The 230,686-nt window shown below is 42.6% G+C and carries 193 protein-coding genes, 7 tRNA genes, 2 pseudogenes and 2 riboswitches (2 of these 204 only partly in view); of the genes and pseudogenes, 143 read left to right on the forward strand and 59 right to left on the reverse strand.

Annotated elements, in window-relative coordinates; genetic code table 11:
- From QR42_RS00965 to QR42_RS00980, 4 genes are all read left to right on the forward strand, one after another.
- A tRNA-Asn gene (locus tag QR42_RS00965) sits at positions 1-47 on the forward strand; it begins 28 nt to the left of the window's first position.
- Position 48: 1 nt separating this feature from the next.
- A tRNA-Thr gene (locus QR42_RS00970) sits at positions 49-121 on the forward strand.
- 346 nt (positions 122-467) lie between these two features.
- A complete protein-coding gene (locus tag QR42_RS00975) occupies positions 468-1,907 on the forward strand; it encodes a SulP family inorganic anion transporter (RefSeq protein WP_039176024.1) in 1,440 nt (479 codons plus the stop codon).
- A 61-nt stretch (positions 1,908-1,968) separates the two neighbouring features.
- Positions 1,969-2,934 carry a bile acid:sodium symporter family protein gene (locus QR42_RS00980; RefSeq protein WP_039176026.1) on the forward strand — a complete coding sequence of 322 codons (966 nt, stop codon included), beginning with the start codon at positions 1,969-1,971 and terminating at the stop codon, positions 2,932-2,934.
- A gap of 41 nt (positions 2,935-2,975) precedes the next feature.
- Here the strand turns inward: QR42_RS00980 and QR42_RS00985 are convergent, their stop codons facing one another.
- Genes QR42_RS00985 through murQ form a run of 6 tightly spaced genes read right to left on the reverse strand, consistent with a single transcriptional unit; the run spans position 2,976 to position 10,708 of the window.
- Complete coding sequence (locus tag QR42_RS00985; RefSeq protein WP_395942425.1) at positions 2,976-4,184, reverse strand: exo-beta-N-acetylmuramidase NamZ family protein; 1,209 nt, start codon at positions 4,182-4,184, stop codon at positions 2,976-2,978.
- A 50-nt stretch (positions 4,185-4,234) separates the two neighbouring features.
- A complete protein-coding gene (locus QR42_RS00990; protein WP_039176032.1) occupies positions 4,235-6,154 on the reverse strand; it encodes a glycoside hydrolase family 3 protein in 1,920 nt (639 codons plus the stop codon).
- A gap of 13 nt (positions 6,155-6,167) precedes the next feature.
- Complete coding sequence (gene pbp4b / locus QR42_RS00995) at positions 6,168-7,523, reverse strand: penicillin binding protein PBP4B (RefSeq protein ID WP_039176034.1); 1,356 nt, start codon at positions 7,521-7,523, stop codon at positions 6,168-6,170.
- Positions 7,524-7,536: 13 nt separating this feature from the next.
- On the reverse strand, positions 7,537-8,916 hold the full coding sequence (locus QR42_RS01000; RefSeq protein ID WP_039176036.1) for a PTS transporter subunit EIIC: 1,380 nt from the start codon (positions 8,914-8,916) through the stop codon (positions 7,537-7,539).
- Positions 8,913-9,782 carry a MurR/RpiR family transcriptional regulator gene (locus QR42_RS01005; protein WP_039176038.1) on the reverse strand — a complete coding sequence of 290 codons (870 nt, stop codon included), beginning with the start codon at positions 9,780-9,782 and terminating at the stop codon, positions 8,913-8,915. The genes QR42_RS01000 and QR42_RS01005 overlap by 4 nt, the downstream gene beginning before the upstream one ends.
- Before the next feature lie 14 nt (positions 9,783-9,796).
- Entirely contained in the window at positions 9,797-10,708 is a 912-nt protein-coding gene (gene murQ, locus QR42_RS01010) for an N-acetylmuramic acid 6-phosphate etherase (protein ID WP_039176040.1), read from the reverse strand.
- A gap of 220 nt (positions 10,709-10,928) precedes the next feature.
- Between murQ and QR42_RS01015 the strand changes: the two genes are divergently transcribed.
- The 12 genes from QR42_RS01015 (at position 10,929) to glmS (ending at position 19,985) form a co-directional block, all read left to right on the forward strand.
- Positions 10,929-11,003 (forward strand) — tRNA-Glu (locus QR42_RS01015).
- Positions 11,004-11,009: 6 nt separating this feature from the next.
- Positions 11,010-11,085 (forward strand) — tRNA-Val (locus tag QR42_RS01020).
- 3 nt (positions 11,086-11,088) lie between these two features.
- Positions 11,089-11,161 (forward strand) — tRNA-Thr (locus QR42_RS01025).
- A 28-nt stretch (positions 11,162-11,189) separates the two neighbouring features.
- A tRNA-Tyr gene (locus QR42_RS01030) sits at positions 11,190-11,274 on the forward strand.
- Positions 11,275-11,278: 4 nt separating this feature from the next.
- A tRNA-Gln gene (locus tag QR42_RS01035) sits at positions 11,279-11,350 on the forward strand.
- A 136-nt stretch (positions 11,351-11,486) separates the two neighbouring features.
- Positions 11,487-12,398: an arginase gene (gene rocF / locus QR42_RS01040; protein WP_039176043.1), complete on the forward strand. Its 912-nt coding sequence runs from the start codon at positions 11,487-11,489 to the stop codon at positions 12,396-12,398.
- Between the two features lie 183 nt (positions 12,399-12,581).
- Complete coding sequence (gene sigW / locus QR42_RS01045; protein ID WP_024424449.1) at positions 12,582-13,145, forward strand: RNA polymerase sigma factor SigW; 564 nt, start codon at positions 12,582-12,584, stop codon at positions 13,143-13,145.
- A 14-nt stretch (positions 13,146-13,159) separates the two neighbouring features.
- Complete coding sequence (gene rsiW / locus QR42_RS01050) at positions 13,160-13,786, forward strand: anti-sigma-W factor RsiW (RefSeq protein WP_024424448.1); 627 nt, start codon at positions 13,160-13,162, stop codon at positions 13,784-13,786.
- A gap of 216 nt (positions 13,787-14,002) precedes the next feature.
- Positions 14,003-14,824, forward strand: coding sequence for a diadenylate cyclase CdaA (cdaA, locus tag QR42_RS01055; protein ID WP_008344027.1), 822 nt, complete (start codon positions 14,003-14,005; stop codon positions 14,822-14,824).
- Positions 14,817-16,235: a CdaR family protein gene (locus QR42_RS01060; RefSeq protein ID WP_039176048.1), complete on the forward strand. Its 1,419-nt coding sequence runs from the start codon at positions 14,817-14,819 to the stop codon at positions 16,233-16,235. Before cdaA ends, QR42_RS01060 begins: the two co-directional genes overlap by 8 nt.
- A 23-nt stretch (positions 16,236-16,258) precedes the next feature.
- Positions 16,259-17,605, forward strand: coding sequence for a phosphoglucosamine mutase (gene glmM, locus QR42_RS01065; protein ID WP_039176051.1), 1,347 nt, complete (start codon positions 16,259-16,261; stop codon positions 17,603-17,605).
- 577 nt (positions 17,606-18,182) lie between these two features.
- On the forward strand, positions 18,183-19,985 hold the full coding sequence (glmS, locus tag QR42_RS01070; protein WP_007498541.1) for a glutamine--fructose-6-phosphate transaminase (isomerizing): 1,803 nt from the start codon (positions 18,183-18,185) through the stop codon (positions 19,983-19,985).
- A gap of 57 nt (positions 19,986-20,042) precedes the next feature.
- On the opposite strand, the gene QR42_RS01075 is transcribed toward glmS, so the two are convergent.
- Positions 20,043-23,474, reverse strand: a complete 3,432-nt coding sequence (locus QR42_RS01075; protein ID WP_039176054.1) for an nSTAND3 domain-containing NTPase — start codon at positions 23,472-23,474, stop codon at positions 20,043-20,045.
- Positions 23,475-23,645: 171 nt separating this feature from the next.
- On the opposite strand from QR42_RS01075, the gene QR42_RS01080 reads away from it, so the two are divergent.
- The 20 genes and pseudogenes from QR42_RS01080 to QR42_RS01180 all read left to right on the forward strand — a co-directional run bounded on the left by QR42_RS01080 (position 23,646) and on the right by QR42_RS01180 (position 38,944).
- Positions 23,646-24,002, forward strand: a complete 357-nt coding sequence (locus QR42_RS01080; RefSeq protein WP_039176057.1) for a DUF2200 domain-containing protein — start codon at positions 23,646-23,648, stop codon at positions 24,000-24,002.
- Between the two features lie 153 nt (positions 24,003-24,155).
- On the forward strand, positions 24,156-24,347 hold the full coding sequence (locus QR42_RS01085; protein WP_039176060.1) for a PLD nuclease N-terminal domain-containing protein: 192 nt from the start codon (positions 24,156-24,158) through the stop codon (positions 24,345-24,347).
- A gap of 14 nt (positions 24,348-24,361) precedes the next feature.
- The gene (locus QR42_RS01090; RefSeq protein ID WP_039176063.1) at positions 24,362-25,279 is read left to right on the forward strand and encodes an ABC transporter ATP-binding protein; all 918 of its coding nucleotides are present in this window, start codon (positions 24,362-24,364) and stop codon (positions 25,277-25,279) included.
- Positions 25,276-26,040, forward strand: a complete 765-nt coding sequence (locus tag QR42_RS01095; protein ID WP_084096334.1) for an ABC transporter permease — start codon at positions 25,276-25,278, stop codon at positions 26,038-26,040. The genes QR42_RS01090 and QR42_RS01095 overlap by 4 nt, the downstream gene beginning before the upstream one ends.
- Before the next feature lie 114 nt (positions 26,041-26,154).
- Positions 26,155-26,556 carry a RidA family protein gene (locus QR42_RS01100; protein ID WP_039176067.1) on the forward strand — a complete coding sequence of 134 codons (402 nt, stop codon included), beginning with the start codon at positions 26,155-26,157 and terminating at the stop codon, positions 26,554-26,556.
- A 215-nt stretch (positions 26,557-26,771) separates the two neighbouring features.
- The gene (locus tag QR42_RS01105) at positions 26,772-27,494 is read left to right on the forward strand and encodes an ABC transporter ATP-binding protein (protein ID WP_039176069.1); all 723 of its coding nucleotides are present in this window, start codon (positions 26,772-26,774) and stop codon (positions 27,492-27,494) included.
- On the forward strand, positions 27,487-28,908 hold the full coding sequence (skfF, locus tag QR42_RS01110; protein WP_039176071.1) for a sporulation killing factor system integral membrane protein: 1,422 nt from the start codon (positions 27,487-27,489) through the stop codon (positions 28,906-28,908). Before QR42_RS01105 ends, skfF begins: the two co-directional genes overlap by 8 nt.
- Before the next feature lie 19 nt (positions 28,909-28,927).
- Positions 28,928-29,437, forward strand: coding sequence for a HEAT repeat domain-containing protein (locus QR42_RS01115; RefSeq protein WP_039176074.1), 510 nt, complete (start codon positions 28,928-28,930; stop codon positions 29,435-29,437).
- 10 nt (positions 29,438-29,447) lie between these two features.
- A pseudogene (locus QR42_RS19530) lies at positions 29,448-29,996 on the forward strand (TlpA family protein disulfide reductase); the annotation flags it as partial.
- 153 nt (positions 29,997-30,149) lie between these two features.
- Positions 30,150-31,277, forward strand: coding sequence for a DUF418 domain-containing protein (locus QR42_RS01130; protein WP_039176076.1), 1,128 nt, complete (start codon positions 30,150-30,152; stop codon positions 31,275-31,277).
- A 169-nt stretch (positions 31,278-31,446) separates the two neighbouring features.
- Positions 31,447-31,818 carry a GntR family transcriptional regulator gene (locus tag QR42_RS01135; protein ID WP_039176077.1) on the forward strand — a complete coding sequence of 124 codons (372 nt, stop codon included), beginning with the start codon at positions 31,447-31,449 and terminating at the stop codon, positions 31,816-31,818.
- Between the two features lie 5 nt (positions 31,819-31,823).
- Positions 31,824-32,699 carry an ABC transporter ATP-binding protein gene (locus QR42_RS01140; RefSeq protein ID WP_039176080.1) on the forward strand — a complete coding sequence of 292 codons (876 nt, stop codon included), beginning with the start codon at positions 31,824-31,826 and terminating at the stop codon, positions 32,697-32,699.
- Positions 32,683-33,288: an ABC-2 transporter permease gene (locus QR42_RS01145; RefSeq protein ID WP_039176083.1), complete on the forward strand. Its 606-nt coding sequence runs from the start codon at positions 32,683-32,685 to the stop codon at positions 33,286-33,288. The genes QR42_RS01140 and QR42_RS01145 overlap by 17 nt, the downstream gene beginning before the upstream one ends.
- 187 nt (positions 33,289-33,475) lie before the next feature.
- Positions 33,476-33,691: a helix-turn-helix transcriptional regulator gene (locus QR42_RS01150; RefSeq protein ID WP_039176085.1), complete on the forward strand. Its 216-nt coding sequence runs from the start codon at positions 33,476-33,478 to the stop codon at positions 33,689-33,691.
- On the forward strand, positions 33,688-33,987 hold the full coding sequence (locus tag QR42_RS01155) for a hypothetical protein (RefSeq protein ID WP_039176087.1): 300 nt from the start codon (positions 33,688-33,690) through the stop codon (positions 33,985-33,987). Before QR42_RS01150 ends, QR42_RS01155 begins: the two co-directional genes overlap by 4 nt.
- Positions 33,988-34,041: 54 nt before the next feature.
- Positions 34,042-34,989, forward strand: coding sequence for an alpha/beta fold hydrolase (locus QR42_RS01160; RefSeq protein ID WP_039182952.1), 948 nt, complete (start codon positions 34,042-34,044; stop codon positions 34,987-34,989).
- Between the two features lie 196 nt (positions 34,990-35,185).
- Positions 35,186-35,818, forward strand: coding sequence for a TetR/AcrR family transcriptional regulator (locus QR42_RS01165; protein WP_084096460.1), 633 nt, complete (start codon positions 35,186-35,188; stop codon positions 35,816-35,818).
- 50 nt (positions 35,819-35,868) lie between these two features.
- Positions 35,869-36,552 (forward strand): hypothetical protein, encoded by a 684-nt coding sequence (locus QR42_RS01170; RefSeq protein ID WP_039176091.1) that lies wholly within the window; start codon positions 35,869-35,871, stop codon positions 36,550-36,552.
- A 26-nt stretch (positions 36,553-36,578) separates the two neighbouring features.
- Positions 36,579-37,337, forward strand: coding sequence for a DUF4097 family beta strand repeat-containing protein (locus QR42_RS01175; RefSeq protein ID WP_039176094.1), 759 nt, complete (start codon positions 36,579-36,581; stop codon positions 37,335-37,337).
- A 218-nt stretch (positions 37,338-37,555) separates the two neighbouring features.
- Positions 37,556-38,944, forward strand: a complete 1,389-nt coding sequence (locus tag QR42_RS01180; RefSeq protein WP_039176097.1) for an amino acid permease — start codon at positions 37,556-37,558, stop codon at positions 38,942-38,944.
- A 39-nt stretch (positions 38,945-38,983) separates the two neighbouring features.
- On the opposite strand, the gene QR42_RS01185 is transcribed toward QR42_RS01180, so the two are convergent.
- From QR42_RS01185 to fabF, 5 genes are all read right to left on the reverse strand, one after another.
- Positions 38,984-39,865 (reverse strand): glycerophosphodiester phosphodiesterase, encoded by an 882-nt coding sequence (locus QR42_RS01185; RefSeq protein WP_039176100.1) that lies wholly within the window; start codon positions 39,863-39,865, stop codon positions 38,984-38,986.
- Between the two features lie 92 nt (positions 39,866-39,957).
- The gene (gene glpT, locus QR42_RS01190; RefSeq protein ID WP_039176103.1) at positions 39,958-41,292 is read right to left on the reverse strand and encodes a glycerol-3-phosphate transporter; all 1,335 of its coding nucleotides are present in this window, start codon (positions 41,290-41,292) and stop codon (positions 39,958-39,960) included.
- Positions 41,293-41,516: 224 nt separating this feature from the next.
- Positions 41,517-42,287, reverse strand: a complete 771-nt coding sequence (locus tag QR42_RS01195; protein ID WP_039176104.1) for a SurA N-terminal domain-containing protein — start codon at positions 42,285-42,287, stop codon at positions 41,517-41,519.
- A gap of 152 nt (positions 42,288-42,439) precedes the next feature.
- A complete protein-coding gene (locus tag QR42_RS19750) occupies positions 42,440-44,503 on the reverse strand; it encodes a thioredoxin domain-containing protein (RefSeq protein ID WP_039176107.1) in 2,064 nt (687 codons plus the stop codon).
- A gap of 135 nt (positions 44,504-44,638) precedes the next feature.
- Positions 44,639-45,871, reverse strand: coding sequence for a beta-ketoacyl-ACP synthase II (gene fabF / locus QR42_RS01205; RefSeq protein ID WP_039176109.1), 1,233 nt, complete (start codon positions 45,869-45,871; stop codon positions 44,639-44,641).
- 103 nt (positions 45,872-45,974) lie between these two features.
- On the opposite strand from fabF, the gene QR42_RS01210 reads away from it, so the two are divergent.
- Complete coding sequence (locus tag QR42_RS01210; RefSeq protein ID WP_039176112.1) at positions 45,975-46,811, forward strand: helix-turn-helix transcriptional regulator; 837 nt, start codon at positions 45,975-45,977, stop codon at positions 46,809-46,811.
- A gap of 156 nt (positions 46,812-46,967) precedes the next feature.
- On the opposite strand, the gene QR42_RS01215 is transcribed toward QR42_RS01210, so the two are convergent.
- Together QR42_RS01215 and QR42_RS01220 are read right to left on the reverse strand one after the other, a co-directional pair.
- Positions 46,968-47,561: a transglutaminase-like domain-containing protein gene (locus QR42_RS01215; protein WP_039176114.1), complete on the reverse strand. Its 594-nt coding sequence runs from the start codon at positions 47,559-47,561 to the stop codon at positions 46,968-46,970.
- 40 nt (positions 47,562-47,601) lie between these two features.
- Positions 47,602-48,108 carry a hypothetical protein gene (locus QR42_RS01220; RefSeq protein WP_039176116.1) on the reverse strand — a complete coding sequence of 169 codons (507 nt, stop codon included), beginning with the start codon at positions 48,106-48,108 and terminating at the stop codon, positions 47,602-47,604.
- 186 nt (positions 48,109-48,294) lie between these two features.
- Between QR42_RS01220 and QR42_RS01225 the strand changes: the two genes are divergently transcribed.
- The 7 genes from QR42_RS01225 (at position 48,295) to QR42_RS01255 (ending at position 52,379) form a co-directional block, all read left to right on the forward strand.
- A complete protein-coding gene (locus QR42_RS01225; protein ID WP_039176119.1) occupies positions 48,295-48,555 on the forward strand; it encodes a metal-sensitive transcriptional regulator in 261 nt (86 codons plus the stop codon).
- A gap of 124 nt (positions 48,556-48,679) precedes the next feature.
- Complete coding sequence (locus QR42_RS01230) at positions 48,680-49,162, forward strand: DsrE/DsrF/DrsH-like family protein (protein ID WP_039176122.1); 483 nt, start codon at positions 48,680-48,682, stop codon at positions 49,160-49,162.
- A 14-nt stretch (positions 49,163-49,176) separates the two neighbouring features.
- Complete coding sequence (locus QR42_RS01235; RefSeq protein ID WP_039176124.1) at positions 49,177-49,530, forward strand: rhodanese-like domain-containing protein; 354 nt, start codon at positions 49,177-49,179, stop codon at positions 49,528-49,530.
- Positions 49,531-49,576: 46 nt separating this feature from the next.
- Complete coding sequence (locus QR42_RS01240; protein WP_039176126.1) at positions 49,577-50,137, forward strand: sulfurtransferase TusA family protein; 561 nt, start codon at positions 49,577-49,579, stop codon at positions 50,135-50,137.
- Between the two features lie 15 nt (positions 50,138-50,152).
- The gene (locus QR42_RS01245; protein ID WP_039176127.1) at positions 50,153-51,280 is read left to right on the forward strand and encodes an MBL fold metallo-hydrolase; all 1,128 of its coding nucleotides are present in this window, start codon (positions 50,153-50,155) and stop codon (positions 51,278-51,280) included.
- A 33-nt stretch (positions 51,281-51,313) separates the two neighbouring features.
- Positions 51,314-51,544: a sulfurtransferase TusA family protein gene (locus QR42_RS01250; RefSeq protein WP_039176128.1), complete on the forward strand. Its 231-nt coding sequence runs from the start codon at positions 51,314-51,316 to the stop codon at positions 51,542-51,544.
- 58 nt (positions 51,545-51,602) lie between these two features.
- On the forward strand, positions 51,603-52,379 hold the full coding sequence (locus QR42_RS01255; RefSeq protein ID WP_039176129.1) for a sulfite exporter TauE/SafE family protein: 777 nt from the start codon (positions 51,603-51,605) through the stop codon (positions 52,377-52,379).
- A 35-nt stretch (positions 52,380-52,414) separates the two neighbouring features.
- Here QR42_RS01255 and QR42_RS19375 read toward each other — a convergent pair whose 3' ends face one another.
- Both QR42_RS19375 and proS read right to left on the reverse strand, forming a co-directional pair.
- Complete coding sequence (locus QR42_RS19375) at positions 52,415-52,591, reverse strand: hypothetical protein (RefSeq protein WP_200885524.1); 177 nt, start codon at positions 52,589-52,591, stop codon at positions 52,415-52,417.
- A gap of 133 nt (positions 52,592-52,724) precedes the next feature.
- Positions 52,725-54,158, reverse strand: coding sequence for a proline--tRNA ligase (gene proS / locus QR42_RS01260; RefSeq protein ID WP_039176131.1), 1,434 nt, complete (start codon positions 54,156-54,158; stop codon positions 52,725-52,727).
- Between the two features lie 388 nt (positions 54,159-54,546).
- A riboswitch (purine riboswitch) is annotated at positions 54,547-54,646 on the forward strand.
- 77 nt (positions 54,647-54,723) lie between these two features.
- On the opposite strand from proS, the gene QR42_RS01265 reads away from it, so the two are divergent.
- Positions 54,724-55,896, forward strand: a complete 1,173-nt coding sequence (locus QR42_RS01265) for an MFS transporter (RefSeq protein ID WP_039176133.1) — start codon at positions 54,724-54,726, stop codon at positions 55,894-55,896.
- 106 nt (positions 55,897-56,002) lie between these two features.
- Here QR42_RS01265 and QR42_RS01270 read toward each other — a convergent pair whose 3' ends face one another.
- On the reverse strand, positions 56,003-56,770 hold the full coding sequence (locus QR42_RS01270; protein WP_039176134.1) for a GNAT family N-acetyltransferase: 768 nt from the start codon (positions 56,768-56,770) through the stop codon (positions 56,003-56,005).
- Between the two features lie 201 nt (positions 56,771-56,971).
- On the opposite strand from QR42_RS01270, the gene QR42_RS01275 reads away from it, so the two are divergent.
- The 5 genes and pseudogenes from QR42_RS01275 to QR42_RS01295 all read left to right on the forward strand — a co-directional run bounded on the left by QR42_RS01275 (position 56,972) and on the right by QR42_RS01295 (position 60,406).
- The gene (locus QR42_RS01275) at positions 56,972-57,430 is read left to right on the forward strand and encodes a MarR family transcriptional regulator (RefSeq protein WP_039176136.1); all 459 of its coding nucleotides are present in this window, start codon (positions 56,972-56,974) and stop codon (positions 57,428-57,430) included.
- Between the two features lie 57 nt (positions 57,431-57,487).
- Positions 57,488-57,718: a hypothetical protein gene (locus QR42_RS01280; RefSeq protein WP_052196509.1), complete on the forward strand. Its 231-nt coding sequence runs from the start codon at positions 57,488-57,490 to the stop codon at positions 57,716-57,718.
- Positions 57,715-58,176, forward strand: coding sequence for a 2-thiouracil desulfurase family protein (locus tag QR42_RS01285; protein ID WP_039176138.1), 462 nt, complete (start codon positions 57,715-57,717; stop codon positions 58,174-58,176). Before QR42_RS01280 ends, QR42_RS01285 begins: the two co-directional genes overlap by 4 nt.
- 135 nt (positions 58,177-58,311) lie before the next feature.
- Complete coding sequence (locus tag QR42_RS01290) at positions 58,312-58,938, forward strand: protein rep (RefSeq protein ID WP_231730798.1); 627 nt, start codon at positions 58,312-58,314, stop codon at positions 58,936-58,938.
- Positions 58,939-59,050: 112 nt separating this feature from the next.
- Positions 59,051-60,406 (forward strand): annotated as a pseudogene (locus QR42_RS01295) (IS1182 family transposase).
- Between the two features lie 104 nt (positions 60,407-60,510).
- Here QR42_RS01295 and QR42_RS01300 read toward each other — a convergent pair.
- On the reverse strand, positions 60,511-60,831 hold the full coding sequence (locus QR42_RS01300) for a hypothetical protein (RefSeq protein ID WP_039176139.1): 321 nt from the start codon (positions 60,829-60,831) through the stop codon (positions 60,511-60,513).
- Between the two features lie 102 nt (positions 60,832-60,933).
- On the opposite strand from QR42_RS01300, the gene QR42_RS01305 reads away from it, so the two are divergent.
- On the forward strand, positions 60,934-62,043 hold the full coding sequence (locus QR42_RS01305) for an amidase domain-containing protein (RefSeq protein ID WP_039176142.1): 1,110 nt from the start codon (positions 60,934-60,936) through the stop codon (positions 62,041-62,043).
- Between the two features lie 180 nt (positions 62,044-62,223).
- On the opposite strand, the gene QR42_RS01310 is transcribed toward QR42_RS01305, so the two are convergent.
- Positions 62,224-62,508: a hypothetical protein gene (locus QR42_RS01310; protein ID WP_039176144.1), complete on the reverse strand. Its 285-nt coding sequence runs from the start codon at positions 62,506-62,508 to the stop codon at positions 62,224-62,226.
- A 373-nt stretch (positions 62,509-62,881) separates the two neighbouring features.
- Between QR42_RS01310 and QR42_RS01315 the strand changes: the two genes are divergently transcribed.
- On the forward strand, positions 62,882-63,709 hold the full coding sequence (locus QR42_RS01315) for an aldo/keto reductase (RefSeq protein ID WP_039176146.1): 828 nt from the start codon (positions 62,882-62,884) through the stop codon (positions 63,707-63,709).
- A gap of 37 nt (positions 63,710-63,746) precedes the next feature.
- Here QR42_RS01315 and QR42_RS01320 read toward each other — a convergent pair whose 3' ends face one another.
- On the reverse strand, positions 63,747-64,844 hold the full coding sequence (locus QR42_RS01320; protein ID WP_084096336.1) for an iron-containing alcohol dehydrogenase family protein: 1,098 nt from the start codon (positions 64,842-64,844) through the stop codon (positions 63,747-63,749).
- A gap of 195 nt (positions 64,845-65,039) precedes the next feature.
- Between QR42_RS01320 and trhO the strand changes: the two genes are divergently transcribed.
- On the forward strand, positions 65,040-66,008 hold the full coding sequence (gene trhO / locus QR42_RS01325) for an oxygen-dependent tRNA uridine(34) hydroxylase TrhO (RefSeq protein WP_039176148.1): 969 nt from the start codon (positions 65,040-65,042) through the stop codon (positions 66,006-66,008).
- 342 nt (positions 66,009-66,350) lie between these two features.
- Positions 66,351-67,970, forward strand: a complete 1,620-nt coding sequence (locus tag QR42_RS01330; protein WP_039176149.1) for a glutamate/serine transporter AimA — start codon at positions 66,351-66,353, stop codon at positions 67,968-67,970.
- A 35-nt stretch (positions 67,971-68,005) separates the two neighbouring features.
- Here QR42_RS01330 and QR42_RS01335 read toward each other — a convergent pair whose 3' ends face one another.
- On the reverse strand, positions 68,006-68,206 hold the full coding sequence (locus QR42_RS01335) for a hypothetical protein (RefSeq protein ID WP_039176151.1): 201 nt from the start codon (positions 68,204-68,206) through the stop codon (positions 68,006-68,008).
- A gap of 185 nt (positions 68,207-68,391) precedes the next feature.
- Here QR42_RS01335 and licT point away from each other — a divergent pair, with 185 nt between their 5' ends.
- The 5 genes from licT (at position 68,392) to arr (ending at position 73,657) form a co-directional block, all read left to right on the forward strand.
- Positions 68,392-69,228, forward strand: a complete 837-nt coding sequence (gene licT / locus QR42_RS01340) for a BglG family transcription antiterminator LicT (RefSeq protein ID WP_039176153.1) — start codon at positions 68,392-68,394, stop codon at positions 69,226-69,228.
- A gap of 235 nt (positions 69,229-69,463) precedes the next feature.
- Entirely contained in the window at positions 69,464-71,323 is a 1,860-nt protein-coding gene (locus QR42_RS01345) for a beta-glucoside-specific PTS transporter subunit IIABC (protein WP_039176155.1), read from the forward strand.
- Between the two features lie 19 nt (positions 71,324-71,342).
- Positions 71,343-72,764 carry a glycoside hydrolase family 1 protein gene (locus tag QR42_RS01350; protein ID WP_039176157.1) on the forward strand — a complete coding sequence of 474 codons (1,422 nt, stop codon included), beginning with the start codon at positions 71,343-71,345 and terminating at the stop codon, positions 72,762-72,764.
- A 152-nt stretch (positions 72,765-72,916) separates the two neighbouring features.
- Positions 72,917-73,129 carry a hypothetical protein gene (locus QR42_RS01355; protein ID WP_039176159.1) on the forward strand — a complete coding sequence of 71 codons (213 nt, stop codon included), beginning with the start codon at positions 72,917-72,919 and terminating at the stop codon, positions 73,127-73,129.
- A 111-nt stretch (positions 73,130-73,240) separates the two neighbouring features.
- Positions 73,241-73,657, forward strand: coding sequence for an NAD(+)--rifampin ADP-ribosyltransferase (gene arr, locus QR42_RS01360; protein WP_024424404.1), 417 nt, complete (start codon positions 73,241-73,243; stop codon positions 73,655-73,657).
- Between the two features lie 62 nt (positions 73,658-73,719).
- On the opposite strand, the gene QR42_RS01365 is transcribed toward arr, so the two are convergent.
- Genes QR42_RS01365 through QR42_RS01390 form a run of 6 tightly spaced genes read right to left on the reverse strand, consistent with a single transcriptional unit; the run spans position 73,720 to position 81,270 of the window.
- Positions 73,720-75,639: a BglG family transcription antiterminator gene (locus QR42_RS01365; protein ID WP_039176161.1), complete on the reverse strand. Its 1,920-nt coding sequence runs from the start codon at positions 75,637-75,639 to the stop codon at positions 73,720-73,722.
- The gene (locus QR42_RS01370) at positions 75,636-76,520 is read right to left on the reverse strand and encodes an ROK family protein (RefSeq protein WP_039176162.1); all 885 of its coding nucleotides are present in this window, start codon (positions 76,518-76,520) and stop codon (positions 75,636-75,638) included. Before QR42_RS01370 ends, QR42_RS01365 begins: the two co-directional genes overlap by 4 nt.
- Positions 76,521-76,576: 56 nt before the next feature.
- Complete coding sequence (mngB, locus tag QR42_RS01375) at positions 76,577-79,240, reverse strand: mannosylglycerate hydrolase (RefSeq protein ID WP_039176164.1); 2,664 nt, start codon at positions 79,238-79,240, stop codon at positions 76,577-76,579.
- A 28-nt stretch (positions 79,241-79,268) separates the two neighbouring features.
- Positions 79,269-80,387 (reverse strand): PTS fructose transporter subunit IIC, encoded by a 1,119-nt coding sequence (locus QR42_RS01380; RefSeq protein ID WP_024424401.1) that lies wholly within the window; start codon positions 80,385-80,387, stop codon positions 79,269-79,271.
- A 35-nt stretch (positions 80,388-80,422) separates the two neighbouring features.
- A complete protein-coding gene (locus QR42_RS01385; protein WP_024424400.1) occupies positions 80,423-80,752 on the reverse strand; it encodes a PTS fructose transporter subunit IIB in 330 nt (109 codons plus the stop codon).
- A complete protein-coding gene (locus QR42_RS01390) occupies positions 80,749-81,270 on the reverse strand; it encodes a PTS sugar transporter subunit IIA (RefSeq protein WP_224930105.1) in 522 nt (173 codons plus the stop codon). The genes QR42_RS01385 and QR42_RS01390 overlap by 4 nt, the downstream gene beginning before the upstream one ends.
- Before the next feature lie 179 nt (positions 81,271-81,449).
- Between QR42_RS01390 and QR42_RS01395 the strand changes: the two genes are divergently transcribed.
- Complete coding sequence (locus tag QR42_RS01395; RefSeq protein ID WP_039176168.1) at positions 81,450-84,116, forward strand: S8 family peptidase; 2,667 nt, start codon at positions 81,450-81,452, stop codon at positions 84,114-84,116.
- 107 nt (positions 84,117-84,223) lie between these two features.
- Positions 84,224-84,706, forward strand: coding sequence for an Ig-like domain-containing protein (locus tag QR42_RS01400; RefSeq protein WP_039176170.1), 483 nt, complete (start codon positions 84,224-84,226; stop codon positions 84,704-84,706).
- A 308-nt stretch (positions 84,707-85,014) separates the two neighbouring features.
- Here the strand turns inward: QR42_RS01400 and QR42_RS01405 are convergent, their stop codons facing one another.
- The 3 genes from QR42_RS01405 to mmuM form a co-directional block, all read right to left on the reverse strand.
- Complete coding sequence (locus QR42_RS01405) at positions 85,015-85,635, reverse strand: hypothetical protein (protein WP_039176173.1); 621 nt, start codon at positions 85,633-85,635, stop codon at positions 85,015-85,017.
- A 122-nt stretch (positions 85,636-85,757) separates the two neighbouring features.
- Positions 85,758-87,161 (reverse strand): S-methylmethionine permease, encoded by a 1,404-nt coding sequence (gene mmuP / locus QR42_RS01410; protein WP_039176176.1) that lies wholly within the window; start codon positions 87,159-87,161, stop codon positions 85,758-85,760.
- A gap of 38 nt (positions 87,162-87,199) precedes the next feature.
- Complete coding sequence (gene mmuM, locus QR42_RS01415) at positions 87,200-88,138, reverse strand: homocysteine S-methyltransferase (protein ID WP_039182957.1); 939 nt, start codon at positions 88,136-88,138, stop codon at positions 87,200-87,202.
- A gap of 335 nt (positions 88,139-88,473) precedes the next feature.
- On the opposite strand from mmuM, the gene QR42_RS01420 reads away from it, so the two are divergent.
- The 4 genes from QR42_RS01420 (at position 88,474) to QR42_RS19380 (ending at position 90,466) form a co-directional block, all read left to right on the forward strand.
- On the forward strand, positions 88,474-89,304 hold the full coding sequence (locus tag QR42_RS01420) for a YitT family protein (protein WP_039176179.1): 831 nt from the start codon (positions 88,474-88,476) through the stop codon (positions 89,302-89,304).
- 97 nt (positions 89,305-89,401) lie between these two features.
- The gene (locus QR42_RS01425; protein ID WP_039176181.1) at positions 89,402-89,719 is read left to right on the forward strand and encodes a PadR family transcriptional regulator; all 318 of its coding nucleotides are present in this window, start codon (positions 89,402-89,404) and stop codon (positions 89,717-89,719) included.
- Complete coding sequence (locus QR42_RS01430; RefSeq protein WP_039176183.1) at positions 89,712-90,299, forward strand: DUF1700 domain-containing protein; 588 nt, start codon at positions 89,712-89,714, stop codon at positions 90,297-90,299. Before QR42_RS01425 ends, QR42_RS01430 begins: the two co-directional genes overlap by 8 nt.
- Entirely contained in the window at positions 90,296-90,466 is a 171-nt protein-coding gene (locus tag QR42_RS19380) for a hypothetical protein (RefSeq protein WP_165585035.1), read from the forward strand. Before QR42_RS01430 ends, QR42_RS19380 begins: the two co-directional genes overlap by 4 nt.
- 68 nt (positions 90,467-90,534) lie before the next feature.
- Here the strand turns inward: QR42_RS19380 and QR42_RS01435 are convergent, their stop codons facing one another.
- Complete coding sequence (locus QR42_RS01435) at positions 90,535-91,752, reverse strand: multidrug effflux MFS transporter (RefSeq protein WP_039176184.1); 1,218 nt, start codon at positions 91,750-91,752, stop codon at positions 90,535-90,537.
- A gap of 213 nt (positions 91,753-91,965) precedes the next feature.
- Here QR42_RS01435 and QR42_RS01440 point away from each other — a divergent pair, with 213 nt between their 5' ends.
- On the forward strand, positions 91,966-92,502 hold the full coding sequence (locus QR42_RS01440; RefSeq protein WP_039176187.1) for a GNAT family N-acetyltransferase: 537 nt from the start codon (positions 91,966-91,968) through the stop codon (positions 92,500-92,502).
- Between the two features lie 58 nt (positions 92,503-92,560).
- Here the strand turns inward: QR42_RS01440 and QR42_RS01445 are convergent, their stop codons facing one another.
- Positions 92,561-92,764 carry a hypothetical protein gene (locus QR42_RS01445; protein WP_039176190.1) on the reverse strand — a complete coding sequence of 68 codons (204 nt, stop codon included), beginning with the start codon at positions 92,762-92,764 and terminating at the stop codon, positions 92,561-92,563.
- 111 nt (positions 92,765-92,875) lie between these two features.
- Between QR42_RS01445 and QR42_RS01450 the strand changes: the two genes are divergently transcribed.
- Complete coding sequence (locus QR42_RS01450) at positions 92,876-93,412, forward strand: ribonuclease FAU-1 family protein (RefSeq protein WP_039176191.1); 537 nt, start codon at positions 92,876-92,878, stop codon at positions 93,410-93,412.
- Positions 93,413-93,450: 38 nt separating this feature from the next.
- Here the strand turns inward: QR42_RS01450 and QR42_RS01455 are convergent, their stop codons facing one another.
- Positions 93,451-95,064 (reverse strand): S8 family peptidase, encoded by a 1,614-nt coding sequence (locus tag QR42_RS01455; protein WP_039176194.1) that lies wholly within the window; start codon positions 95,062-95,064, stop codon positions 93,451-93,453.
- 187 nt (positions 95,065-95,251) lie between these two features.
- Between QR42_RS01455 and QR42_RS01460 the strand changes: the two genes are divergently transcribed.
- From QR42_RS01460 to QR42_RS01475, 4 genes are all read left to right on the forward strand, one after another.
- Positions 95,252-96,733 carry an amidase gene (locus QR42_RS01460; RefSeq protein ID WP_039182959.1) on the forward strand — a complete coding sequence of 494 codons (1,482 nt, stop codon included), beginning with the start codon at positions 95,252-95,254 and terminating at the stop codon, positions 96,731-96,733.
- Positions 96,734-96,770: 37 nt separating this feature from the next.
- Positions 96,771-97,343 carry a TetR/AcrR family transcriptional regulator gene (locus tag QR42_RS01465; protein ID WP_224930128.1) on the forward strand — a complete coding sequence of 191 codons (573 nt, stop codon included), beginning with the start codon at positions 96,771-96,773 and terminating at the stop codon, positions 97,341-97,343.
- An 80-nt stretch (positions 97,344-97,423) separates the two neighbouring features.
- Positions 97,424-98,446 carry a quercetin 2,3-dioxygenase gene (locus QR42_RS01470; RefSeq protein WP_039176197.1) on the forward strand — a complete coding sequence of 341 codons (1,023 nt, stop codon included), beginning with the start codon at positions 97,424-97,426 and terminating at the stop codon, positions 98,444-98,446.
- A gap of 158 nt (positions 98,447-98,604) precedes the next feature.
- Complete coding sequence (locus QR42_RS01475) at positions 98,605-99,738, forward strand: zinc-dependent alcohol dehydrogenase (RefSeq protein WP_039176200.1); 1,134 nt, start codon at positions 98,605-98,607, stop codon at positions 99,736-99,738.
- A gap of 21 nt (positions 99,739-99,759) precedes the next feature.
- Here the strand turns inward: QR42_RS01475 and QR42_RS01480 are convergent, their stop codons facing one another.
- Positions 99,760-100,197, reverse strand: coding sequence for a MarR family winged helix-turn-helix transcriptional regulator (locus QR42_RS01480; RefSeq protein ID WP_039176203.1), 438 nt, complete (start codon positions 100,195-100,197; stop codon positions 99,760-99,762).
- Between the two features lie 262 nt (positions 100,198-100,459).
- Between QR42_RS01480 and QR42_RS01485 the strand changes: the two genes are divergently transcribed.
- From QR42_RS01485 to QR42_RS01500, 4 genes are all read left to right on the forward strand, one after another.
- Complete coding sequence (locus QR42_RS01485) at positions 100,460-101,968, forward strand: class I adenylate-forming enzyme family protein (protein WP_039176205.1); 1,509 nt, start codon at positions 100,460-100,462, stop codon at positions 101,966-101,968.
- Positions 101,969-102,034: 66 nt separating this feature from the next.
- Complete coding sequence (locus tag QR42_RS01490) at positions 102,035-103,417, forward strand: amino acid permease (protein ID WP_039176209.1); 1,383 nt, start codon at positions 102,035-102,037, stop codon at positions 103,415-103,417.
- Between the two features lie 100 nt (positions 103,418-103,517).
- Positions 103,518-103,883 carry a VOC family protein gene (locus tag QR42_RS01495; protein WP_039176211.1) on the forward strand — a complete coding sequence of 122 codons (366 nt, stop codon included), beginning with the start codon at positions 103,518-103,520 and terminating at the stop codon, positions 103,881-103,883.
- Between the two features lie 112 nt (positions 103,884-103,995).
- Positions 103,996-104,856, forward strand: coding sequence for an alpha/beta fold hydrolase (locus tag QR42_RS01500; protein WP_039176215.1), 861 nt, complete (start codon positions 103,996-103,998; stop codon positions 104,854-104,856).
- Between the two features lie 39 nt (positions 104,857-104,895).
- Here the strand turns inward: QR42_RS01500 and QR42_RS01505 are convergent, their stop codons facing one another.
- Positions 104,896-106,323 (reverse strand): alanine/glycine:cation symporter family protein, encoded by a 1,428-nt coding sequence (locus QR42_RS01505; RefSeq protein ID WP_024427211.1) that lies wholly within the window; start codon positions 106,321-106,323, stop codon positions 104,896-104,898.
- A gap of 33 nt (positions 106,324-106,356) precedes the next feature.
- Positions 106,357-107,337, reverse strand: a complete 981-nt coding sequence (locus QR42_RS01510) for a glutaminase (protein WP_008342152.1) — start codon at positions 107,335-107,337, stop codon at positions 106,357-106,359.
- A 517-nt stretch (positions 107,338-107,854) separates the two neighbouring features.
- On the opposite strand from QR42_RS01510, the gene QR42_RS01515 reads away from it, so the two are divergent.
- The 3 genes from QR42_RS01515 (at position 107,855) to QR42_RS01525 (ending at position 111,361) form a co-directional block, all read left to right on the forward strand.
- Complete coding sequence (locus QR42_RS01515; RefSeq protein WP_039176219.1) at positions 107,855-109,141, forward strand: ATP-binding protein; 1,287 nt, start codon at positions 107,855-107,857, stop codon at positions 109,139-109,141.
- Positions 109,142-109,145: 4 nt separating this feature from the next.
- On the forward strand, positions 109,146-110,084 hold the full coding sequence (locus tag QR42_RS01520) for a response regulator (protein ID WP_039176221.1): 939 nt from the start codon (positions 109,146-109,148) through the stop codon (positions 110,082-110,084).
- Positions 110,085-110,275: 191 nt separating this feature from the next.
- Positions 110,276-111,361: an SEC-C metal-binding domain-containing protein gene (locus tag QR42_RS01525; RefSeq protein WP_039176224.1), complete on the forward strand. Its 1,086-nt coding sequence runs from the start codon at positions 110,276-110,278 to the stop codon at positions 111,359-111,361.
- A 47-nt stretch (positions 111,362-111,408) separates the two neighbouring features.
- On the opposite strand, the gene QR42_RS01530 is transcribed toward QR42_RS01525, so the two are convergent.
- The 4 genes from QR42_RS01530 to QR42_RS01545 form a co-directional block, all read right to left on the reverse strand.
- A complete protein-coding gene (locus QR42_RS01530) occupies positions 111,409-112,449 on the reverse strand; it encodes a DUF4352 domain-containing protein (protein ID WP_039176226.1) in 1,041 nt (346 codons plus the stop codon).
- A 314-nt stretch (positions 112,450-112,763) separates the two neighbouring features.
- Positions 112,764-113,420 (reverse strand): response regulator, encoded by a 657-nt coding sequence (locus QR42_RS01535; RefSeq protein ID WP_039176227.1) that lies wholly within the window; start codon positions 113,418-113,420, stop codon positions 112,764-112,766.
- Positions 113,417-114,631 carry a sensor histidine kinase gene (locus QR42_RS01540; RefSeq protein ID WP_039176229.1) on the reverse strand — a complete coding sequence of 405 codons (1,215 nt, stop codon included), beginning with the start codon at positions 114,629-114,631 and terminating at the stop codon, positions 113,417-113,419. Before QR42_RS01540 ends, QR42_RS01535 begins: the two co-directional genes overlap by 4 nt.
- 22 nt (positions 114,632-114,653) lie before the next feature.
- On the reverse strand, positions 114,654-115,115 hold the full coding sequence (locus QR42_RS01545) for a DUF1453 domain-containing protein (protein WP_235354783.1): 462 nt from the start codon (positions 115,113-115,115) through the stop codon (positions 114,654-114,656).
- 159 nt (positions 115,116-115,274) lie between these two features.
- On the opposite strand from QR42_RS01545, the gene QR42_RS01550 reads away from it, so the two are divergent.
- Positions 115,275-116,204, forward strand: a complete 930-nt coding sequence (locus tag QR42_RS01550) for an aldo/keto reductase (RefSeq protein ID WP_039182964.1) — start codon at positions 115,275-115,277, stop codon at positions 116,202-116,204.
- A 33-nt stretch (positions 116,205-116,237) separates the two neighbouring features.
- Here the strand turns inward: QR42_RS01550 and QR42_RS01555 are convergent, their stop codons facing one another.
- Together QR42_RS01555 and QR42_RS01560 are read right to left on the reverse strand one after the other, a co-directional pair.
- Positions 116,238-117,203, reverse strand: coding sequence for a sensor histidine kinase (locus tag QR42_RS01555; RefSeq protein ID WP_039176233.1), 966 nt, complete (start codon positions 117,201-117,203; stop codon positions 116,238-116,240).
- 11 nt (positions 117,204-117,214) lie between these two features.
- Positions 117,215-117,916 (reverse strand): LytR/AlgR family response regulator transcription factor, encoded by a 702-nt coding sequence (locus tag QR42_RS01560; protein WP_039176235.1) that lies wholly within the window; start codon positions 117,914-117,916, stop codon positions 117,215-117,217.
- 167 nt (positions 117,917-118,083) lie between these two features.
- On the opposite strand from QR42_RS01560, the gene QR42_RS01565 reads away from it, so the two are divergent.
- The 3 genes from QR42_RS01565 (at position 118,084) to QR42_RS01575 (ending at position 120,480) form a co-directional block, all read left to right on the forward strand.
- Positions 118,084-118,824 carry an ATP-binding cassette domain-containing protein gene (locus QR42_RS01565; protein ID WP_039176238.1) on the forward strand — a complete coding sequence of 247 codons (741 nt, stop codon included), beginning with the start codon at positions 118,084-118,086 and terminating at the stop codon, positions 118,822-118,824.
- A complete protein-coding gene (locus tag QR42_RS01570; protein ID WP_039176241.1) occupies positions 118,824-119,999 on the forward strand; it encodes an ABC transporter permease in 1,176 nt (391 codons plus the stop codon). Before QR42_RS01565 ends, QR42_RS01570 begins: the two co-directional genes overlap by 1 nt.
- 145 nt (positions 120,000-120,144) lie before the next feature.
- Positions 120,145-120,480, forward strand: a complete 336-nt coding sequence (locus QR42_RS01575) for a hypothetical protein (protein ID WP_039176243.1) — start codon at positions 120,145-120,147, stop codon at positions 120,478-120,480.
- Between the two features lie 45 nt (positions 120,481-120,525).
- Here the strand turns inward: QR42_RS01575 and QR42_RS01580 are convergent, their stop codons facing one another.
- Both QR42_RS01580 and QR42_RS01585 read right to left on the reverse strand, forming a co-directional pair.
- Entirely contained in the window at positions 120,526-120,861 is a 336-nt protein-coding gene (locus tag QR42_RS01580) for a hypothetical protein (RefSeq protein ID WP_039176245.1), read from the reverse strand.
- Positions 120,862-121,156: 295 nt separating this feature from the next.
- A complete protein-coding gene (locus tag QR42_RS01585; protein WP_039176247.1) occupies positions 121,157-122,218 on the reverse strand; it encodes a DUF4352 domain-containing protein in 1,062 nt (353 codons plus the stop codon).
- 528 nt (positions 122,219-122,746) lie between these two features.
- On the opposite strand from QR42_RS01585, the gene QR42_RS01590 reads away from it, so the two are divergent.
- Together QR42_RS01590 and QR42_RS01595 are read left to right on the forward strand one after the other, a co-directional pair.
- Complete coding sequence (locus QR42_RS01590; RefSeq protein ID WP_039176249.1) at positions 122,747-123,175, forward strand: cell wall hydrolase; 429 nt, start codon at positions 122,747-122,749, stop codon at positions 123,173-123,175.
- Positions 123,176-123,294: 119 nt separating this feature from the next.
- The gene (locus QR42_RS01595; RefSeq protein ID WP_039176252.1) at positions 123,295-124,074 is read left to right on the forward strand and encodes a glucose 1-dehydrogenase; all 780 of its coding nucleotides are present in this window, start codon (positions 123,295-123,297) and stop codon (positions 124,072-124,074) included.
- Positions 124,075-124,094: 20 nt separating this feature from the next.
- Here the strand turns inward: QR42_RS01595 and QR42_RS01600 are convergent, their stop codons facing one another.
- On the reverse strand, positions 124,095-125,135 hold the full coding sequence (locus QR42_RS01600; protein ID WP_039176257.1) for an acyltransferase family protein: 1,041 nt from the start codon (positions 125,133-125,135) through the stop codon (positions 124,095-124,097).
- Between the two features lie 211 nt (positions 125,136-125,346).
- On the reverse strand, positions 125,347-126,339 hold the full coding sequence (locus QR42_RS01605; protein WP_039176261.1) for an LLM class flavin-dependent oxidoreductase: 993 nt from the start codon (positions 126,337-126,339) through the stop codon (positions 125,347-125,349).
- Between the two features lie 413 nt (positions 126,340-126,752).
- Here QR42_RS01605 and QR42_RS01610 point away from each other — a divergent pair, with 413 nt between their 5' ends.
- The 15 genes from QR42_RS01610 (at position 126,753) to QR42_RS01680 (ending at position 141,911) form a co-directional block, all read left to right on the forward strand.
- Positions 126,753-127,355 carry a TerD family protein gene (locus tag QR42_RS01610; protein ID WP_039176264.1) on the forward strand — a complete coding sequence of 201 codons (603 nt, stop codon included), beginning with the start codon at positions 126,753-126,755 and terminating at the stop codon, positions 127,353-127,355.
- 20 nt (positions 127,356-127,375) lie between these two features.
- On the forward strand, positions 127,376-127,957 hold the full coding sequence (locus QR42_RS01615; RefSeq protein ID WP_039176267.1) for a TerD family protein: 582 nt from the start codon (positions 127,376-127,378) through the stop codon (positions 127,955-127,957).
- Between the two features lie 39 nt (positions 127,958-127,996).
- Positions 127,997-128,575 (forward strand): TerD family protein, encoded by a 579-nt coding sequence (locus tag QR42_RS01620; RefSeq protein WP_034664245.1) that lies wholly within the window; start codon positions 127,997-127,999, stop codon positions 128,573-128,575.
- A 140-nt stretch (positions 128,576-128,715) separates the two neighbouring features.
- The gene (locus QR42_RS01625; RefSeq protein WP_039176272.1) at positions 128,716-129,495 is read left to right on the forward strand and encodes a TerC family protein; all 780 of its coding nucleotides are present in this window, start codon (positions 128,716-128,718) and stop codon (positions 129,493-129,495) included.
- Positions 129,496-129,594: 99 nt separating this feature from the next.
- Positions 129,595-130,782: an HpcH/HpaI aldolase/citrate lyase family protein gene (locus tag QR42_RS01630; RefSeq protein ID WP_039176275.1), complete on the forward strand. Its 1,188-nt coding sequence runs from the start codon at positions 129,595-129,597 to the stop codon at positions 130,780-130,782.
- On the forward strand, positions 130,772-132,103 hold the full coding sequence (locus tag QR42_RS01635; RefSeq protein ID WP_039176279.1) for a phosphoribosyltransferase family protein: 1,332 nt from the start codon (positions 130,772-130,774) through the stop codon (positions 132,101-132,103). The genes QR42_RS01630 and QR42_RS01635 overlap by 11 nt, the downstream gene beginning before the upstream one ends.
- Positions 132,096-133,205, forward strand: coding sequence for a cysteine protease StiP family protein (locus QR42_RS01640; RefSeq protein ID WP_039176282.1), 1,110 nt, complete (start codon positions 132,096-132,098; stop codon positions 133,203-133,205). The genes QR42_RS01635 and QR42_RS01640 overlap by 8 nt, the downstream gene beginning before the upstream one ends.
- Positions 133,202-134,017, forward strand: a complete 816-nt coding sequence (locus QR42_RS01645) for an HAD family hydrolase (RefSeq protein WP_039176284.1) — start codon at positions 133,202-133,204, stop codon at positions 134,015-134,017. Before QR42_RS01640 ends, QR42_RS01645 begins: the two co-directional genes overlap by 4 nt.
- A 70-nt stretch (positions 134,018-134,087) precedes the next feature.
- Positions 134,088-135,704 (forward strand): YceG family protein, encoded by a 1,617-nt coding sequence (locus tag QR42_RS01650; RefSeq protein WP_039176287.1) that lies wholly within the window; start codon positions 134,088-134,090, stop codon positions 135,702-135,704.
- A 14-nt stretch (positions 135,705-135,718) separates the two neighbouring features.
- Positions 135,719-136,813 carry a toxic anion resistance protein gene (locus QR42_RS01655; RefSeq protein WP_034283225.1) on the forward strand — a complete coding sequence of 365 codons (1,095 nt, stop codon included), beginning with the start codon at positions 135,719-135,721 and terminating at the stop codon, positions 136,811-136,813.
- A gap of 400 nt (positions 136,814-137,213) precedes the next feature.
- A complete protein-coding gene (opuAA, locus tag QR42_RS01660; protein WP_039176292.1) occupies positions 137,214-138,479 on the forward strand; it encodes a glycine/proline betaine ABC transporter ATP-binding protein OpuAA in 1,266 nt (421 codons plus the stop codon).
- A 10-nt stretch (positions 138,480-138,489) separates the two neighbouring features.
- Positions 138,490-139,335: a glycine/proline betaine ABC transporter permease subunit OpuAB gene (opuAB, locus tag QR42_RS01665; RefSeq protein WP_039182966.1), complete on the forward strand. Its 846-nt coding sequence runs from the start codon at positions 138,490-138,492 to the stop codon at positions 139,333-139,335.
- A complete protein-coding gene (locus QR42_RS01670) occupies positions 139,335-140,216 on the forward strand; it encodes a glycine betaine ABC transporter substrate-binding protein (RefSeq protein ID WP_039176296.1) in 882 nt (293 codons plus the stop codon). The genes opuAB and QR42_RS01670 overlap by 1 nt, the downstream gene beginning before the upstream one ends.
- Before the next feature lie 106 nt (positions 140,217-140,322).
- Positions 140,323-141,078, forward strand: coding sequence for an alpha/beta fold hydrolase (locus tag QR42_RS01675; RefSeq protein ID WP_235354784.1), 756 nt, complete (start codon positions 140,323-140,325; stop codon positions 141,076-141,078).
- 110 nt (positions 141,079-141,188) lie between these two features.
- Positions 141,189-141,911, forward strand: a complete 723-nt coding sequence (locus tag QR42_RS01680) for an SDR family NAD(P)-dependent oxidoreductase (protein ID WP_039176299.1) — start codon at positions 141,189-141,191, stop codon at positions 141,909-141,911.
- Positions 141,912-141,959: 48 nt separating this feature from the next.
- Here QR42_RS01680 and QR42_RS01685 read toward each other — a convergent pair whose 3' ends face one another.
- Positions 141,960-143,087, reverse strand: coding sequence for a M20 peptidase aminoacylase family protein (locus tag QR42_RS01685; RefSeq protein ID WP_039176301.1), 1,128 nt, complete (start codon positions 143,085-143,087; stop codon positions 141,960-141,962).
- A gap of 153 nt (positions 143,088-143,240) precedes the next feature.
- Between QR42_RS01685 and QR42_RS01690 the strand changes: the two genes are divergently transcribed.
- The 3 genes from QR42_RS01690 (at position 143,241) to QR42_RS01700 (ending at position 147,502) form a co-directional block, all read left to right on the forward strand.
- Positions 143,241-144,671: a YfcC family protein gene (locus tag QR42_RS01690; protein ID WP_039176304.1), complete on the forward strand. Its 1,431-nt coding sequence runs from the start codon at positions 143,241-143,243 to the stop codon at positions 144,669-144,671.
- Positions 144,672-144,888: 217 nt separating this feature from the next.
- On the forward strand, positions 144,889-145,836 hold the full coding sequence (locus QR42_RS01695; protein ID WP_039176305.1) for an L-lactate dehydrogenase: 948 nt from the start codon (positions 144,889-144,891) through the stop codon (positions 145,834-145,836).
- 43 nt (positions 145,837-145,879) lie between these two features.
- A complete protein-coding gene (locus QR42_RS01700; protein WP_039176308.1) occupies positions 145,880-147,502 on the forward strand; it encodes an L-lactate permease in 1,623 nt (540 codons plus the stop codon).
- 45 nt (positions 147,503-147,547) lie between these two features.
- Here QR42_RS01700 and QR42_RS01705 read toward each other — a convergent pair whose 3' ends face one another.
- The gene (locus tag QR42_RS01705; RefSeq protein ID WP_039176311.1) at positions 147,548-148,537 is read right to left on the reverse strand and encodes a LacI family DNA-binding transcriptional regulator; all 990 of its coding nucleotides are present in this window, start codon (positions 148,535-148,537) and stop codon (positions 147,548-147,550) included.
- Between the two features lie 109 nt (positions 148,538-148,646).
- Here QR42_RS01705 and QR42_RS01710 point away from each other — a divergent pair, with 109 nt between their 5' ends.
- The 7 genes from QR42_RS01710 (at position 148,647) to QR42_RS01740 (ending at position 155,278) form a co-directional block, all read left to right on the forward strand.
- A complete protein-coding gene (locus QR42_RS01710; protein WP_039176314.1) occupies positions 148,647-149,972 on the forward strand; it encodes a DegT/DnrJ/EryC1/StrS family aminotransferase in 1,326 nt (441 codons plus the stop codon).
- A complete protein-coding gene (locus QR42_RS01715) occupies positions 149,947-150,813 on the forward strand; it encodes an HAD-IIB family hydrolase (protein ID WP_039176316.1) in 867 nt (288 codons plus the stop codon). Before QR42_RS01710 ends, QR42_RS01715 begins: the two co-directional genes overlap by 26 nt.
- Positions 150,810-151,856, forward strand: coding sequence for a Gfo/Idh/MocA family protein (locus QR42_RS01720; RefSeq protein ID WP_039176319.1), 1,047 nt, complete (start codon positions 150,810-150,812; stop codon positions 151,854-151,856). Before QR42_RS01715 ends, QR42_RS01720 begins: the two co-directional genes overlap by 4 nt.
- Positions 151,857-151,910: 54 nt before the next feature.
- A complete protein-coding gene (locus QR42_RS01725) occupies positions 151,911-153,101 on the forward strand; it encodes an MFS transporter (protein ID WP_039176322.1) in 1,191 nt (396 codons plus the stop codon).
- A gap of 109 nt (positions 153,102-153,210) precedes the next feature.
- Positions 153,211-153,840 carry a LysE family translocator gene (locus tag QR42_RS01730; RefSeq protein WP_039176324.1) on the forward strand — a complete coding sequence of 210 codons (630 nt, stop codon included), beginning with the start codon at positions 153,211-153,213 and terminating at the stop codon, positions 153,838-153,840.
- Positions 153,841-153,944: 104 nt separating this feature from the next.
- Positions 153,945-154,328, forward strand: coding sequence for a UPF0715 family protein (locus QR42_RS01735; protein WP_039176326.1), 384 nt, complete (start codon positions 153,945-153,947; stop codon positions 154,326-154,328).
- Between the two features lie 191 nt (positions 154,329-154,519).
- Positions 154,520-155,278 carry a YqcI/YcgG family protein gene (locus tag QR42_RS01740; protein WP_039176329.1) on the forward strand — a complete coding sequence of 253 codons (759 nt, stop codon included), beginning with the start codon at positions 154,520-154,522 and terminating at the stop codon, positions 155,276-155,278.
- Here the strand turns inward: QR42_RS01740 and QR42_RS01745 are convergent.
- Entirely contained in the window at positions 155,273-156,589 is a 1,317-nt protein-coding gene (locus tag QR42_RS01745; protein WP_039176332.1) for an amino acid permease, read from the reverse strand. The two genes, QR42_RS01740 and QR42_RS01745, sit on opposite strands and share 6 nt — an antisense overlap.
- 112 nt (positions 156,590-156,701) lie before the next feature.
- Between QR42_RS01745 and QR42_RS01750 the strand changes: the two genes are divergently transcribed.
- From QR42_RS01750 to QR42_RS01790, 9 genes are all read left to right on the forward strand, one after another.
- The gene (locus QR42_RS01750; protein ID WP_039176335.1) at positions 156,702-157,298 is read left to right on the forward strand and encodes a DUF1989 domain-containing protein; all 597 of its coding nucleotides are present in this window, start codon (positions 156,702-156,704) and stop codon (positions 157,296-157,298) included.
- Positions 157,299-157,496: 198 nt separating this feature from the next.
- Positions 157,497-158,318, forward strand: a complete 822-nt coding sequence (gene nadE, locus QR42_RS01755; protein ID WP_024424335.1) for an ammonia-dependent NAD(+) synthetase — start codon at positions 157,497-157,499, stop codon at positions 158,316-158,318.
- Between the two features lie 315 nt (positions 158,319-158,633).
- Positions 158,634-159,491 carry a citryl-CoA lyase gene (locus QR42_RS01760; protein WP_084096338.1) on the forward strand — a complete coding sequence of 286 codons (858 nt, stop codon included), beginning with the start codon at positions 158,634-158,636 and terminating at the stop codon, positions 159,489-159,491.
- The gene (locus QR42_RS01765) at positions 159,488-160,921 is read left to right on the forward strand and encodes an aldehyde dehydrogenase family protein (RefSeq protein ID WP_039176338.1); all 1,434 of its coding nucleotides are present in this window, start codon (positions 159,488-159,490) and stop codon (positions 160,919-160,921) included. Before QR42_RS01760 ends, QR42_RS01765 begins: the two co-directional genes overlap by 4 nt.
- A gap of 66 nt (positions 160,922-160,987) precedes the next feature.
- On the forward strand, positions 160,988-161,704 hold the full coding sequence (gene aroD / locus QR42_RS01770) for a type I 3-dehydroquinate dehydratase (protein ID WP_052196545.1): 717 nt from the start codon (positions 160,988-160,990) through the stop codon (positions 161,702-161,704).
- Positions 161,705-161,742: 38 nt separating this feature from the next.
- Positions 161,743-163,503: a thiamine pyrophosphate-binding protein gene (locus QR42_RS01775; protein ID WP_039176343.1), complete on the forward strand. Its 1,761-nt coding sequence runs from the start codon at positions 161,743-161,745 to the stop codon at positions 163,501-163,503.
- A 23-nt stretch (positions 163,504-163,526) separates the two neighbouring features.
- Entirely contained in the window at positions 163,527-163,907 is a 381-nt protein-coding gene (locus QR42_RS01780) for a cupin domain-containing protein (protein WP_039176346.1), read from the forward strand.
- A 124-nt stretch (positions 163,908-164,031) separates the two neighbouring features.
- Positions 164,032-165,234 carry a CaiB/BaiF CoA transferase family protein gene (locus QR42_RS01785; RefSeq protein WP_081378194.1) on the forward strand — a complete coding sequence of 401 codons (1,203 nt, stop codon included), beginning with the start codon at positions 164,032-164,034 and terminating at the stop codon, positions 165,232-165,234.
- A gap of 45 nt (positions 165,235-165,279) precedes the next feature.
- Positions 165,280-166,593: an MFS transporter gene (locus QR42_RS01790; RefSeq protein ID WP_039176349.1), complete on the forward strand. Its 1,314-nt coding sequence runs from the start codon at positions 165,280-165,282 to the stop codon at positions 166,591-166,593.
- Positions 166,594-166,637: 44 nt separating this feature from the next.
- On the opposite strand, the gene QR42_RS01795 is transcribed toward QR42_RS01790, so the two are convergent.
- Positions 166,638-167,996 (reverse strand): hypothetical protein, encoded by a 1,359-nt coding sequence (locus QR42_RS01795; protein WP_039176352.1) that lies wholly within the window; start codon positions 167,994-167,996, stop codon positions 166,638-166,640.
- Between the two features lie 148 nt (positions 167,997-168,144).
- Between QR42_RS01795 and QR42_RS01800 the strand changes: the two genes are divergently transcribed.
- The 5 genes from QR42_RS01800 to QR42_RS01820 all read left to right on the forward strand — a co-directional run bounded on the left by QR42_RS01800 (position 168,145) and on the right by QR42_RS01820 (position 173,436).
- Complete coding sequence (locus QR42_RS01800) at positions 168,145-168,918, forward strand: IclR family transcriptional regulator (protein WP_039176354.1); 774 nt, start codon at positions 168,145-168,147, stop codon at positions 168,916-168,918.
- Positions 168,919-169,003: 85 nt separating this feature from the next.
- Complete coding sequence (locus QR42_RS01805) at positions 169,004-169,561, forward strand: shikimate kinase (protein ID WP_003214270.1); 558 nt, start codon at positions 169,004-169,006, stop codon at positions 169,559-169,561.
- A gap of 345 nt (positions 169,562-169,906) precedes the next feature.
- Positions 169,907-170,854 (forward strand): dihydrodipicolinate synthase family protein, encoded by a 948-nt coding sequence (locus QR42_RS01810; RefSeq protein WP_039176357.1) that lies wholly within the window; start codon positions 169,907-169,909, stop codon positions 170,852-170,854.
- 77 nt (positions 170,855-170,931) lie between these two features.
- On the forward strand, positions 170,932-171,939 hold the full coding sequence (locus tag QR42_RS01815; RefSeq protein WP_039176360.1) for a LacI family DNA-binding transcriptional regulator: 1,008 nt from the start codon (positions 170,932-170,934) through the stop codon (positions 171,937-171,939).
- Positions 171,940-172,059: 120 nt separating this feature from the next.
- Positions 172,060-173,436 carry an MFS transporter gene (locus tag QR42_RS01820; protein ID WP_039176363.1) on the forward strand — a complete coding sequence of 459 codons (1,377 nt, stop codon included), beginning with the start codon at positions 172,060-172,062 and terminating at the stop codon, positions 173,434-173,436.
- A 224-nt stretch (positions 173,437-173,660) separates the two neighbouring features.
- On the opposite strand, the gene QR42_RS01825 is transcribed toward QR42_RS01820, so the two are convergent.
- Positions 173,661-174,434, reverse strand: a complete 774-nt coding sequence (locus tag QR42_RS01825) for a class I SAM-dependent methyltransferase (protein WP_039176365.1) — start codon at positions 174,432-174,434, stop codon at positions 173,661-173,663.
- Between the two features lie 117 nt (positions 174,435-174,551).
- On the opposite strand from QR42_RS01825, the gene QR42_RS01830 reads away from it, so the two are divergent.
- Positions 174,552-175,469, forward strand: coding sequence for a LysR family transcriptional regulator (locus tag QR42_RS01830; protein ID WP_039176368.1), 918 nt, complete (start codon positions 174,552-174,554; stop codon positions 175,467-175,469).
- Between the two features lie 45 nt (positions 175,470-175,514).
- Here the strand turns inward: QR42_RS01830 and QR42_RS01835 are convergent, their stop codons facing one another.
- Positions 175,515-176,300, reverse strand: coding sequence for a carbon-nitrogen family hydrolase (locus QR42_RS01835; protein ID WP_039176371.1), 786 nt, complete (start codon positions 176,298-176,300; stop codon positions 175,515-175,517).
- Positions 176,301-176,547: 247 nt separating this feature from the next.
- Between QR42_RS01835 and QR42_RS01840 the strand changes: the two genes are divergently transcribed.
- Positions 176,548-177,504 carry an acetylxylan esterase gene (locus QR42_RS01840; protein ID WP_039176373.1) on the forward strand — a complete coding sequence of 319 codons (957 nt, stop codon included), beginning with the start codon at positions 176,548-176,550 and terminating at the stop codon, positions 177,502-177,504.
- A 35-nt stretch (positions 177,505-177,539) separates the two neighbouring features.
- Here QR42_RS01840 and QR42_RS01845 read toward each other — a convergent pair whose 3' ends face one another.
- Positions 177,540-177,854 (reverse strand): hypothetical protein, encoded by a 315-nt coding sequence (locus tag QR42_RS01845; protein ID WP_039176377.1) that lies wholly within the window; start codon positions 177,852-177,854, stop codon positions 177,540-177,542.
- A gap of 92 nt (positions 177,855-177,946) precedes the next feature.
- Here QR42_RS01845 and QR42_RS01850 point away from each other — a divergent pair, with 92 nt between their 5' ends.
- From QR42_RS01850 to QR42_RS01870, 5 genes are all read left to right on the forward strand, one after another.
- Positions 177,947-178,717, forward strand: coding sequence for a nucleotidyltransferase domain-containing protein (locus QR42_RS01850; protein ID WP_039176379.1), 771 nt, complete (start codon positions 177,947-177,949; stop codon positions 178,715-178,717).
- A gap of 161 nt (positions 178,718-178,878) precedes the next feature.
- Complete coding sequence (locus tag QR42_RS01855; RefSeq protein ID WP_039176382.1) at positions 178,879-179,796, forward strand: proline dehydrogenase family protein; 918 nt, start codon at positions 178,879-178,881, stop codon at positions 179,794-179,796.
- Between the two features lie 23 nt (positions 179,797-179,819).
- Complete coding sequence (pruA, locus tag QR42_RS01860; RefSeq protein WP_039176385.1) at positions 179,820-181,367, forward strand: L-glutamate gamma-semialdehyde dehydrogenase; 1,548 nt, start codon at positions 179,820-179,822, stop codon at positions 181,365-181,367.
- Between the two features lie 126 nt (positions 181,368-181,493).
- Positions 181,494-182,726, forward strand: coding sequence for a PucR family transcriptional regulator (locus QR42_RS01865; protein WP_039176388.1), 1,233 nt, complete (start codon positions 181,494-181,496; stop codon positions 182,724-182,726).
- 132 nt (positions 182,727-182,858) lie between these two features.
- Positions 182,859-184,157, forward strand: a complete 1,299-nt coding sequence (locus QR42_RS01870) for an arsenic transporter (RefSeq protein WP_039176390.1) — start codon at positions 182,859-182,861, stop codon at positions 184,155-184,157.
- 117 nt (positions 184,158-184,274) lie between these two features.
- Here QR42_RS01870 and QR42_RS01875 read toward each other — a convergent pair whose 3' ends face one another.
- Both QR42_RS01875 and QR42_RS01880 read right to left on the reverse strand, forming a co-directional pair.
- Entirely contained in the window at positions 184,275-184,952 is a 678-nt protein-coding gene (locus tag QR42_RS01875) for an amino acid ABC transporter permease (protein WP_039176393.1), read from the reverse strand.
- Positions 184,953-184,964: 12 nt separating this feature from the next.
- Positions 184,965-185,837 carry a transporter substrate-binding domain-containing protein gene (locus QR42_RS01880; protein WP_039176396.1) on the reverse strand — a complete coding sequence of 291 codons (873 nt, stop codon included), beginning with the start codon at positions 185,835-185,837 and terminating at the stop codon, positions 184,965-184,967.
- A 181-nt stretch (positions 185,838-186,018) separates the two neighbouring features.
- On the opposite strand from QR42_RS01880, the gene QR42_RS01885 reads away from it, so the two are divergent.
- Positions 186,019-186,348, forward strand: coding sequence for a YckD family protein (locus tag QR42_RS01885; RefSeq protein WP_039182972.1), 330 nt, complete (start codon positions 186,019-186,021; stop codon positions 186,346-186,348).
- Positions 186,349-186,389: 41 nt separating this feature from the next.
- Here QR42_RS01885 and QR42_RS01890 read toward each other — a convergent pair whose 3' ends face one another.
- Positions 186,390-187,154, reverse strand: a complete 765-nt coding sequence (locus QR42_RS01890; protein WP_039176398.1) for an MBL fold metallo-hydrolase — start codon at positions 187,152-187,154, stop codon at positions 186,390-186,392.
- 115 nt (positions 187,155-187,269) lie between these two features.
- Between QR42_RS01890 and QR42_RS01895 the strand changes: the two genes are divergently transcribed.
- Entirely contained in the window at positions 187,270-187,686 is a 417-nt protein-coding gene (locus QR42_RS01895; RefSeq protein ID WP_039176401.1) for an Lrp/AsnC family transcriptional regulator, read from the forward strand.
- Positions 187,687-187,714: 28 nt separating this feature from the next.
- Entirely contained in the window at positions 187,715-188,521 is an 807-nt protein-coding gene (locus tag QR42_RS01900; RefSeq protein WP_039176402.1) for an AAC(3) family N-acetyltransferase, read from the forward strand.
- 1 nt (position 188,522) lies between these two features.
- Here the strand turns inward: QR42_RS01900 and QR42_RS01905 are convergent, their stop codons facing one another.
- From QR42_RS01905 to QR42_RS01915, 3 genes are all read right to left on the reverse strand, one after another.
- Positions 188,523-188,909 (reverse strand): competence protein ComJ, encoded by a 387-nt coding sequence (locus QR42_RS01905; protein ID WP_039176405.1) that lies wholly within the window; start codon positions 188,907-188,909, stop codon positions 188,523-188,525.
- 120 nt (positions 188,910-189,029) lie between these two features.
- On the reverse strand, positions 189,030-190,727 hold the full coding sequence (locus tag QR42_RS01910; RefSeq protein WP_039176408.1) for a methyl-accepting chemotaxis protein: 1,698 nt from the start codon (positions 190,725-190,727) through the stop codon (positions 189,030-189,032).
- Between the two features lie 127 nt (positions 190,728-190,854).
- Positions 190,855-191,283, reverse strand: coding sequence for a NucA/NucB deoxyribonuclease domain-containing protein (locus tag QR42_RS01915; protein WP_039176411.1), 429 nt, complete (start codon positions 191,281-191,283; stop codon positions 190,855-190,857).
- 367 nt (positions 191,284-191,650) lie between these two features.
- On the opposite strand from QR42_RS01915, the gene QR42_RS01925 reads away from it, so the two are divergent.
- From QR42_RS01925 to QR42_RS01970, 10 genes are all read left to right on the forward strand, one after another.
- Positions 191,651-193,720 carry a hydantoinase/oxoprolinase family protein gene (locus QR42_RS01925; protein ID WP_039176415.1) on the forward strand — a complete coding sequence of 690 codons (2,070 nt, stop codon included), beginning with the start codon at positions 191,651-191,653 and terminating at the stop codon, positions 193,718-193,720.
- On the forward strand, positions 193,710-195,698 hold the full coding sequence (locus QR42_RS01930; RefSeq protein ID WP_039176418.1) for a hydantoinase B/oxoprolinase family protein: 1,989 nt from the start codon (positions 193,710-193,712) through the stop codon (positions 195,696-195,698). The genes QR42_RS01925 and QR42_RS01930 overlap by 11 nt, the downstream gene beginning before the upstream one ends.
- The gene (locus QR42_RS01935; protein WP_039176421.1) at positions 195,695-196,780 is read left to right on the forward strand and encodes an ABC transporter substrate-binding protein; all 1,086 of its coding nucleotides are present in this window, start codon (positions 195,695-195,697) and stop codon (positions 196,778-196,780) included. The genes QR42_RS01930 and QR42_RS01935 overlap by 4 nt, the downstream gene beginning before the upstream one ends.
- Before the next feature lie 8 nt (positions 196,781-196,788).
- Positions 196,789-197,880 carry an ABC transporter ATP-binding protein gene (locus QR42_RS01940; RefSeq protein ID WP_039176424.1) on the forward strand — a complete coding sequence of 364 codons (1,092 nt, stop codon included), beginning with the start codon at positions 196,789-196,791 and terminating at the stop codon, positions 197,878-197,880.
- Entirely contained in the window at positions 197,880-198,749 is an 870-nt protein-coding gene (locus tag QR42_RS01945) for an ABC transporter permease (protein WP_039176427.1), read from the forward strand. The genes QR42_RS01940 and QR42_RS01945 overlap by 1 nt, the downstream gene beginning before the upstream one ends.
- Positions 198,742-199,545 (forward strand): ABC transporter permease, encoded by an 804-nt coding sequence (locus tag QR42_RS01950; protein WP_024424298.1) that lies wholly within the window; start codon positions 198,742-198,744, stop codon positions 199,543-199,545. The genes QR42_RS01945 and QR42_RS01950 overlap by 8 nt, the downstream gene beginning before the upstream one ends.
- A gap of 368 nt (positions 199,546-199,913) precedes the next feature.
- Positions 199,914-200,007, forward strand: a riboswitch (cyclic di-GMP riboswitch).
- Between the two features lie 145 nt (positions 200,008-200,152).
- Positions 200,153-210,865 carry a non-ribosomal peptide synthetase gene (locus QR42_RS01955; protein WP_039182973.1) on the forward strand — a complete coding sequence of 3,571 codons (10,713 nt, stop codon included), beginning with the start codon at positions 200,153-200,155 and terminating at the stop codon, positions 210,863-210,865.
- Between the two features lie 21 nt (positions 210,866-210,886).
- Positions 210,887-221,587: a non-ribosomal peptide synthetase gene (locus QR42_RS01960; protein ID WP_039176436.1), complete on the forward strand. Its 10,701-nt coding sequence runs from the start codon at positions 210,887-210,889 to the stop codon at positions 221,585-221,587.
- Positions 221,588-221,633: 46 nt separating this feature from the next.
- The gene (locus QR42_RS01965) at positions 221,634-225,467 is read left to right on the forward strand and encodes a non-ribosomal peptide synthetase (protein ID WP_039176438.1); all 3,834 of its coding nucleotides are present in this window, start codon (positions 221,634-221,636) and stop codon (positions 225,465-225,467) included.
- Between the two features lie 63 nt (positions 225,468-225,530).
- A protein-coding gene (locus QR42_RS01970) for a non-ribosomal peptide synthetase (RefSeq protein WP_039176440.1) crosses the window boundary here: on the forward strand, positions 225,531-230,686 show its 5' portion. Its footprint extends 4,978 nt past the window's final position; the window shows 5,156 of its 10,134 coding nt (coding positions 1-5,156); the start codon lies at positions 225,531-225,533; its stop codon lies off the right edge, out of view.

Consider the following 230,686-nt stretch of genomic DNA (forward strand, 5'->3'; position numbering starts at 1 on the left):
GGCTGTTAACCGATCGGTCGTAGGTTCGAGTCCTACCTGCGGAGCCATGCTTCCATAGCTCAGTAGGTAGAGCACTTCCATGGTAAGGAAGAGGTCAGCGGTTCGAGCCCGCTTGGAAGCTTTCCTCTATATGTTGATATGACAAGGTTTCTCGATGATGAGAAGGCTTTTTTTGTTTGTTTACATATATACTGAATTGCTCAATGATCAGTAGACTGATGACATTAGGAAAGCGAATAAAACGGCTTGCACAGTATTGTTGCATCGCCTTTTCCTTCTTTTTGTTCTTGATTCTTTATTCTCTTTCTTTTATTCTTACTAAAGTGATATCCTCTATATCAAAAGACTCTGTACGTTCCTCTTTTCCCCCGAAAGTGAAGTATCGTTTGTTTTCCCTTTCTTTATCTCCAGGTATAGTTGATCTTCTTTTTCCATGTACGGTATGTATATAAAAAGGAGTAGATGGTTTGAAAGATTTATTTGTAAAGCAAGAATGGTTTGGACATGTACGTCAGGACGTGCTTGCGGGTATATTAGTAGCACTGGCTTTAATTCCTGAGGCAATTGCGTTTTCGATTATTGCGGGCGTTGATCCGAAGGTCGGCTTGTATGCATCATTTTGTATCGCGATTGTGATTTCGTTTGTTGGTGGACGCCCAGGCATGATTTCGGCTGCAACAGGGGCTATGGCTCTCGTCATGGTTAACTTGGTCGCTGATCATGGGTTGCAATATTTGTTTGCAGCTACGATTTTGACGGGTTTGATTCAAATTGTGTTTGGATTGTGCCGAGTGTCTCGTTTGATGAAATTTATTCCGAGGTCCGTCATGGTTGGTTTTGTCAATGCGTTGGCTATTATGATTTTCATGGCTCAGCTTCCACATTTCGTTGGGGAATCAATGGCCATGTATATGATGACAGGTGGCGCCTTGCTGATCATTTATTTATTGCCTATGGTGATAAAGGTGATACCTTCCCCACTCATAGCCATTATTGTAATGACGATAATTGCTGTATTTGGACATATTGATGTTAGAACCGTTGGAGATATGGGAGAGCTTCCTAGTTCTTTGCCTGTTTTTCTGATACCTCAAGTTCCGTTTAACTGGGAAACACTTGCTATCATTTTTCCTTATTCTTTAGCACTTGCGATGGTTGGTTTACTTGAGTCTCTTTTAACCGCACAGATTGTCGATGATATGACAGAGACGTCTAGTAATAAGAACAAGGAAGCGAGAGGTCAAGGGATTGCCAATGTGGTTGCGGGATTCTTTGGTGGTATGGCTGGCTGTGCGATGATTGGCCAATCTGTGATTAATACGAAGGCAGGAGGACGAGGCCGGCTTTCTACCTTTGTAGCGGGTGCTTTTTTAATGGTGTTGATTTTTGTACTAGGTGATGTCGTGGTTCAAATTCCGATGGCTGCTCTAGTGGCTGTGATGTTCATGGTTTCCATTGGCACATTTGATTGGAGTTCCTTTCAGCAGCTAAAAAAGAATCCGAAAACAGATTCTATTGTGATGGTTGTCACGGTCATGACGGTGGTGTTGACTCATGATTTATCAAAAGGTGTTTTTGCAGGTGTACTGCTTAGTGCGATATTCTTTGTCGCAAAGATATCGAAGCTCCATATTACGTCTAAAGAAAGCCAGGCAGGTACTTGGGTATATCGAGTTAAAGGGCAAATTTTCTTTGCTTCTGTCACTGACTTGATCCAAGCTTTCCATCAGGGGAAAGAACTCCAATCTGTTGTAATTGATTTGTCTGAAGCACGTATATGGGATGAATCAGGCGTAGCAGCGATAGAACGTATAAAGGAAAGGTATCAAGCAAATGGCGTCCAGGTGGACGTAGTTGGAATGGATACATCAAGTCAAAAGCTTGTGAAACAAGTGAATGGTTCTTAAAAAGGCCTTTCTGTCTGTTACAATAGAAAAGGTAAGAAAGTGAAGGATGGAGGTGGCCGGCATGCTTTTGCGTTTGAATCAAGTGCTCGGCCGGATGATGCCGCTCATTACACCTTTTAGTGTGTTACTCGGTGTTTTATTGGCGGCTTACTTAAAGGATTATACGTTTTTAGTGCCATGGGTATTTGCTGTGATGACCTTTGCAGGGAGTTTGTCTTCTACTTTTTCGGCTTTAAAGCATACGGTGATGCACCCATTGCCTTTGATTTTATCGTTTATGATTTTGCATGTGTTGATGCCTCTTTATGCTTGGTCAGCGGGACATCTCATATTTGCGGGAGATGCCATGACGATCACTGGTTTGACACTTGCAATGGTGATTCCCACAGGAGTCTCTAGTTTAATATGGGCGGCAATGTATAAAGGGAATGTTGGATTAACGTTATCCATTATTTTAATTGATACAATGCTTTCGCCATTAATTGTGCCAGCTAGTTTGTCACTTTTGGCCGGTACACAAGTTCATATGGACATGGTGGCGATCATGAAAGGGCTGTTTGGGATGGTGGTGCTTCCATCTATTTTAGGTATGCTTGTTCGTCACTATGCAAAGCCTGATGTGACGAAAAAGATCAGTCAGACACTGTCACCTTTTTCAAAAATAGGCTTGTTTGTAGTGGTGTCGATCAACAGTTCTGTTGTTGCGCCTTACTTACGTGAACTGGATGCCGCATTTTTTAGCAAAGCAGCAACGGTGTTTCTCATTGCGATGAGCGGATATGTGTTTGCATGGTTGATTGGGAAGGCGATGAAATGTACTCAAGGAGAGATTGTGGCCATCGTGTATACGGGCGGTATGAGAAACATTAGTGCGGGGGCTGTGCTTGCCATTAGCTTTTTCCCGCCTGCTGTCGCTGTTCCGGTGGTGATTGGCATGCTGTTTCAGCAAGTGCTTGCTGCCTTGTTTGGCTTCTTACTCAATCGTTTTGAGCTGAAAGCACCTGCTGTGACCAAATCTTTCTCATGAAAAACCCTTCATCTATCAAAGGATGGAGGGTTTTTTGTGATTTAATAGATGAGATATTTTTTTCGCTTCTTTTCGAATGTTTTGAGGTCATGATGATAACGTTTCATAATGTGTTTGACGGAAGTTCCTTTTTTGATTTCTTCTTTCATCCAGCCATTCCCGACGAGTTTGTCAAAGCTGCCTGTTTGAAGGAACTGAAAGTCGTTAGGATATAAATCATGTATTGCTTTAATGATGGATAACCCCGTTTTCACCGCTTCAAAAGATGAGCGGTCTGTGACGTATAACTGCACACCGTGAGATAGTGTACCGGCATGTTTAGAAAATGTGGGGGTGAATGACACAGGTCTAAATTGAACGCCTTTTAGTTTTAGCTGATTTAAATGATCTGCCAGCTCGCTGCTATTGATATATGGTGCACCAATGAGCTCGAATGGTTTTGTCGTTCCTCTGCCTTCAGAGACATTTGTGCCTTCAATTAATCCTGTGGCAGGATATACAAAGGTACTATCCACTGTTGGCATGTTAGGGGAAGGAAGGACGAACGGCAGCTTCGTGTCATCAAATGTCATGGACCGCTTCCAATTTTTCATTTTGATGACTGTTACATCAGCATTGATATGAAACTCTTTGTTAAACAGTTTTGCAAGCTCACCAGTAGTCATTCCATGTCTTAGCGGTATTGGATAGAGCCCTACAAATGAGGCGTGTTCAGGCTCTAAAACAGGTCCTTCTACTTTTAGTCCGCCAATGGGATTTGGGCGGTCTAGTACAACAAAGGGAATGTTGTTTTCTTTAGCGGCTTCCATCGCATAGGCCATTGTGTAAATATAGGTGTAATAACGAGTACCAACGTCTTGAATATCAAACAGCAGGACATCTACATTTTTTAGCATTTCAGGAGTTGGTTTTCTTGTTTTTCCATAAAGAGAGTAAACAGGAAGACCTGTTTTTTCATCGGTATAGGATTCGACACCTTCTCCTGCTTGTGCATCGCCGCGCACGCCGTGTTCAGGCCCATATAAAGCAGTGAGCTTGATATTTGGATGTTCAAATAGGAGGTCGACACTGCTTTTCATATTTGCATCAATGCCAGTCGGGTTGGTAATGAGACCAACCCTTTTCCCTTTTAGCCATGAAAGATTGCTTGAGAGTAGTGTTTCGATCCCTGTTTTGACTGCTGCTTTTTTTCCTTTTGTGTCTGATCGTTCTTGATCTGCGGGAGAGGCGGCGGTCAATGTGCTTATCATGAGAATGCTTGCGAGTATGAAACTTGCTGTTTTCTTCAAGAGAATCCCTCCTATTTGATCTGTTTCCCTTTCAAATTGAGTCCATAGCCGAATGGGTAAAGGGTTTGATTTGGATGAGTGACAGATGGGATATCAACTGGCAGTTTCCCTTTAGGTGATGCAGCTCCAAATATCACTTCTAGTCCAGCAGGAATATTTGGCTGATTGAATTGTCCGTTTGAGTAGCCTTTAAAACCGTACACAGCTAATAAGGCATCGGCTTCTTCAAAATTTGCCGCATCATAAGGGTTCCTAAGACTCATGATGACCATTTTTTTGTTTTGTGCTGCTACTTCTTTCATGACAGCACGAGGGAAGGCAGTTGCCCATTTTTTTGGGTCCTGGACATTGTCATCAATTACGCCATCATTCACAGCTGGATCATTTTGGACAACGTAAGAGCCAGTGATGACATAGTCAGCTTCTTGAATTAGTTTGGCCGAGTCTTTGGTGAACGTTTTATCCGCAAAAGCATATGACTGGATGCGTACAGGCTTGATCTTTTTTTGTTTTATGAGAGATTCGACTGTGACAGACATTGCTTTTGTCTGATCTTCGTAAGGTGCCATGACCACGATTTTGTCATTCTTTTTAGGCTTGAAAGGTAAGGTTTTTTTGTTGTTTTTAAGCAGGGTGATTCCTTCACGTGCCATTTTTTGTTCTGCTTGACGGTGCGATTTTTTCCCGACGACTTGAGTGGCTTTTTTGATTTTTTTCTCAAGACTGATTGGTTTTTTGGAGGAAATAATGCCGCGTTTGATTTTCAATTGAAGAATTTTTTCGACGGATTCGTTAATCTGCGACATCGGAATTTCTTTCTTTAAAATCGCTTGTTTGACCGCATTAAATACATTCTCCAGGTTTTTCTCTGTTTTTAATGAGGTAACTGGTGCTGGCATGAGAGCGATGTCGACGCCTGCTTTAATGGCCATCACTACGGCTTCTTCCTGTCCAAAATTATCTGCAATCGCTTTCATGTTTAAGGCGTCTGTCACAACAACACCTTGAAAGCCCATCTCTTCTTTTAATAAGTGTGTGATGACTTTTTTTGATAAGGTTGCTGGAACCATGATGTCCTCGCCATCTTTCTTGCTTCGATACGTTGTGTCATCAATGGCAGGAAATTGCACATGAGCGGTCATGACCATATCTGCACCAGCATTGATCGCTTGTTGGAACGGATACAGCTCAACCTTTTTTAAACGATCTAGGTCATGCTCTACGAGCGGCAAGCCATAGTGACTGTCGACCGCTGTATCACCATGTCCCGGGAAATGTTTTAGTGTGGAAATGGTCTTTTCCTTTTGAAGTCCTTTCATGGTTTGAAGGCCAAGTCTAGAGACAAGAGCAGGATCAGAGCTAAAGGAACGGACACCAATGACGGGGTTGTTTGGGTTGTTATTCACATCAAGCACAGGAGAGAAGTTTGTATTAATCCCCAAGGCGTTTAATTCTTTTCCGATGATTTTTCCTGTGTCATATGCATTTTTTTTGCTTCTAGAGGCACCAATCGACATATTTCCTGGGAAATGTGTTCCCTTTTGTAACCTTGTGACGATTCCGCCTTCTTGATCAATAGAAATGAGTAAAGGAATGTTTGGTGATGCTTTTTGAAATTCGTGGGTGAGTTTCACGGTTTGTTCCGTATCAACGACATTCTCCGCAAATAAGATGACACCACCTAGATGATATTTTTCTACAAGGTGAGATACTTCGTTATTCATCTTTGTGAAGCCTGTAGGTGCGGATTCATCTTTTGTTTGCCAATTGCGAAAGTCCGGCATGAGCATTTGACCTATCTTTTCATCCAGTGACATGTGTTGAACCATTTGTTTAGCGGTTGGCAGAGAGGCAGAGCTAACCTTTTCCGTTGGAATGGAAGAGGTTAGCAGGGCTAAAACTAGTGCAGCGGGAAAGAGAGCTTTCAACATCGAATTCCTCCTTTTACTTAAAAGATTCGTAGATTGCGGTCATGATGCTTCCATAAGTACCAGTCGGGAACAGGTCACCTTCAAATTGATTAGGATTGGTTTCTGGTGAAACAACGGGTGAATGTTTCTTATTCGTCAGCAAGACGACACCTAAATTGTGTTTAGGATCAATCAACGTCATTGTGCCGGTCCAGCCAGTATGTCCATAGGCTTCGTTACTTGCATATTTTCCAAACATCCATTCCATGTCAGTATGACCGTTTTTTCGCCAGCCTAGCCCGTAAGTTGGGTTCGTATCAGAGGAGGCTGTAAAGAGATCGATGGAAGCTTGATCAAAGATGGTTGTTTTTCCATAGCCTCCTTTGTTAAGCATCAGCTGAAGCAGCACGGCCATATCTGAGGTATTCGAGAAAAGTCCAGCGTGGCCGGAGATGCCTGCCATTGAGTAATATGCTTTCTCGTCGTGTACTTCACCTAGCAGGGTGTACCGTCGGATGTTTTCAAAATCGATTACACCGTCTCGTGAATTGCCTAAACGTTCTGTTGCTGCAAAATGCTTCGGCTTGAAGCCTTTTTGCAGCGGATTGAACATTGTGTGTTTGAGACCTAACGGCCGATAAATGGTTGACTCGACATATTGATCAAGAGGCATGCCTGTTTTCTTCTCGATGATCATGCCTAGCAGCATGTAATCAATGTCACTATAAATGTGCTGGGTGCCTGGCTTGTATTGCAGCGGTACTTTTGGCAGCCATTTCATCGTTGTTTTTCTATCTTGAGAATAAAAAGAGCCAGCTGATTCTTTGCTATAAAATAAGACACTGGAAGGGAGACCGGCCGAATGGGTGAGAAGATCCTTTATCCGAAGCTGGTCTTTACCAGTTACCTTTGCACCAGGTTCATCCTGAAAATCTGGAAGGATGGTCTGTATTCTTTCGTTGACATCAAGTTTTTTCTCGTAGACAAGCTTTTGCAGGGCATAGTTGGTCGCATACATTTTTGTATTGGATGCCAAATCGAATAGTGTATCCTTTTTCATTTTTTTATATGATTTGAGCTCTGTTGTGCCATCGTATTTTTGCCGGTAGCCATAGGCTTTTTGATGGACGATCTTTCCGTCCTTGATAATGATGAGAGCGGCTCCTGGAAATCCTGCTTTGATGTCATTTTGAATCATTTGATCAACCTTCCTCAGCTGCCTGGAAGAAAAACCTACTTGTTCCGGTCGTTTTGCTTTTTTTAAGACGGGATATTCTTCAGGTGCTGTTTTAGACAAAGACGATACAGGATGGGAGCTAGTTGCAAATGTTTGTACTGGAAACCCAAGGAGCATGAGCAGACATGTGATCAAGAGAAAACATTTCTTCAAGGTCTAGACCTCCTTATTGATTGTGATCCTCGAATTCAACAGCCATATCATCATGAAATCCAAATAAGTATGTGAAGAAAAATCCAGCAACATATGCGATAAATAGTCCAATTAAGTAAAGAAGCATTTGATGTGTGTGAACAATAAAGGTTAATGGAAGACCGGATACACCGATGGCTTTTGTCGCGATTTGGAAGTAGGCTTGAAATGCGCCGCCGATTCCTGCACCAAGACAAGCGGTGAGAAATGGTCGTCCTAGCGGGAGTGTGACACCGAAAATGAGTGGTTCACCAATGCCCAGCATCCCAGAAGGAAGTCCACCAGCAATGGCTCTTTTGAGCTTTTTCTTTTTTGTTTTCATATAAATGGCGAATGCAGCGCCTACCTGTCCTGCACCGCCCATAGCGAGAATTGGCAGAAGCGGGTCATCTCCAATTGAATTGATGAGTTCCATATGAATCGGTGTCAGCCCTTGATGAAGTCCTGTTACAACAAGTGGAAGGAAGGTCGCACCAAGAACAAATCCTGCGAAGATTCCGCCCATATTTAATAAGTAAGTCAGTCCTGAGGTGATGGCATCAGATATAAATCCGCCGACTGGCATGAAGACAACATACGTGAAAATGCCTGTAATGAGTAGTGTGATGGTAGGTGTGACGATGATATCAAGAGATTGCGGGACGAAGCGTCTAATTCGGGTTTCCACAAGTGCCATAAAGATGGCGGCTAGAAGAACACCGATGAGTCCGCCTCTGCCTGGTAGAATATTTGTGCCAAATAACATAATGTCTGCGGAGGCTGGGTTAATAATGAGAATACCAGCTAATGCGCCTAATGCAGGAGAGCCTCCAAATTCCTTTGCGGCGTTTGTTCCGACTAATATCCCTAGGTAGGCGAAAAGGCCAGAACCTATAACTGTTAAAATAACTGCGGCTTGAGATTTTTCGTCAAGCCAGCCTGCTTGCACGATCGCTTTTGTAATCCCAGTAATAAGCCCTGAAGCAACAAGTGCCGGAATGATTGGAATGAAAATGCTGGCAATCCGCCGTAAGAACAGCTTGAACGGTGTGCGGTTTTTTTGTGAAATGGCTTGCTTGTTTTTTTGTGCTTCGTTGTTTAAATCATAAGAGTCAGACGCATTTAGAAGCTGTTCAAACGCACTTGATACTTGGTTGACAACACCGGTGCCTAAAATGATTTGAAGCGTTTCTGCTTCGACGACGCCAATGACGCCATCGAGTTCTTTGATTGCTGTGATGTGAACTTTTTCATTATCGATCGGTGTAATTCGAAGACGTGTCATACAATGTGTATGGGAAGAGATATTTTCAGAACCACCACAGAGTGAAAGAATGTCTTTCGCCAACTGCTGATATTTCTTTTGATGACTCATGTTGAATCCCCCTTTGTTTTTCGTTTCATGGAGCGGATGGCATGCCTTGTCTTGTCAATATATTGCGCTGTCTCTTCATATTGACGAGAAGCTAAACTGAGGAACAAGACATCAATTAAGTAGAGCTGTGCCATTCTAGAGGAAGTGGCAGCACTGCGAAAAGGTGCTTCATTGGAACCGGACGTCGATAGGTGAACATCACATAAAGCAGAAACGCTTGTATGACCTGGATGTGTTAAAGCAATGGTTTTCACTTGATTGTCTTTTGCGAGCTGAAGGGTTTGAATGATGTCTAACGTTTCTCCTGAAAAGGAGATACCAAACACAATGTCATTCTCTCCTGCATTTGCGATGACCGTAGATGCAATGTGCATGTCAGTGAAGGCTGTCGCTGCATAGTTAATTCTGAGAAATTTCTGCTGGGCATCAGCTGCGACGATGCCAGATGCACCAACACCGATAAAATGAATTTGGTTTGCATTCAGCAGTAATTGAACAGCCTTTTCTAAAGCATCTGCATTTAAAATAGAAGCGGTGTCCTTAATCGATTGAATCGAGTTTCCTGCTGTTTTTTGAATAATGGATTGAAGTGGTTCATCTTGTTCGATATCTCTGTAGCCTTGTTTATCGTCATGCATCAAGTCTCCAGCGATCCGCATTTTTAAATCTTGATAGCCATCCAGCCCGAGAGATTTACAAAGACGGATGACTGCAGAGCTGCTTGCGCCGGCTGCCTGACTGATTTCGTGTACTGTACTTTTAATGACTTTGTCAGGATGGGCAAGGATATAGTCTGCAATGATTTTTTCAGATTGGGGAAGCTTTGATTTGATTGTGTGTAGTAGGGTAAGTCCGCCTGCTGACATGAGCTCTGCCTCCTTTAGGATTGATAACGTGAGATAGCTTTGTCGATATGACCATTCGTTTTGCTCAGTAAATCTTTGGCTGTTTTCTTGTCTGTGTTTGTTTGGAGCATGACGATGGCGGTTTTGACTTCTAAGTCTGCTGCTTCGAGAGTCTTCACGGCTTGTTCGTAGGAAGCATTTGTCACATGTTGAATGATGGTGATGGCGCGTTCTTTTAATTTATGATTGCTGACTTTTACATCAACCATCAAGTTTTCATATACTTTGCCTTGTCTGATCATGACTGAGGTGGAAAGCATATTTAAAATCATTTTATGAGCGGATGCTGCTTTCATTCTTGTTGACCCAGTGATGGCTTCTGGTCCTACAATGACCTCAATGGCGCAATCTGCAAGCTCGCTAATTTCTGCTTGTTCATTGCAGCTGAGTGCTACTGTTTTAGCTCCAATTGACTTTGCATAGTTTAAAGCGCCGATGATATAAGGTGTCCTGCCGCTTGCGGCAATTCCGACGACTGTATCTTTTGATGTCAGGTGGATGTGTACTAAATCCTGTTTGCCGGCTTCTTCACTATCTTCCACATCTTCGGCAGCTTGAGAAAAAGCTGAGTCTCCGCCTGCCATGATGCCTACAATGACATCAGGTGAGACGCTATAGGTTGGGGGACATTCGACAGCATCCATTACGCCAATTCGGCCGCTTGTTCCGGCGCCTAAATAAACGAGTCTGCCTCCATTTGAGATGGATTCATAGGCAAAGTCACTTGCTGTTTTGACATGGGGAAGTACAAGGTTGACTGCTTGAGCGACCTTCCTATCTTCTTCATTAATCATCTGGAGTATTTCAAGCGGATTTGCTTGAGAAATTCCCATTGTGTTGGGGTTTCTTGATTCTGTTGTCAAAGAACGCAGTTGAGATGGCTGCATGTGACATACCTCCTTATTTCTTCATTTTCAGTATATTGAGTATGATATGAAATTTCAATATTATATTTGAATATTGAAATTATATTTCAGCCGAAATGTTGAATAAATAGGGAGTAAATAGTTAGAAAATAAAAAAAATAAAAATCCCCTTTACAAAAGGGGGACAACCTGTATATAATAACTTTTGTCAGCTTCACGGAAACAACAAACTTGACAAACTGGCCCGTTGGTCAAGCGGTTAAGACACCGCCCTTTCACGGCGGTAACACGGGTTCGAATCCCGTACGGGTCACCATGATGTGGAGGATTAGCTCAGCTGGGAGAGCATCTGCCTTACAAGCAGAGGGTCGGCGGTTCGAGCCCGTCATCCTCCACCATATGCCGGTGTAGCTCAACTGGTAGAGCAACTGACTTGTAATCAGTAGGTTGGGGGTTCAAGTCCTCTTGCCGGCACTGTTTTATCTTTATCAATTCCATATGTGGAGGGGTAGCGAAGTGGCTAAACGCGGCGGACTGTAAATCCGCTCCCTCCGGGTTCGGCGGTTCGAATCCGTCCCCCTCCACCATTTTTGGGCTATAGCCAAGCGGTAAGGCAACGGACTTTGACTCCGTCATGCGTTGGTTCGAATCCAGCTAGCCCAGTTAAGACACCTTTTTCAAAAAGGTGTCTTTTTTTATGTTAGCAGAGAGAATGTATAACTATTCAAAATGTTGTTGAGTTGAGTCAGAAGGGATCAAGAAAGTAAAATATAAGCATGAACGGAAAGGGGATGTACATATGGGAGAGCAAAAGAAGGTCACGATTGTTGGAGTTCCGATGGACTTGGGGCAAACGAGAAGGGGCGTCGATATGGGGCCGAGTGCGATTCGTTGTGCAGGCGTAAAAGAAAAATTGGAAACGCTCTCATTTGATGTGGAGGATCTAGGAGATATTCCAGTTGAACAAAGAGATGATGAGAAAGGTTTATATACAAGTGAAAAGCTAAAAAATTTAACGGAGAATGCTGGTGCGAATCAGCTGCTTGCTGAGAAGGTTGACAGTATTGTGCAATCAGGTTCGTTTCCACTCATTTTAGGTGGTGATCACAGCATTGCGATTGGCACACTTGCTGGGGTAGCTAAGCATTATGAAAACTTAGGAGTCATTTGGTATGATGCACACGGGGATTTGAATACGGAGGAAACCTCTCCTTCTGGAAATATTCATGGCATGCCGCTTGCTGTCAGTCTCGGTTTTGGGCATGCTGATTTAACAAACATTGGCGGTTATTCTCCTAAATTGAAGCCTGAAAATGTCGTTATAATTGGTGCTCGATCTTTAGATGAAGGAGAGCGGGCATTGATTCGAGAGAAAGGCATTAAAGTCTATACGATGCATGAAATTGATCGTTTAGGGATGACAAGGGTGATGGAGGAAGCTATTGCGTATCTAAAGGAAAGAACAGATGGTGTCCATCTCTCGCTTGATTTAGACGGGCTAGACCCAGCGGAATGCCCTGGTGTAGGCACTCCGGTAGCAGGCGGCATTAGTTACCGGGAGAGTCATCTTGCAATGGAGCTTTTAGAGGAGGCGGGTATTTTAACGTCTGCTGAATTTGTTGAAGTAAATCCGGTTTTAGATGAGAAAAACAAAACAGCAGAAGCGGCTGTGGCATTAATTGGATCGTTAATGGGTGAAAAGCTATTGTAGAGCGGGACTTGTTCCCGTTCTTTTTTGTTTTGGGAAAATTTAAGGATATGTTAAGGTTTTTACCGGTTGATAAGCGTAACACACTGTCAAAAATTTGTTACACTATTTTTTAGAGGAGAATGAAACCTTTTGGAAAGAGGTTCGTATACATAAAGACCGGTGAAGGCAGAGGTTGAATATACTATGGACACAATGATTAAAAAGAGAATTAAGCAAGTGAAAAAAGGCGACCAGAACGCATTTGCAGACATCGTAGACCTGTATAAAGACAAAATTTATCAGCTGTGCTACCGTATGCTTGGGAATGCACATGAAGCGGAGGATATTGCGCAGGAGGCGTTTATTCGTGCTTATGTGAATATCGAAAGCTTTGATGTGAATCGTAAGTTTTCCACGTGGCTGTACCGCATTGCAACCAACCTGACCATCGACCGTATTCGCAAAAAAAAGCCGGATTACTATTTAGATGCAGAGGTGGCAGGGACAGAAGGATTAAATATGTATTCTCAAATTGCTGCTGATGGCATTTTGCCAGAGGATGAGGTGGTGTCTCTTGAATTATCGAGCACCATTCAGCAAAAAATTCTAAGATTACCCGACAAATATCGTTCGGTCATCGTATTAAAGTATATTGATGAACTCTCGTTAAAAGAGATTAGTGAGATTCTGAATATACCAGTTGGTACGGTGAAAACGAGAATACACAGGGGTAGAGAGGCTCTCCGGAAACAGTTGAGAGACCTTTGAGTGAGGTGATTTTGATGAGCTGTCAGGATAGAATCGTCCAGCTTATGCATCAGTATTTAGACGGGGACATTGAGCCCCAAGACGAAAAAGAATTAAAAAGCCATCTGCAATCGTGTGAGGAGTGCCGTACTCATTTTCAACAAATTGAGAAATCCATCGCGCTAGTGCAGAGTACATCTCATATAGAAGCACCATCTGATTTCACTGCAAAGGTGATGGCAGGGCTTCCAAAGGAGAAAAAGCGTGTGTCGGTTCAAAGATGGATCAAAGCTCACCCGCTGATGGTAGCCGCTGCCCTCTTTCTCATTTTAATGGGAGGCAGTCTGTTCACGAGCTGGAATACCGATCATAATTTCAGTGTGTCAAAGCAGCCGAACCTCGTCGTTGAAAATGATACAGTGACCGTACCTAAAGGGGAAACCGTAAAGGGTGATGTCACTGTCAAAAATGGCAAGCTGATTGTAGAAGGCAAGGTTGATGGAAATGTCACCGTCGTCAATGGGGAACAGTTGACTGCTTCTGCCGGACAAGTCACTGGTCAAATTAATGAAATTAATGAAGTGTTTGATTGGATCTGGTACAAAATGAAATCAACAGCACAAAACGTAATGCGGGTCATTGGGCCAGAGGAGCAAAAGTAACTCTATTGGCTTAAGAGCAGTCTCTAAGGGGGCTGCTCTTTTTCTATACATTTGTGAGATTCACGCAAACTAGCAAGTCAGCCAGATATGGCAACTATTTTCCTTGCTGAAACAAAATGTGGTATAATAGCCACGCTATGTATTGATACATAGGCTCTTTTTATATTAAAAAATGCATCAAACGAAGAATAACTGAAAATTCTGGAGGACGAGGAAATGGCTTTAGGGGATATTCCTTTTTTGCAGTACCTCGGTAATGCTGTTGATATTCTCGTTGTTTGGTATGTGATATATAAATTAATGATGGTCATCCGCGGAACAAAAGCGGTTCAGCTTTTAAAGGGAATTGTGGTCATTGTTCTCGTCAGGATGGGAAGTGCGTATCTCGGTCTTAATACACTTCAATGGCTGATGGATCAAGCGATTACGTGGGGATTCCTTGCGATCATTATTATTTTTCAGCCAGAGCTAAGGAGAGCGCTTGAGCAGCTTGGGCGCGGCCGTTTCTTCTCAAGAAGCGGGACACCTGTAGAGGAACAGCAGCAGAAAACGATCGAGGCAATTACAAAAGCAATTAACTATATGGCGAAACGCAGAATCGGCGCGCTGCTGACAATTGAGCGCGATACCGGGATGAATGATTACATAGAGACAGGAATTCCTTTGAATGCAAAGGTGAGTTCAGAGCTGCTCATTAATATTTTCATTCCGAATACACCGCTTCATGACGGTGCTGTCATTATGAAGCGGGATGAGATTGCAGCTGCAGCTTGCTATTTACCGCTGTCAGAAAGCCCTTTTATCTCTAAGGAGCTTGGGACGCGTCATAGGGCGGCAGTTGGAATAAGTGAAGTGACAGACAGCTTAACTGTCATCGTTTCTGAGGAAACTGGCGGTATTTCTGTCGCAAGGAATGGTGATCTCCACCGAGAATTGACAGAAGAAGCGCTTGAAGAAATGCTGATTGCTGAATTTAGTAAGAACAGCAAAGATGCTTCCTCGACCAAATGGTATTGGAGGGGCAAGAAAAATGGATAAGATTTTGAATAATCGCTGGGCCGTTAAGCTTCTTGCATTGGTCTTCGCTTTATTGCTGTATGGTGCAGTCAATTCAGCGCAAGCGCCCACGCCGAAAAAAATCGGTGAATCCTTTTTCCCAACATCGACGACAGATGAAGCAACTTTAACTGACATTCCTGTTAAAGCGTATTATGATGACGAGAAATACGTTGTCACTGGTGTGCCGCAGACAGTCAATGTCACGATTAAAGGGTCAACAAGTGCTGTGAAAACAGCAAGGCAAACAAAGAATTTTGAAATTTACGCAGACATGCAGAACTTATCGACAGGTACACATAAAGTGGAGCTGAAGGCAAGAGATGTATCGAAGGGACTCACACTATCGATTAATCCATCTGTGACGACTGTGACGATACAAGAAAAAACGACAGCTGAATTTCCTGTTGAAACCGAATTTTATAATCAAAATAAAATCAAAGACGGCTATTCACCTGAACAGCCCATTGTGAATCCGAAAAAGGTCACAGTTACTGGATCAAAGGACGTCATCGACAAAATTTCTGTCATTAAAGCTTTTGTGAATTTAGAGGATGTCGATCAGCAAATTGAAAAAGAAGCGAAGCTCACTGTGTATGATAGCAGCGGGAATGAGCTGCCAGTCGAAGTAAGTCCGTCCGTGGTGGATATTACGGTTCCAATCTCGAGTCCGAGCAAAAAGGTTCCGTTTAAACTTGAGCGGACGGGCAGCTTGCCAGAAGGGATCAGCATCTCAAGCATTGAGACAAGCCCGAGTGAGGTCACAGTGTACGGCTCTCAAAAGGCACTGGATGCACTTGATTTTATTGATGGCGTCAAGCTGGACCTAAGTAAGATCAAAGATGATACGGAGATTGATGCCGATATTCCGCTGCCAGATGGTGTGAAAAAGGTATCGCCCGAAACTGTTAAGATCAAAGTGAAGGTTGCAACAGCTGAAGAAAAAAAGATCGATAATGTACCGATTTCTGTCGTGGGTTTGAGTAAGGATCTCACATCTGATTTTGTGAGCCCATCTTCTGGACGGATCACGTTAACAGCAAAGGGATCGAAGAGTGCGATTGATAAACTAAAGGCTTCAGATGTTGAAGCCTATATCAATGCAGGGGACTTGAACGAAGGAACCCATGAGGTCAAAGTTCAAGTGAACGGTCCTCAAAATGTGACATGGACATTATCAAGATCAAAGGTCAAAGTGAAACTCACTTCTACTGATACAGAGGATCAGCCGGCGTCTAAGAATGATCGAAAGGATCAAAAAGATCAATCAACTGATGATGATGATCAGGATGAGAAGAGTAAAGAAGAATCCACACAAGATAAAGCAAAGAAAGAATCAAGTCAAAGACAGCCGGTCAAAGAAGATAAAAAAGAGGACGAAGCGTCCTCTTGAATGGAAAAAGGAGCGATTGAAACATGGGCAAGTACTTTGGAACTGATGGTGTAAGGGGTGTAGCAAATAGCGAATTAACACCAGAGCTCGCATTTAAAGTTGGGAGATTTGGCGGCTATGTGCTCACAAAGGATAAAGAACGTCCAAAGGTACTCGTTGGACGAGACACACGTTTATCCGGTCATATGCTGGAAGGAGCACTCGTTGCCGGCTTACTTTCAATTGGAGCTGAAGTGATGCGTCTAGGTGTGATCTCAACACCTGGTGTGTCTTATTTAACGAAGGCAATGGATGCTGAAGCGGGTGTCATGATTTCTGCTTCACACAATCCAGTTCAAGACAACGGCATTAAATTCTTCGGCGGTGACGGCTTTAAGCTGTCAGATGAACAGGAGAATGAAATTGAGCAGCTGATGGATCAGCCAGTCGATCAATTGCCACGCCCGGTTGGAGCCGATCTTGGAACGGTCAATGACTATTTTGAAGGCGGTCAGAAATACTTGCAATTCTTGAAGCAGACAGCGGATGAGGATTTCACAGGTATTCACGTGGCGCTTGACTGTGCACACGGTGCTACCTCTTCTCTAGCGACACATTTATTTGCGGATTTAGATGCTGATGTGTCTACAATGGGAACATCACCAAATGGACTGAATATCAATGATGGTGTTGGCTCAACTCATCCAGAGGCACTTTCTGCTTTTGTGAAGGAGAAAGGTGCAGATATTGGTCTTGCGTTTGATGGTGACGGTGACCGTTTAATTGCAGTCGATGAAAAAGGTGATATCGTAGACGGCGATCAAATTATGTACATATGTGCACGTTATTTGAAGGATGAAGGCCGATTAAAGGATGATACCGTCGTGTCAACGGTCATGAGCAACCTTGGTTTTTATAAAGCGCTTGAGAAGCAAGGTATTAAGAGCATTCAAACTGCTGTTGGTGACCGCTATGTCGTCGAAGCGATGAAAAATGATGGCTATAATGTCGGCGGTGAGCAGTCAGGCCATTTGATTTTCCTTGATTATAATACGACAGGTGATGGTATGCTTTCTGCGATCATGCTTGTGAATACGCTCAAAGCGACAGGGAAAACATTATCAGAGCTTGCAGCGGAAATGGAAAAGTTCCCGCAGCTTTTAGTGAATGTGAAAGTGTCTGATAAATATAAAGTAGAAGAAAATGAAAAAGTAAAAGCGGTTATCCAAGAGGTCGAAAAAGAGATGAATGGTGACGGCCGTATCCTTGTTCGTCCATCTGGAACAGAACCGCTTGTACGTGTTATGGCAGAGGCAAAAACAAAAGAGCTGTGTGATGAATATGTTGCTCGAATTACGGCTGTTGTGAAAGAAGAAATGGGTATTGAGTAATAGATGAAAGCAAATCGCTAGCAGCGGTTTGCTTTTTTTTTCGAATAAACGACATAATTGGATGGATCTGTACGAATCATATAAGTGAGGGCAACTTGAAGCTGCCTTCATACATAGGAGAGCACATCAAAGGTAGAACGTGACAAGCCTCATCGCATATAGTGTAGGGAGGTCTCACTTTCTCAAATGAAGGCAATTACCTGCTAAATTGTGATTGACGGAGGTCAGACCTTATAGTACAATCATCCTTGTGTTACTGGATTTTTATTCTATCAGGAAAGGCAGGGTAGATGTTCAGGAACTCTCTTATAATTATAGCGCCCGAACTAAGCGATCGGACGAAAGATGCTTAGTTGACGAGGATGGAGGTTATCGAATTTTCGGCGGATGCCTCCCGGCTGATCAAAAAAAGAGATCACAGCCGTAAGTGTTTCTTTAAACCAAAGAGGTGACTCTTTGTACAAAGGGAATACACATGATCTCCCAAAATAAACATGTAGAGAGGGACGAAGAAATGTCCCTTCTATTTTAGTAGGCTTTCTTTGTCCCTTTCACATGATCGGGAGGAAGAATATTTATGTGTGGAATCGTAGGTTATATTGGTCAGAATGATGCGAAGGAAATCTTATTAAAAGGTTTAGAGAAGCTTGAGTACCGCGGGTATGATTCAGCAGGTATCGCTGTGGCAAACGAAGATGGCGTACATGTGTTCAAAGAAAAAGGACGTATCGCTGAGCTTCGTGAAGTTGTTGATGCAAACGTGGCATCTTCAGCAGGAATTGGACATACACGCTGGGCAACACACGGTGTACCAAGCCATCTAAATGCGCATCCGCATCAAAGTGCTTCTGGCCGTTTTACGCTTGTTCATAACGGTGTCATCGAGAACTATGTACAATTGACACGCGAATATTTACAAGACGTCACACTAAAAAGCGACACAGATACAGAGGTTGTTGTTCAAGTCATCGAACAATTTGTGAATAGAGGTCTTGATACAGAGGAAGCTTTCCGTCAAACGCTTCTTCAACTAAAAGGCTCTTACGCAATTGCCCTTTTCGATAACGAAAACAAAGAAACAATCTATGTGGCGAAAAACAAAAGCCCATTATTGGTTGGTTTCGGCGAAGATTTCAACGTTGTGGCTTCTGACGCAATGGCGATGCTTCAAGTAACAAACGAATATGCGGAATTAATGGATAAAGAAATGGTCATTGTTACTAAAGACGAGGTTATTATTAAAAACCTTGACGGTGATATCATGACACGTCCTTCTTATATCGCTGAGCTTGATGCAAGCGACATTGAGAAAGGCACATATCCTCACTACATGTTAAAAGAAACGGATGAACAGCCGCTTGTTATGCGCAAAATCATCCAAGAATATCAAGACGAAAACGGCAAGCTGTCAGTCGCTGGCGATATCGCAAGCGCAGTAGCAGAAGCAGACCGCATCTACATTGTGGCTTGCGGAACAAGCTACCATGCTGGACTTGTCGGTAAACAATACATTGAAGACTGGGCAAAAGTACCTGTAGAAGTCCATGTAGCGAGTGAATTCTCTTACAACATGCCGCTTCTATCGAAAAAACCGTTGTTCATCTTCCTTTCTCAATCTGGGGAGACTGCGGACAGCCGCGCTGTACTTGTTCAAGTTAAAGAGCTTGGTCATAAAGCATTAACGATCACAAACGTACCAGGATCTACGCTTTCTCGTGAAGCGGACTTCACATTGCTTCTTCATGCAGGACCAGAAATTGCAGTGGCTTCAACAAAAGCCTACACAGCACAAATCGCTGTACTTGCAATCCTTGCTTCAGTTGCAGCTGAATTAAACGGTCAATCTCTTGACTTTGATCTTGTGAAAGAGCTTGGTATTGTAGCAAACGCAATGGAAGCCCTTGTCGATCAAAAGGATGAAATGGAACAAATCGCTCGTGACTTCTTCACAGTGACACGTAACGCATTCTTTATCGGAAGAGGACTTGACTACTATGTGTGCCTTGAAGGTTCACTGAAGCTAAAAGAGATCTCTTACATCCAAGCAGAAGGCTTTGCTGGCGGAGAACTCAAACACGGCACAATTGCTTTAATTGAAGAAGGCACACCGGTCATTGCCCTTGCAACACAAGAGCACGTGAACCTCAGCATTCGCGGTAACGTCAAAGAAGTCGTCGCACGCGGAGCAAACCCATGTGTCATCTCACTAAAAGGCCTAGAAGACGAAGGCGACCGTTTCGTCCTTCCAGCTGTACACCCAGCACTTGCACCACTTGCATCTGTTGTCCCATTACAGCTGATCGCTTACTACGCAGCACTTCACCGCGGGTGCGATGTGGATAAACCACGTAACCTTGCGAAGAGTGTGACGGTGGAGTAGGGTTAATTTTTATAATGAAACACCCCTTTGAGAATTTGTCAAAGGGGTGTTTTTTGTTTAGGTTACTATTATTTGCGAATAATCACCATTTTCAAAGCGTTTAAGGAGATTTTCAATCTTTTTTATGGATGTTAATGAGTGATTATAAACTCCAAGCTCTTTTAATAAACAGATGTTCTCTATTTTGTAAACTGGCATTTGCCAATTATGTACTTTCCGTTTTATTAAATCACCTTTTAATAAATGAGTAAATGTATTTTGGGGAATCAAAGGTAAATCCCAAAAATCAAAATCAGCTATTCCTAATTTCTCGATAAGATTTTGCTCGTCACTAATACTATATTGTTGCCCGATATGATTAATCTCATCATGCTGATCATATTCCAATAACAATTCCATAGTTGATATAAGTTGTAATACCTTTGATGATTCATCGCCATCCCCTAAGTGCTTCATAAATCGCTTAATGGCAGGTTCAACGTAGAATTGATTAAAATGATATGGTTTTAACTCTTCGAAAAGCCGATATAATATGCTTTCCCACTCACTGTTATAGATGTAGTATTCTCCAAATTCAGGATAAAATAGTTCGGATAATTCTTTTCCATTCTCTAGCTGTATTCGTTTGATTTTTTTTGAATTATCACCCCATATTTCTGGGTAGATTTCTAGTAATTCATCATCATCTACGCTAAAACATATACTCATCGAAAAGCAAGCGACGAATAATGGAATATGAATAAATCGTAACCACTGTTCATCCTCTAATATTAAATGTTCATACACAATATTTTTGAGTGAAGGGTTATCTGCTAAATGGTCACTATAAATATTACTTTTTAAAAATTCTCCTTTTCGGAATAAAGGTTTTTTCCTATACATGAATGAATAAAATGAATCAATACAGAAGTTAATTAAATTTATTAATAATGTGGAATCTCCTTGAGTTAAATGGGTTAACATCTTCATATATAAGTCGCTTTCTCTCTCAGGCATCATTGAACCGTCTTTTTCTAAAATTGAAATTAACAAATTCAAGGATTCTTTCGTATTTAGTAATTGGTAGATGTAAACTGGTGAATAATTGTCTAATGTGAGAATTAGTTTATCTTTGACTCCATTCGAAAGTTTGCTATTTGATATAAGTTCGATAACTTCATCATTTTCTATTAATGCTTCTTCCTTTCCATACATCCAATCATATGCGTTATATTTTACTGTACTTATGTCATGTTCACTTGAATTATATTCATTCGACAAATGCCTGTTCATTATTGAATGATCATTATTTATTTTTGTAGGTGAGCGCCCATATAGAAGCTCAATTTCTTTATCCATTTCTATTGAGTATTGAACGCCAAAAAAATCACATAAATCAGGAATGCTATCAATTAATATATCTAATTCTACATCCATGCAGTATTCATCTAAAAAATCTAACTCTGAAAAAATTAATTGTTTTATATTTTTTCTAATTTTTGAGTTAAAAGATTCGTAAAATATTTCGTACTCCTTAGGAAATATTTCTCGAAAACGCTCCATCGCTTTATAATGAAACACACTAAAGGCGTTTTTGTAGTATTTATCTATTAATTTATATCCGTTAAAAGTCATTCCAATATTTGTACAACTTGCGATATAACCAGGTAAATTGTGTAAATCATTATATTGATATTCTTTAGGATCATTACTCCCCATATCAATACAGTACTGACTGATTTTATACTCTAAAAATTTATAAAGTCTCGGTTGTTTTTGATTTTGTGTTAGATAAATTCTAAGTAAATCAAAGAATCTATCTAAGCTTCCCTTTTCTTGTTCTAAAATATCAACATTCCATATATTATCGTTTTCTGAAAAACTAGTTGTATAATCATCATAATGTTCTATACAACTTTGTATGATTTGTTCACTAACGTTTGAACTACAAAAAGGTGATATATTCTTAAATAGAAATAATAATTGATTATAGAAGGAGCAGCAAGGCAGTAGTTTTAGAATCCATTGTTCACAATTCTCTTTCAAGAAGTCAAGCAGAAAATCTTGTGCTGATGGGTTAATAAAATATAAAAAGATATCATCATACTCATCATCATAAACTGTCTTGATCATGGTTTCTTCAAGTTCTCTGAGACTCTCACTTAAATTCTTCGTGTGCGTTTCAGTGAAATAATAGTGTAAGGAATTTTTGTAGCAGATTTCAATATCCTCTTGTAATGAGGGGGGCGAAGTAATTAGTAGTAGCAAAGCTACAAACTTTGCTTCATTAGATAAATTATCAAAAATATCTCTCCAAAAATCACTTGGACAATCTAAATAATTTAACAATCGATTTAAGTAATCTTCTGGTGTTTCATAACTTTGAGGTTGTTGATCTAAAAATAGTGATAGTACCCTTGGATTATAATTGTCGTGATATACAATTTCATCTGTATGAAGATGCAAATAGTTAACATGCTCATAATTCAGTTTTGAGTAATAGAGACGACTAAATAAAATACTTGTTTTTTCACTCTCGGTGTATGCTTCCAAGTTGCAAATTAAGGTATAGTTATCAAATATTTTTTTAAGTAAAGGACTTTTATGAATGAGTTGTTGAAGAATATATTCTCTTGTTGTAATAATTAATCTTGTATCATTAGGAAAATTTTCGATATCCTTTATTAACTTAGCTAAGCGTTCTTCTTCTTTTTTATTCTTTTCTTTTTCGATGATACTTCCCCAGTAATCATCTAAAATAAAAACTTGTATTTGGTCTTCATCTAACATACTGTATATATCATCGATTGAGTATACCCATCTAAATCCGTTTAATTGATCTTGATACAAATGGGCTAAAGCTAGAATTTGAGCGATTGTTGTCTTTCCAACACCTGGTTCTCCGGAAAGTATGATAGTTCTGTTAATGTCCCAATTTGTAACTGCTGACCTATAGACTTTTGAAGGTATAAAAGTTTTTGCTGTTTTACAAGCATCTTTTAATCTATAGGCAGACTCTTTATAAATACGACTATGTAAGTATTTTTTTAACAAATGCTCTAGGACATTTGAGTTTGGGATTAAAAGCTTTGGTTGGTTAATTATCACTTTTCTGTAAGTCGGCTGTGAAAGGAGTCTGTTCAATTCAACTCTATCTAATATATCGTGTTCAGTAACGTTGAATTCTTTAAATAAATCAACAATATCTTTTGTTTGTTGTCGTGTTAACTCCATTGATACTCCTAAGATATATCGATCTGGTTTTAATTTACGGATTTTTTGGAGATCCTGCTTTAAAGTTTTCATTAATGGTTTAAAAAATTGCTGACCATAACGTTTAACTTGTATGATGGTTTTGGTTTTACTGTCTGTATAAAATCCATCAATACCTTGATCTCGCCCCTCTTTAAAGGTTCTAAAGGGGACCCTTTCTCTTTGAGACACTACATCACATACCAGCATCTCAAACTCTAATGGTTGAAGTAATGCGTGAAAATCGAAATTAGACAATTTTCTTCTTCCTTTCACATATGATAACGAGTAATTATATCATAATGTATACACATGTGGTTATTATTGTAATATATCTGATGATAAAAGAATGGGTAGAATATAAACGAGAGGTTAACTATCTTCTAATGCATCGAAAAAATACTTAAACAAAGAAAGAGAGAAGAGCACATGACCAAACATAAAGTTTACACAATGAGCTTTGCAAAAGTCTATCCTCTCTATATCGCAAAGGCAGAGAGAAAGGGACGAACGAAGTCTGAAGTTGATACGATTATTTGTTGGTTAACAGGGTACATTCCAGAAGAGCTACAGGAACAGATAGATAAGCAGATAGACATTGAAACCTTCTTTGCTGAGGCTCCTGAGCTTCATCCTTCCCGCAGTTTAATCAAAGGCGTCATTTGTGGTGTTCGGGTAGAGGACATTGAGGAAGAAACCATGAAAAACATTCGTTATCTAGATAAGCTGATTGATGAGTTAGCGAAAGGAAAGAAGATGGAAAAGATTTTGCGAGGTTCATCATGAGCAAGCCCAGTGAACTAACCTTCACTGGGCTTTTTTCTATCTTATAGATCAATCGATCGATAAAAATAAAATCCGTTTGAACGAATCCTCTCTTCATGTCGTCAAAAGAAGTGATATTAAAACAAATTGGCGTTTGAAAAGGGAGTGGCGTGGATGGATATGAAGATGATTTTACCTCTTATTTTGCTGCAAGCGATTTTGATGGTGATTGGTTTGTTTGATTTGTTGAAAAGAGACCCATCGAGAATCAGAGGAGAGGTGAAATGGGTTTGGGCTTTGGTGATTGTGTTTGTGGCGAGTGCCGGTCCTATTGTGTATTTCATTTTTGGTCGTAAACAATCTTAATAGGGGGGATTTGCTTGAATATGCTGGAGTGTCATGGGTTGACGAAATCGTATGGCCCGAATGAAGTGTTAAAAGATGTCTCGTTTTCTGTTGGGGAGATTGGATGTGTTGGCTTTTTAGGTGCCAATGGGGCGGGGAAGACAACAACGATCCGGATTCTCACAGGGCTTGCTCGTCCAACTTCTGGGGTCGTGAAGGTGGCAGGTTTGGATGTCACAAAGGAGATGGATCAAATCAGTCATGTGATAGGGTATTGTCCGCAGCATCCTGCATTTTATCAGGATATGACGGGGCAGGAGTGGATGAATTGGGTTGCCGGGTTATTTCATTTAGAGAAAAACATCATTCGTTCCAAAACAGAGGAGCTGTTGAAGCTTTGTGGTGTGTATGAGGCGAAGGATCGTGCCATTGGCAGCTATAGCGGAGGCATGAAGCAGAGGCTTGCCATTGCGCAAGCGCTTATCAACAGCCCGAAGGTTCTTATTCTAGATGAACCTGTGTCGGCACTTGATCCCATGGGGAGAAAAGACGTCCTGACTTTGATTGAGCGTCTAAAGCATGAGATGCTGATCTTTATGTCGACCCATATTTTAGATGACATTGAACGTGTGGCAGATCATATTATCATGATCAACAGCGGCAAAATTGAAATGTCCTCTTCGATGAAACAGATTAAAGAAGACTATATCCAGCCAGTGATTGAATTTCAATTAGAACAACAGAATACGAAATTAGTGACTTTGCTAAAAGAGCGGCATTGGGTGGAGGAATGCATTGAGACAGAAAACGCTTATCAGGTGCGAGTCAAAGATCAACAAACGTCATTGAAGGAGCTGCCTCGTCTGATCACTGAAGCTGGCGGTGTTCTCCTCCATTATCGACTATCTAAGCTGACGCTTGAAGATATTTTCATGAAGGTTGTGAATGCATAATGATGTTGAAAAAGGAATTTAGGGAGTTATTCACTAGCTATAAAATTTTATTTGTTCCTATTATTTTTACGATTTTAATGATCACACAGCCTATTACGCTTAAAATGCTGCCGGATCTTCTATCGAAATCAGCTAATTTACCTGAAGGGTCTACATTTTATATACCAGAGCCTAGTGCTGGAGAGGCTTTGGCGAGTGCATTGAGTAAATTTGATTCGCTAGGTGTGTTTATCCTGATTATGATCGTGATGGGGACGATCGCTGGAGAGCGAGCCTCTGGAGTGACCGCGATGATTATGGTGAAACCGATCAGTCGAACGAGTTACTATGTCTCGAAAATATGCGCCTATGCCTGTTTGACTTTGTTTAGTTTGGTGGTGGCAGTGCTTGCCTCTGTTTATTATGTGGACATTCAATTTGGGCATGTGGATTGGATGAATGTGTTAAAAGGAACACTTCTTTATTATCCAAATTTATTGCTGATTGTGGTATCGACCATTTGTGCTTCGGCGTTCTTTCAACGTTCTGTCACAGCTGGCGGTGTTTCGCTTTTGATCAACCTTATTCTGTTTACCGTACCTTCATTTTATGAAGAGACATTAGGGAAGTTTGCGCCTAAAGGCGTGACAAATGCAGCCGAAGAGATGATTTATAAGGGGACTTATTCGGATCAGGCACTTACAAGTTTTCTAGGTGTATCGGTATTGATTGTTTTCTTTTTTCTTATCGGATGGTTTCTTTTTAGAAGACAAGAATTATAGCAGGCTGTTGCGATTGTTGCTTAAGTTTACTCTGAGCATAAAAATCTGAATACGGTTGAAAATTTGATATGATGATAAAAATTGACTGTATTTTCAGAAAAGGGGTTTTTATCAATGAGAACATTACGTAATCCTGAGACCATTCACCCGCCAGTTGCCCCATATACCCATCAAATAGAAACAACAGGACCACAGCGATGGTTAACCTTATCAGGTCAAGTGGGGATGGAGGCGGATGGAACAATTCCCGAGAGCCCGTTGGAGCAGCTAGAGCTAGCGTTAGAGAATGTGAAACGAAACGTAGAAGCGGCAGATATGGCCGTGGAAGATATAACGAAACTAGTATTTTATCTCGTAGGAGAGTTCGATGCTGAGAGCAGGAAACAAATCATGGGGCAGTTTTTGGGCACGCACCTGCCTTGTATGACGATGATTTATGTAGTGGCATTGGCTTCCCCTGCTTTAAAGGTAGAGGTGGATGCTTGGGCGTGTCAGGAGATGGTTGTGGGTGAATAGATAAAAGATTGGGATGCTGCAACCCAATCTTTTTTTGTACATAATCTATTTTATTTTCCCGTTGTATATAGAATAGATTACCTCAATCCTATTACCTTGTTATTCTCTATATGGTAATATTAGGGTTAATGATTAGTGGGTCTAATGACATTCGTTTTTGATTTTTAACACACCATAGATAAGCATACATCACTCTAATAAAAGGGAGAGATTTGATGCCATTCATGGAGGTTCAGAATGTAAGCAAACGATATAGAAATGGTGATGGGATAGAGGATCTGTCATTTTCCATCGAACCAGGGGAGGTTGTGGCGCTGCTTGGGCCTAATGGTGCCGGGAAGACGACAACGATTCGATGTTTAACGGGTCTATATAAACCAGATGGAGGGGAAATTCTCATAGAGGGTTTCCCGCCTGGTCATGCCCATGTCCAAAAACAAGTAGCTCTTATTCCTGATCAGCCGTATTTGTATCCAGATTTAACGGCTGCTGAACATGTTCAATTCCGTGCTCGTGGATATCATAAAAGCTTAAAACAGATCAGGGAAAAGGTATATGAAGCGTTGAAAGAAGTACATATGGAAAAGAAGATGAATGAACTGTGTGGAAGGCTTTCAAGAGGCCAAAAGCAGCGTGTCGTCTTAGCAGGAGCCATTGTTCAAGATGCCTCCCTTTTTATATTAGATGAACCGACTGTCGGGTTAGATATTCCATCAAAACAGTGGCTGTCGGATTGGCTGAGACAAAAAAGTAGTCAAGGTGGGTCGATTTTTGTGTCGACTCATAGTCTGGAGTTCGTTCTCGATACAGCCAGTAGGGTGGTATTGATTCGAGACGGTGCCATCATGAAGAGTATGGATGTTCCTCAATTAAAGGAAGAACAGGTTGAGTGGAGGGCAGAAGTTATTCAACTTTTGGGGGAGTGGTCAAGTGAATAATACACTCTCCCTTTTATGGATGAAATCTCAAAGGCGCTTGATCAGTAAAAATCAAGAAAAGAAAATGCCTTTTCTGATCTTACTTCTTTTCATAGCGGCAATTGGTTTTCAGCTAAGCGCAGTTTCAAGTATGGGTGATTGGGATACAAGTGCAGCAGGGTGGATCATTGTCTGTTTGTTTGTTCTTTATATGGGGGTTGGTTTGTTTACGAACCGGCTGCCTAGCCAAATGAACGATATCATTTGGTTATATGGAAATGGCGTTTCTTTATGGACGGTTGTTATCAGTGTGTGGATGTATCACATTTTCTGGAGAGGGGCTCTTCTCATTTTCTCTGCTGTAGCTGCCGATCTACTCCTGTTTTTTATGACGCAGCAGTACCCGTTTCTGCTTGGAAAATCACTCATTCTGACAGGGCTGTTATGTTTGGTCGAAACTTGGATGATTGCGGTTTCTTGTGCTAGAACCATTCGAGTATACAAGCGTTTGCTCTTACTCGGTTTTGTCTTGATGTATTTCAGCTTTTCACTGCTTGTTTTGAATCAATTGGTGATGAAACAGCCTTCATTGATGAACATTGCTGATTCTTTGATGTTTCAAGCTGGACGTATGATCGAAGAGTTCTCCATTCTTTCTGTCTTCATTTTTATTGGAGTGATGTTTCTATCTTTCATGATGATGTACAGTGCTAGTCATCGTTTAGAGATGAAGGAGTCTTTAGTCAAGGAGGCAGTATTTTGGGAGGAATTTGAGGGGAAACATATTCAATCAAGTCCAATCGTTCAAAAAAAGAGCAGGACATGGTGGGGACTTCCGGCATTAACGGGGAGCTGGGCTTTTCTTTGGATTGAATTATTGCTGATAAAAAAGTATATGATTTTCCATGTACTATCTACTATGCTGTTAATTGGTACTTACTATGTTGTCTTTACTTATTTTTCAGATTGGCTGAATCTATTCTTGATCGTCATGGCGGTATCCGTTCTTTTTAGTTCATATTATGCAGGGATTGTAAGACACGCACAAACAGGAGTGCTCTACCTTTTTCCAGGTGCTTTATATCAAAAAATCATTCTGTTAGAAGTGTTTCAAACCTTTTGGCTGTATGCTTTCTACTTGATTTCTCTTTATTTGGTTGAGATTCAGGATGTTTTGTATTGGACCTTATTTGGTGGAGGAGTTTATATATGGTTTTTGGCCATACGGCTCTTTGCCTTTATGCAGCCTCTGAGAAGAGAAAGGAGTTTTGCTTTGACCGCCTATTATCGCTCATTGCTATTTGCGTTTGTGATCAGTGCTATGGTCATGATTAGCATTTATCTCATCACTGATGGCTTGCTGACTACAATTGTATCCCTAGCGGCTGGGGCTGGATTTTATATGCTTTGTTATCGATACCGTACGGTTCATTAAAAAGAGGAGTTGATTGTAAATGAAACCAGAAAATAAGCTGTCTCAATCCGTTCAACAATTGGCCAATACAAATGAAGTAACGATCGTTCAAGCAATGGGGGAATTGAGAAAATCAGGAAAAGATGCAGTGCCCGTCCTTGTTGAGGCTTTAAAAGAAAAAGGCTCTCTGCGGAACATTGCAGCAGCTGTACTTGGTGAATTTGGAGCAGATGCGGGGGACGCAGCAGAACCGCTAGCTCGGCTATTAGAAAGTGACGAAGAAGATACAAGAATGGCCGCTGCAATGTCACTCATGAGGATTGGTCAGCCCAGTTTGCCCTTCCTTCTGCAACTGGCTAAACGTTATGAGGGACCTACTTGTTTCTGGGCATCATGGTGTATCTCTTGGATTGATCCATCAAAAATTGAAAAAAACATGTACGAGTGCTTAAAACAAGAACAAGAAAATCCAACAGGCAGCGTTACTCCTTTTGCTGCAGAGGAAGCTTTAGGGAAAATTATCGCTTTTCAGCTAAAGGAGTGTACCTAAGGGACAGCATCAGCTTCTTTATTTTTGGTCAGTCAGCTGTCCTCATTGTGAAGAATTAACCAATCATATTCTACAACGTGTGAATGAGCTGGGTATTCATTTAACCTGTGTCCATGTTCCATATACAGAAGAGGAAAAATCGGAAGATGTTGTTTCAGAGTATGTAGAGGAAAAGAATATAACCGCTCCTATTGTATTGGATCAAGATTATGAGATTGTTGCAAAGTATAAGATTCAAGGATTACCTAGCTTTTGCCTCTTTGATCAAGATGGGCAGTTAATAGATCGGAAAATGGGAGATACCGGCTGGGAAAGAATTTTGAAAAAGTTAGAAAAACATTCAATTGGGGAGGAGAGAGTGTTGTTGAAATCAAACAAAGAATTAAAAAGAAACGTCATTTTTTCCGCAGGTGTTGGAGCGGTTTTGCTGATTTTAATGATGCTGAAATGGTTGCCGATTTCTGCAGACTGGGAACTGGCGTTAATTTTGTTTGGTTTGGGAATTTTGTTTTATTTGAAGCGTGTGCTGCGGAAAGAAGAAGAAAGTCATAAGTCATAATTATTCAGTATGATACCTAGAATGTATATTCTAGGTTTTTTTATTAAATTTACCTTAAAACACACCTTTTCACATGGGGATATGAACCAATTTTTTAAAAGTGTGGTAGGATAAATATGCTTTATCTTTATATTGTCCGAAGGAGCTGTCGAGTTGAAGGGATCTAGGGTTGAGTTTATTGATAGTTTACGTGGTTTTAGTTTATTAGGTATTTTGATCGTGAATATGCTTAATTTTCAATATGATTATGATTTTGAGAAAATGTTTGATTCGAGTTTTTGGGGGCAGGAATTCGGTGTATATGTGACGGAAATTTTGTTCCAAGGGTCTTTTTATCCGATTTTTTCCTTTTTGTTTGGGTATTCTTTTATCAAGCTGATTGAATCGACGAAGGCCAAGGGGTTAAATACGAATGCCATTGTCGTTCGCCGTGGTTTTGGTCTGATTGTGCTTGGGATGCTGCATTACATCTTTATTTGGAATGGTGACATCCTTCTTTATTATGGAGCTTGTATGTTTTTCTTGATGATGTTTATAAACAGCCGAATCAAAACAGTGTTTATATGGTCGGGTATTTTAGGTGCCTTATCTTTAGTGATTTATCCATCTCTAATGAATTTTATTTACGGAAATCCTGATTTATTAACGAATGTATATGGGACTGGTACATATGGCGATATTGTATTGAGCCGGATTACAATTGAAGATGATATGGTAATCGTCTCCATCATTATGGCAATTGTAACACTTACTATGACACCAATTTTAAGTCTTCTCTATGCTCCTATCATGATCGGTCCATTTGCACTGCTTGGCATGGCGATCGGGAAAAAAGGTCATTTGACAGAAGAAGATCGAGGCATGGCTTATCGTAAAGGCTGGATTTGGATGATTATCATCGGGCTTGCTTTAAAATGTGCGACGTTTATTGATGCTCCTTGGAGTGAAATGGTGTTGACGTTAGGAGCCTATGTCCTGACGATCGGTTATATTCAAGCCTTTATTGTTTTTTACTATTCAAAGGCTGCACAAGGGTTGAAACGTCTGTTTGCAGGGCTTGGCCGTTTGTCTCTATCAAACTATTTGGCGCAGTCGATTATTTGTACAACGATTTTCTATTCTTATGGACTTGGTCTATTTGGACAATTGGGGTCAATATTTGGGCTGCTTCTTGCTGTCGGACTGTACACAGCACAGCTGTTCATCAGCTATCTCTATTTGAAAAAATGGAGAAGAGGTCCTGTGGAGTGGCTTATGGGAAAATGGGTATATTGGAAATAAAGCATTTTGTTAAAGAACCGTATGGCTTTTGGGCTGTGCGGTTTTTTATTTTAAAAAAATGAGGAGAACATTTTTTAAAATGGTTGAATATTCTTTTAGTGTGTATATAATGTATATATAGTATATATACAATATTTTGTTCTAACTATGTGAAAAAAGAGGTTTTTATATGCAAATTACGATTTCAAACCATTCTAAGGAGCCCATCTATGAGCAAATTACGAATCAAATCAAATCGATGATTTTAACGGGTGAGCTTGCAGAAGGCGCAGCACTGCCGTCTATTCGAAAGCTGGCGAAGGATCTACAAATTAGCGTGATTACAACAAAGCGAGCGTATGAAGAGTTAGAGAAGGCAGGATTTATTTATTCAATTGTAGGCAAGGGATCTTTTGTTGCGGAACAAAACGTAGAAGTGATGAGAGAGAAGAAATTGAAGGTGATCGAGGAACAGCTCGGAGCGGTTGTCACAAACGGGAAAGAATTAGGATTATCTTTTGATGAATTGCAGCAGTTATTAAAGTTCTTATATGAGGAGTGAGATGAGTGGAGCATGTGATTGAATTCAAAGGAGTTTCGAAACGATTCAAGGATTTTTCAGTTCAGAATCTCGATTTACAAGTTAAGAAAGGATTTGTTACAGGGTTTATTGGAGAGAATGGAGCGGGTAAGTCGACCACCATTAAAATGATCATGAATTTGTTAAAACCCGATTCAGGTGACATCAAGGTTTTTGGATTGGATTATCATACTCATGAAAAAGAGATTAAGGAACGAATCGGCTTTGTTTACGATGCTAACGTTTTTTTCCCAGGATTGAATTTAAAGGACATCAAACGAATTGTAGCACCTGCCTATAAACGCTGGGATGACCGGCTTTTTGAGCAATATATTGAGCAGTTTGGTCTGCCGCTGAATAAAGCGATCAAAACATTCTCAAAAGGGATGCAGATGAAGGCGTCGCTTGCGATTGCGCTGTCGCATCATGCAGAGCTGATTATCATGGATGAACCAACTGCTGGTTTAGATCCGGTTTTTAGAAGAGAGCTGCTCAGCACGTTACAAGAATTGATGATTGATGGAAATCGGACGATCTTTTTCTCGACGCATGTGACGACTGATTTAGACCGGATTGCGGATTATATTGCGTTTATACAAAATGGAAGATTGGTGTTTCAACAGTCGATTCATGAAGTGGCAGAAAGTTATGCGCTTGTGAAAGGAAGCCTAGAGTTATTGGATCGAGACACAGAAAAGGCCTTTGTCCATATCCAGCGTACAGCAGCCGGGTTTGAAGCATTAACGGATCGGATTGATGAAGTAAAACTTATTTTTGGGGATGCTGTTGTGATTGAACCGGCGTCGCTTGAGGATATCATGTTTTATTTGAAAGGCGGGGTTGCGCATGTTTCATTTAATTAAGCGTGATGTGATTTTGCAAAAGAAGCAGTTACTTATTTTTATTCCGTTTATCTTATTTTTTATTTTCATGGATGTCCATCCAGTATTGACGTTTCTAGTCGCTAGTGTCTTCATTCCATTTAACACATATGCGTATGATGAAAAGTCAGAAACGAATATTCTATTAAACTCCTTGCCCTATACACGTAAAGAAATTATCGCATCACGTTATCTTGGCGCCATTTTCTATATGAGTATTGCGATCGTGCTGACAAGTGCTGCATTATTTGTTTTTGGGAAGCTGTTTTCGCTGTCAGATATTGCGATTGGCAGCGGGTTGTTTTTATTGTTCGCGGCGTGTACGTTTCCATTGTTTTATATCTTAAAGCCCGGTTATATCACAACGGCAGTGATCATTGGCTTTATCGTATTATCTGCTATGGGACCGCCTGTTGTTCTCTATTTAGCAGAGCAATTCAGTGGGATCACTGATTTTATTATGAATTTGTCGATCCCTATGTTATATACGGGGTCAGCTGTGCTGATTATGCTTTTCTACCTGCTGTCTTGGGGGCTTTCTACTGCGATTTACCAGAGGAAAGTGTTTTAATTCAGATGATCATATCATTTATCGAGAATCATTCATTTTGAGGCAGGACTTTCAAAATGGATGATTCTTCTTTTTTGAATCAAGGGAAATTGACATACATTAGAAAAGAGGTTATGATTACTTAACATAATGTTAATTATTTTTAACATTATGTTAAGTAAAGTATCCTTCAAGAAAGGAATTTGAAATGGAGATTAAAAATAGAATCAAGGTGTTACGAGCTGAAAAAGACTGGACACAAAAGGATTTGGCAGAGAAGTTAGGTGTGACTCGTCAAACAGTGGCAGCGATTGAAAATGGTAAATATTCTTTGTCTTTAAAACTAGCATTTCAAATTGCTAGAACATTTGAAGTTGATTTGTATGATGTTTTTCAAGAGGTCGACAAGGAGGAACAACAATGATGACGACGATCATTCTTTATTCTTTGATTATCCTTTCTGTTATAAGCACGGCCTTTCAATTTAAGAAAAGTCGTGAATATAAACATGATGAACGAGGTCAATTTATTTTAGCGAAAGCAGGAAGTTTTTCTATTATAGGTATTGCCATAGCCTATATATTGGTTGCTGTTATCCAAGCTTCGGTCCATCAATTCTCATCTCCAAGAGAATGGTTTTATATAGCGATTACGTTTATGTATGTATCAAGTGTTTGCGCAAATACAATCGGTATCATCTATTGTGAAAGGAAATATTAATTCATCGCTGGATGTAAGCTAGAGTTCTTCATCATGAAGGGAAGAGAAAAACCAATGAAAAAAATATTGAGAATCATGTTGATATCTATATGTACTCTTATCACGGTCATGGTTGTTTTTCTAGCTACTGTTTATTTTGTAAACCTCATTAGTAATGAAAGGGAGAAGGGGAAAATAGAAGATTATGGGCAAAAGGTTTTGGTGGACGGGAAGCAGATGAATGTGCTCATTCAAGGCGATGGGAAAGAAACGATTGTACTTCTCCCGGGCTATGGAACTGCTTCACCCGTGCTGGATTTTATGCCGCTAGTAAATGAATTATCACCATATTATAGAGTCGTAGTGATTGAACCATTTGGATATGGTTTAAGTGACGATACAGATAAAGTACGCACAAGTCAAAACATTGTAGATGAGATTCATGAATGTTTGCAGAAGCTCAACATTAAAAAGTATACGTTGATGGGGCATTCGATTTTTGGCATTTATGGATTAGAATATGTAAATCAATATGAAAAAGAAGTGAAAGCATTTGTTGGAATTGATAATAGTGTTCCGAAGCAGGAGGATTCAGATGAATTGCCAGTCTCCAGCTTGCAGCTGCTTCATCAATCCGGTTTTTACAGATTGATAGTGAAAATGAATCCAGATCAACTCGTGATGCCTAACGTGGATGATCAAACGAAAGATCAGATTAAAATGCTGACCTTCCGAAATTTCTTGGATGAAAGCCAAGCTAGCGAGGCAGAAAACATCACGAATAATTTTAATAACGCTCAACGCTTACATTTCCCTAAGAATCTCCCTGTTGTTTTCTACCTAGCGGATGAAACGGAGGAAGAAACACCAAGCTGGAAACCGATGCATGAAGATCTTCTGAAAAATGTAGATCACGGAAAAGTTGTTACTTTCGAAGGCGGCCATTATTTGCATCATACGAAATCTAAGGAAATAGCAGCTGATTTTAGAGAATTTCTATCTATCAACGAGAGTCACCGATAGTGAGGGATTCTGGTGGGGCTTCGGCATTGCCGATGTTCAGTTTGAACTCGAGAAGACCGTGTGAGCGGTCTTTTTTTATTTTATATAAAGAACCGATATTGACAGTTTATCATGTAGTGGATTAAAATACATACCAACGGTCGGTATGTAAAGGGAGGCGTTTTAATTGGCCAGAAATAAATATCCAGAAAAGACGATCCAGCAAATTTTAGATGTGTCGACGAAACTGTTTCAGGAAAAAGGATTCGAAAAGACAAGTTTGCAGGATATCATACATGAATTGAATATGTCTAAAGGGGCTATTTATCATCATTTCAAATCAAAGGAAGAAATATTACGTGCCGTGATGGAGAGGCAATTTCGCCATGCGACTAAGAAACTTGAAGATTTGATTGAGCATACAGAGGCAGCGCATGCGAAAGAGAAGCTGCAGCGTATTTTAGAGCAGCTTGTGGCAGATCCACAATCTCATTCGATAGATGGGATCTTGGTTGACCAGATCAAAAACCCGCAATTTGTGGTGGAGGGAATGAAGGCAGGCGTAAATCAGGATGCGCTTAAAATCAAACAGCTGATTCTTGAAGGGATTGAGGATGGTTCGATAACGACTGCTTTTCCTGGTGAAGTGGCAGAAGTGTTTATGCTTCTCGTGAATATATGGCTGAACCCAACGCTATTTGCTCGTGATCAGCAGGAAACTAGTCAGCGTTTGCTGTTTTTACAACAGATGATGAAAGGGCTTGGAGTGGATGTGGTGAGTGATCTATTCATTCAAAAGGTCACAGCGCATTATGCTGGGATTGGTGGATATGATCAGTCTGAAATCTAACTGGTCAAATAAGAGACAAAAGGAGAATTCATTTCATAGGAGGATGCCTTATGCTTCACTTCATAAAACTAGAGCTGAGAAAAAGTCATATGAAAAATTACATTCAAGCTAGTATGATCGCAAGCATTGTACTGCTGGTGTTTATCTATTTTGCAGCGTTTGCTGCACGGGTTGAACAGGAAATAGGTTTTCAGCAATATCCGAATATCTATTTGTTGACCAGTATAGTATGGATGATCTTTTTTTCGATCGTCACAGCATGGATGTATTGTCGAGTAGTGGTGAATACATTGAAAGAACATGAAGCTTATTCACCAAGTTTGAAAGCATCACTCCTTCCGAGAATGGTCTGGATGCTGTGTTTTTCTACGATTGCTATGCTGTGTAGCATCATTCCTTCATTTATTGTGTTTAGTGTTACTGAAACGTTCTTCCCTATCGTTCAGGATGCGCTGACTGCTGATGTGATGTTCAATGTGATCAAAACGTACCTAGTGTTTACTTGCTGTATTAATGGTATTGGCATGATTGCGATGAGAGTGGGATTAATGAAGAAATCTACCTTCATGACGATCATGACTGCGATTGTTCTATGTGCTGTTTTAGGAAACGTATGTATCGCAGTTGATGGAAATGATCAAATGAATGTCATTTTGTCAGGAGTCATGGTCGTAGCTGTTCTGATTGTAATGTTGGAATTGTGGGCCAGTATCACCCGGCTTCAAGCGAGATAAGCCACGATGAAAAAGGAGGGAGACATGTGGAGCATACGGTTCAAATTGAAGAATTGGTCGTAGAATTATCGCTTGATTGGCTGCTCGGAGAGGTGCGTATCCATCACCATGATCATCCTTATCTCATCATTCGTCAAACGACCGATCAAGTCTTTCCAAAGCGCTATTTGCTGCATCATCAGGTAAAAGATGGGCGGCTGGTCATTCAAGATAGACGAAAAAGAATATTCAGCTTAGGACTGCACCTTTATCAAACAGATCTCACTATTTATCTTCCGAAAAATCAAATACAGACTATGTCCATTCGTTGTAAAGGAGCAAATCTTCAGGCAGAAGGGTTGGGGGTGGAAAATGTCTATGGTCATTTAACTTCTGGAAAGACGATGCTGTCAGGTGAAATCAAGCATCTTCTTTTAGAGACAGTTGGTGGACTTATTTCTAGCCGGCAGCTGGCCGCGCAGACATTGTCATTGCACGCCACATCGTCAAAAGGTGAGTTGACGGGTGCTTTCTCAGAAGTTGATCTGCATGTAACAGGTAGAAGGATACAAATTCATTCTACAAGCATGCTACATTCACTTAAGTCTATTTCAACTGGAGCATATGTCAAAGTGGCGATTCCAGAAAATGATGGGTTTACTTGTTATGTAAAGAAAAGATCTGGCACTTTTCAGAATGACTTTCTTTGTTATCGAGAGCAGAAAAACTTGGTGCATAAGAATGGACAAAGATCCTTTGAGGTTGATATAAGAGGTGGTCATTTTCTATTAAGTCATCAGCATTGAAGTAACTTTCTTCCCTTGATTCAATATATCAATATAAAACAATTTGAAACTCTTTTTATGTCAGAATATTTTGTTAATAGTGTTTTCCTGAAAAAAACAATTGTTTTTTAAGGGTAGATTTATTATGATAATATACATCGAAAGATTGATGTTTCTCAATCAGAATGAAAATTCTGATTTTTATTTTTTATGTTGTTTGTTGATGAGGGGGAAGAAAAGTGGCTCAAAAGGAATTAAAGAGAGGGTTAAGTGCCCGCCATATTCAAATGATCGCTCTTGGCGGCACAATCGGTGTTGGCTTATTTATGGGGTCAGCGAAGGCCATTCAATGGACAGGTCCATCGGTTCTTCTAGCATACGCAGTGTGTGGTATTTTTATCTTTTTTATTATGCGAGCGATGGGAGAAATGTTATATCTTGAGCCGAGTACAGGGTCGTTTGCTACATTCGGGCATCAATATATTCATCCGCTTGCAGGGTATATGACGGCTTGGAGTAACTGGTTCCAGTGGGTCATTGTCGGAATGTCTGAAATTATTGCTGTTGGGGCTTATATGAAATATTGGTTCCCAGAGCTGCCTGCGTGGATTCCAGGGTTAATTGCGATGATCATTTTAGGAGCGGCCAACTTGATTTCGGTTAAGTCGTTCGGTGAATTTGAATTTTGGTTTGCGATGATCAAAATTGTGACGATTATCTTGATGATTGTTGCAGGTCTAGGCATTATTTTCTTCGGATTTGGAAATGGCGGGACGCCTATCGGCTTGTCTAATCTGTGGGCTCACGGCGGGTTCTTTACAGGTGGATTTACCGGGTTCTTGTTTGCATTGTCGCTCGTCATTGCTGCCTACCAGGGTGTTGAGCTGATTGGGATTACAGCAGGTGAAGCACAAAATCCAGAAAAGACGCTGACCAATGCCATCAAAAGTATCATCTGGCGTATTTTGATTTTCTATATTGGTGCGATCTTTGTCATTGTGACTGTGTATCCATGGGATCAGCTGAATACGCTTGGCAGTCCATTTGTGGCGACGTTTGCGAAGATCGGAATTACAGCAGCGGCTGGTATTATTAACTTTGTTGTGATTACAGCAGCGATGTCAGGCTGTAATAGTGGTATTTTCAGTGCGGGCCGTATGCTTTATACATTAGGTGTAAATGGTCAGGCGCCTGCTTTCTTTACAAAAATTTCGAAAAATGGTGTACCGTATTTTGGGACATTCGCTGTGCTGATTGGTCTAGCGATAGGAGTTGTTCTGAATTATGTTTCTCCGCCAAACATTTTCGTCTATGTGTATAGTGCGAGTGTTCTTCCTGGGATGGTGCCTTGGTTTGTCATTTTGATTAGTCATATTGGCTTCAGAAAGGCGAAGGGAGCAGCGCTTGATCAGCATCCGTTCAAGATGCCGCTAGCACCGTTTTCTAACTATCTTACAATCGGATTCTTAGTAATGGTACTTGTGTTTATGCTCATTAATCAGGATACGCGTATTTCTCTTATTGTAGCAATTGGGTTCTTGATTTTAGTGGCGCTTAGCTTTTTTGTATTTGGAATTGGGAAACGGAAACCGATTGAAACAGCTTCTTCTGATCAAACGGTGAAATAATCAAAAGCCTTGCGGAGTGGACCGCGAGGCTTTTGTCGTTTACAGAGAAGATTTGACACGCTGAAAGACATCTGGATAGTTGGTGAAAAGACCGGTGACGCCGTATTGCAGAAGACGTGTCATGTCTGCTTCGCTGTTGACCGTATATGGATGAAGGAGCAGTCCGTGGCTTCTGACCTGCTGGACGTTTTCAGGTGTTAAAGCTCTAAAATTCGGTCCGACTCCCACGGCGTACGTTTTAATAAAGTCGAGCTGATCGTCTGTGATGGATGTCATTTGGGCTCTGTCTAATAGCTGTACTTTTGGAAGGCGCGGAGCTAATTTCTGCAGCTTTAGCAGGCTGTCTTGACTAAAGGATTGTATGATAACCTGCCCTTTTCTTGTGTGTTTCCCAAGAAGATGATGTTTCTTTAAGGCGGCCAATAGTTTTTCTTCCATTTGCGGATAAAGGTCTGGTTTTTTTGTTTCAATATAATAATTCTCTCGTTTTCCGAAATAGCGCAGCACCTCATCTAATGTAAGGACTCTCTGTCCGATATAGTTGGCATTTTGTCTGTCGGGATTGGCTTCGTTAAACCATGTGCCCGCATCAAGCTGTTTGATTTCGGCAAGTGTGAGGTCTTTGACCCACCCTGTTCCGTTTGTGGTCCGGTCAACGGTTTCGTCGTGCATCACGATGAGATGTCCATCCTTTGTCATTTGAAGATCGAGTTCGAGGTAATCTGCATTCATCTTTGTGGCGAGTTTATAGGAAGCCAGGGTATGCTCTGGTGCATACCCTGATGCTCCGCGGTGTGCAACGGTTAAGATGCGATCTGGAGATAAAAGATGTTCATGAGCCGATATGGTGGCCGGCACCCACGCAAAAGACAGTAAAGCAAAAGAGAGCAACACGAAAGCAAGTAATCTACTTTTCTTCATATTTTAACCTCCTTTTACGGTAACTGCCTCCATCATAAGAAATAGATGTAAAGAGCATGTTGGGTGGATATGAATCTTTTATGTGATTTTCATTAAGCTTGCTCTACGCGTTTTCCTGTATTCCATGTCATCGCGAGGAAAACAATCGCAAGCACACAAGAACCAACCAGTAAAATGAAGCCTCCTGTCCAGTCATAGTGATCGACGACGACACCCATCAAGGCATTGGCAAAGGCAGAGCCGCCAATGTAGCCGAAGAAGCCTGTCAGTCCGGCAGCAGTGCCAGCTGCTTTTTTCGGAGCGAGATCAATGGCTTGAAGTCCAATGAGCATGACCGGTCCGTAAATCAAAAAGCCGATGCTGATGAGGGCAATGTTATCGACCATTGGATTGCCAGCAGGATTTAGCCAGTAAACGAGAACAGCAATTAACACCCCGACCATAAAGATGACGCCAGCTGGTGCGCGGCGGCTTCTAAAGAAGCGGTCACTGATCCATCCGCACAATAATGTACCGGGAATGCCTGCATATTCATAAAGAAAATAAGACCAGCGTGAATGCTCTGGTGAAAAGCCCTTCGCTTCTGTTAAGTAGGTCGGCGCCCAGTCAACGACACCGTAACGGACGAAGTACACAAACACGTTGGCAATGGCGATATACCATAGGAATTTATTGTTGAGTACATATTTAAATAAAATCTCTTTCACTGTTAATTCTTTTTCTTGATCCTCATATTTTTGTGCCGGATAGTCATTTCGATATTCCTCGATTGGCGGAAGACCAGTGGATTGCGGGGTATCCCGTACGAGAAGAATGATCACGAAGGAGACGATAATGGCAATGATGGCAGGGAAGAAAAAGATACTTTTCCACGTCGCAAACAGCACAATTCCTAATGTGATAAGCGGTGCAAGAATCCCCCCGCCGATATTGTGAGCGACGTTCCAAATGGACATTTTCGTACCACGTTCACTAACCGAAAACCAGTGCGCCATCGTACGTCCGCATGGCGGCCACCCCATACCTTGAAACCAGCCATTTAAGAACATGAACAAAAACATGATCCATACACTGGATGTGACCCACGGAAATGAGACAAATAGGATATTGATAAGAGCTGATAAAAAGAGTCCGGCAGCTAAAAAGTATCTGGGGTTACAGCGGTCTGAGATCATCCCCATGATGAATTTACTAAAGCCATAAGCAATGGATACGGCTGCGAGTACAAAGCCTAATTCACTTTTCGTGAACCCCTCTTCCTGTAGATATGGAATGGCAAAAGCGAAATTTTTGCGCAGCAAATAGTAGCCCGCATACCCGATAAAGATGCCTAGAAAGACTTGCAGCCGCAGCCGCTTATAGGTCTCGTCTGTTTTGGCATCATCAAGCCTGTCGATATGCGGAGCAGGTTTAAACCATTTGAACATAAAGATCCTCCTTTTGTAGATGTCCGATTGACTGAAGCAAAAGTACGAGAACTGCTTTTGATCCTGTACCTTTTCAGAGACAAAAGAATTGTTAGCGCTTTCTTTTGTACTCCCATCATATCGGATGGAAGAGACGTTTATGATGAGGCTTTTGTCATAAATTTGGAAAAATGGTTCGTGAAGTAACAAAAAAATCCGCACAATGGCGGATTTTTTCTTAGCTGTTACAGAGACACATTAATTTTCGCAGATTTCTTTAGTTTTTCAATTTCTTTTTGTACTTCTTTCTGCTTTTCTTGAGATTCTAGCTGTTTTTTAATTTGTGATTTAACCTCTTTGTATTCTGGTGCTTTTTGCTTTTGTTTTTTCATTTGGTCTGCGTATTGGTCATAGTACGCTTTGACGTCTTTCTCAGAGACGGAGGCTGATTTGATTTCTTTGTCGACATATTGGCTGTACTTGATGCTGTCGGCAATGTCACTTTTCAGCTGATCCAATGTAAGTCCGCTCTTTTTCAGTGCTTCTTCGAATTGAGCGTTGTCTTTAAACTGTTTCTTTTCTTCCTTTAGCTGCTTATCTACTTCTTTGTCAGAGGCTTTGAAGCCCTTCTTCTCAGCATCTTGCAGGATGAGCTCTTGTCCTACGAGCGCATCAATGGTTTGTTTCTTGACTGCTTTCTCGCCTTCTTTAGAAGTTGGGTCTTGCCCGGACTGCTGAAGCTGGCCTTGGATGGTAGATAAGGCGCTATTGTATTCACTGCCTGTGATTTTGTCTTTGTTGACGGTCGCAACGACCTTTTGATCATCGATTTTTTGTGCATCTAATTTCTTTTGCATTTCTTCCATTTGCTTTTGCTGCTCTTTTTGATCAGCCTGTGTTGTTTCCTTGTTTTTGGCTGCATCGTTTTGCTTATCTTGTTTGGCATCGTTTGACGAGCAGGCTGCAAGTCCAACAGATAACAAACAAGCGATGAGTGTGTATGAAACCTTTTTCATCATTTTCTCTCCCTTCGGTATGAGAACATCTAGTGCGCATTCTAACCGTTTTTTAGGAAAAATAAAACCGTACAGACGATTTGTTAGCGGATTGACATGTTTTTTATCTGTTTGTCCTCATTTTGTCTTCTCATAGTCATCATATGACAAACTTAATCGTGGAATAACTGTTCCATCACTTCATCGATTTGGGTGATCGGCTGGCGGCAGCTATAGTTTTCACAAATATACACGGTGGTGCTGCCGTCGATTGTTTTGTAATCTTTTGCAAATGGTGCGAGCTTGGCTAAGTCATTTCCTGTTTCGGCGGTCAAAATGATATCAAATGGCATAAATCGTTTCCGAAGCGCCTGTAAAAGCCGTTCTTTTTCCGGATCTCCGTTTTTCCCAAGAATGATGATTTCTCTTTTTGCCGCATATTGACTCAAGAGCCCTTGCAGAAACGCTGTGTGTCCGCTTGGGTAGGAAGAGACATCGACATAAAAGGCTTTGAACATCTGTTCTAATGTTTTCAGCCAGTCTTGACGTCCAGTCATTCTGCTTAGTTTAAGAAGCTGGTGAAGTGCGGTGCTGTTACCAGAAGGCATGGCACCGTCGTACACTTCTTTTTCTCGAACGAGGAGCGCTTCCGCATCTGAACCTGAGAAGAAAAAGCCCCCTTTTTCCTTGTCCCAAAACAGCTCAAACATGTTCTCCGCAATGGCTGTGGCTTTTTCCAGCCAATCTAATTCAAAGGTCGCTTCATATAAAGACATATACGCTTTTAGCATATGCGCATAATCCTCGATAAAGCCGAGATGCTTCACGTCACCTTCTCTGTAGCGGACCATGAGCCGCTCATGTTGAACAAGATGTGTTTCTAGAAAAGACATCGCCTGCTGCGCCATAAGAATCGCTTCCTCTGAATCAAAGACCCTTCCTGCTTTGGCAAGGGCTGCGATCATCAGCGCATTCCAGGATGTGAGCACTTTGTCATCTACAAGCGGCGCAGGTCGCTGCTGTCTGACTGATTGTAAAATATGCCGGGCTTCTTGCAGCTTGGATTGAAGGGTTTTATCGTCGATCGAAAAAGAGGCTTTGATGTCCTCAAATGAGGTGGAAATCGTATGGGGAATGTTCGCCCCTTCAAAGTTCCCCTCTTCTGTGATGTGATAGACTTCGCAAAATAAAGCGCCGAGCTCCTCCCCTAAATGGGTGATGATCTCATCTTTTGACCAGACGTAATATTGTCCTTCTTTCCCTTCAGAATCTGCATCTATCGCTGAATGAAAGGAGCCATCCGGATTCATCATCTCCTGTTTGATAAATTGAATCAGACGTTGGACAAGCTTTTCATATTCTGGTTTTGGAGTGAGCTGATATGCTTCTGTGTAAGCTTCCATCAGCAAGGCGTTATCATACAGCATTTTTTCAAAATGCGGCACAAGCCATTTTTCATCCGTCGAATAACGAGAAAAACCGGAACCAATATGGTCATATATACCGCCATTTGCCATCCCATCTAACGTTTTCGTGACTGCATACAGCGTATTCTCCTGCCCCGTCCATTCATAATAGCGCATCAGAAATGAGAGCATATGAGGTGCAGGAAATTTTGGTGCGGAGCCGAATCCGCCATACAGCGTATCAAAGCTGCTCATGAGCTGATAATAGGCTTTGTGAATTGCCTCTTGAGACAGCGTATTTTCTGTCTGCCCTGCTGCTTTAATCCGCAGATTATTTGTCGCTTTCTCTGCCAATGATTCAATATGATCCCGGTCTTTATGGTACGCATCCAGCAATTGTGTCAGTGCCTCGATAAAGCCAGGGCGCCCGTATGCACTTCTCTTTGGAAAGTACGTTCCCGCATAAAAAGGCTTTTGATCCGGCGTGACAAACACGTTGAGCGGCCAGCCGCCTTGCCCCGTCATCATCTGACAAACAGACATATACATCGAGTCGATGTCTGGACGCTCCTCACGATCGACTTTGATCGAAATGAAATGCTCGTTTAAGATGTCAGCGACTTGTTGATCTTCAAAGCTTTCGTGTGCCATGACGTGGCACCAGTGGCAAGTGGCGTAACCGATGCTGACAAGCACAGGTTTATTTTCACGTTTGGCTTTATCGAATGCTTCTTGCCCCCACGGGTACCAGTGTACTGGGTTGTGGGCGTGCTGAAGGAGATATGGTGATTTTTCATGGATGAGCGGGTTGGGTGTTTGGTTGTTTGGCATGGGATCACCTTCCTTTCTAAATGTTTTTTAGTATTCTCTTTTCTCTATTTAATATATCAGATTGCTGTTGCCCGTCATCATTTGTCTCTGAGGTATTCCCAAAATGAAAAAAAATCAAGGGCTATACACCCTTGATCAATCGTAATGCTTTAACAAGATGGCTGAATTATGTCCTCCAAAACCAAAAGAATTGGATAGCCCATATTTCAATGGAAGCTCCCTCGCTTCTAATACAACATCTAAATTGCAGTCTGGATCTTGATTCTCTACATTAATAGTTGGCGGAATCATTCCTCGTCTCAAACTTTCCACTAAAGCAATGGCTTCTACTCCGCCGGCAGCACCAAACATGTGCCCAGTCATTGACTTGTTTGCCGTTGTTGGAATTTCACTTGAACGATCACCAAATAATTTCTTAATTGCTAGAACTTCTGAACGATCACCTACTTGTGTACTTGTTGCATGAGCACTAATAACGTCAATTTCATCTGTTGATATGTTTGCACTTCTCAATGCTTTTTTCATGGCTAAGTAGGCACCTTTACCTTCTGGGTGTGATGCTACCATATGATGAGCATCTGAACTAGCTCCGTATCCCACTACTTCACATAATATCGGTGCATCCCTAAGAATTGCGTTTTCTAATGATTCTAATACTAAGATACCTGCGCCTTCACTCATCACAAAACCATCTCTATCTGTATCGAATGGACGGCTGGCTAGGCTTGGCTCTTGGTTTCTAGTAGATAGTGCATGTGCGTTTCCAAAACTGGCCAAAGATATCTGTGAGATGGCAGCTTCTGCTCCACCGGCAAATATAATATCTGCATCATCGTTTCGGATCGCATTGAAAGCTTCACCAATAGAGGTGTTCCCAATAGAACAAGCTGTGACTGGTGACAATGATGGCCCTTGTGCCCTTAATCTTATGCTGATTTGGGCCGCAGCTGCATTTGAAATCATCATGGGGACAAGGCTGGGGCTTACTCTTGAGGGACCTCGTTTATCTAATACATTTACATTTTCGACAAGCGATTGGATGCCCCCGATTCCTGAACCAACATATACGCCTAAACGTTCAAGATCAACTTGATCTAACTGTAATTGTGAATTTTCTAATGCTTGTTCGGCTGCTGCTAAGGCAAACTGACTAAAGCGATCTAAACGTTTTGCTTCTTTTCTTCCCAATATTTTATCTGCATCGAAATCACGAACGATTCCAGCTATTTTTGTTTTATAATCAGTTGTATCAAAAGAATCAATGAAAGATATTCCCGATTGTCCTTTGATTAGTTGATTCCAAAAGCTATTTACATCATTTCCAAGTGGAGAAATAATTCCCATTCCAGTAATGACAACTCTTTTCATGATCATTCCCTCCTTGTTTTTATTAACTTTAGCCATTGTGTTATCCTATTACAAGTTGTTGTTTATCCTAGTATAATTAATAATATTTTAAAGGGAGATCTTCATGAAACCTGAAACAAGACTTCAAGCATTATCAGAATTTCTAAAAAACCAACGTTCGAAAATTACGCCCCAAATGGTTGGTTTACCTGTAGGAACCCGTAGAAGAACACCAGGATTAAGAAGAGAAGAAGTGGCTCAACTAGCCGGTGTGAGTCTTACTTGGTATACATGGTTAGAGCAAGGCAGAGATATAAAAGTATCTACTTCGGTATTAGATGCGATTTCTCGTGCATTACAATTAAATAACGATGAAAGGAGATATTTGTACGCTTTAGCGTTAGAGGAAGGAGTGAAACAATCCTTTATCATTGAGAATGAGAAGGAAATCAGTCCGGCCTTAGTGAAAATTTTGCAGGAGCTTCGTTATTGCCCAACGATTATATCTGATAGAAGAAGTCAAATTGTTGGGTGGAATCAAGCAGCAGCTAATGTATTTCTGGACTTTGAACAAATCATCCCGGCAGAAAGGAATATCATACGCTTACTATTCGCAAGAAAGGAATTTAAAAGTCTAGCCGTGAATTGGGAGCATTTTGTTAGAGGATATATTGCCATATTTAGAACGTATTATGGACAGTATGTGGCTGATGACTGGTATGAGCAATTTATAGAAGAAATGGAGCAGGCATATCCTGAGTTTCGTAAAATTTGGAATGAAAATGAGATCAGCTATGCGCCTGAAGTATTAATTGAATTTCGTCATGCTAAGGCAGGTAAAATGTTGTTTAACCTCACTTCATTACAAGTGTATGGGGATACTGATTTAAGATGCAGTGTCTATACTCCAGTTGAGGATACTGATACGGAGCTTAAGTTGAAACGTTTAATTGAAGGCTAGCTATTGTTTGGATGAAGTTATTATGGCTATTAAATATAAAATAGATCCTATGCCGTCAGTGATAAGTGGGCATAACCGATGCTGATAAGCACCGGTTTATTTTCACGTTTGGCTTTGTCGAGGTCTATTTGCCCCCCAAGCCTATAACGTTTCTGGTTAATGGTGTTTATACATCTCAATAGCATCTGTATGTTCTTTTAAAACGCTCATTGTTTTTGGATGTGGTTTATCATATATCAAAGGATAGTCGACTTCATCTAATTCTTGTTGGGTATGAAAAGCTAATCTTTCATGATCAAGTGAGAATTGAGCATCAATTCCTGTTTTGTTGCCGCGAGAGTCTAATCGAATCCATTTATTAAGTGATTGCAGAAATACTGCATTTAATGCGTGAATACAATATCCTTTATCTGGCGTATCGAACAACATTAACCGCTGATAGCAAAAACCTGTGGGTATTCCTTGTGAGCGCAACAGGGCAGCCAATAGGTTCGATTTTGCGTAGCAAATTCCCTCTTTATAAGTTAATACCTCTGATGCATGACAAGTCACTCGTTTGGATTGGATATCCCATGTATGGGGAATTTCATCTCGAACAAACTCAAAGGCTGCTTTTGCTTTTTCTATTTCTGTCTGCAAAGGGTTGAAAAGTTCATTTGATTTTGCTCGAATAAGAGGATGAGAATAATCAACTTCAGCTAGTTCACATAAATAATCATCAAAATTTTTAGATTCACATGTCAAGTTCATGATAGTGTCTCCTTTTCTCTATACTTTTACCGCAGGGGGTCTATTTCTTCACCAACACATATTGTAAGTTTTCTAACTCAAACATATCAATCAGTTCATCGATCCCTTTAAAATCAATATGTTTTCCAAACCGTTTTTTGCTTAGGTCAATTTCTACATCCAATCGATCATCCTTTTCTTCCGTTTCGAGTTCATTTAGACAAGAATAGATTTCGATGGTTTCTCCTTTTGAAAGCTCTTTTTCAATGAATTTAAAAAGTGCACGAAGAGAATGAATGATGTCTAATTCATAAACAAAAGGATGCGTGAATTTGTTTCTTACCGCTTCATAGACGGGATCTAGATCATCAATGTGAATGCCTTCGAAATCCTCTTCTGTTTCAAATACTTCTATCAAAAGTTCTTCTTTTTGATAGGTTTTTGGCTTTTTTTGTTTTTTATCAAAGATGTTGATATTGAGTTCAGAGAATGGTTTATAGGTTGGATTTTGACCAATGGTACCAAGCGGCAGTTCTTTGTTTGATCCAATATAATGCTGTAAAGTCATGGGCTGTCCTCTTTTCTTTCAATGATTTCTCGTTCGTTGATTATTTTCTTTTTATCAATAAATGGTGGAATGTGCAATTATTTTCACATACGTTCTCTACAAAAGAGAAGGACAAGTCGTTTGACTAAATACCTCTTAGGGTATACTATCTGTTCATAGGAATTCAATAGAAAGGGGTACTTGTGAATGGAATATAATCAGCAGATGAAGAATCGTCTTCGCCGGATTGAGGGGCAGATTAAAGGGGTTCTTGCGATGATGGATCAAGGAAAGGATTGCCGCGAGGTGGTGACGCAGCTGTCTGCATCACGCAATGCCATTGATCGTGCAATGGGTGTGATTGTGAGTACAAATCTTGAGCAATGTGTCCGTGAAAGTCTTGAACAAGGCAAGGATACGGAGGGTCTTGTGAAAGAAGCGGTTGAGCTATTGGTGAAAAGCCGGTAAGAAATTCTTCAGCCTTTGGAGGTTGACGGATTTTTTTACTTGTTATAATATACCCTTACCGGTATATGTATATATTTTTTATTTTATATATACCCCCAAGGGTAATTGAAAAAGGAGGAGCAGAATGGAAGAACAGAAAAAACGAACGACGATTGTGCTATTTAGTGGAGATTATGATAAAGCGATGGCGGCTTACATTATTGCCAATGGTGCAGCAGCCTATGATCATGAGGTAACAATTTTTCATACGTTTTGGGGGCTGAATGCCTTGCGCAAGGATGAATTGGTGCCAATGAAAAAAGGTTTTTTAGAAAAAATGTTTGGCAAGATGATGCCGCGCGGGGCTGATCGAATGGGCATTTCAAAGATGAATTTTGCTGGAATGGGCCCAAAGATGATTAAGCACGTCATCAAAAAGCACAATGCCATGACTTTGCCGCAGCTTATTGATATGGCGAAGGAACAGGAGATTAACCTCGTGGCATGTACAATGACGATGGACCTTTTAGGGCTGCAGGAGAAAGAATTATTAGATGATATTCAATATGCTGGTGTGGCGGCGTATTTAGCTGAGGCTGAAATTGGGAATGTGAATTTATTTATCTAGTGAGGTGTTAACACATGATTCAAACACTTTTGATCATCATCGTCATTGGTTTGCTGGTGAGCCGTTTTCTTCCTGTAAAGGGTATAAAACAAATTGATGCAGCCGATATGAAACCTCAATTGCGTAGGCAGCATCAACAACTGATTGACGTTCGGTCTCCTGTAGAATTTCAAACAAACCATATTAAAGGATTTCGCAACATCCCCTTACCTCAGCTAAAAGAACGAGCAAATCAGCTTGCGAAAGACAAAGAGGTTTATGTGATATGCCAAAGCGGGATGAGAAGTATGCAGGCAGCTAAAATATTGAAGAAGCAAGGATTTACACAAATTACGAATATCAAGGGTGGCATGAATGCTTGGCATTAAGTAAGTATAAAATATACCCCCACCCCTATATAAAGGAGGACATCACGTGCAGCAACCAACTGTCATTTTAGATGCAAAAGGATTGGCATGTCCGATGCCGATTGTGAAAACAAAAAAACAAATGAATGAGCTATTACCAGGAGACGTGCTTGAGGTGCAAGCTACCGATAAAGGATCAGCAGCAGATCTAGCGGCATGGTCAAAGAGTGCCGGCCACGAATTTTTAGGAACAAAAGTAGAAGGACAGGTGCTTCATCATTTGATACGTAAGGGTGGAGTGCAAGAGAAAGAAGGGGAGTCAATGATTTCAGAAATGCCTTTGAATACGTTCCAACAGAAGGTAAAAGAAGATCAATCTTTGTTTATTTTAGATGTACGGGAGCTAGATGAATACGAGGCAGGGCATATTCCAGGAGCTGTTCACATCCCTCTTGGAGAAGTCGAACACCGTGCAGAAGAATTGAGCCAGGATACGCTTATTTACCTCATCTGTCATTCAGGCAGAAGAAGTGAATTAGCCGCGCAAAAGTTAAAAGAAAAAGGATTTCATCAATTGATCAACGTAGTGCCAGGCATGAACAGCTGGACAGGAGAGATTGAAAAATAGGAGTTGAATAAAACGATGTCTGTAAAAGCAATGACAGCAGAACAGTTAACAAAAAAGATTATCAACAAACAGCCCATCTTTTTGTTAGATGTACGAAACGAATCAGATGTACAGGACTGGAAGATTGAAGGAAAAGCCGTTGATTATATCAATGTGCCTTACTTTGAGCTTCTTGATGGCGTAGAGGATATGGTCGAGAAAGTACCAACAGACCGAGAAGTGCTCGTTGTGTGTGCCAAAGAGGGCTCCTCTATTATGGTGGCGGAGATGCTGTCAGAGGCGGGCAGAACGGTCAGTTATTTACAAGGTGGTATGAAGGCATGGAGTGAGCATGTCGAGCCAGTGAAGATTGGTGATTTAAGCGGCGGTGGAGAGCTGTATCAATTTGTACGGATGGGCAAAGGGTGTCTGTCCTATATGATCATGTCCAATGGAGAAGCTGCGGTTGTGGATGCTGCTCGAATGACGGAGGTCTATATCGATTTTGCGAAAAAGCATGATGTTTCGGTGGCGCATGTGCTGGATACTCACCTTCATGCGGACCATATTTCTGGTGGGAAAAAACTAGCTGATCAGACAGGAGCTGCTTACTGGCTGCCACCAAAAGATGCAGAAGAGGTAACCTTTGAGTACAAACATCTTGAAGAAGGACAGCGGATAACGATTGGAACAGCTTCCATCGACATTCAACCCATTTATTCCCCGGGACATACGATCGGCTCAACATCTTTTATCGTAGACAATCAATTTCTTCTTTCAGGTGATATTTTGTTCGTTGATTCCATCGGAAGACCTGATCTCGCTGGACTGGCGGAGGACTGGGTAGGTGATTTGAGAGAAACACTTTATGACCGATATATGGCGCTTTCGAAAGAATTAATTGTTTTACCTGCGCATTTCATGATCATGGAAGAAGTGAATGAAGACGGAAGCGTTTGGAAGGAACTTGGCGTTCTATTTGAAGAAAATCATGGACTGAACATTGAAGACGAAGATGCATTTAGACAAATGGTCACGAAGAATCTTCCTGCACAGCCAAATGCCTATCAAGACATCCGGTATACCAATATGGGGAAATTGACTCCAGACGATGAAGAGCAGCGGGAAATGGAAATTGGTCCAAACCGTTGTGCGATTCGGTAATGTCCAATAAAATAAGAAAAGAGGAACGATCAAATGACATCTGATCAACTATTAGACGTAACAGGGCTTGCATGCCCAATGCCGATTATTCGAACGAAGAAAAAAATGAACGACTTGGTGGAAGGTCAAGTTTTAGAAATACATGCAACAGATAAAGGGGCTAAAGCTGACTTGGCTGCATGGGCGAAGTCAAGCGGACATGAATTGATCACACAGATAGAAGAAGGTCACGTGCTAAAGTTCTGGATGAGAAAAGGGTCCTAAAGGATGTAGGGGTATCTGCTGAAGATCCCCTTTTCCTTTTGCAAAGGAGGAGACCAGCGTGGATTTTGCGTTTTTGATTACACTTTTTATCATTGGATGTATTGGTTCCTTCTTATCAGGAATGGTAGGGATCGGCGGATCTGTGATCAACTATCCCATGCTGCTTTATATCCCGCCTCTTCTCGGTGTGATGGCATTATCAGCACACGAGGTTTCAGGGATTGGCGCCATTCAAGTGCTTTTTTCGACGCTGGGTGGTGTACTGGCGTATCGGAAAAGCGGATATTTACATCGCTCGCTGATTTTATATATGGGAAGCAGTATATTGGCGGGCAGCTTATTAGGCAGTTATGTATCACATTTTATGCCAGAGAAAGGGATGAACCTCGTCTATGGATTACTTGCCATTGTGGCGGTTATTCTCATGCTGATTCCGAAAAAAGGACAGCGTGCAGACGCAGAGGGTGAAGTCACTTTTCATAAAGGACTGGCATCAGGTATTGCCTTTGTAATTGGCAGTGTTTCCGGGGTATTAGGCGCAGGCGGTGCATTTATTTTAGTGCCTGTCATGCTGTCTATTTTAAAAATTCCTGTACGGATGACGATTGCGTCGTCACTTGCGATTACGTTTCTTTCTGCGATAGGCGCATCGACTGGAAAGGTATTGACGGGTCAAGTCATGCTTCTTCCTGCGATTGTGTTGATGGCGGCAAGTTTGGCAGCCGCTCCGCTTGGTGCTAAGGTCGGTCAGAAAATCAATGCCGTCTATTTGCAATGGGCCCTTGCTGCGATGATTACGGCGACAGCGGTTAAAATTTGGCTTGATATTTTATAAAGAAAAGACCAACAAAGCAAACATGTTGGTCTTTTTTATTTGACGTCATCGTGCTCGATATATGTTTCTAGTGCGGGGTGGTACTCTTTTTGATAATGAAGGTTAGGACATGTTTTCACGACTTTGCCTTGCAGGGCATTGGACTTTGAGACTTCTAATGCTGTGCTACATTTAGGGCAGCGTTCGGCAAAGAATGAGGGCCAGCGTTTCATATATCACCACTCCAATTAAAGTCTTAAAAACCGATTATATTAATATGAATTATAGGGGATCGTGGAGGTGAGGTCAATGGGTGTTTGGGTCTTTTTAACAAAAAAAGAAGCATCCTGAGATGCTTCTTTATTCTTAATAGGCTTTCGCCCAGAACACCATATCAGATGCAGGTTTTCCGCAGCAGACACATGTGTCGGAAATGGTTTCCTGTTCGAATGGGATACAGCGTGAGGTCGCACCTGTTCTTTCTTTTATGTCGTTTTCACAGGCTTCGTCACCGCACCACATGGCTTTAATCAATCTGTTTTCTTCCGCAAGAATTTGCTCGATGTCTTCGATCGTGTGGGCTTGTGATGTTTTTTCATGTAATCGTTCTTTTGCCTTTTCGTACATGGTCTGCTGGATGTCTTCAAGCGTTGCTGTGATGGTTTGTTCAAGTGCATCTAACGTGACAGCTTGCTTTTCACCAGTGTCTCGTCTTGCGAGCATCACCTGTCCTTTTTCGATGTCCTTTGGTCCTACTTCTACACGAAGCGGAATACCCTGCATTTCACATTCGTTGAATTTCCAGCCAGGCTGTTTATCGCTTGCATCGATGTCAGCACGTGCGATGCGGGCGAGGCGATCCTTCAATTCGTAGGCATGATCCAGCACACCTTCTTTATGAGAAGCGATTGGCACGATACGCACTTGGGTTGGCGCAATATTTGGCGGGAGGACAAGCCCTCTGTCGTCACCATGCACCATAATCATGGCGCCGATGATTCTTGTTGTGAAGCCCCATGAAGTCTGCTGGACATGCTCTAGTTTTCCTTCACGGTTTAAGAATTCGATGCCAAATGCTTTGGCAAATCCGTTCCCGAAGAAATGAGAAGTGGCAGTTTGGAGTGCTTTTCCATCATGCATCAAGCTTTCGACTGTATAGGTGAAGCGGGCGCCGGCGAATTTTTCCTTCTCTGTTTTTCTCCCTTTAATGACAGGAATGGCAAGGAGATTTTCGCAAAGAGAAGCGTAAGTGTGAAGCATTCTTTCTGTTTCTTCAATCGCTTCTTGCTCAGTCTCATGGCACGTGTGTCCTTCCTGCCATAGGAATTCAAGGGTTCTAAGGAAGGGACGTGTTGTCTTTTCCCAGCGGACGACATTGGCCCATTGGTTATATAGCTTTGGTAAATCGCGGTAGGAATGAATAATGTTTTTGTAATGCTCAGCGAACAGCACTTCAGAGGTTGGTCTGACGCAGAGCCTTTCTTGTAATTCGGATTCACCGCCATGTGTGACCCACGCCACTTCAGGAGCAAAGCCTTCGATGTGATCTTTTTCCTGCTGCAGCAGGCTCTCTGGGATAAAGAGCGGCATATAGACATTCTCATGACCCGTTTTTTTAATCTGGCGGTCAAGTTCGTCGCGAATATTCTCCCAAATTTTAAAGCCGTACGGCTGAATGATCATACTGCCTCTCACGCTTGAATAATCGACGAGCCTCGCCTTTGTCACAACATCTGTATACCATTGGGCAAAGTCGTCTTCCATGCTTGTAATTTTCTCAACAAATTGTTTCTTTGACATTGCAGGTTCCTCCTTTTTAAAAAATAAAAAAGCTGTACTTTAAGTTAGGGACCATTCCTGGTGGTACCACCCTAATTTAAAGCACAGCTTTACACTCAATCATGATAACGGTATGAACCGCTGTATGAAACAGAACTAAATCGGCAGGTTCACTTGAAGATGTCAGTAGGAACTTCTCAGCACCGTTCCTTCTCTGTTAAAGATCGATTCAAGCTACTATTCCAGATCTACGTTGATCCTTGTTCGTTGATTTTTCATCAGTTTACCTGTAAATGAAGGAGAAAGCAAGTTGTTCTGATTGCCTTTTTGGCGCCTTTTGCTTAAGGATTGGAATGGCAGTATTTTTCTATTTTTACAGCTTGCGAGTTATGAAAGGCTATGCTAATATATTTGAAGAAAAAAATAGACTTGTATAACCTCAATAATATGGTTTGAGGGTTTCTACCAGGATCCGATAAATCCTGATTACAAAAGCGCGCTTTCCTTTTTTGTAATCAGGGTTTTTTTGTTTGTCTGCACCCTGTATCAAAAGTGAAAGCGATGATATAGAGAAGGGATGTTAGACATGAACTGGAGAGTATATTTATTAGCCGTTTCTACTTTTGCGGTTGGATTAGTTGAGCTTGTGGTCGGGGGCATTCTGCCAAGTCTTGCAGAGGATTTGAATGTGTCTCTGGCAACAGCGGGGCAGCTCATTACGGTATTTGCGATTGTGTATGCCATTTCCGCACCCGTGCTACTGACTGCAACAGCCAAAATCGAACGAAAGCGTCTTTATTTAATCGCGTTATTGGTGTTTACATTAGGAAATGTGTTCACTTATTTTAGTTCGACCTTTGCCCTTGTGATGATCTCACGGGTATTGATCGCAATGAGCACAGCGCTTGTGGTGGTGTTATCTTTGACGATCACTGCCAAATTAGTGGAACCAGCGCATCGTGCGAAGGCTTTAGGGCTGATTTTTATAGGAATTAGTTCTTCACTTGTTCTCGGTGTACCGATCGGTATTTTTATTACTGAGAGCTTTGGCTGGAGAGTGATGTTTTTAGGAATCAGTATTCTTTCTGCCATATCGATGGTGCTGATCTATTTTCTATTGGAAAAAATGCCTGTTGAAAAAGTGACGCCTCTTAGAGAGCAGATTCGTTCTTTAGGGCATCCGAAAATTTTTAGTGCACACCTGATTAGTTTGTTTATGCTTGCAGGGCATTATATGCTTTATTCTTATTTCACGCCATTTCTGATGGAAGTTCTGCATATGACCCCGTTTTGGATTAGTATTTGTTATTTGGTCTTCGGGCTTGCGTCTATAGGCGGGAATGGGTTTGGCGGCTGGCTGAGTGACAGACTGGGTTCAGGGAAAGCCATTTTGCTTGTGACAATAGCGTTTGCGGTTGTCATGTTTACCATTCCTTATACAGCGGGTGTGTTCGCGCTCTTTATGGTGATGGTTGTCCTTTGGGGTGCGCTCAGCTGGGCATTGACGCCAGCTTTGCAGAGCTATTTGATTCAAACAGATCCGGTCACGTCGGATATTCAGCAGAGCTTAAATACATCGGCCTTGCAAATCGGCATTTCGATTGGGTCAGCGGTTGGCGGAGTCATGTTTACGATGACCGGTTCATCTGTTGATCTGGCTAAATTCGGTGCTGTGTTTGTACTGATTGCCTTTAGCTGTGCGGTGATTTCGCTTAAGAGACCGCCGCTTTATATGGATCGTCAGCATCATGCTGAATAGAAGACAAAGGGCTAAAATCAAGATCATTTTAGCCCTTTGTCAACAATCTATGGCTGCCTAAAGATAGGCAGCTTTTTTATGTTCATTTCAAATTCAAAATACCATTCTATTCAAAAACGGCCATTTCGCTGATTGGTTGGAAGCCGGCACGTTGGTAAATATTTTTGCCGTCCGCTGATGCTTGTAAGATGACACACTTTTGTTTATTCTCTGTCTGGATTAGAAGGTAATGAAACATGTCACTGCCAAGTCCTTTACCGCGGTGTTCTGCCCTTGTTATGACATCATAAATACCGTAGCTGTCGTTTGTCTCGAATAATAAGCCTGTTGTGACCGGCTTATTGTGTTCATACCCCACGAACATGCGGGCTTTTGAGTGTAATGCTTCAATCGAAAAACGCTGGAAATAAACTTCTAAGGCGGCGGCCTCAGTCGACCCTTCGAATAGTTCAATAAAGATATGTTTGTAATCAAAGAGTGTCTGCTCATCAAGTACTTCCTTGATTGTAAGTGATGAGGATGTGACTGGATCAATATCACCTGTATGCTCAAGCATCATGATGGTATTGCGTTCGACCTCTTGAAGCTCATATTCCTTCAATAAGTCAGCCCAATCAGTATGGAGTAAATGGTGATCGATCCATGTGCTGAAGATGAGTTTCTGTGACCGCATGTGTTCAATGGCTGCTTTCACTTTTTTCGGATCTTGGATTTGAGCTGATGTGGGTAAGAGCAAATTGAACGTGTCAGTCGATATATGAGTATTGGATAGAACGAAATCGTCAGTTGCGAGAAAGGTTCCGTTCACAGCAGAAGAAAACAGGTGTATCTTTTCTTCTAATTGGCGAATGGCCATTTGTTGTTCAGGTTTCATTTAGCTCACCTTTTCATTATGATAAATTGGATGACATCCCCATGATTATAGCATGTGACAGGATGAGGGGAATCTAGTAAAAAAGTATATATGCAATTTTCAGGTCTGTTGACCTATTATTTTACTCACGTCGACATTTCTTTTGACTCCTTTCTTAATTATTAGTACCATTTTATTAACCAGTTAAGAGTGGAGGTTCAGATGGAAACAAAAGAGCAGATTGTATTAAAAGCGATTCAAGATCTGATTATGCATAGGGAAAAGAGACGGAATGATCCAACAGACCCACTGATTACCACGACTGATACACTCAAACAAGAATGGACACTCACACAGCTTCACATTTTATCCATGATTCAAGCCAATCCAAACGAATCAAATAATACATTTCTATCTCAACAACTGAAACTATCAAAGCCAGCTATTACAAAGGCCGTGAAAAAACTAATTGAAAAAGGCATGGTGGACTATTGTCACCGGCAAGGGGATAAGAAATCTGTCTATTATTCTTTGACAGAGGAAGGGGAGCAATTGGCTGCGCTGCATGATGAACTACATGATAAAGCCGTCACGTCCTATTTAGAATTTCTCCACCAGTTTCATGAGGATGAATTACAAGTCATTGAGCGCTTCTTAAAGGCTTGGAAAGAAAAGATATAGATAAAATTAACATATATTGACGTTGTTCTTAGCCATGATGAAAGGGAGGGAGCCTCATTGGATAAAGAAATGATAGAAAATTATAAAAAATACGCATTCATCATGCCATTCGTGGGATTGTTTGTAAGCTTGCTATTATTTGTTTATTTTTTTGGCATCACAGGAGTTGAAGGATCAATTTGGGCTGCTGCTTTGTATTGTGCTCTGCCCTTTTTGGTGAATACGATATGTTTCTTGCCTGTATGTATTTATTTTAAAGTCAGCAAAAAAAGTGAGGAACATACATGATTGTCGTCAGTGCTTGTCTTGCTGGGTTGAAGGTTCGTTATAATGGCAGCCATCGATTAGATCAGCGTATTGAAGAGCTTGTTCAAGAGGGAAAGGCAGTCACAGTTTGCCCTGAGCTGCTTGGCGGCTTCTCCACGCCAAGACCTCCCGCGGAAATTATTGGCGGAGACGGATATGATGTATTACAGGGTCTCGCCTCCGTGATTGATGTGCATGGAACTGATGTCACGGAGATGTATGTAAAAGGTGCGACGGCCACGCTGGAACAGGTTCAGTCTCTGAAAGCGACAGCAGTTGTGTTAAAAGAGTACAGCCCTTCCTGCGGCAGCCGGATGATTTATCAGGGAGAGTTTAATGGGAAGACAAAAGCGGGAGATGGTGTGACGTCCGCTTTGCTGAAACAGCATGGGATTCAAGTGTTCTCTGAAGAGGATGATTGGATTTCGTTGTTTCAATAGGTGTAGCGAATAGAAGGAGGAGATAGGTTGAAAAAGCCAAAAAAGCCTCAAAAGAGTCTTATTTGATCATGGTGTATGAGAATAAGTGTTGAAGAAGCAAACAGGCAATATAAGCCTGCATGGATATTTCTCACTTTGACAGTTAGAAACGTTGATGGGGACGACCTGAAACAGGCGATTTCAGATATGATGAAAGCGTGGAACCGATTGTTTGGATATAAAGCTGTGAAAACTTCGGTTCTTGGATATTTTAGAGCTTTAGAGATTACAAAACATCATGAACAAAATACATACCACCCTCATTTTCATGTACCAATTCCCGTGAAGAGAAGCTATTTCACTGGTAAACGTTATATAAAGCAGGCAGAGTGGACAAGCCTTTGGAAGCGTGCGATAAAATTGGATTATACACCGATTGTTCACGTGCAGCGGGTCAAAGGAAAAAAGGGAATTAATGCGGAATCGATTGAAAAAGAAGTGCACGCAGAAATGGAAGAGCAGAAAGCTATTTTAGAGATTTCTAAGTATCCAGTGAATGACGTGATACAAGGTAATGAAGTGACTGAGGAAAATTTGGATACGGTCTATTATTTAGATGACGCACTTAGTGCACGGCGGTGGATCTGCTATGGTGGTATTTTGAAGGAGATTCATAAGGAACTCAATTTGACTGATGCTGATGATGGGGATCTTGTCAGAATTGAAGAAGATGATGATGAGGTAGCCAATGAGACGTTTGAGGTCATGGCACGTTGGCATTAAGAATTACATAATTAATTAAAGCAGGCTTATATAAGCCTGCTCAGCTTGTAGACAAAGTCTACAAGCTTTTTTGTATAATAAGGGTAATAACAATAATCTGTGGGGGATAAACATGTTATCGAAACGTGAAGAAGAAAGAAGAAATCAATTAGAAGTAGTGGCTTTAGATGAATTAGTGCCTGAAGATCATCTTGTGCGGAAAATTGAACAAGCAATCGATTTCGACTTCATTTATGATCTTGTCAAAGATCATTATAGTTCTAATAATGGTAGACCAAGTGTTGATCCTGTTGTTCTCATTAAGATGGTCTTAATCCAATATCTATTTGGTATTCGCTCTATGCGTCAAACCATTAAAGAAATTGAAACCAACGTGGCTTATCGTTGGTTTATTGGATATGGGTTTTCGGAGAAAATTCCGCACTTTTCTACCTTCGGTAAAAACTACGTGAGACGCTTCCACGATACAGATTTATTTGAATAAATTTTTTACCGAATCTTAAGAGAAGCGATGAAAAAAGGGTTCGTTGACCCGTCTATTGCCTTTATTGATTCCACTCATGTCAAAGCGAATGCCAATAAGAAAAAACTTGAAAAGAAAATCGTTCGGGTAGAGACGAGAAGTTATCAAAATCAGCTTCATGAGGAGATCAATGTTGATCGTGAGGAACATGGAAAAAAGCCGTTACCCCTACAGAATAAAGAGAAGAAAAAAGAAATGAAAGTCAGTACCACTGACCCAGAGAGTGGCTATTACGTAAAGGATGAACGAGAAAAGTCATTTGCTTATTCATTTCATACAGCTTGTGATTCAAAAGGATTTATTTTAGGTTCGCTGGTCACAGGCGGAAATGTTCATGATAGTCGTATGTTGGATTCACTCGTATCAAAGGTGACAGAGAAAGTCGGAAAACTAAATGTAGTCGCAGTAGATGCGGGATATAAAACACCTTACATCGCTAAGTTTTTAATGGATCAAGAGATAAGACCTGTCATGCCCTACACTCGTCCAAGAACAAAAGCTGGTTATTTGAAAAAGAATGAATACGTATACGATGCATATTTTGATTGTTACATTTGCCCCAACGGGCAAATTCTCTCTTATCGTACAACGACTAGAGAAGGCTATAAGCAATATGCGTCCGATTCAGAAGTATGTAAGTCCTGCTCGTTTTTAGATAACTGTACCCAAAGTCAAAACCACACCAAACAAATTCATCGGCATATTTGGCAGGATTACCTAGATGAAGCAGACAATCTGAGACTTACTGAAATAAATAAGAGCATCTACGCAAAACGGAAAGAAACGATTGAACGCGTTTTTGCGGATGCAAAAGAAAAGCATGGTATGCGTTGGACGAAACTTCGTGGACTGAAAAAAGTTTCAATGCAAGCGATGCTTACTTTCGCTGCCATGAACCTTAAAAAGCTAGCAAACTGGACATGGAAAGTACCATGTCCAGCGTAAAACACATGATGTTTTTTCAAAAAAAGTGAAAACCCCATTTTTACTTGAAGTAAAGGTGGGGTTTGTCTACGGTCTGAGCAGGCTTATATAAGCCTGCTTTATTTTTATGGAGCTGTTCCACAATTAACTTTGTACTCACCTTCTGTTACCTTTTTAGAATAACATATAGATGGATTTCCAGCTTTGTTTTTCCAGGCATTAAATAATATTAAAGAGTAAAGACTACTTGAAGGATCATCACTTTCTTTTTTTTGGAGAATTGTGAAATAGCTTTGATACGGGTATCCTTGCTTATAAATTTCGTGTCTTATAGCACCTTTTTCCGAGGAGTTATTGAAGAATACTGGTGAAAGAGGTGGCATTAATATTAATACAATTAGTAGTGTTGCTAATATTGATAAGATAATTTTAGTTCTCTTTCTCATTTTTTCCTCCTATTTTCCTTTATTCCTTTATGTATAATATGTTATATTACTAATTATGTAAATGATAAATGTTACCTATATTATAAAACATTGGAGGATTTTATGAAGAAAATTTTATTAACTTTTGCTTTTGTTTGCTTGTTAACTTTGCTTTTTGTATCTAATAATGTAGTTGCTTCATCTGAGAATGAAGAACAAGAGAAGGTCTATGTATCTAAAGATATAGGATTAAAAGAATTGAAAGTGATGCTTGAACAACAGAAGACTGATTTTCAAAATAATGAGCCTTTTGCTCATAAAAATGTTTCGAAATTAACAGACACAGATGAAGCTGTTCTTGTATTTTATGCTACGACTAGCGTTGATAAACAAAAATTGAAAAGTTTCACATATGAAATAGAAGATGTTGAAACGTATAAGCAAGGAAGTAAGACTTTTGTTGAAGCTTATATTATTAGAAATTTTGTGTTTGGAAAAGATAACGTTGAAACTAGTTTAGGTGACAATATTAAATTAGATATTACAAAAGAGAATGTGAGTAAACAGTCCAAAACTTTGATGAAGAAGGCTTCGATTTCCGAGTCTCCTACTTTAGAATTTGAAAATGAAGGTCAAGATTCTTCTGATATTAAATTGGATCAATTTTTAAAAAATTATAAAGAAGAGGTTCAAGAAAATAAAAAAAATGAAGTTAATACTGCTAAATCTTTAAGTAGTTCTGAACTAGTAGTTTCAGCTTCTTCTGTTAAAGGATATAATCGTTGGAAAGCTATGCAATATGCGGAAAAATATGCATTAAAACCAAACAAGAGTTATAAATATTGGAAAAATGCTGATTGTACTAATTTTGTATCTCAAGCATTAAGAGCGGGTTCTATGCCATACTTTAAAGAATGGAAACCTTATACAAATGCTTGGATTAATGCAGGTTCTTTTAGAAACTATATACTTGAACCGGGTGGTATAAAAATGAAAACCGTGAAAGATGTATATGAGAATGCAGCACTTGGAGATGTATATCATTATGATTATAATAATAAAATAGGTTTACCTTGGCCTGATGGTTGGATGGATCATACAGCAATTGTTACAAGTCGTGCTAATTACAAGATCTATGTCAGTTATCATACTAATAATAGAAAAAATGTTACCCGAGAATATTTTACTTCTAAACAGGGTGGAAAACGTTATTTATCTAGTATTCGTAATTAAAGATATTTTCAATTATAAGGATGATTGTGGTTTGAAGAAGCAGAAGAAGCCGACTATTGAGTCGGCTTCTTCGGAAATCGAGAGATTTTAGCACTCACACATGGGTGTCCTATTTTCAAAATTGCCACCACCTTTTTTGTTGAGCAGCAGCATTCTGTTTTTTCATTTCTTCATTTTTTTTTAAGTCTCTATGAGGTGTTTGTCGCGTTCCTCAAGCTTAGCTTCGATGTAGTATTGCTGTTCGTTAATTGTCTGAATAAGAGATTGAATGATTTGTTTTTGTTCATTCATTTGTGAGTTGAGAGTATTCTTTATTTCCTCTATCGACTCATTCAGCGTCAATACTGTACTTTCTGTATGATTGTCTATTGTGATAGTGATTGGATGTCCCTCATTAGTGAGGATGGTCTCAATGTTTTCTATAGACTTTCCTTCTACGTATAAACCACGAATTTTTTTAAGCAAAGGAATGGACTCATTTGCTTTTCCGTTTTTCTATATGTTCAAATGATGACCATGTTGACGAATGTATCCTCGTAATGTGGTATCTGGGATTTGAAGTTCTTTCTCTAATGATTTGATAGAGGGCCATTTTTCTTGGTTATCCATATAATTTCACCACCGCGTTCACCATACGATGACTTTCTATGATCAGGCATTTCTAACGACATATAATTTTTCTAAAAAGAAAGATCAAACAAGCGAATACCAAATCGTTGACGCCAATCAGGTCGATATAGGACAATATATCAAATAACACCAACGAACATTCATGCATGATCAATAGAAAATTCGGGTATAGTGCTTGGTAAGTAAAAAGGAAGCGGAGGTTTGTTTGATGAGTGGATTAACAGATACAGTCACATTAGCAAACGGAGTAAAAATGCCGAAGCTAGGCTTTGGTGTATGGCAAGTAAAAGATGGAGATGAGGCTGTAAATGCCGTCAAAGACGCTCTTGAAGCGGGCTATCGCAGCATTGATACAGCAGCAGCCTATCAAAATGAAGAAGGGGTAGGCAAAGCCATTCAGCAATCAGGCATCTCTCGCGATGATCTATTCATTACGACGAAGGTCTGGAATAATGATCAAGGCTATGAATCAACACTCGAAGCCTTTGAAACAAGTATGAACAAGCTGGGGCTAGATGTATTAGACCTTTATTTAATTCATTGGCCTGTTGAAGGCAAATATAAAGAAACATGGAAAGCGCTAGAAAAACTATATAAGGATGGACGCGTTCGAGCGATCGGAGTGTGTAATTTCCATCAGCATCATTTAGAGGATTTATTGGAAGAGGCAGAAGTTGTGCCAATGGTGAATCAAATCGAGCTGCATCCGAAGCTGACGCAGGAGCCTTTACGAGACTACTGCAAATCGAAAGGAATTCATGTAGAGGCGTGGTCGCCATTAGGAAGCGGGAAGCTTCTAAACCATCCTGTTCTTCAGGATATCGCGAAAAAACATGACAAGTCAGTAGCGCAAGTGATTCTTCGCTGGGACTTACAGCACGGCATTATCACCATTCCAAAATCTGTGACGAAGAGCCGAATCATCGAAAACACACAAGTCTTCGATTTCGAGCTGTCCACACATGAGATGGGTGTCATTGATCAGCTCAATGAAGATGAGCGCACAGGTCCAGATCCAGATAACTTTAATTTTTAATCGAAAGAAAAAGCACAGGTGCGATGCCTGTGCTTTTTTATTTGCCTTCATGTGTAGACATTTTTTGAGGTTGAAAGGTCTCAATGATTTGAATGGCGTCGATAATCTTTTCTTTATCATAGTCTCCAATCAAACAAAAGGTTTCATTTTTACGTGCAGCATGGTTTGCCACTGTAAGTACCGCCTCGTCCAGCTGAGTTGTAATACCAAGATCGCGCATATTTTTAGGTAATCCAAGTGTTTGGTAGAGTTCAAGTAATTCCTCTACCTCGGACATTCGGTTTTCTGCGGCAAGCTGGACAAGGATGCCATAAGCCACTTTTTGTCCATGTAACACATGATGCGTTTCTTCAATAAATGTCAATCCATTATGAATGGCATGGGCTCCTGCCATTCTTCCATAACGTCCCCCATAGCCTCCGACTGTTCCGGCTAACGTAATAATCGTATCTGTCACATCTGCAAATGCTTGTGAAAACTGACCTGTTTTTAAGCTGTTCACCGCTTCTTCACTATGAGAAAGAAGAATGTCTCGAACATATACCGCCTGCTTTAGTGCAGCATGCACCATGAGCGGCAAGACGCCTTTTGTGTTACGAATAATCGCTTCCGCTTCATACCATTTTGCCAGCGTATCACCAATTCCGCTTTGAAGGTAGGAAAGAGGAGAGGAAAGCAAAAAAGTATGGTCAATTACGGTGAGGTAGCTGGATCGTTTATGATAATCGACTCTCATGAAATTACCCTTTTCATCATAAATGACGCTGAGTGGTGTAGAGGCAGCACAAGTGCCGGGAATCGTTGGTACCATGATAACTTCGATTTGAAGAGCGTCTGCAACTGATTTGGCGGTATCTAAAATCGTTCCGCCTCCGATGCCAATAATCACATCTGACCCGTTAAGCTCTTCTGCGATCCGTGTGACCGCATTGGGTGAACTGTATCCTTTGTGCTGAATGACAGGCCACTCGGCCGGCAGCTTTGTGTATTGTGAAAAAGCTTGGTATGAATCATATCCTGTCACCACAGCAGGTGACTGAAACGCAGATACAAGGGAATCTAGTTCATGATATATTCCCTTTTGAGAAATAAATTGGTTAGGACCGCTTCTGACAATATCCTCTGGCTGGATCATGGATCATCATTGCTCCTTTACTACATCATATTATTCATAAATCATCTCATTTTACAGAAAGTTCTGTCAAATAAATATGAGAAGAAAGACCCTTCCGTTTTATGGAATTAAGCCGCCGACATTGCCTTTAGGTATGTATTTCCTGTATGATAAAGAATGGTATGTTTTGATTAAATTTAAGAGGTGTTTATATAGATGGAAAAACAATATCGCGTTTTACTTTACTATCAATATGTCCCCATTGAGGATCCAGAGACGTTTACAGCAGAGCATTTAGCATTCTGTAAGGAGCTTGGTTTGTTAGGCCGTATCCTCGTGTCAGCAGAAGGCTTGAACGGAACGGTTTCTGGAACCATTGAGCAAACGGACAAGTACATGCAAGCGTTAAAAGAAGATCCGCGCTTTGCGTCTATGCCGATCAAAATTGACGAAGCAGATGGTCATGCATTTAAGAAAATGCATGTCCGCCATCGGAATGAACTAGTGAACCTTAGCCTTGAGGATGACGTGAATCCGTTAGAATTAACGGGGAAACATCTTAGCCCGGTCGAATTTTACGAGCAAATGCAATCACCTGATACTGTTGTGATTGATGCACGTAATGATTACGAGTTTGATGTGGGTCACTTCAGAGGGGCAGTCCGTCCTGATATTGAGACATTCCGTGAATTACCTGAGTGGATTCGTGACAATAAAGAGATTCTTGAAGGGAAAAAAATCCTGACTTATTGCACAGGCGGCGTACGCTGTGAAAAATTCTCCGGCTGGTTAAAGCGTGAAGGCTTTGAAGATGTCTCTCAGCTTGACGGCGGAATTGTCACTTACGGAAAAGACCCAGAAGTACAAGGAAAGCTATGGGACGGTCAATGCTATGTGTTTGATAATCGCTTAACAGTACCAGTGAATCAAACAGAGCATGTGGTTGTCGGAAAAGATTTCTTCACTGGTGAGCCTTGCGAGCGTTATGTGAACTGTGCGAATCCTGCATGTAACCGCAAGATGATTGCCACTGAAGAGAGTGAGCATAAATATATGCGCAGCTGCAGTCATGAATGCCGCACAAGCGAACGGAACCTGTATGTGAAACAGCACAATTTATCTGAAGAGGAAGTTCAAGAAAGACTAGCTGTCATTGAAAAAGAACAAGCGATTTCACAAGGATAGAGGGAACCCCCTCTATCCTTTTTTTCTATACATGGCGGGGTTTAGAAGGGAGAGGAAGTCATTTCCTCTATCTTTTTTGTTTTGTTTTTTTCAAAATAAGGGTAAAGGTAGTTATTCAGTCTAATAGATTGAACAGTTGGAAAAGCGCTTTCTTTTGAAATAAGCATGTTCGACTATTTCAGAAAATGAAGAATTGAGAGATAATATAACAGGCGAAAAAATGAACAAGGGTAAAGGTTCATTAGAAGAAATATTTGCCAGTAAAATGAAGAGTGAGCTGCTTTGAAAGAGAGATGCTTGCTTGACACATGCTCTGTATTTTAATCGAAAGGTGTTATGAACATGAATCATTTGCATCGTAGGATGGGAACTTTCGCTTTAATGATGGTAGGTCTTGGCTCAATCATTGGTTCAGGATGGCTCTTCGGTGCTTGGCGAGCGGCTCAAATCGCCGGCCCTGCTGCTATTTTATCCTGGCTGATTGGGATGGTTGTGATTTTATTTATCGCTTTGTCTTATAGTGAACTCGGATCGATGTTTCCAGAGGCAGGCGGAATGGTGAAATATACGCAATATTCACACGGATCTTTTATTGGGTTTATTGCAGCTTGGGCGAACTGGATCGCCATCGTTTCTGTCATTCCTGTTGAGGCGGTTGCTTCTGTCCAGTACATGAGCTCGTGGCCTTGGGAGTGGGCAAAGTGGACAACCCATTTGGTTACAAAAGGGGTGTTGACGACAGAAGGGCTTATGGTTGCCAGTGTGCTTCTTGTGATTTACTTTCTGCTGAATTATTGGACAGTTGGGTTATTTTCAAAAGCGAATACATTCATTACCGTGTTTAAAATTGTTATTCCAGGATTAACAATTGGTGCGCTCTTATTCGTAGGTTTTCATAGTGAGAATTTTACTTCTGGAACAAGTATTGCTCCTAACGGCTGGGCGAGTGTGCTGACGGCAGTTGCGACATCAGGGATTGTGTTTGCCTTCAATGGCTTCCAAAGCCCGATTAATATGGCCGGTGAGGCAAAAAATCCAGGTCGGTCGATTCCAATCGCCATTGTCGGATCGATTTTCATTGCAACTGTGATTTATGTCCTTTTACAAATCGCCTTTATCGGTGCTGTTGATCCATCTATGATTGTGAATGGATGGGGCCATTTGAATTTCAACTCGCCATTTGCGGACCTTGCCATTGCACTTGGGATTAACTGGCTTGTTCTGATTTTATATGCGGATGCATTTGTGTCACCTTCTGGTACAGGAATTACGTATACCGCAACGACGTCTCGTATGATTTATGGAATGGAAAAAAACAAATACATGCCAAGTGTGCTTGGCCGTCTGCACCCTATTTACGGCGTGCCTCGTCCAGCAATGTTTTTTAACTTAGCCGTATCGTTTATCTTTCTGTTTTTATTTAGAGGCTGGGGTGTGCTTGCTGAAATTATCTCTGTCGCAACGCTCATTTCTTATTTGACTGGACCAGTGACCGTCATGACGCTGAGAAAAACAGGGACAGATTTATATCGACCGCTTCGAGTAAAAGGACTCAGCATCATTGCTCCTCTCGGTTTTGTTTTTGCCTCATTGACGCTGTATTGGGCAAGATGGCCGTTAACAGGTCAAGTGCTGTTCATTATTCTCATTGGTCTCCCTATCTATTTTTACTATCAAGCAAAAGCGAAGTGGAAAGGCTTCGGCCGCAACTTTAAAGCGGGTGCTTGGATGGTTGTGTACCTGCTTGTGATGATGACGATTTCCTGCCTTGGCAGTGACAAATTCGGGGGCTATAACGTCATTCATTATGGCTGGGACATGGCACTGATTACAGTGGTTGCTCTGCTATTTTATATGTGGGCACTCAAAAGTGGATATGAAACAGAGTTTTTAGAGGATGCGAAAAAAATTAATGATGAGCTGCGAGCTTCTCAGAAAGAAGCTGCGGCAACCAAAGAATAAAGAAACGGCTGCCTGAACATTGCGGGCAGCCGTTTTTATTTGGATGAATGATGCATCACATGCTGCTTCAGCCAAGTGGTGACGCCGCGCAAAACGGCAGCTGTGACAAGTGAAATGAGCACATATCTCCAAAGCTGACCTAAGCCTTGTCCACTCAGCCAGAACACGATGCCTAGAATGATGAGGGTGAACATAAGCAAGAATAAAAATGATGCAGACCAGAAAAAAGCCTTCATAGAAGGTCACCTCCTCAGGAGTATTGTATGCAGGCTGATGCACGATCAGACCAGCATTGAAGAGGTAGAATATTGATGAGAACTATTGCTAAAGTCAGATAAAAACACCAAGTGATTTGACAGTTGTGTTAAGATGAGAGCATATTTTGAGTAAAGTTGTTGGTCATAGACGGAGGTGTTTGGAAATGCAGATTCAAAAGGTTCTAAACAATAATGTCATTAGTGTCATAGATGAACAAGGGAAAGAAATCGTCGTCATGGGAAGAGGCATCGCTTTCAAGCGACGTCCCGGGGACCCGGTGGATGAAGCGTTAATTGATAAAGTCTTCCGCCTAGAGGATCATTCCGTTCACGAGCGGATGAAAATGCTGCTTCAAGAGGTTCCGTATGATGTGGTCAAGGTGACGGAGGAAATGATCCAATATGCACATACAAAGCTGAACCGAAGATTAAATGAAAGTCTGCATGTATCGCTGGCAGACCATATTCATTACGCCATCGAACGGTTGAAGAAAAATCATCTGATTGAGAATTCGCTTATTTGGGAGATTAAACGCTTATACAAAGATGAATTTCTTGTCGCAAAGGAATGTCTTGAGATGATTAAAGAGCGTCTTCATATTGAACTGCCTGAGGATGAAGCAGGTTTTATTGCCATGCATATCATTAACGCAGAGCTCAATGAGGATATGAATACGACGGTCAATATTACAAAGGAAGTCAATGCTATTCTCACCATTGTGAAATATCATCTCAACATGGAATTTGATGAAGACTCACTCAACTTTTATCGTTTTCTCACGCATTTGCGCTTTTTCGTCCAGCGTCTGATCAATGAAACACTGCTTGTCAGCGAAGATCAGGACTTATATCAGCTGATCAAAGTGAAATATCCGAAAGCATACGATTGCGCAAAGAAAATCGCAGAATATGTCTATCAAACCTATCACCGAGATCTCACATCAGAGGAGATGCTGTATCTATCAATTCATTTGAATCGACTGATCAAACGAGAAAAATAATGATAGATTTTAAAAGAAAGCGTTGACATGAGAAAAGGTGAGTGGTACTATTTGCTCATAAACATAAAAGAATACGGTTTCACAATGATCGTCTTAGAGGATTGTGACTGTTCGGCAGGCAAAACCTAAACGTTCACTAAAAAAGCGCAACAGCAAGCTGCGACTATTTTTGGTGCCCGTTTAGGTTTTTATTTTGCCCAAAAACGTATTTTTTTCAAAAAAAGGGGGTTTTTGTATGAGTCATCGTCAATTAGCAGAAGACATTATCAAACACATTGGCACAGAGAAAAACGTTCATTCATTGGTGCATTGCGCTACAAGACTTCGCTTCACTTTAAATGACAGATCAAAAGCAGATAAAGCGGCCATTGAAAAATTAAATGGTGTCGTCACAGTCATGGAAAGCGGCGGCCAGTTTCAAGTGGTCATTGGCAATACCGTACCAGAGGTTTATCGAGAAATTGGAGAGTTTACGAATCTATTAGAGGATTCCTCTGCTTCATCTGCAAAATCAGGTGAAGAGAGCACAAGCCTTTTCGGAAAATTCGTCGACATTGTATCGGGGATTTTCACACCACTTCTCGGTGTCATGGCGGGTGCAGGTATTTTAAAAGGTCTATTAGGTATTTGTATCAATGCGAAATGGTTATCTCCTGAAGATACGTCGTATCAAATTTTATTTGCTGCGTCTGACAGCTTGTTCTACTTCCTGCCATTATTGCTCGCATTCACTTCTGCCAGGAAGTTTAAAGCGAATCCGTTTGTCGCTGTGACGATTGCAGGTGCACTGATTTACCCAACTATTCAAGAATTGTCAAAAGGCGGCGGAGATGTGACCTTCTTCGGAATTCCAGTCGTCTTAATGTCTTATACATCTACGGTCATCCCAATCATTTTGGCAGTGTTTGTCATGGGATATATCGAACGTTTCTTTAACAAAGTCATTCATGAAAGTGTTAAAAACTTTATTACACCACTCATTTTACTTGTGACGGTTGTTCCGCTGACACTCATCGTATTTGGACCATTTGGTGTGTATGCAGGGAATGGCATTGCAGCTGTTTTGCTGAAAGTATTCTCCTTTAGTCCTACACTTGCAGGTGCTTTAATTGCGATGGCTTGGCAGATTCTTGTCATCTTCGGTATCCATTGGGGACTTGTGCCAGTGATTTTAAATAATATCGCAGTCCATGGGAAAGATCATATCAAGCCGGCTACTGCGCCAGCTGTCTTCTCACAAGCCGGTGCTTCTATTGGTGTTATGCTGAAAACAAAGAATAAAAAGCTGAAATCCTTGGCTGGATCAACAGCAGTTTCTGCCGTGTTTGGGATCACAGAGCCAGCTGTATACGGGGTCACGCTTCGTTTGAAAAAACCATTTATTGCAGCTGTTATCTCTGCCGGAGTCGGCGGTGCGATCATCGGTTATTCACAAAGTATTGCGATTGCGTCAGGTCTTCCAAGTTTACTGACACTTCCGATTTTCTACGGTCAAGGCTTTACAGGGTTCATCATCGGAATCTCGGTCTCGTTCGTCCTTTCTATCATCCTAACCTATTTGATTGGATTTAAAGATCCGGTAGATGAAGATGAAACGCCGGCAGCCGCTCCTGCACCGGCAATTGAAAACGAACATGGGGTCAAAGCAGCTCATGTGAAAAGTCCTTTAAAAGGCGAGGTCATCAAGCTGGAGGAAGTGCAGGATAAAGCTTTCTCATCTGGTGCACTAGGAAAGGGCGCAGCCATCATTCCGTCAGAAGGAAAGCTGTTTGCACCAGTATCAGGAGTTGTGACAACGGTGTTCCCAACGGGACATGCGTATGGTCTAACCTCTGAAAGCGGAGCAGAAGTACTCATTCACATTGGACTGGATACCGTACAATTAGGCGGAAAGCATTTTACCCCGAAGGTTACTCAGGGGCAAACCGTAACAGAAGGTGAACTGCTTGCTGAGTTTGATATTGAAGCTATCCAAGCAGCCGGTTTGTTAGTCACAACACCAGTGATTATTACCAATTCCGGTGAGTTTAGCGATATTATTGAAACAGAGGAGAAGCAAATTGCTCCGGGACAGTCATTTTTACATCTAGTATAATTATGAGGAGGAAGAAATTATGAGATATTCAACACTAGCACCATTTCCAAAGGACTTTTTCTGGGGCGGATCGACTTCCGCCTATCAAGTAGAAGGTGCGTGGAATGAGGATGGCAAAGGGCCTTCTGTCATTGACATGAGAGCCAGTTATCCTGAAGGCACAACGGATTTTAAAGTCGCAAGCGATCACTATCACCGCTATAAAGAGGACGTGAAGATGTTTGCAGAAATGGGCTTGAAGGCTTATCGCTTTTCCATTGCATGGACACGGATCATTCCAGATGGAGATGGGGAGATCAATCAAAAGGGGATAGAATTCTATCATTCACTCATCGATGAATTGCGCCGCTATGACATTGAACCAATCGTGACCATGTATCATTTTGATCTGCCTCATGCGCTTCAAGTAAAGGGTGGATGGTCTAACCGCGGGACAGTGGATGCGTTTGAACGCTATGCAGAGGTGCTATTCAAGGAGTATGGTCAGAAGGTGAAATACTGGCTGACCATCAATGAACAAAACATGATGATCTTACATGGATCAGCGCTTGGTACACTTGATCCGAATTTAGAAAATCCAAAAAAAGAACTGTATCAGCAGAATCATCATATGCTCGTTGCACAGGCAAAAGCTATGACGCTTTGTCATCAAATGCTGCCTGAAGCGAAAATTGGACCAGCGCCAAACATCGCGCTCATTTATCCGGCTTCTCCAAAGCCTGAGGATGTGCTTGCTGCGGCGAATTACAATGCGATCCGCAACTGGCTTTATCTTGATATGGCTGTGTTCGGCCGTTATAACAACCTTGCTTGGGCGTACATGAAAGAAAAAGACATTCTTCCTGTCATCGAAGAGGGAGATATGGATATTTTGAAAAGCGCGAAACCAGACTTTATTGCCTTTAACTACTATACCTCTCAAACGGTTGAAGCGAGTAAAGGAGATGGCAACGACGAATTTGCACGCGGCGGAGATCAGCATTTGAAATCCGGTGAAGATGGTGTCTACAAAGGAGGCAACAACCCGTTCTTAAGTAAAAATGCCTTTGGCTGGGAGATTGACCCTGTCGGCTTCCGTTCAACGATGCGCGAGATTTATGACCGCTATCAGCTGCCGCTTATTATCACGGAAAACGGACTGGGTGCTTTCGACAAGTTAGAAGAAGATGGTTCAATCCAAGATGATTATCGAATTGATTATTTAGAAAAGCATATCGAACAAATCAAATGGGCGATCACAGATGGCGTCGAGGTATTCGGATACTGCCCGTGGTCAGCCATCGACTTAATCAGCACACACCAAGGATGCTCCAAGCGCTACGGGTTCATCTACGTAAACCGCGACGAATTTGACCTAAAAGACCTCAAAAGAATTCGCAAAAAGAGCTCTTATTGGTATGAAACCTTGATTCAACAAAATGGAGACAACATCGGGAAGTAACGATAAAAAAGCCAATCACCTTATGCGGGTGGCTGGCTTTTTTTGTTCACTTTATTGGCAAGATCATATTGTTCGAGTTGTTCTAAAATGATAGTCTGATGATATATTGTAAAAATTGGTTAAATATCCATTATAAGAAAGGGGTTGTTTATATGATGACGATTCTTTATATGTTCTTCCTATTGTTTTTCATTTTTTATGGTTTGAATTATATAGGACAGAAATTAATTGCGAAGGAATATCCAATGAACCATGGAGTGATTGTGACTCTTTCAGCTGTGGAAGGTATTCTTGTTTTCGTCATTGTTGGTGTGAATGCGAAATTTCCATCTTTATTTACAGTATTTATGTCCGTTCACATCTAACTCTCTACTATCATTATACCCCGAATTTAATGAAATTTATAGACTGTTTTCCCCCCATATCTAGCCGTATACTGTTATACGCAAGTCAAAAACGATAAGGGGTGTGGCTGTATGAATGACAAGCAAAAGGTGTTAGATCCAGGGCCATTTTTTCATGGGACAAAGGCAGAATTGAAGATTGGGGATCTGCTTGAACCGCTGCATTTATCCAATTATCAGGATAAAAAATCGAACCATATTTATTTCACCGGAACACTAAACGCAGCCAAATGGGGTGCTGAGTTAGCCAGGTCTGATGCGAAAGAAAGAATTTATATTGTAGAACCGTTAGGCGAGTTTGAAAATGATCCAAATGTGACGGACAAAAGATTTCCCGGCAACCCAACACGTTCTTATCGATCGAAATCTCCGTTGAAAATAGTCGCAGAATTAGGTTCATGGGAAAGACATTCCGATGAAGAAATCAATCATATGCTAAGCTCCTTAAAAAAATTAAGTGAAGAAGGAAAAAATGTCATCTACGATTGATGTTACGTATATTTAAATAACACAAAGGCCGCCTCATGAACTGGGCGGCCTTTTATTTGATCTTATTGGAAGAACGCATCCATCAGCTCATCAAATGTTTTGGCTTGCTTGAGGGCGCGAATGCGGTCTGGATTGTCTAGTAAATCGACGGCCTGTTCAAAGAATTGGTTCATGCAGGCAGCGTCATCCTTATGAATCGCTAATAAAAAGACAATTGATACTTGGTCTCCCTGCCAGTCAATCGGCTGTTTTAAGTGTGCGATGGCTACAGAGGAAGTCCCTTCATTTGTGATGAGCGGATGCGGCATTGCAATACCGCTGCCAAGATAGGTAGACGACATTTGCTCACGCTCAAGCACCGAAGGCCGAAATGAAGACGATACTAGCTGATGCGCCTCTAAACGGCTGCATAATATATTTAATACCTCATCCTTGCTGCTTAGGTCAGCATTCATTAAAGTCAATCGCTCTTGAAAAAACGCCATCAGCTCTTTTGAGGGTGCCCCGTGTCCATTTAATAAATGAATGACTTCATTCACACGCTGTATATCATGCTGTTCAAAAAAGGCACTGACCTGAATGACTGGTTTCCCCTTTGATGTGAGTGGAACAGTTGTGATGATGACGTCACAAGGCAAAGAGGAGCTCATGAGATAATCCTGATAGGAATAGAGCTCAACGATGTCAAGCTCGTGCTGAAAGGCTGACTTCAATTTAATTTCAAGGAGCCTTGCCGTCCCTAGTCCAGACCCGCACACGATAATGGCTTTCTTTCTTTGCGAGGTGTCGAGCTGACTTCTTTCAAATGAAGCAGCGATATGCAAGGCAACATATGCGGCCTCGTCTTCATTTGGTGTACGCACCAGCTGTAAGGCATTGAGTCCGCTGACAGCCAAATCAAACGGGTAAGGATAGGACGTTTTGATCTCATGCAAAAGCGGATTTTGTAAGGATACGCCATATTGGATTCGATTTAATAGCGGCTTCATATGAAGCATTAAGTCTTGTTGCAGAATGCTGTCATCAGCAAAACGATGGCCGCTTGTTTTTTCAATGTGCTGTAGAAAGACTGTAACCGCCTGTTGAACTTCCACTGTCGTCTGATGCTGCGCGGCTTCTTTCCACGTTTGATTCGCCAATAGATGCATGACTAAGTAATCTGTTTCATCCTCTGATAAGGTCACATAAAAAGTGTCACTCACCTGCTGGATGATTTTTTGTGCAATTCTCATTAAAACTGGTGATCTTTGTGTGCGGGCAGTACTAGCGGATACCCGCTGGTTTTTTCGTGTTTGCTGAATCGCAATGGCTAAGTGAATGACTAAATTTTTTAAAGCAATGTCTTTAATGAGCAATGACTCTTGATGCAGGTTCGTCAACACAATAGATCGAATGGTTTCAAGAGATATATCAGGAAAATGGAGCTGCTCCCGCTCAGTGATATGAGAGAGAGCAGGCTCTTCTTCAAGAAGTAAGTCTGCATAGCACGTTCTTTTTTGCAGCTCGTCTCCTTCAATTTTTAAGCCAAATCCAGGCTTTGATACAAGGGTCATGCCGTAACGGGCTAACATCTCTCGTCCTTTTTTCAAATCACTGCTGACCGTCATGCGGCTGATAAACAGTTCTTCAGCCAGCTGGTCAATTTTTAAGTAATCTGATTGAAGCAGCAGCTTTCTCATCATAAATCGTACACGCTCTTCTGGCATGACGGGGACAAGAGAGCGGGCAGGAAGTTTTTGTTGATGAAGCCAAAGTAAGAAAGCGTCTTGGTCACTCGTTAAAAGAGTATATCCCTTTCCGCGAATCGTTTTAATCATGGCTCCAGCTTCCTTTAAATACTCATTTGCTTCCTTGATTAAATTGCGGATAGAGCGGTCAGATAAGCGAAAAGAGGCAGTGAGCTCCTCCAGCTTCACGAACCCCTTCGTTTCAAATAGCCGCTGAATCAGCTGATAGGTTCGAGGATCTGCCGTCATCATCATTGCGCGGCTCCTTGCGCCTGTAAGGCATCCGTTCCAAGAGCGATGGCGCCCATTAAACCAGATAATCCATCAAAGGATGGTTTTGTGATAATTTCATGTAAAGGCTTTGGCAGCTGCAAATAGCCGCGAAGCCGATTGTCTGTTTCATCAAGAATAAGTGGCAGCATAGCTGGCTGTTTCATCACGCCTCCACCTAAAATGATGCGTTCTGGTGAAAGGGTGAGCAGCAGGTTAGCAGTCATCTGCCCGAGATAGTAAGCATGAAGTGACCAGGCAGGATGATCCTCTGGCAGCATGGGTGCCAGTGTATGATAGCGCCCTTCTATGGCAGGTCCAGATGCCAGTCCCTCTAAACAATCATGATGTATAGGGCAGCAGCCTCCGTAGGTATCATGAGGATGCCGCTGAACGGTGATATGACCCATTTCTGGATGCAGCAATCCGTGAATAAGGCGATGTTCAATATAGGCACCTCCGCCTATTCCAGTCCCAACAGTAATATAGACCAAGGAGGCAGGTTTTTCTGCTTCAGTTGAAAAACGGGCTTCCCCGAGTGCTGCACAGTTTACATCGGTATCAAGCTTCATCGGGATCCCGAGGGCTTGTTTTAAGGTAGAGAGGAAAGGAAATTGGCGCCAGGCTGTTTTTGGTGTGTCTAAAATCGTCCCATAGCTTGGGCTTTGCTCTTTCACATCGACAGGACCGAATGCCCCAATTCCAATTGCATCAACACGATTCTTTGTAAAGTAATCGATCACTTGCCGGCATGTTTCATCTGGATTCCCTGTTGCAAAGGAAGTCATGTGTTCAATCGTTCCGTCTGTTGTTCCGTAGCCGCAGACAAATTTCGTTCCGCCTGCTTCAATGCCTCCAATTCGCATGATCAATGCCCTCCATTAAAGAGGGGCGGAATCCAATGGATCCCGCCCCTACATGTTCATTTTTTCTTTACAATGTAGGTTTGTACCTGACAAGGTGTAAGCGGTTCAATGTGTAATGATCCATGTTGTGCTTTGAGTATCTGTCCTTCAGGTGTTTCTCCTAAATTCGCTGTTTCTCCGTGTTGTAGAGATGAACTATTGATTGAAGCGGCTGTTTGACGCGTTAAATATGGATTGAAGAGACGAATGACAATGCCTGTTCCATGCTCCTCTTTTTTCAGAGCGCTTAGAATGGCTCCATCTGTCTCGATGTCAAGCAGGCTATAAGTAGATTGTAAGTCTTCTTTTTCATCTCGGAAAGAGAAAATTAAACGACCGTTTAAAAAATCTGCGCGCTCGTAGCATTGGACAGGGGTTGTATACCGTTTGGCAAGCTGCGCTAAGTGTCCCTCGCTGACTGCATCCTTGCTATAGTGCATACCAAATGAGAATGATAGTGCACCTTGCAGCTGAGCGTCAGGTGTTTCCACAATTTTTTCCCCAGATGCGCGTCCTGGACGATAAAGAAGATTTTCTTTCCCCATTTTTCCGAAACAGCGGAAGAGCGTATACGCAATCGTTGTGTAACCTTCTCCTGTGATTTGGTATTCTCTCACGCAGTCGGTCAACAGAGCGGCACCATATGTTTGATCACGAAGTGCGACAAAGGATTGCATCGGTTCAATGGTGATCGGTTTTTCTTCCCAATGTTCATTGTTCCACCATTCTAGCTCTTGCGTGAGCTCTGTTGGACGTTCGATTGTACCAAACTGTTGATCGCTTAGTGATACGTTTGATGCGATGCCTGTATCAAAAAGAACACGAAGGCGATGATCCAATGCATGGTTATCGACATCTACATGAAAACGGATGACAGCATCGTCTTTGTTTAATGCCACCTTCGCTGTGATCGGAAGTGAAGTCGCAGCCGATTGCTGAGAGCGCGCCTCTAGGTCATAAGGGACAGTGAGCTGAAGCTTGATGGTCAGTTCCTCTTGCAGTCCGCTTTTAGACACTGAGATGTCCGCTGATGAAAGATCTTTTGATGAGACATACAGATCCTCACGCGGTGGTGAATAGTTGTAAGAATCCCCATCGTCTCCGTTGTCTTCAAAGATCATTTGCTCAGAGAAGGTCTGGCCAGTTTGTTTATCTGTGATGTCCAGCGATCCGTTGTCATTTGCCGCAATGCGGTAATACGTATTTTCAATCACGCGTCCTTCAGTTTGTTCCCATAGAGATTCGCTTGATTCATCGAAGACCATGCTGACTTGTGTATAACCTACTGACGGTAAGTCGATGGCTTCAATCAGCAGCACGGCTTTCCATACTTGCTTTGGCATGTACACTTCTTTACTTGGGTTAAGAGAAATTTGCTGTGCCAGTACATAATCTGTGACATCGGTTTTGCTTTTCACTGTGTACTGAAGCGTTCGTCCATTTGCATCCTTTAGTATAAATGGACGTTCTGTGATAAACGTTTCGACTTCAATGACTTCAGAGCGCGTTGAAGGCAGTGTATTGAATAAAGTGAACGTGATTTCCTGCTCTGTTTGCAGTCGAATAGCGATGAGACGCATGTGTAAGTCCACCAGATTCTCGGCGATTTCCTTTGCCTGTTTGTAGCGGAAGAAGACATCTTGGTTTGTCGTGTCACTATTACAGCCGCCAATGCTGTCATGCGCTGCATTTTCAAACATGAGGTACCAAATATCACGAACCGTGTCATGAGGATAGTCATGTCCAAGCGAATAGCTAATCGTTAGGATGGGCTCCATCACATTCACGAGATAGTTTTCGATTTGATTGTTTAAGATTTTTAAATCCGCTCGTGTTGAAAAGATCGATTTGTGAATCCGCATATGCTTCGCGTGAATAAGCTCTCCTTGTAACGTCTCAAAAGATGTCCGCTCTTTTTTCACGGCTGCAATATAATCTTCTAAACTACTGATTTCATAGTGATTCTCGTCAAGCTTATTGGCTTTTTCTAATAAGTCAGGCAGGTTTTTACGGATCGGTGCCTGGTCAAAGCCATTTGGGAAATAGACATTCTTTGTGGTTGCCTTTGCTTGCAGCTCACCAATTTTTTCAGATAAAAAGGCTTGTAAGTCCTCATCCTTCTCAGGAATATTTCCGCCGTAGTAGTAGCCAAATGGCAGGTTCACAGCAAAGACTTCACTGCCGTCAGCGCCGCGCCAATTGAATTCAGTATGATTGGTCATATGGTCAGAAACGCCGCGCCAAAATGCTGTATCGACAATACCGAATCCGCGATAAATTTGAGGCATTTGCGCGGATTGACCGAAGGAATCAGGGACATAGCCGACTTTCATCACGTGGCCGAACTGCTGACAGCGTTCAATTCCATATTGCAGGTTCCGCACAATCGATTCACCTGAAATGACGAGCTGGTCGGTTTGGGTATACCATGGGCCGATGATGAGACGTTTCGCTGTGACGAGCTTCTTGATTCGATTCTCATCCTCTGGACGCCATTTCAAATAATCATCTAATAAGGAAGCCTGGGCATCGAGCATGAAGTAATGGAACCTTTCATCTGTTTCAAGGGTATCTAAAATGTCCATTACGCTTTTCATTAAGTAGATACGGGAGCGGGAGGTGGTGAAATACCATTCCCGGTCCCAGTGAGTATGTGGAATCACATGTACATTGACAGTCATTGATCAACGACACCTTTCTTCGTTCAAATTATCCTTCTAGCACAAGGTCAAAATCGTCTTCTTCTTTCTGCTTCTGATCGTGTTCCGGCGTTTTTGGCTCTTTTTTCTCAGAGAAATTCACAAGCAGGTTGGCGCCAATTCCGATGACGAGTGCGCCAGTAAGGGCTCCGATTAAATAAGCCCACCAGTTTCCGACTGAGAAGAAGCCGTAAAGCCCGCCAATTGGCGGCATGATGTCATGAACTCCTAATAATGCAGCGACCCCGCTTCCAACAGCACATGCGACAACATTGAGCGGAATCAATTTCAAAGGATTGACGAGGGTAAAAGGGATCGCCCCTTCCGTAATACCGATAATGCCCATAACAAGGCCGCCTCGCCCGGCTTCTCTAAAGGTTGGAGAGAAGTTGCGTTTTCGAATCAATGTCGCAAGCCCGTATCCTAGCGGTGGAATGACAATCGCAATATTGACAAGAATGGCAGGGAGGTAGACGCCTGATAGGAAGAGCGCGTTACCAGCCATCCATGCGGATTTATTCACCGGTCCGCCAAGATCGAAGCCAATCATCGCACCTAAAATGAGAGCGAGCGCGAGTGTGCTTGTTCCATCAGCGACCATGCCTTTAATCCATTCAATTAATGCCGTGTTCAAAGCGCCTAATGGTCCGCCTAGAAGAACTGACATAAGAAGTCCGGTTAAGCCAACGGTAATCAGCGGCAGGATGAGCAGAGGGACGAGCCCAGCTGCAGAGCCTTGAATTTGAATTTTTCTTTTCACAAAAAGAGCAACATATCCTGCGAAGAAGCCTGCAATGACGGCACCTATAAATCCGGCATTTGTTGAGCTGGCAAGGGCACCGCCGATAAAACCAGCCGCAAGACCTGATTTATCTGCAATGGAATAGGCAATAAATCCAGCGAGCAGGACGTTCATTAAGCCAATGCCTGTCCAGCCAACCTGCTCCATTAAATAGGCACCGTGCAGTATGCCGCCAGCATCCTTATAGGTGTTTAAATCTGAAACACCAAACCCTAAACCGACCAATTTTGCTAAACCAACGATAAGTGAAGCACCGATGATTACAGGAAGAATATAAGAAATACCGGTCATGAGATGGCCTTCAATGACTTTTAATTTTGCTTTCATTTTCTTTGCTCCTTTCTATATGGCATTGCTCATGTTTATTGAGATTCAGACTTTTTCTTTTCTACAAGTGCTACGGCTTTGGTGATAATTTGCTCAGCATTTTTTAAGGCACGTCCGATTTCGACACGTACAGTGGGAATGCCTGAGAAGCGTTCCGCATCGTTGATATGCTGATTTGAGGCAATGATACAGAGGTCTGCCTGCTGTGCTTCTTCTGCTGTAATGCCGTTCACCTGTCCCATAATCCCTTGCTGTTCGATTTTGATCTCGTGTCCGAGCTGTTTACCCGCATTTTCTAACGCTTTTGCTGCCATTGGTGTATGAGCTAACCCTGCTGGACATGAAGTGACACCGACAATTTTCATTGTGTAATCCCCTCTTTCAATTGTTGTTCAATGACTTCGTAATAGTAATCAGCTGTTTGACCAGGTTGAATCTTTTCGATAAAAGCAGGTTCCATTAGGCTTGTCGCAATACCTGACAGTAATTTCAGATGTGTGACATTTGCTTCTTCTAGTGGAACAAGCAGTGTAAATAAATAGCTTGTGGGCAAATCATCGAAGCTTCCCCATTCAATGGGTTGTTCAAGTTCTAAAAAAAGAAGTGAAGCCGTTTTTACAGCGGAGCTTTTTGTATGTGGAATGGCGAAGCCTTGTTGAAGTCCTGTTGAGACTTCGTCTTCCCGTTTCAATAAATCCGTTAATAGCCCTGCTTGATTGTTTGTAATCTGAAGGTCTTCAGCTTTCTCGGAAATGTATTGTAAAATCTCATTCTTTGATCGTCCGTTTACTTGTGTGAAAACATGATCTTTTTGGAACAAGCTGATCCCTTCTCTCTTGTTTGTTAAGCGCTTACAAGTTGATTGTAATGTACTTTTCAGCATGGTTAAATAGCATCATTTTCCGTTTGAAATGGCAAAAAGTTTATGAAGCTATCCGTCTTGCTGACTGAATATCTCAAATCCTAGCTTAAAACGAGTTTAATTATATAAAAAACAGATTCTACTAAATGTATTTCTGTGATATTCTTCCAAGGTATCATAAAAGATAAGGGGGTCTTTTCATGTTCAAAAAGCAGGTCAAATCCTGTGTGGTCGTACTCATGGCCATCATTCTATGTATGGCAGCATTACCTGGATACGAGGCATCAGCTGCCAGTCATGGAACAAGTGTCAATGAAGCCATTGGGTTAAAAAATGGTGAAGTCATCTCAGGTACATTACAGAATGAAAAGGAAGAGTCATGGTATCAAATCACGCCATCTGCACAAGAAGTGGCAAAACATACACACATGCAAATTTCTGTGAAAAGTAAACAAGTGCTGTCCGTATCGGTCTATCCAAGTAAGGACAGAGCGATGAAGGATGACACCTATTCAAGGTATCGAGTAGACACAGCAAGCGGAGAAACAGAGATCAACTTCCCGCATGCATGGTCTGGTCCCTATTATGTCAAAGTGCTTTATTTAGGGTCAGAGGAAGACAGCCGTGATGAGGAAGAGGATGCAGCATATACAATCGGATATAAAGGAGCTAACCTTCCGCCTTCTGAACCCGTTTTCCCTGAAGAAGATGAGCCTGAAATCATCATTATTGAGAAAAAGTACGGGCGTGAAATTCTTCAATCGATTCGTACAATCGAAGATAAACGATTTAATGAAACAGCAGAAGGTCAAAAGCTTTCGCGTCTGCTCCAAAAAACAAAACCGTTTCTCAAATCGAAGCTCATCAAACATCAAAAAGAGCAGCAAAAGGTATACAACCATCTGCTCACATTAAAAACACTGCTAAGTAACGTAGAGAAAAATGGTGCATTTAGCGGTCATATCGTAACAGAAAAAGAACAGCAGGCGATCCACTCCCTTTTCGATATGCTCAAAGAAGCAAGTCCGGCATATTTAAAAAAGGAATTAGAAGCTGTCAGTCAAAAAATTGGCATTGATCAGCTTGAAGGAAAATCAGCTGGTTATGTATTAGAGAAACAAAAGCTTGTAAAAGAAGAGAAGGTTAAAACGAATAAGATCATTTTTAAATTAAAGGATGGCCAAACACTTCAATCTGCGAAAAAGAAGATGAAAAGCTACGGTATCCAAGAAAACCGTGTGACATCACAGTCAGTCAGTCCTTTATTCAAAGGCATGTATGTCTATGATGTACCAGCAGGGCAAGAATCAGCTGGAAAGACACTAAAAGCAGGCAAAGCGGCGATCAAGAGCACGGCAAGAAAGCTTTCCAGCATGCCGAATGTTGAATTTGCAGAGCCTGTTCAAACCTATCGCGCGCTAAGCAACGACGCGCAGTATGGTTATCAGTGGCCGCTGAAAAACAGTGCGCAAAACAGTGGGAAAAAAGGCGCTGACGTCAAATTTGAACAAATGAATACACTGATTGGCACAAGCAAAATGAAGCAAACATTAATTGCTGTGGTGGATACAGGTGTAGACAGCCGTTTGACAGATTTAAGCGGGACTGTTCGTACAGACTTAGGTGCGAATCTCATTGGAAGAAACAAAGATGCCATTGATGACAATGGACACGGTACGCATGTGGCAGGCATCATTGCCGCAAAATCCGATAACCATTACTCAATGGCAGGTCTCAACCAACATACGGGCATCATTCCAGTGAAGGTGCTGGATGCTTATGGATTTGGAGATACAGAACATATTGCACTTGGCATCAAGCATGCAGTGGACAAAGGCGCAAAGGTGATCAACATGAGCCTTGGCGGCTACTACAGCAGAGTGATTGAATATGCAATGAATTATGCTGCACAAAGAAATGTACTAGTCGTCGTGGCAAGTGGAAATGATGGTGTACCAGAAATGGGCTACCCTGCGACGTCAAAATACGCAATGGCGGTTGGCGCAAGCAACCGTATGGATATTGCCGCTGAGTTCTCAAGTTATGGCAAAGGACTGAGCATGTCAGCACCAGGTTCTGATATTCCGAGCTTAATGCCTGATGGGAACGTCTCATACCTTAGCGGGACATCAATGGCGACACCATATGTGGCAGCAGCAGCAGGATTACTGCTTTCTAAAAATCCATCCTTGAAGCCAAATCAAGTGAGAAATCTTTTGCAAAATACAGCAGATGACATCTCATTTAAATCTATTGATGGAAAAGACGACGTTTTCTATGATGAAAACGATGAACCAATTGTTGATCCGAAAATTCCAGGTGTCGATTGGATGACAGGACACGGCAGACTGAATGCATTTGCTGCATTAAGTGCTGTCGAATTGAATGCATCTGTAAGCAAAGTGGAGGATCAGCATCAAAAGGTGACAGGTAAAGCAAAAGCTGGCGCTGCTATTTCTGTGTATAGAGGAAAAACCCTGCTTGGAAAAGGCACAGCAGGCAAAAAAGGAACCTTTAGTGTGAAGATTAAGCATCAGAACAAAAACAAGGTCCTTCACATTAAAATTTCAAAAGGAAAGGCCGCTACCACGCTCAAAACCGTCGTGAAAAAAGGCAAAGCACCAGCTAAGCCGAAAGTGAGCAAAGTAACAGTCAAAAGTAAAGCGGTCAAAGGGACTGCGGGTGCAGGCTTGACCATTAAAGTGAAAAACAAATCAAAGAAAGTCATCAAAACAGTCATAACCAATAGCAAGGGCGCATTTACTGCCCAAATAAAACCACAAAAAGCTAAAACGGTTTTGTATGTGACTGCTTCAGATGTGAGAAAAAGAGAAAGCAAAGCAGTAAAAGTGGTTGTGAAAAAATAAAAGAAGAACTTCCCTTTCTAAAAAAGGGAAGTTCTTTTGTTTTATACTGGAAAAATACCAATTCCTGTCGATAGTAATATAGTAGGAAATAAAAGGAGGATTTATCGATGAAAAAAATTATGCTTGCTTTCTTTCTATCATTGCTTCTCGTATTCCCAAGCTTTGCACATGCTGAAGAAACAGGTGCAGTACCAGCATCCGTACAAGTAACAAGTGTCACAGCAGCCGATAGTGGTATAGTGAATTACGGCTATGGCAGTAAATATCGCGTGGGATCTTATTATCCAGCTACGTTTAAAGGGACACTAAAAGATGCAAGCGGAAACCTCATGCCTAATCAGCCGATCCAGCTTTATTTTGAAGCAGCAATCAAATCATATGCTCAAACAGCGACAGGCACAACAGACGAGAATGGACAGTTTTCACTCACGTTTCAAGTTCCTGCAGGTGCAGGCTACCAATCATACAATAATGCAGGCTGGTCTACACATTACTACGATATCGTTCCAGTGACGTTCACGTCAAACGACATCAAACTATCTTCAAATGTCACAAGTGTGTACCATTTGGCGTATACATCACGTTACTAATCTCATAGAAAAAAAGGATGTCATCAGGTGACATCCTTTTCTTTTTGTTAGCAAACCTGCTGGGCGGCAACCGAAAGAGTCGATAAACAAACACTCATCAGCCGTTACTCCCAGATTCGATCGAGCGTTTAACTTTTAATCTTAAGCTTTGATGGATAAGAACTTTTACACTTGAACTTTGATCCTTGAACGTTCAGCTTTGAGCTTTTATCAAGGATCATCCTAAGATGATCATCAGATGAGGAGGGAATGACCTTTCCCTCGGAGGTGTTTAGTTCTATCGATTTTCGGCTCACTAACAAAATCAATTAATCGATCTGTATTTTCGTCAGTGTATTGCTTTCAGACAAGGAAAAATCAACTTCCATTTGGAAATCTTCAATTTCTTTCGAAAGCTGTTCAATTTTTACTCGAAGGCGAAGCGGATCGATGATCACTGCCTCATTTTCAGCTAGAAAAGACTTCACGATCTCTTGGTTGGCAGCCGCTTGTGTCTTTCCATCTTTCCCAAACAAGGTTTCTAAATGCTGATCAAGTCTCCTTTTCACATCTTCATTCGTTTGTTCTGCTTTGTCGACCAGCTCTTTGTACACTTGTTTCATTTTCCGTAAATAACGAATATCGTAGTCTATCGACGTCTTACGTTCAATCGCCTCTGCCACCGTCATACGGACACCTGCCACATCAATCATTGTGGTTGCATTTGATACAACGATGGCTGATTTGATGGCATTCCGGCGTTTGATTAAAGCTTGAATCGATTGATCATCAGCCTTCGCCTTTTTTTCAACTTCTTCTTGATTCTGAAATCCGTGCTGTATATGTTTCCCGATCATCAATCCACCAAGTACGGCGTCATCAACGGTTCGGTTGATCCTTTTATCTAACATTTTCAGTTCACTTAATGCTCTTGTAATGGTCATTTCCATATTCACGACAACTCCCTTGGTTCATCCTGAAAATCATAGATTCCTATCATATACCAAAGTGTGCTTCTTTTACTAGTGATATCCTTTTCTGTCAGCAGCTTTATATAGAAAAAACCTGATGTTTATACACCAGGTTTTTCTCGTTTTTTCTGAATCCAAGCTGTCATGTAATACGCAGCATAGCAGAGCGCAATGAAAGGAATGCCGCAGATGAGGGCAATCCGCTGATTTGGATCAAAGGCAATGCCGATGACAGATGCTAGACATAGGAGGAAGGCAGCAATCGGAACCACTGGATAGAGCGGGGTTCGAAATGATAAATCTTGAAGCTGTCCGCCTTCCTGTAAAAATCTTTTCCGAAACATCAACTGTGAGGCAGCAATTCCCATCCATACGACCACAACAGCCAGTCCAGAGATTGACACAAGAACAAGATATACCGTTTCTGGTGCGATCACACTCGATAGCAATGAAAGAATACCACCGATCATACTTAAAATGAGTGCATTCAAAGGAATTCCTTTTGATGTCAGCTTCGCCAGTTTTTTAGGAAGTGTCCGTTCTTCAGAAAGCGACCAAAGCATACGAGATGACGCGTATAATCCTGAGTTTGCGGCAGATAAGATCGCGGTCAGGATGACAAAATTCATGAAATCTGCAGCATAAGGAATTCCGATACGATCAAATACCACGACAAATGGGCTTTTGATCACCCCGGCTTCTTCTACTGGAATCAAGCCAGCCAAAACAACGATCGTTCCAACGAAAAACAGGACGAGACGCAGGACGGTTGTGCGAATGGCTCTTGGGATGGTCTCGTCAGGATTGACGCTTTCACCCGCAGCAATCCCAATCAACTCCGTCCCTGAAAAAGCAAAATTGACAGCAAGCATCGTCATTAAAATCGGTAAAAAGCCGTTTGGGAAAAGTCCGCCTTCGCCAGTGAAATTAGAAAAGAACGGAGCGGCCTCACCGCCCTTTAATGGAATCAAACCAAACATTGCAGCTCCGCCAAGAATAATAAAGAGAATAATAGCCATCACTTTAATACTGGAAAACCAAAACTCTGATTCTGCAAAAAATTTGACTGTAAATGCATTCAGTAAAAAGATGAGAAGAGCAAAAACACCACTCCACATCCAAACCGAAGTGTCTGGAAACCAGCGCTGCATTAATAATCCTGCCGCTGTAAATTCCGAACCGAGTGCCACTGTCCATGTCAGCCAGTATAGCCAAGCGACCGTATAGCCTGTACCAGGTCCAATGTATTTTGTTGCGTACGTATGAAAAGCCCCTGTGACCGGCATAGCGACAGACAGCTCACCTAAACAAAGCATCACGAGGTAGACAATTAATGCCCCCACAAGATAGGCAAGAATGGTTCCCGCAGGTCCGGCCTGATTGATGGTATACCCAGAGCTTAAAAAGAGCCCTGTCCCAATGACGCCGCCTAGAGAAAGCATGAACAGGTGCCGGCTCGTCATTTTTCGTTGATATTGTTGTGACTGATCTTTTGCTTGTTCCATGTCTTCCCGCCCTTTTGCTTAGAAGTATGTGTAATGAATCATGATGTGGTTCGTTTTAAGATGTCATTGATATCTTCTGGAGTCGTGCGGCAGCAGCCGCCGATGATATGCGCGCCGTCTTTGTACCACTGATACGCACATTCGCCAAAAGTAAGATGTGACGTATCACCGCTCCAAACCTTTTCTTCAGGATCATATACTTCACCTGAGTTTGGATACACCACAATCGGTTTGCTTGTTCCTTTTTTCATTTCTTGAATGAGAGAAGTGATAAATTGCGGCGGCGTACAGTTCACGCCGACAGCAGCAATTTGTTCATAAGGTTCAAGTGCCTGTACACATTCCCGTATGGAGTCACCTTCACTAATGTGCAGGCCATCCTTTGCGCTGAATGTGATCCAAGCTGATACCCCGCTGAATTCATCCCGCAGCAGCTTTGCGATGGCTGTTGCTTCAATCAAACAAGGAATCGTTTCACATGCAAGGATATCTGCTCCCGCTTCTACTAATGCCTGAATTCTTGGTCTGTGAAAATCAATGAGAGCCTGCTCAGAGAGTCCGTAATTTCCCTTATATTCTGAACCATCAGACAAATAAGCGCCGAATGGCCCCACAGATCCAGCGACAAATGGTTTTGTCCGCCCTTCACGACGCGCTTCATCCTGCCAAAAAAGATCGCGTGCCTCTTTCGCTAAAGTGACAGATCGTTTCATGAGTTCAAGCGCTTCTTCTTTTGTATAGCCTTTTTCAGCAAAGCCTTCAATCGTTGTTTGGTAGCTGGCGGTTGTGGCGCAGTCAGCACCTGATTGGAAGTAGTCCAAGTGTACTTGCTGAATCAATTGTGGCTGTTCAATAAGTATTTTGGCTGACCATAAACTGTCATTTAAGTTACAGCCCTTTCGTTCAAGCTCTGTTGCTAATGCACCGTCTAAAATCAAAGGTGCGTGAGCCTGTAAACGGCTTTGAATAGGATTCATCGGAATCAAACAGCCTCCTTTTTAGATCGGATTTGATGGGTATGATATGAGGCAGTAGTTTAAATGACTAAAGCGTTTTTGTCAAGGAGAGGAAAAAGCATATTAGGGCGCGAAAACCCTGAAAACATGCGGGTTTTGATGCATAAAAATGCAGTCAAAATAATAGAAAACCAAGTCATTGACAGCCTCTAAAAAGAGATATATATTATGGAAAGATTGATTTCAGAAAGCTTCATCAAAAGGCGCCGTCTTTTGATTTTTATGTTGTCCAACGACTGTCTTCTTTCGTGCAGAAAGAGGGTTTTTTATATGCTTAAAAAAGGAGGAAAGAAGAATTGAAAAAATGTGTAAAAGATATAACGATGATTTTAGTTGGTTCTTTTTTATTTGCCGCAGCAGTGAACATGTTTGTCATTCCGCTTGAATTTGGTGAAGGCGGCGTAACGGGGCTGTCCATCATTTTTTATTATTTGTTTGAGATTGCACCGTGGCTGACGAACCTTGTGTTGAATGCGATCTTATTACTTGTGGGATATAAATACTTGGACAAGAAGACCACGATTTATACGGTGGTTGCCGTCGCAAGTAACTCTCTATTTTTACACTTGACCACAACATGGGTCGTGAATGTTCATGAATTGATCATTGGAGCAATTTTTGCAGGAATTATCATCGGTATCGGGATTGGTCTAGTGCTAAGAGCAGGCGGAACAACGGCGGGCTCTGCCATTCTCGGAAGAATTGCCAACAAGTATTTAGACTGGAACGTGAGCTATGCCATCTTGTTCTTTGATCTGATCGTTGTATTTGCTTCCTACTTTATTATTGGTGCGGAAAAATTAATGTTTACCATTGTGATGCTGTATGTGGCGACAAAGGTGATGGACTTCGTGATAGAAGGACTTAACACGAAAAAGGCAGTGACGATTATTTCTTCATGCAAAGATGATATTGCGGAAGAAATCAATCACACCCTGGACCGAGGCGTAACAATTTTAAACGGACGCGGACATTATTCAAAGGAATCGAAGGAAATTCTTTACGCAGTCATTCAAAAGCAAGAGCTCATGCGCCTCAAGAAAATTATTAAGAAAATTGATCGAGACGCATTTGTTGTTGTCCATGACGTGCGCGATGTGTTCGGAGAAGGATTTGTGAATATATAAAATGAAAAGACCCGAAAAAGGGTCTTTTTTTATTCTTTATACCTCTTGTCACACAATACTATGTAATGTATAGTATAAAGAGTTAGGAGTTGTAAACATGAATGCACAATTAAAAAAAGGATTACTGGAGTTTTGTGTACTGGCGGTATTAAAGAAAGGCGATTCCTATGGTTATCAAATCATTAAAGATATGTCCCGTTGTATTGAGATTTCAGAATCGACATTATATCCGATTTTAAAGCGTTTAGAGCAAAACAATTATGTGGAGACCTATTCCCAGGAACATAACAGTCGATTAAGAAAATACTACCGCATGACAGAAAGCGGGCGGGAGCATATGGCGCAGTTTTTAGAGGAATGGGATCAGGTGATGGCGATTTACGACTTTATTTCTGGAGGACAGGGCAATGAATAAAAAAGAATTTTTAAGCAGCCTAAAGAAGCATCTGCATCTTCTAGGCGACAAAGATAGTGATCGGTTTATCGAATACTACGATGAAATGATTGAGGATTATCAGGAAGATGGCTACAGTGAACAGGAAGCGGTTCAACAAGTCGGGCAGCCTGCTATGATCGCTGAAGGGATTATGAAGGAACAAGGAATAAAAACCGTTCAGGTGCCGACGTTTGGAGAAAAAGCCACAAGACTCTCCATTCTCATTTTAGGCTTTCCGTTATGGGGCAGTATTCTAGCAACAGTCTTTCTACTGATTCTTTCTGTGTATATGGTGATTTGGTGTATTCCACTCGTGACAGGTACAGTGACGCTGGTTGGTCTTCTCGGAGGTTTTTGGAGCATCATTGGTTCTCCATTTATCTTTCAGGACGGTTTGCATGTGGTGGTGACGCAGATTGGCGTTGGTATTTTTCTATTAGGTGTCGGATTATTAAGCGGCATAGCCACGGCGTATTTGACAAAGCTATTTGTGCAAATGACTATTCAAACAACTAAGGCATTCATAGGGATGTTTAAAAAGAAGGTCGTGAGAGTATGAACGTGAACGATTTAAAAAAGCAAGTCATCAAATGGGGGATCATCTTCACCGTTGCCGGAGGAATTGTCATGGCAATTGGTTTTGGCATATCAGGCTTTGATCTAGATGCATATCACAACAATGACCAGAGCAATGTGTTCCGCACCATCAATTGGAGCAAGCCATAATAAATGAAAAAAGACAAAGAGCTAAAATCAAGATCATTTTAGCCCTTTGTCAACAGTCTGAAACCCGCTTATGCGGGTCTTTTTTTCGCTCGGGCCACAAAGAAGAAATAACAGCAAAGTGCGCCTAGATCACAAATCATAATGATCAGACCCATTGGAAAGGCTGTTTGGCTTCCGGCTAGTCCGACAAGAGGTGTCATGCAAGCGCCTAGCAGCATTTGCGCCACACCGATCAGTGCAGCTGCACTTCCTGCATGTGCCCCGTGATGCTGCATCGCAAGAGACGGTGCAGAGGTTCCGACAATTCCAACGCTTGATACCACAAAAAACAGCGGAATGAGAATACCGTACAATCCTGCATCAATCGAGATCATGAAAAATAAAGTGACTCCCCCTACCGCAGCTGTCAGCAATCCAATGCGAAGGACTTTCTCTTCACCGATTTTTGCAGCGACTCGGGCAAATACTTGTCCAGCTGTGATGATCCCAAGACTATTCACCGCAAAGGCCGCACTAAAGCCTTGTGGAGAAAGGTTAAAAATATCCTGGAGCACAAACGGTGAACCGGAAATATACGCAAACATCGCTGCGAATACAAGACCTTGTGAGAGGGCATATCCAACAAAGAGACGATCACTGGCTAAAATTTTCATCGCGCCTGCAATCTGTTGAAAGCCCCCGGTCTGTCTACGATCCGCAGGTAAGCTTTCTTGCAGTGAAAAGATGGATCTCAGCAGCATCAAAGCCCCGAGAATTCCGAGTAGGACAAATACACCCTGCCATGTCGTGAAGCGTAAAATCTGTCCGCCCGCAATAGGTGCTGCTGCCGGAGCAACCCCGTTGACTAACATCAGCAGTGCAAAGAATTTCGTCATTTCTGCCCCTTCATAATGATCTCGCACGATAGCTCGTGCAATGACAATGCCTGCTGAACCAGCAAGTCCTTGAACCAATCTAAGAAGAATGAACGTCCAAATCGATGTGACTACTGTACAAAGAAGTGATGCAGCTATAAAGATAATCAAGCCGATCATCAGCGGTTTTCTTCTGCCGATCGTATCACTGATCGGGCCTGCAATCAGCTGGCCAAGCGCCAGTCCAATGAGACAAGCCATGAGACTTAATTGGGACAACGCCGTACTTGCCTCAAAATCACGAGCAATATGAGGCAATGCAGGTAAATACATATCCATTGCCAGCGGAGCAAGGGCTGTTAAAGATCCGAGCAATGCGGCAAGGAGAAATCGATTTTTTTTCGATTCTTGGGGATAAGATAAAGAACTCATATGATGACAACACTCCTCGTATACTTCCTCAACACAGCATAATGAATCAAGCGTTCCTTTTCAATGAAAAATTTTCAAAGATGTTTCCGTGCAAAATGATTGATCTTTCGAATGAGACTCTTTACATTGAATGAGTAGAGAAAAGAGTAAGGCTATCACATGCAGTGATTGCATGATACGTATAACCACTAATAGAGAGCAGGAGGTGCTGACATGAAGCAGCAAGAGCTAATCATTCGTCAAGCAGTCAAAGAAGATCATGAGGCCATCAGGAACGTGCTGATCAAATCCTATGCACAGTATGCGCCTCAATTTACAGAGGAAGGCTGGCAAGATTATTCTGCCGCGCTTGTAGCAGCTGTAGATAATCCGAACATGGAGCTGATGTTGGTGGCGGAGCTTGACGGCAAGGTTGTGGGGACGCTTCAAATGTTCCGATCATCAGAGCAAGCATATGACAATCCCGAAATGGGCATTACATCAGCCATCGTCCGGTTTTTAGGAGTAGATCCCGATGTGAGGGGAAAAGGAATTGCAGAGTCCTTGCTGCGTAAAAGTATTGAACTAACGCAATCATGGGGCGAAAATGTCCTGTATCTGCATACATCTGATAAAATGCAGGCCGCCATTCGCCTATATGAAAGAATGGGTTTTGAGCGTGCGCTTGATAAAGATTTTGTGAGCTCGAGTGGGACGCATGTCAAGAGCTATCAATATGTGATCAAGAAAGAACAGCCGGCAGGTTCATAATATAACGTGCAGCAAAAGGAAGAGCTTACGTCCATGGTCAGCTCTTCCTTTTTTCAATTTACGCCCATAGTGCCAGCGCCCAATATGATACCCCCCATGAGATGAAACCGAACATGACAAAGAATTTTAACATGCGCTCATAAGGAGACAGCTTTCGTTCTCTCTTCGTTTTCACTAGCTGCCAATAAAGGGCAAAGCCGCAAATCATGAGGATAATTTGTCCAAGCTGTGTAAAGTTTTCAAGAATCGTGATTCCGTTCATTTCTTTTCACCTCATTATTCATCTTCCAGAAGTAAAAGCGCAATCCTTTATTTCTTCAAAAAAAATCGGTGTATACTAGAAAGAAACGAGTGTTAGAGGGAGTTGTGCATATTGTTTTCGCTGCATGCGGATCGTTGGGATGAAGTCATCGAGAGAAAAATCAAATACGATCAAAAAGTTGTGGATCATACCTGTCAGCTGTTAGACGCACAGAAGCAGCAGGCTGTGCTGTTTCACAAGATTGAAGACCCGTTTACGATGAGGGCAGGTGATGGTGCTCTGACCATTCCAAAAGGGAGCTATACGACCGCTTATTATTGGAAGGATCGTCCTTACAACATATATTTCTGGAGAGATGATCAAGGGAAGGAACTAGGGTCTTATCTTAATATGGTGGGAGACACTCAATTCAACGGCCAGCTGGTCATGTTTGAAGACCTCATTATTGATCTCCTCGTTCTTCCGAATGGTGATGTCTTTGTGCTGGATGAAGATGAATTGCCGGAGAGTTTAGCGGATTTTGAACACGGTTCGGTGCAACGGGCATTAAAGCGCGTGATGGCTTCGTTAGAAAGCATTCTAGATCAAGTGAGGGCAGATGCCGAAGGAAAATATCATCACAGTTTGTTTGAGCCGATGTTGAAATAGAAAAAACGATTCCTCGCTGAAAGGAATCGTTTTTTTTGTTAAACCTTAATACGGTTTAATCGTTTTTGTAAATTGGTTTTTGTTTTGGAGGCTTTTAGCTGTTTGACAGCGCTTTGGGCCGCTGCTTTTGTTTTCTTTGTTCGTTTCGCTTCCGCTTTTTTGACCTTTTGTTTAGCGTCTGTCACTTTCTTTTGATAAGCGACTTGTTTTTTGACTTTGTCGAGCCGGTTTTGCAGGCTTGTTTTTTCTTTGCCTTTGTTTAGTTTTTTGATGGCCGTTTGAGCACTTTTAATAGCGCCCTGTGTTTTGTTTTTTTCGGCTGTTTTGACCTTTGCACGTGCCGAGCGGATATCAATGGCTGCTTGGACTTTCTTCACCCGTTCTGTGAGTGCTGTTTTTTGTTTGCTTGCAGTGAGCCGGCCAATTCTTGTTTTGGCTTGATTGACATCTTCCTGCTTTTTAGATGTTTCGGCTTTTTTAACAGCACTGGCAGCAGCCTTTAAAAAGGAGGATTGCGGCACATATTGCACGCGGCCATAGCCGAATTGTGGATCCCTCCCTTTTGCACCAAGATCCACTGTATAGCTGCGCAATAAAGTGCGAAGCTGTGCATTTGTTTTCTTCGGATGAAGCTGCTTTAACAGTGCCAGCATTCCTGTGACATGCGGTGCAGCTTGTGATGTACCCGTTGCATACCAATATTCATTTTTTAAATAAGTGCTGATGACGTTCTGGCCAGGGGCAGAAAATTCAATCCCTTTCCCTGTATTCGAGATAGACGCGAGTTTGTCTTTGTCAGTCGTTGCAGATACGGCAATGACGCTATTGTAAGCGGCAGGGTAGCTAATATGATTCTTTTTCCCATCATTTCCGCTTGCAGCGACTACAAGTAGTCCTTTTTTATAGGCTTCATCCACTGCTGAACGCAAGATGGGGATATTGTCTTCAAAGCCTAAACTTAAATTAATAATGTCCATCTTGTTGGTAATCGCCCAATCGATGCCTCGAAGCAGACTATATAGATCGCCTTCTCCCGTTTTATCTAACACTTTCACAGCATACAGCTTCACACCAGAAGCGACGCCGACTGTTCCATAATCGTTATTAAGCGCACCGATCGTGCCGGCGACATGTGTGCCATGTCCTTCATCATCTTTATAAGAGGATGTGTAGTTCACGAATGATTTACCGCCGGCTACCTTTAAATCCTCGTGTGAGAAAATGCCAGTATCTAAAACGGCTACTTTTACATTTTTACCAGTGACACCTTCTTTTATTGCTTGTTTTATATTGAGTTTTTGCAGGTTGTAAGATTTTTGTACCAATGCATCCTGATTAGTAGCAGCGGCTGTTTTCTTCACAGTAGAAGCTGCGAGTTTAACCTTTACGTTTTTTGAGACGTAAGCGATGTTTGGGTCTTTTTTGAGTGAGGTGACCGCTTGTTCATCTGCTGTCACAGCGACCGCGGGAAGATGTATGTACTGTGCGTTCACTTTCTCACTTTCCTCAATAGCTGTTTGTTTCCCTTTTTGGTTTTTATAGACGATGATAACATCTGTTTCTTTTGACGGTGCAGCTGCCTGCGAATGGAAGGGCAAAGCAGTTGTCAGCGCAAGAAGAAACGCGATGACGATCAATATTTTCCTTTTCAAGGCGTGGCTCCTCTCATCCGATGATCTCGGTCTTTTTTTCTCTATTATATCGGAGAAAGCAGAGGGATGGGATAGTAGAATTGTCGTCTTGTTGAGAAAGTTATTTTTACTAGTAACCTGAAATTGAAATTCATAGAATTCTAGTAGACAATAGAGACATCAAGATAAGAGAAAGAAGGACATGCTGATGAACGTAAAAGAGTATATGACGTATGATGCGACTGGCTTAGCAGCACTTGTGCGGAATAAGCAGGTAACGCCCGAGGAGCTTATGCAGGCTGCATTTAATAGATTGAATGAGGTCAATCCAGAACTAAACGCTGTGATACAGACGAGACAAGATCAAGTTTTAAAAGATATCAAGGAGTTACATGAGTATCAGCCATTTGCAGGCGTTCCGTTTGTGCTGAAAAATATATCACAAGGGATTAAAAACGAACCGCTGACAGCAGGCGCTTTGCTGTTAAAGGATGTAAAAGCCAACTCGGATTCGCACTTTGTTGATCGATTGAAGCAGGCTGGTTTTCTCATGATTGGGCATACAAATACACCGGAATTCGGTTTAAGAAATGTGACGGAACCTGCGTTACATGGGCCAACGAGAAATCCTTGGAATACGGACTATTCTCCAGGCGGCTCAAGCGGCGGGACAGCAGCAGCTGTTGCAAGCGGCATTGTACCTGCTGGCGGAGCAAGTGATGGCGGTGGTTCCATTCGGATTCCAGCCTCCTTTACCGGTTTGTTCGGTCTTAAGCCTACGCGGGGAAGAACGCCGGTAGGCCCAGGCGCAGGAAGGCAGTGGCAAGGGGCTTCCATCGACTTTACACTCACAAAAACCGTGCGGGACAGTGCAGCCCTTCTTGATCTTCTTCAAGTCATTCAGCCTGAAGCTGCTTTCCAAACTCCGTTATACGATGGCAGTTACCAAGAGGATCTGGTGAAACGTACATCTTCTATGCGAATTGCTTACAGTGTAGAATCTCCAGTTGGCACGAAGGTCAGTGAGGAAGCGAAGCAGGCGGTTCAGCAAACAGTGAAATGGCTGAGTGAGCAAGGTCATCAAGTAGAAGAAGCCAAGCCGGAAATTGATGGGGTTCATCTCATGCAGCAATATTACGTGATGAACAGTGGAGAAATGTCTGCGTTATTCACTTCCTTGGCTCGTTCGTTAGGGCGTCCAGTAAAGCTGGAGGAAACGGACATCGTGGCATGGGTGCTGGCGGAGGCTGGCAAGAATGTGACCGCAGCTGCTTATACAGAAAGTCTTGATGCGTGGGATCGGGCTGCTGCACAAATGGCGTCATTTCATCAAACCTACGATCTCTATGTGACACCAGCTACTGCCTATTCAGCTCCAAAGGTTGGTGAGCTTATGCATTCAGATCAGGAAACAGCCGAACTTTTACGTGTGTCATCTCTTTCAATGCAAGCGCAGCAGGATCTTATTTATGATATGTTCCTCAAGAGCTTGACCTACACCCCATTTACACAGCTTGCCAACTTAACAGGTCAGCCATCAATGAGTGTACCGGTTCATCTCACTAGCGCGGGCATGCCTTTAGGGGTACAGGTGACAGCGCCTAAAGGGAAAGAGGACTGGCTGCTCAGGCTTGCGGCGGAAATGGAGACATCCTCGATTTGGAAAGGAACTAGACAATTAAATCGATAACGCATGATAAGCGACTTTGGTCTATGGAGGGAAAAGAGTGTCACACGTGAGTACGAAGGATAAAATCATTCAAACGGCAGCACTTCTTTTACGTAAACAGGGATACCATGCGACAGGATTGAATCAAATTATCAGAGAGAGCGGCACACCTAAAGGCTCTCTTTATTATTACTTTCCAAATGGAAAAGAAGAGCTGGCCATTGCATCTGTTGAATACATTAGTCAAAAGGTCATCAATCAAATTGAAGAAGGCTTTGCTTATTCGGATGATCCGTATATTGCTATCGATCGTTTTATGACAAACATCATTAGAGGATTTATGGAGAAAGAAAGTGAAAGAGGGATTCCAATTGTCTTGCTGGCGGCAGAGTCAAAGCCGGAAAACACGCAGCTCCATGCCGCATGCAAACAAGAAATGATCCGCTGGCAGGAGCTTGTAAAAGAAAAGCTAATGAACAGCGGGTATGAAGAAAACAAAGCGGATGAGCTGGCTTCTCTCCTTCACTCAATGGTAATCGGTGGTCTATCGATGACCACTGCACTCAAACAAACGACCCCTTTAGAACACGTAAAAAGTTACCTTAGACACTTATTTATGCGAGAAGAGTAAAATCTCTCGCATATTGTCTATCTATTATATCAATTGGTCTATATAATATAGATAGTCAATTCGTCATGAGGAGTGATGGGATGTCGGAGCAACCGCAATCGATCAAGCAATCCGAAGGTACCTCTTTTTATACCATGTCTGGTTCAGGAAAACTGTATGGGCTGGAGAATCAGCTTGTTCAAATGCTGGCAGAAGCAAATCAAACGAATCAGCTGTTTGAGCTTGCCTTAATCACAGGTGGGAAAGGAGCTTATTTCCCGCTGCACTGTCATGAGCACTTATTTGAAACCATTTTTGTGCTGGAAGGAAAGCTTGAAGTGATGCTGGACGGTAAAAAATACATGGTAACTGCCTTTGATTATATTCATATCCCGCCCAAAACGATTCATGGCTACAGAATGCATAGTCATAAAACAAGATTTATTTCATATACGCTGGGCGGAAAAATGACAGGTGTCTATCAGCAAATTGGGAAGAGGCTTTTTCAGAATGAATGCTCTATGATGAATCATGCTTTCGATGCAGCCAGTTTTCAGCAGGCTGAAAAAGAAAGCGATATCATCCTGATGCATGGAATCAGAGAACTGTCCAATACAACGAGGCCCTCCGTTTTATTTCATAGTCAGCTCCCTCACGAAATAAAGTCCTATGTATTAGAGGCTGGTGAAGGGAAGCAATATATCATTGATGGTCAGATTCATGAGCTGATTGCAACAGTAGAAACAACAGGGGGCGGATTCAGTCATTTTGTGATTGAAGGAGCGAAGGAGAAATATTTCCCGCCGCATTATCATCAAGTTCATACTGAAGCGCTCTATTGTGTTGAAGGGAAAATGAACCTTCATTTGAATGGAGAAGATATTTGCTTGATGCCGGGTGACTTTGCCTATATCCCGCCTGATACGATTCACTCTTATGAATTTATGTCTCATTCAAATAAAATGTTGGTTTTGCTGCTACCAGGAGAAATTGAGCAGGTGTATGAGCAGTTTGAAGAATCTCCAAGACAAAGTATATGTCCCTATTTTATTCAAGAAGGGAATTTCATGTTCAATCGGGAGACTTCAACTCAATATGATTTGTTTTTTGTCGAAAAGGATTAAGTGTGTAACGCGTTACACAACATTATGAGTCTGTCGAAACAATCGACAGGCTTTTTTTATTTTTTGCCTCCTCCACATAAATTTCTCATTTGATGAATGAAGCATTCATTCAAGGTGAAGCTATGTAAAGATGACTTGAGCTAAAGGAGGAAATGCATGTGAGAGCCGTTACTTATCAAGGGAAAAATAGCATTGCAGTGAAAAAAGTAGATGCACCGTCGATTCAAGATCGAGAAGATGTGATTATACGGATTACATCGACATCAATTTGTGGATCAGATTTACATTTGTATCAGGGGAATTTCCCGCTTCCAATCGGCTATGTGATTGGGCATGAACCAATGGGGATTGTGGAGGAAGTTGGCCCGGATGTCACAGCCGTAAAAAAGGGAGACCGTGTCGTCATTCCATTTACCGTTGCATGTGGTAAATGCCAATATTGCGATCATCACTTAGAAAGCCAATGCGACAACTCAAACCCGCACTACGACTCGGGTGGACTTTTTGGCTATAGTGAGAAATATGGGAATTATCCCGGAGGACAGGCAGAGTATTTACGCGTACCTTTTGGAAATTACACCCCGTTTAAGATTCCAGAGGATTGTGAGCTGGAGGATGAACAATTGCTGTTCTTATCAGATGTCCTGCCAACCGCCTATTGGAGCGTAGAGCACGCAGGTGTGAAAAAAGGCGATACGGTCATCGTGCTAGGCTGCGGACCTGTTGGGTTAATGGCACAGCAATTTGCTTGGCAAAAAGGGGCGGAACGTGTGATAGCCGTCGATTACATCGATTACCGCCTGCGGCATGCAAAACGGATGAGCGGCGTGGAGGTTTTTGACTTTACAGAAGATCCCGACATGGGAGAAACGTTAAAGGAGCTCACCAAGGGCGGGGCCGATGTTGTGATTGATTGTGTGGGAATGGACGGGAAGAAGTCGCCGCTTGAAAAGATTGAGCAAAAACTCAAGCTCCAAGGCGGAACGATCGGACCCATTCAAATTGCCACAAAAGCCGTTCGCAAGTGCGGAACAGTGCAGATGACGGGTGTGTACGGCGGCCTGTACAATATGTTCCCATTAGGTGCTTTTTTCGCAAGAAACGTCACCTTGAAAATGGGCCAAGCCCCTGCTCGAGGATACATGTCAAAGCTCTATCAAAAAGTGAGAAGCGGTGAAATCGACCCTAGAGCCATTATCACACACAAATTGCCATTAGATGAAGCTGCTCATGCGTACCACATCTTCAATGACAAACAGGATGATTGTATAAAGGTCGTCTTAAAGCCATAAAAAGAAGGCTTAGGAATATTCCTAAGCCTTTAATGTGTGCTCGTCCATCATTTTTTCGATTAATTCAAAAAATGTTTTTTTATCTTCCTCTGAAAGGTGGTTGAACAATTGATTCACAAGCAGCTGGCGATTGTCGATCATTTGTTTAGCAATTTGTTCACCCAATTCAGAGAGTTCAATCCACACAGTCCGGCGGTCATTATTATTTCGAGAGCGGATAATCAGCCCTTCGTCTTCTAAGTGATTGAGAGCGGTTGTTGTTGCAGAGGGAGATAATGAAACTTCCTGAAGAATATTTTTCACAGTACATGATTGATGGCGGTAGATGATACGTAAAATAAATCCTTTAACATTCGTGACGTTTTTCGGAATATTTTCTTCATCTAATTGTTTCGTCGCCTTTAAATACTTTGTCAGTGCATGGTCTAACAAACTTGCCTCTAGCTCGAAATGTTGCATTCTCCATACCTCTTTTCCTATTGCATTCGCATTTTCCGATCAATTACTAGGTCTATCTTATCATAATAATCATCATGATTTAAACCAAAATGGAAGACGGCTATAAAATTACCTATATTATCAATTAATAAAAGGAACAATTCCAAAATGAAATTATTTTACTTTCAGCTGTTTTTATTTTAGAATGTGAATGAGATAAAATCTGCCAACCCAATTCGCTGGAAATTGGCTATTGGAAATCAAACGTTTGGAGATGAAGATATTGAATACTTTACAGGCATTACTAAACGACAGAATGGAACGCTCTTCACAAATTGAGGCGGTAACTGGCGGAGGTGTGTCTTATACATTTGAAGAATATGCAAAACGCATCGACCAGCTCGCTCATTACTTACATCAAAAAGGAATTCGAAAAGGCGATCGCATTTGCTTTATTTGTCAAAACCATCATCACTTTTCAACGATTATGCTGGCAGCCATTAAAGCAGGTGCAGTCGCAGTTCCGCTTAGCTGGCAGCTTACTTCTTTTGAGCTGGAAGGGATTTTGAAAAAAGCAGATCCAAAGGCTTTATTCTTTGATCGAGAATTCCGTGACATTATTGCTGCGGCGGATGTTTCTTTAGACAACTGCCTCATGGTAGAATCTGGTGTGAATGCGAAAACAACGCAGCTGTTTGAAGATATATTGGCTTCAAATGATGGCAGTGATCTTGCAGAAGAGGTATCAGAGGAGGATCTAGCGATGATCTTATTTACCTCTGGGACAACGGGTAATCCAAAAGGCTGTATGGTTGGACATGGACGAATCTATCAATTTTTAACAAGACGTGGGAATCGAGGATTTGACTTGAAAGGAAAGCGGTATTTAGCGAGTCACCCTCTGTATCATATGAGTTCAATTAATCACCTGATCGCCGCTGCGATTGAAGGGTATACGCTTGTCTTCTTACATGAGGCAACACCGAAGCGCATTTTAGAAACAATTGAAAAAGAAAGAATTACGTTCATGATGGCTTTCCCATCAGCTTATACGTACATGCTGGAAGAAATGAAGCGCGGTTCGTATGATCTTTCATCCTTTGAAATTGCGATTTCTGGTGGTACGAAGGTGCCGGTCCGTTTGATTAAGGACTACAAAGAAGCAGGCATTCAGATGATGCATGGCTACGGAAGCACGGAAGCATGGGTTGTCAGTGCGTGGCATCCTGCGATGGGCGAGGATAAAATGGGCTCTGCTGGTAAAGTGGATCCAGATGTAGAAGTGAAAATCGTTCATCCTGAGACAGAGGAAACATTGCCAGCTGGAGAAATTGGCGAAGTCGTCATGAGAAGTCCGTTTTATTTCTTAGGCTATTATCATCAGCCTGACGCAACTGCGAAGGTACTCAAAGATGGCTGGTTCCATATGGGAGATGCAGGCTATCTAGACGAAGACGGTTTTCTATTTATCACAGGCAGATACAAAGATGTGATTTTATACGGCGGAGATAATATCTACCCTGATCAAGTAGAAGAGGTCATTGAACAAATTCCGGGTGTGATTGAATCAGCTGTCATCGGGGTGCCGGACGAATTATATGGAGAAGTACCAAGTGCATATATCATAAAAGACGAATCCGTAGATTTCTGCGAAGAAGATGTGGTGAACTATTGTCAGGAACGTTTGGCCGATTACAAAGTGCCATCCATTCATTTCATCAGTGAACTGCCAAAAAACAAGCTTGGTAAAATCATGAAGAAAGATTTACGTGAATTGGTTGTGAATGCTTAGTACCTATTCTGCTATAATGAAATTTGAATGATTTTTTGTTTTTCTAACGTTTTGGAGGGAAAGGGTTTGCGACATATTCTTCGTAAGAAACACATTCACGATTTGTTGGAACAGAGCAGACAGCAAAAGGTAAAGAAAACGCTGGGCGGGCTTGATCTCACGCTTCTTGGTATAGGGGCGGTGATTGGTACAGGGGTTATGGTATTAACTGGAATTACAGCAGCTAAGGATGCTGGACCGGCTGTCATTTTCTCTTTTGCAATTGCAGCCATTGTGTGCAGTTTGGCAGCACTTTGCTATGCAGAAATGGCGTCAGCGCTCCCTGTATTCGGCAGTGCATACATTTATTCATATACAACCATGGGCGAGCTTGTAGGCCATTTGATGGGCTGGACCTTATTATCTGTTTATATGCTGACAGCTTCAGCTGTCGCCAGCGGCTGGTCGAGTTATTTCAACAGCCTGCTTGAGGGATTTGGAATTTCGATTCCGCATCAATTCTTAGCGGGGCCGGAGCAAGGCGGATATATGAATCTGCCGGCGATTATCATTGCTTTACTGATTGCGTGGATCTTATCTAGAGGAACGAAGGAAAGTAAAAAATTTAATAATATCATGGTGTTTGTGAAACTCGGTATTATTGTTCTTTTCATTGTAGTAGGCGGCTTTTATGTACAGCCAGCCAATTGGCAGCCATTTATGCCGTTTGGCGCAGAAGGTGTCATTGCCGGTGCTGCTGCTGTATTTTTTGCCTTTTTAGGATTTGATGCGATATCTGCATCAGCAGAAGAGGTGAAAAATCCGCAGCGGAACCTGCCAATTGGGATCATAGGTTCATTACTTATTTGTACGGTCATTTACATTGTCGTTTGTTTGGTCATGACAGGCATGGTGCATTATACAAAGCTGAACGTTACAGAAGCTATGTCCTATGTCCTGCAAAGTGTACATCAAAATAGCGTGGCTGGTATTATTTCTGTTGGTGCGGTCATTGGATTGATGGCTGTGATTTTCGCCAATAATTATGCGGCAACTCGAATTGCCTATGCGATGGGCCGAGACGGACTTTTGCCTAAAGTGTTTTCAAAAACAAACAAAAGCGATACGCCTGTTGCTAGCATATGGATGATTGGCGGAATGACAGCTGTTATTTCAGGCTTTATTGATTTGAAGGATCTGTCCAACTTAGCGAATATCGGTGCGTTATTAACGTTTGCCATGGTCAGTTTATCTGTGCTTATTTTGAGAAAGACACATCAGCAGCTTGAGAGGGGCTTCAGGGTTCCTTTTGTGCCGGTTCTGCCGATTATATCAATGGGCTGCTGCTTGTTCCTTATGCTCAACTTACCAGGCAGGACATGGCTTTACTTTGGGGTTTGGCTGTTAATCGGCGTCGTCATGTACGCAGCGTATTCAAACAAACACAGTGAATTAGCGAAATCTTCATGAGAAAAAGGTGCAAATCCGTTGACGATTTGTGCCTTTTTTCATACGATTTGGGATAAGCTATAAAAGAGATAATGGACGGAACAAGAGGAGGATGAGGGATATGATTAGTGTTAGTCCTTATATTGTTGTAGATGATGTGAAAGAATCTCTTCAATATTATCAAGGGATTTTTGGTGGGGATATTCAGATATTAAATGAACATCAAGACCGTGTCCTGCATGCTGAATTGCATCTTGGGGAATCGCTGCTTCATTTTTCAGATACGTTTGGACGCACGCCAAAGCCAGAGAATCTCAGATTGATCATGCAGTTTGACAATGAAGAAGAACTAAAGGCTGTCTATGAAGCACTGGAAGCTGATGGAGATGTACTGGTTGAATTACAGGATACCTTCTTTGGCGCACTTCACGGACAAGTACAGGACCGGAAAAACGGGTTAATCTGGGTTCTGAATTATATGAAATAGACTAAGACCTTCACGAGTGTGAAGGTTTTTTTGTGAGTGTTTTTATTTTCTGAAAAATGGAAAATATGCTATGTTGGAAGAATAAAAGGACAAGGAGAAGGGTGGCAAAGGAATGGAACAAATTGAGTTTCAATCAATCCAAACAAATGGTATAACACTTCATACAGCAATGGCTGGACCGGAAAATGGCCCGCTGCTTGTACTGCTCCACGGGTTTCCTGAGTTTTGGGACGGCTGGAAAAATCAAATCATCCCCTTGGCTAAGGCGGGCTATCGTGTTGTCGTTCCTGATCAAAGAGGCTACCACCTAAGTGACAAGCCAGAAGGAGTCGAATCCTACGTATTAGATAAATTGAGAGATGATATTGTGGGTTTGATCAAGACGCTGAGCCCGAACCAAAAGGCGATTGTCGGAGGACATGACTGGGGCGGGGCTGTTGCTTGGCATTTGGCTTCGACCCGTTCTCAATATGTCGAGAAATTAATCATTGTGAATATGCCGCATCCGCGGGTGATGATGAGGGTTCTTCCTTTTTATCCGCCGCAGTGGAAGAAAAGCTCTTATATCGCTTTTTTTCAGCTCCCAAATGTTCCAGAGGCAGCACTTCAAGAAAATCACTTTCAAAAGCTGGATGAAGCCATTGGGCTGACTGCAAGACCACATTTGTTCACGAAGGAAGATGTCTCAAGCTACAAGCTCGCTTGGACGCAGCCAGGCGCCTTGACCTCAATGCTGAATTGGTACCGAGCCATTAAAAAAGGCGGCTTTGAAAAGCCAATTTCAAAACGAATTCTCGTTCCTGTTCGCATGATCTGGGGGATGGAGGACAAATTTTTAAGCAGAAAGCTGGCGAAGGAAACGATTAAGATCTGTCCAAATGGCCAGCTGATCTTTGTCGATGATGCCTCTCATTGGATCAATCATGAAAAACCAGACGTCGTCAACAAACTTATACTTGAATTTTTGACATAAAGAAAAAAGCTCTGATCAGTTGACCAGAGCTTTTTTGATTTATCCGATTTGATTCTTTTTCAATGCAGCAGGTTCGTCGTCCCAGCATTCAATTTTCTCATTGTTTGGAACGGCATTTTTATAGAAAACAGGATCTTTGCCTTCTTTTTTCTGTCTCGTGTAATCCTTCAGTGCTGCGAAGGCGACCTTAGACAGCATGGTAATGGCGATGAGGTTGACGATGACCATGAGTCCCATAAAGAGATCGGCTAGACCCCAAACGAGAGGAACAGTGGCAACCGCACCGAACAGAACCATTCCAATAACGGCAATTCGATAGATGTTAAGCCAAATTTTGTTCGCTCCAAGGAATTCAATGTTCGTTTCCCCATAGTAATAGTTACCGATCAATGTACTAAACGCGAATAGGAAAATCATGATGGCAAGGAAGCCAGATGCCCATGGTCCAATGTGCTGACTGAGAGAAGCCTGTGTTAATTCAATCCCTTGCAGATTTGTTGTTTTATACGCATCAGAAAACAGGACAAGGAAGGCTGTGCTTGTACAAATAATTAACGTATCTGTTAACACGCCGAATGCTTGAATTAATCCTTGTTTAACAGGGTGGCTCGTGACAGCCGTTGCTGCTGCGTTAGGTGCACTACCCATACCAGCTTCATTTGAGAAGAGACCGCGTTTAATCCCTTGTAATAAAGCACCGCCCAGCGTACCGCCAGCGAACTGTTCAAACCCGAAGGCGTGTTTCACAATCGTGCTGATGACACCAGGAAGTTCCGTGATATTTGTGACAATGACAAAGAACGCAATACCGATGTAGGCAACTGCAAGCACAACCACAATGTATTCAGAAGCTTTTGCAATCGCCTGGATGCCTTTGAAAATGATCGCTGCAAAAATGACTGCCATCACAATACCGACTGTTAAACGGTCTAAACCAAAGGAATTTTTAAAAGCGACAGTGATCGTATTGGATTGAACCGCGTTAAAGACGATTCCAAAAGAAATCGTAATCAGGATCGCAAATAAAATCCCCATCCAGCGCTTGTTTAACCCTTTTTCCATGTAATAAGCGGGTCCACCGCGGAAGCCTGTTTTGTCTTTTACTTTATATACTTGAGCTAGTGTACTTTCAACGAAACTTGAAGCGGATCCGATAATGGCTACGATCCACATCCAAAAGATGGCACCAGGGCCACCAATGGCAATAGCGATAGCAATCCCTGTGATATTCCCTGTCCCTACGCGTGCTGCCATACTGATGGCGAATGCTTGGAACGGTGATATTCCTTCTTTTTCTTTTCTTCCTTCTTTCAGGACACGCAGCATTTCTTTAATCATTCTCACTTGCAGGAAGCGTGTTCTATATGTGAAGTACACCCCAACACCAAGTAACAGAGCAATCACAATATAAGTCCAAATAAAATCATTTGTATGTGTTAAATAAGATAGCAAAGCTTTTTCGTTCATAACATCACCTCTTCGAATTCATCACTGTTCTTTTTAAAAAATACTGAGATCCCACTCTTTAGCGAGCTTTTTCAGCATCATGACACCGGTAATACTATTTCCACAATCGTCAATGGCAGGACCGTAAATGCCAATGCCACAGCCTGTCTGAAACGGGAACTCTCTTCTTGCGCTTGGCGGAACGCAAGCCATAATTCCTCCAGACACACCACTTTTGGCTGGAACGCCTACGAAAGCTGCAAAATTCCCAGACGCATTATACATGCCGCATGTCAGCATCAATGCCTTTGTTAGTCTGGCGATATCTTTTGGGATGACTTGGACTTGTTTAAAGGGATGGTAGCCATCACTTGATATAATCAGTCCAATCAAGGCGATGTCCTCTGTTGTGACCTCGATGGAACATTGCTTTAAATACACTTCTAACGTGTCCTCGACATCCGATTCTAAATAATTGGTTTCTTTTAAATAATAAGCAAGTGCCCGGTTGCGATGCGCAGTTGCCCATTCTGATTGATAAACCTCTTCATTAACAGAAGGACGCTTACCTATTAAGTTTTCGATTAAATCGAAAATATATGCTAGCTTTTCTGTAGAAGTCTTTCCGGGAAGGATGGAGGATACAGTAATAGCTCCAGCATTAATCATTGGATTAAAGGGCTTTCCTGGTTTATGCATCTCAAGACGGTAGATGGAATTAAATGCATCACCAGTTGGCTCTACATCTACCCGATCCAAGACGTAAGGTACGCCTCTTCCTAAACAGGCAGCTATAAAGCTGATGACTTTTGAGATACTTTGCAGGGTAAAGGGAACGTCCCAATCACCATATCGTACAGATGATCCATCTGGGCCTATCACGCTGATACCAAGTTGAGAGGAATTCACTTTTCCGAGTGCTGGAATGTAGCCAGCATTCTGCCCGTTCTTGTAATACGGACGTATTTCTTCTGCCCATTGATCAACAGAAGACTGGCATGCGTGTTGTGTATTATTAGAAATTGCTGTTTTCATACGATTCCTCCAATCAAAAATCAAAAAGTACCCTATTGAATTGGCGGATGACAAAAAATGCGATCAAATAGGCACGAAAACATGTTACACATCTTCAAAGAACTTGTCATGCGCTGCTTGCACCACTCCTTTACACCTAAATATATGTACAAATGAAGGCATTGTCGGCGGAAAAACAAAAAGGGTTTTTAGCGAAAATTCAGAAAACGCTTACATCTAGTTTCACTAAAATTGTTCATTCAATTTATCTTGGAAACTACACAATCTGACGTAAATCTACAGAAAAACTTACAAATAAAAATCAGTCTGTCGACTTTTGTCTAAACAATTCCTATTATTGTCGTCAATGATCAAAACACTGAATAGCTGAAAGGTCACCTTGCTGCCCCGGAGAATAGTCATAAAAAAGGATTTTGGAGATAAAAAGAGCGGTGAAAATTATTTTTTTGCACATTGTGGAGAAAAGAGTCTCCTTGTATACTGTGGCTATGCAAACAGGGGAAGGGATGTCAGTCATTTGAGTTTAAATCAGCTTGTCAAAAAGGACGCATTCATTTTAATTTTTATGATGGTCATTGTGCCGCTTGCAGGAGAGCTGAAGTTTTATCCTGTGAATGAGACGTTTCGCATCAGCTTTGGTGCGCCTGCGTTTTTCTTTTGTTTATTACTCTTAAGAAAATCTAGACCGCTATTGCCAGGATTTTTAACAGGCGCAGCTATTGTGCTTTTTCGTGTAGGCCTAGATTTGATTCAGCAGAATGCTGATTTGATGACATCATTGTATCAGCAATTCCCAAGTTTCTTTTTCTATTTTACTTATGCTTTCTTGTTTTTTGCCGTCCGTACGGGACGCTTTAAACAGCGCTCAATTTTCATTGGGATCATCGGACTAATGATCGAATTAGTTGCTGATTTTGTCGAGCTGTTTGTACAATTTTTAGTGTTTGATACAACAATGACTTTATCAAAGCTGAGCGATATGTTCCTCATTGCGTTTGCTCACAGCTTTGTGGTGATCAGTTTTTTTAATATGATGAAGCTGTATGAGGCGCAATCAAGAGAGAAGCAGATCATGAAACAAAATGAGCATATGATGATGGTCATTTCGAATTTATATGAAGAAACGGTGCACTTAAAGAAAACATTAAAACATACAGAGCATATTACGCAGGAATCATACCGGCTTTATCGTCTGCTGCATGAACACGAAGCAGGGAAAAAAGTGAGTCAGGAGCTGTTAAAGCTCGCAGGAGAAATTCATGAAGTCAAAAAGGACAATCAGCGTATTTATGCTGGGCTTTCAAAGCTGATTTCGAAGGAAAATATGCAAGATTACATGAAGGCGGAAGAACTCGTTCAAATTGTGATCCGTATTCAAGAGAAGTATGCTCTATCTCTTGGGAAAAACATCTCCTTTACCTCTGATATAAGGGGCATTCATCTACATGATTATCATGTGTTTATTTTCTTATCGCTGATTAATAATTTAATGGCCAATGCAGTGGAAGCTATAAAGGATACCGGCATGATCTCACTCGAATTGAAAGGAAGTCATGATAAAATAGAGATTCGGATTGAAGATGATGGACCGGGGATTTCTAAAAAAATGAGAGAGATTGTGTTTGATCCAGGCTATACTTCCAAATTTGATGCATTTGGAACACCGTCTACTGGGATAGGCTTATCCTATGTGAAAGAGCTGGTTCAAGAGCTAGGCGGTCATATTCAAATCGAACCAAAAGAAACAAAAGGGACAGCTTTTCTGCTTGTCCTTCCTATACAAAATTTAATACAGAGAGGGTGAGTGTATGCGATTCTTCATTGCAGATGATGATCGTGCAATACGCTCGATTTTAGGTCAAATCATAGAGGATGAGGATTTGGGAGAGGTCGTAGATGAAGCGGGTGACGGAGTTGGATTAGAGGCACATTCACTGAACCTCAAGAAAGTAGACATCCTTTTGATTGATCTTTTAATGCCTGCTAGAGATGGCATTCAAACCATCCGCCATATTCACCCTGAATTCAAAGGCAAGGTCATTATGATTTCCCAAGTAGAGGCGAAAGAGATGATGGCAGAAGCCTATGAACTAGGGATTGAATATTATATCCATAAGCCTGTCAATCGCATTGAAATCGTCAGTGTGATTCGAAAAGTCATGGAGCGTATCAAACTGGAAAAATCGATTTACGATATACAAGCCTCCCTTCGTCACGTACTGCCATTAGAGCCTGTGTTTTCTCAAGGTGCCGGCGCTGGAGCGAAGAGAAGAACGATGAAAGAGGCTGGGGAATTCCTCTTATCTGAGCTCGGAATTGTCGGTGAGAACGGCTCTAAGGATTTACTGGAGATACTTCTCTATTTACATGAAACTCAGTCAGCCAATTCTCATGAGGTCAATTTCCCGCCGCTAAAGCAGCTGTTTATCAAAACCGCAGAAAGAAAGCTGGATCATGGTGCAACCGATGTAGAGGTGATGCGGGAAGTGAAAGCGGCGGAGCAGCGGATTAGACGAGCTATTCATCATTCCTTGAATCATTTTGCCTCACTAGGATTAACAGATTTCTCAAATCCTAAGTTTGAGCACTACGCGTCGAAGTTTTTCGATTTTACCGATGTCAGCCAAAGAATGAAAGAAATGCAGAAGACATCTTCTCCCGCAGGATCAACGGGCAGAGTCAATACAAAGAAATTCGTTCAAATCTTTTATTTTGAAGCAAAGCAGTTATTCGAAGAAATGAGCTGAGGAAAATCTGTTGGTATGATTGGAGAAAATAAACAGAGAAAGTCTGCTTTTCCTATGATCTGTCTTGATCTTCAGGTGTCTTTATCATTTAACTGATCATTCTGATTTTTCTTTTTTCTCGAAAATAAAACCCTCCTGTGCAATCGTTTGTTAAAATAGTGAGGTTAGACTAGAATGTCGGAGGTTTTATTTTGGGAAAAATTAAACGAAATGCGCTCTGCCCATGCGGAAGCGGAAAAAAATATAAACATTGCTGTGGTCAAAAATCAGGCGGAGAACAAACGTCTGAGCTTGTGTTTAAGGAAGCTGTACAAGTTCAAAAGGATTTAATGAATTATGCTTTTTCTAAACATCAAAGAGCGATCAATCAATTCATTAATGAGTTTTCTTTCCTTGCAGATATGGATAAAGAAACGCAACAAATCTCAGTTTTTCATTTGAGTGTATGGGGCATCTTCTTCCGTCCATTAACTGATCAGAAAGAAACCATTTTCCAAGAATTCCTGACAAAGAAAGCAGAAGATATTACCCGTCCGAAAACAAGACAAGTGGTCCAATCTTGGACAGACATGGAGCCATCTTTGCTTTTATTAAATGAAAAAACGGACGAGTCTCTTTACTTTGAAGATATGGTAACAGCTGAGAAGGTTGAAGTAGATGTAAAACCGGATCAAACGGTACTGCCTGAAAAGGGAAGTCTCGTGCTTGGTTTTCCTGTTCAATTTGAAGAAAAAGCAGAGTTTTTCATTCAGTATACGATGTTTGCGAAAGAGTTCACGGATACTCTTCTTCTTCAGGTCCGCCAGCTTGTTGACGCATATGAAGCAAATGGAGGAGCGCGCAGCACATTTATGAGAGAATCATTCCCTGATGTGCTGAAGTGTATGTTTGCGAAGCAAGAAGTAGAAGAATCAGAAACACCTGCTCAAACAGAAGGCGATGCAGGTCTATCAGCAGATCGTATGGACTGGGCAAGTGACGTCCAGCTGGAAACAGCTAAGCTGATTGAAGACGGAATGAAGGAGCATGGTGACCAAAGCCTGACAGATGGTGCTTTAACGGTTTGGAAAGCCTACTGTGATCAGAAATCACCTGTGATCCGTAAAGCAGCATCATTTGCTGCAGGAATCGAATACTATATTCATTCACTTGCAAGCGATGCTCCACTTTCTCAAGCACAAGTAGCGAAGAAGTATGGCATTAGTGCGTCTACTGTATCGAGCCGTTTTAAAGATATCGAAAAAGCGGTGAAAGAAGAGCAAGAGGCGACAGTATAATCTAAAAAAGACGCGGCACCTTCAGAGGCCAGCGTCTTTTTTTTAGATTATCTCGTTTTAATAAAACCACTCATGTACTGCTCTGTATTATAATCGTTTAGGTCGATTTTCCATTGACCATCCCCATTACGTTTCATTTTCACTTCATATTCAGCTGGGCTGGAGACGGGAGGAAGCTTTTCGAATTCAGATGCGTACATGTTTAAGCTTTTTTTATACAATTCTTCTTTAGAACGGATCTTTCCGTTGTAAAACTCGTCTCTTTTCTTGTCTAGCTTGTCTTTTAAGTTAGAAGCATCAATGCCTGTTACCTGAGCGACAACCTTTGCTTCGTCATCAGAGATGGTTTTTACACTTGTTTCTACTTTGGCTTTATCCTTCATAGTGTTTTGAATGCGTTTGTACATCGACAAAATATCACGGTCACTCACTTCATTACCGTATATTCCTGCACTTCTTTTGAAGTCTTTAACAAACATTTCATGGTATTTATTGACGACATCCGATTGGTTGTCACCCGTTAAATCTGCGAATTGATCGTTCTTTTTGTCAAAAACAATAATATCGGTATAAGCGGATAACGCTTTTGCTGGGTTATCCAGCTTTTTTGCTGTATCGAGTATTTTGTTTCCATCTAGATCGATTTGGATGGAATCACTGTTTTTCTTGATGCTGTCCTGATACACGAACTGATATTTTTTCCCTTTGTCTACTAGGAAATAAAGAGCTCCTGAAAGTGACTTGCCTTTGTTCAATGAACCAAGGTCAAGACGGTCTTTACTGCCGTAGAATTTTAAATCAGATACTTTGGCATCGTCCTGATAAAGGGAGAAGTCAGAGTTATATAATGAAAGGGCTTTGTCACCTTTGTTTGTGATCGTTAGGTTGACTTTTAGTACCAATTCATTGTCTCTCAGGGTAGTTGTTGAGTCTTCTGGTAACGTATATTCGTAGCTATTGACTTTTACCTCTGCTGTTTTCGTTGACTTTTGGTCAGTGTCTGTTGATTTGGCTGAGCTCTGGCAGGCTGCAGAGATGATCATCACGAATGAAATCATGAGGAGGGCACTTATTTTTTTAAAATTCACAGTTGATGCTCCTTTGCTTTTCTTTCGTCATTTCATTCCCGCTATCTGACTATGAAAAAAGAAACAGATAGAATGGTATATTCGGGTGTTAAAGGGGAAAATATCCTAATGACGATTTGCACTATTCATTCTATCGAAATTCATTCATGATGAGGAATAGGTTTTAGTCCCTATTTTTAATAGTTTTTAACACAATTACCTATAAAATAAGGAATTAAATAAGCATAATATACTGGTTAATAAGTATTGATTTATAGATTTATTTTGGGTTTTAAATGTTTTTTGTATAAAAATCTTGAAATAAAGGTAGTTTTTTATTTGACGAGGCGGTGCCGGATGGCGAAGACGACAGCCTGTGTGCGGTCTTGTGCATTGAGCTTTTGTAATATACGGTGCACATGCGTTTTTACTGTACTTTTGCTGATAAATAATTGATCAGCGATGTCTTCATTCTTTAAACCATAGGCCATTTGCTGTAAAACATCGCGTTCACGTTCTGTAAATGATTCGTGAAGCAGATGAGTGTGATGTGTATCATTTGCTTGCTGAAGAGCTCGTGCCATCATGTGCTCAGAGGCTGCCGTTCGAAAGACAGATTCACCAGCAAAGGCGGTGCGGATGGCCTCAATTAATTCCTCAGGCATTGTATCCTTCAGCAAATAACCGACTGCCCCTGCACGAATCCCGTCAAAGACGTATTCTTCCGTATCAAAGGTCGTGAGAATCACAACTTTTACATCTGGGTGCTTTTTTAAAATGTGCTCTGTTGCCGTGATGCCATCCATTCCAGGCATTTGTACATCCATGAGCAGTACGTCGGGTTTGTTGGTCAAGCAAAGCTCAACCGCCTCCTGACCGTCTGACGCCTCCCATATGACGTCAATATCCTCTTGAGCGCTTGCAATATAACGAAATCCTTGGCGGATCAGCGGCTGATCATCAATAATGCCAATCTTAATAGGGGTTGTCATGTCTCAGAGTCCTCCTTGATAGGAATTTGAACATGGATACAAAAGCCGTGCGGCTCGCGTATGGACGTCTTGAGGGAACCGCCTGCTGCGTCACACCGTGCTTTCATGCCTGACAGTCCAAATCCAAATGAAATATCTTTTTCGCTGGTCAAATTTCCATCGTCTTCAATGTTCATCATCAGCTCATGCTGGTGGTTATAGAGTGTAATGGTCATCGCGGTCGCCTTGGCATGGCGAATTGTATTGGTGATGGCTTCTTGTAAAATGCGGTAAAGCAGTTCAGAAACGGTGAGCGGCCATTTTTTATACGTAAGCTGCTCTGTATGAAATTGAATATCTAGCTCTCCTGATATCTCTCCTTGCTTGATGAGACTGCGAAGTCCGGCAAGTCCGAGACCTGCATCATCTGACGCCATATGATGAACCACAGAACGAACTTCGGTGAGACAATTTTTAGAAATATTGATCAGCTCCTGAAACGTCTGCGCCATCTGCTCTGGTTCTTCCTGTTTTAAACGGTAGGGCAAAGACTGCAGCTGGACAATCATTGAGGTTAATTGGTGACCGATGCTGTCATGCAGGTCACGTGCAATTCTGCTTCGCTCCTCCAGCACAGCAAATTGGAGTGACTGAACGGTCGCTTCTTCAAGCTCCATATGCGCCTTTTTTAATTGTTCATGGGCATCTGATAATTCCTTGTGAACCAATTGCAGTTCTCCGAAGTGTTCTTCCTTTAATTCCTGTTCACGCCGCCGCATTCTAGAGATCAAGACAAGTGTATACACAAGCAGCTGGAATAGCGGGAGAGTGATCACCATGTTCCAAGAAAAATCATTTACATAATAACTGACTCCACTAGTGAAAAAGATGATAGCAAATAGATAGGGATGATGCGCCTCTGAAAAACGAAAAGCGATAAAGCCAATCATAAAAAAGGTCAGCCCAATACTGTCTTGAATCTGACCTGTCACCATCCACAAGAGATGTGTCAGAATCCACATCAAAAGGAGCATAGAAATTTGCTTTTTAGGTGACAGCTTGCTTTTTGGAAAAAGACAAAGGAGAAACACTAAATAGACGAAGGTGCGAAACACCAATTCGCCTATTGAAAGGGGCTCATACATTTGAATATACATATAGGTCAATACAAGGCCTAATACGAATTTTCGCCTTATTTGACCTAAAAGCTTGAGTGGCTGCTGAAGGTTCATATCAAAAACTCCTGTCTATCAGTTAAATAGCAGCAGATGCCTTGATGTTCATATATCTTTTGAAAAGAATAAAACGTAATCCGATCATACTGCCAATTGGAAGGAATGTCAGGCCATTTGCGAAAATGATCAGGGAATGACCGCCATCCTGTACAACTGAACCTACTGTCATCCGGATAAGAATGATTCCGATGAAAAAAAGTGTTCCATAGAGTGAGCTGGCGGCGGTGATACGTCCCGACTGTTGATCATATGTTACTTTGTATAGTTTACCTCTCCAAAGCCCGATTGCAAAACCTGCGAATGCAAAGCCAGTCATCACAAGCAGGCTCACCCTCGTGATTTCAATATGCTGGGTAAAGGAATAAGAGAGAGTGCCTAATAAAATGAGCGGCCCTATGAGAAGCCTGAAGGGGCGGATTTCTTTTTCCTTGCCTGTTCTTAAAAGCAGAATAATGATAATGATGACAATTTGAATGGTCATAACAAGATCTCCTTTTCGCTTTAGTCTATCTTCATCATACGCATCTACTATTTTCTCGGCGTCCACCTGCAGGTTGATTTTCAGAGAGCGGGATACTTGAATGTTGGAATTGATTCATGGGAAAATAAGGATGATTACGTAGATAAGGGAGATGAGCTTTTGAAAAAGGTAACGCTTGGACGAACTGAATTACAGGTGAATCCGATAGGGCTTGGTACGAATGCAGTAGGTGGACATAATTTATTCCCGAATCTTAGTGAGGATGCTGGACGGGAGCTTGTGGAGACGGCTCTTGATCAAGGTGTCAATTTCTTAGATTCTGCTTTTATTTATGGGCTGGGCCGTTCAGAGGAATTAATCGGTGAGATCATTGCCAAAAGAGGCGGCAGAGAAAAGCTTGTCCTTGCGACAAAAGGAGCTCATAAGGAAGTAAACGGGCAAATTGAACTTGATAACAGTCGTGATTTCTTAAGAGAGCAGGTCGAAAATAGCCTGAAACGACTGCAAACAGATTATATTGACTTGTACTATATGCATTTCCCGGATGGGCGAACGCCGCTCGAGGAAGTAGCAGGCACATTAAAGGAATTGAAGGATGAAGGGAAAATCAAGGCGATCGGTGCATCCAACCTTGATTTTGAACAGCTTCAAGCCTTTAACCGAGATGGCTACTTAGACGTGCTTCAGTCGGAGTATTCTCTGCTGAAACGTCAGGCGGAGCAGGATCTTCTTCCATACTGCGTCGAGCATGGTATTTCCTTTATTCCTTATTTCCCATTGGCATCAGGCTTGTTGACTGGCAAATTTACAAAGGATGCCACATTTGATGATATTCGAGCAAAAGACCCACTTTTCCAAGGTGATGCATTCCTTTCAAATCTCGAAAAAGTAGACAAGCTGCAGGCGATTGCCCAATCAAAGAATGCAGAAACGGCACACGTCGCACTCGCTTGGCTCTTAGCTCAGGATGGTATTGATGCTATTATTCCAGGGGCAAAACGAGCAGACCAAGTGCTGCAAAATTTAAAAACAAACGATGTTCAACTAACTGAAGAGGAAATTAATCAAATCGACAAGATTTTTTCTTAACACGAAAAAAAGGTGCAGCTATGCACCTTTTTTTTATGACATTGTAAGAGGGATTTTGATGACGAGCCGTAAATCTGGAGAACGGTAAGTGAAATCCAGTGTACCGTCTGCCTTTTCAACAAGCTGATGAATGATATACGTCCCCATGCCTTGATGATTGCCGCCTTTTGTCGAGCGGCCAAAAGTTTTGAATAAATGATCTAACACATGTTTTTCCATACCTTTTGTGCTGTTTTCACAATGGATTAAAAATAGCCCGCTCCGAATAGAGGTTGTGACCGAAATGCTGCCCTCTTTTCCAGCTTTCTTTGCTTCAATCGCTGCATCTAGGGCATTATCAAGCAGGTTGCCAGTAAAACTAACCTGATCCGCCTTTGAAAAGGGAAGCGATGAAAAGGGAGCTTGAAGGTCTAGTGAAAGTGCAATGTTCTCTTTCTCAGCCCGCTCCAAAAAGATGTGAAGGGTAGAGGCTAAATATGCATTTTCTCCTTTCATCCATGGGAAATGTTTGACGTATTGCTGAATCAAATCTTTAATCTCATACTCGTCGTTCGACGCCGAAAAGGCATTTAAATGTCTGGCTGTTTCATGATGTTTACTCCGCAGCTCAAGAAGTAATTCGTTGGTTCTAGCTTCTGCGTTTATAAGCTCTTGAAGCCGTCCATTTAACTGTTTCTCTGTCTGCATCACCTTCAATGAGAGGATATCGACTGTCACCATCATGATGATTGCTAAAAGACAGCTCAGCCCATTCTCTTGCGTTAGAAACAGCAAAAAGCCTGCACAGGTGATGAGTATAAAAGCACCTAATATCACATAACCACTCGTATGAGGTAAAAATCTTTTGTACATGAAGAATGTATAAACACATATTACGCAAAAGGTAAGAATCCACAACACAATTGATGATAGCGGTAGAAAGGCTTCAGCAGCTGCATGAAACGCAAGACCTAGCCATATGAGGGCATAAATGCGAAATCCAAGATAGAAAGCGTTCACGTTCGTTCTCCTTAAAAATAGTATTTCTTAAAGAATTCTAATTGCTGCTTGGTCATCATGGCTTTTTTATCTGTCCCTTCAAAAGACACGATAAACGAATTTTTAGCATACGCCGAGAAATTCTTAATGTAATGAATATTGATGATAAACGATCGATGGGAGCGGATAAAATCCTTTTCAGCCAAATCACCCTTTAACTCGTTTAAAGTTTGATATGTCTGGATTTCTCCTGTCGTTGTCACGATAGTTGTTGACCGGCCCGTTCGCTCAACAAAAATGACATCCTTTTTCTGCAGCACATGAATATCTGACTGCTGCTTAATGAGAAGCCGTCCATGAATGCTTTTCTCCTGCTTGGTGGACATATAGCGCTCTAAGCATTTGGCAATTCGATCAGCTTGGTAGGGCTTCATAATATAATCATGTACATTCAAATCAAACGCATGGACTGCATAACCACTGTTTCCTGTCACAAAGACCACATCGACATTCAGTGCGTGAGAGTGAATGAGGTCCGCTAATTCATAGCCGGACATTCCAGGCATTTCAATGTCAGCGAACAACAGATCAATGTCTCCTTGTTTGACCTTCTCATATGCATCCTCTGCTGACTGCGTGACAAAGACAATGTCCACAGCCTCCATTCTGCCCACAATGGCGTGCAGCTTTTCTAAATCTACTCGGTAATCATCGACGAGACCTACTTTTATCATAAAAATCACCTATGACTCTTCTTATTATTTGTCTATTTTACCATTTGTTTTTTTGAAATAGATCATTTCAAGACAGAAAAAGGACGTTTCGCGACATTTTTATATCAGGCAGGCATTATTTTTTCTATCATAGACTTAGAAAGTAAAGTTTGAAAGGGGCGAACCAAATGATTACTCTCAGCGATTGCAGCTGCTGGTTTAAAGATAAGAAAAAAGTCGTGAAAGCGATGAAACACATGACGTTCTCCGTGAAGGAAGGGGAAGTCGTTGGCATCCTAGGAGAAAATGGTGCAGGAAAAACGACATTATTGCGCGCCGTAGCCACATTATTAGAGCCTACGCACGGGTCAGTCACTGTCGCAGGCTTTGATACGGTGAAAGAATCAACGGAAGTGAAAAAGCGAATTGGTGTCTTGTTTGGCGGTGAGACGGGGCTTTACGATCGTTTGACGGCACGAGAAAACCTTGAATACTTTGGCAAATTGTATGGCTTAGATCAGCATGAAATCAAAGCAAGAATAGAGGATTTGGCAAAGCGTTTTGGAATGAGACAATATATGGATCGCAAGGTGAAAGGATTCTCAAGAGGGATGAAACAAAAGGTGGCGATTGCCAGAACGTTAATTCATGATCCTGACATTATCTTATTTGATGAGCCGACAACAGGCTTAGATATCACGTCGAGTAATATTTTCAGAGATTTTATCCATCAGCTCAAGCAGCAAAATAAAACGATCCTCTTTTCAAGCCACATCATGGAAGAAGTCAGCCAGCTTTGTGACAGTGTCATGATGATTCATCAAGGAGAGCTTGTGTACAAAGGGACACTTTCAGAATTATATACTCAGGAACAAAGTGATGACTTGAACTATATCTTTATGTCGAAGCTCGCTAGGGGGATTTCATAATGTGGAAAACCGTCTTTTTGAAAGAAATGACAGATGCGCTGAGAGATCGAAAAACGTTGCTCTTAACCGTGCTGATTCCTCTTTTGACCATGCTTGGACTGGTGTTCTTTTATGAAAGCATGATTGCAGATCCAGGGGATGAAGCCTATACAGTCGCCATCAATGAACAGCTTCCAGCCGAAATGAACCAAATGATCAAAGAGGTCAAAAACCTAAACCTTGAAACATTTGATGATCCGCAGCAAGCGGTCAAAGATGGAGAGGCAAATGCTTACCTTGAAATGCCGAAAGAGGCAGGCGATATGCTCAAACAACAAAAGCCATTCGCTATTAAAATCCATGGATATACGACAGATGATGATTCGGTCATCACTGTTCAAATGCTGCAATCATTGCTGGAGCAATATCAAAACCAAGTGGTCGAAAAGCGATTAGCAGCCGATCAAATCGATACGTCCGTTATTCATCCTTTTGAGGTGCAGTCCGTTGATGTAGAAGAAGGGGATGAAGGGGAAAACGGAGTGACCGCTATGCTGTTGTCGATTCTCCTTCCGATGATTTTGGTGACCTCCGTCATCTCAGGAGCTTTGCCGGCTGCGCTTGATATTGTAGCAGGTGAAAAAGACCGGAAATCCATTGAAGCGTTGTTCCTGACACCTGCCAGCAGACTCCAGATTCTCATCGGGAAATGGCTCGCTGTCTCTATGTTTGGTATTTTAAGTGGGATTGTGGCGATCGGTATGCTGCTTCTATCTACTTTGCTCTTTACAGAAAAGCTGAAGCAGGCTCTGAACTTTGGTGATCAAATGTGGAGCATTATCGGCGTCATGTTTGCGGCGTTAATCATCTTCTCCTTCATGGTATCCATGATTGAATTGCTGCTCAGCGTCATTTCGGGCTCAGTCAAAGAAGCACAGTCGTACATGTCCATGATCATTACACTAGGTGTGATCCCAATGTTCTTTACTATGAGAGCAGGTGCTACGCAGCTAGATACGTATTACTTTGCGGTCCCATTCCTTAATATTCATGCGCTGTGTAAGCAACTGATGTTTGGTATCATCGATCCGGTGGCTGTCACTCTGACACTCGGCTCCTCAGCCTTGGCTGTCGTTATTCTGTTTGTCATCGTGAGAAGCTTGTTTATGAAAGAAAAATGGATGCTTGCGAAATAAAGAAAGGAAAACTTGTAGATTTTTTCTACAAGTTTTTTTATATTCGGAGATTCATATAAAAAGGCTCGGGAAAGAATTGTTATGGCATAATGGAAGAGGAAATGACATAATCATCCTATTTTTACTAAAGAGGGGAGGTGGAGATATGTCTTATCAAACAGATGACGATGATGTGTTAGGACTATGTAATATATATGCTCAGCAAACACACCATTTTGAAGCCTTTATTTTGGGAAATAGGAAAGGCTTATTAGAACTAAGAAATGCAATAGACAAGGCTTTAGAAACCGGTTGTTCTACTGCAGCGTTATTCCCTTCTGATTATGAAGGATATGATGTCTATGTTGCTTTAGTAGACGAGGAGCAAAGGTTTAAAAAATTAACGACTCCTTATGTAGAGGAATACGCACAAGAGGAAGATGCGGTTGATCCAATTGAGATCATTAAAGAATATGAAGCTGAAAAGGGGAATTCCTTATAAAGAGATTCCCCTGCTTGTGAACTCGTTTGCTAGTGAATCAAATGTCTATGGATTTGGCTTGTCATTGGGTTTTGTCCAGTACTTGATGTCTTCCAATGCTCTTTCAATGTCATCCATATCGTCAATTCCTAAAGTACTATCAAATTTCGAAGATAGTATCTTTCGTACTTTAGCGAGTCTTTGAGTGACCTCCCACTCATCTATAAATCGTGTGGTTTCTGTTTCATATTCTCCTCTATATGCTTCCTCACCACACTGATGAAATTTTTCACCATAATAAGAACCCATGTTATGCAAAGACAAAAGAATCAAATTCATTTCTTTTAATACCTCTAACATTTCATCACCCGTGTAGGTGATGTTTTGATTAGACTTTAGCATTGACTCCCACCCTTAAAATAAGAAATGTTGATATACGCCGCAACCAATACGCTTGTGTTCATCATATTAAAAAAACCCCCGGGATCGGGGGTTTCAGCGTGTAGACAAACCCTCGCATTCTTTGTCAGTTCTGCGCTCCGGTGCTCACGAATGTCAAATTCGCTCCGCTCCGGTGCTCGCCCTTCCTAGACTGCAAAGGTTTTCTATCACGCTGAAAAGAAGACAAAGGGCTAAAATAAAGATCATTTTAGCCCTTTGTCAACAATCTGAAACCCCCGGAATCGGGGGTTTTTCTTTAGTTCTTGATGAATTTCTCAACTAATGAGCTTGTTTTGTAGTCGTTCAAATCAAGTTTCCATTGGTCGATATCATTTTTCTTCATGTTCACTTCTACTGTTTCTTCAGAAGATGATGGTCCTAATTTTTTAAATTCATCTGGATAGATAGAAAGTAGATATTTCTGTGCATCATCATAAGATGCTGAACGGTTTTTGCTGTAGAACTCAGTCGCTTTCTCTTTCAAACGATCGACAAGCGGACTTGCATCAATCGGTGTAAGAGTCACAGTCACGACAGCTTTATCACCACTGATCGCTTTTGTTTTTGTTGATACTTTTGATTTTTCAGCTAATGTTTCTTTTACTGCTTTTAAAAGCTTATCAAGGTTTTCGTCCTTCGCTGAGCTAGAAGAAATACCTGAAGAAGTGATGTAACCTTGTTTGAATGATTTATCAAATTCATTCACAACAGTTGATTTGTTATCACCTGTTAGTTTTTCGAAATCGTCGTTTTTCTTACCAAAAATCATCACATCAATATAAGAAGAAAGAGCTTTTGCAGATGCTTGTAGTGTATCTGCTTTTTTCATTAAGTCTTTTCCTTTAATATCGAATTCTAGTGTTTTGTCATCTTTTTTCGATCCACTGCCTGGCTCTGTGTAAACAAGCTGATAGTCCTTGTCTTTGTCAACAACAAAGAATAGACCGCCTTTTGTTACTTTGTCAGCATTTAAAGAGCTTGAAGATAATACTTCGTTGTAGTCATCTGGAGAGATCGTAGATACTTGTGCGTCATCTTGGTAAAGTGTGAAGTTGCTTTTATCAACATTGAGAGGCTCTTTGCTGATATTTTTTACAGATACATTCACTTTTAGTACATACTGATCATCCTGTACAGATGTATCGTATTGAGGTGGTAATGTGTACTCAGCACTTTCTACCTTTACTTCTGCTGCATCAAGAGATTTTTTGGTATCGTTTTCTTTCGCAGCTGTTTTGTCTTTACCACCACTACAAGCGGCAGCGACAACAGTTACACACAAGATCAGAAGAAACAGGGATAATTTCTTTTTAAACATGTCGTGTTTTCCTCCTCGGGTTTATGGTGAATTTCATTGAAAAGCTGTAGTTCATATCGTTCTTTTTGCACAAAAAGAAAAATACTGTATGTTTTTTACTGTAGAATGAAGCGAAAGTACTGTCAATACCTCAGTGCGTTTCCGAGGTTGATTGGCTTCAAGTAGTAAAAATGACACTAAGTTGAGAGGAGAAACTTGTAATTTATTATTTGATATCTCCTGTAGAAACTCAACATTTTATATTTTAAGGTTTTGAGTCGGATTATTGAATAGGTTCAAATGACTGTTTTTGAAGATGATGTCGCAATTAGAAGGATTTTTATGACTTGTAAATGAGTATATAGTAATGAATATTTTTTCCTGCTATGTGGATGATCACTTGGTTCGTGTGTTGTTGACAGCAAGACACATGTCCAGCAAATTTAGACAGGCTGCCCGACACTGAACGTGCTTTTTCATGTCAAAATGGCAGTCATCTACACAGAAACGCTACATAAAATAAAAGAGAAATGAAATGGAGGTGGATGTATGGCAGTGGTAAGAGCGACAAGCTCTGATATTGATTTAATGGCCAGACTGCTGAGAGCGGAGGCAGAAGGTGAAGGGAAGCAAGGGATGCTGCTCGTAGGAAATGTGGGCATCAATCGGCTGCGTGCCAACTGCTCTGACTTTAAAGGGCTGCGTACGATTCCACAAATGATTTATCAGGAGCATGCATTCGAAGCGGTCACGCATGGGTACTTTTATCAACGAGCACGAGAAACTGAAAAAACACTTGCGCGGAGAAATATTAACGGAGAACGTTTTTGGCCGGCAAAATTCAGCCTTTGGTATTTTAAACCGCCTGGCAATTGTCCGGCGACATGGTACAATCAGCCGTTTGTGGCAAGGTATAAGTCGCATTGCTTTTATCAGCCAACCGCCGAAACGTGTGAAAATGTCTATAACACCTTTTAGCTTGATGAAACGCACAACCCTCTTAGAGTACGAATGCAGAGGGTTGTGTTTTTGTTTTTTCCAAAATGGGTAACCATTGTGTATCAACAAGATGAAGCACGTGAATGGAGGAAATGAAGATGTATCAAGATTTAAAAGGGAAAACAGCCATTGTCACAGGCTCTTCAAAAGGAATTGGACAAGCGATCGCATTGCGGTTTGGACAAGAGGAAATGAATGTGGTTGTGAACTATAAAGGCGATGAAGATGGAGCTGAAGAGACGGTACAAGCCATTCAGAAGCACGGAGGTGGGGCGGTGAAAGTACACGCAGATGTCTCCAAAGAGGAAGGCATCCAAGCCATCATGGATACAGCATTGGAACATTTCGGTACAGTAGATGTATTCGTCAATAATTCAGGCTTCAACGGCGAAGAAGCGCTGCCGCATGAGATGACGCTGGAGCAATGGCAAAACGTCATCGATGTGAACATAACAGGTGCATTTTTAGGCGCAAAGGCTGCGCTTGCCTATATGATGGAGCATGACATCAAAGGATCTATTTTAAATATTTCCAGTGTCCATCAGGAGATTCCGCGCCCATTCAACGTTCATTATTCCACTTCAAAGGGCGGAATGAATATGATGACAAAGACGCTGGCTCTTGATTATGCAGAATCAGGTATTCGAATCAATGCCATTGCGCCAGGTACCATGGCAACCGAATCAAATGATGATTTGCAGGATGAACAGAAAAAACAAAAGCAGCTTGAGAAAATTCCGATGAGGACCTTTGGTGAACCGAAGGAGATTGGGTCCGCTGCGGCATTCCTCGTTTCTAAGGAAGCGGCATATATCACAGGCACCACCTTATTTGTGGATGGTGGAATGACACTTTATCCTTCTCAAATCAATGATTAATCCAAAAAACATCCGCCTGTTCAACCGGCGGATGTTTTTTGTTCGTAGCGTTGTGTAGCTTTGGCTCGTTTGCCGAGCAGCATCGGGTACTTGCTCAGGAAGGAGATACATGGCACCATGAGCAGCAATGTGCCGATCGTATAAAAAAGTGTCCAAGAGAGCTGCGCTGTATCAGCAATATTGATACCAAGTCCATAAAAAACAAATGCTTTCATGATATCAATGCCGGCAAACTGCAAGACAAGAATGACAATAGAATTTCGTCCTAGATACGTCAAAATAGGGGATGTTTTCAATTTAAAGCTTAAATAAATCACGGCAGCTGAACCGAGCAGAGCACATGCATAGAAAATAAAGAGATCACCGTAGTCGTTGACGCGCATATCGATCCGTGAATTAAAGCTCTGCATGTAAGCCGTCAGCACAAGCAGACCTGTACATAAAAGAAGGGTTGGATCTGTTTTTAATTCCACAAACCACTGCTTTGCTAAAAATCCAATCGAATAAAACACAACAGCCGTCAAGGCAACATTAGCATTCCAAGGAAGACTTTGATCTAAAAGCAAGGTAGAGGCATATCCAGCACCTCCGCAAAGAATAGTCAGCAAGATTAAGGCAGCAGGTCTCCCTTTTGAAAGACGATGCATAAAGAAAAATAAAATTTCCACTAAAAAGAGTGTCGTTAAAAACCAAATCGCTGGGTTATGTGTAAGTCTTGCTTCATCTGCATTGGATATGAAAATACCTGTAAACGGAACGAAAGGGTCGATATCCGTTTGTCCCTTGAATGCAAAAAAACGAGTAACGGAGAACCAAAATACATACGTAATGATGGAGAAATAGAGATAGGGCAGGAGTAAGCTTTTGGCTTTTTTCTGAATAAATGACAGAGCAGGGGATGAGGATGATCGAAACATCATGCCTGATAGTAAAAAGAAAAGCGGCATATGAAAAGAGTAAATGAATTGCTTGAGCGAATCTGGAATGGGCACATGCGCCATAACCACGAGCAGAATGCCGATTCCTTTAGCTGCATCTACCCAATCGAGTCTCTTTTTCATGTCCTGTCATCTCCTTTTTCTCAGCTTCGTAAACCGTTCATTGAATATGTACCTCTACTATATAAAAGGTACACCTCTTATGCGTTTACAGTTCGCTAACGATTAGAAGACACATTTGCGATTAGATGACAGACGGAAGGATTTTGACATCTTGATGTTACATTTCCCATTTTTTATGACAATGTAAAAAAAGAAGCCTGAAAAGCTGGCTTCAAAATAATTCTGCTATTCGCTTGTAGGAGCGTTGTTTTTCAATCGGATCAAAGGAATTGTTCAGAATCATGATGTCATCCGTTTGATAGCGGTCCATCAAGGTCTGTAATTGCTCTTTCACCGTTTTCTTCGAGCCGACAATCATCCGCTGGCGGTTTTGCAGCACTTTTTTCTTTTCCTGCGTGGTGTAGTGATAGGCACTTGCTTCTTTTATAGAAGGAACGCGGCTGTCCAGTCCTTTTTCAACACGCAGCAGCCATAAATCTGTACTGCTGGCGATCCGGTCTGCTTCTTCATCTGTTTCACCGCAGATGACAAAGACGGCAAACATAGATTGTGGCTGCCTAGAAAAGACAGATGGAGAAAAGTGTGATCGATACGTCTCAAATGCTTGTTTGCCGCGTGCAGGGTGAATAAAGTGGCCAAAAATATAGTTGATTCCAAGCTCCGCCGCCTGCATGGCACTATTTTCTCCTAGTCCAAGCAGCCAAACCGGCGGATGAGCATCAACAAGCGGAGCAGCTTTCACACCTGCATGCGGATGACCAGAAGGCAGGCTGTCTGATAAGTAAAAAAGAAGATCCTTCAGCTGGCGGTCAAACTGAGACAGATCTTTATGCACGCCGTCCGTCAATGCGAGTCTCGTCCTTTCGATCCCGCCGGGGGATTTGCCGACTCCGATCTCAATCCGTCCAGGATAAAGGGCTTCAAGCTGCCGCGTGACCTCTGCTACTTTAAAAGGACTGTACTGAGGAAGTAAAATGCCGCCAGATCCGGTACGTAAGGTCGATGTATGAGTCGCAATATGAGCCATTAATATTTCAGGCGCCGTACTAGCGAGCCCCCTTGTGCTGTGGTGTTCAGCGAACCAATAGCGCTCATACCCAAGCGTTTCAGCCAGTTGAGCCAGCTGCGTTGTATGAATCAATGTTTCCTGCGCAGACTGACCTTTAGGAATGGCGACTTGATCTAATATATGAAGTGATGGCATCATCAACATCCTTTCAACAACATGCTGAATATAAGTATAAAGAAATCAATGGATGGAAGGAAACGAAAGGGTTTATCCTTTGAACACATGCTTTTATGTTTTCTATATCAACATATGAAACCACATCTTACGCTCCTTATCAGCAAGAGCTGCTCGCCGGGACCTTTCGACAATGTTTCACATGAAACACTTCATTTACGACATGAACTATTTTCAATGTGCATCTTTCTTTAAAAAAATATAAAGAGTTTGAAACCTATCTTGAACATAGATCGTATATACTAGTAAATAGAAAAAAGAGTAAGAGGCTCCAATGTCATTTCATGAATTTTGTCGAATTTTCATGTATGATGATTTTAATAGGGTCCATCGCTTAATAAATAGATTTTTATTATGCTGGAGGAGTGATTGATTTGGCGATTACATTAGAAAAAGGTCAACGTATTGATTTAACAAAAGGGAAAGCAGGGCTAACGAATATTCTTGTTGGACTTGGCTGGGACCCTGTATCACAAGGCGGCGGGTTTTTAGGAAAGCTGTTTGGCGGCGGAGGCGGCGCTGATGTTGATTGTGATGCTTCAGTGCTCATGCTGAAAAATGATAAGTTTACGGAAAATAAAGATTTGATTTATTTTGGCAACCTAAAAAGCAAATGCGGCAGTGTTGAGCATACAGGTGACAACCTGACTGGTGAAGGAGACGGAGATGATGAACAAGTCCTCGTCAACTTGAGCAAGGTGCCGGGTAATGTGAATAAATTGGTGTTTGTCGTGAACATTTATGATGCCCTTAGAAGAAACCAACACTTTGGTATGATTCAAAATGCTTACATTCGCATCGTTGATCGTTCAAACAATCAAGAATTAGTGAAATATAATTTAAAAGATGACTATGCAGGAAAAACATCGTTAATCGTCGGAGAACTTTACCGTCAAGAGAATGAGTGGAAGTTTGCGGCTCTTGGAAATGGTACAAATGATGCGAAGCTTGCCGATATTACGAGAAACTACATTTAAACAGAAGGGAGAGGTTCCTAGTGGGAATTTCTTTAGCGAAAGGTCAAAAAATTGATTTAACAAAAACGAATCCGGGTTTAACAAAAGTAGTCGTTGGTCTTGGCTGGGACGTCAATAAGTATGACGGCGGACATGACTTTGATCTAGACGCAAGTGTATTCCTTTTAGATGCAGCAGGTAAAGCAAGCTCTCCATCTGACTTTGTCTTTTACAACCAAACAACTGGCGGAGGCGGCAGTGTCGTACATACAGGCGATAACCGCACTGGTGAAGGGGACGGAGATGACGAGCAGGTAAATGTTGACCTTGCAGCTGTACCAGCAAGTATTGAGAAGATTTCATTTGTCATTACAATTCATGATGCAGAAGCGCGCAGTCAAAACTTCGGACAAGTGTCTAACGCATATGTACGTATTTTAAATGCGGCTTCGAATGAAGAACTCATTCGCTACGATTTGGCAGAGGATTTCTCAATTGAGACAGCCATTATTGTAGGTGAATTATACCGTCATGGCGGGGAATGGAAATTCTCAGCTGTCGGATCAGGCTATCAAGGCGGTCTTGCACGCATTGCAACGGACTTCGGCTTAGATATCGGATAACGATAGCTTCCTATTTTCAAAGACAGGAGAGATACGAATATGGCGATTCAGCTTTCAAAAGGACAACGTGTCGATTTAACTAAAACCAACCCAGGGCTGACGAAAGTGATGATCGGTCTTGGCTGGGATACGAATAAATATTCTGGCGGAGCCGAATTTGATTTGGACGCTTCGGCTTTCTTGGTGGATGCAAACAATCGTTGTCAGCAAGATACAGATTTTGTGTTCTATAATAACCTTCAGCATCCGAGCGGCAGTGTCACTCATACAGGTGATAACCGGACGGGTGAAGGAGATGGAGATGACGAGCAAATTCTCGTTGATTTCTCGAAAATTCCTGCTAACATTGATCGTATCGGAATTACAGTTACGATCCATGATGCAGAGACGCGCAGCCAAAATTTTGGACAAGTCTCTAATGCATTTGTTCGTGTTGTAAATGAAGAGGGCGGGGAAGAATTGATTCGCTTCGATTTAGGCGAAGACTTCTCAATTGAAACAGCTGTTGTGGTATGTGAATTGTACCGACACGGAAGTGATTGGAAGTTTAACGCGATCGGAAGCGGATTCTCTGGCGGACTTGCAGCTCTTTGTCAAAATTATGGGTTAGAAGTGTAAATAAGAGAAACAAATCAATTCAAGAGGTGCTGTCAAAAACTCATATGAGGGCCTTTTCCAAAGTGAGAAAGAAACAGCGATCAAGAATAGCAGCAGGCGAAAGCCTGCTGATGCTTCTACACTTATAGGAGGAAAACCAGTTGGACATTTTGAAACATATGTTGGATACATATGCCTCGTTTTTTGATTGGCATATGTGGGCAGAGGTGTTAACAGACCCTGTCTCTTGGGGGCTTATTGGGACGCTTGTCGTGCTTGAAGGATTGTTATCAGCAGATAACGCACTTGTATTAGCTGTGATGGTGAAACATTTACCGGAAAAGCAGCGTAAAAAGGCATTAACCTACGGATTAATTGGCGCTTATTTCTTCCGTTTTCTATTCATTGGCGTAGGGATGCTGCTTATTAAATTCTGGTGGATTAAGGTTCTTGGAGCTGCTTACTTAGCATGGCTTGTCATTAAGCACTTCTGGTTAGGTGATGGCGATGATGAAGCGAAGGAATTGAAAAAAGAAGGCTGGTTGATTCGGGTATTTGGTATATTCTGGGCAACCGTTATCTCTGTAGAAATTATGGACCTTGCCTTCTCGGTTGATAGTATTCTTGCAGCATTCGCTGTATCTGAGGAAGTATGGATTCTTCTATTAGGCGGAATGCTTGGAATTCTCATGATGCGTACAGTGGCACAGTTGTTCCTTGTTCTTATTGACCGTATCCCAGAGCTCGAGAATACAGCGTTTATTCTTATCGGGATCATTGCGATCAAAATGGGCTTGAGTGCTGCTCACATTGAAATCCCGCATCTTGTATTCTTTGCAATTATTATCCTAGCATTTATCGGAACGTTTATTGTTCATAAAATCAATAAGAAGAAACATCAAGGTGTAACAAACGAAGCTGCGGCTTCAAAAGAAGAATAGGACGATCAAAAAGGAATGGAGTTGATTAGCGGCTCCATCCTTTTTTGAATCATCAAGTCATTTGTTCGATTTTCTCTCAACAACAGGAGGTGGCACAGCATGCGGTATTTTCAGTTTTTATCAGAGGCGAGGCAGCACGATATTTTTTTCAAACGGCCGGGGACGATGCATTTGATGACGCCAAGGCACGTACTTGCGCATGCATTAGGTGCTACTTTGTATATGCCTGCAACAAGACAGGATATAGCAGACATGCTGCTGTCGCAGAAATATGAAGCGCTTTGCTCTGTTGTATTTTGTTTAGAGGATGCCATCGGTGATCAAGAAGTGGAAATGGCTGAGCAGAATCTAGTGGTACAACTCGCCAAACTGTCGGACAAATTGACGCATACGCCTGAAACGGCTGAACAATTGCCGCTTTTATTTATTCGGGTTCGTTCACCGAAGCAGCTGCTCAAAATGGCAGATTTGCTTGGTTCATCTCTTCATTTATTGACGGGTTTTGTATTTCCAAAGTGTTCTATTCATAATGCGAAGGATTATTTGGACAGCTTGAAACAGGTTTCAGCACAAACGAAGACAAAGCTGTACGGTATGCCCATTTTGGAAACACCCGATTTATTAGAAAAAGATACAAGATATACGGTGCTGTCAGAGTTAAAGCAGATCATGCTGAATGATGAAGAATATATTTTGAATATTCGTATTGGGGCAACGGATCTTTGCGGCTTATATGGCATTCGCCGTGACCGTGACACCACCATCTATGAAATCAGATTGATTGCTGATTTGATCACAGATATGATCAATTATTTTGGCCGTTCCTTTGTTGTATCAGGTGCAGTATGGGAGCATTTTGGCCCTGCACGAAAGGAACAAAAACCATTCATCCGTGCGCTTTCTAAGGGCGGTGAGCTGTCCTTATCTGAATTCGATGACGTACAAGGTCTACTCAAGGAGACAAGACTCGATGTAGCCAATGGCATACATGGGAAAACAGTGATCCATCCAACACATCTCAAGCCAGTGCAAAGCATGTACGTTGTGACAAAGGAAGAGTACATGGATGCATTAAGTATTTTAGAACATGCTGACGGCACAGTTGGCGTAATGAAGAGTGCCTTCTCTAATAAGATGAATGAAACGAAGCCCCATTACAGGTGGGCAGAGCAGATATTAATTAAGTCAGACATTTACGGGGTGTTTCATGAAAATAGAAGCTATATCGACATACTCACAGAATCAGAAGCGACATACGCTGAACATCTTGGAACATATGGAGGTTGAGCTTGACCTCAAAGAAGGTGCGCTCCAGCTGGAGAAAGAGCATCTTTTTGAGATGGCAGCAAGGGTGAACAAAAAAAGAGCCTTTTTATTCGTTAGTAAGGTGCTTGGAAAGCATATTCCTGTTCATCCAGTGAAACCGCTCCTTGTCTCGGGTCTTTTAGCGATGGCATATGCCAAAGAGCAAACGGGACAGACGCCTCCGTACAAAGATTTTCTTGTAGAGGCACTCAAGACGGATGATCACGCGGCGTTAACGGCAGCCTATGAAACACTCAAAAAAGAAAAGCTAGCAGCTGGCAATGAGCCTGTCGTCATCGGCTTTGCGGAAACCGCAACAGCCCTTGGACATGGTGTGTATGATGTGCTAGAAGGCGCATCTTACATTCATACGACACGTGAACAGCTGCTGGGTCTTGACCCGTCATTGGTATTTGAAGAAGAACATTCGCATGCAACAGATCAGCTTTGTTATGCAGATGAAGCATTACTTCGCACAGACCGCCCCATCGTGTTAGTAGATGATGAAGTTACGACAGGCCGTACAAATATCAATATCATTCGTGACCTTCATGCAAAGTACCCGCGGCATTCTTATACCATTCTTTCCATTTTGGACTGGCGGACGGAGGAGCATGAGAAAGCCATGTGCCAGCTTGAAGAGGAGCTCGGAATTCACATCACATCATTGTCTTTATTAAAAGGGCAGATGGTCTTTCGAGGCAAAACGCTCGATGAGCCAGCTTATTCGTATGAGATTGCGGAGCAAGAGAAGCGGCCAAGTCTCTCTTTTCATTCTCTTCAATCTTTCTTTAAGCAAGTGCCGTATTCACTTTCTCATGCAGCAAATTCGGCTGGTCATTCGCCATATATACATGAAACGGGCCGTTTTGGTTTAAACGCAGCAGATACGGAAGTGCTTGACCAAGCAGCTGCTGAAGCGGGATTGAAGCTGCGGCAGGAACGCAAAGGGAAGCAAACACTTTGCTTAGGGACAGGTGAGCTGATGTATGTACCGATGAGACTGTCTGCACATATGGGTGAAGGCGTTCGCTTTCATTCAACAACGAGAAGTCCAATTCACCCAGTCGAAAAGGATGGATACGCTGTCCAAAATGGGTTTACCTTTATGAATCCAGAAGATGCCCGAATTCAGCACTACGTGTACAACATTCCAAAAGGTGAATATGATGATGTATTTCTCTTTTTTGAGAAAAAGGTCTCTCAGGAGGCATTGCTTCCGCTTATTCATTTATTTGCCGAGCGGCATGTGAAGCATGTGCATATTGTGACTTTATCAGACGAGGTGAAGGTGAATGGCTAACGTGTATACAAAGATGGGAAGCTATCCAGAGCAGGATGTAACCTTCTTACTCAAAGATTTATCCTCTATTGAGATGGAGAAAAGTACAGAAGAGCGGGAGCGTTCAATTCAGAGTGGTGCGCATTATTCGGAAATGCTGCCAATTGAATATAAACCAACTGAATCTTATATGACTTTATTCTATCAATCTCTTGAAGAAAGTAAGGAAAAGGTAGCCGAAGCAGTAGCTGTTGTAGCAGAACAGATTGTGAAAAAGCGAGGCTACAAAACCGTGCTTTGCAGCTTGGCGCGTGCAGGAACACCGATCGGGGTGCTGATCAAACGATATATTCGAAAGACATATGGTATCGATCTGCCTCATTACAGCATCTCTATTATTCGCGACCGCGGAATAGACGAGAATGCACTGCATTATATGCTGAAAGAACATCCAGGTTTTGAAATTGCTTTTATCGATGGATGGACTGGAAAAGGTGCGATTTCGAAAGAGCTCGAAAAAGCTGTGATTGATTTTGAAAAAAAATATGGCGTGCGTCTTTCGAGTGAGCTGGCTGTGCTGGCTGACCCTGGCTATTGTACACATGTATATGGAACGAGAGAGGACTTTCTCATTCCAAGTGCCTGCCTGAATTCGACGGTATCAGGGCTTGTCAGTCGTACGGTACTAAACAACCGCTGGATCAATGCCGATGATTTCCATGGGGCAAAGTATTATAAAGAGCTGCTTGATGAGGATGTGTCCAATCTGTATGTGGATACGATTGAAGATGCATTTTCCAGCCTCGGACCAAATGTACGAGAGAAAGCAGAAACCATACTTACGGAAGGGACGCCGGCAGATTGGCGCGGAATGGCATCCATTGAAGCAATCGGTCAGGAGTTTCAAATTAAAAATACCCATTTGATTAAGCCGGGTGTTGGTGAGACGACCCGCGTGCTGCTTAGAAGAATCCCGTGGAAAATCTTAATTCAGCCTGGATCTCAGGAAAAGCTGAAGCATATCTTGCTTTTGGCAGAGGACAGAGGTGTTCCTGTCATTGAATATGCCAATATGTCCTACACGTGCTGCGGGTTAATTCGCCCGCTGGAGCAAACGTCATGAAGACATATGCATTTGCCAGTGATTTAGACCGAACGCTGATTTACTCACATCGAGTGCTTGACCAGTATACGTATCAAGGAGAGTATGATTTAGTTGAGGTGCTGGACGAACGGCCGCTTTCCTATATGTCTGTTGAAACGAAAAAATCCTTGCAGACGATTCATCAATCAGGCTGGTTCATTCCAGTGACGACAAGAACGACTGCACAGTATGAACGGATCACCTTCTTTCAACAAGAGCTTCAACCGGAGTATGCTGTCACAACAAACGGGGGCTGTATTCTTCACCATGGCAAGCCGCTTGAGGATTGGCAGGCCATTGTTGATGAGAGACTTAGGGAGTGTATGCCAGTCAGAGAGATGCTGAGGGCGATCTCCGAACTTCCGGTTGCGGCTTGGGTGAAGCGTACCCGTACAGCAGAGGGAAGATTTCTTTATTTGATTATGAAAGATGAGTATTTATCTCACATACCGCTTGCTGAATTGAAGCTGTGGGGTGAGGAGAGAGGCTGGCAGGTTTCTCTTCAGGGACGGAAGCTTTATTTTATTCCACAGCCGCTTAATAAGTGGGATGCTGTTGCTTTTATAAAGGATAGGCTGCAGCTTGAATACGTCTATGGTGCGGGTGATTCCCTGTTAGATGTGGGGCTCATTCGTCAATCAGATAAGGGCTTTGCCCCAAGGCATGGAGAAGTTCTCGACTTTGACCCAGAACTTGAGCCGACAGCAGCATCTGGCATGGCCGCAGCGGATGAAATCACCGCTTCTGTCATCGAGCAGATGGCGAAGGCAAAAAAGCCTTCGATTCGATAGCAGAAGTAGAAGGCTGAATGATATGATAGTAGTAGCTTTCTAGAAAATATAGGAGAAAGGAAGGAGCGGCGTGAGTTATAAAGAAATCAATGTCACCCAAACACGGGCGGAGCAGGAAGCCTGGAAAAACGTGCTGAAAAAGCCGCTCCCTGAAAGAGACGGTTATGTAAAGGACGAGCATACGTTGTCCTTGCCGCGTCTCGCCGCCCGGGTCCTTGGAACTCCGCATGATGCAACCGATTATTTTATTTATTTACATGAATTATACGAAACAGAAGGCATGCATATTTTAAGTGAAACGCTCAATCGTCATATTGAGCCAGAGCATTTTCAAGCGTTGCAGCGAATTCATTTGATTAACCAAGAAGAAAAGGGATTGTCCGTGAATCGCTTTGTGGCTTTTTTAGATGGTGAACAGCTGATTGTACGCCATCCAAACCCTGTGATGAACCGGCATATCCGTCTTTCATTGATCAAGGTGTTTGAGCATTTCAAGCAGCTGCATGAGGGTGGATTTCAGCATCCTGATTTCCGCCGGGTCTTGCTGGATGTCGTGAAGTTTTCAAATAACCATCTAGGTTCATGGCTGAAGGAAGTCAATATAGAAGAAAAAATGCCGGCTGTCATTTGGTATGGAGAGGCGAATAAAAGTCAGCTTTATTTTCTTTACTATGTCATGCTGATTGGCTGTGATGTTGTGCTATTTCATCCAGAAGGCGAGGATTCGTTCCGCGAATTAGATCCAGAAGAAAAGCTGACTTTTATTGATCAGTACCCGGGGACTTCAAAGCTTGAGCCGTTCCCTACTGAAAAGCCTGAGAGGAAATCAACGGTGGCGTACCGATCGACAAGAGAGCTTGAAGAGGTACTTCACACGGAAGATTCAATGCTGTATAAGCCATGGCAATTCAGAGATCATACTCCTCATTCCATTACGCTGAAGACAACGTATGATGAGCTGTTTTTAATTGCAAAGGAACGATCCTTTATCCGCCCGAACTTTAAAGCAGATCGGGACACGATACAGATTCCGAATCTCTTTGCGAAAATGATGGGTGTCACACGAGACAAGCGTGAATACTGGGATCGCATTCACACGTTAATGGAGGGGAAAGAGACGAAGACCATTCGCCATTTTCCTTTTACAAAAGAAGTGACTTCGAATTATCAATTTCATTATCAGCATGCACTTTCTGCTACTGGAGAGATTGATCCTGAATTATTAATGAAAAGCAATGTGTGGCAGTTTTCTCATCTATATGAGGGCGCGCAGCGTGCGATAGCAGAAGCGGTATCTCGAATCTGTCAGCATCCGAAGCTATTAAAAGAAGGCAATGAAACTGAATTAGATGTCCGCATTTATTTATTCAAGCAGGTTCTGCATTTGAGCCAGGATCTCATTGAACTGATTCAAACCTTTGATTATGCACAAACCGTACCGAAAGTGATTTTATACCATACGGAATATAATGGTGAGCTGACTCGTTCTGATGCGGCCGCCCTGATTTTCCTAAATGAAATGGGTGTGGATCTCTTCGTATATCATCCTGCGGGATATCAGTGTATCGAACGGTATATCGATGACCAATTATTTGATACCCATTGGCTTGATGAGATGGTCATGAACCAGGAGTTTAAAGAGCCGTCCATCGTTAGAAAGTTATTTCAATCCATTAAAAACCGATAAGGAGATCAAAGCTTATGACAAATACAAACGGAAATGACATCATTTCAATTGATAAAGAGGAAATCACGATTGAGAAGGCAGACGATATTCGCGTTCAGCTTCGAAACGAACCAGAAGTGCAAAATATTGCGAGACAGATCGATGCGAAAAATCAGCTTGAGCTTCTTGAATACGGAAAACAGCCAGCTGTTGAAATCTCTAAGTTCTCTGATCGTATTCTTTCAATGATGCGTTCAACGAGTGTCACTGACTCAGGAACAATGCTGACGCAGCTTGGTAAGATTATGGATCGCTTTGATAAAAATGATTTTGACGAACCGAAGGGTGGTTTGTTGTCAAAAATCTTTAAACGCGGCGGCAGCATGATTGAAAAGATTTTTAGTAAATATCAAACGCTCGGTGCTGAGATTGAAAAAATTAATGTAGAAATTAGTAAATATAAAGATGAAATGACCAAATCGACTGTGACGCTTGAAGAAATGTATGAGCATAACATTCAATACTACATGGAGCTTGAAAAGTATGTCGTAGCCGGTCAAATGAAAATTGAAGAATTAAAGCAATTGGTTCCTTCATATGAAGAAAAAGCAGCTAGTGGAAACCAGCTGGCACAAATGGAGCTTGATACGCTTCGTAATGGGATTCAAGCGCTTGAAGAGCGTGTATATGACCTTGATATGGCAAGAATGGTCGCGCTTCAAACGGCACCGCAAATCCGTTTACTTCAGCGTGGGAATACAAAATTAATCGGTAAAATCAACTCTGCCTTCATTATCACCATTCCAATCTTCAAAAATGGGATCATTCAAGCTGTGACAGCGAAGAGACAAAAGCTTGTCGCTGATTCCATGAGTGAGCTGGATAGAAGAACAAATGAAATGCTGAAACGAAATGCTGAAAACATTTCAAGTCAAAGTGTGGAGATTGCCAAATTATCCGGCCGTCCAAGCATCGACATTGAAACGATCGAATCTTCCTTTAATACAATTGTACAAGGGATGAAAGAGACAAAACAGATCGAAGAAGAGAACAAACGATTACGTGAAGATGGAACAAAACGTATGCTTGAGCTTCAAGATAATATTAAGCGGGCTGCCCTAGAGTCCTAAAAAAACAAGCTGTCTGTAACTAAAGTTGCAGGCAGTTTTTTTATGAATTTAAATAAAATTTGAGAAAAAAGGTTTTTATGTGACTATTTTCGGGTAAATCATGTTCAGGGGAATGGTTCGCCCATGATTCAAAAAAACTGCTATGACGAGGATTCGACTTATTTTTTAGCACAATTAGGAATTTCCAGTAAAATATTGTCTGGTGAGAGGAAATACCCCGTAAAATATGTAGTTTATGAAGCATTCTATAGGATTTACGAGTAATACGGCGTATAAACTCTAATGACCAGACCTCTATATGGAATTCATACATATTGTGGGGAAATAAGCGAATTCTAAAGATTGTTCGCATCATAACGCTTATGTTACGGTTATAAAGATGCTAATTTGGAGGGAAAATATGAATTCTGAAGAGAGAAATATCAAAATCAAGATAAATAATGTATCTAAAATTTTCGGTAAAAATGCTAAAAAAGCATCTCAAATGCTTGAAAACGGGAAAACAAAAAGAGAGATCCTAAAAGAGACCGGCGCAACAGTTGGTGTCAATCGAGCAAATTTTGATGTTTATGACGGCGAGATATTTGTCATCATGGGGCTATCAGGGAGCGGAAAGTCCACACTTGTGCGGATGCTAAACAGGTTAATCGAACCAACCTCCGGTGAAATTTATATTGATGGGGATATGATAACAAATATGTCAAAGGATCAATTGCGTGAAGTCAGACGGAAAAAGATCAGCATGGTTTTCCAAAACTTCGCATTGTTCCCGCACCGTACAATTCTTGAGAACACAGAGTATGGTCTTGAATTGCAAGGTGTAGATAAAGAAGAGCGCAGACCAAAAGCGCTTGAATCTTTAAAGCTTGTTGGACTTGAAGGCTTTGAAGAGCAATACCCAAATCAATTAAGTGGTGGGATGCAACAGCGTGTTGGATTGGCACGTGCGTTAGCAAATGACCCTGACATTTTATTAATGGATGAAGCATTCAGCGCACTAGACCCATTAATTCGTAAAGATATGCAGGATGAATTGCTTGAGCTTCATACATCTGTAGGAAAAACGATCATTTTCATTACCCATGATTTAGATGAGGCGCTTCGTATTGGCGACCGCATTGTGCTCATGAAGGACGGAAATATCGTTCAAATCGGAACACCAGAAGAAATTCTAATGAACCCATCGAATGAATATGTTGAACGCTTCGTTGAAGATGTTGACCTTTCTAAAGTATTAACCGCTGGTCATATTATGAAACGTGCAGAAACAGTTCAGATTGATAAAGGGGCACGTGTTGCGCTTACGCTCATGAAAAACCTAGGGATTTCGTCTATCTATGCGGTAGATAAGAAAAAGCATTTATTAGGTGTTATTTCTGCTCAAGCAGCGAAAAAAGCAGCAGAAACGGGAGCGTCGCTTGAAACGGTTCTCGATAAAGAATTTACGACAGTGTTGGAATCTACGTATTTGACAGAGATCTTTGATGCGGTGTCTGATGCGAACATTCCGATTGCCGTTGTCGATGAGAAAAACAGAATGAAGGGCATTGTGGTCCGAGGCGCATTGATTGGTGCATTATCAGGAAATGATGAGTATATCAACATGTCTTCTAACAAGCTAGAGGAAATTAAAGCACAAGAGCCTTCTGCACAGGAGGTAGAATAAGATGTTTAGTATGAGTGATTTACCTAGAATTCCGTTTGCGGAATATATCGATCAATTTGTTGACTGGTTAACATTAACGTTTGGTGGTTTCTTTGATGGCATCACAAATGGATTAGCAGGAACAGTAAATGGGATTGTGGCTGCACTTGGCGTCATTCCATCCATTATTTTAACCCTTATTTTTGCCGGCATTGCTTGGTGGATCAGTACAAGAGGAGTTGCTCTTTTCACACTTATTGGATTTTTACTGATCGACTATTTAGGCTACTGGCATCCAATGCTTCAAACACTTGCGCTCGTTTTGACCGCTGTGGTCATTTCTATTGTGATCGGGGTTCCGATCGGTATTTGGGCATCACAGAAGGAAACTGTGCGTAAAATTGTGACACCTATTTTAGATTTAATGCAGACAATGCCTGCATTCGTTTATCTATTACCAGCGATCTTCTTCTTTAATATTGGGGTTGTTCCTGGGGTTGTGGCATCGGTTATCTTCTCCATGCCGCCAACCATCCGTATGACCATTCTCGGTATTAAACAAGTACCAGCTGATTTAATTGAAGCAACAGAAGCATTTGGTTCAACGACATTCCAGCGTTTATTCAAAGTTCAGCTTCCACTTGCAACAAAAACCATCTTAGCTGGTATTAACCAAAGTATCATGCTGGCTCTATCAATGGTCGTGATTGCAGCAATGGTAGGTGCACCAGGACTTGGTTCAGAAGTATATAGTGCGGTAACCCAGCTGAAAACAGGTATTGGTTTTGAAGCAGGTATTGCCATTGTTATTGTGGCGATTACACTTGACCGTATTACACAAAACATTAAAACGAAAAAAACCAGGGGGAATGCTTAATGTGGAAAAAGTCTCTCTACATTGGGATGACCGCCCTGCTTGTCTTTTTACTAGCTGCTTGCGGCGCACAAACAGATTCAAATGCGAGTGCAGCACAGCAGGTGAATAAAACCATTATCGGAATCGATCCAGGTTCAGGGATTATGGCACTGACAGATCAAGCGAAAAAGGATTACGGCTTAGAGGATTGGACGGTTGTGTCTGCATCAAGTGCAGCTATGACGGCAACACTCAAAAAATCTTACGACCGTAAAAAGCCAATCATCATCACTGGCTGGAATCCACACTGGATGTTTTCCCGCTATGATTTAAAATATCTAGATGATCCAAAAAAATCTTACGGTGAAGCGGAAGAAATTCATACGATTTCACGTAAAGGCTTTGCAAAGGATCAGCCGGAAGCAGCCAAAATGCTTAGTCAGTTTAAATGGTCTCAAGATGACATGGGCGAAGTCATGATTGATATTCAAGATGGTGTGAAACCAAAGGATGCTGCCATAAAATATGTGAAAAAACATAAAGACCAAGTAGCGAAATGGACAAAAGGCGTGAAAAAGTCGAATGGTGGAAAAGTCAATCTTGCCTACGTTGCCTGGGATAGTGAGATTGCAAGTACCAATGTTGCGGCAGAAGTATTGCGTGAACTCGGGTTTAATGTGACTTTGACTCAGGTTGAAGCAGGTCCAATGTGGACAGCAATTGCAACCGGAAGTGCGGATGCATCATTATCCGCTTGGCTGCCAAATACGCATAAAACGTATGCAGCGAAGTTTAAAGGAAAATATGATGACCTTGGTACAAGTATGAAAGGCCTTCGAATGGGGCTAGTTGTTCCGAAATATATGAAGAACGTAAACTCCATTGAAGATTTGAAAAAATAGTCAATGATGTAATGGTTCCCTTATAATAGAAGGGAGCATGTGGAAAAAGCAGTCTGCTCAAAAAGCGGCTGCTTTTTTCTTATATAGAAGGATGGAGTTGTCGTCGATGATGGATAGGTCAATCATGATTTTTCTGCATGGTGGAGGAGTAAGCAGCTGGATGTGGCAGGAGCAGGTTGAAATATTTAAGGACACGTATGAATGCTTTGCCCCTGATCTCATTGGACATGGGACAAGAGCAAAAGAACAGATATTTTCAATGAATGAAAGCGCCCAAGAAGTCATCTCATGGATCAAGGAAAACGCGAATGGCCGTCAAGTGATTCTGATTGGATTTTCTTTAGGTGCACAGATTGCCGTTGATGTGTTATCAAGAGAGCCAGATATCGTAGACATCGCTGTCATCAATAGCGCCCTCGTGATGCCTCTGCCATGGCTCCATTTCATGGTGAGACCGCTCTTGCCACTGACGTATCCATTATTAAAGAAAGATTGGTTTATCCAGCTCCAAGCCGAAAAGATGGGGCTCCCGCAACATGTACTGCCTCATTATGCGGCGGAATCGAAACATCTGCAGAAGAAAACCCTTCTTACGATGTTTCAAGAAAACCTCCATTACAGGCTCCCAGACACGTTTCAGCAAGCAAAGGCACGCATTCTTGTCACAGTGGGAGAAAAAGAAAAAGGCATTATGACACGGTCAGCAAAAAAAATAACAAATTCACATCCAAAGGCAGCAGGCGTCATCGTTCCCGGTATTGGACATACATTTACTTTTGAGAAAAAAGAACTTTTCACAGAAATGATCAAAAGCTTTATAGAGGCACGTGCATTACCAGTGGAATTAAAGGAAATCCATTAGCCGCGTCAATCAATAAGTGAAGATAAGCATAAAAGAGGCGGTGGTCTCTTAGAATCTGTATGATATAGGTATAAAACGCTTTCAGTTTCTGTGCCATAGAAGGAGGAGCTATGAGTAAAAACTATATCATATTCGGTGCAAGTCAAGGATTAGGAGATGCTTTTGTAAAGGGTCTTCCTTCAAGTGGAGATACAGTTTGGATTGTGTCGCGAAGTGAACCAAGCAGTTTGAGCATAGATGACGGTGTACATAGAATTTGGCTGAAAATCGACTTATCAAGCCAAACACATATCCCTTATATGCTCGAAGCACTGGAGAACAAGGCGATTGATGTACTTATTTATAACGTCGGTTTATGGGAAAAACGAGGCTTTGAAGACGATTATTCCTTTGATCACGATCAGCCAGAGGATATTGCGCACTTAATTAATGTGAATGTCACCTCAACCATTACGTACATCCAGGCACTGCTTCCGCACGTAAGGAAATCGGAGAATGGGAAAATCATCGTGATTGGCTCAACGGCTGGACTCGATCATACAAACCTGCCGCAAGTCTCGTTTGTTGCATCTAAATTTGGCCTGCGCGGAATTGTGAATGCGCTGAGAGAGCATGTGAGAAAAGATAAAATATCTGTTACCTGTATCAATCCAGGAGAGCTGGCGGCAGAGGTTCCGTATGAAGAGGGAGCCGAAAAGGCCATTACTCTATATGATGAAACGAGAATCCCTGTTCAGGATATTGTGGAGCTTGCTAGATGTGTGATTCACTTATCAAGGGTATCTTGTGTGAAAGAAATCAACGTTCCAGCCATGGCAGATTTGAATGCATAATATAAAGCGACCACCCGTCCTGAAGAGAAGGCGGGTGGCTTTTTCATTTTATGATGAATGCTGCTGGAGCGTTTGATAGACAGCTTCAGTCAAAATCTCAATGCCGGTAAAGATTGCAGAGCGGTCGAAGGTCATGTACGGATGATGAAGACCTGGCTTTAAATCACAGCCTAAACCGAGCATCGTAGATTTGATATGCGGCAGCTTTGCTGCATAAAAGTGAAAGTCTTCTCCACCTGTTGTGACGATTGGGGGATCAAGCTGCTCTTGGCCTAAAACCTGTTCAATCGCATGAGACATGATCTGGACAGCTTCCTCATTTAACGTAGCGGCAGGCAGACGATGGTCTGTTGAAAGTGTAATGGAAGCACCAAAGGCATCCGCTACAGAATGAACTGCTCTTTCAATTTCTTTTTCTAGCTCATCCATTACTTCGTTTGTTTGCGCCCTTACATCTAATGTAAATGAAGCTTTGCCTGGGATGATGTTTGAGCTGCCCCCGCCAGCATGTAAATTGGTCATTTTCACAGAATGGGCGACTCGTGGATCGACATGGATATGCGCGAGTCTCTGCACGAGGGTTGAAGCCACTTCTATTACGTTGATGCCAAGGTGTGGACGTGCACCGTGCGCTTCCTCTCCAGTAATTGTGCCAACATAATGATTACTTGATCCGTGCAAAATAGCAGGAGCGCAGCGTCCGTTTAATGTTTCTTGAATTGGGCGCACATGTACGCCATATAAGTAATCGACATCTGCCAGCACACCTTTTTCAATCATTTTCAGCGCACCGCCGCCTCTTTCCTCGGCAGGCTGAAAAATGAAACGGATCGTGCCGTTTGGGCGTTCTTTTTCCTTTAATGCCATAAAGGTACCAAGAGCCATTGTCATGTGTGCATCGTGGCCACATGAATGATTGGCTTGAAATTCTCCATCTACTTCCTGCCAAAGTGCATCAATATCGGCTCTCACAGCGACCACTGGTGCGCCTTCTCCAATTTCACCGATCACCCCTGTACAGTCGTCAAATGTTTGAGTTTTGCAGCCTAATTTTTTCAATATACCTTCAATATAAGCAGTCGTTTCTGTTTCTTCCCAGCTGATTTCTGGGTGGGCATGCAAGTGTTCGAAGATGTCTGTCACGGTTTGTTTCATTTCGTTTGTCAAAGTTGTCATGAAGAGCCTCCTTGCTGACAGATAATCTGCCAAAACATTATTTTAGTGAAATAATATTGATCTTAAATATCAACAGTGTTTATAATATAACACATCATTTGATTATTCTGAAAATTAAGTGAAATTCCGATCGGGACAAAGGGGTTTTGGCACATGAAAACTGCGACAGTATCAGCACCAGAGAAACAGAAACGAAAACTTCAAATGCCGGATGCGTATGTTCTCTTATTTATGATTGCACTGATTTGTACGATAGCAACGTATTTTGTACCAGCGGGTGAGTTTGACCGAAAGACATCTGGGGAGATCACAACGGCCGTTCCTGGCAGTTATCACCGCATTGATCAATCCCCAGTGAGTCCAGTGGGCTTTTTCACTGCGATACAAGAAGGAATGGTAGGGTCCGCTTCTATTATTTTTCTGATTCTATTTACAGGCGGAACCATTGCCATTTTGGAGAAGACAGGTGCTATTAACGGGATGATTCACCATGTCATCAGCCGGTTTCAAACGAAGCAATTATTGTTTATTTGTATTGTTGGGGGATTATTTTCAGTCCTTGGAACGACCGGAATTGTCGTGAACTCTGTTATTGGGTTTATTCCGATTGGCATCATTGTGGCACGATCCTTGAAATGGGATGCTGTAGCAGGAGCGGCTGTCATATACATCGGCTGTTATGCAGGGTTTAATGCAACGATTTTATCTCCATCTCCATTAGGTTTATCACAAACGATCGCAGAGCTGCCGATCTTTTCTGGCATTGGCCTGCGTGTCATCATTTATCTTTGTTTCCTTATTTCTAGTATTGTGTACATCTATTTATATACAAGACGTCTGAAGAATAAAGACAAGGGAAGCATTCTTGGCGATCAATGGTTTCCTGCTAAGGGGCTTGGCGGAGCCGATGCGGAATCTGTGGACAAGCCTGCATTCACTGGCAGACATAAGCTGATTTTAGCGGTGTGCGGATTGTCACTTGGAGGGTTCTTATATGGCGCACTTCAGCTTGGCTGGACCGATAAGGAAATGGCCGGTGTGTTCATTTTTATGGCAATTGTAGCTGGACTGCTTGGAGGATTAGCGGCCAATGATATTGCAAAAACGTTTATTGTAGGCTGTCAAAGCCTTGTATACGGCGCACTTATTGTTGGGATGGCACGCTGTATTTCGGTCATTTTAGAAAATGGGAAGCTGCTTGATACAGTGGTCAACGGCTTGGCGAGTATGCTGACAGGCTTTAGTCCAATTGCTGGTGCGATCGGGATGTATATTGCGAGTGCGCTTCTTCACTTTTTGATTTCATCAGGATCAGGAGAAGCCGTTGTCTTTATTCCGATTCTTGCGCCGCTCGCTGATTTAATGGGCATCACAAGACAGGTAGCTGTAGAAGCGGTAATGCTTGGTGAAGGAGTGGTCAACTGTATCAATCCGACTTCTGGTGTGTTGATGGCTGTGCTTGCTGCAAGTGGTATTCCTTATGTAAAGTGGCTGCGTTTTATGGTGCCGCTTGCCCTCATTTGGTTTGTCATTGGTCTTGTATTTATTTGTATTGGGGTCATGATCAACTGGGGCCCTTATTAAACATGTATGAAGCTGCCGAAGAGCGTTTGGCAGCTTTTTTCTTGTGGAAATATGTATGGAACCAGCGCTTTGAAAGCACAATAAATGTGTTCACAAATTCGCTACATATTTTTTTTGAGCAACCCCCTTGCAAAAGTTTGTGAAGTATTGCACAATAAGAATGTGAAATAATTCACATAATAAAAACAGCCGAGTTTTACTCAGGAGGATGAGATAAATGACAAACGAAAAAGTAAACAAAGTAGCCCTTATTGGAGCAGGTTTCGTCGGCAGCAGTTATGCCTTTACATTAATAAATCAAGCGATCACAGATGAATTGGTTGTTATCGATTTGAATCAAGACAAAGCAATGGGTGACGTGATGGATTTAAACCACGGAAAAGCATTTGCCCCGCATCCTGTGAATACTTGGTATGGAGATTATGAGGATTGTAAGGATGCAGACATTGTATGTATCTGTGCTGGTGCAAACCAAAAGCCAGGTGAAACGAGACTTGACCTTGTTGAGAAAAATTTAAATATATTTAAAGGCATTGTAGACAATGTGATGAAAAGCGGATTCGATGGTATTTTCTTAGTTGCTACGAACCCAGTTGATATTTTGACATATGCGACTTGGAAATTCAGTGGACTTCCAAAAGAACGAGTGATTGGCAGTGGTACGACGCTTGATACGGCAAGATTTAGATACATGCTCAGTGAGTATTTTGAAGCAGCGGCACACAATGTGCATGCGTACATCATTGGCGAACATGGGGATACTGAGCTTGCTGTTTGGAGTCATGCGAATATCGGAAGTGTACCAATTACAGAATTAATGAAGAGAAATGATCAATACAAACAAGAAGACTTAGATGAAATCATGGAAAATGTCCGTCATGCCGCTTACCAAATCATTGAGAAAAAAGGCGCTACTTACTACGGCGTAGCAATGAGTTTAGCCCGCATTACAAGAGCGATCCTGCACAATGAAAACAGCATTTTAACGGTCAGCACTTACTTGGATGGTGAGTACGGAGCAGAAGATGTCTACATTGGTGTACCAGCCCTTGTGAATCGAAATGGCGCAACAGAAGTAATGGAGCTTGCACTAAACGACACGGAGAAAGAAAAATTTGCACACAGTGTGAATGTGTTAAAAGAGATTTTGGCTCCTCATTTTTAATCAATCAAAAGCAACCTATCTGAGCAGAAAAGGATGAATCACTATGTGGCAGCAAATATATGATCCGTTTGGTAATGAATTCGTCAGTGCATTGGTGGCAATGCTCCCAATCTTGTTTTTCCTACTTGCATTAACCGTCTTTAAGTTAAAAGGTGTTTTAGCCGCTTGTTTTACCTTAATCGTCAGTTTTGTAACAGCTGTTTTCTTCTTCCATATGCCAGTTGAAAAGGCATTATCTGCTGTGCTGCTCGGTATATCTAATGGGCTGTGGCCGATTGGATATATCGTGATCATGGCGGTATGGCTCTATAAAATTGCAGTGAAATCTGGTAAGTTCGATGTCATTCGTTCTAGTATTGCAGGAATCTCTCAGGATCAACGTCTTCAGCTCTTATTAATAGGTTTTAGCTTTAACGCATTTTTAGAAGGTGCTGCTGGGTTTGGTGTACCGATTGCGATCAGTGCCGCTCTCTTAACAGAGCTTGGGTTTAAACCGCTGAAAGCTGCGATGCTCTGCTTAATTGCCAATGCTGCGTCTGGTGCATTTGGTGCTGTGGGAATTCCAGTGATTACAGGGGCGCAAATGGGCAATATGACGCCGCTTGCGTTATCTCAAACCCTTGTATATACGATTCCGTTTATTTCATTCTGTATTCCGTTCCTACTCATTCTGATTGTAGATGGATTCAAAGGAATCAAAGAAACTCTGCCAGCCTTGCTTGTTGTGAGTGGAACCTATACCATTTTGCAAGCTGTTACAATGGTGACGATGGGTCCTGAGCTTGCCAATATTATTTCTGCCTTAGCAAGTATGGGTATTTTGGCTTTATTTCTTCGGAAATGGCAGCCAAAACACATTTATCGAGAAGAAGGAGCGCCAGATATTGAACAGAAACAAACGTATCGCGGCGTTGAAATACTGAAAGCATGGTCTCCGTTCTATATTTTAACTGCGGTTATTACGGTATGGAGTCTGCCAGCATTTAAAGCATTGTTTGCTGTAGGAGGACCGCTTAACTGGACGACCATTTTAGTGAAAATGCCATTTTTACATCAGCAAATTGTGAAATTACCACCAATTGCACAAACGGAAACACCTATTGATGCGATCTTTAAAATTGATGTCATCAGTGCAACGGGTACTGCCATTCTGATTGCGGTGATGCTGACAGGGCTGTTTAGCAGACATATTACGTTAACAGAAGGCGCTGCCTGCTTAAAAGCAGCGGTGAAAGAGCTTTGGCTCCCCGTTCTTACCATTTGTTTTGTCATGGGCTTTGCCAACCTGGCGAACTTTGCTGGACTAAGTTCTGCGATTGGACTTGCTCTTGCCAAAACAGGCGATTTGTTCCCACTTGTCAGCCCGGTGCTTGGCTGGATCGGTGTGTTTATTACTGGATCTGTCGTGAGTAACAACGCCTTATTCGGTAACCTTCAAGCGGTCACTGCTTCTCAAATCGGCTCACAGGCAGGTTTGTTGATTGGGGCGAACACGACCGGTGGTGTGATGGCGAAATTAATTTCTCCACAATCTATCGCTATCGCTACAGCAGCTGTTGGAGAAACAGGGAAAGAATCTGAGCTCTTCAAAAAGACCGTGAAGTACAGCTTCATTCTGCTCGGCATTGTATGTATATGGACATTCATTCTTGCTCAATTTTTATAGGTTGATAGATTAAAAAAGACTGAGAGAGATCTCAGTCTTTTTTCTTTATGTAGATTCTCTTGTCACGAGCCGGGTAGGCAGCTGGATATGTTCGCGCTGTAATGGTTTTTGGTCTTGCAGAAGCGAGATCATTTGCTGTACTGACCGCTGGCCAAGCTCTACGATCGGTATGTCAATCGTGGTGATCGTTGGAGCTGTCACTTCGCATATGTCTTGGTTGTCATAGCCGATGACCGCTAGATCCTCGGGGATTTGATAGCCATATGAAATGGCCTGTTTAATGAGCCCTGCTGCAACTTGATCATTGCCGGTGAAAATGGCATCAGGCGCATCCGTCATATGATGAATGACCTCCATTAAGCGAAAGCCGTCTTCAATGGTAAAAGCCTCTCCAAACAGCCAATCATCTTGCAGCGGCAAACCGTGAGCAGAGAGTGCATCAAGATAGCCCTGTTTTCTTTGTTTCTGCGCTTCACTGCTTTCTGTATCAAAGCAAAACCCAATCGATTTTCGCCCCGACCGAATCAAGTAGTCCACCGCTTTATAGGCAGCTTCCCGTTCATCGTATCCAATAATCGGGATGTTTGCTGTTTGATGATATTCATTTGCCATGACGATGGGGCCGTTCGTTAAAAATGGCTCAATTTTCTCCCACGTATTTTCTAACGCCCCCAATATAACCCCATCTACTTCTCTTCTTTTTAATAATTGAAGTCCTTCAAGCTCTAATGCCTCTTGATAAAACGTCTGAAGCACGATGGCTTTATATCCTTGATCAAGGGCTTCTTTTGAAATGCCTTTAATCAATTGTGCAAAAAAAGGATGGTCCACAGCTGGGACAGACACAGCAATGGTTTTTGTCTGATGTGACCTTAGTGTGCGGGCTGCTGAACTCGGTGTATATTCCATTTCTTTCATCACCTGTAAGATGAGCTGCCGCTTTTCTTCTGACACATATGGGTGATGGTTTAGCACTCTGGAAACGGTGGTGGTTGAAACCCCGCAGCGTTTGGCAATTTCATAAATTGTACACATATTAACAAATCCTTTACACAAAGTTATTGTTCTGAAATCGATAACATCATTTACAATGTGAAACAAGTTAAATATTAACAAAAGGAATTGATTAATTGGAGGGAATGGAATGCAAATATTGACGAAGATATCAGGTAAAAGCAAGGATTATCTTCCTTTGCTGGATATGATCAATCAAGGTGTTCAAGTAAAAGCCGATTCAGTTGAAAAGCATCTAGCAAATGAAAAGCTGGTGACGTTCCTTGAGCAAGATATAGAACGCACAGGTTTGGAAAAAATTCTCTTCCATTATAAACAAAATAAGGAAAAAAAGATACCGTTTCTGCCGGTTGATAAACTGATTTCAGAGGATGAAATCGATGATATTATGCTGGTGTTGAAGGAAGTATTGAGCTCTGGCCGTTTTACTTCAGGGCCATATATTCCGACCTTTGAAAAGGCGATTGCTGAGTACTTAGGGAAAAAATATGTCATAGCCACGTCAAGTGGAACAGATGCCTTGATGATCAGTCTCATATCAGCAGGCGTCCAACCAGGAGACGAGGTGATTTTGCCAGCCAACAGCTTTGCTGCAACAGAAAATGCAGTGCTTGCCATTGGGGCTGTTCCGGTATATGCCGATATCGATCCAGAAACCTACTGCCTCGCACCGAGTGAAATAGAGAAGCATATCACAGATAAAACGGTTTGCATCCTACCGGTTCATTTATATGGAAAGCAAGCGGATATGAAGGCTATTTCGGCGATTGCGAAACAGCATGGTTTGAAAATCATTGAAGATGGCTGTCAAGCGATTGGCAGCAGCGGCCTTGGTGCTTATGGAGATGGACTTGTTCTCAGCTTTAATCCATACAAAAACCTTGGGGTCTGCGGAAAGGCAGGCGCCATCGCTACAAACGATGAGGCCTTAGCGGAAAAATGCATGGAGATCAGCTATCACGGCTTTGAAGCTGGAAAGAAAAATGTCAAACGCAGTGACTACGGCTTTAATTCCAAAATTGATAATTTGCAGGCAGCGATCGGACTGGAACGAATGAAGTATTTAGGACTGCAAAACTTTAAACGTTTTTACTTAGCCAAGCGATATATTGACCAGCTGCAAACGCTTGAGGATGAAGGATACATGAAGCTTCCGAAGCTGACGGATGACCATGTATGGCATCTATTCCCGATTAGAGTACTGAAGGGAGAGCGAGATGAACTGGCAGCGAAATTGCTGGAAATGGGCATAGAGACGGATGTCTATTACCCGATCCTATCGCATCAGCATCAAACAAATCTTGTTTCTCAAAAGTATAGACAAACAACACTACCGCACACGGAAAAGGCAGCGCAGCAATTACTTCACTTGCCGCTTTACCCAGGAATGCCGCTGCAAGATCAGGAGAAGGTCATCGAGGGGGTTCATCATGTTATCAAGTCTTCCATTCAATAAAAAACTACTGAATCAGCCGAAGAATCCGCAGTGGATCGTCTTCTGTGATTTTGATGAAACGTATTATTCTCACGAAATGACAGAGGAGCAGAGAGAGGATGTCAAGCGGCTGGAAGCCTTTGTAGCAGAAAAGAGTGAAGCGGGACAGCTTTTGCTGGGCTGGGTGACGGGAAGCAGCCTCGATTCTGTCACGAGCAAAATGGAAAAAGGCGGGTTTCATCAATTCCCGCATTTCATTGCGTCGAACTTAGGGACTGAGATTGTATATACGTCGGATGTTCATTTTGGACAGCCAGATGCAGAGTGGATGAAGCGGCTGGATGCACAGGGCTTTTCAGATGAAAAAATCGAAGACATCCTGGAAACAGTCCGAGAAAAGGGCATTTCCCTTAGACCGCAAACGCAGCTGGGCAGCTCAGGGTATAAAAAGAATTTCTATTATCAAGAGCAGGATGAACGGACGGATCTTCATCATCTATCATTTATCCAAACACTGGCTAAAGAGCGGGGTGTGGCGGTCAACATCAACAAATGCAACCCGCTTGCAGGAGATCCTGCGGATTGCTATGATGTCGATTTTTTACCAGTAGGAACAGGGAAGGATGAAATTGTCCGCTTTATGCTGAACCAATATGATCTATCGAAAGATCAAGGCTTTGCGTTTGGTGATAGTGGGAACGATTTGCGGATGCTTCAATCCGTCACGCACGGTTTCCTTGTCCAAAATGCGACAGGCGAAGCCAAACGGCACCATCACCAAATTTGTCATCATGGGTATGCAAAAGGAATCTATGAAACTCTGAAAACAGTGATGTATAAACATGAGGAGGCACATTCATGAAGAAAATTGGAATTGTTGGAGCAGGGAATATTGCAAAAGCACATGCAAGAGCATTATCAACGATCAAAGGTGCAGAATTATCCGGTGTCTATGATTTGCATGAGTCGGTCGCACAGGGATTCATTAAACAGTACGGCGGACGTGTGTATTCAAGTATCGAGACACTTGCAGATGCATCTGATGGGTTGATCATTGCTTCTCCTAATTTTTGTCATAAGGACCATGCCCTTCAGTCGCTAAGAGCAGGACAGCCGATTTTATGTGAAAAACCGATGGCTGTGTCGCTGAAGGAAGCGAAGGAAATGGTGGAGACAGCCAAACAGTTCCAAGTTCAAGCCAGTATGGGCTTTAACTATCGTTATTTATCCTTTGTGAATATATTGAAGAACTTGATTGCCAACGGTGAATTAGGCCGTATTTTGACCGTCAGAACTCATTTTAAGAAAAACAGTGCCCTCAGAAGAAAGACATTTTCATGGAGAGACAGCGGCGAAAGTCTGCGTACGAGCGGTGCGCTAGGAGATCTTGGCATTCATTTGATTGATATGCTGTGGTACTTATTTGGCAGTGAAATGAAGAAAGAATCACTTAACACCAAGATGCTGACACGTGTAAAGGAAAAAGAAGAGAAAAAGGTACAAGTGGATGATCATACCGAAATTTTCGGGCAGATGGAGAATCAAGTGTTCTTTCATTTGGTGACATCCAAAAGTACGCAGCCTGAGGAATGTGGATTTAGTGTAGAAGTCGTTGGTCATGACAAGGTATTCAAATACCATACGAACATGAAAAACGAATATGAGATCAGTGATGGATTGTGTGTGGAGCGTCATCAAATGCCGCAAACCTTGCTGACAGATCCGCCGAATGAATTTTACGGATGGTCCGATACATTCCGCGATCAGCTGATGCATTGGGTGAATACTGATCCATACCCAACTCATATGAAGGTCGCTGATTTTGAAGATGGTTATCGCGCGCAGGCTGCGCTCAATACATGCTTTGAGAGGGAAGAGGCAGTTGTCTCTGCTCAGGCATATTAAAGAGGTGGAGCGGAGGATGTCATGACTCCGCTCCTTTTTAGAGGAAGTGAAAAGATGAAAAAGGTATTTTATTTTGGCTGTGTCTTTTATTTTTTTATTGGGACCATTCATGTGTTCTTTGGCAGCTTAACGCCTTATTTGCTGTCGAGTTATGATAAGGGTCCTGGGGAATTATCATCTTTAATTTTTTTTCAGTTTATTGGTTTTTTGACAGGTGTTCTGCTATCCCCCATTCTAGTGAGAAAAAGAGGCTATGGCGCTGTGCTGACGATGGGTCTTTTGCTGATGATTGGCTCACTTCTGCTGGGGCTGTTGGTGCCGGGCTGGACGACGCTTGTGCTGGCAGGTTTTTTTCTTGGGAGTGGCGCAGGCAGTCTTGAGACAACAGCCGGTGCGTATGTCATTTCAATGGCTAATAGTGCAAAGCGAATCAGTATCATGGAGGTCTTTTTTGGATTAGGTGCACTGTTATTTCCGCTAGTGATTTTGCTGACTGTCACAGATCAGACATGGCAGTATGTGTTTTTATTTCAGGTGGGTGCGCTGACATTTTTCCTCATGCTATGGCTTGTTTTTATGAACAAACTGCCTCATGGACAGATGGATGCTCCTTCCACAGGAGGGATGAGGAAACCGTCCTTGCTTCTTGATCGAAATAATCGAATGATCGTGGTCATTATGATTTGTTTTGCCTTTTTCTATGCAGGGATTGAAACGAACTTTGCGAACTTTTTGCCGTCGATCATGCTGGAAAAGGGGGGAGAAAATTGGGGCCTCTTTGCGGTCTCTACTTTCTGGACAGCGATCGTCATTGGCAGGACTGTGATTGCGAGAAAAGCTGATCAGCTGCACCCGCTGCGTTTTTTAAAGCTAAGCGCATCACTGATGATTTTGCTGCTTGTGATATTCGCTCTGACAACCCACATTACTGCGCAGCTGATTCTCATCTTTTTCATCGGCCTTTGCGCAGCTGGCATGTTCCCAATCGCACTGACAGCATCAGCGCTAATGATTGAAAATGCCATCGATGAGGCGACGAGTTATTTTATTGCAGCCGCGAGCTTAGGCGGAGCCTGCTTGTCCTTTTTGATTGGATTTAGTCTGGAATGGGCAGGAGCGGCAAGTGCCGTCTTTGTATTTGCTTTCTTAGCTGTACTTCTGTTTACAGCTGCGATTCAAATGAATCGTTCTAAGAAAAAAGAAACGGTACACGCGCAGCAGACGGAACTGAAAGCAGATCGCTAAGCGAATGACCCAGCGGCTGGTCCCCCTGAAATGATGACAAAGGACTTGTACTAAAACGCAGAAAGTTTGAATAACATGTACAAGTCAGCATCAAAAGGAGGACGTCTATGTGGCGGTGTTTTTTGGTTATATCTTTTTAGGGTTGTCACTTTCAGCGCCTGTTGGGCCAGTCAATGCAGCCCAAATCGACAGAGGGATTAAAAGTGGATTTTGGCATGCGTGGATTTTTGGTGTGGGAGCTATGGCCGCGGATATTGTCTATATGCTTCTCATCTATTTTGGTGTCGCCCAGCTTTTGACTGCACCTCTTGTAAAAACCTTTTTGTGGCTGTTCGGTTTTTTCGTTCTGACCTATACCGGCATTGAAAGTCTGCGTAAAATCAATTTGCAGGAGAGTTCAAAAAAGGACAGCGAAAACACATCAATTGGCAAATCGTTCATGACCGGATTTTTCATTTCTCTATCTAATCCGCTCAGTATTTTGTTTTGGCTTGGCATCTATGGCAGCATTTTAGCCAATACGATCGAAAAGTATGGAGCTTCCCAAATGCTCATGTACAGTATGGCTATTTTTATCGGCATGCTAATCTGGGATTTCTGTATGGCGCTGCTGGCTAGTTCGTTTAGGCGTTATTTAAGTGAACGTGTGTTACATGGCTTATCCGTTCTTGCAGGTCTATCTTTACTTGGTTTTGGCGTCTATTTTGGGTATCAAGGGATTATGGCGTTGATTGGGTAGAAAAACAGACTGACACATTCAGTCTGTTTTTTTGTAAGGATTGACAGACATAACACATTCTTGAATAATGGTGGAATAGAAAATGGATTGAAGGAGCTTCTGCTATGCGTATGTTTCTGCCAGTATTTAATTATTTGTGTATGTTGATTTTATCAGTCATCACAGCAACATTCATTTATACGTTTTTATTTATGCCATCTGAAGCGGGCTTCAGTTATGTGGAGATGACCAGTCTGTTCATTTTGCTTGCTTATGTCATTTTTGCTGTACCAATTCAGCTTGTTTTACACCGGCATCCTAAAAGGTTTCGAAGCCGTGACTTATTGATTTATTTTATTGCGGCCTGGGTGGTTTGCTCGGCTTTGGCTTTATGGATTGATTATGGACTTGTTGTGTTCATCAGCTATAAAGTTTATTTGTTTAGCTTCTGCGCAGCCCTTATTTATTGGGTGCTGGATTCCGTCTTTTTGATGAAGAGCCAATCGTAGAAATGACGAAAGGCGCTCTATTAACTTACGCTAGGCTGATCTGCAAAATAGAATAAGAGAAACAAATACCTGCTCCATTTGAATGGAAATCCCCATCTTGTCATACGCAAGGAAAGTCGTGGGAGGACAGTCACCACAGCCATTTCCACCTCATAGGCTGTGGAGAAGACGCTAAAACGAGGTGGAAGGAAATGGCCCAGCTGTATGCAAAAAGTTGCCTTGATCAAAATCTACGATCACTAGAAGAATGGAAGCAGGATGCTTTCACACAATTTGGCGAGATGGTCGGAGATGAAGCAGATACATTCCCTTGTGTACCCGGAAGACAGGGATTTTTTCTCGATCATTTACGCTATGGATTTGTTGGTGACCCGAGGGAAGAGGAAGCAGTGGATGATTTAGCCCAGCTGCTTAGAGAATATCAAGGCTGTGCGAAAGAAACCGGTCAATATGCTTCATTTATCTGTTTTTTTGAAACACCGCAGGATTTAAAGGAAAGTTCGCTTGAAGAGTTTGAGCAGCATTTTTGGTCGCTGCTTCAACGGCTGCATCATAAAGATGAAGAACCATGGCCTGAGGAGATTCCGCTAGATACTCATCATCATGAGTGGGAGTATTGCTTCCATGGTGAAGCGTATTTTATTTTATGTTCTACACCTGCTCACAAGCTCAGAAAAAGCCGCCACTTCCCTTATGTCATGATGGCGTTTCAGCCTAGATGGGTGTTTGAGAAATTGAATGGATCGACCAAGTTTGGACAAAAAATGAGCCAGCTCGTTCGCAAGCGGCTTAAAGCATATGATGAGGTCAGTGTTCATCCATCATTAAAATGGTACGGGGATCCGGCCAATCATGAATGGAAGCAGTACTTTCTCCCAGACGAAGAGGCGGAGAAACCAGCCTCCGCCAAATGTCCATTTACTGCATTAAAAAACATGATGAAATTATGATGCGGTCTGATCCTGTTTCCACTTTTTCCTCATAAATAGCACCATGACGGCAATCACTGCAATGATCCCAAGGCTGATAAAAAAGCCAGGTCGTCCGCTTGCCTCTGTTAATGTGCCAGAAACGGCGGCTCCAATTAAGAGCAGCGCAAGAATCATTTCACACGTCTGGCGAGTGGATGGCTTGGATAGCTTTTTACTTGAGAACAGAATAAAGATCCATGTATACAGCAAGGTAAGACCGGCTGCTGTTGTGAGATGCTCGTAGATGTGTTTGGACAAAAAGAGTGCAAGCAAAATTGAGACAATTAAGCCAGCAGCAGTTAAGATAATCGAAGACCATCTCACATGAGATGGATCTTTTTGTTTAAAGCAAGCAGGTGCATCCTGATGTTCTGACATTGTGCCGAGCAGCGTTGTGACTGCATAGAGAGAGGCAACCAATGTCGAAAAACCGGCAATGATAAAAATGCCATTAAAGATATGAAGAAAGATCGATAAATGAAACGGCTCTAATGAAGTAATAAATGGACTGCTGTTCTCATTAAAGGCTGTCACTGGGACAAGCAAGAGAGCAAGTCCGATCGAGACGATATAGATGACTGCTAGAATGATCAGCATGACACGTCCAGCCTTTGCCGCATCCTTCGGGTCCTTTAAATGAACCGCCATCAGCCCCATGACTTCAATTCCCCCAAAAGCATAAAACGCATAAATCAAACCATTCCAAAGACCAAGCGGACCAAGAGGCATCCATTCGTGATCCTTGTTAGGCAGATGAAGGGTCGGTTTATGTTCGGTCAAAATGCCGAATAACACAAGCACCGCAAGTATCATAAACAGAAAAATTGCCGCTGTCTTCAGTACCGCCAGAACATTTTCTGTCTTTTGAAAAGAAGAAAGCCCTATGATAATGACAAGCAGGGCAAGAGCAGAATAAATCGCAGAAAACACCCAAAGCGGAACAGAAGGAAACCAGTGACGGGTAAATAGAGAAATGGCTGTTAACTGACTTCCTGTAATCAGCATTTCTGCAAACCAATACACCCAGCCATTGCTAAATCCTGCCCAGCGTCCGTATGCTTTACGAGCATAGGAACAAAACGACCCTTTATCAGGGTTATCAGCTGTCATCGCAGCCAAATGTTTAAAGACGAGATACGTTCCGACCGCAGCAAGCAAAAAGGAGATGCAGACGGAATAACCGGATTTTGTAATGGCGATGCTGGAGCCAAGGAAGAACCCAGTGCCAATTGTACAGCCGACTCCGATGAGAGAAAGCTGCCACCAAGATAAAGATTGTTCTTCTTTCAATGCAAGTGCAACACCTTTCTATTTCAATGACATTAGCTTGTGACCACGTCTTTTTTTTATACATGATCAAGGGGTCATTTTGGGCATACTGTCATGGAAAGGAGTGCATGTGATGAACGGAGAATACGTCATTTTACCGAAGGGTAGACTCGGCTTTCGTTTAGGAAAAGGCCAATGTATGCGAGTGGTTGATGTCGAAGGCCAGCAAGTAGCAGATGTGATGGCCTATCATGAAAAGGATTTTTATGAAAAATTTGACCAAGGTGCGACAATGGATAGCCTATTTTCATCCAAAGTGAAAAAAGGCGATAAGCTCTATTCTAATTTATATAAACCGATGTTTACGATCATTGAAGATACAGTAGGATGCCATGATTTATACATGCCCGCCTGCCGGCAAGAAATGTATCAGCTTTTATACGGCCGGACGCACTTAGAGGTCATGCATACATGCTACGACAATTTGCGGACTGCCTTTGAGCCCTTTGGAATTCCAAAGGAGGATATGTATTATCCTTTTAATGCCTTTATGAATACAGTCATTGATGAAAAAGGAAAGCTGTCTGTCGAGCTGCCAAAATCGCTGCCAGGTGACTACATTCGCCTGAGGGCTGAAATGGATCTCATTGTGGCCGTGTCCGCTTGTCCTGCTGATATTGGAAAGTGCAATGGATCAAGCTGTACATCTATACGGGTAGAAATCGATTGAAAAAGAAAAGGACCAGTCCATAAAGACATGGTCTTTTTCACTTGTGAATGTTTGATCATCTAAGAAATAGGGGAACGTCTAACAAAATGTTCTTGATGAAAACATGGTATAATGGAGATTCAAAAAACGTTGTTAAATCAATGAATTGTGTGTAAAACCTGTTCTCTTCATGTAGAGGATGCTTAGGAGGAAAAGTGTATGAGTTTGCAGAAAAAGATCAGCCAAGAGTTGCATGTGCAGCCCTCAATTGACCCAAAGCAGGAGATCGAAAAACGGGTTGGATTTCTAAAGGAATACTTGAAAAAAACTGGGGCAAAAGGATTTGTACTCGGCATTAGCGGCGGGCAGGATTCAACGCTTGCCGGACGTCTTGCACAGCTTGCTGTCAGTGAGCTTCGTCAAGAAGGAAAAGAGGATGCTGTCTTTATTGCGGTACGCCTCCCGCATGGTGTGCAGCAGGATGAAGATGATGCACAGCTTGCTCTATCATTTATTCAGCCAGACAAGTCTTGGAAATATGATATTGCCCCTGCCGTATCAGCATTCAGTGATCAATATCAAAAGGAAACAGGCGGCCCATTGTCTGACTTTAATAAAGGGAATGTCAAAGCACGCATGAGAATGATCGCGCAATATGCTGTCGGCGGTGAGGAAGGATTGCTTGTCATCGGTACAGATCATGCAGCTGAGGCAGTAACCGGCTTCTTCACGAAGTATGGTGATGGCGGTGCAGATGTTCTTCCGCTCACAGGTCTGACAAAACGCCAAGGCCGGGCGTTACTTGAAGCGCTAGAAGCACCGGAACGCCTGTACTTAAAGAAACCAACAGCCGATTTGCTGGACGACAAACCTCAGCAAACGGATGAAACAGAACTCGGCATTACGTACAATGAAATTGATGATTACTTAGAAGGCAAACCAGTGTCAGATCAAGCAGCAGAGGCGATTGAAAAGCGCTATGTTCAATCAGAGCATAAACGCCAAGTACCCGCTTCCATGTTTGATGACTGGTGGAAATAAAAAAGAAACCTCTCCAGATGGAGAGGTTTTTTATGTCGAATTTCAAGTGGGTTTGACAAAATAACCAAAATTTCATTAAATTAGTAGAACGATATACTTAAGTCCATTTCACTAAATATCGGTTTTTTTGATCAAAAAAAGCAATCATAATTAGTTCGATTCACTTAATTTCATTTCTATTGACAGTATTTTCAGAAAAAATGATTGACGAAGAAAAAGAATGCGCTTACAATGAAACCACATTCCGAAAAGTGAAATTAGATTCCACTGAATGGAATAAAGGGGTGGTTCACCTCCAAATAAGAAGCTAAAGGAATGATGGACACAATGAAAAATCGAAGTGCACTGGAAATTTACAAAGAGGGAGGCGCTTGGTGGGAGACTGAGATTAGTCATATTCAAAAAAATTCAATTGAACTTCGAGGATATCCGATTGAAGAACTGATTGGTGAATTGTCGTATCCACAAATGCTCTATTTACTGCTTGTTGGTGAATTATTGGATGATTCAAAAGCAGCTCTTTTTGAAAGTGTTCTTGTCGCAGGTGCGGACCATGGACCAAGGGCGCCATCTATTGCAGCAGCCAGAATGGCCGTGACTTGCGGCATTTCGTTTAATTCCTCTGTTGCAACAGGGGTGAATCTATTAGGTGACATTCATGGCGGAGCCGGAGAGAAGGCCATGCGTATGTTATACGAAGCCAAAGTGATCTACGATGATCAAAAGGATGTACAGTCTGCGGCAAAGCAAGTGTGCCAAACATGGTTAACTCGCAAGGAAAAAATCCCAGGAATCGGACATCAGCTTCATGATGATGATCCGAGGGTGAGACGTCTATATGAGCTGAGTCACACATATGTACAGCAAGGTGTTATCAGCGGGACATATTTACGGTTAGCCGAAGCGATTAGACATGAGCTTGAACAGCTGAAAGGGAAGAAAATCACGATGAATATAGATGGTGTATCTGCTGCCATCCAATGTGAATTAAACATTCCGGCAGAAGCAGCAAAAGGCATTTTTTCCTTATCCAGAGGAATGGGCATCGTGGCGCATGCATATGAGGAGCTGACAAAGGGAGCCCTCGTGAAGGGACCTTGTCCGAATGAAGAAAGATTGGTTCGTTATGCAGGGCGTGGAACGCGGCACTTGAAGGAGGGAGAAAAAATTTGAGTGGTTTCAAAGCGTTGTCATATATAAACGGCGAGTGGCTGAATACCGATCGTGTCAAAACTGATATCATCAATCCTTACTCAGGAGAAATAATCGGTACATCCTATCTCGCCTCATCAGAAGACATAGAACAGGCACTTTCTAGTGCGCAGCATGCTAAAAAACAAATAGCGGGAATATCGGCAATCGAACGCTCAAAGCTTCTAACAAAAGCAGCCACCTTACTTGAAGAACAAAAAGACCATTTTGCAGAACTGATTTCGCTAGAACTAGGCAAACCACTTAAAAATACAAGAGATGAAGTTTCGCGATCAATCGAGACGCTGGCGCAATCGGCGGAAGAAGCGAATCGATTAATAGGTGAGACCATTCCTGGCAATGTATCATCGCGTGGACAGGGAGCAATGGCTATGACATTTAAAGTACCAGTCGGAGTTGTGCTGGCGATTACTCCTTTTAATGCACCGCTCAATTTAATTTGCCACAAAGTCGGTCCAGCCTTTGCGGGAGGGAATGTCATTATTTTGAAGCCTGCACCGCAAACATCAGCTGTTGCCACAGCGTTTGTCAAACTCCTTCTAGAAGCAGGATTTCCTGAGGCTGGATTGCAGCTTGTAATTGGCGGAGTCGAGGCTGGGAAACAGTTAGTCACTGATGAAAGAACGAATCTCATCTCTTTTACCGGTGGGGCTGCCGGAGGCGAACATATTACAACCTCTGCGGGATTAAAAAAGGTACTGCTCGAACTTGGAGGGAATGGAGCGACGATTGTTCATCACGATGCAGATATTGAACAAGCCGCATCCCTTTGTGCCAAAACAGGCTTTAGTAATTCCGGTCAAAGCTGTATTTCTGTTCAAAGAATTTATGTCCACCAGGAAATCATGCCGACGTTTACTGAGGTATTAAAACAAAAAGTAGATCAGCTTGTCGTTGGAGATCCGCTGTCTAGTGAGAGTGATATCGGCTGTATGGTTGATGTCCAGGCCGCGCAGCGTGTTGAGGCATGGATACAAGAGGCAGAGAGTATGGGGGCTGAGCTTTTATATGGGGGAAAAAGAAATGGAGCGAGCATCACACCGGCTATTTTGTTAAACCCTCCGAAACAGGCCAAGGTTGTCTGTGAGGAAGTGTTCGGCCCAGTTGTCAGCGTTCTCCCTTATGAGGAGCTGGAGGAGGCAATCAAAGAAGCAAACGATAGTCGATATGGGTTGCAGGCAGGGATCTTTACGAATCAGCTGGATGTGGCATTACACGCAGCAAAAGAACTTGAAACTGGCGGTGTTGTCATCAATGGGACATCGAATTTTAGACTGGATCATTGGCCTTATGGTGGGATTAAGCGAAGTGGTCTTGGAAGAGAGGGTCCGCGTTTCGCCATCGAGGAGATGACCGAAACCAAAATGGTCGTGCTCCCAAATGGTCTGTGAAAGGGGCGTAGGGATGTGAATACATTTCAGCAAAAAGTAAAAAGTGTGCAGACAGGCGGTCCGCCAATGATTTGTACGCCGCTCATCGGACAAACAAAGGAAGAATTGTTTCATGAGGTCGAGGTGTTAACAGAGAAGAAGCCTGATGTGATCGAGTGGCGGGCAGATTTTTTTCATCACCTTCATGACAAGGAACAAGTGATAGATACCCTTAAGGGAATGGTAGAAAAGGCAAAGGGCATCCCATTTTTATTCACCATTCGCTCTGAAAAGGAGGGCGGCGAAAGTATATCACTCTCCGAAACTGAGAAAGTTTCTTTGCTTGCCGAGCTTTGTTCCACACAGCTTGTGGATGCCGTTGATTATGAATTGATGCAGGATGTGGCACATATACAGCAAGTCAGTCAGGCGGCTAAAAGAAATGGCGTCACCTTGATTGTGTCGTATCACGATTTCTATCGCACCCCTGAGATAGATCGTCTCGTGCAGCTACTCGTCAATGCAGAATCAGTCGGCGCCGACATCGCAAAGATCGCAGTGATGCCGCATTCCTATGACGATGCATTAACACTGCTCTCAGCGACCAGCCATGCGAAAAAGCAGCTGTCAATTCCCGTGATTTCGATGGCAATGGGGGAATACGGGGCTTTTACAAGAATGGTTGGCGGACTTTTTGGATCTGTCATGACCTTTGCTGTAGGGAAAGAAAGCTCAGCTCCCGGGCAAGTGGCGATACAGGATTTGAGCAATGTTCTATCTATTGTGTTTTCAAAGAATAAGTGAGTAGCAGATTCATAGCTGCAACGTGAGAGGAGAGAAACATGAAGAAGAATATTTCTACACAGGTTATTCAGTACTTAGAAAATCGGGGAGTCGAGCATATATTCGGTCTCTGTGGTCATACGAATATAGCTTTTTTATCAGCGCTTGAAAAAAGCTCGATTCAATTTGTAAATGTCAGACATGAACAGATAGCGGCACATGCAGCAGATGGTTATGCGCGAGCAAAGAAACAGACGGCTGTTGTTCTCAGTCATCTAGGTCCTGGACTCACCAATGCGGCAACAGGGGTAGCGAATGCAGCACTTGATTCCATTCCAATGGTTGTCATTGCAGGAGATGTCCCAAGTCATTACTACGGAAAGCACCCACACCAAGAGATCAATCTTCATTCCGATGCCTCTCAATACGAAATTTACCGGCCGTTTGTGAAAAGAGCATGGCGAGTCGATATTCCAGAATTATTTCCAGAGATTTTATCAAAAGCATTTCAGTTAGCTGAAAGCGGCCGTCCTGGCCCGGTGCTTATTTCTGTTCCGATGGACGTTTTCTCAAAAGATCTAGATGTGTCCCTGTTTGAACAAATGAACCATCATACACACACCATTGAAAAACCTTCTATTGATGATCAAACGGCCAATCGGATATTAGACCGATTGCTGCAGGCAGAAAGGCCGCTCTTATATGTAGGGGGAGGCATTTTGTTAGCTGATGCAGCTGAAGAATTAAAGGCATTTTCTGACCATCTAAGTATCCCTGTTGCTCATTCTTTGATGGGGAAAGGAGCCATGCCGGATGATCACCCAATGACCCTTGGAATGACGGGGTTTTGGGGGACAAAATTTATTAATGATCAGTGTAAAGAGGCGGACTATATATTGGCTTTAGGGACCCGTTTTGCTGAAGCTGATGCGAGCTCGTGGGAATCGGAGTATACGTTCAATTTCCAATCAACCAAGCTCATTCATATTGACATCGATCCGAATGAAATTGGCCGGAACTACCCTGTTGAAATTGGAGCGGTAGCCGATCTTAAGCAAGCTTTGACCGTACTCAATCGCGTGGCGAAAGAAAGGCTGCCAGAAGGTATCGATCGCCCTGAATTGAAAAAGGACATTGCGGCATATCGTGAGGAATTTCAGAAGAGCAATTTGACGAATATTCAAGACGAGTCTTTCCCAATGAAACCGCAGCGTATTTTGCAGGAAGTGCGGGAAGTGTTGCCGCCAGATGCTTTCATTACAACAGATGTTGGCTGGAATAAAAATGGGGTAGGACAGCAATTTCCTGTATTGACTCCTGGGACCATTTTAACGCCAGGTGGTTTTGCGACGATGGGATTTGGCGCTCCCGCTGCACTTGGAGCAAAGATTGCCCAGCCTGACCGTGTCGTTGTGTCACTCGTTGGAGACGGCGGATTCGGTCAAAATCCATCCGTTCTCGCAACAGCCGTTGAAGAAAACATTCCTGTTGTGTGGATTGTGATGAATAACAGTGCGTTTGGCACAATAGCCGGCTTGCAAATGGCGCACTATGAAACAACGTACGGCACTGTTTTTAGAAAAGGTGGAGAAAGCTATTCTCCGGATTTTGCTGCCATTGCGAGAGGTTATGGAATGAAGGGGATTAAAATCACTTCTGCGTCTGAATTCAAAGAAGCTTTGGCTGAAGCCATTGCCTCTCAGGAGCCTTGCGTCATTGATGTAGCGATGAAAAATGATCCTGTTCCTACGGATGGACATTGGAATATTAATGACATTTATTCACCAAATACAAAACGCTCACATGTCAGTGTGAACTAAACATTACTAGGGAGGAATCAACAATGAAAATTAAAGTATTGAATCCGTTTCAAGATGGAAACCCATTATGGTTAGGCTTAGATCGTCCAGAGGAGCAAATGATTCGAAAGGTATTTCAAACGATTACACCAGATACCGTTGGATCAGAACATATGATGGCGGGTCTCACCATTTTTGAACCAGGGGAAGCAAGTTCAGTGCACAATCACCCGGGTTCAGAGGAATTTGATTTTGTGATTAAAGGGTCCGGCGAAGTCATTTGTGATGGAGAAAGGCAGCCCTTTAAACAAAATGACTTTATGTTCATTCCTGACGGTGTCCCGCACCAGCATGTGAATACAGGCGATGAACCTTTATGGCTCATTTGGCTCTACACGCCGCAAGGGCAGCTTCCGAAGGATTAAAAACCTGCACCGGTGAGCCCTGCTTTTGAATCATCAGGGCCTTACGGGTCAATCAGAAAGATGAAAAGGGCTAAATTAGAAATGATTTTAGCCCTTCATCACTTGAATGAAAGGGAGTCAAGCAATGAATATGAATACACCGCTCGAAGGAATAAAAATATTAGACGTCTCTACAATGATCGCTGCACCCTATGGCGCGGTGCTTCTAGGGGATTTTGGAGCAGAAGTCATCAAAGTCGAGATTCCTGGTAAAGGCGATACGCTGCGGCATGTCGGCCCTTTTGCAGATGGGGAACCACTTAGATGGTCAGGTCTCTCACGGAATAAAAAATCCCTTACACTGGATCTGCACAAAGACGAAGCAAAAGACATTTTTAAAAAGCTTGCAGCTCAGGTCGATGTACTGATCGAAAATTTCCGTCCTGGAACACTCGAAAAATGGGGCGTTGGGTACGATGTGTTAAAAGAAATCAACCCTCGTTTAATTATGATTCGTGTATCGGGTTATGGTCAAACGGGCCCGTTTAAGGACAAGGCCGGATTTGGAACGCCAGCGACGGCGTTTAGCGGCTTTACATATATTCAAGGGTTTCCAGATCGGCATCCAGTCAGCCCTTCATTTTCTCTAACTGATTATATTGCTGGCATCTATGTGGCATTTGCTACTGTGACAGCGATGTATTACAGGGATACACATCCAGAAGGAACGGGGCAAATGGTGGATTTGGCCCTCTATGAATCTGTGTTTCGTATGTTAGAGTTTTTGGTTGCAGAATATGACAAGCTTGGGAAGGTGCGTGAGCGTTCACCGGGGTTAAGCGGTCATTCAAGCCCTGCTGGTACCTATGAGACAAAGGATGGGCATTATTTGGTTCTTGTAACAAGTACAGATTCGACCTTCAATCGATTGGCTGAGGCGATGAATCGATTAGATTTATTAGAGAATGAAAAATTCGCGGTTAATGCATCCAGGCTGAAGCATAACAAAGAAATGGATGCGATTGTTTCGCAATGGATCGCGTCGAAAACAAGGGATGACGTATTAGAAATTCTAGATACTCATGGTGTCCCTGTGAGCCCGATCTTAAGTATTCGGGATATTTTTGAACATCCACAATTTAAAGCAAGAGAGAATATCGTCGAAGTGCATCACCCTCGACTTGGAAAAGTGAAGGTGCCTGGGATCATTCCGAAGTTTGAAAAAACACCTGGAAGTATCCGTCACATTGCACCTGATTTAGGCGAACATAATTATGAGATTTTAACAAATATGCTTGGCTTAACAGAAGAAGAGTGTAAGCAGTTAGAAGAAAAAGGGGTTATTTAAGACGTTCAACAGAACCGCACGCTGCGGAAACAAAGGAGGATGGTTATGAAAGTGCATTCAGAACTGAAGGGGAATGAATTGCAGCCCGCATATGTGAAACCAACGAAAGCCCGTTTTGGAATATTGATTCTGTTGTTTTTTATTACCGCTATTAATTATATTGATCGAGCCAGTGTGTCCATTGTTGCGCCTGCTATTCAATCTTCATTGCAATTAAATCCTGCTTTATTAGGTCTGATTTTTTCGGCATTTAGCTGGACATATACAGCGATGCAAATTCCAGGCGGTTTTATTCTCGATAAATTTGGCTCAAAGGTAACGTATGGGATATCACTCGTTACTTGGTCTATTTTTACAGGCTTACAAGCGTTTGCGAACAGCTTTGCCTTTTTATTTGGCTGCCGTTTGTTTATTGGGATTACAGAATCTCCCGCATTTCCTGCAAATAATCGTATTGTCACTACATGGTTTCCAAGGCGGGAACGGGCTTTTGCAACAGGAGTATACACAGCTGGAGAGTATGTGGGTCTTGCATTTGCGACACCTCTTCTTTTTTGGATCATGACGACTTTCGATTGGAGAACCGTCTTTATTACGGCAGGTGCGCTCGGTATCATATTTGCTTTCTTTTGGTACAAGTATTATCACGAACCGAAAGAGCATCCGAAGATAAATGAAGATGAGTTAGAATTAATCCGGCAAGGCGAAGGGCTGACCGTCGCATCACAGGAGAAGCTGAAATGGGCAGACTTTGCCGCCCTTCTGAAATATCGTAAATTGATCGGGCTCTATATTGGCCAATTCTCTGTTGCGTCTACACTTTTTTTCTTTTTAACATGGTTTCCGACCTATTTAGCAGAGGCGAAAAACATGGCGTTTCTCAAGGTAGGTTTTGCTGCTTCTCTTCCTTATATTGCTGCATTCTTTGGGGTCTTGTTTGGAGGTTATGTGTCTGATTGGCTGCTTAAAAAGGGCGTATCAGTGAATGTAGCGAGAAAGCTGCCGGTAGTGGTTGGCTTGCTGATGACGAGTACCATTGTTTTAGCAAACTTTACAACGAATATCCCGCTTGTGCTGACCATTTTATCCATCGCTTCATTTGCGCAAGGACTGTCTAATATCTCTTGGACGATGCTGTCCGAGGTGGCACCGAGGGAAATGGTTGGGCTTGCTGGCGGCGTATTTAACTTTTTTGCTAATTTAGCTGGAATCATCACTCCGCTGATTATCGGATTCATCGTGTCGGCGACAGGCTCTTACAACGGGGGAATTTTATTCGTCAGTTTAGTCGCATTAGGCGGGGCATTGTCGTACATTTTCATCGTAGGTAAAATTGAACGTATTCAATTAAAACCGTAGCGGGAAAGCAAAAGAGAACTCATATCAAGACGAGTTCTCTTTTTTTATGAATAAAAAATAACGGTGATAACTGTTGCACATGTGATACCCATGATGATATAAAAGCCAGCAAACCAAATATTCCAACGCGTGATACGGTAAGGGTTGACCTTCATCAAATCTGCTAATAGGGAGACAGAAACATTAAAAGGACTAAACATGACAGTTGATGTGCCAGCAACGATAAGCATGATAGCAATGGGAAGAGCAGGCAGTTCATGAATGACAGGTGTCATCATGCTGACTAATAAAGCAAGCGAGACGAGTGGATGAAAACCGCAAAGGGCGGTGATCAGAAAATATAACCCAATGACACAATAAACCCAAATGGCATGGTCTGATATACTGACAATAAATGCTTGAATTGGCTGCATACTATTCGTGGCAAGCAGCATATCGACAAAGAAGCCGGCACTTAAAAATAGACACATATAGTTGGAGAGCTGATTGGTTCTTTCTTTCCAATGAGGCACAGAGACCGCTATATATTGTTTTCTTTTTTTGATAACAGATGAGAATAATAGTGCAAATGGAATAATCGTCAGTACCACAGCGAATAAATAGCCTTTTCCAATCCATGCATCGACAAGTGAGACGGCTGTCATAAAACTCAGCAGCATGAAAGAGAGCTGAAGGGTTTTTCGCTTAATTCGATGAGGGTTGGAGTTTATTTGTGCTGACTGAATGATGTTTGGTAATCGTTTGCTTTGCCGAGAAAAAAGCATCCAATCTGCCGCCAGCACCACGATCATTAAACCAAAAGTAATGGGTGCAATTTGATAATATTTTAGTTTGGTTGCATCAATGGTGACGCTGACTAGCACTTCAACAGGACTCCAGCTTAAACATAATGCATATGACCTTAAGAGGTTGCGTGTATAAAGATGTTGCTGCACCTGTTTTTTTAGGGATTCCAGCGACGGTTTGAGTGATGTATATAGTAAGGGGATCGTCGCGATATTTAAAAACATGCCAAGAATATGAGTGACAAATGAACTCTTGCGATAAAGCTGGTTTGGACTCGTTGTATGCAGTGTGAGCAGTTTATTTAATTGTGTATCGAAATGTCCAACATGTATGAGAGAATGAATAAAAGGCAGCATGAAAAATAGAGAAAGCAAGCCTAGCATGGAATGAAAGTGAAGAACAAACGTATGCAATGGCTGGCCGGATAAGAAGAATAAGAACAAACCAATGATGAGAAACACAGCACCTGTTTTCAAATAAAGCCCACTGGCTTTCTTAAAAGAAATGGTGAGCGAGATAGCGGCCAGCAGACCAACAAAGTAGGAGAGTATGGGAGCAGGAAATAGTTGATGAACAATATATAAGCTAATCAGAAGTGTAAAAACGACCAGGTACATTCAAATATCTCCTCCATCAAACATCTTCAATTGATTTTATTCCGTCTAGTAGAATTTGTTTTCTTTTAGTGGAACATTTAAAATGGATTATAGCAAAATCGATCGTTTATGTCGATAAGAAATCAAAGGGGAAAAGGAGAAAGTGAACATGGCTGATAAGAAGTCAAAAGAAGAATCAGGACTGCGTACGGTTCAGCGCGCTTTGGATATTCTTTCTTGTTTTAGTGAAGAACGTCAAGAGCTGACGCTAACGGATATTTCAAAAGAGATGAATTTAGCAATGTCTACGACAACGAGACTGCTCAAGGCACTTGAAATGAATCATTTTGTGGAAAAGAATCAAGAAACAATGAAATACCGATTGGGTCAAAGGCTTTATCTTCTCGGATACATTGCAGGGAAGTCCATTCAATTGAGAGAACTGGCTAAACCACTCATGTACGCACTTCGTGATGAAACAAAGGAAACCGTCAACCTGTATGTACTCGATTCAACAAGCAGGGTTTGTATTGAACAAGCGGAAGGGCTGCAATCGATTCGGCATCTTGTCAAGATTGGTGAGAAGCTGCCATTGTACGCAGGTGCAGGCGGAAAGGTATTATTGGCATTTCAAAGTGAAGAATTTCAACAAAAAGTATTTGCGGCTGAGGCTGATCATGTGATGGGAGACGACTGGAAAAAGGAACGTAAACATATTCTTGACACGTATACTTCTTGCAGTATCGATGAACGAGAGGTAGGATCTGCGGCAGTAGCGGCACCAATCTTTAATATTCATGGGGAAGTGAAAGCTTGTTTATCCATATCTGGTCCAACCCATCGGTTTACTGAAGAAGTCATTCCCCAGCTGCAGCAAAAAGTGAAAGAACAAGCACAGAGGCTCTCTGAACAGCTCGGCTACGTCGTTAAACACAATTTTTAAGATGGTCTATCTTTTCGCGCTCCATTTATCATATAATAGAAACATTATGTAGCATTCCTTGTCGTAGGGAGGACGTGTCACGACCATGAAAATCAATAGAGAAATTCCTGTAAGACAGCGGAATATTGTCCTCATTGGCTTTATGGGTGTTGGAAAAACAACCATTGGGCAGCTGGTTGCCAAAAAGCTATATAGAGATTTTATTGATGTCGATCAGGAGATTGAGAAAAAGTACAACATGACGATTCCAGAGATGTTTCAGCAAAAAGGAGAAGCATTCTTCAGGCAGGCTGAAAAGGATTATATCGTCGATTTATGTGAACATACACAGCTCAAGATCGTTTCCCTTGGAGGCGGTGCATTCAAACAGGAGGAAATCAAACGCGCCTGCTTGAAGCATTGTACCGTTCTTTTCCTAGACCTGTCTTGGGAGAATTGGAAGCAGCGGCTGGATATTTTAATCGAAAATCGCCCTGTTCTTCACAACCGGACGCTTGATGAGATGAAAGAGCTGTTTGAAGAACGCCGGGAAATTTATTCTCTTCATAACTCCAGAGTGGAAACAGATCATTTAGAGGCTGAGGAAGTCGCCAATTATATTGTGGACACACTCAAGCTTGGCTGGGATTTATATTCGAAATAAAAAAAGTCTACCGTTTAGGGTAGACTTTTTTCTATTGATTCCTTTCCTCTTTGTACATATGATGATGTTTTGACAATCAAAATATTTTTATCCTTTATTTGGTGTGTGGCCGGTTGGGAAAAGCGGTAATCCTGCTTCAATCAGTTCATGAGGATGATGTTTTTGATATAGATCATTTCCTTTTTTGAAAAAATAAAATAGTATCTAAATTTTCATAATAGTTTTTTGAATTATTATAATATTTAAAAAACAGTGTTGACATCTTTGCTGATGACATTCTATGATTGTTTACGTAAACGCTTACCGTAAACGTTTACTATAATCGAATGGGGGAGGAATTTGTTAATGAAAAATAAAGAAAAATGGAGCGGTGTATTCCCGGCAGTCTTAATTCCTTTTAAAGATGACTATTCAATTGATGAACCTGCTTTTCGTAAGCTTGTTCGCTGGGTGGCGGAGCACGAAGGGATTAATGGGATTGTTGTCAATGGACATACTGGCGAGATTATGACTTTGCTGCCACATGAACGAGCTGAGGCTGTGCGCATTGCAGCCGACGAATTAAAGGGAGAGATACCTGTCATTTCTGGGGTTTCAGCTGAAGGGACAATTGAAGCGATCCAGCATGCAAAAGCAGTTCAAGAAGCTGGCGGAGAAGGTATTCTTCTCATGCCGCCGCATTCATGGCTGAGATTCGGTATGCAGCCTGAATCACCTGTCCAATTCTTTAAAGATGTTGCAGAAGCAATTGACATTTCAATCATCGTCCATCAATATCCAACATGGACAAAAACCTCTTATACAACCAGTCAATTATTAGAAATGTCGGAGATTCCAAACGTTGTCTCATTTAAAATCGGTCAAAGAGACATGGCACAATATGAAGTCGATGTGCGCGCACTGAAAAAGCATGCACCAGATGTATCGTTGCTCACATGTCACGATGAATATTTATTGCCAACATTAGTTCAAGGGATTGATGGGGCGCTTGTCGGTTTCGGCTGTTTTGTGCCGGATTTGATCGCTGAACTTGTCAAATGTGTGGAAGAACAAGACCTTGCAGCGGCTAATAAAGTGTACGATAGAATCTTTGAATTAAAGCATGCTGTGTATAAAATGGATGAACCTTCCTCTACCTCTCATCTGCGAATGAAGGAAGCAATGTTCCAGAGAGGTTTGATCAGCAGTTCACTTGCGAGGAAGCCGGTATTACCTTTAACTCAAAACGAAAAAGAAGAGATTCGTCTGGGCCTTCAAAGTGTTGGTTTGCTTAAGGAAAACGTCAGTAGATAACAGACCATTGATTTCATGATGAAGGTGAGTCAGGTTATAATAGAGTATAAAACAACAGACTCCCGGAGGTATGAAATGTGTCAGTAAGTATTAAAGATGTCGCATTGAAAGCAGGAGTATCTATAGCCTCTGTTTCCCGAGTATTAAGTGGTAAACCAGGAGTAGGTGCTCAAACGGCTGAAAGAATCAAACAAGTGATTGATGAGTTAGGCTACCGTCCTAATTTAGGAGCGAGAGGGCTCGTTAAAAGAAAGACTGGGAATATCGCTGTAGTGGTTCCTCGCGGTTCATATATTTTGAATAATCCATTTTTTTCAACGATTTTAGATGGAATAGCGAAGGAATTAGATGAGACCGAATTCAATATGCTGATGTCATTTACATCTGTACAACAGCAGCGATTACTTGAGACGCAGGCTGTAGATGGTGCCATTTTATTTTCTCCAAGAAATGAAGAATTGAGCATGGATTGGTTAAAAAGTTTGGCTATTCCCATTATCGTTGTCGGAAGTTACTTAGAGGATTCTCCATTTCCATGTGTCAGGCCAGATGATGAAGAAGGTGTTTGTCAATCTGTAACGGCCTTATTTGATAAAGGTCATCGAACCATTGGGCTGGTGAATGGTCCAATGAGTTCGATGCATAGTGTGAGGTATTACAAGGGGTACGAGCGTACACTGAAAAGTTTAGGATTAACAATGAACAAAGAGCTTGTGTTTGAGTTAGATGAATTTGATGGGGGAAAAGTAGTAGAAGTGGTTTCTCAATTTCTTCAAGGAAACCAGCACATGACTGGAGTTGTTTGCTCTTCAGATTTTTTGGCGATGGGGGTCATGAAAGCGGCAGATAACGCAAATGTGTCAATACCTCATGATTTGTCTGTCGTTGGTGCTGATGATGTGCCTATTGCAAGTTTTCTAACCCCTTCTTTATCTTCTGTTCATGTTGATTTAGTTGGAATGGGAAGAAAAGCTGTTTCTTTACTAACACAGTTATTGGAAGGAGAACAGTTAGAAGCGATGGAGCATATCTTCCCTATGTATTATATAGATCGTGGCACCACTGGAACGCCAAAAAAGAATTGATAGATGCTGAAAACTCGTATGAACGCTACAGAATTTCTCTTGATTTAAAATGTAAGCGATTTCTTTAGCGGTCTTCGGCATGTACTTTTGCATCATTTCCTCTAATAAGGAGGAGATACTATGACGTTAGAACTCAGCGGAAATTCAAATTCTCACGGTGGGCAAGTTGTTGATAGAGCTTCACAACTATTGACTAGGATGGAAAGTGTACCTTTTTCGAGGTGGCATTTAAAACCTCGGATCATTATGGGATCTGCTACCTTTTTTGATGCGTTTGATGCGCTATCTTTAGCGTTTGTTCTCCCGGTTCTCATCGGAATGTGGAATTTGTCACCTGCTCAAATTGGCCTTCTTATTGGGTCTGGTTATATCGGACAAGCGATTGGTGCTATTTTCTTTGGATGGTTAGCAGAAAGGCGCGGCCGTGTATTTAGTGCAAAGTGGACGGTGTTCCTCATGTCTATTATGAGTATCGCATGTGTATTTTCAGGTAATTTTATGGCCCTTTTTATTTTCCGTTTTATACAAGGAATTGGAGTTGGAGGAGAGGTGCCGGTAGCAGCCTCATATATTAATGAGTTGTCTAGAGCCCAAGGAAGAGGTAGATTTTTTATGCTTTATGAGATGATTTTTCCATTAGGATTAATGATCTCAGCTCAAATTGGCGCATTTGTCGTACCTAGCTTTGGGTGGAAATGGATGTTCTTGATTGGAGGCATTGGAGGTTTAATCGTCTTTGTATTCTTTTTCATGCTGCGTGAATCGCCAAGGTGGCTTATTTCGAAAGGCAGGTTAGATGAAGCCGAAAGAATTATTGAAGAAATTGAAGCTAGTACTGACAAACGAATGCCTGTCGCAAATCAAGTATCCAGCAGTACTGAAAAGGGCGACTGGAAAGAGCTATTTTCAACTTTTTACCGTAAGAGAACATTGATCGTATGGGGACTATGGTTTTCTGCCTACTTTGTATCGAATGGTTTAAATAACTGGTTACCGAGTCTTTATAATACTGTTTACCATTTGCCAGTCGGAGATTCATTAAGGGCAGCATCTCTCACAAATATTTTACAGACCATAGGGGTATTCGCTTGTGCATTTTTAATTGATAAAGTAGGACGGAAGCGCTGGGCAACCATTGCATTTGTATTAACAGGTGTTTTATTAACGGCTTTATGGATCAGCGGAGCGACTTCTCCAGAAAGCGTCATCTATTTAGGGTCTGCTGCTTACGGAATGATGGGAACAATTACAGTTCTTCTCTATCTATATACACCTGAAATTTATCCAACACGTATGAGGGTGATTGGAACGGCATTTGCTACAGCGTGGCTTAGGCTGGCCTCAGCGATCGCTCCTATTATGATAGGTTTTATTTTAGAGGTAAGCGGTGTTTCAACTATTTTTATTCTTTTTGCAAGTGTGACTGTAGTGGGAGCAATTCTTGCTTTTAAAATGATAGAAACGCGCGAGAAAGTATTAGAGGATATTGCACCGTAAGTTACGTTTGCAGTAAAGAACTTATTCCAAAGAGGGTAGGTTCTTTTTTATTCAGAGAATCTAAAATGCCTAACCTATCTCCGTTCATTTATCATATAATAGAGACATGATGTAGCCCTCCTTGTCGTGAGAAGGGACGTGTCACGAACGTAAAAAGCAATACCTGTGAAGATGTATATTTGAAATAAAAAGTCTACCGACGATGGTAGACTTTTTCTATCAGTTTAATGCTTGATTCCTTGAAGCAATGCAGCTTTTAAACAGAAAGAAATGGGCTGATGCTGTGCATCGAATTGAAGTTGAAACAGCTGCTTTGTGTCAGGGTCTGCGGCTTGAAGGTGGGAAACGATCTCCTTTTGAACGTTCTCTGGTGCGCGTCCACGTATAATCCAGTCCTGATAATCAATGTGCAGATCCCAGTAACGAATCTCGTTTTGAGTCAATTGGTTTGCTGCGAAAAGCTCTTTCCATTCTGATAACGAGCTTTCCCGCACATGAGAGGGATCTCTCAGTCTATTTAAGTGATTAATAAATGAATCCTGTGCAGTGTTTTCAGGTGCATAATGATCGACGAGCAGAAATTGGCCGCCTTTTTTTAAGACTCGGCTGATTTCAGACATGGCTGCCGGAAGGTCTGGAAAATGGTGAGCGGCAAATCGGCACGTCACTAAATCAAATGATTCATCAGAGAAGGGCAATGCTTCTGCGGCTGCCTGCTCAAAAGTAATGTGGGTCAGCTGGCGTTCTTCAGCAAGTGCTTCAGCAACCTCGATCATCTTTTGTGTGACATCAATACCGATTCCTTTAGAGATGACGTCTGAAAAGGAAAAAACGGTATGTCCTGCCGCACAGCCAATATCAAGTAAATGCTCATGTCCCGTCGCATTTGCTGCTGTTTTCATCCATTCCAGCTCTTCTCCGGCTGCAAATATAGGTGAATCTCGATAGTTCTCGGCATTTTGTGAGAATTGGTTCTCTGCTTTAGCATATGGATTCATTTCTTTTCCCCCCTTTGTGGTCTCTTTATCGTAGAATTCCTTCTGTTATTTGTCTAAGACATAAAAGATATGGCATGAATAGTTAAAACCTATGAGGTGATGAAAGTGGATATACGAATGATGGAATATGTCATAGAAGTGTACCGGCAGCAAAGTTTTACAAAAGCAGCGGATCAACTTCATATTGCACAGCCTTCTCTAAGCCAGCAAATAAAGAAGCTGGAAGAGGAATTAGACACACCAATATTTATTCGAAAATATGGACAAGTAACGCCCACACCTCAAGGGAGACGATTCATTAAAAGGGCTGAGAATATTTTGAAGGAAAGAGATGATTTGCTGCGTGAAATGGGAGAAGCAGCTTATGAAATCGGGAAAGAGCTGAACATTGGAGCGCCAGCAGTGACAGGGGGATATGTCTTGCCCGGTTTATTAAAAACCTTTTGTCAAACGTATCCTCATGTTCACGTTCAACTGATAGAAGAGTCTCCGCGTGAGCTCGAAAAACTTCTATTGGCTGGAAAGCTGGATTTGGCTATTTTATCGATGCCTGTCGAGCACGAATCATTGAAAACGAAACAAATGCTGACAGAGCCGCTCCTTCTTGCAGTTCCGCAAGCTGCTCAGCCCTGGTTATCAGAGGCATTGAACGAGATCATTGAGCAGGCAGGGCAAAAAGAGACCGGTCACGAAATCGTTCCCTTTCGGCTTCTTGAAGGTATCCCATTTATTTTGTTGAAAGAGGGATACGGTTTTCGGCAAGTGGTCACAGAACTGTGCCGTCATCACGGTTTTCAGCCAAAAGTGGCTTTTGAAACAAGCCATATTCAAACAGCACAGGCATTGGTCAAAAACGAACTAGGGGTGACCGTTGTGCCGAAAATGGTGGCACAAGAGGATAGGAACCAAGTCACTTATTTGCAAATTGATTCATGCCCAACCCGCACACTTGTGTTTGCATATGTGGAAGAAAGGTATTTAACGAAAGCCGCTCAAGCCTTCATGGACCTATATCAGAATCAAGGGAAAGCTTAAACAAACGTTTAATTAAACGCAAAAAGCAGGGGAGCACCCTGCTTTTTAATATAAGTCCAGACGCTGATCCGTCATAACCGGAATTTGCTGCCTGACTTCATCCACTAGCTGAAGATCAATTTCAGCATAATAAATGTCTTCGTCATCGCTTGTTTCAAGCAGTATGCGGCCGAGTGGATCAATCACCATGGAGTGTCCAGGGAATTCTGTGTCTCTGCTTGTGCCTGTTCTGTTTACAGCAATCATAAATGACTGGTTTTCAATCGCTCTTGCAATGAGCAGGCTGCGCCAATGATTCACTCTGGCTGACGGCCATTGCGCTGTATTGACGAGGATCTTCGCCCCTTTGTTCACAAGTGTTCTAGAAAGCTGCGGGAAGCGGAGGTCATAGCAGATCATTGCGCCAATTTTCACATCTTCACTATAGTCAAATAAACCAAGCTGATCACCAGCGGTTAAATAGTTGTGCTCATCCATTAGACGGAACAAGTGAATTTTATCATAATCTAACAGAAGCTCACCTTGGCGGTTAAAGACATACATCGTGTTGGTGATGTTTTCATCTTCTGTTCGCTTATTTAAGACACTGCCTGCGATGAGATACACTTGATGCTTACGGGCAAAGGAGGAAAAGAGCTGTATTGTGCGTTCACCGTTTACATCCGCAAGCTGATCGGCTTGCTCAAGGGCGTAGCCGGTATTCCACATTTCGGGTAAAATGATCAGGTCAGGCTGCTCGTGAATTGCTTCTTCTAAGAAAGCTTCTGCTTTTTTAAAGTTCAATTCAGGTTCTCCAATTTGTACATCCATTTGGATAAGGGCGACTTTCATAGGGATTCCTCCTTTTTTCGCTATATGTCATGTGAAAATTCATGAACGATCGATCATCTTCATGAATATATTGTAAAGGATGATTCTGTCTGAGAACATCTAGTCTTTATGGTCAGTTTCTTTATCATAAAGGTTTCCATCATCTTTGCCAATAGAAATGTCAGAAGGTTTTGTTAAATGACTTTCTCAATCAAGAAATGAGTGGTATGATATATATAACTAATAAAACAAAGGGGAATAGTAGGATATGCAATTGTTCGATTTATCATTAGAAGATCTAAAAAAATATAAACCAAAGAAAACAGCACGTCCTGATTTCTCAGACTTTTGGAAGGCATCTCTTGAAGAACTGCGTCAAGTGAAGGCAGATCCAGCGCTTGAACCTTATGACTATCCAGTGAAAGGGGTCAAGGTGTACCGCCTGACGTATCAAAGCTTTGGGCATTCTCGAATTGAAGGCTGGTACGCGGTACCAGATCAATCAGGTCCGCATCCAGCGCTCGTTCGTTTTCATGGCTATAATGCCAGCTATGATGGCGGCATTCACGACATTGTCAACTGGGCGCTGCATGGCTATGCGACATTTGGTATGCTCGTCCGCGGTCAAGGCGGCAGTGAAGATCAGGCAGTGACACCAGGCGGTCACGCTTTGGGATGGATGACAAAAGGCATTTTATCAAAGGAAACCTACTATTATCGAGGTGTTTATTTAGATACGGTTCGTGCACTCGAAGTCATTCAGTCCTTCCCAGAAGTGGATAAACAACGGATCGGCGTGATTGGTGGAAGCCAAGGGGGTGCATTAGCGGTAGCCGCTGCAGCCCTTTCAGACATTCCGAAGGTCGTCGTGGCAGATTACCCTTATTTATCAAACTTCGAGCGTGCAGTGGATGTGGCATTGGAGCAGCCTTATTTAGAAATCAATTCATACTTTCGAAGAAATAGTGATCCAAAAGTGGAAGAAAAGGCATTTGAGACATTAAGCTATTTTGATTTAATCAATTTAGCTGGATGGGTCAAACAGCCAACATTGATGGCGATCGGTCTGATTGACAAAATAACCCCGCCATCTACTGTGTTTGCGGCATACAACCATTTAGAAGCAGAAAAAGACCTGAAGATATATCGCTATTTTGGACACGAGTTTATCCCGGCTTTTCAAACAGAGAAGCTCGCCTTCTTACAAAAGCACTTGCTCAAATAAAAAAACAAAGAGGCCGCTCTAGGAGGGCCTCTTTTTTAATAACTCGTATTCTGCCTCGTTTTTTCATCAGGCACTAACGCTGTGATGATCAGGGCAAGAGCTGTGATGATATGCAGGATGAATCCGAGTATCGGAATCCAGGCGAGGCAGGATGTGATAATCCCAATGATGCTGCCAATCATTGGTCCTTGGTCTCGCTTCGATAAGACGAGTGTGATAATATGCAGAATAAGCATGACTATGAGCGGTGAATAGCCATTGCTAATAATAAATAGTCCTCCGATGACAGGGATGGCAAGACAGGCTTCAAAAATCCCGGTGATCCATTTCATGATGCGAGATATAGACATGAGATCCAACTCCTTTTTCATATATGTCTTATTCGTATTTTACCAAATCGTGATGAAGTCATGCAGATTTCTATAGAAAGAGTTGATGGTTGATGAGAGAGAGAATCAAGGAAGAGCTGAAAATCATCGAAGAAACGTATGACGTCAAGATTTGCCTCGCGGTCGAATCAGGCAGCAGAGCATGGGGATTCCCTTCGACTGATAGTGACTACGATGTTCGTTTTTTATATGTGCCTCGAAAAGAATGGTATTGGGCGATGGAAGAGCATCGTGATGTCATTGAACGGCCGATTGATGACATGCTTGATATCAGCGGCTGGGAGCTTAGAAAGGCACTTCGCTTATTCAATAAATCGAATCCGTCCATCATGGAATGGCTGTCTTCTGACATCATCTATGCTGAATCCTTCTCTTTGGCAAAGCAGCTAAGAGAATTAAAGGATCGAGCGTTTTATCCCGCAGCATTGATGTATCATTACCTCAATATGGCGAAGCGGAATGAAAGCAGGCATTTACGAGGAGAGCAGGTGCGAATCAAGAAGTATTTCTATGTGCTTCGTCCGCTACTTGCCTGTCAGTGGATTGAACGCTACCGGACGGTTCCGCCGATGGACTTTCATGAACTGCTCGAGGAACTAGTGGAGGAAGGACCGCTTTTAGCGGAAATCCATGAGCTGCTCAAACGTAAAATGGACGGCGAAGAAATGGATGTAGAAAACCGCCTCGCTTATGTCCATCCATTTATCGACAAAGAGATCGAGCGATTTGATGAATTGGTGAAAAGCTACAATCAGCCGAAAGACAACCTGATGCAAGAATTAAATGAGCTGCTGCAGTCTACCCTTGATGAGGTGTGGGCGTAAGCAGGGAAGAGCCAGCCGGATCGCGGCAGGCTCTTTTTTATCTGTTATTGTGATAAAACCACAAAAAAAGTCAGAATTTTTGTCATCTTCAAATATTGTAGCGGACAGCTTATGAGCCTTACAATAAAGACATAGCTTACAAAGAGTGGGAGGTGCCCTTTATGGAGTCGGTCACAAGAAATTTCTTCTTGTTTTTGTCAAAGAGCAGTCTCTTGAACCATATTGCTCGTAATTGGGGAAGTGCTGTTGCATCTAAGAAAATCATCGGAGGGAAGGACTTTGAGAGTGCCATCCCTGTCATCAAACGATTAAATGACCAAGGAATGGCTGTGACAGTTGATCACCTTGGTGAGTTTGTCACAAAGGCAGAGATTGCAAATGAACGGACGACTGAGTGTATTCAAACTATTCAGCGGATTGCAGAGACGGGACTCAATTCTCACGTGTCACTCAAAATGACATCACTTGGCCTGGATATTGACGATGACCTTGTGTATCGCAATATGAAAAGGATTTTAGATACGGCAGAGAAGCAACGTATCATGGTGACAATCGATATGGAGGATGAACAGCGCTGTCAAAAAACGCTGGACATTTTTAAAGAGATGAAATCTCAATATGAGTATGTCAGTACGGTCTTGCAGGCGTATTTGTACAGAACAGAAAAGGATCTTGATGACATAAATAAGCTGCAGCCATTTTTAAGACTTGTAAAGGGTGCCTATAAGGAGTCCGCCGAAGTGGCGTATCCAAACAAAAAAGATGTCGATCAGAATTATCAAAAGCTGATCGAAAAGCAATTGCTCTCAGGAAACTATACAGCCATTGCGACACATGACGATCGAATGATTGAGTTCACGAAAAATATTGTGAAAAAACACAATATACAGACAAGTCAGTTCGAATTTCAAATGCTGTACGGCATGAGATCAGAAACACAGCAAGCACTTGTGCAAGAAGGCTATCAAATGAGGGTCTATACGCCGTATGGACGAGAGTGGTATGGCTACTACATGAGACGTCTTGCAGAACGGCCGGCAAACATTGCCTTTGCTTTAAAAGGATTGACGAAAAAATAATTTGAAACGGGAGCGTGACAAAAATGACAACACCTTACAAGCATGAACCATTCACGGATTTTAGCCAGGAAGAAAACCGCAAAGCGTTTGAACAAGCATTAGCTAAAGTAACAGAATCACTTGGTCAAACCTATCCGCTCGTGATTAATGGAGAAAGAATTGAAACGAAGGACAAGATTGTTTCGATCAATCCAGCGAAAAAGGATGAAGTGGTTGGAACTGTATCAAAGGCCGGGAAGGAAGAGGCAGAACAAGCGGTTCAAGCAGCAGCGAAAGCATTTGAAACATGGCGCTATACGTCTCCTGAAGAAAGAGCAGGCGTATTATTCCGTGCTGCGGCAAGCATTCGCCGTAAAAAGCATGAGTATTCAGCCCTTCTTGTAAAAGAAGCAGGTAAGCCTTGGAATGAAGCGGATGCAGATACAGCAGAAGCGATTGACTTCCTAGAGTATTACGCTCGTCAAATGCTGGAGCTGGCGAAAGGCAAACCAGTGAACAGCCGCGAAGGGGAACGCAATCAATATGTGTACACACCAACTGGCGTGACGCTCGTCATTCCGCCGTGGAACTTCTTATTTGCCATCATGGCCGGAACAACAGTAGCGCCAATCGTCACTGGGAATACAGTTGTTTTAAAACCAGCAAGTGCGACGCCTGTCATTGCAGCCCGTTTTGTGGAAGAGCTTGAGCAAGCCGGTCTTCCAAAGGGTGTTGTCAACTTTGTACCAGGAAGCGGAGCAGAAGTTGGGGATTACTTAGTAGATCATCCGAAAACAAGTCTGATTACATTCACTGGATCAAGAGAAGTAGGGACACGTATCTTTGAACGCGCGGCAAAAGTGCAGCCAGGCCAGCAGCAATTAAAACGTGTCATTGCTGAAATGGGCGGTAAGGATACAGTAGTTGTTGATGCGGATGCAGATGTTGAATTAGCGGCTAATGCCATTTTCACATCAGCCTTCGGGTTTTCAGGTCAAAAATGTTCAGCTGGATCGCGGGCAGTCGTCCATGAGAAGCTGTATGACCAAGTGGTTGAGCGAGTGAAGGAAATCACAGAAACGAAAACAACAGCCAATCCGCTTTCTGCGGATGTTTACATGGGACCTGTCATTGATCAAGCGTCCTTTGACAAGATCACGGATTATATCGAGGTTGGCAAACAGGAAGGCCGCTTAATCACTGGCGGAACGAGTGATGATTCGGAAGGATACTTTATCCACCCGACCATTTTTGCAGATCTTGAGCCGACTTCTCGTTTAATGCAAGAAGAAATCTTTGGACCAGTGTTGGCTTTCTCGAAAGTCTCAAGCTTTGATGAAGCACTTGAGGTAGCCAATAACACAGAATACGGTTTAACAGGTGCTGTCATTACGAATAATCGTGATCACATCAACCGTGCGAAGCAGGAGTTCCATGTGGGGAACCTTTACTTTAACCGTAACTGCACAGGTGCCATCGTTGGTTACCACCCATTCGGCGGCTTCAAAATGTCAGGAACGGATTCAAAAGCAGGCGGTCCAGATTACCTAGCTCTGCACATGCAGGCAAAAACGATTAGTGAAATGTTTTAATATGGAAAAAGCATGAACCTGCACTGATGGGTTCATGCTTTTTTTGCCTGTCTGCGACTTGTTTCTATACAAATCTGACTGGAAAGAAGTATGATAAATGTATCACTTAATCAGGGAGCAATCGGGATGGAAGAGATATTAGAAAAGCTGCATACATTTTTTGATGTCGATAAATTAATTGCATTTATTAGCGGATATTTAAAGAAGCCAGTCATTTTAGAAAGCACAGAGTGTCAGCTCCTTGCTTATAATTCTTACAGCATTCAGCAGTTTGACCCAGTCAATCAGCAAACGATTTTCTCAAAGGAATGCCCGGGATCTGTGGTCGATTGGTTAAAGAAAACAGGGGTAATCGAGCGGCTTTTCGCGGAATCAAAGCCTTTTTATGTGAGCGGTCATGACGAGCTTGGATTTAATCGGCGGGTGGCTGTGAGCGCCAAGCATAAACAAGAGGTAGTAGGCTTTATTTGGGTGCAGGACATTGAGGATTCCCTCACTCAGGAAGAGCTGCAATTTTTACACGAGGCTTCCTTTCAGGTTGGAAAAGTGATTTATAAGAATAAGAAACAGCTTGAGAAAAAGGAAGGCAAGATTGAAGAGTTTTTCAAAAAGGTCATGGATGATCATTTTTATACAGAAGAAGAGCTGAAATGGGAGGCTGAGAACTTAAGCATTCCACTGCCAGCCGTATTTACCGTTATGGTCGTGCACGCTGCCGATAACAAAAGTGAGACGGCAGAAGATGTGAAGGATGTCATTCGAACGTATTTGCAGCTAGAGGATAAAGTGAATCACGTCTATTCGGTTCAAGCAGATATCGTGGTTATATTAGGCAGCCTGTCAGATCGGCACTCACCGAAAGCGACTGCCGCTGATGTCATCGCACATCTGCAATCGAAAACGCATGCACATCCCTCCCCTTTGTATATCGGAATGGGAAGAGAGTATCGTGATGTCATGAAAATGAGTACAAGTCGATTTGAAGCGATAGAAGTCGTCAAGGCAGTGAAAATTGTTGGAGGACAAGACCTGATTCCATATGATTATGAGAATTTAGGGGTCTTCCGGTTTTTAGACTCCATTTACAGCCATCAAAAAAAGAAAAACGACTTCAATCCAGATTTGTTACGTTTGAAGGAAAAAGACCGCGAAAGTCAAACTTCGTTTTTAAAAACGCTTGAAGTCTACTTATTGAATAACTGCAAGTTAAAGCCAGCAGCGGAGCAGTTGTTTATTCATCAAAATACATTAAACTATCGAATGAAACAAATTTTTGACATGACGTCGATCGACTTAAGTCATTTTAGCCAGCGATGTGAGTTATTTATTGAATTGATGCTGATGAAAAAAGATCAATAATATATGATGGAATCCGCAGGTGCACGGATCACCTGCGGATTTTCATGTGACATGCGAAAATGGCATACAACTGATGTATTTCGTTGTATGATAGATAAAGATTTTATGAGAAAAATGAAAGGGGGGCCACCTTTGGGTTCAGTCACCTTAGCCATTTTGATTTTCATCATGACCCTCGTCCTTGTCATTTGGCAGCCAGGACGTGTCACCATAGGATGGTCAGCATGTGGGGGTGCCATTCTTGCGCTTGCCTTTGGCGTCGTTCATCTAGGCGATGTATGGGAAGTTACGCAAATTGTATGGAACGCCACCTTTGCTTTTATTGGTATTATTATCATTTCGTTAATTTTAGATGAGATCGGTTTTTTTGAGTGGGCTGCACTGCATATGGCAAAAGCTGCAAGAGGCAACGGTGTCCGCATGTTTATTTATTTAACATTGCTCGGCGCTGTTGTGGCTGCTTTTTTTGCAAACGATGGAGCGGCACTGATTTTGACCCCAATCGTCTTATCTGTCGTGAGAGCGTTGAAGCTGGATGAGCGCATGGTGCTACCTTTTGTGATGGCAAGCGGCTTTATTGCAGATACAACCTCCTTGCCATTTGTCATTAGTAACCTGGTCAATATCGTATCAGCCGACTATTTTCATATTGGTTTTCTAGAATATACAGCAAATATGTTCGTGCCAAACCTTGTGTCGCTTGGGGCGAGTATGCTGGTTCTGTATGTGTTTTACCGAAAGCTTATCCCAAAAACCTACGATCTGTCACAGGCGAAAGAGCCGGCATCAGCTATTCGAGATATCCGTATGTTCCGTTTGTCTTGGTATGTGCTCGGCTGTCTGCTTGTTGGTTATTTTGCGGGCGAGCTGATCGGTGTTCCAGTGTCCATTATTGTAGGCGGGATTGCTCTTGCTTTCTTGTGGCTGGCGAGAAGAAGTCCGCAAGTGGCGACAAAGCGAGTGATCAAAGAAGCGCCGTGGTCCATTGTATTTTTCTCGATCGGTATGTATGTCGTCGTATATGGACTGAAAAATGTTGGCCTTACTGAAATATTGGCGGCATGGATCGAGCAAGGGGCATCACATGGCTTGCTTGCAGGAACGATGTTTATGGGTGTACTTGCCGCAGTGCTGTCCTCTGTGATGAACAATCTGCCGACCGTTTTAATTGATGCGATTGCCATTGGACATACAGATACAGCAGGTGTCATGAGAGACGGGCTGATTTATGCCAATGTCATCGGCTCCAACCTTGGACCGAAAATGACCCCAATCGGTTCATTGGCGACATTGCTGTGGCTCCATGTCTTAAAGAAAAAAGGCGTCCATATCTCTTGGGGGGCTTACATGAAAGCCGGAATCATCCTGACCATCCCAACCTTGATCCTCACTTTACTCGGATTATATGTGTGGTTATGGCTTATTCATTAATTATCGTGTATAACAAACCCTCGCATTCGCCCGCAGGTCTTCGCTCCGGTGCTTAGGGCTGCAAAGGTTTTCTATCATGCTGAAAAGAGCAGATCCATGAGATCTGCTCTTTTTTTGCTACAGATATTTCGCATAGCGTTTTTCTAAAAAGTCCTGAAGCAATGAGACGACACTGCAAATGCCCCAGTAAATGAGTGCGACCAAAATATACATGGTCATATAATCGAATTCTCGTCCGCCTACAATTTTTGCTTGCTGGAAGAGCTCTGGTACAGTAATCATCGCTGCCAGTGAGGAAGCTTTGATTAAATCAAGCATGACATTGGTCAATGGCGGCAAGGCGATGCGGACGGATTGAGGCAAAATGACACCGCGCATCGTTTGCCAATAGCTGAGACCTAATGATTTAGCGGCTTCCACCTGTCCACTTGGTACAGAGGAGAGGGCCGCCCGATTAATTTCTGCAATATAGGCAGCACTATTGAAGCTGAACCCAATAATGGCGGCAGTGACCGCTGTAAACTCAATTCCGATATAAGGGAACCCAAAATAAAGAATAAACAAAATGACCAGAATGGGCACGCCTCGCATGAATGAGATATACATCCGTGCAGGCAACCGAAGAATCCATGAATTCGCCATCCTGGCAAGAGCGATAAAAAAACCAAGAATGGTACCAAAAAACATGCTCACAAAGGAAATGAGCAGCGTCAGCCAGATGCCTTTCATGACAAACGGAAATGACGCCTTTGCCAGTGCAGGATTAAATATATATTCTAAATGAATATCTCCCACGATTGCGGCTCCTTATTTGGAAATGTCGACATCTTCGACATCAGCATCAATTTTCTTTGAGACGTCTGCATGATTAAAGAATTTCTCAGAAATCTTTTTCATTGTTCCGTCTTTTTTCATGTCGCTTAATACACGATTCAATTCTTTTTGAAGCTCTTTGTTGTCCTTCTTCATGACAAATCCTTGTTCATTCGGCATGTATTTCAAGTCAGGGTGAATCGTAATATTTAATTTAGGAAATGCAGCAAGAGCCAGTGTCTGCAAGTAATAATCATTTAAAATGACATCTGTTCGGCCGTTTGCAACATCCTTTAAGTATTGCTCGTTTGTCGCATTATCATAAATGACTTCCTTTGCACCGTACTTACGAGCGACATCCATGTAAATCGTCGTGGCAGCACCTGCTGCTTTCTTTCCTTTTAAATCTTTTAAAGTTTTAATGCCAGATAAATCATCTTTCCGTACGATAGCCGTTCCGTAGGAATACTTATAAGGGGTTGAAAAGGCAAACTTGTCTTTTCTGTCATCTGTGATGTCGATATCATTTGCAGCGGCATCCACTTGACCAGAATTAATGGCGCTCAGCATCCCGTCATAACCCATTTCTTTAAATTCTACTTTCACATCAAGACGTTTAAACGCTTCTTTGACAACTTCTACTTCATAGCCAGTTAATCGATCCTTGCCATTAGAAGTATCATGATAAGAAGTTGGATAAAGGGTGCCTGAAGTTGCAACCACGATTTTTCCTTTCTTTTTAATCTCATCCCACTTTGTGTCTCCAGATTGAGATGAGCCTGATTGACTGCAAGCAGACATGATAAGGATGCAAGCAGATACAACAAGCATGATCCATATAGATTTTTTATGATAAAAACGACTCATTTAAGAATCCTCCTCTATTTTTTATACAAAACAAAACATAGCACGCTTTTTCTGATAGGACAACGTTTTCAGAAGAAAAGTGAAAAAGTAAGAATATTATAAGCAATTAGCGTGTTAAAATAATGTATAAAAAAGGAAAATGAGCGCAAAATAAAGGCGAATAAAGGAGGGAACAACAATGATGAAAAAAATAAGCGGTTTGATCATCTTGTCGATGATGCTGTTATTTGGTTTTCAGATAGAAACGGCTCATGGAGAAACACCTCAAATGGAAAAGCGCCCGGTGACACACCAAGTGAAATTAACAGCAGAACAACAAAAACAAATTGAAATCCTTGAGCAGCAAATTCTTTCTAAACGAAAAGCAGTCATTGAGAAATATGTACAGTATGGCGTGTTAACAAAGGAACAAGGCACACACATCACGAAACGAATGGATGAGCATTACAATCACTTGAAAAAGAACGGATTTGTTCCATTGCTGAAAAAACCACAGCACCATCGCCCATAATAATGATAAAACCGGCAGCGAGGTGCCGGTTTTTATTGTGATCAGAAGGTGAGACTTTCCCCATCTTGAGGGACAAAAATGGCTTGATCTGCATGATGCTCTTGAATGTAAGCTTCTAAAGCAGCTCTTGTTAACAAGCAATGATTCACAGCTTCAAGATGACAGGCGACAATTTGAGCTTTTGGCTGAGAACGGTGAATGTCTAAAATTTCTTCCTTAGTCATGGTAATCGGATCGCCTTCTAAAAATTGAGCAGCTCCGCTATTGACCACAATGACGTCTGGCTTGCATGTATTCACAACCTCTTTCGGTTCATCACACCAAATGGTATCACCTGCAATATAAAGGGTAGGTTCATCAGGGTGAGAGAAAACAAAACCGCTCACCTGCCCCATCCGCTTCGCTGTTTCTCTCGTTCCGTGCTGTCCACCTGTACGTTTAATATGAACGCCGCAAATGTCCATTTCATCTTCAATGCATGTGACATGCTGAAATCCAGCTTCTTCAACCTCTTTTCGATCCTTCTCCGATTGAGTATAAATTGGCCCATCTTGAGCTAATTTCCTTTTGGCCTCGTCGTCAAAGTGGTCCACATGTAAATGAGAGAGTAAGACAGCATCTGGGTGTAATAGACTGTCTAAATCAATGTTTACAGGAAGCTCCACAATAGGGTTGTTCAAATGTTGATTGGCTGTATGAGGGAACGGTGGATATGTTCCTTTTGCTGCCAAAAAGGGATCGATTAAAAAAGTTGAATGACCATAGTGAAGGTATAAAGTAGCATTGCGAATGAGTGTAATTTTCATAAAAAGGCCTCCTTTTTTTCTGATTAAGTTTACAGTATATTAAAAGAGTTCTATGTGACAGAGGATCATGAAAGTCTTTTATCGGAAGAGCTTGATTTTTGAAAGAGGTGAGCCAATGCTAGACCAAACAGATATGAATATTTTAAAAGAACTATCAAAGAACAGCCGATTAACGATGAAAGCTCTAGGTGAAAAAGTTCATTTAACCGGCCAAGCTGTTGCAAATCGGGTGTTAAAGCTAGAAGAAGAAGGCGTGATCGAAGCATATACCATTTCAATTGATTGGCAGACACAAAAGACGATTCAAACATTTTTGCAGCTCTATACCCGTAGTCATCATCATGAACCACTTCTGTCGTTTCTTTATGAAAAGGAAGAAATCAAGAATTTGTTCAAAATAAGTGGTGAGGGCTGTTATATGGCTGAAGGACATTTCTCGAGTCATGATGAGCTCGATCAGTTTTTAACGGAGCTGACAAATTACGCAAATTACAAACTGTCTATTGCGGTTAAACGTCTCATTCATCAATAATCGAAGAGACGCAGGAGGAAAAGGAACGATGCAAAAATTAATCGAAAATCAAGCTGAACCGATGACAAAGGAAACAATCAAAACAGACTTGGAACAACTTGGTGTGAAAAAGGGCATGATTTTATGTGTTCACTCATCTTTATCATCCATCGGCTGGGTAAACGGAGGCGCTGTAGCCGTCATACAAGCATTGATGGAAACCTTAACAGAAGAGGGGACACTCATTATGCCGGCACAAACGTTAGAGCTTTCTGATCCTGCCGATTGGATTGATCCGCCTGTTCCTTATTCGTGGTGGAAATCGATCAAAGAAACCATGCCTGCATTTGATCCAGCTTACACGACGCCAACAGCAATGGGAAAGGTAGCGGAAACATTTTGGAAATACCCAGGCGTGGCGAGAAGCAACCATCCCCATTTTTCATTCACAGCCTGGGGAAAAAGAAAACATGAAATTCTGAAACACCATGCACTTTCCTTCGGATTAGGAGAGCATTCGCCTCTTGGCCGCATGTATGATTTTCATGCTCAAGTGCTGCTGCTTGGTACAACATTTGAGAGCATGACAGCTTTTCATCTAGCTGAATACCGAATCCCTCAGCAGGACCTCATGACAAGAGGAGCCCCTATTTTAGAAAATGGGTGGAGGGTATGGAAAGAGTACCAAGATATCATCACAAGAGAAGAACTATTTGAACAGATTGGCCGTGATTTTCTGCAATCTGGAGGCATCCATCAGCACAATCAAATCGGACTTGCCAGTTCATATTTATTGCCAGTGAGAGAATCGGTAGACTATGCGGAAAAGTGGCTTGATTTATACGATCAGTCGTAATCTACACTGTTTGGAAATTTATATAATAAACGTCTTGATCAGGCTGCTGTGAGGTATAGCAGGTAAGCTGATAGTCTCCTTTTGGAATGGGGAAAGACAGTACATGAGCCATGACGCTTGTGATATAAACTTGATCACTTGTATGCGTAAAGGGCACTGTTATGGCTCTATCAATAGAGACTTGGGGCTCATCGCTATTTAATGTCACAATAATAGACGCCTTTCCATTATTGATTCCTTCAAAGGAAACTCCCCGATCTCCAGTTGCGAATCCTTGGAGAATGTCCTCATCTGTCCAATCAATGATAGGTGGTGTTTCGCTTCCGGTGTATACCGTGATTTGGTGGTAGGAGATAGATAGAGAATAGGTTTGATTTAAGTGGTTCATATAAAAAACTCCTTTATTTATGGGTTTTCGTTGAAACGTAAATGGTTGAAAGAGTCATTCTTGAGGAGAAAGTTAGGCAGCAAGACGATTGCAGCCGTCTTGCGCTATTTGTTGTGGGATCTAGATGTGAAATTGCGAGACCATTGCTTTTAAATCTCCTGCTAAATGGGCAAGTGCTTCTGATGAAGCTGTTACTTCTTCCATTGCAGCAAATTGTTCTTCTGTTAAACCTGCTACTTGCTGTGAATGTTCACTCGTTCGTTTAACGCCTTCTGTAATAGACGCAAAAGACTGTTTCGCATCGTTAGTATAAGCTGCGATTTTTTGTGATGCACTCGATAAATGCTTAATGCCATCTGCCATTTCTCTCATGGACTGCTGGATATCATGAAAAGATTCTTCTGTATGAGAGATAAGGACAGCCCCTTGAGCTGCTTCTTCTCTTACTTGTTTGATGGCATTCGTCGAATGAGTCATCTCTTTTTGTATTTCAGAAATGAGATGGGAAATCATGTTTGATGATGCTTGAGATTCTTCAGCGAGCTTTCTCACTTCGTCTGCGACAACAGCAAACCCTTTTCCATGCTCACCTGCCCGTGCTGCTTCAATTGCTGCATTAAGAGCTAGCAGGTTTGTCTGGCTGGCGATATCTGTAATGACTTTGGAAATATGATCAATTTCAGCTGAACGTGTTTCCAATGCTTGAATTGCTGTACCGTTTTCTTCAATTGATGTTGCAATAGATTTCATTTGTGAATGAACTTCACCGATATTGTGTACACCTTTTTGGGCCATTTCTTGTGCGAAGTGACTTCTTGAAGCCATATGTCCGGCATTTTCAGTGATGTTTGCCAGCTCGTTTGATACTTGAATCATCTTGTGCTCACTAGCTGTCATTTGAGCGGACTGTTCTTCTGAAGATTGTGCCACTTCTTGGATCGTGTGGGTTATTTTTTCTGATGCTGCACTCGTTTCTTCTGCGCTAGCTGACAGCTGTTCAGAGGATGTGGCCACTAATTCAGACGTGTTCATGACATTTAGAATCGTTTGATTTAGTTTTTCACGCATCTTATTGAAATGTCCAGCCAGATCAGACAATTCATCACCGGCAGTATCCCTCACATTGATGGTTAAATGACCTTCGCCTGCACTCTTAATGGCAGAAGCCAAATGCTTGAGACGTACCTGAATCCGCTTAGTGAAAATAGAAATAATGATGACTGAAACGATCAGACTTAACAAAAGGACGATGACAAATTGTATATAGAATGACTGAAGCATTTGTGAAATCATGCTTTGATTGGCGCCAGTATAAAAAATACCAATTGTTTCGCCTGCTTCATTTTTGATTGGCATATAAGCCGTTTGATAGTCTTTCCCAGCAACATTTGCTGTGCCGTAATAATTTTCTCCTTTATCTAAAACAGTGGTCTTCACTTCAGGAGAGACTTCAGTACCTACAGCTCGTTTCCCGTTTAACATGACATTCGTAGCAACACGGGTATTTCCTTGAAAAATCGTGATGGTATCACCGGTATATTCGGCTAATTGGTCAACCAATGCATCATGATCATTGATTTGCGTATTTCCTTTGAATAGCTTGTCCTCTTTAATCTGCCACGAGCCTGCCACTTTTTCATTTAGGTAGGCGTAGCCTAGCTTTAAATCACCTTTTGCTTTTTCAGTTGCCATTTGCTTGATGTTTTCTGTCATTTCGCGATTTACCACATAACCAACAACCGCAGAAAAGATGATGAGGACACTTAAAAAGATCAGCAAAATTTTGGCGCCTAGCCTCAGTTTTCCCTTTTTCTTCATGCTTTTTGACTCCTTTAGGTATAAGGTAGGATATCCCTCCTTAAGGATTATCGGCATGAAAAAAGTGTTTAAAATACCTGCAAGCAGTCATGTGAAAGTTTTTTTAATATAGAAAAGGGAAAGGCGGCTAATCGATGATAAATTGAATTCTTGTGCCGTCAGGATCATCCGATAATTGATGACTAACCCACGAGCCTGCGCCTCTATTATCAGAAGGGCGTACATATTTGACAGAAGCTCCACTGCCTCCTTCTTTGCACATCGCCATTGGCCATTCGTCCCGATCATACCCGCGCTTTGTTGGAATGCCATGTAGTGATCGATCTCTCTGCTCATCACTATGTTTACGGTCAATTGTACAAATGGACGAATGACCTTCATCAATGGCTTCTTCTATGTGCTTGGCTGTTTCGGGATAGCGGTCTGATGGAAAATGAATGGTTTTGTCATAAGATGAATTCGCTGTCTCTTGTTTCCCTTGCTCCAGTTGGATATAGCCTGTTGCTACACCAATGACAATCAATAAAAGCAAGAGAATCATTTTAAGAAGTTTCATAGATGCTGGCTCTCTTTCTTGTTTGCGTATTTTGTAAACAGAAGTATAGCAGAATTACTTACCAATTTCTCCTGGTTTTGAAAAAACGTCTTTTAAAATTCAAAAAACAGTTTTTACCTGATTTCTTGCTTTTCATTTTTGTAGAAATTCATAAAAATTTTAATTTTGTGGGTCAGAAAACGAATATGCTCATCCAAAATGGCTTTATCACTGCTTTTTTGGCTAATTTCAAGAATTTAACACACAGAAATTTCAAAAAAATAAAATTGACTAGACCGATCTGCTTTAATAATATGGAGTCAAATATCAAAAAATGTCGTAATTTATCAAAATATGATTCTAATTACATTGTAGGAGGGAAGTACAAATGGCGGATGTCTCATACCGGCTCGGAATAGACATAGGCGGAACATTTACTGATTTATCGCTGATAAATGAAGCAACAGGGGAGCTGACTGAACTCAAGACGCCTACAGTGACTGATGACCCAGCCCAAGGAATTATCAATGGGTTAAATCTTCTAAAAAAAAGAGGTGTTGATTTATCCAACATCCAATACCTCGTTCACGGAATGACAATCGGACTGAATACATTATTACAGCGAAAAGGAGCAGATTTAGCCCTTTTTGTGACAGAAGGATTTCAAGATATATTGTCACTTCAACGTTTACGACTACCCGTTCCTTATGACTTCAATTCTCGTTTGCCAGAACCATTGATACCACGGAAGCATGTATATCCAATCTCTGAAAGGTTGATACACGATGGTACGATCAAAAAACCTCTCCATCTGCAGCAATTAGATGATGCGGTCCAGCATGTTATATCTAAAAAGCTAGCAGGTATCGTCATTTCATTTTTACATAGTTATCAAAACCCAGTTCATGAATTACAGGCAAAAGCCTATATCAATCATCATTATCCACAGTTAGAAGTCCTCACCTCATCTGAATTATGGCCTCAAATGAGGGAATACGAGCGTACAGTGATGTCTGTTGTTAATTTGTACATTCAGCCAAAGGTGAAACAGTATTTGCAAACATTGAAAAGCCGTTTGAAGGAAGAAGGTGTACCAATTTCTCCATACATTACACAATCAAATGGTGGTTTAATGGATGCAGAAAGTGCGGCAACTTCGCCTGTTAAGACTCTCTTTTCTGGTCCGGCAGCTGGTGTCATCGGTGCGGCGAGAATTGCAGCATCAGCGAGTGAACCCAATCTGATCACTTTTGATGTTGGGGGGACGAGTGCAGATATCTCGATCATTCAAAATGGACAGCCTACAATGGCTCAATCGAATCAGCTTTCAGGCTTCCCAATTATTCTTCCATCTGTTGCGATGTATTCAATAGGAGCAGGAGGAGGTTCGGTAGCATGGATTGATCAGGGCGGACTTCTCAAAGCGGGGCCGGAATCAGTTGGCTCAAACCCGGGACCAGCTTCGTATGGAAAGGGAGAAAAAGCAGCTTTAACTGATGCGTTTCTCATATGCGGTTATCTCAATCAAGAACGTTTTGCCGGAGGACATTTACATTTACAACTGTCTGCGGCGAAAAAGGCCTTTCAGCCAATTGCTGATCAGCTCAACAAAACGGTTGAAGAGGCGGCTGACCAGCTCATTCAAGTAGCCGTAGCCAATATGTACACAGAATTAAGCAATGTGATGGAGCAGCAAGGATTTGACCCTAGAGATTTTAGTTTGCTGGCGTTTGGCGGAGCAGGACCGGTTGTGGCGAATTTCCTTGCAAGAGAAATTCATGCGAAAAATGTAGTTGTTCCTCCAAGTCCTGGTACATTATGTGCGTTAGGTGCTTTGACAGCTGATTTTATCCATGATGCGGTGCTGTCGAAGAAAATATGTTTACAAGACTATTCGATCAACCAACTAAAACAAGATTATGAGAAGCTGTCACGAAAAGCGACTGATTGGGTCAGCCAGCAGAACATTCAGCATATCAATCAGACATCCATTCTCTTATTAGCAGACGCACGATATCAAGGGCAGGCATTTGAGATTGAATTGCCATTATCGATTGAATGGCTAAAGCAAGAACAAGACATCCACCAACTCATTGAAGCCTTTCACAAATTGCATCAGCGTCAATATGGTCATAGGGATGATCAGGCAAAAATCGAGTTTACTCATTTACGCGTTCGAGTCATAGGCGAGACGCCTCCGCTGCCTTTTTCACCTGTTCATGAAAGCAGGGGACAGTCTTTTAAACCATATGAATATAGACGAATCTTTATAGAGGAAAAAGAATACGAAGCATCGGTTTATAACCGGGATACTCTGTCAGTAGGTTCCATTGTAAATGGACCTGCCGTGATTGAGCAGGATGATACGACAACATTAATTTTGCCAAACTGGACAGGCAGTATTGATCCATCAGGTAACTTAGTGATTTCAAAGGAGGCGGCTTTACATGAAAACTGACCCAGCAAAGCTTGAGATGATGCGCAGTTATTTTAATGCGATTGCATCGGGTATGGGGCATGTCATTGAACGGACGTCGTTTACGACCTTCGTCAAAGAATCTGCTGACTTTGCGACAGCATTAGCCACGCCTTCTGGAGATTTCTTTGTTTATCCGAAGACAGTGGGTGTGACGATCTTTTTAGGGCTGAGTCTAAAAAAAGCAATTGAAGCAAGCGGACCGATGCAGCCAGGAGACATTATCATCACTAATGATCCTTATACGACAGATGGTTTGGCGACTCACCTGCCAGATGTCCATATCATTAAGCCGATTTTTGTAGATGGTGAAATCGTAAGCTATGCTTGGTCTTTTGTTCATGTCAGTGATGTGGGTGGACTTGTGCCTTCGAGTATTTCACCGACAGCAACGGATGTTCATCAAGAAGGATTAAGAATTCCGCCCGTAAAAATTTATGAAGGCGGGAAAGAGAATCAGGTCGTACGTACTTTTTTAAGAGCTAACAGCCGCGCTAGTCATCTAAATGATGGTGATATCAATGCGATGATTGCTGCAGTGAATACAGCAGATATTCGGTTAAAAGAAATGATTGAGAAATTTGGAAAAAACGAAGTGAAGCAAGGAATGATAGACTTGCTGAAGCAAGCCGAGGATCGTGCTGGAAAGGTCATTGAAGCTATACCGGATGGAACGAGTGAATTTGCTGATTATTTAGATGATGATATGATTTCAGACGTCCCTATTCGGTTGAAAATCAAGCTAACGATCAAAGGCAAACGGCTGACGCTCGATTTTTCTGAGTGTGACCCGCAAGTAAAAACAGCCTTTAACCTTGTTACCAATGGTCAGAAGCATTCCTTTCTTTATCAAGGGTTGATTAATTACATCATTAGTAAGGATCCTTTTATACCGATTAATGGTGGAATAACGTATCCAATCGATGTGATCTCTCCTAAAGGAACGCTGGTGCATCCAGAATATCCAGCCTCTGTCGGGATTCGTCATTCGATTACGATGAGGCTGTACAATGTCGTGCTAGGTGCGATTGGTAAGCTGCTGCCTGAAGCAGTACCGGCAGCAGGTGCAGGTCAATCTGCCATTGTGGTTCTCTCTGTACCTGATGATCAAACGGGTGGCAGGAAAATGTCCGTTGTCGAACCATTAGGCGGAGGCGGCGGTGCTCAAAATGGTACTGATGGAGTTGACGGTATTGATCATTCGTCAGGCTTTTTGAAGAATACCCCAATTGAGAGTTTGGAACAGCATATTGATATTCATGTTCACCGATATGAGCTTCTGCCGAATACAGGTGGAGCTGGTGAAAATCGAGGCGGACATGCGATTGGTTTGGAATTTGAAATGATGAAGCCTGAATCGATGGTGACAGCACGAGGAATGGAACGGATGAAGTTTCAGCCTTGGGGTTTAATGGGCGGCCGAGCAGGAGCGGTTGGTGAGGTCAAGCTGATCACAGCTAATGGTGAGAAACAAGACCAGCCCAAAATAGATGTTCTGCGACTTGAAAAAGGCGATATCGTTCAATTGATTTCACCAAGTGGAGGCGGCTGGGGGAATCCATTTGCCAGAAAGAAAGAAAAAGTCCTTCAGGAAGTGGAAGCTGGTCTATTAAGTGAAGAAAGAGCGCTGCAGCAATATGGTGTTCAAGTGTATTTAGAGCAAAATGAATGGAAGATTGATGAGGAGCAGACGAGCAAGGTGCGTGAAAAGGCTGGTGATCCTGCAGCTAATGACGTGTGGGATTTCGGAGAACAAAGAGCAGCTTATGAGAAAGTATGGACGGACGAAGCCAGCAGTGAGCTAGCCGTTCAGCTGCGTTCCTATCCGGCTAATGAACGTACGCACTATAAACATGCAGTTCATCAATATTTCAGTCATAGAAATGAGCCGTTAACAAAGGAAGATATTACTCAAGCACTTCGTCAAATGAATGGACAAAAAGGGGGAAATGAATCATGAAAAGAAGATTAATCGCTATTGTTGCAGGCATCCTATCCATCGTTGTACTGCTGACCGCTTGTGGTGGAAATGGAAAGGATCAAGGCAAACAGCAGCAGACTGTGATTGTTGGCGTATATGGAGGCGATTGGGAAAAGAATATCAAACCAATCCTTGAAAAGTTTGAAAAAGATACGGGAATTAAAGTGCAGACCGTCTCTGGAGCGGATTCTGAATGGTTTACAAAATTAAAAGCGTCAAATGGGAAAAATCCACCATATGACTTACTAATCTTACAGCCTGACACGATTCAAAGAGGTATTGCAGCAAACGTTCTTGCGCCTATCGATGAAGATCAAGCGCCGAACGTCAAAAAGCTTTACCGTTCTGTCCAAAAGAAGCTTACTGTGAATGGAAAACAATATGCAGCAGGCTTTAGTATGGGGCAGCTTGGAATTGCTTATAGAAAAGATCTCGTCAAGCAGGAACCAAACAGCTGGACAGACCTATGGAGCAGTCAGTTGAAAGGGAAGGTAGCCATTTCATCTCCGACTTATTCAGCTGGTTTGCAATTTTTCTCTGCACTTGTTCATGCACAAGGGGGGACAGAATCAAATCCTAAGGATATTGATAAAGCATTTAAAAGTCTCGCGCAATTAAAAGGTCATGTCGCTGCTTTTCCGGATAACCCAGGATCGATTCAAACCTTGTTAGAACGTGGGGATGTCGCAGCTGTTCCCTATTGGGACGGGCGAGTATTTGCACTTGAAGAAGAAGGAATGGATATTGGTTTCTCATATCCGAAAGAAGGCGCTGTTGCAGCTGTAGCGAGCTGGGCTTTAACGAAAGGAAGTCAGCACGAAGAAGCGGCATACAAACTATTAAACTACTTGAGTGGAAAAGAAGCTCAGGAGGCTTTCTCGGAAAAATCTTATTATGGCATGTCGAATTCTGATGTGAAGTACAATGACAAGATTAAGGGGAAAGTGAAAGTTGGAGAAAATTATTACAGCAAGCTGACTTGGGTAGATTATGAAACAGCAACTTCTGAGCTGGGCAATTGGACAAATCGATGGAACGAAGTATTAGGCGGAGGAAATTAGGTGATCGCATGAGTGGAATTCATTTAGAACACATCAGTCAGCACTTCGGTGAGCAGATTGCTCTCAACGATGTCAGTCTTACTGTGAATGAGGGAGAGTTTTTCTCCCTTCTCGGTCCTAGCGGCTGCGGGAAATCAACGTTATTAAACATCATTGGCGGTTTTTTAGAACCAACAAAAGGCGTCGTCTATATTGGTGATCAGGATGTGACAGCTTTGCCGCCTTACCAAAGAAAAACAGGTATGGTCTTTCAAAGCTATGCACTCTTTCCGCATCTGACTGTATTTGATAATGTGGCGTACGGGCTTAAGGTTCAAAAGAAAAAGAAGGCGGAAATCAAAGAGAAAGTGATGGAAAGCTTGTCTCTTGTTCAATTAGAGGCATTTGCGAAACGGATGCCCCACCAATTAAGCGGTGGTCAGCAGCAGCGGGTAGCGATAGCAAGAGCGCTGGCGATTCAGCCGTCTGTTCTCCTTCTTGATGAACCGCTCAGCAACCTAGATGCCAAACTAAGAAAAAACATGCAGACAGAGCTGCGAAATATTCAAAGAAATGTTGGGATTACAACCATTCTTGTGACACATGATCAAGAGGAGGCCTTAAGCCTTTCTGATCGAGTTGGAATTTTAGGAGAGGGTAGAATTCAGCAGATTGGGACGCCTTTAGAGGTGTACCGCCAGCCAAACAATCGATTTGTAGCTGAATTCATCGGACAGGTGAATATCTTTGAGGCCGTGTACAATGAAGCTGATGCTGCATTTACGGTTCCGCATGTAACCCATTCAAACGGTCAGCATCTTCAGCTGCAGGCTGCGGCACATCAAGAGAAAAGGGAAAAGCAACTGCTTATGCTGCGTCCTGAAAGAATCAGCATCTCTTCTGAGCAGGAGGAAGTTCAGCCAAACCATGTATCTGGCGTGCTGTCAGATGTGAGTTATATTGGACATTCATTACGTTTGGTTGTGGGGCTTGAAAATGGTGAAATCATTGTCCATGCTTCTGATGCTGCATTTCCCGAGCTGCCTGAAGTTGGAGAAACCGTCCATATCCATTGGCAGCCTGAAGATATCGTTTTCTTAGATTCGAAGGTGCATACGTGATGCGAATCAAGAAAAAAAATCAACGATTTCATTGGTTTATGCTGCTGCCAGCCTGTTTGTTTCTTGTTGTATTTTTACTAGCTCCGCTTGTGATGATGCTCGTTCTCAGTTTTCGCGATGTCGATTCGATGATGAATACATTACAAACGTATAGCTTTTCTCAATATATTCATGTGTTCACGACAGATGCATATGTAAAGGCGATTGGAAGTACTGTGTGGGTGGCTTTACAGACAACGGTGATTTGTTTATTGATGGCATACCCAGCAGCATACGTGCTCGTCAAGGCACCTAATCCGCGTCTGCGGGCATTTTTCTATATCTTACTTGTGTCGCCGCTTTTGACAAGTGTTGTGATTCGGACGTTTGCATGGATTGTTCTTCTTTCGCAAAATGGTCTGATCAATGGTATGTTACTAGATTTACATGTGATTGAGAAGCCGCTCTCGATGCTGTGGAATATGAATGCGGTCATTATTGCCTATGTCCAAGTCATGCTGCCATTTGCAGTACTGCCGATCGCAACAAGTTTAACCGATATGGATCGTCACTTAAAACCGGCTTCTATGAGTCTTGGAGCTGGCCGGATTCGAACCTTTTTTCATGTCACCTTACCACTGACCATTCCAGGCATGGTGACAGGCGCGATCATCGTCTTCTCACTGGCAGCAGGAAGCTATATCACTCCGCTGTTAGTCGGCGGACGGATGCAGCCGCTGCTGCCGCTGTCAATTTATCAGCAGGTGATGCAGGTGTATAACCTGCCTCTTGCTGCAGCTATGTCCTTTACATTATTGGTTTGTGTGCTTGTGGTGGTCAGTCTATTAAGCTATTTATTGAAGCGTTGGGAGGCGAGGATGCATGCGTAAAAAGTCAATAGGTGACCGCTTGCTTTCTATCCTGATTTGGACTGCTGGGTCATTGGTTTATCTTTTTTTAACCATTCCTGTTCTTGTGATCGTCCTATCTGCTTTTAGTCCAAATGCCTTTCCTGAATTTCCACCGACTTCGTTCTCTGTTCGCTGGTTTCATGAGGTCGTGTCAAATCCAGAATGGATGGAATCGCTTCGGATCAGTGTGATTCTGCTATTCATCGTGACGCCTCTCACGGTTCTTTTAGGGACAATGGCTTCGTATGCTTTAGCAAGGCTTTCCTTTAAGGGAAAGGAAGCTGTCCAAGCTTTCATTCTGTCACCTCTCATGATTCCTCAAGTGGTGTTAGGGATTGCTATGCTTTACTTGTTTACGGCTATGGGCTTTACAGGGTCTTTGTGGGCGCTCGTCATTGGTCACGTCATCATTGGTTTTCCCTATGTGGTTCGAACGGTAGGTGTGAGTGTTTCGAATTTAGATCCGCGTCTTGAGCTGGCTTCAATGAATCTTGGCGCAGGACCCATTCGCACGTTTTTTCGAGTCACATTGCCTTTGATTAAGCCGGGAATCATTGCAGGCGGAGTGTTTTCAGCTGTGACGTCATTTGGGGAAATATCGATCAGTTTGTTCGTTTCCTCACCTCAAACCATCACAATTCCGGTCAGGACCTTTAATTACATTGAGCAGACCTTTGATCCAAGTGTCAATGCGATATCTGTCATATTTATTATCATTTCTATCATTGCGCTGCTCATTATTGAGAAAACGATTGGTCTGTCTAAGGTGATGTAAATATAATGAAGAAACAAGGAGTTGTCATTTGAAATGGCAGCTCTTTTTTTTGTTGTTTTTACAGTAAAAAAATTCATTTTTTTAGGGAATGTAGTTCTTAAGATTTAAGAATTTGCGGGAAACGAAAGGAGACCTCTATCCTAGATTTTCGGCCATATTTTCAATATTTAAGGGAAAATATGAAATTTTTGCGGTATTTAGTCGATTATTTTCGGTTGAACGCAACTATTATTAGTTATTTTCGGTAAATATCGTCAATTATCATGTAAACCCTTCGGTATAACGCATGAATCTTTACACCCATTTTTCGGTGAAAAAAACAATATTTTCATATAAAGTGGACGTAAATAGAAAATATCTAAAAGAAAAGAAGAAAAAGGCAAATCTATGGAAACATAGAGACGCAAAGCCATGTCCTAAGGTAAATGATTCTTTTTTTGCTAAGGTCGGCAGGCTACCGAATCAAAATGGGAGTCCCTCCGTTTTATTCGGGGTGGGCTCCTTTTCTGTTAAAGCGTCTATTTTAATGAAATAGACTTGGTTCTTTTGATATAGAGGGTGCAGGGTGAAATTGGTGGAGAAAACATAGAAGAGGCGGAGGATGAGAATGAATACAGTTTATTACCCCTTAACACATGCGCAAAAGCGAGTATTCTACACGGAAAGATTTTATCCAGGTACAAGTATTTCTAATTTGGGTGGATTCGCCAGGTTGAGATCAGCATCTGGTCTCAATCCTTCTTTGGTCGTCGATGTGCTTCAAGCGTACATTCGACAAACTGACTCTCTTCGGCTGAGACTCGTGTATCGAGATGAAGAGGAGGAGCCTGTTCAATATATCAAACCTTATGAAAAACAGCCGATTCGAATGGAAAAGGGCTGGAGTGAAGAGGAAGTAAGGGCTTGGGCGAACGAGCAAATTCGTGAGCCGATGCCATTGATTGACAGCCCCTTGATTGAATTTACGGTATTTCAAATCAGTGATCAAGAGTGCTGGCTGTTCTGTAAAGCACATCATATTGTCGCGGATGGGATTTCTATCATTTTAATGGGAAATCGCATTATTGATTTATATCATGACATGCTGCAAGGAGTAGAAATCTCGCCAGTTGAGGAGATTTCCTTCGTTGATCACATTATGAGTGAGCAGACCTATGAATCTTCTAAACGTTTTCAAAAAGATCAAGCTTTTTGGAATGAGCAATTTACTCATATTCCAGACTTCGCATCTTTAAAACCGCATAAGGGATATGAGATGAGTTTACATGCGGAGCGATTTTCAGGGGATGTTCCAGATTCTTTAAAGGAGAAGCTTCGTGTCTTTTGTGAAGAACAGAAAGTCAGTATGCTTTCGATGTTTATGTCCACTGTCTATATTTACTTACATCGTTTTAGCGGTATGGAGGATGTTGTTCTTGGAACCTTTATGGGTAACCGGACGAATGCCAAAGAGAAAAAGATGATTGGGATGTTTGTATCGACGATTCCAATGCGTGCATCTGTTCAAGGGTCGCAATCGTTTGTTGATTTCGTAAAGCAGGTCATGGCGGATCAAATGAAGATCTTGCGACACCAAAAATACCCTTACAATCTGCTCATGAATGATTTGCGGGAAAGAGAAGGATTTACAGGACGCCTTTTTGATATTTCTTTAGAATATCAGGTCATGCAGTGGCAGAAAAAAGAGAACTTGTCGTTCATTACTGAACCGATTTTTAGCGGGAGCGGAATGAATGATATTTCAATACATGTGAAAGACCGCTGGGATACTGATACATTGACCATTGATTTGGATTACCGTACAGATGTATTCACAGAAGAAGAAATGAGTAAGATGTTTGATCGATTCTTGATTTTACTAGAAGCGGCGGTCACTCAGCCTGATCAGCTGATCGGGACACTGCCTTTACTTTCAGCAGGTGAACAAAAGGAACTGCTGCAATTATCTGAGGGAGAATCGTTTGAAAGACCAGCAGCAAAACCGGTTCATCACATGTTTGATGAGACAGCCAACAAATATGCAGATCGAACAGCCGTTGTAGCAGAAAATGGAACAATTATTTATGGAGAGCTGCAACAACAGGCAGAAAAGCTCGCACGTTTTCTTCAAATGAAAGGTATCTCACGTGATGTGCCTGTTGCTGTTTTGATGGAGCGGAAGGTAGATGCCATGGTAGCAGTCTTCGGCATACTAAAGGCTGGCGGGGCATATGTACCAATTGATCCAGCATTACCTGAGGAGCGCATTCAATTTATTGTGAAGGATTCAGGTGCTTCTATCGTGTTAACAGAGGAATCGTTCATTCAAGAGTACCCAGCTCTCTCGGAAAAATTGATCGTGCAGCAGCAAATATTATTAGATGATGGATGGCTGCCTGAGCTTGTCGATCAGACGGCGCCGGAGGATTTAGCCTACATGATTTATACATCGGGTACGACTGGAAAGCCGAAGGGCGTCATGATTGAGCATCTTCAGCTTCATCATTTGGTCCATGCTTTGCATCATGAGATGTATCAAGGGGCGAATGAGCTTCAAATGGCGCTTCTAGCCCCATTCCATTTCGATGCATCGGTGAAACAAATCTTTGCTGCCCTTTTATTTGGACATACGCTTCATATCATCCCGCGAGAAACGACGAGAAATGGCATGCAGCTAGCGGCTTATTACAGAAAACATCACATTGAAGCGGCAGATGGAACTCCGGCGCATGTGCAGCTTTTACTTGCTGCGGATTTGGACGGTCTGTCATTGACGCACATGTTGATTGGGGGAGAAGCGCTGCCTGCGAAAGCAGCACGTTCACTTATCGAAGCGGTTCGTATGAGTCAGCCTGATTTTACTCTATGGAATGTGTATGGTCCAACTGAGACGTGTGTGGATGCGGCGGTGCATCGCCTGAATCTCAGTGAGCTGAGCGAATCAACTGAACAGCGCTATGTGTCGATTGGAAAGCCGCTTGGTCATCATCGTATTTATATTTTAAATGAACATGATCAATTACAAGTGCCTGGGGCTGCAGGAGAACTTTGCATTGCCGGTATAGGTGTTGGGCGAGGCTATGTGAATCAGCCTGAATTGACGAAGAAGGTATTCACAGCAGATCCGTTTTCTCCGCATGAGCGGATGTATCGAACAGGGGATCTAGTCAGATGGCTTCCAGATGGCACGATTGATTATCTTGGCAGAATGGACGATCAAGTGAAAATAAGGGGTTACCGCATAGAAACAGGTGAGATTGAAGCGGTGATGGAGCAGGTAGATGGAATTGATAAGGCTGTCGTGCTAGTAGTTGATGAAGCGGATGGGGAAAAGGCGTTAAGTGCTTACTATCAAGCTCGTCATGATGGAGTGTCTGTTGACATGCTGCAAGCGGCTATCAAACATCAGCTCCCAGCTTACATGATGCCTCTTTATTTCAAAGAGCTCGATGCTTTTCCACTCACAGTCAGCGGCAAAGTCGACCGTCGTGCACTTGCTGCCTTAAAAGGTGATAGAGCGGTTCATGCTGTTTATACGGCACCTAGAAACGATATAGAAACGAAGCTTGTTCATTTGTGGGAAGACATTCTTGATCAAGAACAAATCGGTGTATATGATTCTTTCTTCGATCGAGGCGGGCATTCGCTCAAAGCGATGACCGTACTTACAAAGGTTCAGCGAGACTTTCAAGTGGAGGTGCCGCTCTCTGTTTTATTTGAACAGCAGACGATTGCTGCTCTTGCTGCTTATATTGAGCAAGCAGAAAAGTCTACTGCAACGGAGATACCAAAAGCGCCGGCTGCAGATCATTATCCGTTATCGCCTCCACAGCAGCGCGTCTATATGGTGAGTCAATTGGAGCAAAGCACTGCCTATCATATGCCTGCTGTTGTGAGGTTAAAAGGAGCTCTGCAGCTTGAGAAGCTGACTGAAGCCTTTGACAGACTGATCTCACGTCATGATATGCTGCGTACTTCTTTTCATACGATAAAAGGTGTCCCTCGTCAGCGGATCGCTTCATCCGTTTTCTTTGAAATAGAACAGCTGACAGGCGGTACGATGGAAGAAAACATGCAGCACTTTGTCAGACCTTTTGATCTTGAGTGTGCGCCACTTCTTCGAATTGGATTGCAGTCATTGCATGATCAGGAGCATTTGCTCTTTTTCGATATGCATCATCTGATTTCAGATGGTCTTTCGATCGATTTAATGCTGCGTGAGCTGTCAGATGCTTACGAGGGATCGGTGAAAGCACCATTGAAGCTTCAATATCAAGATTATGCTGTTTGGCAAGAGCATCAAGGCTTTCAAAAAGAAGAGGAATTCTGGCTACAAGAATTTTCGGGGGATATCCCTGCTTTACAGCTGCTGACCGATTATCAGCGTCCAGCTGTCCAGTCTTTCGCAGGTGATCGTGTCATCAAAGAAATCGATGAGGCGTTAAAGAATCAATTACAGGAGATTGCAGCAAACCATCACACGACACTGTATACGGTGCTGCTTTCTGCTTACTATACATTGCTTGCGAAATATACGGGTCAAAAGGAATTTGTGGTCGGAACACCGGCAGCAGGGCGTGTGCATACAGATTTGAATGACATGATCGGTATGTTTGTCCAGACACTTGCTTTGCGGTCAGAGGTAGATCCGAATGGAACCATGTCTCAGTTGATTGAGCAAGTAAAGGAAAAGACGATGCAGGCATTTGAGCATCAGCAATACCCATTTGAGCGACTGCTTGAAAAACTGAATGTGCCACGAGATTTTAGCCGTCATCCATTGTTTGATACCGTCTTTACACTTGCGCCAGGTCATTCAACAGCCCAGCGTATTGGGGATATGCAGGTCGAGGTTGAAGAAACCAATTTCCATATTGCGAAATTTGATTTAACACTGCAAGCGATGGAGTCAGATCAAGGTTTATCCTTTGTACTCGATTACAGTACGGCGCTATTTAAACGAAGTACAGCAGAGCAGATGCTCAAACATTATGTTTATCTGCTGGAGCAAATGGTTCAAACGCCGCAGGAAGCTATTCAATCCTATCGCTTACTGTCTGAACAAGAAGCAGAAGCTCAGCTAAATAGGTGGAATCCGTTACCTGCGCCTTATCCAGCAGAAGAAACCATTGTGACGCAGTTTGAAGAACAGGTGCAGCAGCATGGTCATCAGCCTGCATTGCAATGTGAAGATGTGGTTCTTTCTTATCAAGAGCTGAATGACCGAGTGAATCAGCTGGCACATTATTTGCGTAAAAATGGTTTTGAAAAAGGAATGAAAGCAGCCTTATTCTTTGAACGATCCAATGAAATGGTGCTCTCTGTTCTGGCTGTGCTTAAGGCGGGCGGAGTCTATGTACCAATTGATCCCGATTTCCCTGATGAGCGTGTGAAGCACTTTTTAACAGACAGCGGTGCACAATTCTTATTGACACATCAAGTGCTGCGCCATCGCTCGGTGCTCACTGCATTTGAGGGAATCATCATAGAAACAGAAAATCAAGCGATTGTTCAGCAGTCAGACAGCCCAATAGATGCTCATATTTTACCTGAGGACTTGGCGAATTTGACCTATACATCTGGTACAACCGGTAAACCTAAAGGAAATATGGTGACACACCGGAACATTTTGAGAACGGTGAAGCAATCGAATTATCTCACCATTCACCATGAAGATACGGTGATGAGCATCTCAAACTATGTATTTGATGCTTTTATGTTTGATGTGTTTGGTGCTTTATTGAACGGAGCAAAACTCATTGTTCTGCCAAAGGACCATATTTTAAACATGAATGAGCTTTCTGGAGCGATTGAGAAGGAAAAAGTCAGTATTTTAATGATCACGACAGCTCTTTTTCACTTACTCATCGATATGAAAAAAGACAGTCTGAAGAACGTAAGAAAAGTGCTGTTTGGCGGAGAACGTGCTTCCGTGCCTCATGTGGTGACTGCACTTGAGACAGTGGGGAAAGACAAGCTTGTTCATATGTACGGCCCTTCTGAGAGCACAATTTTCACCACATATTATCCTGTGAACCACATTAAGAAGCACGCGTTATCCATCCCAATCGGAAAGCCAGTGAGTCAAACGGCTGTTTATATTGTAGATGAGTTTGGACATGTACAGCCGCCGGGCGTTGCAGGAGAGCTATGTGTCGCTGGTGATGGACTTGTGAAAGGATATTATAAGCAGCCAGAACTAACGAGCGAAAAGTTTGTCAAAAATCCTTTCCGCCCTGGAGAGATCATGTATAAAACGGGCGATCTTGCACGCTGGCTGTCAAATGGAGATATTGAATTCATTGGACGGATCGATCATCAAGTGAAGATTCGCGGACAGCGTATCGAGCTTGGGGAAATTGAACATCAACTGCTGCAGCATCCTCAGGTGAAGGAAGCTATCGTGATTGCTGCTCCGAATGACACGTTATGTGCGTATTTCACAGCAGAAGGATCTGTCTCATTAACTGATTTGCGCGAGCAAGCAGGACGTGAACTGCCCGTGTATATGCTGCCGGCATTTTTCATGCAATTAGAGGAGCTTCCTTTAACGAATAACGGCAAGGTCGATAGGCGGGCGCTGCCGGCACCTGATCTTAGTGAGCAAGGGGCAAATGAATACACCTCTCCTCAATCAGAAACAGAGCGTCTGCTGGCGAACATTTGGGAGGAAGTTCTTGAAGTACCGCGAATCGGCAAACACGATCATTTCTTTGAATGCGGGGGCCATTCGCTGCGCGGCATGAAAATGCTGAACAGGTTGTATGAAGAGATGCAGGTGGAGCTCACTTTGAAATCTTTATTTGAATCCCCAACATTAGAAGCGTTCGCGCTTGCGGTAGATCAAGCGGATCAAACGGAGATCAAGCGAGTGGAAGTTGCCAAAGAGGCGGCCTATTATCCAGTGACATCTGCTCAAAAAAGACTGTTTGTTTTGGAGAAAATGACTGATGCGGAGCAAAGCTACCATATGCCGGCTGCCTTAAAGCTAGAAGGCGTCTTTGATGAAAAACGATTTGAAAAGGCAATTGATCAGCTAGTCCAACGTCATGAAGCGTTCCGAACGAGCTTTGATTTTGTTCAGAATGAACCTGTTCAACGTATTGAAACAAATGTCTCAATAAACATTGAAAAAATTGAACAGAACGGCCGAGACATACAGCAATTGATGAATGACTTTATCAGGCCATTTGATGTAGAAAAAGCGCCTTTACTCAGAATAGGTCTAGTTTCCGTCTCCGTAAATGTCCATTATTTACTGATTGATATGCATCATATCATTTCAGATGGGGCGTCTGTTGGCATTTTAATTGAGGAGCTTTCAGCCCTGTATCGAGGAGACAAACTAGAGGAATTGCCTGTTCAATATAAGGATTATGCAGTTTGGTCAAAAAGTGAGGCATCAGCTGCGCAAAAAGCAGCTGAAGAGGCATTCTGGCTGGATCAATTACAAGGAGAGCTGCCTTTACTGGCACTGCCGGAAGACCTGCCAAGGCCAAAAGTGCAAACATTCGCTGGAGATCGTGTCTCATTTACAATTGAAGGTTCGCTTAAATCAAAATTGGACGAACTCGTTAGAACGCTCAACAGTACGACCTATACAGTCCTGCTTGCTGGCTACAGTATTCTTTTAAGCAAGCTTTCAAGACAAGAGGATATCATCATTGGTTCTCCGGTTGTGGGTAGAACCCATCCTGATATTCAATCTGTGATTGGCATGTTTGTGAACACGCTGGCACTCAGAACAAAGCCAGCAGGACATCAGACAGCTGCTGAATTTGCGTCAAATGTTCATCAGCTTGTGTTAGAGGCAAACGAGCATCAGCTGTACCCATTTGAAGAATTGGTAGATCAGGTGCAAACGGTTCGAGACACAAGCCGTCATCCAATTTTTGATGTGGTCTTCTCAATGGAAAATGCGGATATTCGTGATTTATCGATGGATGGGCTTCACGTTGTTCCACAGCCATTCGAGGAGAATATCGCCAAATTTGATTTGACCTTAACTGGAAACGAATCCGCAGATCAAATTGAGCTCGTGTTTGATTTTAATTGTTCTATCTTTCAAAAGACGTCAATTGAAAAGTGGAAAGAATATTTCCTTCATTTGCTGGAACAAATGGTGTCAGCGCCAGATCAATCTTTAGATCAAATGAAATTATTGTCACCGCAGCAGCAGCAAAAACAGCTGAACGAATGGTCAGGACCTGTCCTAGACGTCCCGTCAGATCAAACCGTTCATGCCCTGATTGAGGCGAAGGCACAAGAAGCACCGCATCAAAAAGCAGCGACCTTCTGCGGAACGAGCTGGACGTATAAAGAGCTGAACAGCCGGGCGAATGTAGTCGCTTCAAGGCTCATCGCAAACGGCACAAAACCAGGAGACCGCGTCGGCATTCTCACCCGCCCATCTCTTGACATGACAGCTGCTGTCCTTGGCGTTCTCAAGTCAGGTGCGGCATTTGTTCCGATTGATGCAGATTATCCAGCGCAGCGTATTGCATACATGCTGGAAGACTGCGGGGCAGAGGTACTTCTGATGCAGAAAGGACTTACTGCACCACCTTCATTCACAGGTCATATCCTGTTCATAGAAGATGCGGTAGAGGGAGAAGCTCACGAGATTCAGGTTCAGATCAAACCAACGGATCTTGCCTACATGATTTACACGTCTGGGACGACGGGACAGCCGAAGGGTGTCATGGTCGAGCACCAGTCTCTTGTGAATCTTGCATTCTGGCACAATGATGCGTTCCAAGTGACGAACAAGGATCGAACTGCGAAATATGCAGGCTTTGGCTTTGACGCCTCCATTTGGGAGATGTTCCCGACGTGGATCGCTGGCGCAGAGCTGCATATCATCGACGAAGCAATTCGCCTCGATATGATCAAGCTCAATGCGTATTTCAATGAAGAAGGCATCACCATTGCCTTCCTGCCAACACAGCTTTGTGAGCAGTTTATGTCAATGGACAACCATTCTCTACGTTACTTACTAACAGGCGGAGACAAGCTGAAACAGGTGAAGCCAGTTCCATATCAACTCGTCAATAACTACGGTCCAACTGAAAATACGGTCGTAGCGACAAGCGGAATGATCGATCCAGAACAAGGCACGCTTCCGATTGGAACAGCCATTGCCAATACTCGTTTTTACATTATGGGTTCGTTATATGACCTGTCGCCGCCAGGCGTACCGGGTGAGCTCGTGATTGCAGGAAAAGGACTGGCAAGAGGCTACTGGAATCTTCCAGAGGAAACAGATAAACGATTTGTCCCAGATCCATTTTATCCAGGCGAGCGCATGTACCGCACAGGCGATTTAGTGAAATGGACAGAGGATGGCGAGCTGATCTATCTCGGCAGAATAGACCATCAGGTCAACATCCGCGGCTTCCGTATTGAGCTGTCAGAAATTGAAGCCCAGCTTCTGACGCTGGATTCGGTGAAAGAAGCCGTCGTGACAACAGTCAAAGATGCGAGTGATCAGGACGCCCTTGCCGCTTACGTGATAACGGAGAACGATACTGATGCAGAAGACTTAAAAGAAAGCCTAAAACGAACGTTGCCTGAATACATGGTGCCATCATGGATCATCAAGCTAGACCAATTTCCAATGACGGCAAATGGAAAAGTTGATCTGAAAGCATTGCCAGCTCCTGATATCGAAGCGAACCAAACGGTATACGAAGCACCAAGAGATGAAGTTGAAACACTGCTTTGCGGCATTTGGGAAGATGTCCTTGGCGTCAGCCAAGTCGGTATTCACGATCACTTCTTCTTCCTTGGCGGAGATTCGATTAAAGGTATCCAAATGGCAAGCAGACTCACGCAAGCAGGCTGGAAGCTCGATATGAAACTTCTATTCCAGTACCCGACGATTGCAGAGCTGCGCCCATATATCGAGGAAGCCGATCTTCTCACAGCCGACCAATCACCTGTCGAAGGAGAAGTCATTTTAACACCGATTCAACGCTGGTTCTTTGAACGGAACTTTACGAATCAGCATCATTGGAACCAATCGGTTATGCTCCAAGCACCAAATGGTTTGGATGAGGAAGTCGTTCAGCAAGTACTGGAACAGCTCATGATTCATCATGATGCCTTGCGACTGGTGTATCCGCTCGAAGAAGGGCGCGTCATCCAGCGTCATCGAGGAATCGAGGAAAACAATGTGGCAATTGACGTGGTGGAAGTAAAAGGAGAGCTGTCGCAGCAAATCAGGCAGGTAGAAAAGCTGGCAAATGAAGTGCAGGCGAGTATATCGCTAGCAGACGGGCCTTTAGTGAGATCTGCTATTTTCCGAACGGATCAAGGGGATCATTTATTGCTTGCTATACACCATCTTGTCATTGATGGGGTGTCATGGCGCATTTTCCTTGAAGATTTCATGGCTCTTTATGAACAGTCGAAGCGCGGGGAAACTCTTACCCTCCCTGAAAAAACACACTCCTTCCAAGAATATGCCCAGAAGCTGACTGAATATGCTGTGTCAGATGAGCTGCTATCGGAAAGAGAGTATTGGAAAAAGGTACTTGCGCATTCCGTTCCTCCGCTTCAAAAGGATCATGTCACGGAGGATCAACGAATGCTTCATACAGAAACCATTCGTTTTACATTGTCTGAAGAGGAAACGCACAGGCTGCTGACGGATGTACATGAAGCCTACCAAACAGAAATCAATGATATTTTGCTGACGGCATTAGGATTGTCCATGAAAGAGTGGACAGGTGAAGACAGGCACTTTATTCATCTTGAAGGGCACGGGAGAGAGGACATCCTCCCTGCGGTTAACGTGTCACGGACCATCGGCTGGTTTACTAGCATGTATCCTGTGTTACTGGATATGTCGCATGCAGACGATCTTTCTTATCAAATCAAGCATTTAAAAGAGGAACTCAGACACATTCCGAACAAGGGGATCGGCTATGGCGTTTTAAAATACTTAACGCCTGACAAGATGAAGGACGATATTGATTTTCAAGTCACACCAGATATCAGCTTTAACTATCTTGGCCAGTTTGATGAACAGATCGGTGGCGGTGAAATGAGACGCTCTGCATGGCATGCAGGACAATCGCTGAGCCCTGAATCCGAGAAACCTCATGCGCTAGATATTGTTGGTTTCGTAGAACAAGCAATGCTCCATGTGACGATTTCCTATCATCACCTTGAATTCGAAGAGCGGACGATGGAACAGTTCAAGGAACTCCTAGAAAAGAATGTGAAGACATTGATCTCACATTGTCTATCACAGGATGAGAGTCAGATCACACCTAGTGATGTGGGGGATGATGATCTTACCATGGATGAACTTGAAAAGCTAATGGATCTATTTTAAGCAAAATGAAGAGGTGGACTTATGAGCAAGCAGAAAATTCAAAAGGTATATCCTTTAACACCAATGCAAGAGGGCATGCTGTATCATGCCATGCTAGACCCTGATTCCTCCTCTTATTTCACACAGCTTGAGCTTGGAATAAGCGGAGATTTTGATCTCGATCTTTTTGAAAAGAGCCTCAATGAACTCGTACGGACATATGACATTCTGCGTACAGCCTTTGTCTATCAGCAATTACAAAAGCCTCGTCAGGTTGTATTGGCTGAACGTCATTTAGATGTGTATAGAGAGGATCTATCTCATCTGAATGATCAAGAGCAGAAAAAGGTATTGGATCAATATAAAAAGCAAGTGAGAAAGCAAGGATTTCACTTAACGAATGATCTGTTGTTGAAAGTCGCTGTTTTTCAATTAAATGAAACAAACTGGCACCTGATTTGGAGCAACCATCACATCATCATGGATGGTTGGTCCATGGGTGTTTTGATGAAAAAACTGTTTCATTACTATGAATCTTATCGGAACGGCCGAACCCCGGATCGCTCACAAGGTAAGCCTTATGCGGACTATATCCAGTGGCTTGGAAAGCAAAACAAACAAGAAGCGGAAGACTATTGGAAGGAGCGGCTGGAGGGTGCTGTTCAGCACCAAGGGCTGCTGCAGCAAAAAGAGGCGAACGGACAATATGACCATCAGGAATGGACGTTTACATGGGATGCACAAACGGTACAAGCCATTCAAGATGCGGCAAGACAATGCCAAGTGACAGCACCGAACCTTTTTCAGGCTGTCTGGTCCGTTCTTTTAAGCACCTATCATGCAGCAGATGATGTCACATTCGGAACAGTCGTATCGGGCAGACCTCCAAGTGTGTCTGGAATTGAGCAAATGGCAGGGCTGTTTATCAATACGATACCTGTTCGGGTGACATTGGATCAGGAACAGACCTTCAAACAGCTGTTTCAAAAGGTTCAGCAGCATGCACTGGAAGCGGAAAACTATGATTTTATGCCGCTTTATGACATTCAGCAGAAAACAGCTGCTGGAGGAAAGCTCTTTGATCATTTGGTTGGGTTTGAAAACTATCCATTAGATCAGGAGCTGTCTGGTGACACCATGTCTGCACGTCTCGGTTTTGCCATTGATGTAAAGGACGGATTTGAACAAACGAATTTCGATCTGAATCTTCTTGTCTATCCGGGTGAAACGTGGACATTGAAAATCAAATACAATGCGGTGGCGTTTGAAGAAAAAGTCATTGAAAATATATCGAAACATCTGACCAATCTCATAAAGCAAATCATTCAAAATCCTGACATGTATCTTCATGAAGTGACATGTATCACAGAAGAAGAAGAGCAGCAGATTGCAGCGTGGAATCAGACGGAGAGAGATTATCCGAAGCACCTGTCCATTCCCGAGCTGCTCAATGAACGTATCAAAGCGCAGCCAAACCACCTGGCATTAGTCGAAGGCGAGCGAACATTCACATACGAAGAGCTTGGACAAGAAATTCGTCGTTTAGCCAGCAGCCTTGTAGAAAACGGCGTTCAGCCGGAGGATGCTGTCGCGGTGTATATGAACCGATCGGCAGATGCGGTGATCGCCATTTTAGCCATTTTACACGCAGGGGCTGCCTATGTGCCGATTGATCCAGCTCAGCCTGAGGAGAGAATCCGTTGGATGCTTGAAGACAGTGGCGCAGCCATTTTGCTCTATGCTGACAGCCAGCCGCCGGTTGATGAAAGCATCAAAGCAATTCATGTGACCGGCATGACTCATCACTCACAAGCGGAGTTATCAGTCGAGACGTCTCCATCTCAATTGGCATATATCATGTTCACATCGGGATCAACTGGACGGCCCAAAGGAGTGCAAATTGAGCATCAGCATATTGTGAGGTTAGCATGCTCACAGGAGAAATTGGGCTTGAACACGTCGGATCGTATGGCGCATACAGGAGCTGTCAGCTTCGATGCGATTACCCTTGAAATCTTCACTACGCTTCTGAATGGGGCGACGCTTTATCCTGTTGACCGTGATACTTTATTGGATATACACCGATTCGAACAATTTATCCAAACACATCAAATCACGGCGCTCTTTTTAACGACTGGTTTATTTAATCAGCTCGCTCAGCAGCGGCCGCAAATGTTCAAAGGGTTAAAAACATTATTCACCGGCGGTGATGTGATCAATGAGAAAAGTGCAGAGCTTGTGAAAAAGCATCATCCAGCACTTACCTTGCTGAATGTCTATGGACCAACAGAAAATACAACCATCTCGACCATTTACGAAGTAAGAGGAGATGAAACGGGTCCGATCCCAATTGGTCAGCCGATCAATCATACGTCAGCTTATATTTTAGATGATTATCAAAGACTTCAGCCAATTGGAGCGCCAGGAGAGCTGTATGTAGGCGGGGATGGTGTTTCAAGAGGGTACATCAAACGTCCAGATTTGACTGATCAAGTATTCATGGCAGATCCTTTTAAGCCGTCAGGACGGATGTATCGAACAGGTGACTTGGCTAGATATGGTGCGGATGGTCAGATCGAATTCCTTGGCCGTGCAGATGATCAGGTGAAAATTCGAGGCTTCCGTATTGAGCTTGGTGAAATTGAAACGGTGCTTCGCCAAGAAACGGGTATCGATGATGCGGTTGTACTTGTTCAGCAGCTTTCTTCAGAAGAAAAGGAAATCATCGCCTACTTCACAGGGAGACTCACAGAAGAAGAGGTGCGAGATGTATTCAATCAAAAGCTGCCAGCTTATATGGTGCCGCACTATGTGATGAAGCTGGATACCTTTTCGCTGACAACGAACGGGAAATTAGATCGAAAAGCTTTACCAAAGCCGGACGAAGTGCATCGCGAAGAGATCAAAATCATGCCGCCTGAGACCGAGACAGAAAAGGTACTCGCTGACATTTGGGAGGAGCTTCTTGGAAAAACGATTGGGATAGACGAGCATTTCTTCATGGCTGGCGGGCACTCGCTCAAGGCGATGATGATGTCTGCGAAGGTTCAAGAAGCGCTTCAAAAGGAAGTGCCGATTCAAATGATTTTTGAGAAGCCGACGATTCGCTCATTAGCGGCTTACATCGATCAGGATGGTCAAGAAGATGCCGGACTTCCTATTTTACCAGCAGAGCAGGCGGGCGAATATCCGGTATCACCAGCTCAGCGCCGTTTATACATTTTGCAGACACTTGAGCCTGACAGCACGAATTATCATATTCCGATCGTCTTAACGCTTGAAGGAACACTAGAATATGAGCGGCTCAAATCAGCATTTAATCAGTTAATCCAAACGCATGAAATCTTAAGAACGAGTTTTCATATGAATGGAGAAGACATTGTCCAAAGGGTGCATGAATGGTCAGCATTTGACCTTCCTGTTCATGACATCAAGGAAGAAGAGGCTGAGGCATTTCTTGCTGAACGTCAATCGCCATTTGATTTAACAGCGGCACCCCTTTTACGAGCTCAGCTGCTAAAGGTCAGTGAGAATCGTCATCTTCTCGTTTTGGAAGCACATCATCTCATTACAGATGGCAGCTCCATGAAGACGTTCATTCAAGATTTGGCGAAGGCTTATGATGGAGAAGCTCTTGCTGAAAGAGCCATTCATTATAAAGATTACGCTGTCTGGCAGCTAAGTGAAGAAGAAACGGAGAAACTGAAGCAACATGAAGCATATTGGCTGAAGCAATTTGAAGGAGATTTACCGGTTTTAGAGCTGCCAACTGATTATCCGCGTCCAGCAGAACGTGATTTTTCTGGAGAACGGTTCATGTTTGGCTGTGATCAAGCAACGACTCAGCGCATTCATGAACTGCTTCAGAAAACCGATACGACCATGTATATGTTCTTGTTATCCGCCTTTCAAGTGCTGCTTGCCTCCTATAGCGGTCAGGAAGATATCATTGTGGGTTCGCCTGTTGCTGGACGGACACACCCTGATATCCAGGACATGCCGGGGATGTTTATCAACACCATTGCAATGCGCGGAAAACCAGAACAAACCAAAACATTTTTACAGCTGCTTGAAGAAATAAAAGAAACAAGTGTTGACGCTTTTGCACATCAAAGCTATCCACTGGAAGAGTTAATTGCACATCTTCCATTAGACCGTGATACAACTCGGAGCCCGCTTTTTAGCGTGTCATTTAACATGCAGAACATGGAGGTTCCAGCGCTAAAGCTCGGCGATCTGCACATTTCGCCTTATGCCATTCAGCATCACTCGGTCAAATTTGATTTATCTTTAGAAGCATTTGAACGCGAGGGAGCATTAAAACTGAGCTTTGACTATGCAGCGGCATTATTTAAAGAAGAGACCGTCCGCCGGTTCGGAACTCACCTCCTAGCGATTATTCGTGAGGCGGTTCGTCATCCAGAGGAACAGATCGGCTTGCTCCGTATACTGGATCAGCATGAACAAATAGAGCGTCTGGAGAAAAAAGCCGAAGGGCCAACGAATCGTCATGAGCCATTCCATGTCCAATTTTCACGTCAGGCTAAGGAAACACCGGATGCTATCGCCGTCATGGATGATCAAAGAAAACTCACCTACCGTGAGCTGGAAGACATGTCACATGCACTTGGCTGTGAACTTAAGAAACGAGGCGTAGATAAAGAAAAAACTGTGGCACTGATTCTTGACCGCTCTGTCTATGTGATCGTCTCCATGCTTGGTGTGATGAAAGCAGGAGGAGCGTTTGTCCCGATTGATCCAGCTTTTCCGGCTGAACGAATCCGCTACACATTAGAGGATTCAGGTGCACAAGTCATCGTAACAAATAGGTCTCTTGCAGATTCCTATCAAAATCGCAAGTCGATTCAAGTGGTGCAGGTTGAACAAGCAGTGCAACAAAGCTATTCACTAGAACTGCCAGAAGTATCGGTCGATCAGCTCGCTTATGTGATTTACACATCTGGGACAACAGGGAAGCCGAAGGGAGTACAGCTCACGCATCGTAATCTATCACACTATGTCAACTGGCTGACAAATGAGGTGACATTGCAAGAATGTGATCGGACAGCACTGCTTTCTTCTTATGCATATGATCTTGGTTACACAAGCATTTTCCCTGTTTTAAAAGCAGGGGGGACACTCTATGTTCCTCGTGAAGAGGTGTATACAGACCCTGTACGTCTGATGCGTTTGATTGATGAACAAGAGCTGACTTATATCAAAATGACACCATCTTTATTTCATATGATGGCAGATTCTAAGGAACATTCATTTAACGCTTTACGCCTAGTGGTACTTGGAGGAGAACCGATCATTCCTGAGGATGTTGAAACATTTATGAAGCAGCATCCATGCGTGGCAGTAATGAACCATTACGGTCCGACTGAGACAACCATTGGTACAGTGACCAAGCTGATCACACCGCAAGAGCTGGACGCTCTGAAGGAACGATCTTTGATCGGGCAGCCAATTGCACACACTAGAGCACTCGTATGCAATCAGCAGCAGCGTCTTGTCCCTTACGGCGCGCCGGGAGAGCTTTATATATCTGGGGAAGGCGTGTCGAGAGGATATTTGAATCAGCCTGAGTTAACAGCGGAACGTTTTCTTGAAAATCCATATGACCCTCAAGAGCGAATGTATCGAACAGGGGATTTGGTCAGACAGCATGCAAATGGAGATATTGAGTTTCTTGGAAGAGTCGATGATCAAGTGAAAATCCGCGGCTATCGCATTGAGAAACAGGAAATTGAGCATGCCGCACGTGCTCTGGCATCTATTCAAGAAGTCTATGTGAAAGTTCTGCACCTGTCCGGTTTGCCGGAGCTTGCACTCTATTACACAGCGCCTGAACACATTGGAACATTGACGTTTAGAGAAAATCTTGCGGAGACACTGCCGGATTATATGATTCCAACGTACTTTGTGAAAGTCGATCACATTCCACTTACCCAAAATGGAAAGGTGGATGCGAAGTCTTTGCCGCTTCCGCATGAAGTGCATATGAACCGTACGGCGCATGTGGCACCAGAAACGGAACTTGAGCGGACGCTGTGTGACATTTGGTCAGAAGTTCTTGGGGTGGAACAAATGGGTGTTCTTGACCACTTCTTTGAATTAGGAGGTCATTCCCTCAAGGGCATGGTGCTCATTTCGAAGGTGCAAGCAAAGCTGAACAAGCATGTGCCGCTCAAAGTCCTTTTTGAAAAACCAACCATACGAGCGATGGCTGCCTACTTGGACGAAACGGATTCTTCGGTGGTTACATCCATTGAGCCGGCGGAAAAGCAAGATTTCTATCCCGTCTCTTCTGCTCAAAAGCGGATGTATGTACTGCAGCAGCTGCATCCAGAAGCAGTCACTTATCATATGCCAGCCGTTTTAATGATGGAAGGCAGCCTTGATGTGAAGCAGCTAGAAGCAGCGCTTCAAGCCTTGATCGACAGACATGAATCGTTGCGGACAGCGTTTGTAGAAATTGACGGCGTACCCGTTCAAAAAGTCTATCGCCAAGTGCCGTTTACATTAGAGGTTGATGAAATCGAGGGCGATCAGGAGCAGTCTGTCATCGAGTCATTCATTACACCATTCTCACTACATCAAGCACCATTAATGAGAGCAAAAGTGGCGAAGCTTTCTGATGAGAAATATGTATTCATGATGGATATGCACCATATCATTGCAGACGGTGTCACACGCAGCCTGCTTATTCAAGAACTGGCAGAGCTTTATGAGAAAAAGACGTTACCGCCAGTTCAGCTGCATTACAAGGATTTTGCGGTATGGCAGCAGGAAGAAAATCAGCAGGCGCTCCTTGAGAAGCAGCGGCAGTATTGGCTGGAGCAATATGCACAGCCGCCAGAAGACTTAGCGCTGCCCCTTGATTTTCCGCGTCCTCAAGTTCAGTCATTTGAAGGAGGGCGAGTCGATAGATGGTTGTCTGCTGAAAAGGTGCAATCTATCAAAACGCTCATGGCGGAAAAAGGTGTGAGCTTGAACATGGTGATGCAAACAGCATTTGCCATTTTCCTTTCGAAATTAACTGGGCAGACAGATATCGTCATAGGCGCTGTAACCGCAGGACGTACGCATGCTTCAATCGAACGAGTTCCAGGCATGTTTGTCAATACGCTTGCTCTTCGAAACGAAGTGCAGCCAGAAGACACGACAGCACAGCTGCTTGAAAAAATGAAAGATCGCAGCCTATCAGCCTATGAACATCAAGAATTTCCGTTTGAGGAATTGGTGGCTCAGTTAGATCTTTCGAAAGACACGAGCCGCAATCCATTGTTTAGTGTCATGCTGACTACAGATGACCGTGACCTGACGTTACCGGATTTGAATGGACTCAAGCTGTCACAAAAGCAGCAAGATACCGTTCATGCAAAATTTGATATAACGCTTGGTGTATTTGAAGAAAATGATCAAGTGGGCTTGCGCTTTGAGTATGCAGCGGCTCTGTTTAAAAAGAGCACCATTCAGCGCTGGAGCCGATATATTGAAAAAATCATAGACGATATGGTGACTAAGCTGAATCAGCCGATTTCAGCGCTATCTCTCATAACTGAAGAGGAAAAACGAGAGCTGATCAATGAATGGTCAGGACCTGTCCTAGACGTCCCGTCAGATCAAACCGTTCATGCCCTGATTGAGGCGAAGGCACAAGGAGCACCGCATCAAAAAGCGGCGACCTTCTGCGGAACGAGCTGGACGTATAAAGAGTTGAACAGCCGGGCGAATGTAGTCGCTTCAAGGCTCATCGCAAGCGGCACAAAACCAGGAGACCGCGTCGGCATTCTCACCCGCCCATCTCTTGACATGACAGCTGCTGTCCTTGGCGTTCTCAAGTCAGGTGCGGCATTTGTTCCGATTGATGCAGATTATCCAGCGCAGCGTATTGCATACATGCTGGAAGACTGCGGGGCAGAGGTACTTCTGATGCAGAAAGGACTTACTGCACCACCTTCATTCACAGGTCATATCCTGTTCATAGAAGATGCGGTAGAGGGAGAAGCTCACGAGATTCAGGTTCAGATCAAACCAACGGATCTTGCCTACATGATTTACACGTCTGGGACGACGGGACAGCCGAAGGGTGTCATGGTCGAGCACCAGTCTCTTGTGAATCTTGCATTCTGGCACAATGATGCGTTCCAAGTGACGCACGAGGATCGAACTGCGAAATATGCAGGCTTTGGCTTTGACGCCTCCATTTGGGAGATGTTCCCGACGTGGATCGCTGGCGCAGAGCTGCATATCATCGACGAAGCAATTCGCCTCGATATGATCAAGCTCAATGCGTATTTCAATGAAGAAGGCATCACCATTGCCTTCCTGCCAACACAGCTTTGTGAGCAGTTTATGTCAATGGACAACCATTCTCTACGTTACTTACTAACAGGCGGAGACAAGCTGAAACAGGTGAAGCCAGTTCCATATCAACTCGTCAATAACTACGGTCCAACTGAAAATACGGTCGTAGCGACAAGCGGAATGATCGATCCAGAACAAGGCACGCTTCCGATTGGAACAGCCATTGCCAATACTCGTTTTTACATTATGGGTTCGTTATATGACCTGTCGCCGCCAGGCGTACCGGGTGAGCTCGTGATTGCAGGAAAAGGACTGGCAAGAGGCTATTGGAATCTTCCAGAGGAAACAGCCAAACGATTTGTCCCAGATCCATTTTATCCAGGCGAGCGCATGTACCGCACAGGCGATTTAGTGAAATGGACAGAGGGTGGCGAGCTGATTTACCTCGGCAGAATAGACCATCAGGTCAATATCCGCGGCTTCCGTATTGAGCTGTCAGAAATTGAAGCCCAGCTTCTGACGCTGGATTCGGTGAAAGAAGCCGTCGTGACAACGGTCAAAGATGCGAGTGATCAGGACGCCCTTGCCGCTTACGTGATCACAGAGAACGATACTGATGCAGAAGACTTAAAAGAAAGCCTAAAACGAACGCTGCCTGAATACATGGTGCCATCATGGATCATCAAGCTAGACCAATTTCCAATGACGGCAAATGGAAAAGTTGATCTGAAAGCATTGCCAGCTCCTGATATCGAAGCGAACCAAACGATATACGAAGCACCAAGAGACGAAGTTGAAACACTGCTTTGCGGCATTTGGGAAGATGTCCTTGGCAACAGCCAAGTCGGTATTCACGATCACTTCTTCTTCCTTGGCGGAGATTCGATTAAAGGTATCCAAATGGCAAGCAGACTCACGCAAGCAGGCTGGAAGCTCGATATGAAACTTCTATTCCAGTACCCGACGATTGCGGAGCTGCGCCCATATATCGAGGAAGCCGATCTTCTCACAGCCGACCAATCATCTGTCGAAGGAGAAGTCATTTTAACACCGATTCAGCGCTGGTTCTTTGAACGAGCATTCAGCGATCAGCACCATTGGAATCTCTCGATGATGCTTCATGCGCCAAATGGATTTGACCTTTCCATTACAGAACAAGTCATGCAAAAACTACTTTCACATCATGATGCACTGCGTATGGTATACAAGCAGGAACATAGCGGCATCCTGCAATACAACCAGCGGGAGCTACCGGAACCGATAGCGATTATTTCTCATGATGTCTCAAAAGAGCACGATGTGAAAAAGGCAATTTCCACATTTGCCAATGAGTATCAGCGTCAGCTGAACCTCGAAACAGGTCCATTGATGAAAGTGATTTGTTTCCATGCGGAAGATGGCGATCATTTACTCATCGTGACACACCATTTAGTTATTGACGGTGTCTCATGCCGAATTTTACTAGAGGACTTTATGTCTCTATATCAGCAGGCATCTCAGGGACAAGCCCTTGTCCTGCCGCTGAAAACTCATTCCTTTAAAGAATGGGCAGAGGCCATTGAACGTTATGCACAGTCACAGCCATTAAAAAGTCAGCGGGAGTATTGGGCAGAAATTGAAAGCAAACCATTAACCGCATTACCTGTTGATCATGAAGTGACGAAAAGAAGAGTTGCCGAAACCAAATCGGTTCAAATGCAGCTGACAGAAACAGAAACTGAGCATCTTTTGACCGATATTCATCTGCCGTACACAACGGAAATGAACGATATTCTTTTATGTGCTCTTGGTCTTGCTGTTCAAGAGTGGACAGGTGAGTCCCATGTACATGTGCAGCTTGAAGGTCATGGAAGAGAGGATATTTTATCAGGGCTGGATGTCTCTCGCACAATTGGCTGGTTTACGAGTATGTATCCAGTTGTTCTTGAAGCGAAGCCGGATCAGACCATAGCTGATGCTATTAAAGGAACGAAAGAAATGCTGCGCCGTGTGCCAAATAAAGGGATTGGCTATGGGATTTTAAAATACATGACAGCCACTGAACCGTCAGGGCACCATGTACATCCTGAAATCAGCTTGAACTATCTTGGACAGATTGATCAGGAAGTGACGACAGAACTCTTTGGGCCGTCCATCCATGATATGGGACGACAAGCAAGCCCAGATTCGGAAGCTGTTTATAAGCTGAACCTTAGTGGTCTTGTTCAACACAATCGATTCATTTTGTCTTGCTCCTATTGTGCAAGTGAATATGAAGAACAGACGATACAGCAGTTCATGGCATTGTTGAAGGAAAAAATCCAATCCATCATCACCCATTGCTTAGCGCAGCACGAACGGGAATTTACGCCAAGTGACTTCTCTGCGGCTGACCTTGAAATGGATGAAATGGACGACATTTTTGACATGCTTGAGGAGAAATTGACTTAACAACACACGAGATCAGTCATAAAAATAGGAAGGGAGGATGAAATAGATGAGTCAATTTAAAAGGGATCAAGTTCAAGACATGTATTATCTGTCACCGATGCAAGAAGGAATGCTGTTTCATACCCTCCATCATCAAGAAAAGGGCTTCTATGTAGAGCAAATGGATATGAACGTTAAGGGCACACTGCATCATGACTTACTTGAGAAAAGCATGAATATCATCGTGGAGCGGTACGATATTTTTCGTACCGTGTTTCTCCACGAAAAAGTAAAGCGCCCTGTCCAAGTTGTGCTAAAGGAGCGTCCTTTTACACTTGATGTTGTGGACTTGCAAGATCTTTCTGAAGACGAACAGCTTGAACGTATCGAGAAATTCAAACAACAGGATCAGCTGAGAGGATTTGACCTCTCGAAGGATTCTCTCATGCGGGCATCTGTTTTCCAAACGGGTTTTGCCAGCTATCGCTGGATATGGAGCTATCATCATATCCTTCTGGATGGCTGGTGCTTTGGACTTGTGGTGCAGGAGTTGTTTGCGATTTACCATGCACTTTTACATGACGTTCCTTATAAGCTAGAACCGGTCAAACCATATAAAGAATATATAAAGTGGCTGGAAAAACAAGATAAACAAGCATCACTTCAATATTGGCAGCAATCATTAGCAGGGTTTGATGGACAATCAACCTTTAAAGAACAGCGAAAACAAACGAATGAACATGAATTAGGCGAAATTGAATGGTCCATGAGCAAAGAAGAAACGGCTGCTTTGTCAGAGTTAGCGCTGCAGCAAAATGCGACGTTAAGCAGTGCGCTTCAATCCGTTTGGTCGGTTCTGCTGAGCAGGTATCAGCGGTCAAATGATGTGCTGTTTGGAACAGTTGTGTCAGGACGCCCGGCAGACTTGGCTGGCGTTGACAGGATGGTTGGATTGTTCATCAATGTCATACCAAGAAGAATTCAGCTGACAGATTACATGACATTTCGTGCACTCCTGTCAGAAACACAGCAGCAGTCTCTGGCAGCCGAGCCGCACCAATATATTCCCATTTATGATATTCAGGCAAAGACAGGTCAGCAGCAGCTCATTGATCATATTGTCGTGTTTGAAAATGTCCCAGCCGCAAAGAAGGACGAGCAAGAGGCACGGTTAGGGTTCACGGTGGAGAACATGAATGTCTATGAAAAATCAAACTATGATCTCAATCTGCTCGCATCGCCTGGAGAAGAATTGCTATTGAAGCTGGCCTTTAACAAAAGAGCGTTTGATCCTCAATTTGTTCACAAGTTAAAGGAACAGCTCAGTCTATTGATAAATGAGGCGGTCAAGCATCCCGATCAATCGGTTCATACACTCCCGCTCGTCACGAAGCAGGAAAAACAGCAGATTCTTGAGGAATGGAATGCACCTGAGCTTGAGCATGACCAATTATATTTATCGAAATGGTTTGAGCATAATGTGGGCAAACAGCCAAATGCAGTGGCACTATCAGCAGAAGAGCAAACGATGACATATGCCGAGCTGAATGAACAGGCCAATCGATTGGCAAGGCATTTGCAAAAAAATGGGACTGAACATCGAACGGTCATCGCCATTTTAGCCGATCGAACACCTGAACTCATTGTCAGTCTGCTTGCTGTTTTAAAAGCAGGCGCAGCCTATGTGCCAATTGATCCTGATTATCCAGAAAGCCGCATTCAATACATGCTTAAAGACAGCGGAGCGACGCATCTCCTGACTCACTCATCCTTTATTGGTCAGGCGAAGGGACTCGGGTTTACTGGTACGTATCTGTTTGCAGATGATCAGGAAATTTCACTTATGAGCTCAGAGAATCTGCCGCTAGAAGCAGGTTTACACGATACGGCATATATCATGTATACATCAGGTACAACGGGTCAGCCAAAAGGCATCATGACAACCCATTCCAATATTGCCCGGGTGGTCAAAAATACGAACTACTTAACCATTTCAGAAACAGACACACTGCTGTCGCTATCCAACAGCGTATTTGATGGCTTTACCTTTGATGTATATGGTGCGCTTTTAAATGGGGCAAAGCTTGTCTTGCCGAAAAAAGACACCATTTTAGATATGCATGAGCTGACGGAGCTCATTAAAAGAGAAAGCATTTCTGTCATGTTTGTTCCAACTGCTTTATTTCATCTTCTCGTTGATGAAGAAACCGATTGGATGCACAGTGTGCGCAAGGTGTTATTCGGAGGGGAGCGTGCATCTGTACAGCATGTGAGAAAAGCCTTTGATGTCATGGGAAAAGGCAGACTAATCAATGTCTACGGCCCAACCGAATCAACCGTTTTTGCCACCTATTATCCTGTAGATGAAGCTCCGCCGATAGAAGCGCATTCTATTCCAATCGGAAAGCCGATTAACCAAACGGGTGCTTATATATTGAGCCAGCAAGGACAGCTTCAGCCGATTGGAATGGTCGGAGAACTTTGTCTCAGCGGCAAAGGGCTTGCGAAGGGGTATTTGAATCGTCCTGATCTGACAAAAGAAGCCTTTATCACACATCCATTTGCTACGGGAGAAAGGCTGTATCGTACGGGAGATTTGGCTTATTTTCGAGCAGACGGTCTGATTGAGTATGCAGGCAGAGTGGACGATCAGGTGAAAATTCGCGGCCACCGAATTGAGCTGACAGAAATTGAAGCCCACCTTCTCATGCATCCAGGCGTAAAGCAAGCTGCCCTTATAACGGATCAGCATGGCTCGCAGCATACAAGACTGCTCGCCTATATGACATGTGAGGAGAAGTGGAAGGACAAAGTTGATGTGATCAAGTCAGGGCTGAAGGAGAAACTTCCGGCTTACATGCAGCCTCATGAGCTGATCAGACTTGAGAAAATGCCGCTGACACCAAATGGAAAAGTTGATAAACGTCAGCTGCCAAAGCCAGAAGCGCCTCAAGGAAACCGCCATGTGAAGCTTCCGGCAAATGAGGTAGAACAAAAGCTGCTTGTCATGTGGCGTGAAGTGCTTGAACGAGATGATATCAGTACAGATGACCATTTCTTTGAGCTTGGAGGACATTCTTTAAAAGCGATGTCGCTTTTATCAAAGGTGTCGAAGGAATTCGATGTTCAGGTGCCTATTCACTTGTTGTTTGAGACACCTACAATTGAAGCCATCAGCCGTTATATTCAACAGCAGGATCATGAAGCTGCCGGCTATCTTGTATTCAATGAATCTCAAACGCCAACAGTCTTTGCTCTTCCGCCATTACCGGGCTATGGCTTTATCTATCAGGAAGCCGCCAAAACGCTCGATAGCGTTCGTTTGATCGCCTTTGATTTTATTGAAGCTGATCACCGCATGACGCAATACGTTCAGCATATTCAGCATCTTCAGCCTGAAGGGCCTCTGACTTTGATGGGTTACTCTGGCGGGTGCTATCTGGCCTTTGATCTCGTTCAATCGCTTGAACAAGCAGGACGGACGGTGGATAAGGTCATCATGATCGATTCCTATAAGAAAATTGGAGAAAGTGATTTAGAAGGACGATCCATCGAGGACGATATCCAAGCGATTGTTCATCAATCAAAGCAAAGTGAACTTGCCCAAGAAGAGCTCGTTCAAGAAGCGCTTGCTCAAAAAACGCGGGCCTATTATGAAACATTTGTTAAGGGGGTGAATCAAGGAAAGATACAAGCAGATATTGATTTCATCCAATCAAAAGAGCAAATTGAGATTCCAGACTGGATGGATCATTGGGAAAAGGCGACGACCGGTGCTTATCGCTATTATCAAGGCTACGGTCAACACGCTGACATGTTCAAAAACAAAGAATGTGCAGCCCAAAATGCCCAGCTGATCCAAAAGATCGTGAATCAAAAAAATAGAGAAGCCGTTTTGTAAACTTTAGTTCAGGCAGGGGTGCATATTGGCAGCCCTGCCTGACAAAAAAGGAAAGGAACTCATATGAAACCATCAATTATAAATAAATCAAATGTACATGAATCAATGGATACGATTTTACAAGATGTACAGAGAACGATTTTACAAACCAACGAAATCGAACGCTTCGCTGTTTTTTCTCGTGAAAAAACCATTCGACCGCGGCCATATCACCTCTCTCATTTATTTCTCGACAATCACATGGAGCAGGAAGCCGCAGCTGAATCGATACAGACGCAAACGGCTTCCCCTGCTTTAGCGGACATGCCGCCCGCCCTTTCCTATGGAGGGGATCTAGATGTTAAGGCAGGAGCCCAAACCTTGCAGGACGCCTTAACAGAGGCGGCAAAAACGAAAAATGGTCTGACTTATATCGTCAATAGTGAAAATGAACTCACACAATCCTACGCGCAGTTAAAGGAGGACGCCGAGCGGGTTCTGACAGGTTTGAGGGCTTTAGGACTTGAACCGGGTGATCCTGTATTCTTTCAGTTTTCATCCAATCATGCGATGGTAACAGCCTTTTGGGCGTGTGTGTTGGGAGGATTTGTTCCAACACTAGTGTCCGCTGCACCGACCTATCGGGAAATGAATGCCTCTGTGAAGAAGCTTCATCATGCGTGGAACCTGCTGGAGCATCCGCTCATTTTAACAGATGACTCGCTGGTTGATGAGGTGCAAGGCTTAGCTTTATTGTGGCATACAGACAAGTTACGTGTCGCAGCCGTTGAGCCGATGCTTTCTTTAGAAAGAGATATAGAAGCTTATCCAGCGTCACCGGATGATTCAGTCTTTTTTATCTTAACGTCTGGAAGCACAGGGATGCCCAAATGCGTAGAACATTCTCATCGAAGCGTACTGGCGAATGTCAAAGGAACAGTGGCAGCCAACGGGTTTACACAAAAGGATGTGTCGTTAGACTGGATGCCCTTAGATCATATTGGCGGTATTGTGATGTTTCACCTTGTCAATGTGTACACGGGCTGTGAGCAGGTTCGGGCAAGAACAGATGATTTTATCGCTCAGCCGCTGCGCTGGCTTGACTGGATGGACCGCTACCGTGCAACGAAGACATGGGCGCCTAACTTCGCATTTGCGATGATCAATGATTATGAGAAAGACATCTCGTCAGGATCTTGGGATCTTTCTGCTATGACCTGTATGATCAATGGGGCAGAAGCGGTCGTACCGAAGACGATTCACCGATTTTTACACTTGCTGGCTCCGCACGGCTTAAAGGGAGACGTCATTAGACCGGCATTCGGCATGTCTGAAATCTCTTCAGCCGTTGTCTTCTCTTTTGCGATAGAGCGGGGAGATGAAAGCAGCGGGGTTCTAACCTTTGAGGAAACATCACTCACAGAGCAGCTAAGACCAGCGGAGGCACGGGAGACAGGAACCGTCAGCTTTACAGAGCTGGGAAGACCAATTCCGGGTATTACGATTCGTATCGTTAACCATCAGCATGAGCTTCTTCCCGAAGATCATATTGGCAGTGTGCAAATTAAAGGGCCGACGACAATGAAGGGCTATTACAAGAATGACGAAGCGAATCAAGAAGTTTTTCAAACAGACGGCTGGTTCCACACGGGGGATTTAGGTTTCCTGCACGAAGGAAGGCTGACATTAACCGGTAGAGAAAAAGACATGATCATCATCAACGGGAAAAATTATCACAACTATGAAATTGAAGTCATTACAGAGGAAGTACCCGGCGTCGAAACGAGCTTTGTCGCCGCTTGTTCCGCTCGGATGGAAGCATCTGCATCCGACGAGCTGATTCTCTTTTTTACACCGAAGCTGTATGAACCTTCTTATATCATGAGGGCAAGTCAAAATATCAAATCCCATATTGCAACAAAAATGGGGATATCTGCATCGCGCGTGATCCCTGTCCAGAAGCATGCCTTTCCGAAAACAAGCTCTGGAAAAATAGAGAGGGCACAGCTCAAGAAGCGATGGCAGGAAGGCGAATTCGATGAAATCATCAAGGAGCTGGACATCAGACTTGAAAATGAACACACCTTGCCTGATTGGAGTTTACAAAAGAAGTGGATACCTGCTCCGCTCCATGAAGCTGAAACACAAACATTAGGGAACACGGTGATCTTTGCAGATACTTTAGGGCTGGCAGATCAATTGAGATCCCTTTCAAGCAATGAACAAACCTTTATTACGGTTGAACCGGGTCAAGCATTCACACAACTCACACATACACACTTCATCATCCACCCGAATCGGCCGTCTGACTACGAACAACTCTTTGAGACGCTCCGTTCGTATGGCGTTTCGGTGAAACAAATCTTTCACCTTTGGAACTACACAACTCAAGAAGACACACTTCATGCAGCGGCGGCAAAAGAAGCACAGAAGACTGGCAGCATGAGTGCATTATATGTAACAAAAGCGATCGCTGTCTATGAGGAACCGGTAGAGATCACCTTTGTCTCTGCTCATGCGATGAATTTACCGGAAGATCAAACACATGATGTGGAGAAAGCAACGACAGCAGGATTGATGACAGCTGTTCAGCATGAATGGCCGTTTATCAAGGTGCGGTGTCTTGATTTTTCTCTAGCAGAATCAGCTGCTGGTCGTTCTCATGCATCATCGATTATGACAGAGCTTACACATGACACAAGCCATCATATCGCCGCTTATCGCGAAGGTGTTCGTTATACTCCTCTTTTAACGCCGCTTCATCTGGAAAAAGAACAAAGGAGGAAGAAGCCGCCGTTTGAATCATCCGGGCTTTACGTGATAACAGGCGGGCTTGGCGGCATTGGGCGGTTGCTGAGTGAGCACCTGCTGACATCCTATCACGCGCATCTTGTGCTGGTTGGAAGAAAGGCGAGAGAGGCTTTATCTGTGGAGCAGCAAGACGTATTGATTTCACTTGAGAAATTAGCGGAAAAGCGCGGCGGCACAGTTCTTTATGAAAAGGTGGACATCACTGACGCAAAAGCCATAGAAGCCTTGATCTCAAAACAGGAGGCAGCTTTAGGCAAAAGGCTGCATGGCGTCATTCATTTCGCTGGCATCATTCAAGAAGAGCTGCTTCGTGACATGACGTCTGTGTCATTACATGCGATGTACGAAGCGAAGGTATATGGCACGATTGCGCTACATGAAGCAGCTTCTAAACGGCAGAATGTCTTATTCCTTTCTAGCTCGTCAGCTCGAACGTTAAAGGGCGGGATGACCGTTGGCGCTTATTGCGCGGCCAATGAGTTCGTTGAACAATTTGCTCATTATCAGAGGCTCACCTCTACAGTAAAGCCGTATTGCTTTAGCTTTAGTATGTGGGATGAGACGGGAATGAGTGAAGGCTCAATGATCAAAGGCATGCTAAAAGAAAGAGGCTACCTCCCGATTCCAAAGCGGGCAGGCATTCAAACAATGCTGGCATGCTTGATGACAGATACTCCTCTCATTTATATCGGGTTGGATCGATCGAAGCAGGATATTCAAGAAATGATACAGGGGGATATTCAAACAGAACAGGCCGTATATGTCTTTTTCAAGACTGATCAAACAACGGCTATTGAAGAAAGGCTGTATCAGTCCATTTATACGTGTATACAGTCTCGTCTATCTGGGGAATGTTCCGTACATCTCTATCCTGAAGAATACTGGAAAGAAACAGAGGATGGGATGCCGGACGAAGTGCATTTCAATGAATTAATAAAGGAAAGTGGACAGGGTTCAGAGGACAGAGCACCTCAAACTGAGACGGAAAAACTCTTGGCGCGCATTTGGTCCGAACTGCTTGATGTTTCAAACATCAGCTGTGGTGATCATTTCTTTCTACTCGGAGGTCATTCGCTCAAGGCAACGCAAATGCTGTCAGCTGTTAGGCAGAAAACGGGATTTGACGTGCCGCTCGCCGTTCTTTTTGAGCATACGAGACTTGGAGAGTTAGCTGACTGGATTGATTTAAATGCCAGAGCCGATGAAGCGATTCCGATACGGAAAATAGAAAAGGGGCAGGAGCTTCCAATGTCCTATGCTCAGCAAAGACAGTGGTTTCTCTATCAATTACAGCCCGATCTAGCATTATACAATAATACGATTTCCTTTCGGATGAATGGACCTTTAGATGTAAAGGTGCTTCAGCACAGCCTGCAGCAAATGGTGCAAAGGCATGAATCGCTCAGAACATCCTTTGCGATGAACGGCGATGAACCGGTACAGATCATACATGAGCATATGACTCTTCCAGCGCTTGAGGTGGTAGATGTATCAGAACTGGTATCACAGGAAGAAAAAGAACAAAAAGCGGCTGAATGGGCGAAAAGAGAAGCTGGCACACCTTTCCGCTTAGAGCAAGATGCACTTTTTCGCGCGAAATTAATTCGGCTGTCAGAAACAGATCATTTGCTGCTGATGTCCATTCACCACATCGTGTCAGATGGCTGGTCGATTGGCATTGCCGCAAGGGAGCTATCCGAATGGTATACAGCGATGATCGAGGGGAGGGAGCCTGATCTCTCACCACTGCCGATTCAATATGCAGATTACGCACTATGGCAGAAGGAGTATTTGACGGGAGAAACACTTCAGAAGCAGCTTTCCTATTGGAAGGAGCAATTTGCGGTACCTGTGGAAGAGTTGATGCTGCCGTATGACTACACGCGTCCGGCCGTTCAATCCTATAGGGGAAAAACGAAAAAATTCCGCTTGTCGAAGCCGTTATCTGAACAGCTGGCTGTTCTTTCTAAGAAAACAGACAGCACCCTTTATATGACATTACTTTCGGCTTTCTCTACCTTGCTGCATCGATTGTCTTCACAGGATGAGTTTGTCATTGGATCCGTCATTGCCGGGAGAAATCGGACGGAGATGGAGCAGCTCATCGGATTTTTCGTGAATACGCTGGCACTTCGAATCGATCATAGCGGGAATCCGGCTTTCACAGAGCTATTAGAGCGAGTGAAGGAAACAACAATGGGCGCCTATGCACATCAGGATGTGCCGTTTGAGATGGTCGTAGATGAACTGAATATTGTTCGTGAGGCTGGGAAGCAGCCGCTGTTTCAGGTCATGTTCGTTCTGCAAAACCTGCCTCTTGAAGCTTCACCGATGGGTGAGGCGACATCCGTTTTAGCCATTGAAGATAACGATACGGCCAAGTTTGATCTATCCCTGTTTGTTTTTGAAGGGGCGGAAGGTCTTCAATT

This window comes from Bacillus sp. WP8 (genome assembly GCF_000800825.1).
In the GTDB taxonomy this organism is placed as follows: Bacteria; Bacillota; Bacilli; order Bacillales; family Bacillaceae; genus Bacillus; species Bacillus safensis.

Coding starts and splice junctions, on each gene's coding strand:
- QR42_RS00980 (WP_039176026.1), top strand. CDS start 1,969: ATGCTTTTGCGTTTGAATCAAGTGCTCGGCCGGATGATGCCGCTCATT.
- QR42_RS00985 (WP_395942425.1), bottom strand. CDS start 4,184: ATGATAAGCACATTGACCGCCGCCTCTCCCGCAGATCAAGAACGATCA.
- QR42_RS00990 (WP_039176032.1), bottom strand. CDS start 6,154: ATGTTGAAAGCTCTCTTTCCCGCTGCACTAGTTTTAGCCCTGCTAACC.
- QR42_RS01000 (WP_039176036.1), bottom strand. CDS start 8,916: ATGAGTCATCAAAAGAAATATCAGCAGTTGGCGAAAGACATTCTTTCA.
- QR42_RS01005 (WP_039176038.1), bottom strand. CDS start 9,782: ATGTCAGCAGGCGGACTTACCCTACTACACACAATCAAATCAAAGCTT.
- murQ (WP_039176040.1), bottom strand. CDS start 10,708: ATGCAGCCATCTCAACTGCGTTCTTTGACAACAGAATCAAGAAACCCC.
- rocF (WP_039176043.1), top strand. CDS start 11,487: ATGGGAGAGCAAAAGAAGGTCACGATTGTTGGAGTTCCGATGGACTTG.
- sigW (WP_024424449.1), top strand. CDS start 12,582: ATGGACACAATGATTAAAAAGAGAATTAAGCAAGTGAAAAAAGGCGAC.
- rsiW (WP_024424448.1), top strand. CDS start 13,160: ATGAGCTGTCAGGATAGAATCGTCCAGCTTATGCATCAGTATTTAGAC.
- cdaA (WP_008344027.1), top strand. CDS start 14,003: ATGGCTTTAGGGGATATTCCTTTTTTGCAGTACCTCGGTAATGCTGTT.
- QR42_RS01060 (WP_039176048.1), top strand. CDS start 14,817: ATGGATAAGATTTTGAATAATCGCTGGGCCGTTAAGCTTCTTGCATTG.
- glmM (WP_039176051.1), top strand. CDS start 16,259: ATGGGCAAGTACTTTGGAACTGATGGTGTAAGGGGTGTAGCAAATAGC.
- glmS (WP_007498541.1), top strand. CDS start 18,183: ATGTGTGGAATCGTAGGTTATATTGGTCAGAATGATGCGAAGGAAATC.
- QR42_RS01080 (WP_039176057.1), top strand. CDS start 23,646: ATGACCAAACATAAAGTTTACACAATGAGCTTTGCAAAAGTCTATCCT.
- QR42_RS01085 (WP_039176060.1), top strand. CDS start 24,156: ATGGATATGAAGATGATTTTACCTCTTATTTTGCTGCAAGCGATTTTG.
- QR42_RS01100 (WP_039176067.1), top strand. CDS start 26,155: ATGAGAACATTACGTAATCCTGAGACCATTCACCCGCCAGTTGCCCCA.
- QR42_RS01105 (WP_039176069.1), top strand. CDS start 26,772: ATGCCATTCATGGAGGTTCAGAATGTAAGCAAACGATATAGAAATGGT.
- QR42_RS01115 (WP_039176074.1), top strand. CDS start 28,928: ATGAAACCAGAAAATAAGCTGTCTCAATCCGTTCAACAATTGGCCAAT.
- QR42_RS01135 (WP_039176077.1), top strand. CDS start 31,447: ATGCAAATTACGATTTCAAACCATTCTAAGGAGCCCATCTATGAGCAA.
- QR42_RS01145 (WP_039176083.1), top strand. CDS start 32,683: ATGTTTCATTTAATTAAGCGTGATGTGATTTTGCAAAAGAAGCAGTTA.
- QR42_RS01150 (WP_039176085.1), top strand. CDS start 33,476: ATGGAGATTAAAAATAGAATCAAGGTGTTACGAGCTGAAAAAGACTGG.
- QR42_RS01155 (WP_039176087.1), top strand. CDS start 33,688: ATGATGACGACGATCATTCTTTATTCTTTGATTATCCTTTCTGTTATA.
- QR42_RS01160 (WP_039182952.1), top strand. CDS start 34,042: ATGAAAAAAATATTGAGAATCATGTTGATATCTATATGTACTCTTATC.
- QR42_RS01170 (WP_039176091.1), top strand. CDS start 35,869: ATGCTTCACTTCATAAAACTAGAGCTGAGAAAAAGTCATATGAAAAAT.
- QR42_RS01185 (WP_039176100.1), bottom strand. CDS start 39,865: ATGAAGAAAAGTAGATTACTTGCTTTCGTGTTGCTCTCTTTTGCTTTA.
- glpT (WP_039176103.1), bottom strand. CDS start 41,292: ATGTTCAAATGGTTTAAACCTGCTCCGCATATCGACAGGCTTGATGAT.
- QR42_RS01195 (WP_039176104.1), bottom strand. CDS start 42,287: ATGAAAAAGGTTTCATACACACTCATCGCTTGTTTGTTATCTGTTGGA.
- QR42_RS19750 (WP_039176107.1), bottom strand. CDS start 44,503: ATGCCAAACAACCAAACACCCAACCCGCTCATCCATGAAAAATCACCA.
- fabF (WP_039176109.1), bottom strand. CDS start 45,871: ATGAAAAGAGTTGTCATTACTGGAATGGGAATTATTTCTCCACTTGGA.
- QR42_RS01210 (WP_039176112.1), top strand. CDS start 45,975: ATGAAACCTGAAACAAGACTTCAAGCATTATCAGAATTTCTAAAAAAC.
- QR42_RS01215 (WP_039176114.1), bottom strand. CDS start 47,561: ATGAACTTGACATGTGAATCTAAAAATTTTGATGATTATTTATGTGAA.
- QR42_RS01220 (WP_039176116.1), bottom strand. CDS start 48,108: ATGACTTTACAGCATTATATTGGATCAAACAAAGAACTGCCGCTTGGT.
- QR42_RS01225 (WP_039176119.1), top strand. CDS start 48,295: ATGGAATATAATCAGCAGATGAAGAATCGTCTTCGCCGGATTGAGGGG.
- QR42_RS01230 (WP_039176122.1), top strand. CDS start 48,680: ATGGAAGAACAGAAAAAACGAACGACGATTGTGCTATTTAGTGGAGAT.
- QR42_RS01235 (WP_039176124.1), top strand. CDS start 49,177: ATGATTCAAACACTTTTGATCATCATCGTCATTGGTTTGCTGGTGAGC.
- QR42_RS01245 (WP_039176127.1), top strand. CDS start 50,153: ATGTCTGTAAAAGCAATGACAGCAGAACAGTTAACAAAAAAGATTATC.
- QR42_RS01250 (WP_039176128.1), top strand. CDS start 51,314: ATGACATCTGATCAACTATTAGACGTAACAGGGCTTGCATGCCCAATG.
- QR42_RS19375 (WP_200885524.1), bottom strand. CDS start 52,591: ATGAAACGCTGGCCCTCATTCTTTGCCGAACGCTGCCCTAAATGTAGC.
- proS (WP_039176131.1), bottom strand. CDS start 54,158: ATGTCAAAGAAACAATTTGTTGAGAAAATTACAAGCATGGAAGACGAC.
- QR42_RS01265 (WP_039176133.1), top strand. CDS start 54,724: ATGAACTGGAGAGTATATTTATTAGCCGTTTCTACTTTTGCGGTTGGA.
- QR42_RS01270 (WP_039176134.1), bottom strand. CDS start 56,770: ATGAAACCTGAACAACAAATGGCCATTCGCCAATTAGAAGAAAAGATA.
- QR42_RS01275 (WP_039176136.1), top strand. CDS start 56,972: ATGGAAACAAAAGAGCAGATTGTATTAAAAGCGATTCAAGATCTGATT.
- QR42_RS01285 (WP_039176138.1), top strand. CDS start 57,715: ATGATTGTCGTCAGTGCTTGTCTTGCTGGGTTGAAGGTTCGTTATAAT.
- QR42_RS01300 (WP_039176139.1), bottom strand. CDS start 60,831: ATGAGAAAGAGAACTAAAATTATCTTATCAATATTAGCAACACTACTA.
- QR42_RS01305 (WP_039176142.1), top strand. CDS start 60,934: ATGAAGAAAATTTTATTAACTTTTGCTTTTGTTTGCTTGTTAACTTTG.
- QR42_RS01315 (WP_039176146.1), top strand. CDS start 62,882: ATGAGTGGATTAACAGATACAGTCACATTAGCAAACGGAGTAAAAATG.
- QR42_RS01320 (WP_084096336.1), bottom strand. CDS start 64,844: ATGATCCAGCCAGAGGATATTGTCAGAAGCGGTCCTAACCAATTTATT.
- trhO (WP_039176148.1), top strand. CDS start 65,040: ATGGAAAAACAATATCGCGTTTTACTTTACTATCAATATGTCCCCATT.
- QR42_RS01330 (WP_039176149.1), top strand. CDS start 66,351: ATGAATCATTTGCATCGTAGGATGGGAACTTTCGCTTTAATGATGGTA.
- QR42_RS01335 (WP_039176151.1), bottom strand. CDS start 68,206: ATGAAGGCTTTTTTCTGGTCTGCATCATTTTTATTCTTGCTTATGTTC.
- licT (WP_039176153.1), top strand. CDS start 68,392: ATGCAGATTCAAAAGGTTCTAAACAATAATGTCATTAGTGTCATAGAT.
- QR42_RS01345 (WP_039176155.1), top strand. CDS start 69,464: ATGAGTCATCGTCAATTAGCAGAAGACATTATCAAACACATTGGCACA.
- QR42_RS01350 (WP_039176157.1), top strand. CDS start 71,343: ATGAGATATTCAACACTAGCACCATTTCCAAAGGACTTTTTCTGGGGC.
- QR42_RS01355 (WP_039176159.1), top strand. CDS start 72,917: ATGATGACGATTCTTTATATGTTCTTCCTATTGTTTTTCATTTTTTAT.
- arr (WP_024424404.1), top strand. CDS start 73,241: ATGAATGACAAGCAAAAGGTGTTAGATCCAGGGCCATTTTTTCATGGG.
- QR42_RS01365 (WP_039176161.1), bottom strand. CDS start 75,639: ATGATGATGACGGCAGATCCTCGAACCTATCAGCTGATTCAGCGGCTA.
- QR42_RS01370 (WP_039176162.1), bottom strand. CDS start 76,520: ATGCGAATTGGAGGCATTGAAGCAGGCGGAACGAAATTTGTCTGCGGC.
- mngB (WP_039176164.1), bottom strand. CDS start 79,240: ATGACTGTCAATGTACATGTGATTCCACATACTCACTGGGACCGGGAA.
- QR42_RS01380 (WP_024424401.1), bottom strand. CDS start 80,387: ATGAAAGCAAAATTAAAAGTCATTGAAGGCCATCTCATGACCGGTATT.
- QR42_RS01385 (WP_024424400.1), bottom strand. CDS start 80,752: ATGAAAATTGTCGGTGTCACTTCATGTCCAGCAGGGTTAGCTCATACA.
- QR42_RS01390 (WP_224930105.1), bottom strand. CDS start 81,270: ATGCTGAAAAGTACATTACAATCAACTTGTAAGCGCTTAACAAACAAG.
- QR42_RS01395 (WP_039176168.1), top strand. CDS start 81,450: ATGTTCAAAAAGCAGGTCAAATCCTGTGTGGTCGTACTCATGGCCATC.
- QR42_RS01400 (WP_039176170.1), top strand. CDS start 84,224: ATGAAAAAAATTATGCTTGCTTTCTTTCTATCATTGCTTCTCGTATTC.
- QR42_RS01405 (WP_039176173.1), bottom strand. CDS start 85,635: ATGGAAATGACCATTACAAGAGCATTAAGTGAACTGAAAATGTTAGAT.
- mmuP (WP_039176176.1), bottom strand. CDS start 87,161: ATGGAACAAGCAAAAGATCAGTCACAACAATATCAACGAAAAATGACG.
- mmuM (WP_039182957.1), bottom strand. CDS start 88,138: ATGAATCCTATTCAAAGCCGTTTACAGGCTCACGCACCTTTGATTTTA.
- QR42_RS01425 (WP_039176181.1), top strand. CDS start 89,402: ATGAATGCACAATTAAAAAAAGGATTACTGGAGTTTTGTGTACTGGCG.
- QR42_RS01430 (WP_039176183.1), top strand. CDS start 89,712: ATGAATAAAAAAGAATTTTTAAGCAGCCTAAAGAAGCATCTGCATCTT.
- QR42_RS19380 (WP_165585035.1), top strand. CDS start 90,296: ATGAACGTGAACGATTTAAAAAAGCAAGTCATCAAATGGGGGATCATC.
- QR42_RS01435 (WP_039176184.1), bottom strand. CDS start 91,752: ATGAGTTCTTTATCTTATCCCCAAGAATCGAAAAAAAATCGATTTCTC.
- QR42_RS01440 (WP_039176187.1), top strand. CDS start 91,966: ATGAAGCAGCAAGAGCTAATCATTCGTCAAGCAGTCAAAGAAGATCAT.
- QR42_RS01445 (WP_039176190.1), bottom strand. CDS start 92,764: ATGAACGGAATCACGATTCTTGAAAACTTTACACAGCTTGGACAAATT.
- QR42_RS01460 (WP_039182959.1), top strand. CDS start 95,252: ATGAACGTAAAAGAGTATATGACGTATGATGCGACTGGCTTAGCAGCA.
- QR42_RS01470 (WP_039176197.1), top strand. CDS start 97,424: ATGTCGGAGCAACCGCAATCGATCAAGCAATCCGAAGGTACCTCTTTT.
- QR42_RS01480 (WP_039176203.1), bottom strand. CDS start 100,197: ATGCAACATTTCGAGCTAGAGGCAAGTTTGTTAGACCATGCACTGACA.
- QR42_RS01495 (WP_039176211.1), top strand. CDS start 103,518: ATGATTAGTGTTAGTCCTTATATTGTTGTAGATGATGTGAAAGAATCT.
- QR42_RS01500 (WP_039176215.1), top strand. CDS start 103,996: ATGGAACAAATTGAGTTTCAATCAATCCAAACAAATGGTATAACACTT.
- QR42_RS01505 (WP_024427211.1), bottom strand. CDS start 106,323: ATGAACGAAAAAGCTTTGCTATCTTATTTAACACATACAAATGATTTT.
- QR42_RS01510 (WP_008342152.1), bottom strand. CDS start 107,337: ATGAAAACAGCAATTTCTAATAATACACAACACGCATGCCAGTCTTCT.
- QR42_RS01520 (WP_039176221.1), top strand. CDS start 109,146: ATGCGATTCTTCATTGCAGATGATGATCGTGCAATACGCTCGATTTTA.
- QR42_RS01535 (WP_039176227.1), bottom strand. CDS start 113,420: ATGACAACCCCTATTAAGATTGGCATTATTGATGATCAGCCGCTGATC.
- QR42_RS01540 (WP_039176229.1), bottom strand. CDS start 114,631: ATGAACCTTCAGCAGCCACTCAAGCTTTTAGGTCAAATAAGGCGAAAA.
- QR42_RS01545 (WP_235354783.1), bottom strand. CDS start 115,115: ATGACCATTCAAATTGTCATCATTATCATTATTCTGCTTTTAAGAACA.
- QR42_RS01560 (WP_039176235.1), bottom strand. CDS start 117,916: ATGATAAAAGTAGGTCTCGTCGATGATTACCGAGTAGATTTAGAAAAG.
- QR42_RS01565 (WP_039176238.1), top strand. CDS start 118,084: ATGATTACTCTCAGCGATTGCAGCTGCTGGTTTAAAGATAAGAAAAAA.
- QR42_RS01570 (WP_039176241.1), top strand. CDS start 118,824: ATGTGGAAAACCGTCTTTTTGAAAGAAATGACAGATGCGCTGAGAGAT.
- QR42_RS01575 (WP_039176243.1), top strand. CDS start 120,145: ATGTCTTATCAAACAGATGACGATGATGTGTTAGGACTATGTAATATA.
- QR42_RS01580 (WP_039176245.1), bottom strand. CDS start 120,861: ATGCTAAAGTCTAATCAAAACATCACCTACACGGGTGATGAAATGTTA.
- QR42_RS01585 (WP_039176247.1), bottom strand. CDS start 122,218: ATGTTTAAAAAGAAATTATCCCTGTTTCTTCTGATCTTGTGTGTAACT.
- QR42_RS01590 (WP_039176249.1), top strand. CDS start 122,747: ATGGCAGTGGTAAGAGCGACAAGCTCTGATATTGATTTAATGGCCAGA.
- QR42_RS01595 (WP_039176252.1), top strand. CDS start 123,295: ATGTATCAAGATTTAAAAGGGAAAACAGCCATTGTCACAGGCTCTTCA.
- QR42_RS01600 (WP_039176257.1), bottom strand. CDS start 125,135: ATGAAAAAGAGACTCGATTGGGTAGATGCAGCTAAAGGAATCGGCATT.
- QR42_RS01605 (WP_039176261.1), bottom strand. CDS start 126,339: ATGCCATCACTTCATATATTAGATCAAGTCGCCATTCCTAAAGGTCAG.
- QR42_RS01620 (WP_034664245.1), top strand. CDS start 127,997: ATGGCGATTCAGCTTTCAAAAGGACAACGTGTCGATTTAACTAAAACC.
- QR42_RS01630 (WP_039176275.1), top strand. CDS start 129,595: ATGCGGTATTTTCAGTTTTTATCAGAGGCGAGGCAGCACGATATTTTT.
- QR42_RS01635 (WP_039176279.1), top strand. CDS start 130,772: ATGGAGGTTGAGCTTGACCTCAAAGAAGGTGCGCTCCAGCTGGAGAAA.
- QR42_RS01640 (WP_039176282.1), top strand. CDS start 132,096: ATGGCTAACGTGTATACAAAGATGGGAAGCTATCCAGAGCAGGATGTA.
- QR42_RS01645 (WP_039176284.1), top strand. CDS start 133,202: ATGAAGACATATGCATTTGCCAGTGATTTAGACCGAACGCTGATTTAC.
- QR42_RS01655 (WP_034283225.1), top strand. CDS start 135,719: ATGACAAATACAAACGGAAATGACATCATTTCAATTGATAAAGAGGAA.
- opuAA (WP_039176292.1), top strand. CDS start 137,214: ATGAATTCTGAAGAGAGAAATATCAAAATCAAGATAAATAATGTATCT.
- opuAB (WP_039182966.1), top strand. CDS start 138,490: ATGAGTGATTTACCTAGAATTCCGTTTGCGGAATATATCGATCAATTT.
- QR42_RS01670 (WP_039176296.1), top strand. CDS start 139,335: ATGTGGAAAAAGTCTCTCTACATTGGGATGACCGCCCTGCTTGTCTTT.
- QR42_RS01675 (WP_235354784.1), top strand. CDS start 140,323: ATGATGGATAGGTCAATCATGATTTTTCTGCATGGTGGAGGAGTAAGC.
- QR42_RS01680 (WP_039176299.1), top strand. CDS start 141,189: ATGAGTAAAAACTATATCATATTCGGTGCAAGTCAAGGATTAGGAGAT.
- QR42_RS01685 (WP_039176301.1), bottom strand. CDS start 143,087: ATGACAACTTTGACAAACGAAATGAAACAAACCGTGACAGACATCTTC.
- QR42_RS01690 (WP_039176304.1), top strand. CDS start 143,241: ATGAAAACTGCGACAGTATCAGCACCAGAGAAACAGAAACGAAAACTT.
- QR42_RS01695 (WP_039176305.1), top strand. CDS start 144,889: ATGACAAACGAAAAAGTAAACAAAGTAGCCCTTATTGGAGCAGGTTTC.
- QR42_RS01700 (WP_039176308.1), top strand. CDS start 145,880: ATGTGGCAGCAAATATATGATCCGTTTGGTAATGAATTCGTCAGTGCA.
- QR42_RS01705 (WP_039176311.1), bottom strand. CDS start 148,537: ATGTGTACAATTTATGAAATTGCCAAACGCTGCGGGGTTTCAACCACC.
- QR42_RS01710 (WP_039176314.1), top strand. CDS start 148,647: ATGCAAATATTGACGAAGATATCAGGTAAAAGCAAGGATTATCTTCCT.
- QR42_RS01715 (WP_039176316.1), top strand. CDS start 149,947: ATGTTATCAAGTCTTCCATTCAATAAAAAACTACTGAATCAGCCGAAG.
- QR42_RS01720 (WP_039176319.1), top strand. CDS start 150,810: ATGAAGAAAATTGGAATTGTTGGAGCAGGGAATATTGCAAAAGCACAT.
- QR42_RS01725 (WP_039176322.1), top strand. CDS start 151,911: ATGAAAAAGGTATTTTATTTTGGCTGTGTCTTTTATTTTTTTATTGGG.
- QR42_RS01735 (WP_039176326.1), top strand. CDS start 153,945: ATGCGTATGTTTCTGCCAGTATTTAATTATTTGTGTATGTTGATTTTA.
- QR42_RS01740 (WP_039176329.1), top strand. CDS start 154,520: ATGGCCCAGCTGTATGCAAAAAGTTGCCTTGATCAAAATCTACGATCA.
- QR42_RS01750 (WP_039176335.1), top strand. CDS start 156,702: ATGAACGGAGAATACGTCATTTTACCGAAGGGTAGACTCGGCTTTCGT.
- nadE (WP_024424335.1), top strand. CDS start 157,497: ATGAGTTTGCAGAAAAAGATCAGCCAAGAGTTGCATGTGCAGCCCTCA.
- QR42_RS01760 (WP_084096338.1), top strand. CDS start 158,634: ATGATGGACACAATGAAAAATCGAAGTGCACTGGAAATTTACAAAGAG.
- aroD (WP_052196545.1), top strand. CDS start 160,988: ATGATTTGTACGCCGCTCATCGGACAAACAAAGGAAGAATTGTTTCAT.
- QR42_RS01775 (WP_039176343.1), top strand. CDS start 161,743: ATGAAGAAGAATATTTCTACACAGGTTATTCAGTACTTAGAAAATCGG.
- QR42_RS01780 (WP_039176346.1), top strand. CDS start 163,527: ATGAAAATTAAAGTATTGAATCCGTTTCAAGATGGAAACCCATTATGG.
- QR42_RS01785 (WP_081378194.1), top strand. CDS start 164,032: ATGAATATGAATACACCGCTCGAAGGAATAAAAATATTAGACGTCTCT.
- QR42_RS01790 (WP_039176349.1), top strand. CDS start 165,280: ATGAAAGTGCATTCAGAACTGAAGGGGAATGAATTGCAGCCCGCATAT.
- QR42_RS01795 (WP_039176352.1), bottom strand. CDS start 167,996: ATGTACCTGGTCGTTTTTACACTTCTGATTAGCTTATATATTGTTCAT.
- QR42_RS01800 (WP_039176354.1), top strand. CDS start 168,145: ATGGCTGATAAGAAGTCAAAAGAAGAATCAGGACTGCGTACGGTTCAG.
- QR42_RS01805 (WP_003214270.1), top strand. CDS start 169,004: ATGAAAATCAATAGAGAAATTCCTGTAAGACAGCGGAATATTGTCCTC.
- QR42_RS01810 (WP_039176357.1), top strand. CDS start 169,907: ATGAAAAATAAAGAAAAATGGAGCGGTGTATTCCCGGCAGTCTTAATT.
- QR42_RS01820 (WP_039176363.1), top strand. CDS start 172,060: ATGACGTTAGAACTCAGCGGAAATTCAAATTCTCACGGTGGGCAAGTT.
- QR42_RS01825 (WP_039176365.1), bottom strand. CDS start 174,434: ATGAATCCATATGCTAAAGCAGAGAACCAATTCTCACAAAATGCCGAG.
- QR42_RS01830 (WP_039176368.1), top strand. CDS start 174,552: ATGATGGAATATGTCATAGAAGTGTACCGGCAGCAAAGTTTTACAAAA.
- QR42_RS01835 (WP_039176371.1), bottom strand. CDS start 176,300: ATGAAAGTCGCCCTTATCCAAATGGATGTACAAATTGGAGAACCTGAA.
- QR42_RS01840 (WP_039176373.1), top strand. CDS start 176,548: ATGCAATTGTTCGATTTATCATTAGAAGATCTAAAAAAATATAAACCA.
- QR42_RS01845 (WP_039176377.1), bottom strand. CDS start 177,854: ATGTCTATATCTCGCATCATGAAATGGATCACCGGGATTTTTGAAGCC.
- QR42_RS01850 (WP_039176379.1), top strand. CDS start 177,947: ATGAGAGAGAGAATCAAGGAAGAGCTGAAAATCATCGAAGAAACGTAT.
- QR42_RS01855 (WP_039176382.1), top strand. CDS start 178,879: ATGGAGTCGGTCACAAGAAATTTCTTCTTGTTTTTGTCAAAGAGCAGT.
- pruA (WP_039176385.1), top strand. CDS start 179,820: ATGACAACACCTTACAAGCATGAACCATTCACGGATTTTAGCCAGGAA.
- QR42_RS01865 (WP_039176388.1), top strand. CDS start 181,494: ATGGAAGAGATATTAGAAAAGCTGCATACATTTTTTGATGTCGATAAA.
- QR42_RS01880 (WP_039176396.1), bottom strand. CDS start 185,837: ATGAGTCGTTTTTATCATAAAAAATCTATATGGATCATGCTTGTTGTA.
- QR42_RS01885 (WP_039182972.1), top strand. CDS start 186,019: ATGAAAAAAATAAGCGGTTTGATCATCTTGTCGATGATGCTGTTATTT.
- QR42_RS01890 (WP_039176398.1), bottom strand. CDS start 187,154: ATGAAAATTACACTCATTCGCAATGCTACTTTATACCTTCACTATGGT.
- QR42_RS01895 (WP_039176401.1), top strand. CDS start 187,270: ATGCTAGACCAAACAGATATGAATATTTTAAAAGAACTATCAAAGAAC.
- QR42_RS01900 (WP_039176402.1), top strand. CDS start 187,715: ATGCAAAAATTAATCGAAAATCAAGCTGAACCGATGACAAAGGAAACA.
- QR42_RS01905 (WP_039176405.1), bottom strand. CDS start 188,909: ATGAACCACTTAAATCAAACCTATTCTCTATCTATCTCCTACCACCAA.
- QR42_RS01910 (WP_039176408.1), bottom strand. CDS start 190,727: ATGAAGAAAAAGGGAAAACTGAGGCTAGGCGCCAAAATTTTGCTGATC.
- QR42_RS01915 (WP_039176411.1), bottom strand. CDS start 191,283: ATGAAACTTCTTAAAATGATTCTCTTGCTTTTATTGATTGTCATTGGT.
- QR42_RS01925 (WP_039176415.1), top strand. CDS start 191,651: ATGGCGGATGTCTCATACCGGCTCGGAATAGACATAGGCGGAACATTT.
- QR42_RS01930 (WP_039176418.1), top strand. CDS start 193,710: ATGAAAACTGACCCAGCAAAGCTTGAGATGATGCGCAGTTATTTTAAT.
- QR42_RS01935 (WP_039176421.1), top strand. CDS start 195,695: ATGAAAAGAAGATTAATCGCTATTGTTGCAGGCATCCTATCCATCGTT.
- QR42_RS01940 (WP_039176424.1), top strand. CDS start 196,789: ATGAGTGGAATTCATTTAGAACACATCAGTCAGCACTTCGGTGAGCAG.
- QR42_RS01945 (WP_039176427.1), top strand. CDS start 197,880: ATGCGAATCAAGAAAAAAAATCAACGATTTCATTGGTTTATGCTGCTG.
- QR42_RS01950 (WP_024424298.1), top strand. CDS start 198,742: ATGCGTAAAAAGTCAATAGGTGACCGCTTGCTTTCTATCCTGATTTGG.
- QR42_RS01955 (WP_039182973.1), top strand. CDS start 200,153: ATGAATACAGTTTATTACCCCTTAACACATGCGCAAAAGCGAGTATTC.
- QR42_RS01960 (WP_039176436.1), top strand. CDS start 210,887: ATGAGCAAGCAGAAAATTCAAAAGGTATATCCTTTAACACCAATGCAA.
- QR42_RS01965 (WP_039176438.1), top strand. CDS start 221,634: ATGAGTCAATTTAAAAGGGATCAAGTTCAAGACATGTATTATCTGTCA.